The 167,332-nt window shown below is 72.2% G+C and carries 156 protein-coding genes, 1 tRNA gene and 2 pseudogenes; 80 read left to right on the top strand and 79 right to left on the bottom strand.

What is annotated here, in order from left to right; all coding sequences use genetic code 11:
* Window positions 1–1,063 precede the first annotated feature (1,063 nt).
* Window positions 1,064–2,065, top strand: coding sequence for an NAD-dependent epimerase/dehydratase family protein (locus GA0070562_RS28310; RefSeq protein WP_091427684.1), 1,002 nt, complete (start codon window positions 1,064–1,066; stop codon window positions 2,063–2,065).
* A 92-nt stretch (window positions 2,066–2,157) separates the two neighbouring features.
* Here GA0070562_RS28310 and GA0070562_RS28315 read toward each other — a convergent pair whose 3' ends face one another.
* On the bottom strand, window positions 2,158–3,132 hold the full coding sequence (locus tag GA0070562_RS28315) for an Acg family FMN-binding oxidoreductase (RefSeq protein ID WP_091427686.1): 975 nt from the start codon (window positions 3,130–3,132) through the stop codon (window positions 2,158–2,160).
* 187 nt (window positions 3,133–3,319) lie between these two features.
* Here GA0070562_RS28315 and GA0070562_RS28320 point away from each other — a divergent pair, with 187 nt between their 5' ends.
* Window positions 3,320–3,958, top strand: a complete 639-nt coding sequence (locus GA0070562_RS28320) for a response regulator (RefSeq protein ID WP_091427689.1) — start codon at window positions 3,320–3,322, stop codon at window positions 3,956–3,958.
* A 7-nt stretch (window positions 3,959–3,965) separates the two neighbouring features.
* On the opposite strand, the gene GA0070562_RS28325 is transcribed toward GA0070562_RS28320, so the two are convergent.
* Complete coding sequence (locus GA0070562_RS28325; protein ID WP_175438911.1) at window positions 3,966–5,633, bottom strand: sensor histidine kinase; 1,668 nt, start codon at window positions 5,631–5,633, stop codon at window positions 3,966–3,968.
* A 93-nt stretch (window positions 5,634–5,726) separates the two neighbouring features.
* On the bottom strand, window positions 5,727–6,737 hold the full coding sequence (locus GA0070562_RS28330) for an Acg family FMN-binding oxidoreductase (RefSeq protein ID WP_091427694.1): 1,011 nt from the start codon (window positions 6,735–6,737) through the stop codon (window positions 5,727–5,729).
* Window positions 6,738–6,891: 154 nt separating this feature from the next.
* Between GA0070562_RS28330 and GA0070562_RS28335 the strand changes: the two genes are divergently transcribed.
* Window positions 6,892–9,240 carry a heavy metal translocating P-type ATPase gene (locus GA0070562_RS28335; protein ID WP_091427695.1) on the top strand — a complete coding sequence of 783 codons (2,349 nt, stop codon included), beginning with the start codon at window positions 6,892–6,894 and terminating at the stop codon, window positions 9,238–9,240.
* A gap of 1 nt (window position 9,241) precedes the next feature.
* Here the strand turns inward: GA0070562_RS28335 and GA0070562_RS28340 are convergent, their stop codons facing one another.
* From GA0070562_RS28340 to GA0070562_RS28355, 4 genes are all read right to left on the bottom strand, one after another.
* Entirely contained in the window at window positions 9,242–10,108 is an 867-nt protein-coding gene (locus GA0070562_RS28340) for a universal stress protein (protein ID WP_091427696.1), read from the bottom strand.
* Entirely contained in the window at window positions 10,105–12,507 is a 2,403-nt protein-coding gene (locus tag GA0070562_RS28345; protein ID WP_091427698.1) for a phosphoketolase family protein, read from the bottom strand. The genes GA0070562_RS28340 and GA0070562_RS28345 overlap by 4 nt, the downstream gene beginning before the upstream one ends.
* Before the next feature lie 128 nt (window positions 12,508–12,635).
* Entirely contained in the window at window positions 12,636–13,466 is an 831-nt protein-coding gene (locus GA0070562_RS28350; protein ID WP_091427699.1) for a universal stress protein, read from the bottom strand.
* Between the two features lie 83 nt (window positions 13,467–13,549).
* On the bottom strand, window positions 13,550–14,350 hold the full coding sequence (locus GA0070562_RS28355) for a PP2C family protein-serine/threonine phosphatase (RefSeq protein WP_091427701.1): 801 nt from the start codon (window positions 14,348–14,350) through the stop codon (window positions 13,550–13,552).
* A 98-nt stretch (window positions 14,351–14,448) separates the two neighbouring features.
* Between GA0070562_RS28355 and GA0070562_RS28360 the strand changes: the two genes are divergently transcribed.
* The 7 genes and pseudogenes from GA0070562_RS28360 to GA0070562_RS28385 all read left to right on the top strand — a co-directional run bounded on the left by GA0070562_RS28360 (window position 14,449) and on the right by GA0070562_RS28385 (window position 19,755).
* Window positions 14,449–14,685, top strand: coding sequence for an HTH domain-containing protein (locus GA0070562_RS28360; RefSeq protein WP_030275209.1), 237 nt, complete (start codon window positions 14,449–14,451; stop codon window positions 14,683–14,685).
* A pseudogene (locus tag GA0070562_RS31125) lies at window positions 14,685–14,888 on the top strand (Clp protease N-terminal domain-containing protein); the annotation flags it as partial. The gene GA0070562_RS28360 and the pseudogene GA0070562_RS31125, both read left to right, overlap by 1 nt.
* Window positions 14,889–15,041: 153 nt before the next feature.
* Window positions 15,042–15,260, top strand: a pseudogene (locus GA0070562_RS31130) (Clp protease N-terminal domain-containing protein); the annotation flags it as partial.
* 100 nt (window positions 15,261–15,360) lie between these two features.
* Window positions 15,361–16,368, top strand: coding sequence for a diacylglycerol/lipid kinase family protein (locus tag GA0070562_RS28370; protein ID WP_091427704.1), 1,008 nt, complete (start codon window positions 15,361–15,363; stop codon window positions 16,366–16,368).
* On the top strand, window positions 16,361–17,362 hold the full coding sequence (locus tag GA0070562_RS28375) for a YihY/virulence factor BrkB family protein (RefSeq protein WP_091427705.1): 1,002 nt from the start codon (window positions 16,361–16,363) through the stop codon (window positions 17,360–17,362). Before GA0070562_RS28370 ends, GA0070562_RS28375 begins: the two co-directional genes overlap by 8 nt.
* 100 nt (window positions 17,363–17,462) lie before the next feature.
* Complete coding sequence (locus tag GA0070562_RS28380) at window positions 17,463–18,953, top strand: phosphatase PAP2 family protein (protein WP_091427706.1); 1,491 nt, start codon at window positions 17,463–17,465, stop codon at window positions 18,951–18,953.
* 4 nt (window positions 18,954–18,957) lie between these two features.
* Window positions 18,958–19,755 (top strand): endonuclease/exonuclease/phosphatase family protein, encoded by a 798-nt coding sequence (locus GA0070562_RS28385; protein WP_091427708.1) that lies wholly within the window; start codon window positions 18,958–18,960, stop codon window positions 19,753–19,755.
* Here the strand turns inward: GA0070562_RS28385 and GA0070562_RS28390 are convergent.
* The 3 genes from GA0070562_RS28390 to GA0070562_RS28400 all read right to left on the bottom strand — a co-directional run bounded on the left by GA0070562_RS28390 (window position 19,742) and on the right by GA0070562_RS28400 (window position 22,356).
* Window positions 19,742–20,395 (bottom strand): GAP family protein, encoded by a 654-nt coding sequence (locus GA0070562_RS28390; RefSeq protein ID WP_091427709.1) that lies wholly within the window; start codon window positions 20,393–20,395, stop codon window positions 19,742–19,744. The genes GA0070562_RS28385 and GA0070562_RS28390 overlap by 14 nt on opposite strands.
* A gap of 165 nt (window positions 20,396–20,560) precedes the next feature.
* Window positions 20,561–21,397: an alpha/beta fold hydrolase gene (locus GA0070562_RS28395; protein ID WP_091427711.1), complete on the bottom strand. Its 837-nt coding sequence runs from the start codon at window positions 21,395–21,397 to the stop codon at window positions 20,561–20,563.
* On the bottom strand, window positions 21,394–22,356 hold the full coding sequence (locus tag GA0070562_RS28400; protein ID WP_091427712.1) for a TIGR03557 family F420-dependent LLM class oxidoreductase: 963 nt from the start codon (window positions 22,354–22,356) through the stop codon (window positions 21,394–21,396). Before GA0070562_RS28400 ends, GA0070562_RS28395 begins: the two co-directional genes overlap by 4 nt.
* A 293-nt stretch (window positions 22,357–22,649) precedes the next feature.
* Between GA0070562_RS28400 and GA0070562_RS28405 the strand changes: the two genes are divergently transcribed.
* A complete protein-coding gene (locus GA0070562_RS28405) occupies window positions 22,650–24,044 on the top strand; it encodes a cellulase family glycosylhydrolase (protein ID WP_091427714.1) in 1,395 nt (464 codons plus the stop codon).
* An 83-nt stretch (window positions 24,045–24,127) separates the two neighbouring features.
* Here the strand turns inward: GA0070562_RS28405 and GA0070562_RS28410 are convergent, their stop codons facing one another.
* From GA0070562_RS28410 to GA0070562_RS28425, 4 genes are read right to left on the bottom strand one after another with little or no spacing between them, the layout of a single operon-like run.
* Window positions 24,128–26,368, bottom strand: a complete 2,241-nt coding sequence (locus GA0070562_RS28410; protein ID WP_091427715.1) for an alpha-galactosidase — start codon at window positions 26,366–26,368, stop codon at window positions 24,128–24,130.
* A complete protein-coding gene (locus GA0070562_RS28415; RefSeq protein WP_091427717.1) occupies window positions 26,365–27,246 on the bottom strand; it encodes a carbohydrate ABC transporter permease in 882 nt (293 codons plus the stop codon). The genes GA0070562_RS28410 and GA0070562_RS28415 overlap by 4 nt, the downstream gene beginning before the upstream one ends.
* Window positions 27,243–28,199 carry a carbohydrate ABC transporter permease gene (locus tag GA0070562_RS28420; protein ID WP_091427718.1) on the bottom strand — a complete coding sequence of 319 codons (957 nt, stop codon included), beginning with the start codon at window positions 28,197–28,199 and terminating at the stop codon, window positions 27,243–27,245. The genes GA0070562_RS28415 and GA0070562_RS28420 overlap by 4 nt, the downstream gene beginning before the upstream one ends.
* Window positions 28,200–28,221: 22 nt before the next feature.
* The gene (locus GA0070562_RS28425) at window positions 28,222–29,553 is read right to left on the bottom strand and encodes an ABC transporter substrate-binding protein (protein ID WP_091427720.1); all 1,332 of its coding nucleotides are present in this window, start codon (window positions 29,551–29,553) and stop codon (window positions 28,222–28,224) included.
* 279 nt (window positions 29,554–29,832) lie between these two features.
* On the opposite strand from GA0070562_RS28425, the gene GA0070562_RS28430 reads away from it, so the two are divergent.
* The 3 genes from GA0070562_RS28430 to GA0070562_RS28440 all read left to right on the top strand — a co-directional run bounded on the left by GA0070562_RS28430 (window position 29,833) and on the right by GA0070562_RS28440 (window position 33,734).
* Window positions 29,833–31,842, top strand: coding sequence for a beta-galactosidase (locus GA0070562_RS28430; protein WP_091427722.1), 2,010 nt, complete (start codon window positions 29,833–29,835; stop codon window positions 31,840–31,842).
* A 34-nt stretch (window positions 31,843–31,876) separates the two neighbouring features.
* On the top strand, window positions 31,877–32,653 hold the full coding sequence (locus tag GA0070562_RS28435) for a DeoR/GlpR family DNA-binding transcription regulator (protein WP_091427724.1): 777 nt from the start codon (window positions 31,877–31,879) through the stop codon (window positions 32,651–32,653).
* 103 nt (window positions 32,654–32,756) lie between these two features.
* A complete protein-coding gene (locus GA0070562_RS28440; RefSeq protein ID WP_091427726.1) occupies window positions 32,757–33,734 on the top strand; it encodes a sporulation protein in 978 nt (325 codons plus the stop codon).
* 65 nt (window positions 33,735–33,799) lie between these two features.
* Here the strand turns inward: GA0070562_RS28440 and GA0070562_RS28445 are convergent, their stop codons facing one another.
* Window positions 33,800–34,177 (bottom strand): hypothetical protein, encoded by a 378-nt coding sequence (locus GA0070562_RS28445; RefSeq protein ID WP_091427728.1) that lies wholly within the window; start codon window positions 34,175–34,177, stop codon window positions 33,800–33,802.
* A 274-nt stretch (window positions 34,178–34,451) separates the two neighbouring features.
* On the opposite strand from GA0070562_RS28445, the gene GA0070562_RS28450 reads away from it, so the two are divergent.
* Window positions 34,452–34,874, top strand: coding sequence for a hypothetical protein (locus GA0070562_RS28450; protein WP_175438907.1), 423 nt, complete (start codon window positions 34,452–34,454; stop codon window positions 34,872–34,874).
* Between the two features lie 211 nt (window positions 34,875–35,085).
* Here GA0070562_RS28450 and GA0070562_RS28455 read toward each other — a convergent pair whose 3' ends face one another.
* On the bottom strand, window positions 35,086–37,305 hold the full coding sequence (locus tag GA0070562_RS28455) for a HelD family protein (RefSeq protein WP_254663899.1): 2,220 nt from the start codon (window positions 37,303–37,305) through the stop codon (window positions 35,086–35,088).
* A 241-nt stretch (window positions 37,306–37,546) separates the two neighbouring features.
* On the bottom strand, window positions 37,547–38,656 hold the full coding sequence (locus GA0070562_RS28460; protein WP_091427733.1) for a LolA family protein: 1,110 nt from the start codon (window positions 38,654–38,656) through the stop codon (window positions 37,547–37,549).
* A gap of 95 nt (window positions 38,657–38,751) precedes the next feature.
* On the opposite strand from GA0070562_RS28460, the gene GA0070562_RS28465 reads away from it, so the two are divergent.
* Together GA0070562_RS28465 and GA0070562_RS28470 are read left to right on the top strand one after the other, a co-directional pair.
* On the top strand, window positions 38,752–39,408 hold the full coding sequence (locus GA0070562_RS28465) for a response regulator transcription factor (protein ID WP_091427735.1): 657 nt from the start codon (window positions 38,752–38,754) through the stop codon (window positions 39,406–39,408).
* Window positions 39,405–40,808 (top strand): sensor histidine kinase, encoded by a 1,404-nt coding sequence (locus GA0070562_RS28470; protein ID WP_091427738.1) that lies wholly within the window; start codon window positions 39,405–39,407, stop codon window positions 40,806–40,808. The genes GA0070562_RS28465 and GA0070562_RS28470 overlap by 4 nt, the downstream gene beginning before the upstream one ends.
* Before the next feature lie 4 nt (window positions 40,809–40,812).
* Here the strand turns inward: GA0070562_RS28470 and GA0070562_RS28475 are convergent, their stop codons facing one another.
* A complete protein-coding gene (locus tag GA0070562_RS28475) occupies window positions 40,813–42,384 on the bottom strand; it encodes a tetratricopeptide repeat protein (protein ID WP_091427740.1) in 1,572 nt (523 codons plus the stop codon).
* Between the two features lie 48 nt (window positions 42,385–42,432).
* Window positions 42,433–42,903, bottom strand: a complete 471-nt coding sequence (locus GA0070562_RS28480) for a MarR family winged helix-turn-helix transcriptional regulator (protein ID WP_091427743.1) — start codon at window positions 42,901–42,903, stop codon at window positions 42,433–42,435.
* Between the two features lie 50 nt (window positions 42,904–42,953).
* Between GA0070562_RS28480 and GA0070562_RS28485 the strand changes: the two genes are divergently transcribed.
* Together GA0070562_RS28485 and GA0070562_RS28490 are read left to right on the top strand one after the other, a co-directional pair.
* Window positions 42,954–43,475: a VOC family protein gene (locus tag GA0070562_RS28485; protein WP_091427745.1), complete on the top strand. Its 522-nt coding sequence runs from the start codon at window positions 42,954–42,956 to the stop codon at window positions 43,473–43,475.
* Between the two features lie 48 nt (window positions 43,476–43,523).
* Window positions 43,524–44,426, top strand: a complete 903-nt coding sequence (locus GA0070562_RS28490) for a hypothetical protein (protein ID WP_091427747.1) — start codon at window positions 43,524–43,526, stop codon at window positions 44,424–44,426.
* Here the strand turns inward: GA0070562_RS28490 and GA0070562_RS28495 are convergent.
* Window positions 44,392–44,910: a potassium channel family protein gene (locus GA0070562_RS28495; protein WP_091427749.1), complete on the bottom strand. Its 519-nt coding sequence runs from the start codon at window positions 44,908–44,910 to the stop codon at window positions 44,392–44,394. The genes GA0070562_RS28490 and GA0070562_RS28495 overlap by 35 nt on opposite strands.
* 113 nt (window positions 44,911–45,023) lie before the next feature.
* Complete coding sequence (locus GA0070562_RS28500; protein WP_064498970.1) at window positions 45,024–45,197, bottom strand: DUF4236 domain-containing protein; 174 nt, start codon at window positions 45,195–45,197, stop codon at window positions 45,024–45,026.
* A 263-nt stretch (window positions 45,198–45,460) separates the two neighbouring features.
* Here GA0070562_RS28500 and GA0070562_RS31100 point away from each other — a divergent pair, with 263 nt between their 5' ends.
* The 7 genes from GA0070562_RS31100 to GA0070562_RS28530 all read left to right on the top strand — a co-directional run bounded on the left by GA0070562_RS31100 (window position 45,461) and on the right by GA0070562_RS28530 (window position 50,872).
* A complete protein-coding gene (locus GA0070562_RS31100; RefSeq protein ID WP_349881247.1) occupies window positions 45,461–45,538 on the top strand; it encodes a putative leader peptide in 78 nt (25 codons plus the stop codon).
* 135 nt (window positions 45,539–45,673) lie between these two features.
* Window positions 45,674–46,702, top strand: coding sequence for an ABC transporter substrate-binding protein (locus GA0070562_RS28505; protein ID WP_091427752.1), 1,029 nt, complete (start codon window positions 45,674–45,676; stop codon window positions 46,700–46,702).
* Window positions 46,699–47,517, top strand: coding sequence for an ABC transporter ATP-binding protein (locus GA0070562_RS28510; RefSeq protein WP_091427755.1), 819 nt, complete (start codon window positions 46,699–46,701; stop codon window positions 47,515–47,517). Before GA0070562_RS28505 ends, GA0070562_RS28510 begins: the two co-directional genes overlap by 4 nt.
* Entirely contained in the window at window positions 47,510–48,358 is an 849-nt protein-coding gene (locus tag GA0070562_RS28515) for an ABC transporter permease (RefSeq protein ID WP_244255153.1), read from the top strand. The genes GA0070562_RS28510 and GA0070562_RS28515 overlap by 8 nt, the downstream gene beginning before the upstream one ends.
* Window positions 48,359–48,369: 11 nt before the next feature.
* A complete protein-coding gene (locus GA0070562_RS28520) occupies window positions 48,370–49,704 on the top strand; it encodes an LLM class flavin-dependent oxidoreductase (RefSeq protein ID WP_091427757.1) in 1,335 nt (444 codons plus the stop codon).
* Window positions 49,701–50,264 carry a flavin reductase family protein gene (locus GA0070562_RS28525; protein WP_091427760.1) on the top strand — a complete coding sequence of 188 codons (564 nt, stop codon included), beginning with the start codon at window positions 49,701–49,703 and terminating at the stop codon, window positions 50,262–50,264. The genes GA0070562_RS28520 and GA0070562_RS28525 overlap by 4 nt, the downstream gene beginning before the upstream one ends.
* Window positions 50,258–50,872 (top strand): malonic semialdehyde reductase, encoded by a 615-nt coding sequence (locus GA0070562_RS28530; RefSeq protein WP_254663886.1) that lies wholly within the window; start codon window positions 50,258–50,260, stop codon window positions 50,870–50,872. Before GA0070562_RS28525 ends, GA0070562_RS28530 begins: the two co-directional genes overlap by 7 nt.
* A 1-nt stretch (window position 50,873) precedes the next feature.
* On the opposite strand, the gene GA0070562_RS28535 is transcribed toward GA0070562_RS28530, so the two are convergent.
* Both GA0070562_RS28535 and GA0070562_RS28540 read right to left on the bottom strand, forming a co-directional pair.
* A complete protein-coding gene (locus tag GA0070562_RS28535) occupies window positions 50,874–51,329 on the bottom strand; it encodes an RrF2 family transcriptional regulator (RefSeq protein ID WP_013284925.1) in 456 nt (151 codons plus the stop codon).
* Window positions 51,330–51,336: 7 nt separating this feature from the next.
* Window positions 51,337–52,254, bottom strand: coding sequence for a helix-turn-helix transcriptional regulator (locus GA0070562_RS28540; RefSeq protein ID WP_091427763.1), 918 nt, complete (start codon window positions 52,252–52,254; stop codon window positions 51,337–51,339).
* A gap of 188 nt (window positions 52,255–52,442) precedes the next feature.
* On the opposite strand from GA0070562_RS28540, the gene GA0070562_RS28545 reads away from it, so the two are divergent.
* Window positions 52,443–53,219: a glucose 1-dehydrogenase gene (locus tag GA0070562_RS28545; RefSeq protein ID WP_091427952.1), complete on the top strand. Its 777-nt coding sequence runs from the start codon at window positions 52,443–52,445 to the stop codon at window positions 53,217–53,219.
* 74 nt (window positions 53,220–53,293) lie between these two features.
* On the opposite strand, the gene GA0070562_RS28550 is transcribed toward GA0070562_RS28545, so the two are convergent.
* Entirely contained in the window at window positions 53,294–53,725 is a 432-nt protein-coding gene (locus GA0070562_RS28550) for an SsgA family sporulation/cell division regulator (RefSeq protein ID WP_007457244.1), read from the bottom strand.
* A gap of 274 nt (window positions 53,726–53,999) precedes the next feature.
* On the opposite strand from GA0070562_RS28550, the gene GA0070562_RS28555 reads away from it, so the two are divergent.
* Window positions 54,000–54,539, top strand: coding sequence for a TIGR02611 family protein (locus GA0070562_RS28555; protein WP_225853337.1), 540 nt, complete (start codon window positions 54,000–54,002; stop codon window positions 54,537–54,539).
* A gap of 50 nt (window positions 54,540–54,589) precedes the next feature.
* Window positions 54,590–54,661: transfer RNA gene (locus GA0070562_RS28560), tRNA-Val, on the top strand.
* Window positions 54,662–54,988: 327 nt separating this feature from the next.
* Here the strand turns inward: GA0070562_RS28560 and GA0070562_RS28565 are convergent.
* A complete protein-coding gene (locus tag GA0070562_RS28565) occupies window positions 54,989–55,423 on the bottom strand; it encodes a hypothetical protein (protein ID WP_091427768.1) in 435 nt (144 codons plus the stop codon).
* Between the two features lie 889 nt (window positions 55,424–56,312).
* Between GA0070562_RS28565 and GA0070562_RS30115 the strand changes: the two genes are divergently transcribed.
* From GA0070562_RS30115 to GA0070562_RS28585, 4 genes are all read left to right on the top strand, one after another.
* Window positions 56,313–57,410 (top strand): hypothetical protein, encoded by a 1,098-nt coding sequence (locus GA0070562_RS30115; RefSeq protein ID WP_139135510.1) that lies wholly within the window; start codon window positions 56,313–56,315, stop codon window positions 57,408–57,410.
* A gap of 482 nt (window positions 57,411–57,892) precedes the next feature.
* Window positions 57,893–59,104: a helix-turn-helix domain-containing protein gene (locus tag GA0070562_RS28570; protein ID WP_091427771.1), complete on the top strand. Its 1,212-nt coding sequence runs from the start codon at window positions 57,893–57,895 to the stop codon at window positions 59,102–59,104.
* Between the two features lie 305 nt (window positions 59,105–59,409).
* On the top strand, window positions 59,410–59,589 hold the full coding sequence (locus GA0070562_RS28580) for a hypothetical protein (protein WP_091427777.1): 180 nt from the start codon (window positions 59,410–59,412) through the stop codon (window positions 59,587–59,589).
* Window positions 59,586–59,894: a hypothetical protein gene (locus GA0070562_RS28585; RefSeq protein WP_091427779.1), complete on the top strand. Its 309-nt coding sequence runs from the start codon at window positions 59,586–59,588 to the stop codon at window positions 59,892–59,894. The genes GA0070562_RS28580 and GA0070562_RS28585 overlap by 4 nt, the downstream gene beginning before the upstream one ends.
* A gap of 111 nt (window positions 59,895–60,005) precedes the next feature.
* Here the strand turns inward: GA0070562_RS28585 and GA0070562_RS28590 are convergent, their stop codons facing one another.
* Window positions 60,006–60,575 carry a TetR/AcrR family transcriptional regulator gene (locus GA0070562_RS28590; RefSeq protein WP_091427781.1) on the bottom strand — a complete coding sequence of 190 codons (570 nt, stop codon included), beginning with the start codon at window positions 60,573–60,575 and terminating at the stop codon, window positions 60,006–60,008.
* 94 nt (window positions 60,576–60,669) lie between these two features.
* Here GA0070562_RS28590 and GA0070562_RS28595 point away from each other — a divergent pair, with 94 nt between their 5' ends.
* Entirely contained in the window at window positions 60,670–61,599 is a 930-nt protein-coding gene (locus GA0070562_RS28595) for an NmrA family NAD(P)-binding protein (RefSeq protein ID WP_091427783.1), read from the top strand.
* 117 nt (window positions 61,600–61,716) lie between these two features.
* On the opposite strand, the gene GA0070562_RS28600 is transcribed toward GA0070562_RS28595, so the two are convergent.
* The 3 genes from GA0070562_RS28600 to GA0070562_RS31105 form a co-directional block, all read right to left on the bottom strand.
* Window positions 61,717–63,456 (bottom strand): PQQ-dependent sugar dehydrogenase, encoded by a 1,740-nt coding sequence (locus GA0070562_RS28600; RefSeq protein ID WP_091427786.1) that lies wholly within the window; start codon window positions 63,454–63,456, stop codon window positions 61,717–61,719.
* 27 nt (window positions 63,457–63,483) lie between these two features.
* Window positions 63,484–64,338, bottom strand: a complete 855-nt coding sequence (locus tag GA0070562_RS28605; protein WP_254663887.1) for an SMP-30/gluconolactonase/LRE family protein — start codon at window positions 64,336–64,338, stop codon at window positions 63,484–63,486.
* Window positions 64,339–64,786: 448 nt separating this feature from the next.
* Window positions 64,787–64,879, bottom strand: coding sequence for a hypothetical protein (locus GA0070562_RS31105; RefSeq protein ID WP_175438909.1), 93 nt, complete (start codon window positions 64,877–64,879; stop codon window positions 64,787–64,789).
* A gap of 44 nt (window positions 64,880–64,923) precedes the next feature.
* Here GA0070562_RS31105 and GA0070562_RS28610 point away from each other — a divergent pair, with 44 nt between their 5' ends.
* On the top strand, window positions 64,924–65,163 hold the full coding sequence (locus GA0070562_RS28610; RefSeq protein WP_254663888.1) for a cellulose binding domain-containing protein: 240 nt from the start codon (window positions 64,924–64,926) through the stop codon (window positions 65,161–65,163).
* A 74-nt stretch (window positions 65,164–65,237) separates the two neighbouring features.
* Here the strand turns inward: GA0070562_RS28610 and GA0070562_RS28615 are convergent, their stop codons facing one another.
* Window positions 65,238–65,672: a hypothetical protein gene (locus GA0070562_RS28615; protein WP_091427793.1), complete on the bottom strand. Its 435-nt coding sequence runs from the start codon at window positions 65,670–65,672 to the stop codon at window positions 65,238–65,240.
* Between the two features lie 198 nt (window positions 65,673–65,870).
* Entirely contained in the window at window positions 65,871–66,959 is a 1,089-nt protein-coding gene (locus GA0070562_RS28620) for an epoxide hydrolase family protein (protein ID WP_091427796.1), read from the bottom strand.
* Window positions 66,960–67,220: 261 nt separating this feature from the next.
* Between GA0070562_RS28620 and ygiD the strand changes: the two genes are divergently transcribed.
* Window positions 67,221–68,066, top strand: a complete 846-nt coding sequence (ygiD, locus tag GA0070562_RS28625) for a 4,5-DOPA-extradiol-dioxygenase (protein WP_091427799.1) — start codon at window positions 67,221–67,223, stop codon at window positions 68,064–68,066.
* Window positions 68,067–68,122: 56 nt separating this feature from the next.
* Here ygiD and GA0070562_RS28630 read toward each other — a convergent pair whose 3' ends face one another.
* Complete coding sequence (locus tag GA0070562_RS28630) at window positions 68,123–68,698, bottom strand: hypothetical protein (protein ID WP_254663889.1); 576 nt, start codon at window positions 68,696–68,698, stop codon at window positions 68,123–68,125.
* A 145-nt stretch (window positions 68,699–68,843) separates the two neighbouring features.
* Here GA0070562_RS28630 and GA0070562_RS28635 point away from each other — a divergent pair, with 145 nt between their 5' ends.
* The gene (locus GA0070562_RS28635) at window positions 68,844–69,611 is read left to right on the top strand and encodes an arsenate reductase/protein-tyrosine-phosphatase family protein (RefSeq protein ID WP_372443391.1); all 768 of its coding nucleotides are present in this window, start codon (window positions 68,844–68,846) and stop codon (window positions 69,609–69,611) included.
* Window positions 69,612–69,624: 13 nt separating this feature from the next.
* Complete coding sequence (locus GA0070562_RS28640; RefSeq protein ID WP_091427804.1) at window positions 69,625–70,014, top strand: VOC family protein; 390 nt, start codon at window positions 69,625–69,627, stop codon at window positions 70,012–70,014.
* A gap of 7 nt (window positions 70,015–70,021) precedes the next feature.
* Here GA0070562_RS28640 and GA0070562_RS28645 read toward each other — a convergent pair whose 3' ends face one another.
* The 3 genes from GA0070562_RS28645 to GA0070562_RS28655 are packed head-to-tail and all read right to left on the bottom strand — an operon-like array spanning window position 70,022 to window position 76,097.
* Complete coding sequence (locus GA0070562_RS28645) at window positions 70,022–72,826, bottom strand: hypothetical protein (RefSeq protein WP_139135511.1); 2,805 nt, start codon at window positions 72,824–72,826, stop codon at window positions 70,022–70,024.
* Window positions 72,827–72,858: 32 nt separating this feature from the next.
* Window positions 72,859–74,430, bottom strand: a complete 1,572-nt coding sequence (locus GA0070562_RS28650) for a hypothetical protein (RefSeq protein ID WP_091427808.1) — start codon at window positions 74,428–74,430, stop codon at window positions 72,859–72,861.
* A complete protein-coding gene (locus tag GA0070562_RS28655; RefSeq protein ID WP_139135512.1) occupies window positions 74,427–76,097 on the bottom strand; it encodes a hypothetical protein in 1,671 nt (556 codons plus the stop codon). Before GA0070562_RS28655 ends, GA0070562_RS28650 begins: the two co-directional genes overlap by 4 nt.
* Before the next feature lie 373 nt (window positions 76,098–76,470).
* Here GA0070562_RS28655 and GA0070562_RS28660 point away from each other — a divergent pair, with 373 nt between their 5' ends.
* Window positions 76,471–77,427, top strand: a complete 957-nt coding sequence (locus tag GA0070562_RS28660) for a LysR family transcriptional regulator (RefSeq protein ID WP_091427956.1) — start codon at window positions 76,471–76,473, stop codon at window positions 77,425–77,427.
* On the opposite strand, the gene GA0070562_RS28665 is transcribed toward GA0070562_RS28660, so the two are convergent.
* Genes GA0070562_RS28665 through GA0070562_RS28700 form a run of 8 tightly spaced genes read right to left on the bottom strand, consistent with a single transcriptional unit; the run spans window position 77,352 to window position 85,498 of the window.
* Entirely contained in the window at window positions 77,352–78,587 is a 1,236-nt protein-coding gene (locus tag GA0070562_RS28665; protein ID WP_091427812.1) for a vWA domain-containing protein, read from the bottom strand. The genes GA0070562_RS28660 and GA0070562_RS28665 overlap by 76 nt on opposite strands.
* Entirely contained in the window at window positions 78,584–79,366 is a 783-nt protein-coding gene (locus GA0070562_RS28670; RefSeq protein ID WP_091427814.1) for an SRPBCC family protein, read from the bottom strand. The genes GA0070562_RS28665 and GA0070562_RS28670 overlap by 4 nt, the downstream gene beginning before the upstream one ends.
* Window positions 79,363–80,232 (bottom strand): AAA family ATPase, encoded by an 870-nt coding sequence (locus GA0070562_RS28675; protein WP_091427816.1) that lies wholly within the window; start codon window positions 80,230–80,232, stop codon window positions 79,363–79,365. The genes GA0070562_RS28670 and GA0070562_RS28675 overlap by 4 nt, the downstream gene beginning before the upstream one ends.
* Complete coding sequence (locus GA0070562_RS28680) at window positions 80,229–80,801, bottom strand: nucleotidyltransferase family protein (protein WP_254663890.1); 573 nt, start codon at window positions 80,799–80,801, stop codon at window positions 80,229–80,231. The genes GA0070562_RS28675 and GA0070562_RS28680 overlap by 4 nt, the downstream gene beginning before the upstream one ends.
* A gap of 8 nt (window positions 80,802–80,809) precedes the next feature.
* On the bottom strand, window positions 80,810–81,676 hold the full coding sequence (locus GA0070562_RS28685; protein ID WP_091427820.1) for an XdhC family protein: 867 nt from the start codon (window positions 81,674–81,676) through the stop codon (window positions 80,810–80,812).
* Window positions 81,677–81,687: 11 nt separating this feature from the next.
* Window positions 81,688–84,078 carry an aerobic carbon-monoxide dehydrogenase large subunit gene (locus GA0070562_RS28690; protein WP_091427823.1) on the bottom strand — a complete coding sequence of 797 codons (2,391 nt, stop codon included), beginning with the start codon at window positions 84,076–84,078 and terminating at the stop codon, window positions 81,688–81,690.
* The gene (locus GA0070562_RS28695) at window positions 84,075–84,623 is read right to left on the bottom strand and encodes a (2Fe-2S)-binding protein (RefSeq protein WP_091427825.1); all 549 of its coding nucleotides are present in this window, start codon (window positions 84,621–84,623) and stop codon (window positions 84,075–84,077) included. Before GA0070562_RS28695 ends, GA0070562_RS28690 begins: the two co-directional genes overlap by 4 nt.
* Before the next feature lie 2 nt (window positions 84,624–84,625).
* Entirely contained in the window at window positions 84,626–85,498 is an 873-nt protein-coding gene (locus GA0070562_RS28700) for an FAD binding domain-containing protein (RefSeq protein WP_091427828.1), read from the bottom strand.
* Between the two features lie 117 nt (window positions 85,499–85,615).
* Here GA0070562_RS28700 and GA0070562_RS28705 point away from each other — a divergent pair, with 117 nt between their 5' ends.
* Window positions 85,616–86,689, top strand: coding sequence for an XdhC family protein (locus GA0070562_RS28705; protein WP_091427829.1), 1,074 nt, complete (start codon window positions 85,616–85,618; stop codon window positions 86,687–86,689).
* Window positions 86,690–86,709: 20 nt separating this feature from the next.
* On the opposite strand, the gene GA0070562_RS30835 is transcribed toward GA0070562_RS28705, so the two are convergent.
* Together GA0070562_RS30835 and GA0070562_RS28710 are read right to left on the bottom strand one after the other, a co-directional pair.
* Window positions 86,710–86,946 (bottom strand): hypothetical protein, encoded by a 237-nt coding sequence (locus GA0070562_RS30835; protein ID WP_244255612.1) that lies wholly within the window; start codon window positions 86,944–86,946, stop codon window positions 86,710–86,712.
* 4 nt (window positions 86,947–86,950) lie between these two features.
* Window positions 86,951–87,814, bottom strand: coding sequence for an FUSC family protein (locus tag GA0070562_RS28710; RefSeq protein WP_254663892.1), 864 nt, complete (start codon window positions 87,812–87,814; stop codon window positions 86,951–86,953).
* Between the two features lie 140 nt (window positions 87,815–87,954).
* On the opposite strand from GA0070562_RS28710, the gene GA0070562_RS28715 reads away from it, so the two are divergent.
* Complete coding sequence (locus GA0070562_RS28715) at window positions 87,955–88,719, top strand: hypothetical protein (RefSeq protein ID WP_139135513.1); 765 nt, start codon at window positions 87,955–87,957, stop codon at window positions 88,717–88,719.
* 44 nt (window positions 88,720–88,763) lie between these two features.
* Window positions 88,764–89,129 carry a cyclic-phosphate processing receiver domain-containing protein gene (locus tag GA0070562_RS28720; RefSeq protein ID WP_254663893.1) on the top strand — a complete coding sequence of 122 codons (366 nt, stop codon included), beginning with the start codon at window positions 88,764–88,766 and terminating at the stop codon, window positions 89,127–89,129.
* Between the two features lie 43 nt (window positions 89,130–89,172).
* Here the strand turns inward: GA0070562_RS28720 and GA0070562_RS28725 are convergent, their stop codons facing one another.
* Complete coding sequence (locus tag GA0070562_RS28725; protein WP_091427960.1) at window positions 89,173–89,940, bottom strand: aminoglycoside adenylyltransferase domain-containing protein; 768 nt, start codon at window positions 89,938–89,940, stop codon at window positions 89,173–89,175.
* A 189-nt stretch (window positions 89,941–90,129) separates the two neighbouring features.
* Between GA0070562_RS28725 and GA0070562_RS28730 the strand changes: the two genes are divergently transcribed.
* Genes GA0070562_RS28730 through GA0070562_RS28745 form a run of 4 tightly spaced genes read left to right on the top strand, consistent with a single transcriptional unit; the run spans window position 90,130 to window position 93,680 of the window.
* Window positions 90,130–91,038 carry an ABC transporter ATP-binding protein gene (locus GA0070562_RS28730; protein WP_091427832.1) on the top strand — a complete coding sequence of 303 codons (909 nt, stop codon included), beginning with the start codon at window positions 90,130–90,132 and terminating at the stop codon, window positions 91,036–91,038.
* Between the two features lie 9 nt (window positions 91,039–91,047).
* Window positions 91,048–91,788 carry an ABC transporter permease gene (locus GA0070562_RS28735; RefSeq protein WP_091427834.1) on the top strand — a complete coding sequence of 247 codons (741 nt, stop codon included), beginning with the start codon at window positions 91,048–91,050 and terminating at the stop codon, window positions 91,786–91,788.
* Between the two features lie 3 nt (window positions 91,789–91,791).
* Window positions 91,792–93,054 (top strand): sensor histidine kinase, encoded by a 1,263-nt coding sequence (locus tag GA0070562_RS28740; RefSeq protein ID WP_091427835.1) that lies wholly within the window; start codon window positions 91,792–91,794, stop codon window positions 93,052–93,054.
* Window positions 93,051–93,680, top strand: coding sequence for a response regulator (locus tag GA0070562_RS28745; protein WP_091427837.1), 630 nt, complete (start codon window positions 93,051–93,053; stop codon window positions 93,678–93,680). Before GA0070562_RS28740 ends, GA0070562_RS28745 begins: the two co-directional genes overlap by 4 nt.
* A 16-nt stretch (window positions 93,681–93,696) precedes the next feature.
* Here the strand turns inward: GA0070562_RS28745 and GA0070562_RS28750 are convergent, their stop codons facing one another.
* Both GA0070562_RS28750 and GA0070562_RS28755 read right to left on the bottom strand, forming a co-directional pair.
* Entirely contained in the window at window positions 93,697–94,392 is a 696-nt protein-coding gene (locus tag GA0070562_RS28750; protein ID WP_091427839.1) for a TIGR04222 domain-containing membrane protein, read from the bottom strand.
* A gap of 45 nt (window positions 94,393–94,437) precedes the next feature.
* Window positions 94,438–94,647: a hypothetical protein gene (locus GA0070562_RS28755; RefSeq protein WP_091427840.1), complete on the bottom strand. Its 210-nt coding sequence runs from the start codon at window positions 94,645–94,647 to the stop codon at window positions 94,438–94,440.
* Between the two features lie 158 nt (window positions 94,648–94,805).
* Here GA0070562_RS28755 and mraY point away from each other — a divergent pair, with 158 nt between their 5' ends.
* Complete coding sequence (gene mraY / locus GA0070562_RS28760) at window positions 94,806–95,909, top strand: phospho-N-acetylmuramoyl-pentapeptide-transferase (protein WP_091427842.1); 1,104 nt, start codon at window positions 94,806–94,808, stop codon at window positions 95,907–95,909.
* Between the two features lie 25 nt (window positions 95,910–95,934).
* Here mraY and GA0070562_RS28765 read toward each other — a convergent pair whose 3' ends face one another.
* Window positions 95,935–96,423 carry a MarR family transcriptional regulator gene (locus tag GA0070562_RS28765; RefSeq protein WP_254663894.1) on the bottom strand — a complete coding sequence of 163 codons (489 nt, stop codon included), beginning with the start codon at window positions 96,421–96,423 and terminating at the stop codon, window positions 95,935–95,937.
* Between the two features lie 8 nt (window positions 96,424–96,431).
* Complete coding sequence (locus GA0070562_RS28770) at window positions 96,432–97,679, bottom strand: FAD-dependent oxidoreductase (protein ID WP_091427845.1); 1,248 nt, start codon at window positions 97,677–97,679, stop codon at window positions 96,432–96,434.
* Between the two features lie 99 nt (window positions 97,680–97,778).
* Here GA0070562_RS28770 and GA0070562_RS28775 point away from each other — a divergent pair, with 99 nt between their 5' ends.
* The 4 genes from GA0070562_RS28775 (at window position 97,779) to GA0070562_RS28790 (ending at window position 101,512) form a co-directional block, all read left to right on the top strand.
* On the top strand, window positions 97,779–98,162 hold the full coding sequence (locus GA0070562_RS28775) for a PadR family transcriptional regulator (protein WP_091427846.1): 384 nt from the start codon (window positions 97,779–97,781) through the stop codon (window positions 98,160–98,162).
* Window positions 98,159–99,055 carry a hypothetical protein gene (locus tag GA0070562_RS28780; protein ID WP_091427848.1) on the top strand — a complete coding sequence of 299 codons (897 nt, stop codon included), beginning with the start codon at window positions 98,159–98,161 and terminating at the stop codon, window positions 99,053–99,055. The genes GA0070562_RS28775 and GA0070562_RS28780 overlap by 4 nt, the downstream gene beginning before the upstream one ends.
* A 286-nt stretch (window positions 99,056–99,341) precedes the next feature.
* Window positions 99,342–100,196, top strand: coding sequence for an aldo/keto reductase (locus GA0070562_RS28785; protein ID WP_091427962.1), 855 nt, complete (start codon window positions 99,342–99,344; stop codon window positions 100,194–100,196).
* Between the two features lie 101 nt (window positions 100,197–100,297).
* The gene (locus GA0070562_RS28790; RefSeq protein ID WP_254663895.1) at window positions 100,298–101,512 is read left to right on the top strand and encodes an MFS transporter; all 1,215 of its coding nucleotides are present in this window, start codon (window positions 100,298–100,300) and stop codon (window positions 101,510–101,512) included.
* Window positions 101,513–101,595: 83 nt separating this feature from the next.
* On the opposite strand, the gene GA0070562_RS28795 is transcribed toward GA0070562_RS28790, so the two are convergent.
* From GA0070562_RS28795 to GA0070562_RS28830, 8 genes are all read right to left on the bottom strand, one after another.
* Window positions 101,596–101,925: a cupin domain-containing protein gene (locus GA0070562_RS28795; protein WP_091427849.1), complete on the bottom strand. Its 330-nt coding sequence runs from the start codon at window positions 101,923–101,925 to the stop codon at window positions 101,596–101,598.
* 142 nt (window positions 101,926–102,067) lie between these two features.
* Complete coding sequence (locus tag GA0070562_RS28800) at window positions 102,068–102,778, bottom strand: class I SAM-dependent methyltransferase (RefSeq protein WP_208577760.1); 711 nt, start codon at window positions 102,776–102,778, stop codon at window positions 102,068–102,070.
* Between the two features lie 141 nt (window positions 102,779–102,919).
* Window positions 102,920–103,909 carry an HIRAN domain-containing protein gene (locus tag GA0070562_RS28805; protein ID WP_091427853.1) on the bottom strand — a complete coding sequence of 330 codons (990 nt, stop codon included), beginning with the start codon at window positions 103,907–103,909 and terminating at the stop codon, window positions 102,920–102,922.
* A gap of 196 nt (window positions 103,910–104,105) precedes the next feature.
* Window positions 104,106–104,882 carry an ABC transporter ATP-binding protein gene (locus tag GA0070562_RS28810; protein ID WP_091427854.1) on the bottom strand — a complete coding sequence of 259 codons (777 nt, stop codon included), beginning with the start codon at window positions 104,880–104,882 and terminating at the stop codon, window positions 104,106–104,108.
* Window positions 104,879–105,898 carry a FecCD family ABC transporter permease gene (locus tag GA0070562_RS28815; protein WP_175438910.1) on the bottom strand — a complete coding sequence of 340 codons (1,020 nt, stop codon included), beginning with the start codon at window positions 105,896–105,898 and terminating at the stop codon, window positions 104,879–104,881. Before GA0070562_RS28815 ends, GA0070562_RS28810 begins: the two co-directional genes overlap by 4 nt.
* On the bottom strand, window positions 105,895–106,884 hold the full coding sequence (locus tag GA0070562_RS28820; RefSeq protein WP_244255095.1) for a FecCD family ABC transporter permease: 990 nt from the start codon (window positions 106,882–106,884) through the stop codon (window positions 105,895–105,897). The genes GA0070562_RS28815 and GA0070562_RS28820 overlap by 4 nt, the downstream gene beginning before the upstream one ends.
* Entirely contained in the window at window positions 106,874–107,686 is an 813-nt protein-coding gene (locus GA0070562_RS28825; protein ID WP_091427856.1) for a siderophore-interacting protein, read from the bottom strand. Before GA0070562_RS28825 ends, GA0070562_RS28820 begins: the two co-directional genes overlap by 11 nt.
* A complete protein-coding gene (locus tag GA0070562_RS28830; protein ID WP_091427859.1) occupies window positions 107,683–108,684 on the bottom strand; it encodes an ABC transporter substrate-binding protein in 1,002 nt (333 codons plus the stop codon). Before GA0070562_RS28830 ends, GA0070562_RS28825 begins: the two co-directional genes overlap by 4 nt.
* A 129-nt stretch (window positions 108,685–108,813) precedes the next feature.
* Here GA0070562_RS28830 and GA0070562_RS28835 point away from each other — a divergent pair, with 129 nt between their 5' ends.
* Complete coding sequence (locus GA0070562_RS28835; protein ID WP_254663900.1) at window positions 108,814–109,644, top strand: helix-turn-helix domain-containing protein; 831 nt, start codon at window positions 108,814–108,816, stop codon at window positions 109,642–109,644.
* A 33-nt stretch (window positions 109,645–109,677) separates the two neighbouring features.
* Here GA0070562_RS28835 and fmdA read toward each other — a convergent pair whose 3' ends face one another.
* Both fmdA and GA0070562_RS28845 read right to left on the bottom strand, forming a co-directional pair.
* Window positions 109,678–110,931 (bottom strand): formamidase, encoded by a 1,254-nt coding sequence (gene fmdA / locus GA0070562_RS28840; protein WP_091427863.1) that lies wholly within the window; start codon window positions 110,929–110,931, stop codon window positions 109,678–109,680.
* A gap of 21 nt (window positions 110,932–110,952) precedes the next feature.
* Window positions 110,953–111,231 carry an FmdB family zinc ribbon protein gene (locus GA0070562_RS28845; RefSeq protein WP_091427865.1) on the bottom strand — a complete coding sequence of 93 codons (279 nt, stop codon included), beginning with the start codon at window positions 111,229–111,231 and terminating at the stop codon, window positions 110,953–110,955.
* Window positions 111,232–111,444: 213 nt separating this feature from the next.
* Here GA0070562_RS28845 and GA0070562_RS28850 point away from each other — a divergent pair, with 213 nt between their 5' ends.
* Together GA0070562_RS28850 and GA0070562_RS28855 are read left to right on the top strand one after the other, a co-directional pair.
* The gene (locus GA0070562_RS28850) at window positions 111,445–112,623 is read left to right on the top strand and encodes a cellulose binding domain-containing protein (RefSeq protein ID WP_091427867.1); all 1,179 of its coding nucleotides are present in this window, start codon (window positions 111,445–111,447) and stop codon (window positions 112,621–112,623) included.
* Between the two features lie 11 nt (window positions 112,624–112,634).
* Window positions 112,635–113,759, top strand: coding sequence for a glycoside hydrolase family 53 protein (locus GA0070562_RS28855; protein WP_091427869.1), 1,125 nt, complete (start codon window positions 112,635–112,637; stop codon window positions 113,757–113,759).
* Window positions 113,760–113,784: 25 nt separating this feature from the next.
* Here GA0070562_RS28855 and GA0070562_RS28860 read toward each other — a convergent pair whose 3' ends face one another.
* Window positions 113,785–114,189 carry a DoxX family protein gene (locus tag GA0070562_RS28860; RefSeq protein WP_091427871.1) on the bottom strand — a complete coding sequence of 135 codons (405 nt, stop codon included), beginning with the start codon at window positions 114,187–114,189 and terminating at the stop codon, window positions 113,785–113,787.
* 103 nt (window positions 114,190–114,292) lie between these two features.
* Complete coding sequence (locus GA0070562_RS28865; RefSeq protein WP_091427873.1) at window positions 114,293–114,631, bottom strand: hypothetical protein; 339 nt, start codon at window positions 114,629–114,631, stop codon at window positions 114,293–114,295.
* 235 nt (window positions 114,632–114,866) lie between these two features.
* Between GA0070562_RS28865 and GA0070562_RS28870 the strand changes: the two genes are divergently transcribed.
* From GA0070562_RS28870 to GA0070562_RS28885, 4 genes are all read left to right on the top strand, one after another.
* Window positions 114,867–116,048: a zinc metalloprotease gene (locus GA0070562_RS28870; RefSeq protein WP_091427970.1), complete on the top strand. Its 1,182-nt coding sequence runs from the start codon at window positions 114,867–114,869 to the stop codon at window positions 116,046–116,048.
* Window positions 116,049–116,314: 266 nt separating this feature from the next.
* Window positions 116,315–118,093 (top strand): AfsR/SARP family transcriptional regulator, encoded by a 1,779-nt coding sequence (locus GA0070562_RS28875; protein ID WP_254663896.1) that lies wholly within the window; start codon window positions 116,315–116,317, stop codon window positions 118,091–118,093.
* 161 nt (window positions 118,094–118,254) lie between these two features.
* Complete coding sequence (locus tag GA0070562_RS28880; RefSeq protein ID WP_225853145.1) at window positions 118,255–120,564, top strand: fibronectin type III domain-containing protein; 2,310 nt, start codon at window positions 118,255–118,257, stop codon at window positions 120,562–120,564.
* A 16-nt stretch (window positions 120,565–120,580) separates the two neighbouring features.
* Window positions 120,581–121,273: a hypothetical protein gene (locus GA0070562_RS28885; protein ID WP_091427879.1), complete on the top strand. Its 693-nt coding sequence runs from the start codon at window positions 120,581–120,583 to the stop codon at window positions 121,271–121,273.
* Window positions 121,274–121,318: 45 nt separating this feature from the next.
* Here GA0070562_RS28885 and GA0070562_RS28890 read toward each other — a convergent pair whose 3' ends face one another.
* On the bottom strand, window positions 121,319–121,795 hold the full coding sequence (locus tag GA0070562_RS28890) for an SRPBCC family protein (protein WP_244933414.1): 477 nt from the start codon (window positions 121,793–121,795) through the stop codon (window positions 121,319–121,321).
* Window positions 121,796–121,940: 145 nt separating this feature from the next.
* On the opposite strand from GA0070562_RS28890, the gene GA0070562_RS28895 reads away from it, so the two are divergent.
* Window positions 121,941–122,828, top strand: a complete 888-nt coding sequence (locus GA0070562_RS28895) for a DUF6745 domain-containing protein (RefSeq protein WP_091427881.1) — start codon at window positions 121,941–121,943, stop codon at window positions 122,826–122,828.
* Window positions 122,829–123,055: 227 nt separating this feature from the next.
* The gene (locus GA0070562_RS28900) at window positions 123,056–124,336 is read left to right on the top strand and encodes a cellulose-binding domain-containing protein (RefSeq protein WP_091427883.1); all 1,281 of its coding nucleotides are present in this window, start codon (window positions 123,056–123,058) and stop codon (window positions 124,334–124,336) included.
* Between the two features lie 74 nt (window positions 124,337–124,410).
* Here GA0070562_RS28900 and GA0070562_RS28905 read toward each other — a convergent pair whose 3' ends face one another.
* Window positions 124,411–125,262: a helix-turn-helix transcriptional regulator gene (locus tag GA0070562_RS28905; protein WP_091427885.1), complete on the bottom strand. Its 852-nt coding sequence runs from the start codon at window positions 125,260–125,262 to the stop codon at window positions 124,411–124,413.
* A gap of 86 nt (window positions 125,263–125,348) precedes the next feature.
* On the opposite strand from GA0070562_RS28905, the gene GA0070562_RS28910 reads away from it, so the two are divergent.
* Window positions 125,349–126,146, top strand: coding sequence for an SDR family NAD(P)-dependent oxidoreductase (locus GA0070562_RS28910; protein WP_091427887.1), 798 nt, complete (start codon window positions 125,349–125,351; stop codon window positions 126,144–126,146).
* Between the two features lie 5 nt (window positions 126,147–126,151).
* Here GA0070562_RS28910 and GA0070562_RS28915 read toward each other — a convergent pair whose 3' ends face one another.
* From GA0070562_RS28915 to GA0070562_RS28970, 12 genes are all read right to left on the bottom strand, one after another.
* Window positions 126,152–126,850 carry a DUF4386 domain-containing protein gene (locus GA0070562_RS28915; protein WP_091427976.1) on the bottom strand — a complete coding sequence of 233 codons (699 nt, stop codon included), beginning with the start codon at window positions 126,848–126,850 and terminating at the stop codon, window positions 126,152–126,154.
* A 147-nt stretch (window positions 126,851–126,997) separates the two neighbouring features.
* Entirely contained in the window at window positions 126,998–128,086 is a 1,089-nt protein-coding gene (locus GA0070562_RS28920) for a TFIIB-type zinc ribbon-containing protein (protein ID WP_091427889.1), read from the bottom strand.
* On the bottom strand, window positions 128,083–129,210 hold the full coding sequence (locus GA0070562_RS28925) for an SPFH domain-containing protein (protein WP_225853147.1): 1,128 nt from the start codon (window positions 129,208–129,210) through the stop codon (window positions 128,083–128,085). Before GA0070562_RS28925 ends, GA0070562_RS28920 begins: the two co-directional genes overlap by 4 nt.
* 123 nt (window positions 129,211–129,333) lie before the next feature.
* Window positions 129,334–130,335, bottom strand: a complete 1,002-nt coding sequence (locus GA0070562_RS28930) for a glycosyltransferase family 2 protein (RefSeq protein ID WP_420811449.1) — start codon at window positions 130,333–130,335, stop codon at window positions 129,334–129,336.
* Between the two features lie 48 nt (window positions 130,336–130,383).
* Window positions 130,384–132,195, bottom strand: a complete 1,812-nt coding sequence (locus GA0070562_RS28935) for a hypothetical protein (protein ID WP_091427893.1) — start codon at window positions 132,193–132,195, stop codon at window positions 130,384–130,386.
* Window positions 132,196–132,284: 89 nt separating this feature from the next.
* Window positions 132,285–132,875, bottom strand: a complete 591-nt coding sequence (locus GA0070562_RS28940) for a DinB family protein (RefSeq protein WP_091427979.1) — start codon at window positions 132,873–132,875, stop codon at window positions 132,285–132,287.
* A gap of 44 nt (window positions 132,876–132,919) precedes the next feature.
* A complete protein-coding gene (locus tag GA0070562_RS28945) occupies window positions 132,920–133,336 on the bottom strand; it encodes a PPOX class F420-dependent oxidoreductase (RefSeq protein WP_091427895.1) in 417 nt (138 codons plus the stop codon).
* A gap of 104 nt (window positions 133,337–133,440) precedes the next feature.
* Window positions 133,441–134,565 (bottom strand): RICIN domain-containing protein, encoded by a 1,125-nt coding sequence (locus GA0070562_RS28950; protein ID WP_091427897.1) that lies wholly within the window; start codon window positions 134,563–134,565, stop codon window positions 133,441–133,443.
* Window positions 134,566–134,576: 11 nt separating this feature from the next.
* The gene (locus GA0070562_RS28955; protein ID WP_091427981.1) at window positions 134,577–136,301 is read right to left on the bottom strand and encodes a family 43 glycosylhydrolase; all 1,725 of its coding nucleotides are present in this window, start codon (window positions 136,299–136,301) and stop codon (window positions 134,577–134,579) included.
* 125 nt (window positions 136,302–136,426) lie between these two features.
* Window positions 136,427–138,856, bottom strand: a complete 2,430-nt coding sequence (locus GA0070562_RS28960; RefSeq protein ID WP_091427899.1) for a ricin-type beta-trefoil lectin domain protein — start codon at window positions 138,854–138,856, stop codon at window positions 136,427–136,429.
* A 281-nt stretch (window positions 138,857–139,137) separates the two neighbouring features.
* Window positions 139,138–140,460 carry a CE1 family esterase gene (locus GA0070562_RS28965; protein ID WP_091427901.1) on the bottom strand — a complete coding sequence of 441 codons (1,323 nt, stop codon included), beginning with the start codon at window positions 140,458–140,460 and terminating at the stop codon, window positions 139,138–139,140.
* Window positions 140,461–140,818: 358 nt separating this feature from the next.
* On the bottom strand, window positions 140,819–142,006 hold the full coding sequence (locus GA0070562_RS28970; protein WP_091427982.1) for an ROK family transcriptional regulator: 1,188 nt from the start codon (window positions 142,004–142,006) through the stop codon (window positions 140,819–140,821).
* A gap of 372 nt (window positions 142,007–142,378) precedes the next feature.
* Here GA0070562_RS28970 and GA0070562_RS28975 point away from each other — a divergent pair, with 372 nt between their 5' ends.
* The 19 genes from GA0070562_RS28975 to GA0070562_RS29065 all read left to right on the top strand — a co-directional run bounded on the left by GA0070562_RS28975 (window position 142,379) and on the right by GA0070562_RS29065 (window position 164,992).
* On the top strand, window positions 142,379–143,494 hold the full coding sequence (locus GA0070562_RS28975; protein WP_091427902.1) for a substrate-binding domain-containing protein: 1,116 nt from the start codon (window positions 142,379–142,381) through the stop codon (window positions 143,492–143,494).
* 109 nt (window positions 143,495–143,603) lie between these two features.
* Complete coding sequence (locus GA0070562_RS28980; RefSeq protein ID WP_091427904.1) at window positions 143,604–144,596, top strand: phosphotriesterase family protein; 993 nt, start codon at window positions 143,604–143,606, stop codon at window positions 144,594–144,596.
* Entirely contained in the window at window positions 144,596–145,573 is a 978-nt protein-coding gene (locus GA0070562_RS28985; RefSeq protein ID WP_091427906.1) for an ROK family protein, read from the top strand. The genes GA0070562_RS28980 and GA0070562_RS28985 overlap by 1 nt, the downstream gene beginning before the upstream one ends.
* Window positions 145,574–146,554 (top strand): ABC transporter permease, encoded by a 981-nt coding sequence (locus GA0070562_RS28990; protein WP_091427908.1) that lies wholly within the window; start codon window positions 145,574–145,576, stop codon window positions 146,552–146,554. It begins immediately after the preceding gene.
* 19 nt (window positions 146,555–146,573) lie between these two features.
* Window positions 146,574–147,836, top strand: coding sequence for an alanine racemase (locus GA0070562_RS28995; RefSeq protein ID WP_091427910.1), 1,263 nt, complete (start codon window positions 146,574–146,576; stop codon window positions 147,834–147,836).
* A complete protein-coding gene (locus GA0070562_RS29000) occupies window positions 147,836–148,624 on the top strand; it encodes an ATP-binding cassette domain-containing protein (protein WP_091427911.1) in 789 nt (262 codons plus the stop codon). Before GA0070562_RS28995 ends, GA0070562_RS29000 begins: the two co-directional genes overlap by 1 nt.
* 279 nt (window positions 148,625–148,903) lie before the next feature.
* A complete protein-coding gene (locus GA0070562_RS29005) occupies window positions 148,904–150,559 on the top strand; it encodes an ABC transporter substrate-binding protein (protein WP_091427913.1) in 1,656 nt (551 codons plus the stop codon).
* 15 nt (window positions 150,560–150,574) lie between these two features.
* The gene (locus GA0070562_RS29010; protein WP_091427915.1) at window positions 150,575–151,585 is read left to right on the top strand and encodes an ABC transporter permease; all 1,011 of its coding nucleotides are present in this window, start codon (window positions 150,575–150,577) and stop codon (window positions 151,583–151,585) included.
* Window positions 151,585–152,469 (top strand): ABC transporter permease, encoded by an 885-nt coding sequence (locus GA0070562_RS29015; RefSeq protein ID WP_091427917.1) that lies wholly within the window; start codon window positions 151,585–151,587, stop codon window positions 152,467–152,469. Before GA0070562_RS29010 ends, GA0070562_RS29015 begins: the two co-directional genes overlap by 1 nt.
* 2 nt (window positions 152,470–152,471) lie before the next feature.
* The gene (locus GA0070562_RS29020) at window positions 152,472–154,505 is read left to right on the top strand and encodes an ABC transporter ATP-binding protein (RefSeq protein WP_091427918.1); all 2,034 of its coding nucleotides are present in this window, start codon (window positions 152,472–152,474) and stop codon (window positions 154,503–154,505) included.
* Window positions 154,502–156,553 carry a hydantoinase/oxoprolinase family protein gene (locus GA0070562_RS29025; RefSeq protein WP_091427920.1) on the top strand — a complete coding sequence of 684 codons (2,052 nt, stop codon included), beginning with the start codon at window positions 154,502–154,504 and terminating at the stop codon, window positions 156,551–156,553. The genes GA0070562_RS29020 and GA0070562_RS29025 overlap by 4 nt, the downstream gene beginning before the upstream one ends.
* Complete coding sequence (locus GA0070562_RS29030) at window positions 156,550–158,238, top strand: hydantoinase B/oxoprolinase family protein (protein WP_091427922.1); 1,689 nt, start codon at window positions 156,550–156,552, stop codon at window positions 158,236–158,238. The genes GA0070562_RS29025 and GA0070562_RS29030 overlap by 4 nt, the downstream gene beginning before the upstream one ends.
* The gene (locus GA0070562_RS29035) at window positions 158,231–159,901 is read left to right on the top strand and encodes a hydantoinase B/oxoprolinase family protein (protein WP_091427924.1); all 1,671 of its coding nucleotides are present in this window, start codon (window positions 158,231–158,233) and stop codon (window positions 159,899–159,901) included. Before GA0070562_RS29030 ends, GA0070562_RS29035 begins: the two co-directional genes overlap by 8 nt.
* A complete protein-coding gene (locus GA0070562_RS29040; RefSeq protein ID WP_091427926.1) occupies window positions 159,898–161,163 on the top strand; it encodes an amidohydrolase family protein in 1,266 nt (421 codons plus the stop codon). Before GA0070562_RS29035 ends, GA0070562_RS29040 begins: the two co-directional genes overlap by 4 nt.
* The gene (locus tag GA0070562_RS29045) at window positions 161,160–161,573 is read left to right on the top strand and encodes a nuclear transport factor 2 family protein (RefSeq protein WP_091427929.1); all 414 of its coding nucleotides are present in this window, start codon (window positions 161,160–161,162) and stop codon (window positions 161,571–161,573) included. Before GA0070562_RS29040 ends, GA0070562_RS29045 begins: the two co-directional genes overlap by 4 nt.
* Window positions 161,570–162,574 (top strand): zinc-binding dehydrogenase, encoded by a 1,005-nt coding sequence (locus tag GA0070562_RS29050; RefSeq protein WP_091427930.1) that lies wholly within the window; start codon window positions 161,570–161,572, stop codon window positions 162,572–162,574. The genes GA0070562_RS29045 and GA0070562_RS29050 overlap by 4 nt, the downstream gene beginning before the upstream one ends.
* Window positions 162,571–162,900, top strand: coding sequence for a TIGR04076 family protein (locus tag GA0070562_RS29055; protein ID WP_091427932.1), 330 nt, complete (start codon window positions 162,571–162,573; stop codon window positions 162,898–162,900). Before GA0070562_RS29050 ends, GA0070562_RS29055 begins: the two co-directional genes overlap by 4 nt.
* The gene (locus GA0070562_RS29060; RefSeq protein ID WP_091427935.1) at window positions 162,897–163,895 is read left to right on the top strand and encodes an LLM class flavin-dependent oxidoreductase; all 999 of its coding nucleotides are present in this window, start codon (window positions 162,897–162,899) and stop codon (window positions 163,893–163,895) included. Before GA0070562_RS29055 ends, GA0070562_RS29060 begins: the two co-directional genes overlap by 4 nt.
* 5 nt (window positions 163,896–163,900) lie before the next feature.
* A complete protein-coding gene (locus tag GA0070562_RS29065) occupies window positions 163,901–164,992 on the top strand; it encodes an alpha/beta hydrolase (protein ID WP_225853330.1) in 1,092 nt (363 codons plus the stop codon).
* Between the two features lie 74 nt (window positions 164,993–165,066).
* On the opposite strand, the gene GA0070562_RS29070 is transcribed toward GA0070562_RS29065, so the two are convergent.
* From GA0070562_RS29070 to GA0070562_RS29080, 3 genes are all read right to left on the bottom strand, one after another.
* A complete protein-coding gene (locus tag GA0070562_RS29070; RefSeq protein ID WP_225853329.1) occupies window positions 165,067–165,702 on the bottom strand; it encodes a helix-turn-helix domain-containing protein in 636 nt (211 codons plus the stop codon).
* 157 nt (window positions 165,703–165,859) lie between these two features.
* Window positions 165,860–166,858 (bottom strand): alpha/beta hydrolase, encoded by a 999-nt coding sequence (locus GA0070562_RS29075; RefSeq protein WP_091427942.1) that lies wholly within the window; start codon window positions 166,856–166,858, stop codon window positions 165,860–165,862.
* Window positions 166,859–166,883: 25 nt separating this feature from the next.
* The coding region (locus tag GA0070562_RS29080) for an FG-GAP-like repeat-containing protein (protein ID WP_338060926.1) at window positions 166,884–167,332 on the bottom strand (449 nt) is incomplete at its 5' end.

Raw genomic sequence — 167,332 nt, forward strand, 5'->3', positions numbered from 1 at the left:
GGCTGTTCCCGCAGGCAGCGCGCCTCTTGCGCGGCTCGGCTGATGCTCGGTCGCTCACCCGGTTACAACGCCACCCACCCGCCGACGATTCCGCCGTCAGAGTGCCGCCCACCACCCCCGAACCGGACACCACACCCACCCCCGCCAGACCGGACACCACACCGACAAGCTGCCCGCCACTCCCGCCCTCCCGAGCCTCAGCAGCACCTCGGAGCCCTTCTCGCCAGTGCGATCTCCCATCACCTGAGATACATGGTCCGTACCCCGGGAGCAGCCGCAGATCTTGGTACGAAAGCGCCCCCACAGGGGCCGTTTCGCACCAAGATCTACAGACGGCTCAGGTCGCCGAGGCGGGGGAGGCGGGCAGCAGGGCACCCGCCACCGCCAGCATCCACTGATCACATGCAGGGGCGGCCTCACGGGCATCCACCCTGGGTGGGTCGATCATGAAGTTGGCGGCGACAAACCGGACACCAAACGCCGCCAACCTCATGATCGACCAGTCCGAGGCGGGGCGCACGTGGCCGGCTGGGCGACGTCGCCTAGCGCGGGATGAGGCGCGACGAGGTCCCCTGTGATCTTGCAGTTCGAGCCCTCCGCGTGTCCCATTCGCGCGGGTTGCGGGGCACCGAAATGCAAGATCGCGGGCGGCCAGGGCGGCCAGGGCGGCCAGGGCGGCCAGGGCGGCCAGGGCGGCCAGGGCGGCCAGGGTGGTCCGGGCTGCCAGGGCGGTCCGGGGCGTCAGGGCGGCCTTGGGGCGGCTGTTGATCGAGGCTGGCGACAGGGGCGCCGTGAACTCCGGGGTGCACTCGTCGATCTTGGAGTTGTGGCACCTCGCGAAGTGCGCTAACCGGGCATCCCAGGCGCCACAACTCCAAGATCGACGGTGAGGGGCGAGGGCGCGGCGGACTCGTCCCACCGGACCTGCCCCGGCCCCGACGTGGCCCGCCGTCCGGAGGGCGGTGGCGCCCGCAGTGACGGGAGGCCGGGTTCTGCCGTTGGCAGATCCGCTGACCGTGAACAGGGCACGCCGTACCCGACACGGGGCGGCACGCTGGGACCTATGCGACTCCTGATGCTTGGCGGTACGGGCTTTGTCGGTGGTGCGGTCGTGACCGAGGCGGTACGCCGCGACTGGCAGGTGACAGTGTTCAACCGGGGCGTGCACGGGCGGGTGCCGGACGGCGTACACCGGTTGCGGGGTGACCGGACCGCGCCGGACGGGCTGGCCGCGCTCACCGGCGGCGAGTGGGATCTGGTGGTGGACACCTGGGACGGCGCGCCCCGGGCGGTACGGGACGCGGCGTCGGCGCTGGAAGGCGCGGTGGCGCACTACGTCTACGTGTCCAGCGGATCGGTGTACGCGCCACCCGTCGCGCCCGGCAGCGGCGAGGAGGCGCCCACGGTGCCGGCCGACGCGGACGCCGAGGACGGTGACTACCCGGCGAACAAGGCCGGCGGGGAGCTCGCCGCGACGCGGGTGTTCGGTGACCGGGCGCTGCTGGCGCGCGCCGGGCTGATCCTGGGGCCGGGGGAGGACATCGGGCGGTTGCCGTGGTGGCTGAACCGGATCGCCCGGGGCGGGGACGTGCTGGCACCGGGGCCGCGTGACCTGCCGATCCAGTACGTGGACGTCCGTGACCTGGCGACCTGGCTGCTGGACCGGGGTGCCGAGGGCGTCGGCGGTGCGTACAACGTGGTGGGTCGCACCGGGCACGCGACGATGGGTGACCTGCTCGACGCGGCGGTGGCGGTGACCGGGTCGGACGCGACGCTGCGGTGGACCGCGCCGGAGCCGATCCTGGCCGCCGGGGTGGAGCCGTGGAACGACCTGCCGGTGTGGATTCCGCGCGGGCACGAGTACCGCTGGTTGCAGGAGCGGGACGTGGAACGCGCGTACGCGGCGGGGCTGGTCTGCCGGCCGGTGACCGAGACGGTCGCCGACACCTGGCGGTGGCTGCGCGAGGTGGGGCGCGTGCCGGACCGCGCGGGGCGTCCGGCGCGCGCCCCGGTCGGCCTGGCACCGGAGCGGGAGGCCGCCCTGCTGGCCGCGCTCCCGGCCTGACCGGGACTGGCCGCCCGCACGGGCCGCCGGAGCGAGGGCCGCGCGGGCAGGCGGAGGGAGCGCTGTCGGCCTGACCTGCGGAGGGGTACGGGTCAGGCCGACGCGACCGGCAGGTCCAGCACCTCCTCGACGGGGCGGCGGGGGGTGGCGCGACCGGGCTGGCCGTACCCGATCCGCATCACCATCTGCGGGGTGCCGAACCGGCCCAGTGACATCCGCAGCGCCTCCCGCGCGGCGGGCACCTCGATCGGCTGGGACAGCATCGACACGCTCAGTCCGGCGTCGGTGGCGGTGAGCAGCACCCGCTGCAGCGCCTGCCCGGCGAGGATCTGGTCGGCCGAGGTGTTGCCGGCCGAACCGAGCACCGCTACCAGCGGCTCCGGCTCGAAGTCGCGGCCGGGGGCGCGGTTGCGTCCGCCGAAGCCGCGCTGGGGCAGCAGGTCCTGCGGCTCGCTCTGCGGTCCGCCGGCGCCGGCGGGCACGCCGTCCGGGGCCGGCTCGGAGCGGATCCACTCGGCCCGTTCGGCCACGTACGCGGGGTCGCGTTCCAGCACGCGGTGGGCGCTGCGGGCGACCTCGGCGACGGCGTTGACGGCGGTGGTGCCGATCACCAGCTCCAGCCAGCACTGCTCGGCGCGGGCCGCCTCGCCGAGCCGCCAGCGGGCCTCGGCCGGCACCGGGTCGGGCCAGAACGGCGCGCGGTTGCTGAACCGGTGGCTGATCGCCCCGTACAGGCTCTGCTCGACCGGGGTGGGGCGGCGCGGCACGTCCGGCACCAGCCGGGCCACGACGTCCGGGTCGGCGGGGTACGGGCGCAGCCGCACAGTGGCCGGGGTGCCCGCGACGGCGAGTGCCAGCCGCAGGTTGAACAGCGCCGCCCCGGCGGCGATGCGCGTGCCCCAGCCGGTCGGGTCGGTGGCGGGCAGGCCGCGCAGCGGGTCGACGGACACCTCGATGCCGCCGTCGACGAGCCGGAACCGCCACGGCTGGGTGTTGTGCAGCGACGGTGCCCGGACCGCGTCGGCGACCGCGGCCCGCAGTTGCTCGCCGGTGTATTCGGTCGTCATGGTGGTGCTCCCTCTCGTGCGGCGCCGGCTTCCCCGGCCGGGTACACCACTACGGTGCGTCAGCGGGCGGCGCGGTGAGCAGGGCCGGAGGTCCCCACCTGGTCCCGGCCGTCGGTCCCGGCCGGCGCGGGCAGGACGGGACTTTCGACCCGTGCTACGGGGGCGGGAAAGCGGGTAGAAAGGACGGATGATCCGGGTGTTCCTGCTCGACGACCACGAGGTCGTCCGTCGTGGCCTTGCCGACCTGCTCCAGAGCAGCGGCGACATCGAGGTGGTCGGCGAGTCCGGCCTGGCCCAGGAGGCGACGCGCCGCATCCCGGCGCTGCGCCCCGACGTGGCGATCCTCGACGCTCGGCTGCCCGACGGCAACGGCATCGACGTGTGCCGGGACGTCCGCGCCGTGGACTCCTCGATCAAGGGGCTCATCCTCACCTCGTACGAGGACGACGAGGCGTTGTTCGCGGCGATCATGGCGGGCGCCGCCGGGTACGTGCTCAAGCAGATCCGCGGCACCGACCTGGTGGACGCGGTCCGCCGGGTGGCGGCGGGGCAGTCCCTGCTCGACCCGGCGATCACCACCCGCGTGCTGGAGCGCATCCGCAGCGGCGTGGAGCAGCCGCGGGAGCTGAAGTCGCTCACCGAGCAGGAGCGGCGGATCCTGGAGTACGTGGCGGAGGGGCTCACCAACCGGGAGATCGCCGGGAAGATGTTCCTCGCCGAGAAGACGGTGAAGAACTACGTCTCCAGCGTGCTCGCCAAGCTGGGCCTGGAGCGGCGTACCCAGGCGGCGGTGCTGGCCACCCGCCTGCTCGGCAAGAACACCTGACGGCTCCTCAGTCGAGCGGGACGCTCCAGCGCACCTCGGTGCCGCGCGGCTCGGCCCGGCGCAGCGTGAACTCGCCGCCCAGCCGCTCGGCCCGCTCCCGCAGGTTGACCAGGCCGCTGCGGGCCGCCTCGGGGTCGCAGCCGACACCGTCGTCGGTGACGGTGATCTCGACCCGGCCGGCGTCGACGCGTACGCGCACCGACACCCGGTCGGCGTGCGCGTGGCGTACCGCGTTGGACAGCGCCTCGCGCAGCACGGCGGTGAGTTCGGGGCGCAGGTCTTCGGGGACGGCGCTGTCGATCGGGCCGACCAGTTCCAGGTCCGGCCGGTAGCCGAGCGACTCGGCGGCCACCTCGATCGCCTCGCGGATCTCGGTGCGCAGCGCCGCGCTCATCGGGGTACGCAGCTCGAAGATGGTGCGGCGGATGTCGCGGATGGTGGCGTCCAGGTCGTCGACCGCCTGGTTGATCCGCTTGGCCGCCTCGGGGCGGGCGTTCATCGCGCCGCTCTGCAGTTGCAGGCCGGTGGCGAACAGCCGCTGGATCACCACGTCGTGCAGGTCGCGGGCGATGCGCTCGCGGTCTTCCAGGACCACCAGCAGTTCCCGCTCCTCCTGCCCGCGGGCCCGTTCCATGGCCAGCGCGGCCTGCCCGGCGAAGCTGGCGAGCAGGGCGAGGTCGTCGTCGGCTGCGGGCCCGTGGTCGGGCCGGTAACCGATCACCAGGACGCCGTGCAGCGCGTCGGCGGCGGCGAGCGGGGACACCACGGCCGGCCCGGCGACCACCGGCCGGGGCCAGGGCGCCGCGGCGGCGAGGTCGTCGACCTGGTCGTGGCGGCCCTGCGTGACGGACGCGGCGAAGCTGGTCTCGGCGGCCGGCAGCACCGCGCCGACCAGTTCCCGGGTGACCGGGTCGGCGCCGTCGACCACCTCGACGGTGAACTGGGCCTCGTCCTCGTCGTAGAGCAGCACCAGGGCCAGTTCGGCCTCGGCGACCTCACGTGCGCGGCGGGCCACCAGCGTCAGCGCGTCGGTACGGCGTACCTCACCGAGCAGCACCGAGGTGATCTCCGCGGCGGCGGCCAGCCAGCGTTCGCGGCGGTGCGCCAGCGCGTAGAGGCGGGCGTTCTCGATCGCCACGCCGGCCGCAGCGGCCAGCGCGACCACGATCTCCTCGTCGTCCTCGGTGAACTCGGTCGCGCCCTGCTTCTCGGCCAGGTAGAGGTTGCCCCAGACGTGGTCGCGGATGCGCACCGGCACGCCGAGGAAGCTGTGCATGGGCGGGTGGTTCGGCGGGAAGCCGTACGAGTTGGGGTGCTTGGTGATGTCGGGCATGCGGAGCGGCTTCGGCTCGTCGATGAGCAGGCCGAGCACGCCCCGCCCGTGCGGCAGCTCGCCGATCTTCGCGTGCAGCTCGGGGCCGATGCCGTGGACGATGAAGTCGTGCAGCATGCGGTCCGGCCCGATCACGCCGAGCGCGCCGTAGCGGGCGCCGGCCAGCTCGCACGCCGACTGCACGATCCGCTGCAGCGTGCTGCGCAGATCAAGGTCGGACCCGATGCCGACGACCGCGTCCAGCAGGGCCCGTAGCCGCTCGCGGCTGGTCACCACCTCACCGACGCGGTCGAGCATCTCCTGGAGCAGTTCGTCCAGGCGGACGCGGGACAGCGGGGTCAGCCCGAGCGACGGCGCGACGTGCTCGTGCGGGGACTGGGGTGCGGCGGCCACCGGGCGATGGTATCGCCCGGTGGCCGCCGTGATCGAGACCGGTCAGGCGAGACGGTCGCGGACCGCCGAGGTGTCGACCGTCTGGGCGACGTCCAGCCGGGGCGTGTGCGGCGGCCCGGCGTGGTTCGGGTCGGCCAGGCCGAGCCGCATGCTGATGTACGGGAAGCCCAGGCCGGCGAGCATCTGCCGCAGCACCTCGCGGGTGCCCTCGACCTCCACCACACCGGACAGCGGCACCAGCGACACCCCGTGCCGGGTGGCGGTGAGCCAGGCGGCGGAGAGCGCCTCACCGGCCCGCAGCCAGCTCAGCGTCTCGTCGTCGGAGCCCCACAGGATCCCGTACACGGCGGTCTTGTCGTGGCCGGGACCGATCGGCAGCGAGCCGGCGCGGCCGAAGTCGCGGGCCGGAACGGTCGTCTGCGGCGCCTGCTCGGGCAGCACCTCCGGCGGCAGCCCGGTGCCGGTGCCGGCCCGGCTGGTCCAGTACGCCAGTTCCTCGCGCAGTTCCGGGCTGTCCGCCTCGACGGCGGCGGCCTGCTGGGCGGCGCCGGCGAGCTGGATCTTCTGGGTGTCGTCGAGCAGTTGCAGGTTCACCCCCTCCAGCGTGGCGGCCCGGTCGATGTCGTTCAGCGCGGCGGTGGGGATCGGCTCGTCGCTGACCGGTCGCCGGTCGGTGTGCCGCACCTGCATGCACTGCACGACGCGCATGGCGTCGGGGTCGGCGCCGGTGTGCTTGAGGGTGGTGATCCGGGCCAGCAGGTCGGGTTCCTTCGGGTCGGGCAGCCGCTCCACCACCGGGGTCCAGCCCTCGGCGGCCAGCGCCACCCGGGCGTGGTGCAGCGCAGCGCCGCAGCTCACCACCAGCAGGTGCCCTTCCGGGTCCATGGCGCTGAGGTGCCGTTCGCGGACCACCCGCAGCTCCAGCGCGTCGGGCAGGACCGTCCAGTGCCACGGCTGCGTGTTGTGCACCGAGGGGGCGTGGCCGGCCATTCCGGCGGCCTCCGCGAGCGCGGTGGTCAACGGGCGATCGCCGGCCGGCGTCTCGTGGCTCATCGTCACGACCTTTCCTGTTTTCCCCATCGTGCCCCACGCCCGGGACGCCCGGGTGGGGATGCCGCTCCATCCTCGGGCATGCCCGGCCGCCCCGCAGGGCCGGATTACCCGCGTCGTCCCGCCCGCTCCAGGTCCGGGCTGAGACGATCCACACGTGGGAAGCGAACCACGCGAGTGCGTACCCGGGCAGCCGGCCCGCGCCCCGCGGCGGGCCTGGGCCGAGTGGGTGCCGCTGGTGCTGCTCACGGTGGCGGTGCTGGCCGGGGCGGCGCTGTGGTTCGTCGGCGCGCACGACGCCGCCCGGCTGGTCTGGGCGGCGGTCACGGTGGTCGCCCTGGTGCCGGCGGCCTGGACGACGCTGCGCCAGTTGTGGCTGCGGCAGTTCGGGGTGGACGTCATCGCGGTGCTGGCGCTGCTCGGCGCGCTGCTGGTGCGCGAGTACCTGGCCGGGGCGGTGATCGCGGTGATGGTCGCCACCGGGCGGGCGCTGGAGGAGTACGCCCAGCGCCGCGCCACCCGCGACCTGCGGGCGCTGCTGGAACGCGCGCCCCGGCAGGCACGCCGGCGTACCCCGGACGGCGGGATCGAGGTGGTGCCGCTGGACCGCGTCGCGGTGGGGGACCGCCTCGTCGTCGGGCCGGGCGACGTGGTGCCTGTCGACGGCGTGGTCGAGGAGGCGGCCACGCTCGACGAGTCGGTGGTCACCGGCGAGTCGCAGCTGGTCACCCGCGCGGCCGGGGAGGAGGTGGCCAGCGGCGTCGTCAACGCGGGCGCCGGCTTCGGGCTGCGGGCCCGCCGCAACGCGGCGGAGAGCACGTATGCCGGCATCGTCCGCCTGGCCGGCGAGGCCACCGCCCGCAAGGCCCCGATGGTACGGCTGGCCGACCGGTACGCCGCCGCGTTCGTGCCGTTCACGCTGGTGCTGGCCGGGCTGGCGTGGCTGCTGTCCGGCGAGTTCCTCCGGGCGGTGGCGGTGCTGGTGGTGGCGACACCGTGCCCGCTGCTGCTGGCCACCCCGATCGCCGTGGTCTCCGGGCTGTCCCGGGTGGCCCGCCGTGGTGTGCTGGTCCGTGACGGCGGGTCGCTGGAACAGCTCGGCCGCGCCCGTACCCTCCTGCTGGACAAGACCGGCACGCTCACCGCGGGCCGGCCCCGGGCGGCCGAGGTGGTGGTGGCGCCGGGCGGTGACCGGGACGAGGTGCTGCGCCTGGCCGCCTCGGTCGAGCAGCTCTCCCCGCACGTGCTGGCCGCCGCGCTGGTCCGGCAGGCCCGCGAGCGCGGGCTGCCGCTGGCCGAGCCGACGCAGGTCACCGAGGAGCCGGGGCACGGGGTGAGCGGGCGCGTCGACGGGCGGATGGTGCACGTCGGGCAGCTCGCCGGGGAACCGCCGGAGTGGGCGGCCCGGCTCGGTGAGCGCGCCGAACGGGCCGGGCGTTCCGCGGTGTGGGTCAGCGACGACCACGGGCCGCTCGGCGCGATCCTGCTGGAGGACCCGGTCCGCCCGGACGCCCGCCGGACCGTGCGGCGGCTGCGCGAGGCGGGCCTCACCCGGCTGGTCATGGTCACCGGCGACCGGCCGGGCACGGCCCGGCAGGTCGCGCAGGTCGTGGGCGTGGACGACGTGATCGCGCGGTGCTCGCCGCAGGAGAAGGCCGAGCGGGTACGCGAGGAGTCGGCGCACGCGGTGACAGTGATGGTCGGCGACGGCGTGAACGACGCCCCGGCGCTGGCCGAGGCGCACGTCGGGGTGGCGATGGGCGCGACCGGGGCGACCGCCTCGGCGGACGTGGCCGACGCGGTGCTCACCGTGGACCGGCTGGACCGGCTCGCCGACGCGGTCGAGATCGCCCGGTACGCCCGCCGCATCGCGGTGCAGAGCGCCACCGTCGGGATGGGTCTGGCGGTGCTGGCGATGCTGGTGGCCGCCGCGGGCCGGCTGCCCCCGGTGGCCGGCGCGTTCCTCCAGGAGGGCATCGACGTCCTGGTGATCCTCAACGCGCTGCGCGCGCTCGGCGGCGGCCTGCGGCGGCGGGACCTGCCGGCGCACACCGTCGAGCTGATCGACCGGTACGCGGGCGAGCACGGCGGCGTGCGCGACGTGCTGGCGGCGCTGCGGGACACCGCCGACATGGTGGCGACCCGCCCGGACGACCCGGCGTGCCTGCCGGCGCTGCGCGAGGTGCACCGGCGTCTGGTCGACGAGGTGCTGCCGCACGAGGCGGCCGAGGACCGGCAGCTCTACCCGGCGCTGGCCGGGCCGCTCGGCAGCGCCGAGGCGACCTCCACGATGAGCCGGGCGCACGTGGAGATCGTGCGGCTGGTGGAGCGGATCGGCGGGCACCTCACGGCGCAGCCGGACGGCCGGCTGCGCCGTGACGAGGTGCCCGATCTGCTGGCCGCGCTCTACGGCCTGGACGCGGTGCTGCGCCTGCACCTGGCCCAGGAGGAGGAGGACTACTTCTCGCTCAACCCGGAGGAGGGCTCCACCGCGCCCGGCCGCTGAGTCAGCGCTCGCGGACCACAGCCACCGGGCAGTGCGAGTGCTGGATGAGCTGCTGGCTGACCGAGCCGAGCAGCATGCCGCGCAGGCCGCCCCGGCCCCGGCTGCCGACCACCACCAGCTGCGCCGACCGGCTCGCCTCCACCAGCAGCGCCGACGCGCTGCCGGGGACCGCCTCGATCTCCACCGGCACGTCGGGGAAGCTCTCCCGCCACGGCGCCAGCTCCGCCTCGGCGGCGGCCCGCTCGCTCGCGGCGACCTGCTCCGGGTCGAAGTCCGGCGGCACCCACCGGTCGCCCGGCGGCTCCCAGGCCCGCAGCACCCGCAGCGGCACGTCCCGCTGCGCGGCCCGCTCGACGGCGAAGCCGAGCGCCCGCAGTGCGGACTCCGAGCCGTCCGAGCCGACCACCACCGGCCCGGACGTGGCGGCCTGGCCGTCGCGGACCACCACCACCGGGCAGTGGGCGTGCGCGGTGACCGAGACCGCCGTGGAACCGGCGAGCAGCCCGCCGAAGCCGCCGTGGCCCCGGCTGCCGAGCACCAGCATCCCGGCGTCGGCGGACCGCTCCTGGAGCACCAGCGCGGGCGGCCCGTCGAACACCTCGCCGTGCACGGTCAGGCCCGGCCGGTCGGCGGCGGCGTCCGCCGCCGCCTTGCGGACCAGCTCCTCGACCTGCTGCCGGGCGGCCTCGTCCGGCCACACGCCGGGCGCCACGCCGGGCCCGATCCAGCCGGTCACCGTCAACCACTCGAAGACGTACGCCAGGCGTACCGGCCGTCCCGAGCGGCCCGCCTCGTCCAGCGCCCAGTTGAGGGCGACGGCGGCGTCCGAGGAGCCGTCGTAGCCGACCAGGATCTCGTCGTCGCTCATTCGCCACTCCTCACCGCGGGGTCGTTCTCCCTGATCCAGCGCCACTCGGCGACCCGGGGGTCGTCCTCGCCGTAGCGGCGGGTGTAGTCGCGGCAGGCCTGGCGGGCGTCCACCATGTCCTGGCGCAGGTGCGCGGCGCGCGACCGCAGCCCCGGCACCCGGTCGATCACGTCGATGACCAGGTGGAAGCGGTCCAGGTCGTTGAGCATCACCATGTCGAACGGGGTCGTGGTGGTGCCCTCCTCCTTGTAGCCGCGCACGTGCAGGTTCTCGTGGTTGGTACGGCGGTAGGTGAGCCGGTGGATCAGCCACGGGTAGCCGTGGTACGCGAAGATCACCGGCTTGTCGCGGGTGAAGATGGTGTCGAACTCGTTGTCCGGCAGGCCGTGCGGGTGCTCCGACGGCGGCTGCAGGCGCATCAGGTCGACCACGTTGACCACCCGCACCTTCAGGTCGGGCAGGTGCCGGCGCAGCAGGTCGACGGCGGCGAGCGTCTCCAGCGTCGGCACGTCACCGGCGCAGCCGAGCACGACGTCCGGTTCGGTGCCGTCGTCGCTGCTGGCCCAGTCCCAGATGCCCAGGCCGCGGCGGCAGTGCTGGATCGCCTCGTCCATGGTCAGCCAGTTCGGCGCGGGCTGCTTGCCGGCCACCACCACATTGATGTACTGCCGGCTGCGCAGGCAGTGGTCCATGGTGGACAGGAGCGTGTTGCCGTCCGGCGGCAGGTAGACCCGGACCACCTCGGCCTTCTTGTTCACCACGTGGTCGATGAAGCCCGGATCCTGGTGCGAGAAGCCGTTGTGGTCCTGGCGCCACACGTGGCTGGACAGCAGGTAGTTCAGCGACGCCACCGGCTCCCGCCACGGGATGTTCCGGGTCACCTTCAGCCACTTGGCGTGCTGGTTGACCATCGAGTCGACGATGTGGATGAACGCCTCGTAGCTGGTGAAGATGCCGTGCCGGCCGGTCAGCAGGTAACCCTCCAGCCAGCCCTGGCACAGGTGCTCGGAGAGCACCTCCATCACCCGGCCGTCGGGGGAGAGGTGGTCGTCGCCGGGCACCTCGGCGCCCACGAACGCACGGTCGGTCACCTCGAACGCCGCACCGAGCCGGTTCGAGGCGACCTCGTCCGGGCCGAACAGGCGGAACGTCTCCGGGTTGCGCGCGATCACGTCGCGGACCCAGGGACCGAGCACGCCCGTCGCGCCGGCCATCGGCTCACCCGGCGTCGGCACGTCGACCGCGTAGTCGCGGAAGTCCGGCAGCTCCAGGTTGCGCAGCAGCCGGCCGCCGTTCGCGACCGGGTTGGCGCTCATCCGGCGGTCACCCGTCGGCGGCTGCTCCGCCACCTCGGCGACCGGGCCGCCGGTGGCGTCGAACAGCTCCTCCGGCCGGTAGCTGCGCAGCCAGCGCTCCAGCTCGGCCAGGTGCTCCGGGTTGTCCCGGACCTGGGAGATCGGCACCTGGTGGGCGCGGAACGTGCCCTCGACCTGCTTGCCGTCGACCCGGGACGGACCGGTCCAGCCCTTCGGCGTCCGCAGGACGATCATCGGCCAGCGGGGGCGCTCGACGTGCTCGCCGGAGCGGGCCCGGCGCTGGATCGCCGCGATCTCGTCGACCGCCCGGTCGAGTGTCGCGGCCAGCAGCTGGTGCACGGTCGCCGGGTCGTCGCCCTCGACCACGTACGGCTCGTAGCCGAAGCCGCGCATCATGTCCCGCAGGTCCTCGCCGGGGATCCGGTCCAGCACCGTCGGGTTGGCGATCTTGTAGCCGTTGAGGTGCAGGATCGGCAGCACCGCGCCGTCGCGGGCCGGGTTGAGGAACACGTTCGACAGCCAGCTCCCGGCCAGCGGGCCGGTCTCCGCCTCGCCGTCGCCGATCACGCAGGCCACGAGCAGGTCCGGGTTGTCAAACGCGGCGCCGTACGCGTGGCTCAGCGCGTACCCCAGCTCGCCGCCCTCGTGGATCGAACCCGGCACCTCCGGCGCCACGTGGCTCGGGATGCCGCCCGGGAAGGAGAACTGCCGGAACAGCCGCTGCATGCCGGTCTCGTCCCGGGGGATGCTGTGGTACAGCTCGCTGTAGGTGCCCTCCAGCCAGGTGTTCGCCACCAGCGCCGGGCCGCCGTGGCCCGGGCCGGTGACGAAGATGGCGGACAGATCCCGGTTCACGATGACCCGGTTGAGGTGCGTGTAGAGCAGGTTGAGCCCGGGGCTGGTGCCCCAGTGGCCCAGCAGACGCGGCTTGACGTGCTCGGGCTTGAGTGGTTCGCGCAGCAGCGGGTTGTCGAGCAGATAGATCTGGCCGACGGTCAGGTAGTTCGCCGCGCGCCAGTAGGCGTCCAGCCGGCGCAACTCGTCTTCGGTCAGGGGGCTGTGCAGGTTCACCGCGGTGTCCATGCTGCCTTAGCCTCTCGTGGCTCGGGGTCGGCTGCCACTCAGGGACCACATCTTCTTCCCCGGCGCGTCCAGCGTCGCCCCCGTCGGGGGTCGCCGGTCAGGGCCGTAGGTCCCGCCTCGCGCGGGCGTCATGACCCGTCCCCGGCGTCCGCGGCGACTCCCCGTACGACGATCAGCGGGGCCGGCGAGTGGTAGAGCAGGGACTGGCTGACCGCGCCCAGAGTGGACCCTATCGGCCCGTCTCCCCAGGCGGCCACCACCGCGAGCTGCGCCGCGCGGGACCGGTCGAGCAGGACGGACTTCGGGTCACCGTGGACGGTCTCGCAGTCGGCGGCGACGCGGGGGTACCGCAGGGCCGTCCGGGTGACCGCCTCCTCCAGCCGCCCGTCGTCGCGGTCGCCGGCCTCCGGCTCGATCACCCGGACGGCGAGCAGGCGGGCGCCGCGGTGTTGCGCGCAGTCGAAGGCGTAACCGAGGGCGGCCTGCGAACTGGGCGACCCGTCGAAGCCGACGAGCAGCGGGCCGGGCGGGGCGGGCTCGGTGCGCCCGACCAGCACCGGGCAGCCGGCCCGGGCGGCCACGTCCACGGCCGGCGTGTCGGCAGGTACGCGGTCCGGATGGGCGGACATGCCCCCGTCACCGAGCGCGATCAGGAACGCGGTGTCGGCGACCCGTAGCAGCGCCTCGACCGGAGAGCCCTCGACGATCCGGCCGCTGACCGGCACCTGCGGCGCGCACTCGGCGACGACCTGTCCGGCGTGCTCCAGCACGTTCTCCGCGTCCGTGCGGGTGCCGCCGGCCGGGGCGGGACCGGGCGTCGTGGCCCAGTTGAACGCGTGCAGCAGGTGCAGCGGCCGGTCATGGGCGGCGGCCTCGGCGGCGGCCGTGCGGACCACTGTCAGATCGGCCTCGGACCGGCCGACGCCGACCACCACCGCGCCGTGGCTGGGTGCGGCCACCCCGGCTCACCTCCCGACCCCTGCTTTTCACCCACCGTAGTCGTGGGACCGGGTGCGCCGGAGCGGGTCGGCGGAACTGGCGGTCAGCGCGGGGCGGGCAGCGCCGGGTGTACGCGCAGCACGACGGCTGTGGCGTTGTCCTCGCCGCCCTCGTCCAGGCTGGCGGCGAGCAGGGCCTCGGCGGTGCGCGCCGGGTCGCGTCGCGCGGAGAGCAGGTCACGCAGCCGGTGGTAGCCCAGCTGGTCGCTGATGCCGTCGGTGCACAGCAGCCAGGTGTCGCCCCGGCGCAGCGGCACGGCGAGCAGGTCCGGCTCGGGCCGGTCCGGGTGGCCGACGTAGCGCAGCAGCTGGTAGCGCGCCCGCGCCGCCTCCGGCGAGTCGGCCGGCCACCAGCCGTGCAGCAGGCCGAGCCAGGCCATGGTGTGGTCGACGGTGACCAGCTCCAGCAGCCCGTCGCGCAGCCGGTACGCCCGCGAGTCGCCGAGCTGCACCAGCCAGCCCTGATCGCCGTCCGGCTCGATCACCAGCGCGGTGAGCGTGCACCCGGTCAGGCCGGACTGCGCCGCGCCGGCCTGGCGTACCCGCCGTTGCGTCTCGGCCACGGCGGCCCGCAGCGCGGCGGCGCCGACGGCGGGCCAGCCGGCGCGGACCTGCGCGACGAACGTCTCCGCGGCGGTCGTGCCGGCCACCCGGCTGCCCAGGCCGTCGCCCATCCCGTCGCAGACCACCGCGAGCGGAAGCTCGGGGTCGACGTGCAGCACGTCGTAGTTCTCCGGGTAGCGGTGCCCGACCACGCTGCCGCCGGCGATCTCCAGGGTGAGGCGGCCGGCGGTGAGCCGGCGCGCGGACTCGACCGGCCGGTCCAGCGGACGGCGGCGGAACACCAGCGGAACCTAACACCGGGACGGGCCGGACAGCGGCAGGCCGCCTCGTCTGTCAACCAGGGTTGACAGACGAGAGTGTGTCAACCTACATTGACAGCATGAGTCAAGCGACGGAACTCGCGGCGGCCGCCGGCAGCACCGACCCCAAGGTCGGCCTGCGCGCGGTGCTCGCCCTGCGCCGGCTGCTCGAACGGCTCGAGGTGATCCAGGTCGACAACGCCCGGCGGCAGGGCTGGTCGTGGCAGGAGATCGCCGACGCCCTCGAGGTCAGCCGGCAGGCGGTCCACAAGAAGCACGCCGGGCGACCGGCGGTGCGCGAGAGCTGGGAGGCGTGATGTTCGAACGATTCACCGACCGGGCCCGTGCCGTGGTGCACCACGCGCTCGACGAGGCCCGCACCGAGGGAAGGCGGCCGGTCGGCACCGAGCACCTGCTGCTGGGCGTGCTCGCCGACCGCGACAACCTGGCGGTACGGCTGCTGGCTGCCGGCGGCGTCGACGCCGACGCCCTGCGCGCCGCGGTGGCCCGCCACACCGCTCAGGGCGTGGACGGGCTCGGTGCGGCGGACGCCGCGGCGCTGCGCGAGATCGGCATCGACCTCGCCGCGATCGTGGCCCGGATCGAGGAGTCCTTCGGCCCCGACGCGCTGCGCGAGGCGACCCCGCGTCCGCGCCGGTGGTGGCGTCGTGGGTCGCACCACGGCACGTTCTCGCCCCACGCCAAGAAGGTGCTGGAGCTGTCGCTGCGCGAGGCGCTGCGGCTGCGCCACCGGCACATCGGCACCGAACACATCCTGCTCGGCCTGCTGCGCGAGGGAAACGGCCTGGCCGCGGTGGTGCTGACCGAGGCCGGCGCGGACATCGACGACCTGCGCCGCCGCGTCGACGCGGCGCTGCGCGAGGCCGCCTGAGGCCATCTGAGGCCACCCGGGTTTCAAACCTGTTTGCGGTCCTCGCAACGTCCCGCTGCGCCGGGTCGCCGTCACGCCCCGTGTCCTGCACACTGACGCCGTGGACGGCGAAGACGACAAGCGCCCGGTGAACGCGGAGAACCGCACCCCGCGCTCGGCAGTGGTGGTCAACCCGGTGAAGGTGGCCGACCTGGACGAGTTCCGCCGCACCGTGGACGGCGCGCTCGCCGCCGCCGGGTGGCCGGCCCCGGCCTGGTACGAGACGACAGTCGAGGACCCGGGCCGCGGGCAGGCGGAACAGGCCGTCGAGGCGGGCGCGGAGGTCGTCTTCGCCTGCGGCGGCGACGGCACGGTGATGGCCTGCGTGACCGCGCTGGCCGGCACCGACGTGGCACTGGCCGTACTGCCCCAGGGCACCGGCAACCTGCTGGCCGCCAACCTCGGCCTCTCGAACGACCTGGCCGCCGGGCTGGAGGTCGCCGTCGAGCGCGGGATGCGCCGCCTCGACGTCGGCGTGGTCGGCGACAAGTGCTTCGCGGTGATGGCCGGGATGGGCTTCGACGCCCAGATGCTCGACTCCACCTCCGAGACCACGAAGAAGCGGATCGGCTGGCCGGCGTACGTGATGGGCGCCGCCCGGCACCTGCGCGACCGGCCGATGCGGGTCTCGGTGCGCATCGACGGCAAGCCGCCGCTGCGCCGCCGGGCCCGCTCGGTCCTGGTCGCGAACGTCGGGCGGCTCCAGGGCGGGGTACGCCTGCTCACCGACGCCGAGCCGGACGACGGCTGGCTGGACGTGGCGGTGCTGACGCCGCGTACGCTGCGCCACTGGCTCGCCATGGGCTGGGCGGTGCTGCGTCGCCGCGACAGGGTGCCCGGGATGGAGGTGTTCCGGGCCCGCTCGGTCGAGATCACCAGCACCCGGGCGCAGCCCCGCCAGCTCGACGGCGACCTGATCGAGCCGGGCCGGTCGCTGAAGGCCACCATCCGCCCCGAGTCGCTCTGGCTCTGCGTGCCGCGGCCCGAGGAGCACCCCGACCTGGCGGAGGACGCCGACGCGGCCGCCGAGCGTGGTGAGCACCTGGTCGAGGAGGCCCGCCGTGAGTAGCACCAAGCTGGTCCCCGAGACCCGGCTGATGGCCGAGAACGAGCTGTCCGCCGACGACGCCTGGCACACACTGCGCCGGCACGGCGGCTGGTGCCTGCTGCGGGACGCGTTCATCCGGTTCCGCTACGGCGACGGCTTCAGCCACTCCCGGGCGCTGGCGTTGCAGCTCTGCCTGGCGGTGGTGCCGTTCCTGATCGCGCTCACCGGCCTCATCACCGACCTGGGCGTGGACGAGGGCGGCAAGGTCGTCGCCGACACCGTGCTGGCCATCACCCCCGGCCAGAGCGAAGCCATGGTGCAGGACCTGCTGACCGACAGCGAGCGCACCGAGAGCGCCGGTGAGCTGGCGCTGACCCTCGGCCTGCTCACCGGGCTGGTCGCGCTGACCACCACGATGGCGCAGATCGAGCGGGGCGCCAACCGGATCTACGGCGTCGAGCGGGACCGCCCGGCGCTCGCCAAGTACCTGCGCGCCGCGATCCTCGCGTTGGTCGCCGGTGTGCCCGCGCTGGCCGGTTTCCTGATCCTGGTCGGCGGGCGGGCGATGGGCGAGTCGGTCCGGCGGCACTACGAGTGGGGCGACCTCGCCATGGCCGGGTGGGACGTGATCCGCTGGCCGCTGAGCCTCGGCCTGACCGTGCTGGCCGTCGCGGTGCTGTTCCGGCACGCCCCGCGCCGCCGCCAGCCCGGCCTGTCCTGGCTCTTCTTCGGCGCGGCCATCGCCATCGCGATCTGGTGGCTGGCCAGCCTGCTGCTCGCCGCCTACGTGAAGTACAGCGGCGGATTCGGCCAGACCTACGGCGCGCTGACCGGCATGATGGCCCTGTTGCTCTGGGCCAACCTCACCGGGATGGCGCTGTTCGGCGGGCTGGCCTTCGCCGCCCAGCTGGAGGCGATGCGCATCGGGGTGGAGGAGCCCGCCCAGCCGGACCTGTGGGAGCCGGAGGCGCAGCGGGCGGAGCTGTTCGACACCGGTGAGATGACCTCGCTCTGACGCCACGGCCGGTCCGGCGTGGACGCCGCGCCGGTCCGGCGTGTACGGAACACGCCGATCGGGTACAGCGCGCCTCGCAGAGGAACGAGGGAGGTGCGGTGTGACCGCGGTCAAGGAAGCCGGGAGCCGGCCGCTCAGCCATTTCGCGGAGCGGAGCCTCGCGGGCCTGCTCGCCGTGGCCGGTGCGGGAGTCGGGTTCGGCGTGCTGCTCATGCTGGTCCGGTTCCGGTGGAGCCCGCTGGGTGACGCCGACCACGCGGTGGCCGAGTGGTTCAACAACCTCGTGGCCCCGCACGGCCCGCTGGTCACAGTGCTCCAGGCGATCACCGACCTGGGCGGGCGGCCGGTGCTGATCTGGCTGGTCACCATCGCGGTGGTGGGCCTGCTGATCCGCCGCCAGTCCCGGCTCGCGGTCTACCTGATCGTCACCGGTGTCGGCGGGCTGATCCTCGACCCGTCGCTCAAGGCGCTGGTCGGGCGGCTGCGCCCGGTGGTGGACGTGCCGATCGCCAGCGCACCGGGCAACAGCTTCCCCAGTGGTCACGCGCTCGGCTCGTTCGTCGCGTACGGGGCGCTGCTGCTGGTGTTCCTGCCGGCCATGTCGCCGCGCTGGCGCAAGCCCGCCATCGCCGTCGCCGGCGTGCTGATCTTCCTGGTCGGGCTGACCCGGATCGCGCTGGGCGTGCACTTCGTGTCGGACGTGATCGGCGGCTGGCTGCTCGGCGCGGCCTGGCTGGGCGTCACCGCGTACGCCTTCCGGCTGTGGCGGCGCGAGCGCGGCCGGCCGGTGCCGCCGCTGCGTGAGGGCCTGGAGCCGGAGGCGGGAGAGGAGCTGGCGCTCGCGCCGGACGAGGAGAAGGTGCTGGAGCACCCGCGCTCGGCGGTGGCCGAGCTGCTGGTCGGCTGGGTGATCGTCTTCGGTGTGCTCTACGCGTTCGGCATGTTCGTCAGCTACCACGCCAAGGGCACGTTCTTCGACACGCTCGACACCGAGGTGCCGCGCTGGTTCGCCGAGCGGCACACCGACGCGCTCACGGACCTGAGCTGGTGGTGGAGCAAGTTCGGCGACACCCACGCCATCCTGCTGGTCTCGCTGGTGTTCTGCCCGATCGTGCTGGCCGTGTGGCGGCGGTGGCGGCCGGTGCTGTACGTGGTGCTGGCGATGTTCGGCGAGCTGAGCCTGTTCCTGGCCAGCGCCCGGGTGGTGGACCGGCCCCGGCCGCCGGTGGAGAACCTGGACGGGCAGATGCCGACCTCGTCGTTCCCCTCCGGGCACATCGCGGCGACCATCTGCCTCTGGGTGGCGATGGCGGTCATCGTGTTCCCGCGTACCGACAGGTGGTGGCGGTGGCTGTTCGTGGGCATGGCCGTGCTGATGCCGGTGGGCGTGGCCACCTCCCGGATGTACCGGGGCATGCACCACCCGACCGACTTCATGGGCGCGATCCTGCTCGGCGCGCTCTGGCTGTCGCTGCTGTACTGGGTGATCAAGCCGAACGCCGACGTGTACGAGGGCAACCGGCCGGCGATCGAGTCCGAACAGGTCGACGAGCTGGACGACGAGCTGGCCAAGGCCGCGCGGCCGGACTGAGCCGATGCTGCGGGTGATGACCTGGAACATCCGGACCGGCGGGCGGGACGGCGGCGGCGCCGACCGCCGGGACCGGATCGTCTCGGTCGTCACCGCGCAGCGCCCCGACGTGCTGGCGTTGCAGGAGCTGCGCGGCATGGACGCCACGCTGGGCGGTCTGGCCGACCGGCTCGGGATGGAGGCGCACCTGGCCCGGTCCTGCTTCGGCCAGCCGGTGGCGGTGCTGGTCCGCCCGCCGCTGCGGGTGCTGCGCGCCGGGCGGGTCCGACGCCCGTTCCACCACGCCGCCGCCCGGGCCCAGATCGCCACCGGCGCGGGTCCGCTCACCGTGTTCAGCACTCATCTGAACCCGTACTCCGGTGGGCGGCGGCGGATGGAGGCGGACTGGCTGGCCGCCGCGCTGCGGCGTACCGGGGGAGCGCTGGCTCTGCTGGCCGGTGACCTGAACACGCTGGAGCCCACCGCCGACCACACCGCCCGGCTGGCCGGGCTGGCCACCCCGTACCGGCGGCGGCACCTGCGCCGCGACGGCCGTACCGTGGACACCCGGGCGGTGGCCCGGCTGCTCGACGCCGGGCTGGTGGACCTGTGGCCGCGCTCGGGCGGCGACGAACCGGGCGGCCTGACCGTGCCGACCCGCCACGGCGGCGCCGAGTTCGCCGGGATGCGGCTGGACTACCTGCTCGCCACCCCGGCGCTGGCCGATCGGGTACGCGCGGTGCGGGTGGTCCGCGACGGTGACGCCGACTCGGCCTCCGACCACTATCCGGTGCTGGCCGAGGTGGACCTCACGGCCGGTTGAACGACCCTGCCAGGTCGGCGACCACGAAGGCCGCGAAGATCAGGATGACCGTCTCGCTGACCATCCAGGAGTGCCTGTCGGTCCAGGAACGGAAGGCGGGGAGCAGCCGCTCCGCGCGCTCGCCGAAGACCAACAGCGTGAGCAGCGGCAGGGCCAGCAGCAGCACGGTGAGCGCCGTGAACGGCAGCAGGTGCCACCACGGTCGGCCGTGCCCGGCCGTGCTGCCCGCGACCGACGCCATGACCAGCTGGTCGCTCGGCACGGCGACGGCCAGCAGCAGCCCCAGACCGAAGGCGTACGAGGGCCGCGGGTCCTGCAACCGGCGCAGCCACCCGGGCGGCCGGTCGCGCCGCCGCCTGCGGAACGTGACCACCATGAGGACCGCCAGCAGGGCCAGCACGATCCAGTCGATGAGCCGGCGGCTGCCGCCCACCCCGATGCCGTGCACGGCGGTGTGCCGCACCACCCGGAACACGGCGTACCAGAGCGTCAACGGCCCGAGCACGCCCACCGTGACGCCGGCCAGGTAGGCCACGGAGCTGCGGCGCGGGTGGCGGCCGGCGGCGAGGACGACGGCGCTGACGAGCTTCGACCCGGCGACCATCTCCAGCGCCAGCGGCAGCGCGGTCAGCAGGGGCATGCCCCATTCTGGTGTCGCCGCCGCGCGTGCCGGGCCGGGTTCTACAGGAGCAGGTTGAGCAGCACCGTCAGCACCACCGAGGCGACGATCGAGAAGAGGATCATCAGCAGGCAGCCGAGCCCGCCTCCGGCGGGCCGGATCTCGGTGTTCCCGATACGCATGGCGTCAACTCCTCGCTGGGGTGGTGAGCAGGTCGTGGACGGCGTCCGCGACCTGGGTCGGTGCGGTGGTGACCACGTTGTGCGCCGCGCCCGGCACGGCCACCGACCGGGCGTCCGGCACCAGCCGGGCGACCTGCTCCCGCCAGGCGGCCGGCGCGACCGGGTCGCGGGCGCCGGTCAGCACCAGCGTGGGCGCGGTGATCGGGGCCAGATCCTCCTCGACCGCGTTGCGGACGGAGTGGGACAGCGTGGCGAACACCCGCCACGGCCGGGCGTCGGTCACGTCGCGCAGCAGGATCGGCGCCTGCCACGTCGCCTCCCGCAGCGTGTCCCGCAGCCACCGGCCGACCAGACCGCGCCGGGACCGGGCGGCCGGGTCGCTGGTCGGGCCGGCCAGCACCAGGGCGCGGACCAGGCCGGGGTGACGGGCGGCGAGCGCGGCGGCGACCTCCGCGCCGAAGGAGTGGCCGAGCAGGCAGACCGGACCCAGCCGGTACGCGTCGAGCCAGTCGACCAGGAACGCCACGTGCCGGTCCACGTCGTACGCGGCGGCGGGGCGTTCGGTCAGCCCGAAGCCGGGCAGGTCCGGCACGTACACCGGCCGGCGCGGCGCCAGCGCGACGGCCAGCGGGGTGAGGTAGCGGTGCGACACGGCCAGGCCGTGCACCAGCACCATCGGCGGTCCGTCCCCGCCCGGGCCGGCGGAGCGGCGGGTGTGCGCCCGCAGCCCGCCGACCTGCCGGAACTCGCTGGTCAGCCCGCCGGCCGGCCGGGGCGCGGCGAGCGCCAGGCGCAGCTCGGCGGGGCGGAAGCGCCCCGGCGGGGACGGCGCGACGGTCACAGCTCGCGCAGCCGGGGCAGCAGCTCCTCCTGGGCCCAGTCGAGGAACATCGGCTGGGTGCCGCCGCCCACCTGGATCAGCGCGACGTGGGTGAAGCCCGCGTCGACGAACTTCTTGAACGCCTCCACGTGCCGGTCGGTGTCCGGGCCGCAGGAGATGCCCTCGGCCACGTCCTCCTCCCGGACGAACTGGGTGGCCGCCTCGAACGACTCCGGGCCGGGCAGGTCGGCGTTGACCTTCCAGCCCAGGCCGAACCAGCGGAACTGGTCGTGCACGATCTTGCGGCACTCGTCCTCGTCCGGGCCGTAGCAGATGGCCACCTGCCCGTAGCGGGGGCGGCCCGCGCCGCCCGCCTCCTCGTACATGTCGATCAGGTGGGACAGCGGGTCGGTGGCGATCATGGCGTCGGCGTACTCGGCGGCCAGCGTCGCCGACTGCCGCCCGGAGGCGGCCACCGCCATCGGCACCGGCCGCTCGGGGCGGTCCCAGACGTACGCGTCGGGCACGTCGAAGTGGTTGCCGGAGAACGTCAGCGTCTCGCCGTTGAGCAGCGGACGGATGATCTGCAACGCCTCCTCGAACATCTCGTGCCGCTGCTGCACGTGCGGCCATCCGCCCACAACGTGTTCGTTGAGGTTCTCCCCGGCGCCCAGACCCAGCGTGAACCGGCCGTCGGAGAGCACGCCGATGGTGCTGGCCTTCTGCGCCACCACCGCCGGGTGGTACCGCCGGATCGGGCAGGTTACGAACGACATCAGCTCGGCCCGGCTGGTGGCGTGCGCGACGGCGCCGAGCACCGACCAGGCGTACGGGGAGTGGCCCTGGGACTCCAGCCAGGGGTAGTAGTGGTCGGACATGACCAGATGGTCGAAGCCGGCGGCCTCGGCGCGTACGGCGTGGTCGACCAGTTCCTTCGGGCCGGCCTGCTCGCACATGAGGGTGTAACCGACGTTGACCATGGCACGTCTCCTTCCCGGGCGGATCGTCACCGGATACCCCGCCCGGCGCGGGTCAACCCTGCTGTCCGCTTCCGCGCCGTTCCTTAACCGGTTCAGCTCATGCGGCCGGTCAACCGTCACCGCGTCCCGGCCGAAACCGCTTAACCGGTTGCCTCGCGCCTTCCATCGCCCTACGCTGATGCCTGCGTCCGTTCGGGAACCGGGCGGCGGCTACCGGGCTCAGCCGCCACCACCTCGTCACCGTCACCGCACCCCCGCTCGGGCACGGGGGAGACCTTCCCCTGAGGACAGCCATGAAGAAACTGCTCTCCGTCGCGGGCGCCGCCCTGCTGACGGCCCTCGCCGCCGTCTTCGCCCTCGGGCAGCCGGCCCACGCCGCCACCGGGTTCTCCGTCTCCGACGGGCGGCTCTACGACGCCAACGGCGTCGAGTTCGTGATGCGCGGGGTCAACCACGCGCACACCTGGTACCCGCAGCAGACCAGCTCGTTCGCCGACATCAAGGCGCTCGGCGCGAACACCGTCCGGGTGGTGCTGGCCAGCGGCGACCGCTGGACGAAGAACAGCGCCGCCGACGTGGCCAACGTGATCTCGCTGTGCAAGGCCAACCGGCTGATCTGTGTGCTGGAGGTGCACGACACCACCGGGTACGGCGAGGAAGGCGCCGCCGCCACGCTGGCGAAGGCCACCGACTACTGGCTGAGCATCGCCGACGTGCTCAAGGGCCAGGAGAAGTACGTCATCGTCAACATCGGCAACGAGCCGTTCGGCAACCAGGGCTACAGCGCCTGGACCACCGACACCTCGAACGCGATCAAGCGGCTGCGCGCCGCCGGCCTGACCCACACGATCATGGTGGACGCGCCGAACTGGGGCCAGGACTGGTCGTTCACCATGCGCGACAACGCCGGCACCGTGTTCGCCGCCGACCCGCAGCGCAACACCGTCTTCTCCATCCACATGTACGGCGTGTTCGACACCGCCGCCGAGATCAGCGACTACCTGGGCCGGTTCCGTACCGCCGGGCTGCCGATCGTGGTCGGCGAGTTCGGCTTCAACCACTCCGACGGCAACCCGGACGAGGACGCCATCATGGCGTACAGCCAGGCCAACGGCATCGGCTACCTCGGCTGGTCGTGGAGCGGCAACGGCGGCGGCGTGGAGTACCTGGACATGACCACCGCGTTCAACCCGGCGCAGCTCACGAGCTGGGGTCAGCGGATCTTCAACGGCGCCGACGGCATCGCGGCCACCTCCCGCGAGGCGTCGGTGTACGCCGGCAGCACCCCGACCCCGACCACCAGCCCCACCCGCAGCCCGAGCCCGACGCCGACGCCGACTGGCAGCCCCAGCCCGACGCCGCCGCCGACCACCACGCCCCCGCCGTCCGGTGGCTGCACCGCCACCTACACCGTCGGTAACTCGTGGCAGGGCGGCTTCCAGGGCGAGGTCAAGGTGACCGCCGGAGCCGCGGCGATCACGGGCTGGACGGTGCGCTGGACGTACGCGAACGGCCAGTCCGTCACCCAGGCGTGGAACGCGAGCGTCAGCAACAGCGGATCGGCGTACACCGCCCGCAACGTCGACTACAACGGCCGGCTGGGCGCGGGCGCGAGCACCAGCTTCGGCTTCATCGGCACCTGGCAGGGCACCAACTCCACCCCCGCGGTGACCTGCACCCCCGCCTGACCCGCACCCCTAGTGGTTGATCAAGGAGTTTGTGTCCCGATCGGACCTCGACGGCGACGCAAACTCCTTGATCACCGGGGCGGTCAGGTGGTGGTCACCTCCAGCAGGAGCGCCTGCTCGGGGTGCAGGGCGGGTAGTTGCAGGCCGACCGAGCCCAGCACCGAACCGCTCACCGTGATGCCGTCGCCGGGCCAGGCCAGCCAGCCCGGCGGGGACAGCTCCAGCAGTGCGGGCTCCGGCACCCCGGCCGGCGGGCGCACGAGGTAGCGCCGCGCCGCGTCCAGCCCCGGCAGCCGGACCGGACCGGGCACCTGTGCCGCCGAGGTGGTCAGCCGGCTGACCGCGTACACCGCGTGCGAGCGGTCGCGGGCGACGACGCCGTGGGCCTGCACGGCCGGGTCCGGGTGGTCGACCCGGACCACCCGGCCGGCGTGCAGCAGCGGGCGCAGCCGCTTGTGCAGCGCCACCCAGGCGGTGAGTTCCGCCCGCTCGGTGGCGTCGATAGCGGTGATGTCCCACTCGATGCCGTGGTGGCCGAACAGCGCGGTGACCGCGCGGAACCCGAGGTCGTGCACGCGGCGCGTGGTGTGCGAGCGCTCCGGCCCGATGTGCGTGCCGATCAGCTCGGGCGGCAGCAGCAGGCCGGTCCAGCGCTGGATGGACAGCCGTTCCAGCGCGTCGTTGCAGTCGCTGGCCCAGACCCGGTCGGTGCGGCGCAGAATCTCCAGGTCGACCCGCGCGCCGCCGGAGGAGCAGCTCTCGATCTCGACGTGCGGGTGCCGGGCGCGCAGCTCGTCCAGCAGCCGGTAGACGGCGAGCGTCTGCGCGTGCACCCCGGGCCTCCCGGCGTGCCCGGCCTCGGTCAGGTCGCGGTTGTGGTCCCACTTCAGGTACGCGATCCCGTCGTGCTCGCTCAGCACCGCGTCGAGCCGTTCGAGCAGGTACGCGTACGCGTCCGGGTGGGCCAGGTCGAGCACCTGCTGGTGCCGCCACGGCGGCGGCAGCCGGCCCGGCGCGTGGAGCACCCAGTCGGGGTGCGCGCGGAACAGGTCGGAGTCGGGGTTGACCATCTCCGGTTCCACCCACAGCCCGAACTGCATGCCGTGCCCGCGTACGTGGTCGATCAGCGGCTGCAACCCGTCCGGCCAGACCTCGCCGTCGACCCACCAGTCGCCGAGCCCGGCCTGGTCGTGCCGCCGGCCGCGGAACCAGCCGTCGTCGAGCACGAAGCGTTCCACGCCGACCTCGGCGGCCGCGTCGGCGAGCGCCCGCAGCCGGTCCAAATCGTGGTCGAAGTAGACCGCCTCCCACACGTTCAGCGTCACCGGCCGCGGTGTGCCCGGGTGCGACGGGCGGCCCCGCAGGTGCGTGTGCAGGGCGTCGCTGAGCCCGTCCAGCCCGTCGGCCGAGTGCGCCGCGTACAGCAGGGGAGTCGCGTACTCCTCGCCCGGCCCCAGCACGATCTCACCCGGTGCGAGCAGCTCACCGCCGCCGAGCGTGGCCTCGCCGGTCGGGCGGCGTTCGGCGGCCGTGACGTGGTCGCCGCTCCACGCGGTGTGCACCGCCCACACCTCGCCGTGCCGGAAACCGAACCCGGCAGTGCCCGCGACCAGCAGCAACGTGGCGTCGTGGCCGGTGCGGCCGTGCCGCCCCTCGCGTACCCACGCGCCCATCGGCCACGGATGCCGCTGCGGCGCGCGCTCCCGGCACCACCGGCCGGTCAGGTCGAGCAGCTCGGTGGCGACCGCCGGCACCGGCAGCACCGGCGTCAGCTCCCGCACCTCGTACCGGCCGTCGCCGTCGTTGCGCAGCCGGTGCCGCAGCGTGAGCACCCCCGCCGCGTCCAGCGTGATCTCGACGGTCAGGCTCAACCCCGCGCCCGGGTCCGCCGCCCGCATCGTCACCCGCGCGGCGCCGGCCCCGTCGCGGTTCCGCTCCTCATCGGGTACGCGCACCGCCTCCCCGCCTTCGGCCACGCCGCCCGGAGCGGGCTTGCCCGCCGCACCGCCGTGCGGGGACGCCGCGTCGCGCACGTCGAGGTCGACCAGGCGGAACGCGGTGGACCAGTCCCGGCCGTCGCGGTGACCGGCGAGACCGGGCCGCCCGCTCCACCCGGCGCTCGCCTCGGGCAGCAGCGACAGCACCGTCGGCGCGTCGAAGCTGCTCGGCACCACCGGTGGCACGGTGGCGTCGACGAGCGCGGGCAGATCCCCGGCGGGCAGTGGCCCGAGGTCGGCGCCCCAGTGCACGACCCGGGGCAGTCCCGGGCCGCGTGCGTCGAGCACCAGGCTGGTCCGCGCGCGGCGCAGGTGGACGATCGTCATCCCTTGGAGGCTCCCAGCGTCAGACCCCGGACGAACTGCTTCTGGAGCAGGAAGAAGATCACCAGGGTGGGGATCGCGACCAGCACCGAACCGGCCGAGACCAGGTTGTTGTCGGTGAAGAACTCGCCGCGCAGGTTGTTCAGCGAACTGGTGACGGGGAACTTGTCACCGGTCCGCATGAGCACAGTGGCCCAGAAGAACTCGTTGTAGATCCAGGTCACCTCCAGCGTGGCCAGCGCGGCCAGCGCGGGCCGGCACAGCGGCAGCGTCACCTGCCAGTACTGCCGCCACACGCTCGCCCCGTCCACCATCGCGGCCTCGTACAGCTCGTGCGGCAGCGCCTTCATGTAGTTGCTGAGTACGAACACGCAGAAGCCGCACTGGAACGCGACGTTGACCAGGATCAGCCCCCAGTAGCTGTCGTAGAGCAGCTCCGAGTCGCTCATCCAGGCCGGCAGCGGGATCTCGGTGAACATCCGGAACAGCGGGATGAGCAGCGCCTGCTGCGGCAGCAGGTTCGCGGCGGTGAACAGGCCGAGCAGCGCGATGTTGAGCTTCCAGCTGAACCGGGCGATCACGAACGCCACGCAGGAGGCGAGGAACAGCGTCAGCAGCACCGCCGGGACGGTGATGTAGGCCGAGTTGAGGAAGTGCTTGCCGAACTCGGCGGTACGCCAGGCGGTGACGTAGTTGTCGATCGTCCAGCCGCCGAGCGACACGTAGCCGTTGGCGGCCGTGTACTCGTAGGAGCGGAACGAGGTGAGCACCGCCCAGAGGATGGGGAACAGCCAGCCCACTGCGACCGTACCCAGGAAGAGGTGCAGGACGACCCGGGCGGGCCGCACGGGTCGGCGGCGGCCGGCGGAGACGGCGGTCATCGCTTGTCCTCCCGCATCACGGTCCAGAGGTAGATGGTGATGAAGACCAGCGACACGGCCAGCATGATCGTCGCCAGCGCGGAGCCGAACCCGATCCGGCTGGCCTCGCCCACCACGTTCTGGGTGACCAGCGCGGAGATCAGCTCCAGCCCGTTGCGGCCCTTGTTGATGACCCAGACCAGGTCGAACGCGCGCAGCGACTCGATCACCGTCACCACCAGCACGATGATGTTGATCGGGCGCATCACCGGGAAGACGACCCGGAAGAACGTGCTGGTCTCCGACGATCCGTCCACAGCTGCGGCTTCCCGCAGCGACGGGTCGACGCCCTTGAGGCCGGCCAGGTAGAGCAGCATGATGTAGCCGACGTGCCGCCAGCCGGCCGCCACCAGCACGGCCCAGATGTTGACGTTCGGGTCGCCGTACCAGTCGGTCTCGCCGCCGAACACGCCGTTGAGCAGGCCCTGGTCGCGGCTGTAGATGAGCTGCCAGATGAAGCCGATGAGCGCCAGCGACAGCACCACCGGCAGGTAGAGCGCGGTCTGGTAGAACCGGCTGCCGCGCAGTTCCTTGTCGAGCAGCACGGCGAGGAACATGCCGATCGGGGTGGCCACCACGAACAGCGCGGCCAGCCAGAGCAGGTTGTTCTGCACGGCGGGGACGAACGGCGGGTAGATGTTCACCACGTCGTCGTAGTTCTTGGCCCCGACCCACTCGATCTCGCTGATCGGGCCGATGCCGTCCCAGTTCGTGCCGGACAGCAGCACCGTCGCCACCGCGGGCAGCCAGACCAGCCCGGTGACGAGCAACAGGGGTACCAGCACCATCAGCGTGACCACCACGCGGTCGGTGCGGGACAGGAGCCGTAGCCGGCGGCCGCGACCACCGTTCGTGGTGGTCGCGGCCGGCGGCGGCACGGCGCGATCCGCTTGGATCAGGGGCAGGTCGGACATGATGTCCTTCCCCCTTCCGCCGTCAGCTGGTGAAGATCGACTTCTTCTGGTTCTCGACGCTCGTGAGCAGCCCGCTGATGTCCTTCGGATCCTTGATGAACTGCTGCAACGCCGGGATCATCACGGTGGAGGCGAAGTCCGGCCGGGTGTCCCGGTCGAGGAACTGGGCGATCTCGGTGGCGGAGCCGACCAGCTCGGCGGCCTTCTTCTGCAGCGCGGTGTAGGCGCCGGTGTCCGCGCCGCTGTTGGCGACGAGCGTGCTCGGGTCGTTCTTGACGGTGATGTCCGCCGCCTCCTTCGAGCCCAGGTACGTCAGCAGCTTCTGCGCCGCGTCCTTGGACTTCGGCTTGCGGGCCATCATGTAGCCGTCGATCGGGGCGTCCAGCGCCTTCGCGCCGATCGTGGAGTCGACCTCGGGGAACGTGAAGAAGTCCAGGTCCTCCAGGTCCGCGCCGCTGAACTGCTGGCCGACGAACAGGCCGAGCAGGTACATGCCGCTCTTCTTCTGCTGCAACGACTGGGCGGCCTCCTGCCAGGTGCGGCCGAGCGAGTCCGGCTGGTGCAGGGGGAGCAGCCCGGCCCAGGTGTCGAAGACCTTCTTCACCTTGTCGGAGGTCCACGCCTCCTTGCCGGCCATCAGGTCGATGTGGAACTGGTAGCCGTTGATCCGCAGGTTGAGGATGTCGAACGTGCCCATCGCCGGCCAGCCGTCCTTGTCGGCGAACGCGATCGGGTTCAGCCCGTCCTTCTTCATCTGCGCGCCGAGCGTGTTCAGGTCGTCGAGCGTCTTGGGCACCTCGTAGCCGCGCTGCTGCCACACCGACTTGCGGTAGAAGACCGCCCACGGGTAGTACGACGCGGGCACGAAGTACTGCTTGCCGTCGTCGCCGGTGGACGCCTTCTTGAACGCGTCGGAGTAGCCGTCGAGCTTGCCCCACACGTCGCTGAGGTCGCCGGCCAGGCCCTTGGCGGCGAAGAACCGCATCCGGTAGCCGGCGAACCAGGTGAACACGTCGTCCGGCTTGCCCTGCAGGTAGTTGTTGATGTTCTCCTGGAACGTGTTGTGGTCGACCGTGTTGATGTCGACCGTCACGCCGGAGGACGTCTTGAAGCCGTCCATCACCTTCGCGACGACGTCCTTGGGCTTCGGGTCCGACTGGTTCGAGCCGAGCGAGACGTTCTTGGCGTCGCCGCCGGATCCGGAGTCGGAGTCGCCGCAGCCGGCGAGCAGACCGGTGCCGAGCAGCGCCCCCGCGCCGGACGCGCCGGCGAGCAGCGAGCGCCGGTTCAGGCCGGCGACGGACGGGGGTACGAGCCGGGCGAGGTATTCGGCTTGCGAGCGGGGACGGGACATGGTGCCTCCTGCGTGGAAGAGGTGCGCTGCGCTCATGGACCGTGATCGGTGGCGGGGAGCGGTGTTCGTGTCGGCCGTGGCAGATCCACCGAGAATCCACACGTCCGAACAGAAACAGCCGGTGGCGCTTGAAGCTACCCCTTGGCGCGGCGCTGTCAAGAGGGCAAAAAGGCGACGCCTGTGGCGGTGAGGCAGGGCAAAGAGCCGGTAAACGTTGGAACGTCAGTCGATGTTGGAAAGTGTTGACTTGGGTGCTGTTCGGGGGCAACCTCTGCTGTCATGCGGAACTGGCACGGCGAGGGCATCTGGTACGGCGCGGACTACAACCCGGAGCAGTGGCCCGAGCAGACGTGGGCCGAGGACGTCGAACTCATGCGACGGGCCGGGGTCAACCTGGTCTCGGTCGGCATCTTCTCCTGGGCCCTGCTGGAGCCCACCCCCGGGCGGTACGTCTTCGACTGGCTGGACCGGGCGATCGACCTGCTGCACGACGGCGGCATCAGCGTCGACCTGGCCACCGCCACGGCCAGCCCGCCACCATGGCTGGCGCACCGGCACCCGGAGACGCTGCCCCGCCGGGCCGACGGCACGGTGCTCTGGCCCGGCGGCCGGCAGGCGTACTGCCCCAGCTCGCCGGTGTTCCGGGACCACTCGCTCGCCCTGGTCGAGGCCGTCGCCCGCCGGTACGCGCGCCACGCCGCTGTGGTGCTCTGGCACGTCTCCAACGAACTCGGCTGCCACAACGTGCACTGCTACTGCGACGTCAGCGCCGAGGCGTTCCGCCGCTGGCTGCGCGAGCGCTACGGCGACCTGGACTCGCTCAACGCGGCCTGGGGCACCGCGTTCTGGAGCCAGCGCTACCACGACTGGGCGGAGATCAACCCGCCGCGTACCGCCCCGACGTTCGCCAACCCGACCCAGCAGCTGGACTTCCTGCGGTTCTCCTCCGACGAGCAGCGCGCCCAGCTCCGCGCCGAGCGGGAGCTGCTGAACCGGCTCGTCCCGCAGCCGGTCACCACGAACTTCATGATCGGCACCGGCATCAAGTACCTGGACTACCACTCGTGGGCCTCCGACGTGGACGTGGTCGCCAACGACCACTACCTCACCGCCGCCGACCCGCAGCCGCAGGTCAACCTCGCCCTCGCGGCCGACCACACCCGGGGCGTCGCCGGTGGTGCGCCGTGGCTGCTGATGGAGCACTCCACCAGCGCGGTCAACTGGCAGCCCCGCAACGTGGCCAAGACGCCCGGCCAGATGCGCCGCAACAGCCTCGCCCACGTCGCGCGCGGCGCCGACGGGGTGCTGTTCTTCCAGTGGCGGGCCTCCCGGGCCGGCGCGGAGAAGTTCCACTCCGCGCTGGTGCCGCACGCCGGGCCGGACACCAAGGTGTTCCGCGAGGTCTGCCGGCTCGGCGCCGACCTGCGCGCGCTCGCGGAGGTACGCGGCAGCCGCGTCGACGCCGACGTGGCGATCCTGTTCGACTACGAGGCGTGGTGGGGCGCCGAACTCGACTCCCACCCGAGCGTCGACGTCACGTACACCGACCGGCTGTCCGCGCTGCACGCCGCGCTGTGGCGAGCCGGGATCACCGCCGACGTGGTGCACCCGTCGGCCGACCTGTCCCGCTACCGGCTCGTCCTCGCGCCCACGCTCTATCTCGTCCGCGACGCCGACGCCGACGCGCTGCGCCGGTTCGTGGAGGCCGGCGGCACGGCCGTGGTCACCTACTTCAGCGGCATCGTCGACGAGCACGACCACATCCGGCTCGGCGGCTACCCCGGCGCGTTCCGCGACCTGCTCGGCGTACGCGTCGAGGAGTTCTTCCCGCTGCGCGACGGTGAGACGGTAAGCCTCGACGACGGCGCCCGCGCCGACGTGTGGACCGAGTGGCTGCACGCCGAGGGCGCCGAGGTGCTGGCCGCGTATACCGACGGGCCGCTGCCCGGCGTGCCGGCGCTGACCCGCAACGCCGTCGGCGCGGGCGCCGCCTGGTACGTCGGCACCCGGCTCGACGACGACGCCACCGACCGGCTGGTGGCCCGGCTGCTCGCCGAGACCGGCGTGCGCCCGCCGGTGAGCGCGCCGGCCGGGGTGGAGGTGGTCCGCCGCCGCTCGGCGGACCGGAGCTGGCTGTTCGTGGTCAACCACACCACCGAGCCGGCCCGGCTGGCGGTCAGCGGCGTCGAGTTGCTCGGCGGCGCCCGCTGCGACGGCGAGCTGGAGGTGCCGGCGGGTGAGGTGGCGGTGGTCCGCGAGGAACCCGCGCCGGTGCCCGCGACCGCCTGACCGGTACGTTGCCGTTCGCGCCGAGGAGGTTCCCATGCTCGCCCAGCAACGGCAGAGCGCCATCCTGGAGTTGATCCGCCAGCGCGGCGGCGTCCGGGTCAGTCACCTGGTCAGCCGCTTCGGGGTGTCCGACATGACGATCCGCCGCGACCTGGAGGTGCTGGCCGACCGCGGCCTCATCGACAAGGTGCACGGCGGCGCGACGCTGGCCGGTCCCGGCTCCACCGAGGAGCCCGGTTTCGCCGCCAAGTCGGTCCGCCAGCAGGCCGAGAAACGCGCCATCGTGGAGCGCGCCGCCGGCCTGGTCGAGCCGGGGATGGCCGTCGCGCTCTCCGCCGGCACCACCACCGCCGCGCTGGCCGCCCGGCTGGCCGAGGTACGCGAGCTCACGGTGGTCACCAACTCGATCCCGGTGGCCGACGCGCTCTACCAGAACCCCCGCGCCGACCAGACGGTGGTGCTGACCGGTGGCATCCGTACCCCGTCCGACGCGCTGACCGGCCCGGTCGCCGAGGCGGCCATCGCCGCGCTCAACGTCGACCTGCTCTTCCTCGGCGTGCACGGGATGAGTCCGCGTACCGGCTTCACCACGCCCAACCTGCTGGAGGCGGCGGTGAACCGGCGGCTGATCGGCTCCGCCCGGCGGCTCGTGGTGCTCGCCGACCACACCAAGTGGGAGACCATCGGCATCGCCACCATCGCCCCGCTGGAGGAGGCCGACGTGCTGATCACCGACGCGGGCCTGTCCCCGGAGGCCCGCCGGCAGCTCGGCGAGCAGGTCGGCGAGCTGACGGTGGTACGAGCGGACTGAGACCCCGGCGTGCCTCACAGACACTTCTCAGCCCCGCCGTCTAGGGTGCCCTGACGAAGCGCCCGGCGGTCCATGTCGGAGCGCCGTTCAGCGGGAGTGACCGATGGTCTTCAAGAAGATGTTGAGCGCGTTCGGCGTGGGTGGCCCGAGCGTCGACACGGTGCTCACCAACCCGAACACCCGACCCGGACTGGCCCTGGACGGTCACGTCAACCTGGTCGGCGGCGACAGCCCGGCACGGATCGAGCACATCAGCCTCGGCCTGGTCACCCGCGTCGAGATCGAAAGCGGCGACCACGACTACGCGGGCGTCATGGAGTTCCACCGGATGCCGGTCAGCGGCGCCTTCGAACTGGCCCCGAAGCAGCAGCTGTCCATCCCGTTCCAGATGCCGGTGCCGTGGGAGACCCCGATCACCGACGTGTACGGCCAGCGCCTGCGCGGCATGACGATGGGCCTGCGTACCGAGCTTGCGGTGGCCCGCGCGGTCGACAAGTCGGACCTGGACCAGGTGTCGGTGCACCCGCTGCCGGTCCACGAGCGGATCCTGGAGGCGTTCCAGGCGCTCGGCTTCCGGTTCAAGCACGCTGACCTGGAGCGGGGGCACATCTACGGCGTGCCGCAGACGCTGCCCTTCTACCAGGAGATCGAGTTCTTCGCCGCGCCGCAGTACGCGCAGACGGTCACCGAGGTCGAGCTGACGTTCGTGACCAGCCAGCAGGGCGTCGAGGTGATCCTGGAGTGCGACAAGCGCGGCGGCTTCCTCAGCGCCGGGCACGACGTCATCGGGCGGTACTCGGTCCCGCACACCGACGCCGCCCGTACCGACTGGGTGCAGGTCGTCGACGGCTGGCTGCGGGAGACCACCGGCCGTTACGGCAGCCTGCGGGCACAGGGCTTCGGCATGCCGCACGGCGGCCACGGCTACCCGGGCCACCACGGCCACGGGCGGCGCGGCCCGGGCATGGGCGGCGTGGTCGCGGGCGCCGCGCTCGGCGTCGCCGGCGGCCTGGTTGCCGGTGAGATGCTCGAGGGCGCCTTCGACGGCGGCGACGACTTCGGGGACTTCGGCGAGGAGTGAGCACACGCGACGACGCCCCCGGGACGGATCCCGGGGGCGTCGCCGTACGCGTGACTCGGCGCGCGTCAGCGCCGGCCTCGACGCTCCTCGCCGGAGCGGCGCGCGCTGCCCGCCTTCGACAGGCCCCGGCTGACCAGGTACGCGCCGGTCAGCGCGGTCAGGTACCACCAGGCCTGGTTCGGGTTGTTGATGTTCAGGCCGTTGGCGGTGGTGCCCTTCCAGAACGCGGCGATCGCCACGACCGCGACAGCGGCGGCGTACACCCAGAACTCGGTGGTCAGGAACGCCTGCTTCGTCTCCGTACCCGGGGACGGCATGTTCTCCCGGTGACCGTCGTGCATCGACGGCATCTGCCGGGTCGACGTGTCCTGCATGTTCGACCGGTTCTGGACGTCGGACATCGGCCGGTTGGCCGGCCTGGTGGATGCAGCCTGCGTGCTCATCTGGTCCTCCTCAGGATTTGATGAGTCGTACCTGCATACCCTCGCCCCGCTACCGCGGGTCGGCCACGGCACGGTTCGCGCTCTGTGGCGGGGGCACCCTGGGTCTACCCCTCGCCGGAGGCAAGGTAACCGCCGGTCGGCATCCGATGGCCGCCGCGCCCTCGAATCCGGCATCCGGGCACGTACCGGTCCTCGCGGTGCTGGTTCCGGTTTCAGCCACCCACCGTCGGGCACGCAACACCGATACCCCGAGAAGAGCTGCGAGGTGGTTGACGTGCGTGAGGACGACATGCGGCAGGACGCCGCCCGGCGGGCCGAGCAGCGGGTCGCCGGAGGCGTGTACGGCGAGGGCGCGCTGGACGAGGTCACCGTGCCGCAGACCGACGTGGAGCGGATGCGGCAGGAACTCGACCCGGACGACCCGGCGGACGTGCCCGTCGACCCGACTGTGCTGCGCGACGGCGGACCGACCCGGGGTCAGGGCGCGGTGACCACGACCGGCGGTACGGCCGGACCGGCCAGCGTGCGCCGCCTGGCCCGCCAGCCGGAGAAGCACCGGGGCAAGGTGGCGCCCACGACGACCGGTGACGCCGGTACGGGTGGCATGAGCACCCCGGCCGGCGGCTCCACGAGCGACAACTCGGCCACGGGTGCCCAGGTAGGCGACTTCACCAACAACCGCCCCAACCCAGGCTGACCGGGGCAGAACGACGGAGGGGGCGGCACCCATGCCGCCCCCTCCACTGGCCTCTGCTCGCCTCCACTCGCCTCTACTCGCCGATCTTGCACTTGACTCGTCGATCATGAAGTTGACGGCGGTTTTGGAGATCCACATCGCCGCCAACTTCATGATCGACGGGGCGAGGGCGGGCGGGGGGCGGGAGGGTAGGTGGGTGGGTGGGTGGGGGTTATGGGGTGCGGAGGATGCCCAGGCGTTGGGTGGCTCTCGTGAGGGCCACGTAGAGGTCGCTGTTGCCCCTCGGGGACTCGGACACCATCCGGGCCGGATCGACCACCAGCACCGAGTCGAACTCCAGGCCCTTGGCCTGCTCGGTGGTCAGCACGACCACCCGGTTCGCCAGCTCCGGCTGCTCACCCACAGTCGCCTCCGGCAGCGCCGCCACCACCGCGCCGCCCAGCTCGGTCACCCGGCCGGTGGGCACCAGCACGCCGAGCCGTCCGTCGCCGAGCGACGCGGCCTCCCGGGCGGTGGCCTCGACCAGCTCGTGCACGAGCCGGTCCGCCGGTACGGCCCGGTCCCAGGGCGGTACGCCGGTGGCGCGTACCGAGCGGGGTGGCCGCAGCGCCGGGTCGATCTCGGCGAGCACGTCGGCGGCGACCGCCATGATCTCGGCCGGGGTGCGGTAGCTGACCGTCAGCTCCTCCAGCCGCCACCGGTCCGCCACGTACGGCGCCAGCGCCTCGCTCCAGGACGGCGTGCCCGCGAGCGCGCCGGTCTGGGCCACGTCACCGACGATCGTCATGGACCGGCTCGGGCAGCGGCGCATCAGCAATCGCCACGCCATGGGCGAGAGCTCCTGCGCCTCGTCCACGATCACATGCCCGAACGCCCAGGTCCGGTCGGCGGCGGCGCGCTGGGCGGTGGTGAGCCGGTCGTACTCCTCCTGCCGCTCGGAGAGCCGGTCGGCGTCGATCAGGTCGGTGACGCCGAGGATCTCACCGCCGTCGGCCTCGTCCTCCACGTCGATGGAGCGGGAGCCACGCCAGATCTCCAGCACGCCCTCGGCGTACTCGCGCTCCAGCGCCCGGATCCGCTCCCGGCGGGCCACGGCGGCGCGTTCGTCCTCGCCGAGCAGTTCGGCTGCCTCGTCCAGCAGCGGTACGTCGGCGGGCGTCCAGCCGCCGGGCTCGCGGTGCAGCGCGGCCCGCTCGGCGTCGGTGAGCATCGGCGCGGCGGTGGCGATCCGTTCCGGCGAGGCGTACAGGTCGGCGAGCAGGCGTTGCGGGGTCAGCACCGGCCACAGCTCGTCCAGCGCGGCCCGGATCTCCGGCTCCTCGCGCAGCTCGCGGCGGATCTCGGCGCGGTCGGCCTCGGAGAGCAGGTTCTCCCCGCCCAGCGGGTCGGCGCCGATCCGCTCGGCCACCTGGTCGGCGAGCGCGTGCACGATCTCCACGTCGAACAGGGCGCGGGCCAGGTTGTGCGGGCGGCCGGTGCGGCGTACCCGGTCGCGGGCCTGCCGCACGGTCTCCGGGTCGAGCGTCAGCACCTCCCGCTGCGGCAGCTCGATGGTGACCGGCTCGTCCGGCACCCACTGCCGGTCGCGGACCGCCGCGGCGAGCACGTCGGCCAGCACCGCGCGGCCCTTGAGCGCGGCGGTGGTGGCCGGTTCGGCGCGGCGGGCGTGCACGCCGGGGAACAGGTCGGCCTGGGTACGCAGCAGCACGCCGGTCTCGGCCAGCGTGGGCAGCACCTGGGAGATGTAGCGCAGGAAGGTGGCGTTCGGGCCGACCAGCAGCACGCCGCGGGTGGAGAGCTGCTGGCGGTGGGTGTAGAGCAGGTACGCGGCCCGGTGCAGCGCCACCGCCGTCTTGCCGGTGCCGGGGCCGCCCTGCACCACCATCACGCCGGGCAGGTCGGCGCGGATGATGCGGTCCTGCTCGGCCTGGATGGTCTCGACGATGTCGCGCATCCGGCCGGTGCGCCCGGCGTTGAGCGCGGCGAGCAGCGACGCCTCGCCGGTCAGCTCCTCGTGCGCGGTGGGGGAGGCGGCGGCGATGTCCAGCACCTCGTCGTTGAGCCCGGTCACCTTCCGGTCGCGGGTACGCAGGTGGCGACGGCGGCGTACGCCCTGCGGGTTGGCGGCGGTGGCCAGGTAGAACGGGCGGGCGGCCGGGGCGCGCCAGTCCATCAGCAGCGGGTCGTAGTCGCCGCTGGAGTCGAAGATCCCGATCCGGCCGATGTAGCGGACGGCGCCGTCGTCGCCGTCGAGGCGGCCGAAGCACAGGCCGCTCTCGACGGCGGAGAACTGCTCGACCTGGTCGGCGTACATCGCCACCGTCGAGTCGCGCTGCGACCGGGCCTGCTGCGTGCCGCCGGTGTGACGCAACTCCTCGTCGAGCCGCCGGGCGGCCTGTTCCCGCATGCCGTCCAGCCGGTCGTACAGCATCGAGACGTATTCCTGTTCCCGGCCGATCTCGTCGTCCTGGCGCAGGTCAGCCGACACGTCGGAGTGCGTTGACAATCCGGCTCCTCATTGACTAAAATTGCCGCAGGAATGGCATTCAGAAGCCATTCCTTTTTTGTGCCTGAACTGAGAAAGATAGCGCGTCGGCCGCCACCCGACCAAGCCCGGACACGACTCGGGGCCCGGCCGGCGTCAGCCGACCGAGCCCCGGGCACGGCATGTCTCAGCCCTTGGCCGCCTCGTAGAGCCGCTCCGGCGTGACCAGACCGGCGATCACCCGGCCGTCGTCGGTCAGCAGCACGCTGAACAGCTTGCCGCTGAGCAGCCGGCCGCTGCCCCAGTCGCCGCTGACCTTCGGCAGGTCACCGAGCACGCCGGCCAGCATCTGCGCGTCCGGCGCGTCCGCGCCGGGCTTCGCGCCGCCGCCGGTCGCCGCGTCGCCGATCTTGGCGACCACCACCGTGGTCCAGCCGGTGCCGACGGTACGCACATCCGGCTTCTCGGCGTCCTTCCGGTCGAACCGCTTGCCCGCCGGTCCGGGCCGCTCGCCCTCGGTCGCCTCGGTGACCTTCACACCGGGCGGCGGGTTGAACCGGAACTGGTCGGCCTCCGGCGTGCGGAAGTCGACCTGGGTGAACGCCACCTGGAACGCCGGCTCGTCCTGGCCGTCGGCGAGCACCTGCAGACGCAGCGGCACGTGCTCCTCGGCGTCGAGCGCGATCCGCACCTGGTGGACCAGGGACGCCTTGTCGCGCGGGGTGAGCACCAGCTCGTACGCGCTGCGTCCGGCCACCGTCGCCGTGCGGCCGACGGTGACCGCCGTGGTCGGGTCGATCGCCTCCAGCGCCCGGTCCGCGGCGTCGGCCGGAGTGGCCGGCACGGCGGCCCGGTCCGGGGCGTCGGCCGGCAACGTCCGGTGCGTGGCGGTGTTCTCCCGGCTGTTCCAGGTCCAGACGTCCCGCCCGTTGCGCAGGATGTCCTGCTCGCCGAGCGTGTCGACCAGCGCGATCCGCTGCCGGTCCTCGCCGCCGTACCAGACGCGCAGCGTGTGCGTACCGGACACCAGGCCGGCCAGGTCGTTGCCGGCGGCCCGGCCGGCGAGCGCGGCGATCGGCGGCAGGCCGAGGTCGGCGCGCTGCACGACGGTGCCGGAGAGCCCGTCCAGGCGGGACGTGCGCAGGTCTTCCAGGAGCTGGGCGGCGCTGCGCGGCGGCAGCGCCGGGTCGGCGCCGGCGGCGAACGTGCCGACGGCGGCGCCACCGCCGATCACGGCGACCCCCGCGGTCACCGGGACCAGCCAGCGCAGCACGGCGCGGTTCTTCATCACGGACATAGTGTGCACCTCCTGCGCACCATGCTGCGCGATCGTCGCTGTGACCACGCTGAGGAGATCCCCTACGGGTGACCCCATGGTGGCACCCTGGACCGGTGCGGTTGCTGGTGGTGGAGGACGAGACGCGGCTCGCGGCGGCGCTGCGCCGGGGCCTGTCGGCGGAGGGGTTCGTGGTCGACGTGGCGGCCACCGGCCCGGAAGGGCTGGACGCGGCCCGGCACGGCGAGTACGACGCGATGATCCTCGACGTGATGCTGCCGGGCCTCTCCGGCTACGAGGTGGTCCGCCGGCTGCGCGCCGAGCAGCGCTGGCTGCCGGTGCTGATGCTCTCGGCCAAGGACGGCGAGTACGACCAGGCCGACGGCCTGGACTGCGGCGCCGACGACTACCTGACCAAGCCCTTCTCGTACGTGGTGCTGCTGGCCCGGCTGCGGGCGCTGCTGCGCCGCGGCGCGCCCCGGCGGCCGACCGTGCTCACCGTGGGGGACCTGCGCCTGGACCCGGCCCGCCGCCGGGTCACCCGGGCCGACGCCGAGGTGGTGCTGACCAGCCGCGAGTACGCGCTGCTGGACTACCTGATGCGCCGCCCCGGCGAGGTGGTGTCCAAGACCGAGCTGCTGGACCACGTCTGGGACGCGTCGGTCGACACCGCACCGAACGCGGTGGAGGTCTACGTCGGCTACCTGCGCCGCAAGATCGGCCGGGAGCGGCTGGAGACGGTGCGCGGCGCGGGCTACCGGCTGGCCACATGAGCCGGTGGGTACGCGGCCCGCTGCCGCGGCTGGGCCTGCGGGCCCGGCTGCTCGCGCTGGGCGTGCTGGGACTCGTGGTCGGCTTCGCGTTCGGCGGGGCGCTGCTGCTCGGCGCGCTGGGCTGGACGCTGCAGCGCTCGGTCGACGAGGAGGCGCTGCGCACCGCCGACGCGGTGGCGCTGCTGGCCGCCGAGGACGCGCTGCCGGACCCGCTGCCGGTGGCCGGCGGGCAGTTGCGGGTGCAGGTGGTCGACGCGCAGGGCCGGATCCGGGCCGCCTCGATCGACGCGGACCGCCTGGTGCCGATGCTCGGGCCGGACGAGCTGCGTCCCGGGCAGCGGCAGCGGCTGGTGGTGGACGGTCGGCGCGCCGGCATGCCCGGCCCGGTGCGGGTGGTCACGGTGCCGGCCGGCACGGCGCAGGAGCCGCGTACGGTGCTGGTCGCCAAGTCGCTCACCGACGTGCGGCACAGCCTGCACGTGGTCCGCAACCTGCTGCTCGTGGGTTTCCCGCTGCTGGTCGCCGGGCTCGGTGTGGTGGCCTGGCGGGTGGTGGGCGCGACGTTGCGTCCGGTCGAGCAGTTGCGCAGCGGCGCGGCCGAGATCACCGGGCGGGCCGGGGCGGAGCGGCTCCCCGTACCGGCCGGGCAGGACGAGATCCACCGGCTCGCGGTCACGCTCAACGACATGCTGGACCGGCTGGCCGCGTCCCGGGCCCGGCAGCGGGCGTTCGTCGCCGACGCCGCGCACGAGCTGCGCAGCCCGCTGACGAACATGCGTACCGAGCTGGAGGTGGCCCGGCGTCTCGGCGACGACACCGACTGGCCGGCGGTCGCCGACGACCTGCTCGCCGACACCGAGCGGCTGAGCCGACTGGTGGACGACCTGCTGCTGCTGGCCCGCCTCGACGAGCAGGACGCCCGGCCGTCCCCGGTCGGCCCGGTGGAGCTGGGGGATCTGCTGCGTGCTGTGGCCGCCCGCTACCCGTCGCCGCCGGTACGGCTGACGCCGCCGGACGCGCCCCGGTGGGTGGAGGGGGACGCGGGGGAGCTGCGCCGGGTGCTGGTGAACCTGGTGGACAACGCGCTGCGGCACGCGTACACCGGTGTGGATCTGGCCGTGAGCGGGCCGGACGGTGCGTACCACCTGATCACGGTGACCGACGACGGGCCGGGCATCCCGGCGGCGGACCGGGAGCGGGTGTTCGCCCGGTTCACCCGGCTCGACGACGCGCGGGCCCGCGACGCGGGCGGCGCGGGCCTGGGCCTGGCCATCGTGCGCGAGCTGGTGCGCCGGGCCGGCGGCACGGTGGAGCTGGCCGACGCGACGCCCGGCGCCGCCGCGCCGGGGCTGCGTGCGACGGTACGGCTGCCCGCGCTGGCCGAGCCGGACGCGGACTGAACGGTCAGCGGCGTTTCGTGCAGACCGGCCCGGTGCGCGCCACAGTGTCGGTGGACCAGACGAGCGCGACCGTGAAGCAGTAGTCGGTGGTGCGGTCGAGCCCGTAGGCGATGTAGTCGGCCGAGCCGGCGGGCAGCGTGGCGAAGGTGCCCTGCGGCTGCCCGGACCGGCCCCCGGCGACCACCACGGGCCCTTCCGCGCCGGCCGGGTACGTCCAGCTCAACACGATGCTGTCGCGCCGGTCCGTGAGCGTGAACCTCCCGGGTGGCGTGCCCGGGGCGGCGGCCGCCGCTGTGGTCGGCGCGGGAGCGGCCGAGGTGGGCGGCGGCGCGCTGGTGGCCGGCGGCGGGGTGTCGCGGCCGTCGTCCACCCGGGACACCCCGGCGATCACCGCGATGGTGCCGAGCAGCAGCGCCACCACGACGCCGAGCACCACGAGCGGCAGCCAGGGCAGCGTGCGCCGCTCCGCGGCCGGCGGCCGGGGCACGTGCACCGGTAGGTAGCGCGACGGCGCCTCGGGCGCGGGCGGCGGCACCCGGCGTACGCCGTCGGGTGCGTCGTCGGCGAGCCCGACCACAGTGGGCGGCAGCGGGTCGGCGCCGGGGCGCCACGGCTGCTCGGCGGGTTCGTCGGGCGGCCACGGGTAGTCGTCGAACGCGTCGCCGTCGGCCTCCGGCGCGGTACGCGGCGTCGGCACGTGCGCGGTCTCGGCGGCCCGGCCGGGCGGGTGGTAGAGCGGCGTCTCGACCGGCTCGTCGAGCGCGGGCGGCGAGTACGGCGGCAGGTCGTGCGGCCCTTCGGTGGCCGGGGGAACCCGGGCGGCGGGCACCACCGGCGCGGTCCGGGCGGGCGGCGGCTCGGGCGCCGGAGCGGCGGGCGCGGGGCAGACGTGGTCCGGGTCGGCGGCGGCGCGGGCCAGCCCGGCCACCTGGGCGGCGAGCGGGTCGTCGGGGTCCAGGTGCAGGCGGCACAGTTCCTCGGCGAGCGTCAGGTGCTCGTGCGAGTCGGCGTACCGGCCGCAGTCGCGTTCCATCGCGCCGAGCTTCGCCAGCATCTTGATGCCGCTGGGATGGCCGTCGCCGTAGACCTCCTGGTGCAGCTCCCAGGCGTCCTGCAGCCGGTCGCGGGCCACCTCGCACTGGCCGCGGGCGTACTCCACGGTGGCCAGGTCGGCGTGCGCGGCGAGCACCTGCTGAGACTCCGGGCCGTCGCGGGCGGTCAGCTCGATGATGACGTCGGAGTAGAGCCGGGCGGCCCGGGCGTCGCTGCCGACCCGGTGCAGCACCGCGGCCAGCGTCGCGGCGGCGGTGACGGTGCGCTCGTCGGAGCGGCCGTGCAGCCGGGTGGCCGCCGCGTACGCGAACGCGGCCCAGCCGCGGGCGGAGTGCGGTTCGCCGAGCGCGATCAGCACCCGGGCCTGGAGACCGGCCGCCTCGGCCAGCTCGGGGGAGGCGTTGCCGGGGCGGGGATCGGCGTCGCTGAGCGCGTCGGCGAGCAGCCGTTCCGCGCCGGTGAGGTCGCCTTCGGACACCAGTTGGTGCGCCTGGACGGTCAGGTCAGCGAAGCCGGAGGACACGCCCCATCGTGCTCGTCCGGCGACGGTATGTACAAGACCCGGAGTGGATCAGTTTGGTCCCGAATCCGTCAGGTGGTCGGCGAGCGTCTCGCTGATGCGGCGGAGCTGGTCGACCTGAGCCGGGCTGAGCGCGTCGAACAGGTGCCGGCGTACCCCCTCGACGTGGCCGGGCGCGGCGGCGGCCAGGGTGGCGAAGCCCTCGTCGGTGAGCACGGCGACCTGCCCGCGCCGGTCGGTGGGGCAGTCCTCGCGACGGATCCACCCGGACGTCTCCAGCCGGGCGGCGGCGTGCGAGAGCCGGCTGCGGGACGAGCCGGTCAGCTCGGCCAGTTCGCTCATCCGCAGCCGCCGGTCGGGGGCCTCGGAGAGGCGGACCAGGATCTCGTAGTACGCGTGCGGCATGCCCGCGTCGTGTTGCAGCTCGCGGTCGAGCGTCTCCATCAGCGCCCGGGAGGCGGTCAGGAAGGCGCGCCAGGTCCGCTGCTCGTCGGGGTCCAGCCACCGGGTCATGACGCCCATCATAGCGCCGATAGTTGAACGCTCAACAAAACCGGGGTACGGTCGGTGGCATGGGCATCCACCGACTCAACCACGCCGTCCTCTACGTCAGTGACCTGGAGCGCAGCGTCGCCTTCTACGGCGACGTGCTGGGCTTCCGACGGGTCCCGATGACGCCCGAGGGCTTCCGCGGCGCCGCCTTCCTCCAGGCGCCCGACTCCACGAACGACCACGACCTCGGCCTGTTCGAGATCGGTGCGGCGGCCGGGGCGTCCCAGGCCGGCCGGTCCACCGTCGGGCTCTACCACCTGGCCTGGGAGCTGGACACGCTCGACGAGCTGGCCGCCACGGCCGAGCGGCTCTCCGCGGCCGGGGCGCTGGTCGGCGCGTCCGACCACGGCACCACCAAGAGCCTCTACGGCCGCGACCCGGACGGGCTGGAGTTCGAGATCGTCTGGATCGTCCCGGCCGACCTGCTCGACGACTCCGCGCTCGCCGCGCGTACCCGCATCGGGCGGCTCGACCTCGACCGCGAGCGGCAGCGCTACGGCGGGCAGACCCGCGGCGGCGTGGGCATCTCCGTACCGGTCTGAGCGGGGTTCACGGCCGGGCCCGCCGCGCCGTGCGGTAGAAACGGCACCATGTCCACCGACGCCGTCCTGCGCGAGTTGCTCGTCCGCCAGCTCGACCACTGGCTCCCCGCCGTGCTGCACCGGGCGCGGCGGGCCACGCTCGCGCTCGCGTACGCCGGGGGTGACGCCGCCGGCGCGGAGGAGGCGTTGCGGGTGGTGGCCGAGTTCGCCGACCGGCTGCGCGGGCGGCGGCTGACCGTGCTGGTGGTGGCCGACGACGGCACCGACCTGCCGGTCCGCCTCGGCGCCGCCGAGGCCGCGCTGCCCGCCGACGTCGCCGTGCACCTCGTGCCCGGTGGCCCGGACCGGCTGCCGGTGGCGCTCAAGGCCGCCGGCGCGGCCGGTGCGCCGCTGCTCACCGTCGCCGACGGCGCCGATCCGGACCCGGCCCTGCTGGCCGCCGCCGCGTCCGGGCGCCCGGCCGAGCTGCTGCTGGTGACCGCGCCCGGCCGGTCGCTGCGCCCGGCGCTCACCGGTGCCGGGTTCCCGCTCGTCACCGAGGTCGAGCTGGTGCCCGACGGGGACGGCCCGGCGCGGCTGCTCGGCTACGCCACCGGCTCCGACCGAGGGCTGGAGGCGGTCAAGGAGGCGCTCTGGGCGGTCGACGAGTACGCCGGCGTGCGCTACCGCGACCCGGCCGACCCGCAGGGGCGGCTGCTCGACATCTCGCTCGACCCCGAGCCCGGCCCGCTGCGCCGGGAACTGCTGGCCGAGCTGGCCCGCTCCGGCCCGCGTACGGTCACCGAGCTGCGCCGCTTCGCCACCACCTCGACCGTCTACCGGGCCGCCGACGCCAACCGGGCGCTGGCCTCGCTGCTCGCCTCGGGCGCGGTGACCCGCGACCCGGAGCACGGCCGGCTCGGCGGGGACGTGCTGATCAGCGCCGTCTCGAGCGCTGGGTCATCTGCTTGACCACTATCGACGCTCCGGTGGCGACCACCCCGATGCTGAAGACCATCTGCGCGCACACCGCCACCCGGGCGATCTGGCCCTGGGCGTGCACGTCGCCGTAGCCGACAGTGGTGAGCGTCGCCAGTGCGAAGTAGAGCGCGTCGACCCGGGTCCGCAGGCCGACGAACTCGCCGGGCCGGGTGTTCGCCATCACGTAGTCGCCGAGCGCGAAGACCAGCAGACCGGCGATCAGCGCTACCGCGAGCCGGGTCAGCGCCCGGTCCTCGTCCCGGCCGGTCGGCTGGTCCCGGACGAGCTGCCGGCGGACCTGGCCGGTGACCAGGAACGCGATCACGGCAACCAGGGCCGCCGTGCCGATCGAGCGCAGGGCCAGCCGCAGGCCGTTCGGGTCGGCCTCGACCGGCACCAGGAAGTAGCCGACCAGCATGAGCGCGCAGGCCGCCACGGCCCGCCGTCGCAACCGCCGCAGTAACACGTCCGCCATGCGGCGATTCTCCGGTCGCCGGGACGCCGTGACGGGCGGAACCGCAAACCCGGCCGCAGACGACGAGCGGGGTGCCGGCGGTCAGCCGGCACCCCGCTCGTCGCCCGGGAAGGTCAGGCCTTGTCCTGCTTCCAGGACAGCGGCCCCGGAAGGTCCACGCGGTGGGCGCGGGTGTTCGAGTTCCAGGACCAGCGGCCGATCTTGATGCTCCACGACGAGAAGCCGTTCTGGGTGAAGTGGAGGATCAGCGGCCCGTACTTCTTACGCTTGCGGAACTGGACGCCCATCGGGGGTGCCTCCTTCTCTCCCTGCCTCTGCAGTCGTCTGCATGCCTTCGCGGCAACGAACATGCCCGGATCGACGATTCGCGAAACCCTGCCCGGTCCGCTCTGGACGGTGGGACTGCCGCCCGGCAAAATCTCTATCCAACGGGTAGGTGTTAAGGAGTCGTAAATGCTGGTGGAGGCGGGCCGTAACAAAGCCAGCGACGAAAGTCTCACTGGGTGGAAGGGCATTGACCGGCGTGGAGAACGGTCGGCAGCATGAGGACATGTCGCAGCGGGACGAGCTTCTCCTCACCGCTCGCGTGCACGTCGACCTGGTCCGGCACGCGAGCGCGCTCTGTTGAGCCGAGCGCTCGTCGTTCCCTCTCCGCTCGTCCGTTCCCGCAGCCGGCGCATCGTGGCCCGGCGCGGTGCGGCGTGCTCCCCGGCCCCGCGCGGGCCCCCTCCACCGCATCGTGGACAGATCAGGAGACTCCGCCATGCCCTCGACCCGATCGCCGCGGCGTGCCCTCACCGCCGCCGTCGCCCTGCTCGCCCTCACCACCGCCACCGCGTGCGGCGCCGACGCCGCCGACGGCGCGCAGACCAAGGAACTGCGCTACCAGGGTTCGGTCGGTCAGGTGACCCTCCCCGAACTCGCCGCCGACCTCGGCTATCTCGGCGACGTCAGGCTGAACTGGATCGGCAACGTCACCGGCGGCCCGGCCGACATCCAGGCCACCGCCACCGGCCAGAGCGACTTCGGCGGCGCGTTCAACGGCGCGATCGTCAAGCTCCAGGCCGCGAACGCCCCGATCACCGCCGTGGTGAGCTACTACGGCTCCGACGCGCAGACCTTCCAGGGCTACTACGTGCTCGACGGCAGCCCGATCCGCGGCCCGCGCGACCTGATCGGCAAGCGGGTCGGCATGAACACGCTCGGCGCGCACGCCGAGGCCGTCCTGCGTACCTGGCTGGCCCGGGGCGGCCTCACCGCCGCCGAGATCGGCAAGGTCGAGCTGGTCGCGCTGCCGCCGGTGAACACCGAGCAGTCGCTGCGCGCCCGGCAGATCGACGTCGCCGTGCTCGGCGGCGTGATCCGCGACAGGGCGGTCGCCAACGGCGGCATCCGCACCGTCTTCACCGACTACGAACTCCTCGGGGCGTTCAGCGCCGGCAGCTACGTCTTCCGCGACGACTTCCTCACCCGTAACCCGGACACGGTCCGGACGTTCGTCACCGCAGTGGGCAAGGCGATCGAGTGGGCGCGCACCCAACCGCGCGAGACGGTGGTGGCCCGGCTCAAGGCGATCATCAGCAAGCGCGGGCGCAACGAGGACACCACGCTCGTCGACTACTGGAAGTCCAGCGGCGTCGCCGAACCCGGCGGCGTCATCACCGACCGGGAGTTCGCCACCTGGATCGACTGGCTGGCCGACACCGGCGAGCTGAAGGGCGAGCGGCCGAAGCCGTCCGACCTCTACACCAACCGGTTCAACGCGGCCGCGACCCCCGGCGGTGGCGCATGAGCACCGACAAGATCCTTTTCGACCGGGTGCGCAAGGTCTTCCCGGGGCGGCGTGGCACGGGCGGCGCGGTCACCGCGCTCGACGGGCTCACCCTCGGGGTACGCCCCGGCGAGTTCCTCGTCGTCGTCGGCCCCAGCGGCTGCGGCAAGTCCACCCTGCTCGACCTGCTCGGCGGGCTGGCCACCCCGACCGGCGGGCAGGTGCTCGTCGACGGCCGCCCGGTCACCGGGCCGGGCCTGGACCGGGGCATCGTCTTCCAGCAGTACGCGCTGCTGCCCTGGCGCACCGCCGCCGGCAACGTCGCGTTCGGACTGGAGGCCAAGGACCTGCCCCGCGCCGAGCGCGCCGACCTGGTCGCGTACCACCTGGACCTGGTCGGGCTGACCGGCTTCGCCGACCGCTACCCGCACGAGCTGTCCGGCGGCATGAAGCAGCGCGTCGCCATCGCCCGCAGCCTCGCGTACGACCCGGACGTGCTGCTCATGGACGAGCCGTTCGCCGCGCTGGACGCGCAGACCCGCGACTCGCTGCAGGACGAGCTGGTGCGGATCTGGCAGGCCACCGGCAAGACGATCGTGTTCATCACGCACGGCATCGACGAGGCGGTGCACCTCGGCCAGCGGGTCGCCGTGATGACGTCGCGGCCCGGCCGGATCAAGCAGGTCATCGACATCGAGCTGGGCGACCGGGAGGCGGAGGAGGACGTCCGCTCCACCGACGCGTTCCGCCACCACCGGCACCGGATCTGGACGCTGCTGCGCGACGAGGTACGCGCCGCGCAGTCCGCCGTACGCGAGGAGGCCCGCGTTGGTTGACGTCGCCGCACCGCCGGCCCGGCCGGTGGCGCCGCCCGCCCCGGCGACCGTGCCCGCCCGACCCCGCCGCCTGCTCGGCCTCGGCGGCCGGGTGCTGCACCGCAGCGCCGCGCTGCTGGCGCTCGCCGCGATCTGGGAGACGGTGCCCCGCGCCGGGCTGGTCGACCGGGTCTTCCTACCGCCGCTGTCCGAGGTGCTCGCCGCCTGGTGGGAGCTGCTGCGCAGCGGGCAGCTCGCCGACCACGTCGGCGCCAGTCTCACCCGCTCGCTGACCGGGCTGGCGCTGGCGGTGGTCACCGCCATCCCGCTCGGCCTGCTGATCGGCTGGTACCGGCCGCTCGCCGATCTGCTCAGCCCGCTGCTGGAGGTGTTCCGCAACACCGCAGCGCTCGCGCTGCTGCCGGTCTTCGTGCTCATCCTCGGGCTCGGTGAGACGTCGAAGATCGCCCTGGTGCTCTACGCCTGCTCCTGGCCGATCCTGCTCAACACCGTCGCGGGCGTGAAGGGCGTCGACCCGCTGCTGATCCGCTCGGCACGCTCGATGGGGCTGAACCACCTGCGGCTGTTCCAGAAGGTGATCCTGCCGGCGGCCGTGCCGACCGTGTTCACCGGCGTCCGGCTCGCCGGGGCGTACTCGATCCTGGTGCTCGTCGCCGCCGAGATGGTCGGCGCGAAGGCCGGGCTCGGCTACCTCGTCAACTACGCGCAGTACAACTTCGCGATCCCCGACATGTACGCCGGGATCATCACCATCTCCGCCATCGGGCTGGTGGTCAACCAGCTCCTCGTCGCCGGGGAACGTCGCTTCTCCACCTGGCGCGTCGACGTCACCACCGTCTGAGAGGAACCGCCATGTCCCGGACCCTGCACCTCAACGCCTTCCTGATGGGTGTCGGCCACCACGAGGCGGCCTGGCGGCACCCGCGTGCCGACCCGAGCCGCCTCGCCGACGTACGCCACTTCCAGGAACTGGCCCGCATCGCCGAACGGGGCACGCTCGACTCGGTGTTCCTCGCCGACGGGCTCGCCGTCGGACCGGCCGTGCGGCACAACATCCAGGCCGTCTTCGAGCCGATCACGCTGCTCGCCGCGATCGCCACCGCGACCGAGCACATCGGCCTGATCGCCACCGCCTCCACCACGTACACCGAGCCGTTCAACCTGGCCCGCGCGTTCGCCTCGCTGGACCACCTCAGCGGCGGCCGGGCCGGCTGGAACATCGTCACCTCCGCCCAGGCCCGCGAGGCCCGCAACTTCAACCTCGACGACCACCCGGCCCACGCCGACCGCTACCGGCGGGCCGCCGAGTACGTCGACGTGGCGATCAAGCTCTGGGACAGCTGGGAGGACGACGCGCTGGTCCTGGACACCGCCGCCGGTGTGTTCGCCGACACCGGCCGGGTGCACGAGATCGACCACACCGGCGAGCGGTTCCGGGTCCGCGGGCCGCTGAACACGCCCCGCCCGCCGCAGGGCCGGCCGCTGCTGGTGCAGGCCGGCTCGTCCGCCGACGGCATCGCGTTCGCCGCCCGGTACGCCGAGGCCGTGTTCACCGCCCAGCAGACGCTCGCCGACGGGCAGGCGTTCTACGCCGCGCTGAAGCGGGCCACCGCCGACGCCGGCCGCGACCCGGAACTGGTCAAGGTGCTGCCCGGTATCGCGCCGGTCATCGGGGGTACGGAGAAGGAGGCTCGTGCCCTCGCTGACGAACTGGAGGCCCTGATCGTGCCCGAGCACGCGCTCGCCCAGCTCTCCGGCATGACCGGGCTCGACCTGACCGGGCTGCCGCTGGACGGCCCGCTGCCCGACCTCCCCGACGCCGCGACCGTGCAGTCGCACCAGAGCCGCCACCAACTCGTCGTCGAGCTGGCCCGGCGGGAACGGCTCACCCTGCGGCAGCTCATCGGCCGCCTCGGCGGCGGGCGCGGGCACCGCGTCGTGGTCGGCACCCCGGAACAGATCGCCGACCAGATCGAGCTCTGGTTCACCCGGGGCGCCGCCGACGGCTTCAACGTCATGCCACCCCTGCTACCCGACGGACTGGAGGCCTTCGTGGACCACGTCGTACCACTGCTGCGCCGGCGCGGGCTGTTCCGGTCCGCCTACACCGGGCGCACGCTGCGCGAGCACTACGGCCTGCCCCGGCCCGCCAGCGTCTACGCGACCCGTGAGCTGGTGGCGTCGTGACCACCGTGGACCGGCCCGGCGCCGGGACCGTCGAACTGCGCCCGGTCGACGTCGACTCGTTCCGCGGCCTGCTGCGCCGCCAGGCGTCCACCGTCACCGTGGTCACCACCCCCGGCCTGCGCGGCAACCGGCTGCGGCCGGACCTGCCGCCGGCCGGCTTCACCGCCACCTCGTTCACCTCGGTGTCGCTGGACCCGCCGCTGGTCTCGGTCTGCCTCGGCCGCGCCTCGTCGAGCTGGCCCACGGTCGAGCAGGCCGAGCACGTCGCCGTGCACCTGCTCGCCTCCGGCCAGCAGGAGATCGCGCAGATCTTCGCCACCAGCGGCATCGACCGGTTCACCGCCCACCCGGGCTGGAGCACCGGGCCGTTCGGCGTGCCGCTGATCGGCGACGCGCTCGCCGTGCTGCTGTGCCGGGTGGTCCGCCGGATCGAGGCCGGCGACCACACCATCCTGCTCGGCGAACCGCTCGCGCTCGGCGCCGGCGAGGACGGCGACCCGTTGCTGCACCACCGTGGCGGCTACACCACCACGCTCGGCGACTGGTCCGAGGCGTGGTGACCACCGCCGCCGACAGGCTGATCGCGCTCGACCGGGCCGCCCAGGACCTGCTGTTCCGGGCGGCCCGCACGGCCAACGCGTTCACCGACGAGCCGGTCGGCGACGAGCAGGTCCGCGCCATCCACGACCTGGTCCGGTACGGCCCGACCGCGATGAACGCCCAGCCGCTGCGGGTGCTGCTGCTGCGCTCGGCGCCGGCCCGGGCACGGCTGCTGCCGTACGTCAGCGCCGGCAACCGGGACAAGACGGCGACCGCGCCGCTGACCGCGGTGCTCGCCGCCGACGTGGACTGGCACGACCGGCTGCCCGAGCTGTTCCCGCACCGCCCCGGCGCGCGGGACTGGTTCACCGGCGACCCGGCTGGCCGGGAGGCGCAGGCCCGCTTCAACGCCGCGCTCCAGATCGGCTACCTGCTGGTCGGCGTACGCGCCGCCGGGCTGGCCGCCGGGCCGATGGCCGGGTTCGACGCGGCCGGCGTGGAACGGGAGTTCTTCCCCGACGGGCGGCACCGGGTGCTGCTGTTGATGAACATCGGCCGCCCGGCGCCGGACGCCTGGCGGGAACGGCTGCCCCGCCTTCCCTACGAGGAGGTGGTCAGCACGCTGTGAGTCAGCGCGGCTCCCACGCGTCCGGCTGAGCGGTCAGCTTGCGCACGTGGGCCGGCAGCCGGCCGCTGACCAGCTCGTCCAGGCTCACCTCGTCGACCACCCGGCGCACCGAGGCGCGTACCGCGACCCAGAGGCGGGGCAGGTTCTCCGCCGCCCCCTCGTACCGCGTCTCCTCGGGGCGCAGCCCGCGTACCCCCGCGAGCGGGCCGTCGACGGCGCGCAACACGTGCCCGATGGTGATTTCCCGCGGCGGCCGGGCCAGCGTGTAGCCGCCCTCGGCGCCGCGCTGGGCCCGGACGACCCCGGCCCGGCGCAGGTCCGCCAGGACCGCCTCGAGAAACTTGCGCGGCATGTCCTGCTCCGCCGCGATGGCCTGGGTGGACAGCAGGGTGGGGTACGCGGTGGCCAGGCTCAGGGCTGCCCGGACCGCGTAGTCGCCGCGCGCGGAGATCTGCACAGTGCCATCATGCCTGGCCGCCGGGTGCGGGGGAGTCGGCGGGCGGCCGGGGTCGCACCAGACGGACGGGCAGCGGGCGTTCCCGCTCGGCCCGGAACGTCCCCGGGCTCACCCCGACCTCCCGGGTGAAGAAGCGGCCGAAGTTCGTCGGCTCGGGAAAACCCAGCTCCCGGCCGATCGCGGCGATCGACTCGTCGGTGGCGGCGAGCAGCCGGCACGCCTGCAACGCGACCCGCTCGTCGATCACCTGCTTGGCGCTGCGGCCGGTCACCGCCAGGCAGGCCCGGGTCAGGGTACGCACCGAACAGCCGAGGCCGGCGGCGTAGTCCTCCACCCGGCGGGTGTGCCGGTAGCCGCGTTCCACCTCCCGGCACAGTCGCCGGAACGTCTCCGTCTCGGCCCGGGGCGTCGCGCCGTTGCGCGGATGCGGCAGCAGGCTCAGCCGCAGCAGCAGCACGGCGAGCTGGTGGCGCAGCAGCGCCGCGGCGGCCGGCACCAGCGCGTGCCGGTCGGCGTCCACGGCGAGCTGGCTCACCTCGCTGATCACCGCGTCCTCGTCCTCGCCGGCGAGCTGGCGGTGGGCGGGCACCGCGTCCGGGTCGACGTCGAGGCCGCGCAGCGCGTCCGGCCGCCAGCTCACCACTGTCGCGTCGAGCTGGGCGCCGACGAACCGCAGCGCCTGGCCGGGGTGGGCGCGCAGCAGCGTGCCCGGACGGCAGGGGACCGGCCGGAAGTCCAGCTCGGCGGTGCCGTGCCCGTGGGTGACCAGGATCAGCAGATCGCGGTCGAGCAGGACCGGACGGGGCCAGCCGGGCTCGGCGGCGAGGTCGCCGAGCACACCGGTGACGATCTCGTCGGTGCCGGGACGGAGCTCCGGCAGGCCGGTGCGGGTGGCCGGGGAGGGCTGACCGGTAGTGACCATCATCCCGACGGTAACCGGCCCGCCCGCACGTTGCATCTCGACGGTTTCACCCGCTCGGGCCGCTCTTGTCGGCAACCGAGCCGGACGGTTAGGTTACCGATCGGTAAGACCCCGGGCCGGCGTGCGTTGCGCACCCGGCCACGCGGCCCCGGCCGACCGGCCCGCGGCCGGGCGACGGCGATGGGATGGGCATGACGGATCTGTTCTCGGTCGACGGCAAGACGGTCCTGGTCACCGGCGGCTCACGGGGGATCGGGCTGATGATCGCGCGGGGCTTCGTACGGGCCGGCGCCAAGGTGATCATCTCCTCGCGCAAGGCGGACGTGTGCGAGTCGGTCGCCAAGGAACTGTCCGCCGAGGGCCACTGCGAGGCGATCCCGGCCGACCTGGGCAGCGACGCGGGCGCGCTGGCGCTCGCCGAGGCCGTGCGCGAACGCCACGACCGGCTGCACGTGCTGGTCAACAACGCGGGCGCCACCTGGGGCGCGCCACTGGAGGAGTACCCGGAGGGCGCCTTCGACAAGCTCTGGGCGGTGAACGTCAAGGCCGTCTTCCGGCTCACCACCGCGCTGCTGCCGCAACTGCGCGCCGCGGCCGGCGCCGACGACCCGGCCCGCGTGATCAACATCGGGTCCATCGACGGCATCCGGGTGCCGTGGATGGAGGTGTACGCGTACTCGGCCACGAAGGCGGCCGTGCACATGCTCACCCGTGGCCTCGCACACCAGCTCGCCGGCGAGCAGATCACCGTCAACGCGATCGCGCCCGGACCGTTCGAGAGCAAGATGATGGCGTTCGCGCTGGACGACCCGGAGTCGCGTGCCGCCATCGAGCAGCAGGTGCCGCTGGGCCGGATCGGCCGGCCCGAGGACATGGCGGGTACGGCGATCTACCTGGCCTCCCGGGCAGGTGCGTACCTGACCGGAGCGGTCATCCCGGTCGACGGCGGGATCACCACGCGCGGTTGAGGCGTACCCCCGGTTGGAGACGGCCCGGGGCCGCGCGGACTCGGCAGATCCGCGCGGCCCCGGGTGTCGCCGTGTCAGCGACCGGCCAGCAGCCGGTTCACCGCGGTGTCGACGTCCAGGTGCTCGGCCTCGCGGCCGCGCGGGACGACGACGTAGGTCCGGCGCAGGAAGCGCACCAGCACGCTGCGCGGAACCTCGAACAGGGCGTTGCCGTCCGGGGACGACAGCGCCAGCGCGACGAAGTCGCCGCGCGGGGTGGCCCACGGCCAGACCCGCACATCACCGATGCCGGCCGGCTCGTCGAGCCCGGTGACCAGCAGTTCGCGAGCGAACGACCAGCTCACCGCCTCGCCGCCGGCGGACTCGGCATGGAACAGGACATGGACCGCATACGGGTCAGCAGGGTCGTAACGCAGACTGGCACGCACCGGCAAGGCGGTGGCGTCAGGCGCGACGAGCCTTAGCGACGTCTCGACCTCTACGGTCGTCGGTCGGATGACACTCATGGACGTTCTCCCCCCGGCACCGCTGCGGAACGCGCGTGTCCCGCTTTTCCCATACTCAGGTGCTGCTCCTGGCTACGCTCCGCCATACGCTGACTTCACCCAGTGGTGGTAAGGGGTTCCGAAAGCCCACGGGAACCACTCGGTCCCGCGTAGAATTTCCGGTTCCGCCCACTCCGTCGTCCCGCCCGGCAACGGGTGGCTCAGTCGTCGACTTACTCCGGTAACGTCCAGTCCTCAGCAGGGGTGACGGTCCCGCGCGACACTGGGGGTGGAAATGGTCACGAGGGGCTCATCGGTGACGTCGCGGACCACTGGCGAATCGCCGAAAGGTGCGGCCCCAGCAGCCGAAAGTCGGGGGTACGAGGTGCCGGTGGAAGGGCGGTCGCAAGGTGCTCTCGTGGAGCAGCGCCGACGGCGACGGGGCTGGCGCGGACGCCTGCACACCACGCTCGACCTGATCCGCGCCAACCCCACCGGCCGCGTCGCCCTGAAGATCTTCATCGGCATCCTCGGCGCCATCGTCGTCACCGTCGGTATCGCGCTGATCCCGCTGCCCGGCCCCGGCTGGCTGCTGGTCATCGCCGGCCTCGGCGTCTGGGCGGTCGAGTTTCACTGGGCGCGACGGCTGCTCGCGTTCACCCGCCGCCACGTCAACTCCTGGACGCGCTGGGTGACCAGGCAGTCGCTGCCGGTGCGGTTCGTGCTCGGGGCGGTCGGGCTCGCGTTCGTGTCGGTGGTGGTGTGGCTGTCGCTCAAGTACAGCTTCGGCATCGACGTGGTGGCGGAGGCGCTGCACTACCTCGCGACGCACTGAGGCCCGGTTTTTGGTCCGGGCGGGTGATCGGGTAGAGTCATGCGCGCTGAGGGCGATTAGCTCAGCGGGAGAGCGCTTCGTTCACACCGAAGAGGTCACTGGTTCGATCCCAGTATCGCCCACGCAGGTCAAAGGCCACTTCCCGGCTTCGGGAGGTGGCCTTTCTGCTGTCGTACGGCAGCAGCGTCAGCGACTGGTCATCGAACCCTTCGCCAGGCGTGAGCTGCCTCTGCAGTCGTACAGCGGGTAGGTTCGGCCGCTCCACCGACGTCAGTTCCCCTCCGCCGGAGAACCGACGCAGGCCCTCGATGCGCTGTGGACAGCGGCCACGAAGCTGCGGCTGGCAATGGACGGCCGGCCTATCGACCTCCGCTTTGTCGTTCGCTTCAGTAGCGAGTGTGATTCGACAGCTGATGTGCGACGCAGCTCCGCCGGGTCGTCGCCAGCTCCTAGCTGGGCTCGTTCCGTAGCTTCTCGTGGAGCTGACCGACGGTGTTGACCACTGCGACAAAGCCAAACACCTCGATTCGATCGACGTCAAAACTTCCCGTGACGATCGGCGGTTGCGCGTAGGCGTAGATCTGACTGGCGTCCAGTTGGAGCCCGCGCCGCTGGTATGCGCCCATGGCGAGGGGGGCCAGGAGATACCGGTCCTGGCCACCCTCGGTGTCCAGCTCGGCAGTGAGGTCAGCACGGGAGTTCCACCCCCGTACGAGCTGCCCTTCGAAGGTGTCGAGGAACCACCACGCGCCGTCGGCAGACTCAAGGAACACATCGCCGAACAGCGAGGTAAAACTCGCAGCCTTCCCGTCGAGATCCAGCCAGGACCATGACTCCAGCGCCGCAGCGTATTCCCGCTCACTGAACTGCTTGGTGAGTTCCACCGCGCCATTGGATCATGTCACTGCTCAGCTTGCTCCTAGCGGTGGCAACAGCCGACGCATCTGGCCGGCTCGGCGCAGCAACCGCTTCTGGCCGCGATCAGCACCGAGGTGTCGCAGAACAGTTGGCGGACGCGTTTCGCACATCAGCGACAGAGGACACGCTTCAGTAGCGAGCTGTTGCCGAATTCGCCCTGTACTAGATCAAGCGCGCTTCGCGCGGCGCGGGCCGGGCGCGGTAACCGGCTCCTGACGGAGCCGCCGCCCCGCCCGCCTTCGGCGGCGGGGCGCAAAGTCAGCCGGCCCGAACCCCACGCCCGCCCCGCGCGTCACACCTGGGTCAGTGAGGTGACCCGGTGACGAGTCCCGAAGGACGACCAAGGCCAGGCGGACACCTTCCACCCGGTTCCGACGATCCCGAAGCAGCACGAGATCCGGCAGGCCAACCGCGGCGGACGAAGTTGCCGAACGGTTCCGTACGGTCGCCCAGTCCCAGGATGGGAAGGGGTGGAGGTGGGTGGAGGGTGAGGGAGAGGGCGGGGTTAGAGCTGTGCCTCCGGCGGGGGCCAGACGACTCCGAGATGGAGTTGCCGAAGGGTTCCGGTAGGGGAGTGGTTGAGGTGGGATGCCATCCCGTCAGCCACCGACCCAGGCGAGCCGAGCAGACCAGGGCCAGGGTGACAAGGTCGTTCGTCCGGTAGGGCGCTCCACCTTGTCACCCTGGCCCTGGCCCGCTCCACGGTGTGTGGGTCGGCGGCAGACGGGATGGTGGGTGATTCGCCGTGCGATGGCCAAGTTGAGGTCGAGTATCAAGTTTCAGTCCGACCGTTGCTGCCCCTTTGCGTCTCTCGTAATGTCGCACCGGACTCGCGAACGACCGTAGGGGACTTGCATGAGCGCGAACTCACTTCCTCCGCCGGCTAGGGTTGCAAAACTTCGCCCAGTCGCGAAGGTGATGGTTGGGGAGGTCCGCAGGAAACGTGAAACCTGGCCCCTTATTGCCAACAGGGCGGGCTTTGACCTCAAAGAGGACGATAAGGAAGCCTTCCATCATGCAATGCGGCTCGGTGCGCGTCTGTACCGGCTCAGATGGCAACCCTGGTTATTGGATCCCCGCTCTCGGACGCGAGAGATATGGTTTATTGCCGCGCTGTCTTTCCTTTTTGCTGGGCTTGGAGTGGTAACGGCTTTCATCACTAAGGACACGATGCGAAATGTAGGTTTCTTGGGCTCTCCTGCTCACGGCGCAATCGCGGTGATTCTTCTCGGCCAAGCTGCCCTGTTTTTCCGCTGGTACCTTAAGAGGCAGAGAGGGCCATTCAGCTATATCTACATAACCCGCCACCTTAGGCGAAACGTCCCACATCTCTTGGTTATGGACGAGCTCTGGGACGTCTTTAACGATGCTGAGTGGGAGCATGGCTTGGCCGCCCCTGATGCGCGACGCCTTATGGGTCGTAAGCTGGTAGCGGCTGCTCAGAACTTGGAGCTATTCGTTCCTCGATGCTTCGCCGTGGGGGAGGTCAATGCGGACGCCCTTCTAAAGTCTCGCTGTCGTGAGGCGGCTGTCGAGATAAGGGGCTACGCCTCTTGGGTCGCCTTGCCGGGTGAGCGAACGAGAGAAGACCTGCTGGACCGACTGTCGCGCCTGCTGATTATCGTGCTACGTGCACAATTCGACCTCTTGCCTGCAGCAGCTCGGGCCGAAGGTCTACGACGCGGCCAAAGAGTGGTAATGCGATTTGTGGCGACAATCAAACAGATATTTATTGCTGTAGCTCCCTTTGTGTTCATCGTATGGATACTTCCGCTCTTTGCTGTCGTGCCGAAATCCGTGGAATCCTGGCTTAGGGTTACGGCGGCAGTATGGATGCTTATAAGCATCATAATCCCTCTAGATCCATTCTTCTCATCTAAGTTAGCGGCTCTTCGTGATCTAAATGCGTCACTCCGGTCAGGGGCTCCGGCAGAGTCCAAGAAGAACCCCTAGGCGGGCATCATGTCGGAACGTCGACGGATCCCGTCGACGGATCCCGTCGACGGACCCAGTCCGCGGCCGGCGGCAGGCGACGGGGCAAGCAAGTCAGCGGCAGTCACTGATGCTGGCCGACAGGAGCCTTGATGTTGGCAAGATCGGGGCCATGTCAGCAGGAAGTCAGCAAGACGAAGCGCAACACCTAACCACGGGTGACCCACGATGGTGCTCGGCCAGCAGTCGACGGCACTGGTCGGCGCTGGCTGAGTTTCAGCCAGCAGAGAGATCGGCGTTCACACCGTAGTGCTCACCGCGGTTCGACCTTGGAACCCTTCGTCTTGGCCCGACCCCCTGATCGGCTGGTCTGAGCCAGCACGATGGAGCCGGACAGCATGGCTGCGTGTTCGGGGTTATGCGGCCCCACGTAGGTCGGTAGCGTTGGTGGCACGACGGCCCAGTTGGCCGGTGGCGCATCCCGCGCTACGAGGAGGTTCGGGATGGAATCCTTGCCGGAGTTGACCTTCGGGCAGCGGCTGAAGGTCTACCGGGAGCGGTCCGGGAAGACTCGCGCGGTGCTGGGTGGACTGGTGGGGCGCAGCGCCGAGTGGGTCAAGGCGGTGGAGACCGATCGGATCTTGCCGCCGCGCATCCACATGCTGGACCGCATCGCGCGTGCGCTGAAGGTCGACGTGTCTGCTCTGGCTGGCGAGCTGAGCGACCGGTCCGCTGTGGTGAACGGGCCTGAGCATCCGGCGCTGGCGTCGGTGCGGGACGCCGTGAACCGCGTCGTGCTCGCCGATGACGCGGAGCCGGAATCGTTAGCCGGTTTGCGTGAGCGGCTTGCGATGGCGTGGCGGGCGCGTCATCAGGCGTCCGATCACCGGACGGTGCTGGGTGGGCTGCTGCCGAGACTTCTGCACGACGTGCAGCGGGCCGCGCTGGTGTACGAGGGCGTTGAGCGTCGGCAGGCGCAGTCGCTGTTGGCGGAGACGTTCGGGCTGACGCAGATGTTCCTTGCGTACCAGCCGGCTGCCGAGTTGTTGTGGCGGGTCGCGGACCGGGCGATGGTGGCGGCTCAGGATTCCGGTGAACCGGAGGCGGTGGCCCTCGCGGCATGGTTCCTGTGCCAGGTGCATCGTGACGCCGGAGACTGGGACACCGCCATGGTGGTGACCCAGGATGTCCTGTCGGCTCTGGAGCCGAGGGCGGCCGACGGGGGCACGAATCTGCTGGCGTTGTGGGGTGCGCTCAACTTCGAGGCCGCCTACACCGCCGCTCGTGCCGGCGAGGAAGGCCGGGCCTGGCGGTACTGGGATCGGGCCGACCGGGTGGCGCAGCGTCTGCCGGAGGATTTCTATCAGCCGCAGACGTCGTTCTCCCGGGTCATCATGAACGCCCACGCGGTGACGGTGGCGGTGGAGTTGCAGAAGGCCGGTGAGGCGGTACGGCAGGCGCGCCGCCACGACTCGGCGGCCATTCCGTCGAGGCCGCGCCGGGCACGCCATCTCATCGAGGTGGCGCGGGCGCACTACGGCAAGGACGACAAGGAAGCGGCCGTGGCGACGCTGCGGCAGGCGTACGAGTCGGCCCCCGAGACGATCCGCTTCAACGGGTACGCCCGACAGATCACGTTGGACCTGCTCGACGGCCCACGCTCCACCCGTGACGACGCCCGTGACCTCGCGGTCAAGGTCGGGCTCCTCTCCTGATCCAGGGGTAGGAACCTTACCCATTCCGCTCCGCGACCGACCGTAGCCTCCTGCTCACGGGATGCGGCGGGCGGTGCGGGTATCGCCTGGTCGCCGCGTCCCCCTCAGATCCGAGGGAGGGTCCTGCGGCGCGTCTCGTATGACGAATACCTTTCTGCCACCGCGCTGACTCTTGCTCGCAGACACCGGCCGGTGTGGTCGTGGCGGCTCTGGCGGCGCATCTGCCGCTGTGGGTCCGCACTGCCCTGCCGCGTCCGGCATCGGATTCCGATCAATCGGGGCCACTGGCCGTCGGAGGGTGAGCAGTGACCAGTGAGCAGGAACAGGCGATCGTCGCGGTTCATGTGCGAGGACTCGACGGCATGTGTGCCGGGTGCCGAGCGTGGTGGGCGCGGCTGACTCCGTACCCCTGCTGGCAGGTGGAATGGGCGACGAGCCGGCAGGCGCTGGCGGACACCGCGCGGTTCCTGGAGAGCGCGCGGTGACCACCCACGGCCCGGTCATGCCGGTCTGGAGCTGCGGTGGCTGCGACCTGCCCTGGCCCTGCCCCACGCGGAGGCGGGAGCTGCGCGCGGAGTTCATGGATGCGCCGGTGTCGCTGGCTCTCTACCTTGGTGCCTACCTCGTCCAGGCCACCGAGGACATGCCCTGGACTCCGGCCGGCGTGCTGCACCGCCGCTTCCTCGGCTGGACCAGGGAAACCGGCCACCTCATGCCGGTAGTACAGCAGCGAGGTACAGCGACCGTGCCAGCCGAATCCGGTCGAGACGAGTCCCACCAGGAGTGGTAGGTGTAGGCGAGGAGTCGGGCAGGCTCGTGAGCCGTAGCTCGGACCGCTACCTGGTCCGACGAAGCCCGCCTGAGCTACGGCTTGCGATCAGGCCCTGGCCCGGGGGTGTGGTCAGGCCCTGGTTTCGGAAGTGGGTGCCTGCGGTGTCACCGTGAATCCCGTCATGGCCAGCGAGAGCAGGCGGGTCGCGGTGGTGCCGGGGTCGGGGTCGTTCTCGGTTGCCAGGGCGATCCCGGTGACCAGCGTCGACAGGTCGGCGAAGGTGATGTCGGGCGCCAGCACTCCGGCCTCGGCGGCCCGGCGTACCAGTGGCTCACCCGCCTCGGCCAGTTGGTCGGACGCGCAGTAGACGCTTTCGGTGCGGCCGCGGTTCAGCGCCTCGGCCAGGCCCCGGATCGTCGCGGCGGCCCGCGTGATCTCGATCAGGAACTCGACGAGCGCGGCCCGGGGATCCGGTTCGCCCACTAGTTCGCCGGCGCGGGCGCAGAGGGCGTCGATGCGCTCCCGGAAGACGGCTTCGAGCAGGGCGTGCCGGGTCGGGAAATGGCGGCGGACCGTGCCGGAGCCCACCCCGGCGGTCCGGGCGATCTGTTCCAGCGACGCGTCGGCCCCGTGCTCGGCCACCGCCTCTGCTGCCACCGCGAGCAGAAGTTCGTAGTTGCGGCGGGCGTCTGCTCGCATGTCTCACCTCGGCGTTGCTAAGCGGCGGGGTCCGCCGTATCTTAGCAAGCGTAAACGGCGGACCCCGCCGCTTCCTGGGTCGAGGAGTGTGTCCATGTCAGATCGAGCACCAGTCCTGGTCACCGGCGCCACCGGCCGGCAGGGCGGGGCAACCGCCCGCGCCCTGCTCGCCGCCGGCGTACCGGTGCGCGCCCTGGTCCGTAACCCTGCCGCCGCCAAGGCCGCCGCGGTCGCCGCCCTCGGCGCCGAGCTGGTCACCGGCGATCTCCGCGACCCCGCATCGCTGGTCCCGGCGGCCCGGGGCGCCCGCGCCGTCTTCTCCGTGCAGATGCCGGAGCTGCGCGGCGACACCTGGGACTTCGAGAGCGAACTCGCCCAGGGCGTCAACCTGATCGAGGCCGCATTGGCCGCGGAGGTCCCGCAGTTCGTGCACACCTCGGTGTCCGGCGCCGGGCAGCACGAGCACGCCCCCGGCTGGACCGACGGACGCTGGGCCGCGATGGAGCGCGTCTTCCTGCCCAAGGCCGGCATGCAGGAACGCGTCCGGACCGCCGGCTTCGACCGGTGGACGCTGATCAAGCCGGGCTTCTTCATGGAGAACTTCCTGCCCGAGCTGGCCTACCTGCTGCCGCGGGGCATCGCGGGCGGGCTCGCGACGGTCCTCCGGCCGCAGACCCACCTGTCGCTGATCGCCGTCGACGACATCGGCCGAGCGGCCGCAGCGGCCATCGCCGACCCCGACCGCTTCCACCGCGTCGAACTCGAACTGGCCGGCGACCACCTGCCGATGACGGAAATCGCGAAAATCATCGGTGAGTCGCTCGGCATCGACGGCACCGCTCCCGACATGACCGAGGCGGAAGCGCTCGCCGCCGGCATGCCGCCGTGGGCCACCACCTCCCACGAGTTCCTGAACGTCGCCGGGCAGCCGGCCCGGCCGGAGTTCGCGCACGCCCTCGGCATCCCCCTGACTCCGTTCGCCGAGTGGGCCGACCGCCACCTGCGCCCCCTCCGCCAGGGCTGACGCCAAGGCGCTACCGCTGCGCCGGTCCGCTGCAGTGCCAGCCCGGATCGCTCGGAGGGTGCCCGCGCGACGCGAGCACCCTCCGAGGGCTGACGGTGCCGGGTTCCCGGCTCGCTCTCAGCTCGTGGGGCCGGACGCCGCCCCACCGAGGGTCACCTTGAGGATCTTCTCGTTGCTGTTGTTCGGGGTGCTGTCCTTGTCCCCGCCGGTGCTCGTGGTCAGCCACAGGTTGCCGTCGAGGGTCGGTTCGACGGTGCGCAGCCGGAAGTACGTCCCGACGAAGTACTGCTGGACGTTGGTGAGCGTGTTGCCGCTGATCTCCGCACGGTACATCCGGTTGCCACGCAGGCAGGCGATGTAGAGCACGTCCCGGACGATCGCGATGCCGCTGCACGAGGCCTCGGCCACCGGGTACGTACGGATCGGGGCCCTGAAGTTCGGGTTGGCGCAGTCGCCGGAGGTGCCCTCGCAGGCGGGCCAGCCGTAGTTGCCGCCCTTGACGATGATGTTGGTCTCGTCCATGACGTTGTTGCCGAACTCCTGCTCGAAGAGCCGGCCCTGAGAGTCGAAGGCGAGTCCCTGCGGGTTGCGGTGGCCGTAGCTCCACACGTAGTTGCCGAAGGGGTTGTCCGCCGGGACGGTGCCGTCGGGGTTGAGCCGCAGCACCTTGCCGCCCAGGTTGCCGGTGTCCTGGGCCACGTCCGGGTTCTGTCCGTCGCCGGCGGCGGCGTAGAGCTTGCCGTCGGGACCGAAACGAAGCCGGCCGCCGTTGTGGTACTTGTTGCGCGGGATTCCCGTGACAAGCACCTGCTCGGTATTGGTTTGCAGCGTGCCGTCGTAGCGGATGCGCACGATCCGGTTGTCGGTCGTGGTGGTGTGGTAGATGTACAGCCAGCGGTCGGTGGTGAAGTTGGCCGAGACGGCCAGCCCGAGCACGCCGCCCTCGCCGTTGGTGCCGGCCACGTTCGGCACGGTGCCGATGCTGCGCTTGTCGGTGCCGTCCGGGTTCATGGCGACGATGTCGAACAGGTCGCGCCGGCCGTAGAGGACCGTGCCGTCGGGCAGTTGCACCAGGCCCCAGGGCAGGTCCTTCTCGGTGGTGATCGCCGTCGCGCCGCAGACCGGGCTCGTGCAGCCCGAGCCGGTGTGCGCGGTGACCGCGGTGCTCGCGCCCGAGACATTGCCCTGGGCGTCCCGGGCGGTCACGGTGTACCGGTAGTCGGTGTCGGGCGTCAGCCCGGTGTCGGTGAACGTGGTCGCCGGCGGGTTGCCGACGGTGCCGGTGGTGGAGCCGACCGCCGTACCGTTGCGCAGGATGGTGTAGCCGGTGACCGCGACGTTGTCGGTGGAGGCCGACCATGTGAGGGTCACGGCCGTGCCGTCGACCGTCGCGGCCAGGTTGGTCGGCGTGCTGGGCGGAGTCGTGTCCTGCTGGCAGAACGGCGGGGTGACCGAGAGCGTGGAGCTGGCTTGCGAGACGTTGCCGGCGGCGTCGCGGGCGTTGACGTACCAGCCCCAGGTGACACCCTGCACGACGCTGAGCGTGGCGGTCAGCGTCCGTCCCGAGACCGAGGTGACGAGCTGGCCGTCGTGGTAGATGTCGTAGAAGGCGACGCCGACGTTGTCCCGGGAGGCGTACCAGGCGAGCGTGACGGACTGGCAGGTCAGCCGAGTGCGGCGCAGGCCGGTCGGCCGGGTGGGCGGGCTGGTGTCGGCGGCGAGCCGGGCCGCCTGCCGGCTCCCGGTCGTCGGTGCGGCCGCCGCGGCGTTGGCGGGTACGCCGGTCACGATGGTGCCGGCGCAGATCAGCAAGGCGAGCGGGACGCGGTGTCGGAACTGTTGAGGATTGATCCGCACGGGTGCTTTCCTTCCCGGGTTTCTTGGTCAGTACGGGTAGCCGGGGACGTTGAGCCGCACGCTGTACAGGCCCGAGTCGTTCGTCCGGCCGGAGGTGATGTAGAGGGTCTGCCGGTCGGGTCCGCCGAACGCCACGTTGGTGGTGCCGGTGCCGCCGGAGCGGATCGTGCCGAGCTGCGCGCCGGCGGGCGAGTAGACGTGGATCAGCCCGTCCGAGCCGGAGGCCCAGTACACGTTGCCGGCGCAGTCGATGGTGACCCCGTCGGGACCGCCGATGTAGTTCACGAAGACGCTGCGGGCGCCGGTGCTGCCGTCGGGCTGGACGGCGTACTTGTAGATCTTGTTCTCGGAGTAGGCGCCCACGTAGAGCGTGCTGCCGTCCGGGGAGAGCGCGATGCCGTTGGGTTGCCGCAGCCGGTCGTCCACCAGTGACACCTGGCCGCCGGAGACGCGGAAGACACTGGTACGTCCGCTCATCTGGTCGGGTCGGTTGCCGCGCTGGAAGTTGGGGTCGGTGAAGTAGACGACGCCGTCGGACCGGACCGTGACGTCGTTGGGTGAGTTGAACGCCCGGCCCTGGTAGTCGGCGGCGACGGTGCCGCGGGCCTGGTCGCTCAGCCGGTATGCGGAGACGTTCCGCAGGTCGTGGGTGGCGGCGATGATCTGCTGGGCGTCGGGGCTGAGCGCCAGGCCGTTGCTGCCGGCGTCGGCGACGAAGGTGTCGAAGGTCGCCGGCGGGGTGAACCGGCGGATCGTGGAGGGCTGCACGTTGTTCGGCCCGGCGCCCGCGGCCATGTCGGACATCAGCAGGTAGCCGCCGTCGGCGATCCAGACCGGTCCTTCGAGGAACGAGAACCCGCTCCGGATCTTCGTCGCGGACACGGAGCCGGCAGGCAGGGGCGGGCCGTACCCGGCGCCCTCCGGACAGACCCCGGGTGGAGCGCCGGGTGGGCCGCTGAACGGGTAGGTGTGAACGTTCACATCAGAGGCGTCCCGAGGTGCCGGGGATGCGGGTGCGGCACCGGCAGGGCCTGGTGCGGTGGTGAGTGCGAGGCACAGGCCGGTGAGTGCGGCGATGGTTGGACGCCAGGTCATCGGGTACTCCAATCGGAGTCGGTGAATGCGGGGTCCGTGGTTGGCCGGGCCGGCCCCGGCCGCCGCCGACACCTACTATTGATCAGTATCGATGTATATGTGACGCAGCTTAGGCCAGGAAGCGGCGCCCCGCATCAGTTGTCCACGATCACCTTCGGCGCATGCCCTGACGGCGCTCGATGACCTGGCCGGGTCGGTGGGGTCCGGCCCCCACCGGCCCTGGTACGCGAGCCGCTCAGCCCGCCGTGCCGGTCGCTGAGCTTCCAGACCTGGTCACCCGGTACGTCACGGTGGTGCCGCTCCAGAAGTGGAAGGACGCCGCCGGCACCGTGAAGGTGGGCGGCGGGCAACGTGCCCGCGGCCTCGCCCGGCGTGACCGTGCGGACCGTGCCGGCCGCCCCGACCGGCGGTTGCTCGGCCGGCTACGCGGCGAGCACCTGGCCGGGCGGCTTCACCGCGACCGTGACGGTCAAGAACACCGGCACCACCGCGATCGACGGCTCGAAGCTGGCGTTCGACTTCCCGGCCTCCGGCCAGAAGGTCGGTCAGGGCTGGTCGGTCAGGGCTGGTCGGCCACCTGGAAGCAGACCGGCACGGCGGTTCGCCGGGTGATGTGCAACAGATCCAGCAAGCGGGGGCGACAGGATGTTCGTCGTGGCAGCACTTGTCGGTCGGGCCCCGAGCCCTCAGCTGGGCTCATTCTGTAGCTGCCCGTGGAGCTGACCGGCGGTGTTGACCACTGCGACGAAGCCAAACACCTCGATTCGGTCGACGTCGAAACTTCCCGTGACGATCGGCGGTGGCGCGTAGGCGTAGATCTGACTGGCGTCCAGGCGGAGCCCGCGCCGCTGGTATGCGCCCATGGCGAGGGGGGCCAGAAGACAGCGCTCTTGGCCGCCCTCGGTGTCCAGCTCGGCAGCCAGGTCGGCACGGGAGTTCCACCCCCGTACGAGCTGCCCTTCGAAGGTGTCGAGGAACCACCACGCGCCGTCGGCGGACTCAAGGAACACATCGCCGAACAGCGAGGTGAACCGCGCAGCCTTCCCGTCGAGATCCAGCCAGGCCCATGACTCCAGCGCCGCAGCGTATTCCCGCTCACTGAACTGCTTGGTGAGTTCCACCGCGCCATTGGATCATGTACCTGCTCAGGTTGCTCCCAGCGGTGGCAACAGCCGGCGCATCTGGCCGGGTGGCGCAGCAACCGCTTCTAGATCAAGGCGTTGCGCCCGGCGCGGGCCGGGACGCTGGGTGCATACCCGATCAAGCGACGATCAATAGTCGTCACGTCAACAACACCGAGATCGCCGAACGCCCCTGGATCACCGCAGCGCGCTGAAGAAGGCGCGCAGGTCGGCGGCGAGCAGGTCGGGCTCTTCCTGGGCGAGGAAGTGGCCGCCGACGGTGGGCTCGCGCCAGTGGGTGAGGTTGGCGTAGGTGCGTTCGGCGAACGACCGGGGCAGGCCGGCGTCCTCCACGCTGACCGTGATGCCGGCGGGCACGGCGACCATCGGCAGATGCGGGGCCAGGTGGTCGTCACGGTAGGGCCGGAAGGACGTGCCGATGCAGTTGGTGACCCAGTACAGCATCACGGTGGTCAGCAGCTCGTCAAAGTCGAACCGGCGGGAGATGTCGCCGCCGCAGTCGCTCCAGCGCTGGTACTTCTCGACGATCCATGCGGCCAGTCCGGACGGCGAGTCGCTCAGCGCGGCCGCGAGGGTGTCGGGCCGGGTTTCCTGGAGGATCCCGTAGCCCCAGTCGTCTTGGGCCTTCGCGTCGAGCATGGCGATGAACGCCTCCTCGGCCGGGCTGAGGTCGTCCCTGCGGTCCGCCGGCGGGAACTTGATGTGCTGCGAGAAGACCCCGATGACCCGATCTGCGTGGCGGGCGCCGAGCCACGTCGTCACGCCGGACCCGATATCGCCGCCGTAGGCGCCGAAGCGGTCGTAGCCCAGACGGGTCATCAGCTCAGCCCAGACGTCCGCGACGGCCGCCTCGGTCGTCGGGCCCTCGGCGAGTGGTCCCGAGAAGGCGAAGCCGGGCAGGCTCGGTATGACGAGGTCGAAGTCTGCGAGCCGGGACACCAGGGGCAGCATCTCCGTGTACGTGCCGGGCCAGCCATGGGTCAGGATCAGCGCCGTGGCGTCGGGCGATGCCGAGCGGACATGAACGAAGTGGACCGGCGTGCCCCGGACCGTGGTGACGAACTGGGGGTACCGATTGAGGGCACGCTCGACCGCACGCCAGTCGAATTCATCCAGCCAGTACCGCACCAGATCTGCCAGGTACCCAGGGTCGGTGCCGGCGGCCCACGGCTCTCCTGGGGCGGCCGGCGCGAGCCTTGTCCGCGAAAGCCGAGCCCGCAGGTCGTCCAGGACGGCTTCGGGTACATCGATGCGGAAGGGCGTCATCCGATCATGATCCCATCGCCAGGAGTCACTCGGCAGCCGCCCGAACGGGCAGGCTGCCGGCGCGGTGTGGCCGCACTCGATCGGCAGCCCCGATCCGGGAAACTCGATCTCCGATCCCCGGAGGAGCGTGATTCCGGCCGGAACCGCTGCGAGGTGGCACTATCGTGACCTTCAGGTCCGGTATGCCGCGCCGTGCGAACCGGTCCTTCAGGGAGGGAAGTCCACGTGCCTTCAGACGTACATCCGGGCTCGGAGGTCTTGATGCCCGCGGCGTTCCTGGGCCACGGCAACCCCATGAACGCCCTTGAGGTCAACCGGTACACCTCCGCGTGGAGAGCCTTCGGCGCCGCGGTGCCGCGTCCCCGCGCGATCCTGGTGGTCAGCGCCCACTGGTACATCAACGCCACGGCCGTCACCGCGATGCCCCGGCCGAGGACCATTCACGACTTCTACGGGTTTCCCCAGGAACTGTTCGAGGTGCAGTACCCGGCGCCGGGGCTGCCCGAACTGGCTGAGGAGGTCAGTGACGTCGTCCATCCGACCTGGGTCGGGGCGGACGTCGACAGCTGGGGCATCGACCACGGCACCTGGTCGGTGCTGTTGCACGCCTTTCCGGACGCGACGATTCCCGTCGTCCAGCTCAGCATCAACGCCGACAAGCCGTTGGACTACCACCTTCAACTCGGCGCCCGGCTCGCTCCACTGCGCCGGCGCGGTGTGCTGATCGTGGCGAGCGGCAATGTCGTGCACAACCTGCGCGGCATGGACTGGGCGCTGGCCGACGACGGCTTCGACTGGGCGCAACGCTTCGACAAGGACGCCAAGGCCCGGATGCTGACCGACCCGGGCGAGTACGCGACCCTCGACGCTCACGGGGACTTCCGCCGTGCGGTACCGACACCGGATCACTTCATCCCCGCGTTGTACCTCGCCGGTCTGGCCGCCGCCATGGACACCCCCGACACCGAGGTCCTCGTCGACGGCTACGCCTACGGCTCGTTGTCCATGACGGCCTACACCCTGGGCATGTCCTGTCCACCGGCTGCCGGCCGGGGCGGATCCCCGCAGCCACCGCCCGGGCTGCCGCCGGACGGCTCCAACATCTGAGCAAGTGTCAGCCGCAGGTCCCGAGGGCCGAGCAGTCGGGTGCCGGCCCTCGCCTCTCACACGTAGTCGCGCCAGAAGGCTACGGTCACCTGCGGTTCCCGGAACTCCTGGTCGATGTAGTGGGCGAGGTCGTGGCCGTACACGATGGTGTCGGTGAGCCGGTGGACGGACAGCACGGGATGACCGGCGGAGCCGCGGCCGGCCGGCAGGTAGCGGTGGGCGTACACGGGAATCATCCGGGGAACCTGTGCGAGGAGTCGTTCCGCCTTGGCCGTACGCCGAACGAGGTCGTGCGGGCGTCTGCCCCATCCCGGTGGCCATTCGCCGTCCTGGATGTCGTCGAGCGCGGTTGCGAGTGGCCAGCCGACCTGCTCTTGCAGGGTGGGGTTGTCCAACCGGCGCCAGTTCGGCCAGCCCCAACTTGCCTTGTCCGGGTGGTCGTCCTGGCCATGCGAGACCGGTAGCCCGACGGCGAGAAAGGCGCGGTGGTCGTCGGCGAACTCGAAGCCGAACCGTCGCTCGATGGTGACGAACTCGGCGTCGGTCAGCCCTGGCTGGATGTCCACCACGTCCAGCTCGACCAACCGGCGAGCCGCCTCGATGCCCAGTGCGACACCGGCACTATTCGTCACCGGAGAAGGTTAGCGACCTGGGCGCGTGCGCGCTGTTGCCCCCGCACGGGGCCCGCTGCTGCGCCTGCTTCTGTCGACGTCTCGTCGTGCCTGGTCGACTCGCGGAACGTACTCCATCAATTCAATTTGATGTATTATGCGGATCGTGGCGTCGAGTCGACTCGTCCCGGCATTCCTGCGATTGGCGGCCCATCCGCTGAGATGGCGACTGCTGTCCGAACTCGTCGTCAGCGACTACCGGGTCCGGGAGCTGGTGGCGCGGACGGGCGAGCCGCAGAGCCTCGTCTCCTACCACCTGCGGCTGCTGCGCGACGGTGGACTGGTCACCGCCACGCGCAGCCGCTTCGACGGCCGCGACACCTACTACCACCTGGACCTGGACCGCTGCGCGGTCGCGTTGGCCGACGCCGGCGCCGCGCTGCACCCGGAGCTGCGTCGCGAACCGGCGCCCTCGCCGCCCTCGGCCGGCCTGCGGCGATCGCCCCGCGTCCGCGTGCTGTTCGTGTGTACGGGCAACAGCGCTCGCTCGCCGGTCGCCGAGGCGCTGCTGCGGCATCGCGCCGGTGGCCGAGCCGAGGCGATCAGCGCCGGCAGCCGTCCCAAGGACCGCCTTCACCCCGACGCCGTCCGGGTCCTGCACGACGAGTTCGGCATCGACGTCGCCGGGCAGCGCCCTCGACACCTCGACACCGTCGCCGGCCGCCGCTTCGACCTCGTGATCAGCCTGTGTGACAAGGCCCGCGAGGCCCTTCCGGACTTCTCGGAGCGTCCCCGGCGCGCGCACTGGAGCATTCCCGACCCCGCAGCCGGCGACACCGACCGGGCCGGCTACCTCGCCTTCCAGCACGTCGCAGCCGACATCGACACCCGCGTCCGGCGCCTGCTGCCGGTCCTCGACGCCATCCGTCCATGAAAGAGGTCCCGCCGTGACAGCCTCCGACCAGTACGCCAGCGTCCGTTACCTCGTCGACGACGTCCAGGCCGCCGTCGACTTCTACACCGCCCATCTCGGCTTCACGCTGAACACCAGCGCCGCGCCCGCCTTCGCCGACGTGGTCCGCGGTCCGCTGCGACTGCTGCTGTCCGGGCCGGCCAGCTCCGGCGCCCGAGCCACCCCCGCCGACGCCGCCACCGCCGGCCGCAACCGGATTCACCTGACCGTCGACGACCTCGACGCCGAGATCGACCGACTGCGCACCGTCGGCCTGCCGTTCCGCAGCGCCCCGGTGAGCGGCCCCGGTGGGCGCCAGATCCTGCTCGCCGACCCCGCCGGCAACCTCATCGAGCTGTTCCAACCCACCCGCCGGCCGTCGTGAGGCGGCCTCACGCGTACGCGACGGGCTCCGGCCCACCAGCCGGCGGGTTGAGGTCGGGGCCGGTCTGCAACTGAACGAGCGAGGTGGGTGTGACGACCTCCCACGGATCACCGACGGCCACCTCCTCACCCGGCCGGTCGAGGGCGTCGGCGATCAGCTCCTCGATCGGCGGGTACGGATTGCCGCCGTCCCGCCACGGGCGTGGCGACAGGGTGGGCACCTGGGAGGAGGCGAGATACCCGCCGACGGCGTACTCGTAGCCGGGGCGTACCGGCACGATGACCCGGGCCGCGCCGGCCTGCAGGAACGCCTGGTGCAACGCGTCGCTGCTGGTGCGGCTGCGTACGGTGACCCAGCGGTCCCGGCCGGCCCACTGGTAGGGGTAGCAAAGGTAGGTCAGGTTCTCCCACTCGAAGACCTCCTCGAAGAACTGGATGTGGTCGGCTTCGGCGGTGATCTGCATCCGGTCGATGCGGGGAGCCTCGTCGTCGGGAGTGTCCAGGGCCCCGTACAGGTCGAACTCCTGCCCGGTGAGCACGGTCTGGCAGGCCCGCTTGAGTTCCAGCATCTCCAGCTGCCGGAGGCTGGCCGCCGACCCGCTCGCCTGGTAGGCGGTGCGTGCCTGCCGGCGTGCCTGGTCGTTGTCGTAGGCGGAGCGCTGGGCCAGGTATCCGGCTCGGATCGTCTCCCAGGCCCGCAGCCGCCACGCCTCGAACGCGCCGTCGGTCCGGGTGCACCGGACCCGCACCACGACGGTGAGCCCGCCCCGCTGGTCGGTGCTGATGCCGATCGGGACCGGACCGGGGACCGGCGAGTCGAAGTCGATCTTCGCATTGCCGACGCTCTCGTTGAGGGTCACCCGGTGCTCCCCGACCGCGACCTGCGCGGCCTGCGGCGGGTTGCCGACGTCGGTGGGGTATTCGCCCTCGGACAGGCCCCAGGTGGTCCAGACGTACGCCCTGCTCGCCTCGTATCCGGCCGGTACCGCGACCTCGCCGGTGTAGGAGGCGTACCCCCATTCGGGCTGGGACTTGTCGGTGGAGTTCTTGGGATAGTCGAACGGCCGGGCGGCCGGGTCGACGAAGGTGGCGGTGGCGAAGACCTCCGGGTCCGGGGGCGGCTCGACGCCGAAGATGTCCCAGCGGGCGGCCTTGGCGGCCCAGTTGTCGTCGTCCAGGTCGTCGACGTCGAGGAACCAGGCAGGCGGCTTGGGGACGGCGCCCGCGCTGGTGTCCTCGGACGTCCGGGTGTTCAGCCAGACCAGCGTGGCGGCGGGCTCGGGGACGATGAACTCCAGCATGAGCCGCTCGCCGTAGTTGTAGACCTGCGCCTGGTCGACCTTGTCCAGCCAGCGGTAGACACCACTGATGTTCGCGGCGCCGGCGGCGTTGTCGAAGGAGTGGGTGTTGGTCTCGGTGACTCGCACGGTGCTCGTGGTGGTGCGGCGTTGACCGGTCTCGGTACGCAGGAGCTGCGTGGCGCTCTCGGTGAGTGTCTTGGCGTACGACACGGCGGAACTGCTGCTCGTCTCGGTCGAGGTGGACTGGTCGGCGTTGACCTCGATACCGGCCCGGACCGGCCCGAGCCCGCCGGACACGCTGACGCCCAGTGAGGTGGAGTTCTGCTGCGACGCCGCCGTCGCCAGCGCCCGGTCCAGGCTGTTCTGCTCGGTGGACGCGAGTTCCTCGGTGGACGCGTCGATCGTCTTGCTGATCGTGGTCACGGTCTCGCTGGTGCGGGTGTCGGCCACGTGGGACCGGCCGCGCGTCTCGCTGGCCAGCACGTTCTCGATGTACGAGATCTCGCCGGGCTGGTAGCGCAGCAGCGCGGTACGGATGATCATGAGATCGCCCCGGCCGGCGATGCGGGTGTACGCGTCCAGCACCGGCACCTTCGGTTGCCCCGGATAGGGCAGCGGCTCGGCCGGGCCGGGATGCGACGGGATCGGTTCGGCGTCGCCCGGGTCCAGTTTCGCGGTCGCCCGGCGCCGGGCGTCGTCCTGCTCGGCGGAGAACACCCGGGCGAGGCGGCTCAGCGTGGTGGTGTCCGGAACACCCAGGTCGGACGCGGCCTGCGTGGTGGCCGCGATGGCCGGACCGAGATCGGGAAAGCCGCTGTTCCGCAGGTCCCGTACGGTGGCGTCGGTCAGGCCGACGGCGCCGGCCCGGGCGCGTAGCCGCCGCAGGGTCTGACCGAGGTCGGCGAACCGGTCGGCCCGATCGGCGTCCGGGTCGGCCCGCGGGGGCGCCGGCGGGTCCGGCAGCAGCACGTCGCGCCCGCCGAGCAGGGCCCGGACCAGACACGTCGCGTCGGCGTCGGAGCGGGCGAGGCGCAGCAGCGTCATCCCGCGCAGCACGCGGACCAGCACGACGGCTGCCGGTGACCGGGGGATCCGCAGGAACCGGCCCAGCACCAGCACGTCCACCACCCAGCCGGTCAGCTCCGCCGCGGCCGTGGTGAGCTGCCCGGCGTCCAGGTCGTGCTCGGTGGCCCACGCGGCGATGCCGTCGCGCAGCTCACCGACGGTCAGCCGGGCATCGACGGCGACCCGGAGCAACAGCCACAGCGTCTGCCTGCCGAGCTCGTCGAGGCGGTCGTCCCTCGCCGCCAGCCGTTTGGCCAGCAGTCGCCGCGCCCGGTCGTCGTCCCCCTCGGTGACGACCTCCCGGACCGGATCCGACCAGGCGTCCCGGAAGTCGACGACCGCGTCGATCGCTTTCGGGCCGGTGGTGCAGGTGTCCGGGGCGGCGTCGCCCTCCCGGCGCAACTGGACGAACCGCAGGCCCACGTGGGTGGTGACAGGGGTTGTCATGGTTCCCCTCCGGTCTCCCGACTCGCTTGTGGTCAGATCTTCGGCAGGTGCAGGGCCGCGGGCATGCCGTACGCGGCGAGGTGTGTGTTGAGCCGGTCCACGAGCTGGTTCCACTCGGCCTGCATTGCGGCGCGCTGGCCGGCCGTCGTCCGCAGGGCCTTCTGCCACTCGTCCTCGTGCAGTGCGCCGACCAGTTCCGCGAGGGTGAACTGGTCGAACGCCACGATCGGTTCGTCGGCGCGTGGCGTGTCGGTGAGCGGGAACGCGCGCAGCGTCCCGCCGCCCGTCAGTGGGGAGTCGGCCGCACGGGCGGCGTCGTCGTACGCCGCCACGTCGCGGAGGGTGGGTACGGCCCGGTTGCCGTACCTGTCGACGCGCGTGACGCCGTCGAACATCCGACCGGCGTGCAGGTCGACCCGGGCGTGCTCCCAGGGCGAGAGGAGCTGGAGGTTGGCCGGTTCGGCGGCGCCGGTGAGCATCGACAACCGGCTGGCCCACACGGTCTCGTCCAGGTGGTTGCTCAGCCGATGCGCCCAGTCGTTCATGCGCTTGGTGAACCGCTGGACCAGGCCGTGCTCCCATTCGCGGGAGCGGGTCCGTACGTTCCAGGCGCCCGGCAGGCGGAGGGCCATCTCGAACAGCTCGTCCCGGGACCTCCGGTAGTACGGATCCCGGGCGTACCGTGTCTCGAGGTCCGTGGGGTCTCCGGTCCTGCCGGCGGTGTCGCTGCCGTGGTGGCTCCACAGCCGGTGCAGCGTGGCGTCGTCGGCCTCGATGAAGGCCTCGTCCCCCAGCCGGGCCGCCAGCTCCCACCGCGCCTGCTCGGCGGTCCGGTCGTTGACCTTCTCCCGCACGAGCTTGAAGTGGTACACCGGCGAGGCGCCGGTCGTGATCATGTGGGCGATCTGCGGTTCGGACAGCAGCAGGTCGGGGTCGTAGTCCCAGGCGTGCAGCACGTCCTCGCTCTTCAGCCCCAACGTCCGGAACAGGGTGACACCGCGGGCGTCCAGCGGGATGTCGCGCCCCCACGCCCGGGAGGCCATCACCATCCCGATGGTGCGGTTGCCGCGGGCGGTGACGAGCTTTCCGTAGGGCGGATAGTGCAGGTCCGGCCCGGTCGGCGCGTTCATCGGCAGGACGTTGAGCTCCTCGGGCAACGCGACGTGGTGCCCGATCTGGTAGCGGTACCTGCTGTAGGCGATGCCGCCGTCGTACGGTGTCGGGCTGAACCGGAAGTCGTGGAACGCCTGGACGAGCGCCTGCCGGTACAGGTCGGGGTTGGTGGTGCGCAGCATGGTCGCGGCGGCGGGGCCGAGCAGCGAGTCGACGATGCCGTGGAACAGCGAGTCGGCGGCGCCGCCGGCGAGGAACTCGCCGGTCGTCAGCCGTGGGTTGTCCCGCCGGGCCGCCTGGTAGAGATTCTGCAGGTACGCGGATTCCAGCGCGACACCGGAACGGTCGACGAGTTGCGCCGGATCGCGCAGGAACGCGGTCGGGACCGGCGTCACCGCCTTGGTCGCCGCCGTCTTCGCGGCCTGCGCGGTCAGCTTCTGCTGGGCCATCAGCAACCCCTGCTGCTGCACCAGCCCCACCGGCCGGGTCACGGCGACACCCGCGGCAGTTCGTCGATCAGGGTGGCGGCCAGGTCGGCGTCCACCGGGGCGGCTGCCGCTGCCGCCCGTGCCAGCCGGGGGAGTGGCACGTCACCACGGGTCAGCACCCGCCGGCCGGCGGCCAGCAGCGAGCCACCGACCCGTTCCGCCACGGGCGGCACCAGTACGCCACCCAGCGTCAACGCGGCCGTCAGGCCGCTCATCGGCTCCCCGTCGAGATCCCTGCCGGTCAACACGTACGCGGCGACCGAACCGAGATCACGTAGGTCGTACATGGCTTGGACGGTGGGAACGGGGACGAACTGGCCCACCGTCGCCACCACGTGGACGATCTCCTCCAGAGTGGCCGGCCGGTCCGGCAGATCCCGCACCGGCACCACTTCGTCGGTGATCTCCAGGGGTACGTCGTCGAAGTGTGTGGCCACCCGCTCCCGGTAGCGGACAATGCCCTTGATGGTGCTCACCCCGGCGGCGCCGACCGAGTCGTCGAGGAACACCCGCACCCCGGCGGTACGGATCACGGTCAGCTGCCACACCGGTCCGTCGGGTGTCGTGGTGGCCGGGCCGGCGACCGGCTCGCCGTCGGAGTCCAGCAGATCCAGCCGGTAGGCGAAGCGGTCCTCGGCGCCGGCCGGGTCGACCCGGATGTGGATCGGCAGCGGCACGCTGTCGGGCACCCCGCCCAGCCAGTCGATGTAGGTGTCGTACACGTCCCTTGCCAGCGTGAACGCGACGTCGTCGAGGACCGAGGCGGCGGCGACGAACCAGTCGGGCTGCCAGGACCAGGGCTGACCGCGAGGCGGGCGGCCCTGCTCGGGGCGGATCAGCACCAGGTCGAGTCCGTCGGCCCGGACCTGCTGGACGGCCGTCGGCAGCAGCTCGCCGCCGATCCCCTCGACCGCCGCGTCCAGCGCGACGGTCCCGGCCACCAGGTCGGGCTCGGTGAGCGGGGCCGCCCGCAGCGGACCGCCGAGCGGTGGCAGCGTGTCGGGGTGCCGGTGGCGCTGGATCTCGAAGGCCAGGCTCTGGTCGCAGCGGGTGGGTCCGTCCCCGGGCAGGTACGCGGCTCGCAGCGCCCGCAGCCCGTCCGCGCCGAGCAGTGGCCGCGCCGAGAACGACACGCCCGGCGCCATGGCCAGCAGCAGCCGCATCGCGCTCCAGTGCACCAGCGGGGTGGCCTTCGGGTCCGCCTCCTCGATCTCGAAGGCGCGCGCGGGCGTGAACGCGTACCCCATCGGCAGCGGCGCGTACGCGATCGACTCTCCGCCGACCACGACGCTCCGCTCGGCACCGGCGATCCGGTGCTCGACCCTCAGGTCGAAGACCAGTGGCTGGGCGGCGTCGACGTCGGTCACCACGACGGCGGACGCCTCCGGCCGCCGGTCCGCGTGCGCCGCGGTGGCGGCCTCGTAGCACCAGCCGGGCAGATAGCTGACGGTCAGCGAATCAGCACCGTCGAAGCGGACGTGCAGGACGTTGCTCATCGCGTCGAGGCACACGAACACCGGATCTGCCGGTACACCGCCGTAGAGCTCCAGCCAGCGGCCCTCGCCCTCGACCGCGGTGTCGAGGGTCAGCCAGACGTCCTCCAGCACGGCTCGCAGCGGCCTGGCCGCCTCGTCGGCAGCCTCCAGAAGGGTCGGTAAACCCGGGGCCATGGTTGGCAGCGTATACACGGCGTGTCACGCCGCAGTCACCTGTCGGTCACTCGCGCACCGGATAGCGGACACCGAGGAATCCGGCCCACAGTCGCACCTGCGCCGGCGTGGCGCCTGCCGTCGGCAGCCGTGCCGGGTGATGCCCCGAGGCGCCTGCTCCAGGAAGCGGAATCCCCACGGCGAGGCCTTGTCTCCACTTCGCGGTGCTCTGCCGGACCCTGCGCTCGACACGGCGGACGCTCACCCGGCGTACCGGTCAGTTCGCTCTACGGTGCACCGTGCCTGGCGGCGGGGCGGCCGGCGGGGAATGATCGGGGTACGCCGCGGGCTGTCCGGCAGCAGCCCAGCGCGGCAGAAGGGCGGTTCGACGCCGATGACTCCGACGCAGCTACGGGCCTACGTCGCTGTCGTCCGGCTGGGCTCGGTCAAGCAGGCCGCCGCGCATCTGGAGGTCTCCGAGCCGGCGGTCTCGCTGCTGATCGGCCAGCTCCGGCGGGAGTTCGGGGACCAGTTGTTCACCCGGACGGCGGCGGGGCTGGCCTTCACCCCCGGCGGGCTGCGGCTCGCCAGCCGCGCGGCGGAGATGCTGGGCCTGCAGGACCGTACGGTCCTGGAGGTCAGTTCGGCGGCGCACGGCCGCCGGTTGTTGCGGGTCGCCGCGTCCAGCGAGTTCGCCGAGTTCGCCGCGCCGAGGCTGATCGAGCTGTTCGCCAGACGCGCCGCCGACCTGGACATCGAGCTGAGCGTCTCCGACCCCGGTTCCTTCGAGTCGCTGTTGCTGACCCGGGCCGCTGACATCGCGATGGGACCGCTGCCGCCGGTGGCCGATCCGGCGATCTCCTGCCGGCCCATGATGAACTACCGGCTCGTGACGGTCGCCGGCCCGGATCATCCGCTGGCCGGTGTGCCGGCGTCGCCGGGGCAGTTGCGCGACCAGACCTGGCTGCTCGGGCCTTCGGCCACCAACACGCTGGGCGCTGTCCCGGCGATGCTGCGCCGGCTCGGCGTGCCCGAGGAGCGGCAGCAGATCTTCCAGAGCCACGCGGCCGCGCTGGGTGAGGCCCAGCGCGGCCGGGGGATCGCGCCCGCGCTGTCGTTCACCGTCGCGCCGGACGTCCGCGGCGGCCAGCTCGTGGCGTTGTCCGGGCCGCACGCCACAGCCGAGGCGACGTGGCATTCGCTGGTGCTCGTCACCCCCGGCACCCCGTCCGTGGCGGCCGAGCTGTGCCGCTTCGCGTCGACGTCCCGGGCGATTCAGGCGATGATGCGCGGCGTGGGCGTCGCGGCGAACCGTTTCCGGCCCTCGGTGCACGTGACGCTCTGGAGCTGACCGGCGGCCTCCAGCAGGTCCCGGAACGTCGCGGCCGGCAGCAGCCGGTCACAGTAGGGCAGTGCCGCGGCCATTCCCGCCACCAGGGGAGCGAAGCCGGGGGCGCCGGCCCGCGGGTTGAGCCAGACGATCCGGTGTGCGCGGCGGCCCAGCCGCGCCATCACTGCGGCGAGTTCGTCGGGCGGGTCGCTGTCCCAGCCGTCCGAGCCGATCAGCACCACCGCACCGCGAACCGCGTCGCCGTGCGGTGAGGCGAGCAGCGCCCGCAGGTTCGTCGCGATGCGCGTACCCCCGAACCGGTCGGTCACGGCGGCGCTGGCGTCCGCGATCGCCGCGGACGCCGACGTGTGCCGCAGCGCGACGGTGAGCCGGGTGAGCGTCGTGGCGAAGGCGAACACCTCCGCGTCGGCGACCACCGCGAAGGCCCGCAGCAGGTGCAGGTACGCGTGGGCCTGGGCCCGCATCGACTCGCTGACGTCGCACAGCAGCACGACCCGGCGCGGTCGGCGTACCGGCCGCTCGCGGACGACCTCGACGGGCTCCCACGCGGTGCGACGGGCGCGGGCGATCGTCGGACGCAGCGCGACCCGCCGCCCGGCCGGGCCGGCGGCGTGCCGTCTGGTGCGCCGGGACGGCCAGCGGGCGACCGCCTCGCGCAGGGCGTCGCCGAGCAGGTCGAGCTGAGCGTCGTCGAGGTCCTCGAACGGCCGGTCGGCGAGCCCGGCGAGGGCGCTGGGCCGTCGCTCGGGCAGCCGCACCCCGGCATCGGAGGGCTCCTCCTCGGCGACCGGCGCCGGCAGCGTCGCCCACGGCAGCCCGCCGCCGTCGCCCGTGTCGTCGGTGTCGGCGGCCACCGGCAGGTGCACGTCGTCGCGGGTGCCCGGCGGTGCCGCGGACCGGGTGAGTGGTAGTGGTGGCGCGTCGGCGAAGACAGCGGCGAACACGCGGTCGAAGGCGGCGAGGTCGGCGTGCCGCCGCACGAAGCTGATCCGCGCGGCCCAGTAGAGCGCGGTCGTCTCCCCGGGTGTCCACACGCCGAGTGCCCGGACGAAGTCACCGGCCTCGGTGAGCCCGGCGTTCACGCCGGCCCGCCGCAACCGGCCGGCGAAGGCCGTCGCGAACACCGCGCGGTCGACGCCGCGCAGCAGACCGGCGCTCACCGGCGTGCGACCCGCCAGGCGATCACCGCGCCGACGACGACGATCCCGACGAGGACCGGCACGAGGCGCTTGACGACGGCACCACCGGCGATGTGGAGCAGGTCCAGCGTCTCCGGCTCGGTGCGGGTGTCGGCCACGGAGTCCCCGGGCGGGGCGGTGGCGGGCGAGGCCCTGTCGGGCAGGGCGGTGGCGGGCAGGGCGGTGGCGGGCGGGGCCACCTCGGCCGCGAGAGTGCGGGCCGCGGAGGCGTCGGAGGCGGTCGCGGCGGCGACGACCGTCGCGGGCTCGGATGCGTCAGGCGCGGTGGCCGGGGCCGGTGTGCCACCGCCGGTCTCCTCGGCCGCCAGCCTCGCCTCGAGGTTGGCGACGAACTGGGCGAGCAGCTTGCCGGACACCTCCTTGATCATGCCGCTGCCGAACTGGGCCAACCGCCCCGAGATCTTGAGGTCGGTGTCCACGCTGACGACGGTGCGCCGGCCGTCCGGCCGCAGTTCGGCGGTGACCAGAGCGGACGCGTTGGCCGCCGACCGCCGGTCGCGGCCCTTCGCGTCGATCACCCCCCGATAGCGACTGTCGTCCTTCTCGACGAAACGTGCGGTGCCGGCGAACTCGGAGACGACCGGACCGACCTTGACCTTCACCGTGCCCTGGTGGACGTCGCCGTCGACGCCGGTCAGCCGGGCGCCCGGCAGGCACGGTGCGATGCCCTCCAGGTCGGTGAGAACTGCCCACGCACGCGCGATCGGGATGTCGACGGTGAACTCGTTGGTGATTTTCATGCCGGCCTCTCGTGGTGTGCGCCGAGCGCGGCGGCGACGGCGGCGCGGTCGTCGGGGGTCTTGGCGATGGTGCCGATGGTCTGCACGACGTCGTCGGCGGCGAGGTCGGCGGCGCCGAGCACGGACAGCGCGGCGACCCAGTCGATGGCCTCGGCCATGCCGGGTGCCTTGTCCAGGCCGAGCGCGCGTACGTCGCCGACGAAGGTGGTCGCCGTGCGGATCAGCCCATCGGTGGCACCCGGCACGGCCCGCCGGACGATCTCGGTGGCGCGGCCCGGCTCCGGGAAGTCGATCCAGTGGTACAGGCAGCGGCGGCGCAGTGCGTCGTGCAGGTCGCGGCTGCGGTTGGAGGTGAGCACCACGACCGGCGGCGTGGCCGCGGTGAACGTGCCCAGCTCGGGGATGGTGATCCCGGACTCGCCGAGGAACTCGAACAGCAGCGCCTCGAACTCGTCGTCGGCCCGGTCGATCTCGTCGATCAGCAGCACCGGCGGGACCGGTCCCGGGTGGCGTACCGCCCGCAGGATCGGCCGTTCCTGCAGGAACTCCGCGGCGAACAGGTCGGCGTCGGTGAGCGAGGCGTGGCGGGCCTCGGCCAGCCGGATGGCGAGCAACTGCCGCTGGTAGTTCCATTCGTACAGCGCCTCGCCGGGGGTCAGACCCTCGTAGCACTGCAGCCGGATCAGCGGGGTGTCCAGCGCCCGTGCCAGCGCCTTCGCCGCCGCGGTCTTGCCGACGCCGGGCTCGCCCTCGAGCAGCAGTGGCTTGCCCAGTTCCAGCGCGAGGAAGACGGCCATCGCCATGCCGTCGTCGGCCAGGTAGTCGACGGCGTCGAGCCGGCGCCGGACGTCCAGGGGATCCTTCACCGCGCTTCGCCCGAGAGCAGCCGCCGGTAGTCCGCGCGGGTGTCCACGTCGATCGGCACCGGCCCGTCCACGGGGACCTCCGTGACCGGATACCGGCCGGAGTGCAGCAGCTTCCACACCGCCTTGTCGCCGTGCAGGACACGCAGCTCCGGCAGGACGTCACTGGCGAACCAGAACGGGTGGCCCAGGCCGTCGGCGTACCGGCACACCGCGAGCGGGGTGGCCGCCGCCGCGACGCGGCGTACGTCGGCGGCCCGTACGCCGGGCTGGTCGCCGAGCAGGAGCACGAGCCCGTCGGCGCGCGGGTCCACCGCCTGCGTCGCGGCGCGGACCGACGACCCGCAGCCAGTGCTGAACTCGGCGTTCTCGACGATTTGGACCCCGGTCAGGTCCACCCGCTCGCGGATCAGGTGGGCGGCGCCGCCGAGGGTCACCAGCAACTGGTCGAAGGCGCACGAGCGGGCCAGGTCGAGGGTGGCGTCGAGCAGCGTCCGCCCGCGGTACGGCAGTAGCTGTTTGGCCTCGCCGAGGCGCACCGAGGCCCCGGCGGCCAGGACCAGGCCGGTCACGAACACGGCTACGCCGCCACGTGCCGGTCGAGGCAGCCGGGGCAGCAGAACCAGTGGTCGGTGCCGTCGATCCGCACGTGTGGTGTGTCCGGCCCGACCAGGACGGTCATCCCGCACACCGGGTCGACTGCTTGCTGGGGGAGCGCGGCGGGTTGTGCGGGGGAGGAGGCGAGGCCGTCCACCCGGAGCGCCCGCACGACCTCCGCCATGATCGACAGCGCGATCTCCTGCGGTGAGCGCGCCCCGATCTCCAGTCCGGCCGGGGTCCGGACCCGGGCGCGCTCCGCGTCGGACAGCTCCATCTCGTCGAGCACCGCCGCGCCGCGGGTACGGCTGGCGACCAGCGCGATGTGCCCCACTCCGGCATCCAGGGCGGCGCGGATGGCGTCCTGTTCGCCCTTGCCGAGGCCGGCCACCACGACCACCGTCGCGCCCGAGTGGTCACCGGACGTGGCCACCTCGAAGTCGAGGAAGGCGGCCAGCGTGGCCACCGCCGCGCTGATCGGCGTGTCGCCGACCAGACCCAGCACGGGTACGGGCAGCACCGGGCGCAGGAAGATCTCCAGCGCCCCGCCCGAGTGGCACGGGTTGACCACGACCCGTGCGCCCGGGGTGTCGGGGAAGGCGGGCGCGCCGTCCGGCAGGACCCGCAGCAGCAGCGCGTTGCCGTCCCGGAGGGCGTCCAGGGCGGCCGCCCGCACCGAGTTCTCGGCGCACATCCCGCCGACGAAACCCTCGATGGTGCCGTCCGGCAGGATCACGGCGTCGTCGCCGGGCCGGGCCGACGTCGGGTCCTGCGCCCGGACCACCGTGGCGTGCACGAACGGCGCGCGCGAGACGGTCAGATCACGCGTACGGCGGGCGATCGTCGTCATGGCCACCTCCCCTAGATCGGCGGGCGGGCGTTGCCGCGCATCGCGTCCCAGACGCGCGACGGCGTCAACGGCATGTCGGCATGCCGTACGCCGAAGGGTTCGAGTGCGTCGACGATCGCGTTGACGATGGCGGGCGGGGAGCCGACGGTGGCCGACTCGCCCACGCCCTTCGCGCCGATCGGGTGGTGCGGGGACGGGGTGACGGTGAAGCCGGTCTCCCAGTCGGGCACCTCGAGCGCGGTGGGCAGCAGGTAGTCCATGAGCGACGCGCCGAGGCAGTTGCCGTCCTCGTCGAACGCGATCATCTCCATGAGGGCCATGCCGACACCGTCGGCCAGCCCGCCGTGCACCTGACCCTCGATGATCATCGGGTTGATCCGGGTGCCGCAGTCGTCGACGGCGATGAACCGCCGCACCTTGACCTGCGCGGTGCCGGGGTCGATGTCCACCACGCAGATGTACGCCCCGTGCGGATACGTCAGGTTCGACGGGTTGTAGCAGATCTGCGCCTCCAACCCGCCCTCGACGCCCTCGGGCAGGTCCCCGGCGCCGTGCGCCCGCATCGCGACGTCCTGGATGGTCACGCTCTTGCCCGGGTCCCCCTTGACCCGGAAGGAACCCTTGTCCCACTCCAGGTCGGCGACCGAGACCTCCAGCATGCCGGAGGCGATGATCCGGGCCTTGTCGCGGACCTTGCGGGCGACCAGGGCCGCCGCGGCGCCGGAGACGGGGGTGGATCGGCTGCCGTACGTGCCGAGACCGAACGGCGTGTTGTCGGTGTCGCCGTGCACCACGTCGATGTCGTCCGGTGGGATGCCGATCTCCTCGGCGACGATCTGCGCGAACGTCGTCTCGTGTCCCTGGCCCTGGGACTGCACGCTGAGCCGGACCACGGCCTTGCCCGTCGGGTGCACGCGCAACTCGCAGCCGTCGGCCATGCCCAGGCCGAGGATGTCCATGTTCTTGCGCGGGCCGGCGCCGACGGCCTCAGTGAAGAACGCGATGCCGATGCCCATCAACTCGCCCCGGGCCCGCTTCTCCTGCTGCTCGCGCCGCAGGTCGGCGTAGCCGGCCATCTCCATCGCGAGCCGCATGGTCGGCTCGTAGTCGCCGGAGTCGTACACCCAGCCGGTCTTCGTCGTGTACGGGAACTGCTCCGGGCGGATGAAGTTCTTCAGCCGCAGCTCGGCCGGGTCCATGCCCAGCTCGTCGGCGAGGCAGTCGACGATCCGCTCGACGAGGTAGACGGCCTCGGTGATGCGGAACGAACAGGCGTACGCCACCCCGCCCGGTGCCTTGTTGGTGAAGACCGCAGTCATCTTGCAGTACGCGGCCTCGATGTCGTAGCTGCCGGTGAAGACCCCGAAGAAGCCGGCCGGGTACTTCACCGGCGCGGCGGTGCCGTTGAAGGCGCCGTGGTCGGCGAGGACGTTGGTGCGGATGGCCAGGATCCGGCCGTCGCGGGTCGCCGCGATCTCACCACGCATGATGTAGTCGCGGGCGAAGCCGGTGCTGATCAGGTTCTCGGAGCGGTCCTCCATCCACTTCACCGGCTTCCCGGTGACGATCGAGGCGACGATCGCGCAGACGTACCCCGGATAGATCGGCACCTTGTTGCCGAAGCCGCCGCCGATGTCCGGCGAGATCACCTGGATCTTGTGCTCGGGGATGCCCGCCACCAGGGCGTAGAGGGTGCGGTGCGCGTGCGGCGCCTGCGTGGTGGACCAGAGGCGCAGCTTGCCGTCGACGGCGTCGAAGTCGGCGACCGCGCCGCACGTCTCCATCGGCGCTGGGTGCACCCGCGGATAGACCAGGTCCTGGCTGACCACGACGTCCGCCCGGGCGAACACCGCCGCGGTGGCCGCCTCGTCGCCGGTCTCCCAGTCGAAGCAGTGGTTGTCGGTCTTGCCCTCGAGATCGTCGCGGATCACCGGGGCGCCCGGCTCCAGCGCCCGGCGGGCGTCGACGACCGGATCGAGGACGTCGTACTCGACGTCGATCAGCTCCAGCGCGTCCCGCGCCGCGTAGCCGTCCTCGGCGACGACGAACGCCACCTCCTGCCCCTGGAAGCGCACCTTGTCGGTGGCGAGCACGGCCTGCACGTCGTTGGAGAGCGTCGGCATCCAGGCCAGACCCTGCTCGGCCAGCATCGCCCCGGTCACGACCGCCTTGACGCCGGGCGAGGCCTCGGCCGCGCTCGTGTCGATGCTCAGGATCCGCGCGTGCGCCACCGGCGAACGGAGGATGGCCAGGTGCAGCATGCCGGGCAGCCGGATGTCGTCGACGAACCGGCCCCGGCCGCGGACGAACCGCGGATCCTCCTTCCGCAGCATGCGGCCGTATCCCACCGGCTTCTGGTCGTTGTCGTGGAAGGTGTCCACGCGCTCGTGCACAGTCGTCATACGACGCTCCCGGCGGGCTGGCCGGCGTTGTCGATCTCGCCGGCTTCGCGTGATTCGGTGGTCTCGGTGACCGCGGCGGCGGCGTTCGCCTCGTGTACGGCGGCCCAGCGCACCGAGCGCACGATGGTGGCGTAACCCGTACAGCGGCAGATCTGACCGGAGATCGCCTCCCGGATCTCCGCCTCGGTCGGGTCCGGGTTGCGGTCGAGAAGTGCGCGGGCCGTCATCATCATGCCGGGGGTGCAGAAGCCGCACTGCAGGCCGTGGCACTGGATGAAGCCCTGCTGGACCGGATCGAGCTCCGCGCCCTTCGCCAAGCCCTCGACGGTACGCACCTGGTGCCCGCCGGCCATCGCGGCCAGCACGGTGCACGACTTCACCGGTTCGCCGTCGAGCCAGACGACGCAGGTGCCGCAGTTGCTGGTGTCGCAGCCCGAGTGCGTGCCGGTCAGGCCCAGCACGTCGCGCAGGAAGTGCACCAGCAGCAGGCGACCCTCGATCTCCCGGGTGACCTCGACGTCGTTGACGGTCATGGTGACCTGCATGCTCAGCTCCTCGCCCGTTCCACGGCCCGGCGCAGGGTCCGTCTGGTCAGCTCGTCGGCCAGGTGCCGCTTGTAGTCCGCGCTGCCCCGCTGGTCGGTTGCCGGATCACAGCTACGGGCGGCGATCGCACCGGCCTGCTCGAAGAGGCTCTCGCTGGGCTCCTGCCCGCGCAGCGCCGCCGAGATCTCCGGGATGCCCGTGGTGTTCGGGCCCACCGCGGCCAGCCCGACCCGGGCGTCGGAGATCACGCCGCCGTCGAGCCAGACCGCCGCGCCGGCCGAGACCACTGCCCAGTCGCCGGCACGGCGCTCGACCTTCTCGTAGGCGCTGCCGCAGCCGGGTCGCACCGGCAGCCGTATCTCGACCAGGATCTCCCCGTCACCGACGGCCGTCTCGTACGGCCCGACGTGGAACTCCTCCATGGACACCAGCCGTTCGGCGCCGCCCGGCCCACGGATCACGCAGCTCGCGTCCAGGGCGGTGCAGACCGCGGACAGGTCCTCCGACGGGTCCGCCTGGCACAGGGAGCCGCCGAGTGTGCCCCGGTTGCGCACCACCGGATCGGCGATCACCCGTTCGGCGTCGGCGAAGATCGGGAAGGCCGCCGTCAGGGTGGCGGACTCGAGCAGTTCCCGATGCCGGGTCAGCGCACCGATGCGCATCTCGCCGGGGCCCGCCTCGATGTAGCCGAGCTCGTCGTGCAGATCGTTGATGTCGATGAGATAGTCGAAACTGGCCAGCCGCAGCTTCATCATCGGCAGCAGGCTGTGCCCGCCGGCGATCAGCCGTGACGTGCTGCCCAGCCGCTCCATCAGGCTGATGGCGTGGTCCACACTGGTCGCTCGTTCGTACTCGAACGGGGCCGGCACCTGCATATCGCACCTCCGGAAGTCGTCAATGTGGTGCCGGTGCCCGCGGAAGTCAACGCCGACCTAAGCAAGTCCTTAGGTCGGCGTTGACGGTGCCGCTGCTGCTCACGGATCGTGCGGCCCATGCGAGACATCGTCGACGGGTTGACCGCGTGGCGTGCCGCAGGCGTCCGGTTCGCCGTCGCGACAGTCGTGCGGACCTGGAGGTCGGCGCCCAGACCGGCGGGTGCGGCCATGGCGGTCTGCGCCGACGGCGAGGTCGTCGGCAGCATCTCGGGAGGATGCGTCGAGGGCGCGGTTTACGAACTCTGCCGGGAGGCCATACGGACCGGCCAGGCGCGCACCGAGACCTACGGGGTCGGCGACGACGACGCCTTCGAGGTGGGCCTGACCTGCGGTGGCACCATCGAGGTCCTGGTGCAGCCGGACGTCGTGCTGACCGAGCCCGACGCGGTGCTCGCCGCCATCCGCGCGGGCGAGCCGGTGGCGACGGCGTCGGCCGGGAAGGCCCAGATGGTGGTCTGGCCCGACCGGGTGGCCGGCACCCTCGGTGACGCCGACCTGGACCGCGCGGTGGCGCGGCAGGCCGAGGGCATGCTCGCCCTCGGCACCACGGGAACCATCCAACTCGGTGCGCGCGGGCAGCAGCGGCACGACGAGGTGTCCGTCTTCGTCCAGTCGTACCTGCCGCCGCCACGGATGATCGTGTTCGGCGCGATCGACTTCGCCGTCGCGGTGGCCCGGATCGGCCGCTTCCTCGGCTACCACGTCACGGTGTGCGACGCCCGTCCGGTGTTCGCCACCCGCAAACGCTTCCCCGACGCCGACGACCTCGTCGTCCAGTGGCCGCACACGTACCTGGCGTCGACGGCAGTCGACGAGCGCACGGTGCTCTGCGTCCTCACCCACGACCCGAAGTTCGACGTCCCGCTGCTCCAGGTCGCCCTGCGCACCCCGGCCCGCTACATCGGCGCGATGGGCAGCCGCCGCACCCACGCCGACCGGCTGCGGCGCCTGCGCGAGGCGGGCGTGGACGAGGCCGCCCTCGCCCGGCTCTCCTCGCCGATCGGGCTCGACCTGGGGGCACGCACGCCGGAGGAGACCGCCGTCGCGATCGCCGCCGAGTTCGTCGCCCTGGCCGCGGGAGGCTCCGGCCGGCGGCTGACGGACCTCGACACCCCGATCCACCACCGCTGAGCGGACCAGCGGCGCACGTGTCACCCCCGGCTCAGGCCGAGCGCCTCGTCCACCCGGTCCAGCACCGCCACGTCGTCGTGGCCGACACCGCGCAGCAGGTCGATGGCGGTCGCCCGGATCTGCCCGACGATCATGGTGACCGGCAGTGGCGGGTCGGCCCGCAGCAGGCCCGCGGCGATCCGTACCGCCTCCAGGGCCGCCGTGTCGGCCTGCTGTGCGTGCCGGTCGGCGTCGGCGCCGGTGAGGTCGTGGGCCATGGCCTCACCGGCCGACCGTACGGCGGAGGTCAGCGCGCCGATCGCGGCGGCCAGCTCCGGCGGGGGTGGCGGTGTGCCGGCGGGTCAGGGTTACGCCCGCCCGGGTCAGCACGCGGATGTTGCGAGCGGCGTAGTCGAGCTGCCGTAACGTGGCCTCCACCTCGGCGAGCTTGTCCAGGTGCCGGCGGCGCAGTCCCAGGCGCAGCGTCTCGCCGGTGGCGAGCACGGCGGCCTGCATCTCGGCGACGCAGTCGTCCACCTGCCGTGCCCGGTCCAGCGCGGCGCGGGCGGCGTCCTCGTCGCAGCTTCGCAGCGCCGCGTTGACCTGGTCGAGCAGATCGGCCAGGTCGGTGTAGCTGCGCCGGGCCTGCGCCACCAGTGGCGCCAGCGGGTCGCGGGCGGCCATCAGTTGGCTGGCGGCCAGTGCCACCACGCCGCCGATGAGCGCGTCGACGAAGCGGAACGGCATCAGCGTCCCGTTCGGCGCGGAGACCACCACCAGGTACATGGCCGAGACGCTTGCCTGCACGACCAGGGCACGGCGGGCCCCGATCACCACGAGCGTCGTGGTGGTCAGCAGCAGCACCAGCAGAACCGTCTCGGTGCCCGGGCCCAGCGCGTACACCAGCAGCTCCGCGACGAGTACGGCGGCTGCCACGGCGAGCAGGATCTCGACGGTCTGCCGCAACCGTCGACCGCGGGACTCGCCGAGCACGACGAGCGCGGCGGTCGGTGCGAAGAACGGGTCCGGGTGGCGGATCACCACCGCCGCCACGAACCAGGCGACCACCGCGGCAGCGGTCAGCTCGACCACTGTCATCCCGTCGCCCCGCAACCGCGCGACGGCGTCGCGTACCCAGGTCCGCACCGGTGGTGCCCCTTTCGCCGGGCGGACCTGGACCGGCCGCCGATCGATCTTCTGCGAGGAGGGCCACTACCCCGGCTGTGACCTGCTCAATCGTTCGGGTGGCGGGTGGCGGGTGGCGGGTGGCGGGTGGCGGGTGGCGGGTGGCCGACGACGGCCATAGACAGTTGTCCGACGACGACTACCTCACCCACCCCCGATGGCATGAAGTCACCCACGCCGCGGCCGGCACCCACCACCTCATGACCGGCGAAACGCCTCCGTGGTTGACGGTCGCCGCTGCAACGATGATCCTGACCGCCGACACGCTGCACGGCGAGCGCGAACCTGGGGAGCCGGATGTGGATACGCCTAACGAACGCGCGTTTCAGGCACTGCTCGCCGAGTACTCGGGCCTGCTGCAGCTCATCGACCGCAAGGCGACAGTGATCGCAACGCTGGTGACCTTCCACATCACGGCAGTAGCCACGATCGTCGGATTGTTGGTCGCACGCAAGGGCGACGTACGTCTCCTGGTTCTCGTACCGCTGATCTCGTCGACGCTCGGCCTGCTTGTCGCATCGCAGGACCGCGACGCGCGGATGGCCGAATCCTACGTGGAGACGACGCTCCGGCCGCTTGTCGAGGAGGCCAGCGGGGAAAGCCGCCTGTGGCGGTGGAGTGAGCACCTCGTCCATGGCCGGGATGCCGTGGTGGTAGCGATAACCAGGGCGGTCCCCCTGGGAGTGCTCTTTCCCGGGCTGGCCATCCTGTCGTTGGTGGCGACGGTGCCTCACATGCGTTCCTGGCTCGACTGGATGGGCTGGTCCGTCGGCCTGCTCCTGACAATTCTCTTGATCGTGGGTTGGCTGGAGCACGGCGCGCTGTTGGCCCGGCGCCTGCTCTCGCTTCTGCGGCGGACCGGATGACCCTGGGCACGCCGGTCGGTGGCGGGTCTGCCGAGGATGGTGGCGTGGATGACGAGACGCTGCCCGGAATCGTGCTGGTCGACGACCTGCGCTCGTTTCTCGACGGCCGGGTGGCGCACGTGGCGCGCACCAGCGGGGCCGGCGTCGAGGCGCTGGCGCGATACCGCGATCAGCGACTGGACGAGCTGTGGCTCGATCACGACCTCGGCGAGGACGACACGATCTGGCCGGTCGTCGAGGTGCTGGAGCGGGCGGCGTTCGATGGGCGTCCGTTCGACGTCGGTGTGGTGTACGTCCACTCGGCGAACCCGGCCGGCTCCGAGAGGATCATGCAGACGTTGCGGCGCTGGGGGTACCACGTCCGCTCGGCGGCCGGCTCACCGTATGTCGGCTACCGGGCCGCCCGCTGACCAGCCGCAGCCGGTGCGGCAAGCCATCGCGCGATGGCGGGAGCTAGCCCCGCGTGTCGCGTTCCCGGGTCAGGATGGCGGCGCTGACCTCGTGCACGAACGCCCTGACCTCGTCGAACCGGCCGGGATCGCTGTCCTGGCCGGAGTCGTACCACCAGTCGCGCGCCCAGACGACGAGGCCGGCCCATCGCGGGCAGGCGGTGGCGGTCTGGTCGGCGGCCTGCCGCTTGGACAGTTGCCGGCCGTTGCGCAGGCGCTGGTAGGCGCGGCAGAGGGTGAGCACCGCGTACGACTGGGCTCCGGGTGTGGTCATCTGGGTCACCCAGGCCGGCCAGTCACGGACGTGGTCCAGCAGGGCCGAGCGGACGAGGCCGGGTTCGACGGCGGGCAGCAGCTCGTCGGCCGGGGGCCCCAGCAGCGTACGGCCGTAGTCGCGCACGGCGGCCCAGGTCACGACGCGGTGGGTGGTGGCGGGCAGCAGGTGCAGCAACTCGCCGGGGCTGATCCGGGCGATCAGGTGGTCCCGGCCGCCGACGGCGCGCACCGCGTCCAGTGACACGTATTCCACCTCGATCCGGCCCGCCCACTGCGGATGCCGCCGGTCGAGATCCGCGTGCAGTCCGGCGAGTCCGTCGATGAGCTTCTCGTCCGGGTCGCCGGCGAGGACCGCGAGCAGGTCCAGGTCGCTGCGATTCGCGGCGAAGTCGCCTGCCACCAGCGACCCGTGCAGGTAGAGACCCAGAAGCCGGCCGGCCAGCGCACGGTGCCACGCGTCGCGGAGATCGGAGAGAACCGGGTCGGCTGGGAGCATCAGATGATCCTGCACCGCCGGTCGGCGGGCGGCCACCGGGTAAACCGGCCCGGCCACGCCGCCCGTACGCCGAGGGGCGGCGGACCCCGCCATCAACCACCTGGTTGACCGCCGCACCCACCGGGCTGCGCGGCGGCTCCCGCCGCGCGGTCGATTCGGCGTACGGGTGCCGGACGGCACGCTTCTGCCATGGCAATCATCGAGGTGGACGGCCTCGTCAAGCGCTACGGCGAGCACACCGCTGTGGACGGCGTCAGCTTCGCCGTCGAGCAGGGCGAGATATTCGGCATCCTGGGTCCGAACGGGGCCGGCAAGACCACGACTGTCGAGTGCGTCGAAGGGTTGCGCGTCCCGGACGGCGGCACCGCCCGGGTCTGCGGCATCGACCCGCAACGCGACACCGGGGAGCTGCGGCACCTGCTCGGCGCGCAGCTCCAGGCGAGCGAGCTGCCCGACAAGCTCACAGTCGGCGAGGCGATGGAGCTGTACAGCTCCTTCTACCGCCGGCCGGCCGACTGGCGGGCGCTGATCGACACGCTGGGCCTCACCGGCAAGCTCGGTACGCAGTTCCGGCGGCTCTCCGGCGGGCAGAAGCAGCGGCTGTCGATCGCGCTCGCGCTGGTCGGCGACCCGAAGGTCGCGGTGCTCGACGAGCTGACCACCGGCCTCGACCCGCAGGCGCGGCGCGACACGTGGGATCTGATCGAGGGCGTCCGCGATCGGGGGGTGACGGTGCTGCTGGTCACGCACTTCATGGAGGAGGCGGAGCGGCTCTGCGACCGGCTGGCGGTGATCGACGCCGGTCGCCTGGTCGCGCTCGACTCCCCGGCCGGGCTCGTGGCGCGTGTCGACGACCGGCAGCGGATCCGGTTCCGGCCCTCCGCGCCGCTTGATCACGCCCTGCTGACCGCGCTGCCGGAGGTCGCGTCCGTCGAGCGGGCCGGCAGCCAGCTCGTCGTGACCGGTACGGGGAACCTGCTGCTCGCCGTGACCACCGTGCTCGCCCGCCACCAGGTCGTCGCGGCCGATCTGCGGGTCGAGCAGACCTCGCTGGACGACGCGTTCGTCGCGCTCACCGGCCGCCCGATCGACGCCTGAGGAGACATCATGTCCGCGCTGTACCGGCTCACCGCCACCGAGACCAGACTGTTCTTCCGCGAGCCGATCATCGTCTTCTTCGCGCTCGGGTTCCCGCCGCTCCTGCTCGTCATCTTCGGTGCTATCCCCGCGTTCCGGGAGCCCGACGCCGACCTCGGCGGGCTGCGGACCATCGACCTGTACGTGCCGATCATCGTCGCGCTGAGCATCGCCATGTTCGCGCTGAACAGCCTGTGCCAACTGCTCGCCACCTACCGGGAGAAGGGCGTGCTGCGCCGGATGCGGACCACGCCGGTCAAGCCGGCGGCGATGCTCGGCGCGCAGTTGCTGATGTCCACGGCGATGTCCGTGGTGACGATGCTCGTCGCGCTCGCCATCGGCCGGCTGGCGTTCGGCGTGCGGCTGCCCCGGCAGGTGCCGGCGTACCTGACGAGTTACGTGCTGGCAGCCGTGACGATGTTCGCGATCGGTCTGCTCGTCGCCGCGCTCGCGCCCAGCGGCAAGAGTGCCGGGGCGGTCGGGACCGTACTCTTCTTCCCCGTCGTGTTCTTCGCCGGTCTCTGGATCCCGCGCGACAGCATGCCCGGCGTGCTGCGGACGATCAGCGACTTCACCCCGCTCGGCGCGGGCGTGCAATCATTGCAGGACGCCACCGCCGGTCAGTGGCCGCAGGTGCTGCACGTGGCCGTGATGCTGGGGTGGACGATCGTGGCCGGCGGGCTGGCCGCGCGGTACTTCCGCTGGGAGTAGGTCGTGAGCATCGAGGCCGAGCTACGTGCGGAGTTCGACCGCTGGGAACGCAACGAGAAGGTGTTCTTCGCCGTCCTGCCGTACGTCCTCCTGTCGATCTGCACGCTCATCACGCTGGTGCTGCCGTTCTGGGACGTGTCGCTGAATCTGCCGCTGGTGCTCGGGCTCACGCTCGTGATCGCCCTCTGGGTGGGCTGGTTCCACGCCCACCCGCGGTGGCAGGAGAGTGGCCCGTTGACGGGCCTCTACTACGTGGGGCTCATCGTGCTGGGGGCGAGCGTGGTGACGCTCGCCCCCTGGTACGGCATCTTCACCTTCATCGGCTACGTCCACGCGTTCCTGTTCCTGAAGGGCCGGTGGCGGTACTCCGGGGTCGCCGCCACGGCGGTGATCCAGGCCGCGTCGTCCACCGGCGGCCTGTCCGGCGCGACGGTGAACGAGTGGCTGGTGCTGTCGCTGGTCATCATCGTGCTGGCCGGGGCGTTCTTCCGCTTCGCCGAGCTGGACGACCGGCGCAACCACAGGCAGAAGCGGGCGCTCGCCGAGCTGCACGAGGCGAACGTCAGGCTGGAGGCGGCACTCGCGGAGAACGCCGGCCTGCACGCCCAGCTGCTCGTGCAGGCACGCGAGGCGGGCGTGCAGGACGAGCGGCAGCGGATGGCCCGGGAGATCCACGACACGCTCGCCCAAGGGCTCGCTGGCATCCTCACCCAGCTCCAGGCCGCCGAGCAGACGGCCGGCCGGGCCGAGGTGTGGCGCCGGCACGTGGACAACGCGAAGAACCTGGCCCGCGACAGCCTCACCGAGGCCCGCCGTACGGTCCACGCGGTGCAGCCCGAGGTGCTCGCCGAGGCCCGGCTGCCGGAGGCGATCAGCGACGTGACCCGGCGCTGGTCGCAGGTGCACCGCATCGACGCGGTGCTGACCACCACCGGCGAGCCGCGCCCGATGCACGCCGATGTCGAGGTGACGCTGTTGCGTGCCGCGCAGGAGGCGCTCGCCAACGTGGCCAAGCACGCCCGGGCCAGCCGGGTCGGGCTGACGCTGTCGTACATGGAGGATCTGGTGACGCTCGACGTACGCGACGACGGGGTGGGTTTCGAGCCGGGCACGAGGCGCGCCGACGGCGCCGGGGGTTTCGGGCTCACCGGCATGCGGCAGCGGGTGCAGCGCCTCGCCGGACGACTGGAGATCGAGTCGGAACCCGGCGGCGGTACGGCGATCTCGGCGACAGTGCCGGCCATCCCCGCCGGAGCGGGCCGGTGATCTCACTGTTGATCGTCGACGACCATCCGGTGGTACGCAACGGTCTGCGGGGCATGTTCAGCGCCGACCCGCGTTTCGAGGTGCTGGGCGAGGCCGGTGACGGTGCGGAGGCCATCATCGCGGGGGAGGCGCTGCGGCCGGACGTGATCCTCATGGACCTGCGGATGCCGAAGGCCGACGGTGTCACCGCCATCAGGGAGCTGGCGCGGCGAGGGGTGCCCGCCCGCGTGCTGGTGCTGACCACGTACGACACGGACAGTGACGTGCTCCCAGCCATCGAAGCCGGCGCCACCGGCTACCTGCTGAAGGACGCGCCGAGCGAGGAGCTGTTCCGCGCGGTGGAGGCGGCCGCGCAGGGGCAGGCGGCGTTGTCCCCGGCCGTCGCGACGCGACTCATGCGGCAGATGCGGCAACCGGCCTCGGAGCCGCTGTCGCAGCGGGAACTGGAGGTCCTGGAACTGGTCGCCCGGGGCTCGACGAACCGCGAGGCGGCCCGGCAGTTGTTCATCAGCGAGGCGACTGTCAAGACGCACCTGCTGCACGCGTACGCGAAACTCGGCGTCAACGACCGCGCGGCGGCCGTGGCGGCAGCGTTCTCCCGCGGCTACCTGACGCCGGAGCGGTGAGGACGACGGCGGCCGGTCAGTTCCAGAAGCTGCTGGTGTTCGCGCCCCACGGCGACGAATCGAGGCGGCTGTCGACCTGGTGTGAGTTCCGGCCGCCGTCGAGCAGGCCGGCGTCCCGGGTGAACCGCGGCATCAGCGCCTGCGCCGCGGGGGTGCCGAAGAGCGCCACCGCGAGGCCTACTTCAGCCGGTTCCAGATCGGGTCGTTCGAGGAGGTCGCCGTGTCGCTCGCGGGCGGCAGCCAGGGCCCGCGTTCCGGCGACTGTACGGAGGGGGAGCGACCACACGGCGATTCCCACGAGAACCACGACGGCCACCAGTCCCTCGGTCACACCGACCACTCCCGCTGCCACCAGCTTCACGAGCAACGCCGGAGGCAGCACCACCAGCAGAATCGGCAGCAGCGTCCGTCGGCCGGGCGTCCGCGCGAGACCTCGCCGGGCCAGGCTCCGCCGCCCGTCGCGGAGCGCTCGCTGTACGCGCTTCTGCCGGCCGAGTTCCCCGGGGCCGACGGATCCGTAGAGGGCGGCGTACAGTGCCCGCTCCAGCGGTTCGCACTCCGGTGGAAGCGACCCTGTCCGGCGGACCCGGCCGGCCCCTGCCGCCAGGACCCCGCGCGCGTTCAACATGGCCAGAGCAGCGACTATCGCTGCCCGGTCACCGCCCTGCAGCAAGCCGATCTCGGTGGCCGCAAGCACGTCCGCGTCACCCATGAGCTCAGGATCAGGGGTACGCGCAACCGCGTCCGCCGGTCGCGCCTATGTGCTCGGCGGGTTGCGGTGCCGATCTGCGAGGCCCGACGCGGCCTGACGCTGCGCATCGTGCCTGTGCTGGTCGGCGCCGGCCTGGCGGACCGCACCCGGGTCCTCGTCCGACGGGCGCCTCGTCCGGTCCCGCCGGGCGACGAAGACGACGAGCGCGAGCACCACCACCGCGGCCACCGCGAGCGACACCACCATCGTTCTCATGCCGTCGACGCTACGGCGTACGCGCCAGCCTCGGCGTGGTGACGGTCAGGGGGCTGCTCCGTCCGCCGCCGGATGGCAAGCTCACGTGTCGTGATCGACGACTTCGCGAAGAGCGGTGGGGACGCGGTACGAAATCCGGACCTCGTGGAGGTCCGCCGGTGAGGGCGGTCATCGTCGCGGCCGCTGTCGCGTTCGTCATCTCACTGTTCGGCACGCCGGTGGCGGTTCGCGTCTTCACCGCGCTGAAGGCCGGTCAGCCGATCCGGTCCATCGGGCTCGCCAGCAACGAGAACAAGGTGGGCACGCCCACGATGGGCGGCGTCGTCTTCATCGTGGCGACGGTCCTCGCGTACGTCGCCGGGCACCTCGCCCTGACCACCCTGCCCGAACGGCAGATCGCGCAGGAGGGGCCCACCATGACGGCCCTGGTGCTGCTCGGGTTGTTCGTCTTCTGCGGTGCGGTCGGCTTCTTCGACGACATCCTCAAGGTGCGCCGGCGCAACTCCGACGGGCTGTCGGCCAAGGGCAAGCTGCTCGGCCAGGCGCTGGTCGGCGGCGGGTTCGGCGTGGCCGCGCTGTACGTGCCCAGCACCAACGGCCAGACCGTAGCCAGCGAGCACATCTCGCTCATCCGCGACATCAGCTGGCTGGACGTCGGCAAGGTCGGCGCGGTCATGGTCTTCATCTTCGTGATCACGGCGATGTCGAACGGTGTGAACCTCACCGACGGCCTCGACGGCCTGGCCACCGGCGCGTCGATCCTGGTGCTCGGCGCGTACTCGCTGATCGGTTTCTGGCAGTACCGGCACTGGTGCGCCGACGACGGGTACGCGCGCGTGAACGAGTACTGCTACCAGGTCCGCGATCCCCTGGAGATCGCCATGATCGCGGCAGCCGCGGCCGGCGCCTGCGTGGGCTTCCTGTGGTGGAACACGTCTCCGGCGCGGATCTTCATGGGTGACGTGGGCGCGCTCGGGCTGGGCGGCCTGATCGGCGGGCTCGCGGTGGTGACCCGTACGACGCTGCTCTCGATCCTGATCGGCGGGCTCTTCGTCATCATCACCACGACCTGGGTGATCCAGATCGTCTCGTACCGGACCACCGGACGACGCGTCTTCCGGATGGTGCCGTTGCACCACCACTTCGAGCTGGCCGGGTGGAGCGAGTCCACAATCGTGGTCCGGTTCTGGATCGTGGCCGGCGTCTGCGTCGCGGCCGGCCTGGGCCTGTTCTACGCGGACTTCCTCGCGGCCGTGGGATGACGGCGGAGCGACAGGAGACGCCGGCTCAGGCGGGCCGCTGCCCGGTGCCGTCGCCGCGGAGGTGGTCCAGCTCGGCGAGGTACATCGCCTGCAGGCGGTCGTGGTGCCGGACCAGCAGCCTGACCTCCTCGGCGCTGTAGCCCTCGACGAGCCGTTCCGCCCGTTCGGCGAAACGCTCGTACGGTCGCTCCAGGTCGGCGATCCGCTCCGGCCGCATGGTGACGACGACCCGCCGCCGGTCCGCCGGGTCGCGTTCAGCCGTCACGTAACCCGCCTGCTGCAGCCGGCGGAGCATGCTGGTGACCGCACCGGTGGTGAGGTTGGTCCGCTCGGCGATCTGCCCCGCCGTGGCGGATCCGGCGTCCGCCAGGAAGTCCAGGCATTCCAGGTCGCTCACGGCGAGGCCGAGCCGTTCCGCGATGGCGTACCGCAGCACCGTGGACAGCCGCGACGTCTCCCGCCCGGCGCGCATGAGGTCGGCGATCGCGGAGGCACGGGCCGGATCGTGGGACATGCGGGCAATCATGCCTCCGGCACGGTGACCCGGTGCAGCCGAGGTAGCACGCGGGTCAGCACCCAGTGCGGTGCCGCGGCGCCTCCGGTGAGGCGGCGCATCAGCCTGGCGGCGTCGTCGACGGCGTGGAAGGCGTACGGCACCATCTCGTCCTGGTAGCCGGCGATCGCCTCCTCCACCGGTGTGCCGCTCGCCCGGGCCTCGACCAGCCGGTGGCCGAGCAGGGCGGCGTCGCGCAGCGCGGTGTTGCCGCCGTGCGCGCCGAACGGCGGCATGACGTGTACGGCGTCGCCCATCATCGTCGCCCGGGGCACCGCCCACCGGTGCGGCCGCCGGCCGGTGGCGAACAGGTTGAGCACGGTGGCGTCCAGTTCGGCCGTGTCGACCAGCCGCCGGACGAGCGGGTGGAAGTCGATGCTCATCCGGGCTGCCATGTGCCACAGCGCCCGCAGGTCACCGCGGACGGCGGTGGGCAGTTCGTCCCTCCGGAGCAGCAGCGCCCACATGACGTAGTCGTCGCCGGTGGGGGCGTAGCTGCCGGGTGCCAGGCGCGTGAACGCCTGCCGTGGGCTCTCGCCGAACCGCATGGAGGTGAAGAAGAAGGCACTGCCCGGCCGGTCGGCGATGGACAGGACTCCGCTGGTGCGCAGCGCGTCCGGGATGACGCTCGCGCCGTCGCGCCACAGCGGCGACCGGCCGTAGATGCCCGCCATCGGGGTGTCCGCCGGGTCGGCGTCCGGCATGAGCTGCGCGCGTAGCGCCGAACCCACGCCGTCGGCGCCCACCACGACTGTGGCCGCGGCGGCGCTGCCGTCGGAGAACCGCAGCCGCAGCCCGGCCGGGCCGCCGCTGTCCACGGCGACGGCGGCCTTGCCGTAGTGGATGCGGCCGTCCAGCCCGGACTGGAGGATCGACCGCAGCGTCAGCCGGTCCACCTGGCGGGTCTCGTGCGGATCGTCCTTGAACGTGATCGTGAAGGCGTCCCGCAGCCGCCGGTCGGTGAAGCGCAGGTGCCCGCCGGGCTCGTCGCCGGTGGCCAGCGCCAGGCGGTACAGCGGGCGCGGCAGGCTCTCGCGCAGCGCCGCCAGCCCGTACCGGTCGAGGATGATCCGGTAGCCCTGCCGCCGGACGAAGGGGCCGGGGTCCCGCTCGTAGACGTGCACGTCGATGCCGGCGCGCGTCAGGTACTGAGCCAGGCAGAGGCCGGAGAGTCCGGCGCCGGCGATCGCCACGGAGAAGTCGGTCGATGTACTCATCCAATTACCTTAACCATTAAGATAATTTGGGCAAGGGCGCGCGGAGCACTGTGCAGGGTCACTCTGGTTAGATACTCAAGTTGGTTGTATATTCAGCTCATGGGATCTGCTCCGCGTCCCGCGCTACGGGAACCGTCGTACTTCGTCCTCGCCGCCCTGCTCGGTGGGCCGCTCCACGGTTACGCCGTGATCAAGCGGGTGACCGAGCTGTCCGACGGGCGGGTGACCCTCGCCGCCGGATCGCTGTACTCGGTGATCGACCGGCTGCTCGGCGAGGGACTCGTCACCGCCGACGGGGAGGAGATCGTCAACGGGCGTGCCCGTCGCTACTACCGGCTCACCGACGAGGGCTGTCGCGTACTCACCGAGGAGGCCGACCGGCTCGCCCAGGCCGCGCGGGTGGTCATGGACCGCCTGCCACGCCGGCTCACGTCGCAGGCAAGTGCCCGTCAACCTTCTACCGCGAGGATCAGACCAGCATGAGTTCCGATGTTCTGGAGAAGCGCTACCGGATGCTGCTGCGGGCCTACCCGGCCGGCTACCGCCGCGAACGCGCCGACGAGCTGATCGACACGTTGATCGGCGACGAACCGACCAACCGTCGCTGGCCCAGCCTCCGAGAGGCGGCCTCGCTCATCCGGGGCGCCCTACGGGTACACGGTGGCGGCGCCGCGCCCCGGCCCGTCGCCGTGCTGTTCTGGCAGGGCATCCACCTCGGCGCCCTGGCGGCGCTGGCGCTGGGTGTGCTCATCGGCCTGAACGACATCGTCGAGGCGTTCCAGTACGGCGGACTCTCGGACCCCCTGACCGTCCTGCGCAATCAGGGCGTCCACGAGATCGTGCTGAGCGCGGCGCTGGTGGCGCTCGTCGCGGGCCGTACCCGCACCGCCGCCGTCCTGGCGGTGGCAGCGGCGGTGGTGCCGACCGTGATCTCCCCGTACCTGTTCCTCAACGGCCTGCCGCAGTGGTGGGCGCCGGTCGTCGCCGCGCCCTTGATCGTGCTGGGCCTGCGGCGTCCGGCGGACGTGCCGCCGGCACCCCGGGCGAACGCCGTTCTGGTCACCGCAGGCATCCTCGCCCTGCATCTGATCCCCGCGGGCGGCCTCCGCATGGTCGACGCGGCCCCGCGGATCGTCGCCGCCGTCATGGTGCTCGCCGGGGTGGCCGCCTTCCTGTGGGTGGCGACGGCCGACCAGCGACTGCTGATCGCAGTCGTCCCCACCCTCCTGCTGGGCACGCTGCACCAACTGGACAACGCCGGGTTGACGGAAGAACTGCTGCGCCGGCCCGACGCCCTGCCGTCCCTGGTCGTGGCGGTCCTCATGGCGGTCGTCGCGGTCGTCTCGACCCGGCTGCGGCAGCGCACCCGCGCCTGACCAGTAGGCGCGATCGCCGTACCTCCGATGAAGGTGGAACGAGCGAGTAGCCGGCAGTCCTGGGCGGTCACCGTGCGGCTCCTGGCGGGTGCACGGTGACCGCCCAGGGCCGTCAGCCGCAACTGGTCGCCTGCGGTCCGCACTACGGCAAGGTCGAGGCCGTTGCCCATGGGAAACCACCGTCGTTCACTGTAAACAAGTTAACAGTGATCCCCGCGGATCGGTATCGGGCGGATGACCGGCTGTGCAGGTCATCGGGGATGGCTAGTTTCGCCCAGTGCCCAACATGATTACTGCGGCGTCCGCAGGTACCTGGACGCTCGGCGACCTGACTGTCAACCGGATCGGATTCGGCGCGATGCGCCTGACCGGCAACAATGGTGCGGCGAGCGACCGCGAACGCGTCATCGGCGTGCTGCGCCGGGCGGTCGAACTCGGGGTCAACCACATCGACACGGCGGCGTTCTACTTCTCGCCGCTGCGTTCGGCCAACGAGATCATCAACGCGGCGCTCTCGCCGTACGCCGACGAACTGGTCATCACCACGAAGGTCGGGCCGGGCCGCGACCCCTCCGGAGAGTGGCTGCCGCTGGCCCGGCCCGACCAACTGCGCGGACAGGTCGAGGAGAACCTGCGCCAGCTCGGCCGTGACCACCTGGACGTCGTCAACCTGCGCCAGAACGGGCTGGAGTCGGTCGCGGAGCACTTCGGCGCGCTGGCCGACCTGCGCGATGCCGGCCTCATCCGCCATCTCGGCCTGTCGAACATCCGCCCGCAGCACCTCGCGCAGGCACAGGCGATCGCCCCGGTGGTCTGCGTGCAGAACCCGTACGGCGTCGACACCCGGCGCATGCACGACCAGCTCGTGCGCACCTGCGGGGAGCAGGGTGTCGCCTTCGTGCCGTTCTTCGCGATCGCCGGCGACGGACGGGAGGCCGGTGGCGTGGCCACCAACGAGGCGGTGGCGGCCATCGCCCGCGCCCACGGGGCGACGCCCGCGCAGGTGCGGATCGCGTGGACCCTCAGCCGCGGGCCGCACATGCTGGCCATCCCCGGCACGGGCAACCCCGACCATCTGGTCGAGAACCTGGCCGCCGGAGCGCTGCGCCTGTCCCCCGAGGAACTGGCCGGCCTCGGCTAGCGGCGCCCTGCCACGAGTCCACGACGCTCGACGGAAGGCCTCACCCCTTGCGGGCAGCGATCAGGTCCCTCTCCGCTCCTCCACCGCGCAGCTCGTGGCTCGTGGCCAGAGGACTCGTCCCCGAACGCGGCCCTCGCCGCGTCCTGGCCGTCGCGACCTTCGTCAACATGGTCGGGATCGGCGTCTTCATGACCAGCGCCGTGCTCTTCTTCACCCGCTCGGTCGGGCTTCCCCTCGCGCAGGTGGCCCTGGGCATGGGCGCCGCGGCACTCGTCGGGATGCTCGCCGGGATCCCGACGGGGCATCTCGCCGATCGACGGGGCCCGCGCGAGATCTACCTGCTGACCCTGGTCGTTCGAGCCGCCACCACGGCCGCCCTCGTCTTCGTCCACACGTTCTGGCCGTTCGTCGTCCTGGTCTGCCTCAACCAGCTCGCCCAATCAGCAGGCGGGGCGTCACGCGGCCCGCTGGTGCGCGGCTTCGGCGGCACGAACCTGGCCGGGTTCCGCGCCTACCTCCGTTCGGTCGCCAACCTCGCCGGAGCCTGCGGGGCCCTCGTCGCCGGCGCCGCTGTGCAACTGGACACCCGCGCCGCCTACCTGACCCTGATCGTCGGCAACGCCGTCAGCTTCGTGGCGTGCGCCGCCGTCATCACCCGGCTGCCCTCACTGCCGCCCGTCGCGGTACCCCACATGACCGGACGCTGGGTCGCACTGAGGGACAAGCCGTACCTGGCGTTCACCGTGCTCGACGCCGTGATGGGCATTCAGGGCCAGGTACTGGTCTTCGCGCTGCCGGTGTGGATCATCTCGCGTACCGACGCGCCGCGCTGGTTCGTCGGGGCGGCCGTACTCGTCAACACCGCCCTCGTGGCGGCGCTCCAGGTCAGGGCGAGCCGGGGGATCGACACCGGCCCGGCCGCCGGCCGGGCCATGCGTCGCTCCGGGTCGGCGTTCCTGGTCGGGATGGCCCTGATCGCCGCCACGTCGACGATGCCCGGATGGCTCGCCGTGACGGTGATGACGCTGGGAGTCGCCGCACACACGGTGGGCGAGCTGTGGCACACGGCCGGCTCGCTCGAGGTGCAGTTCCGGCTCGCACCCTCGCACGCGCAAGGCCAGTACACGGGAGTCGCCGGGCTCGGCACAGGGCTGGCCAACGTCGCCGCCCCTTCCGTCCTGGGCCTGCTCTGCATCGTGTGGGGCGCCCCCGGCTGGCTGCTGATGGGTGCCGTCTTCGTCGCGGTCGGCCTGGTCGCCCCGGCTGTCGTCCGATGGGGCGAACGGACTCGTCCGGACCTGGCGGAAGCCGTCTAGCTCGGCGGCCTCGTCGCATCGTCACGGTCCGTCCCGCGCCACCGACCGCCGCCGGTCCGCAGCGGGCCGGGGGTACGGGGCGGTCAGCGCTTGGCGACGGTGAGCAGCACAGCGGAGTCTTCGAGCGCCTCCAGCGTGTGCCGACGGTCGGGCACGATCAGCAGATCGCCGGGCGCGCCGTCCCAGGAGGTCTCGCCGGCGCCGAGCCGGACCCGGCCGTGCAGGACGTGGACCGTGGCCTCACCCGGGTTCTCGTGCTCGCCGAGCATCTGGCCGGCGGTCAGCGCGATCACCGTCTGTCGGAGTCTGTGCTCGTGACCGCCGTAGACGGTGGAGCTGCTGCGGCCGTTGGAGGAGGCGTGCGCGAGCTTCAGCTGCTCGCGGGCCAGTGCGGTCAGGGATGACTTCTGCATGGGGTGTCCCGTCCTCTCGTCGTACCGGTTCTCCCGAGCCGCCCGGCCCGCTCGGATCGACTTTGGCATACCGGAGCGGCCCACCGGTCTACACGGTCGGGCCGGACCGTGCCACGGCGAGTAGGCCATGAACCGGACAGCGCTACGCGACGACGGCTGATGCCAGCAATGCGGCGGTGGGAAGTGCGAGGAGTCCGTCGTCGCCTCGATAAGCTGCTGTCAGCTTGTCGTACGTCTCCCGAATGCGAACGATCATCTCCGGCGGCTGGCTCTCCATCAGCATCCCCAGGGCTCCGATGCCGTTGGCCGGACCGCTCCACCAGTCCTCGGGATCGGTGCGATGCACCCAGGTGATGGTGTCGCATTGCACGCCGCCGAGTCCCACATCGGCCAGCAGGGTCGTCAGGCCCTCCGCGGTCCGCGGGAAGTCCCTAGCCGGGTCGACCTTGTGCATCACGACCGGACGTCTACCGCCCGCGGCATCGAAGATCTGTCCCCAGAGCTGCTGAAGTGGTGGCAGCGGGTAGGGCCAGATCGTCACGGCGATGCGGCTACCCGGCCGCACTACCCGTCGAAGCTCTCGGAGCGCGGCGGCCGGGTGTCCGACGTGGTTCATCACGAAGTTCGCCACCGCCGCGTCGAAGCACCGATCCGGGAACGGCAGGTCGGGCAGGGCTCCCTGGTGCACCGCCCCGGCCTCAGCAAGCCGTCGGCGCGCAAGGTCCACCATGCTGGGCTCGGCATCAACCGCTGTGACAAGTGCATCGCGGCCGCACGCCAGCGCCGCGACAGTTCCCGGTCCGGTTCCGACATCGAGCACCCTGCTGCCGGCTTCGACGCCGGCGGCGTCCAAGAGAGCGCCTGCGGTGAAGGCGCAGAGCGGGGCGAAGCTCCGTTCGTACGCCGCTGATCGTCCTGCCCACCGGGACCGCTCGTGGTCATCGAAAGTCGTCGCCGTCGCCAACGTCCCCCCTGAAGATTGCAGCGTCTGGAGCTAGCCGTGCCGGACCCAGAATTGCCATCCCTCGGGTGCTGGGGGCCAAGACGGGTCCGGACGCCAGCCCTGCGGTGGCACCCAACCGGGCGGGGGCGAAGGCCACGTTGGTGGCGTGACGAACCGCCACTGCGGAGCAGGTGTGGCCGGTTGTGCGGGTGTCGTCACGGTTTCGGCTGCCGCCTTCACTCCGTTGGCCGTCGGAGGCGATTCCAGCCAGGCGTTCGAGAGTTCGCTTGCCTTGCACATGTTGACAGCGACGTCGGCCTTGACCCTGTTCCCTTTCAGCACTGCTCGGGCGGCGACTATCAGCCCCATGCCTCGAAGGTGCGTAAGCACCGGCAGCGTCTCGGTCGACATGACGGGGCTGAGGGTCCCCGCCACCTCGCCGTTGATCCTGACCTCGACGAGGGTTCGGGTGGAGCGGGCTCGCTGGACTTCGACCTCGTGGAGGGTGACGTAGACCCATGACTCACCCGCCGGGCTCACCAGCGAGGCGAGGTGAGCCATGTGCTTCTCCTCGCCGGTGACCTGGACGAACCGGCCGGTGGGGAGAACCGTGTGCAGCTCCAGCGGAGGCATGTTCGTCGGCACGATCATGTGGGGCTCGGCGAGATCGATTCTGACCGAGCAGACGAACCTGCTGCGGCGAGGGTTGTCCCAGTCCGGCCGCTCCATGCCCCACACGTCGGCTTGGACCTGAGGTGTCCAACCCTGATCGATCAGCTGCGTGAGGACCGGTGCGTACCGGGCTGCATCCCCCTTCGGGAGGTAGCCGACGCAGTTGCCGGAGCAGACGACCTTGACGGCGTTGGGGTCGTACTTGTTGGTCGGCTCGGGTATGAGGTGGGCCCGGGTGGTGATCTCGGTGCCGTCCGGGTCGAAGGATCGCCCGAAGAGCGCCCGGATCTCCTTGCTGTAGTTGGATTCTCCTGCCACCTCTTGACCGCGCCACCCACGCTGGCCCCACAAGTCAAACGGTCTGATCACCGTGGCACGCTATCGCGGATGCTCTCCGCAACCGTCATCCGTTTGGCTCAGCTCTTTGTCGGCTGGCTGACGCGCTGCCGGGCCTGTAGCGGCTGTCTGATCGGAGCTGTCTGGCGACGGTCCCGAGGACGAGGGCGGAACCTGCAAGTGAGGTGCCCTGAATCGAGAGCAGGCGGGCACAACTGTTCCCGTACCACTACACGGTCGGCACCACCATCGGGGTGCCGGTGACCGGGTTCGGCATCACCACGCTGGGCAGACCGAAGACCTCCCGCATGAGGTCGGCGTCCACCACGTCGGCCGGCGGCCCCTGCGCGACGACCCGGCCGGCCTTCATCGCCACGATGTGATCGGCGAACCGGCACGCCTGGTTGATGTCGTGCAGCACCGCGACGACCGTGCGTCCCTCGTCGCGCAGCCGCGCGAACAGTGCCAGCAGCTCGTACTGGTGCGTGATGTCCAGGAACGTGGTGGGCTCGTCCAGCAGCAGGTACGGCGTCTCCTGCGCCAGCACCATGGCGATCCAGACGCGTTGCCGCTGGCCGCCGGAGAGTTCCTCGACGGGCCGCTCGGCCAGGTCGGTGACGCCGGCAACCGCCATGGCCGACCGGACGGCCTCCTCGTCGGCGGCGGTGCCGGTGCCGAGCAGGGACTGGTGCGGGTAGCGGCCCCGGGCGACGAGCCGCCGGACGACGATGTTCTCCGGCGCGACGAGGCCCTGCGGCAGGAAACCGACCTGGCGGGCGAACGGCTTCGGCCGATGCTCGGCGACGTCCCGGCCGTCCAGGCGTACCGCGCCCGACGCCGGCGTGAGCAGCCGGACCATGGCCTTCAGCAGCGTCGACTTCCCGCATGCGTTGGGTCCGACGATCGCCGTGAACGCGCCGTCCGGCACGGCCAGGCTGACTCCCGTCGACACCACCCGCTCGCCGTAGCCGAGCGTGACGTCCTCCGCGATCAGACGACTGGTCACCGCCGTTTCACCTCCATGCCGAGCAGCCAGATCAGATAGCAACCGCCGATCGCCGTGGTGACCACCCCGACCGGCAGGGCGACCGGCGCGAGCAGCATCTGCGCGACGAGGTCGGCGGCCAGCAGCAGCACCGCGCCGGTCAGCGCCGCCGGCACCAGTGGGACACCCGCGGCCCGCGCGAGCCGCCGGCCGATCTGGGGCGCGGCGAGCGCGATGAACACGACCGGCCCGGCCACCGCTGTCACCGTCGCGGTGCAGCCCACCCCGGCCAGGACCAGCAGCAGGCGGAGCCGGCCCAGGCGTACGCCTGTGGTGCGCGCGATCTCGTCGCCCAGCGCCGCCTGGTGCATGGCGTGCGAGACCACGACGAGCAGCAGGACGAACAGACCGATGACGACGAACGGGAGCCGCACCTCGGCCCAGTCGACGCCGTTGAGCGAGCCGGCGTTCCACCCGGTCGCGGCGAGCGCCACGTCGATCTCGGCCCGCAGCACGATCCAGGAGTTCAGCGCGGTCAGCATCGCGTTGACGGCGATGCCGATGACCACCAGCCGGACGCCGCTGAGCCCGGAGTCCAGCGACAGCAGGTAGATGAGGGCGGCGGCGAGCAGCCCGCCCGCCACCGACCCGGCCGCGAGCTGCCCGGCGGTGCCGTTCAGCAGTGTGATCGCCACCAGCGCCCCGGTGTACGCGCCCGCGTCGAGCCCGATCACGTCGGGGCTGCCCAGCGCGTTGCGGGTCAGGTTCTGGAAGACCGCCCCGGCCAGTCCGAGCGAGGCCCCGAAGATCAGGGCCGCGACCACCCGGGGGAGCCGCCACTCCCGGATCACGAATCCCGCGTCGCCGCCCCGGAACAGGGCGTCGAACACCTCGGCCGGTGTCGCCCACTGCGGCCCGTGGCTCAGGGCCAGCAGGGCGAGCGCCGCCGCTGCCGTGACGAGCCCGGCCGAGACGACAGCCGTGCGCCGTTCGATCTGGACCAGGAACCGTCCCGTCCGCAGCGTCACAGTGCTCACAGCGCCGCCGCCCCGTAGCGGCGGACGGCCCAGATCAGCACCGGAGCGCCCAGGAACGCCGTGACGATCGACACCGGGACCTCGCCGGTGGGCAGCAGGACCCGCGAGCCGACATCCGCGAGGAGCAGCAGGATCGGGCCGAGCAGCACCGAGTACGCCATGATCCACGGAATCGAGTCGACTGCGAGCCGTCGCGCCAGGTGCGGCACCATCAGCCCGACGAACGCGATCGGGCCGGCCACCGCGGTGGCGACACCGGTGAGCACCGTGACGAGCACCAGGACGGTGATCCGGGTCCGGGTCACGTGAGCGCCGATCGCGTGGGCCACGTCCTCGCCGAGGGCGAGCGCGTTCAACGGCCGGGTCGCGGCCATCGCGGCGACCAGGGCGACCACAGTCACCAGCACGGGCAGCACCAGCGGCGTCCGCTCGGCGCCGGCCAGCGCCCCGACCGACCAGAACCGGTACCTGTCGAAGACGTCGGGGAAGCCCAGTCGCAGGCCGAGTGAGACGCCCATCAGCACCCAGCTCAGCGCGACACCGGCCAGGACCAGCCGCAGCGGCGAGGTCCGTCCGACCGCGTAGACGGCGACAGCGGCGAGCGCGGATCCGGCCACCGCGAGCACGAGCTGGCCCGCTTGCGACCCGGCGACGCCAACCAGCACGCCCAGGTTGATCGCGAAGCCGGCCCCGGCGGTCACGCCGAGGATGCCGGGCTCCGCCAGCGGGTTGCGGGTCAGCGTCTGGATCAACACCCCGGCCGCGCCGAGGGCGGCGCCGACGCAGACGCCGAGGATCGTCCGGGGCAGCCGGATGTCGCGTACGACGAGGTGGTCGGTCGTGGCCGCGAAGTCGGTGAGCGCCCGCCACACCTCGACCGGCGCGACCGGCCGCGCGCCCACGGCCATGCTCGCGCCCGCCGCGACGACCAGCAGCGCGACGGACACGAGCAGGAACGCCACCCGCCGGGACAGGTCAGTCTTCAAGCCCGGCGACTCCGCGCTTCCAGTACCCGGTGATCAGCGAGTCGAGGCGGCCGGCGCTCCAGGCACGCAGCGGCTTGATGTCGCCGGCCTCGCCGGCGGCGAAGAGGAACGTCCGCCCGGCCGGCAGCCGCAGCGACGTCACCTGCCGCGCGAGCGTGGACCCGGTGGCCCCGCGTACCAGCCACGCCACCGCCACCCCGTCGCGCGCGGCCAGCGGATAGTCCCGCTCGGCCGGGTCGTCGACCTCGGCGACCACGTGCGCCGACACGTCGGCCGGCGACTCCTCCAGCCAGCGTGCCACGGCCGGCAGGGCGGTGGCGTCGACGGCGAAGACGTAGTGGTCGTAGCTGTGCGGGAACGCCTTCGCCCCGGGCGGGCCGGCGATCGTCACCTCGTCGCCCACCGCCGCCGCCTCCGCCCACGCCGACGCGACGCCGCCTTCGTGCAGCACGAAGTCCAGGTCGATCTCGCCGGCGGCGGGATCGTGGCGGCGCACCGTGTACTTGCGGGTGGTCGGCAGCGGGCGCGGCCAGTCGAGCATGCCCCGCCCGTCCGGGACGGGGTCGCGGCGGGTGCCGTCCGGGTCGGGGAAGACGAGCTTGACGTGGTCGTCCGCCTGGTAGGTGTGGAAGCCGGCGAGGGCCGGGCCGCCGAGGGTCAGCCGCAGCATGCGCGGGGTCAGCCGCCGCCGGGCGACGACCCGGACCCGGCGTACCCCGATCGGGTAGCCGATCCGGACCGTCCCACTGCCTGCGCGGTGGTGGGCGGCGACCCGGCCCCCCGGGTCGTGGCGATCGATCATCGGTTCAGCAGCGGCGCGAATGCCTTGTCGATCGAGTCGAGCGTCCTGAGGGCCGACTCGTACGTGGCCGCCTCCGTGTACTGCAGCCCGAACACCCGGCCCGCCTGGACCGCCGGCAGGTTCTTCCACAGCGCGGAGTCGAGCACCTGCTGCACCGCCTCGGCGGGCGTGCCGTCGGGCTGGAGCGTGTACGTGATCGCGTCGGCCTCGCCGAGGCTCTTCGGCAGCTCCTCAATCGCCGGGTACTCGGTGACGTCGAGCCCGCCGCCGCCCTTCTCCTTGACCTCGCCGTAGTAGGTCACGCCCGCGTCCTGGGCGATGTTGGTGCCCCACGACCCGGCGAACTCGCGGTGGAAGGTGCCCTTGGCGATCTCGCCGTAGCTGCCCACGTGCCCGAACCTCAGGCCCGCGAGGGCGGTGCCGTACTTGTCCTTCAGCTCCGCGGCCTTCTTGTCGTACGCCTGCTTGGCCGCCTCGAAGTTCGCCCCGCGACCGGCGGCGTCGGACTGCCGGCGGGACAGCTCGCGCCACGCGGCGGGCGTGGTGGGGCCGATCGCGACGACCGGCGCGATGCTCTCCAGCCGCTTCATGTCGAGGCTGCCGAGGGCCGGCTTCGGCACCCCGATCACGATGAGGTCCGGCTTCGCCGCGGCGACGGCCTCGTAGTTGGTCTCGGCGGCGGCCTCGCCGGCGACCTTCGGCAGCCGCTCGTAGGTGGCCCGGTCCTCCTCGGTCATCAGCGCCAGGCCGCGCTTCCAACTGGAGATCCCCACCAGGGCGGCGTCCGCCTCGATCAGGACCGGCACCGCGTAGCCGGTGGCGACGACGCGCTTGGGGTCGGCCGGGATCGTGATCTCACCGTTGTCGGCGGCGAAGACGCGGGTCGCGGCGTCGCCGGACTCGGCGGCGGAGTCGCCGCCGTCGGAGCCGCAACCGGTGACCACGGCGAGCGTCACCGCGGCGGCGGCGATCACGCGCCAGTGCTGTCGTACGGACATGTGCCAGTTCCTTCGGGGTCTCAACACAGAGGTGCAGCCCCGCTGGGCTGCAGAGCTTAGGCTAGCCTTACTCGCGCGGGCGGAATGTCGCCCAGAGGTCAACCGATGTCGGGGAGAGGTCATAGCGTGATGGTCACCGGCCCGATCACGGCGGATCCGGTCAGCTGCGAGGAGTTCGGCTACGGTCTCGGCCGCCCGGACGGCATCCTCGTACTGCGCTACCGGTCGGTGACCCGGCTGGCGTTCGCCGAGAACCGCGAGGACTTCCTGCACCAGTTCTACTGGTCACCCGACGGTCTGCTCTCCGCCCGCCACGGTCCGCACACGACCTTCCTCGGACCGGACGAGGTCTTCTGGGTGCACCGGGGCGTCACCCACGAGGTGCACGCGGCGGACCGGCAGACGGTGTACCGCATCTGCCTGCGCGAGGTGCCCGCCGCCCTCGACGGGCTGCGGGCCGGCGTCGCCGCCATCGACGCCGAGGCCGCTGGGCTCGTCCTGGCACTGACCACCCCGGGGTACGACGAACGCGACGCCCCCGCCGCCCGCAGCCGCGTCATGGCCGGGCTCGCTCCCCGATCCGGCCCCGACGACCGGCAGCCCGGCGGTACGGGCGTCGCGGTGGCGGTCGCCACGGCACTGGCCCGCGACCCGGGTGACACCACAGGGCTCGCCGAGTGGGCGGACCGCCTGCACGTCAGCGTCAAGACGCTGCAACGCGACTTCGACCGCGAGTTCGGCATGTCGTACTCGCAGTGGCGCACGAAGCTGCGCCTGCGCGCGTCGCTGGCGCTGCTGGAGACCCGGCCGGTCGGTGAGGTCGCCCGCCGGATCGGGTACGCCAGCCCGTCCGCGTTCATCTCCGCCTTCGCCCGGGAGTACGGCTACACGCCCGGTCGCGCCGCCGCGATGCGGCGTACCGCCGACATCCCCGCGCCCCGCGCGGCGCGAACCTCCTGATCAGCCCGCCGGAACGGTGGCGCTGTCACGTGCTCACCTCATGGTGGCCTTCGGGGCGCCGTTGCCCGGGTCGATCCGGGCCGGACCGGCGGCCGAGGGGCGGATGTCGAAGTCGAAGATCTCGGTGGGCAGGTAGACGGTCGCGCACGAGTTGGGGATGTCCACCACGCCGGAGAGCCGGCCCTCGATCGGTGCGGCGCCGAGCAGCAGGTACGCCTGCTCCGGCTGGTAGCCGAACCGGGTCAGGTAGTCGATGGCGTGCAGGCAGGCGCGCTGGTACGCGAGCTGCGAGTCGAGGTACCGCTGTTCGCCGTCGAGGGTGACGGAGATGCCGGAGAAGGCCAGCCACTGGCTGAACTGCGGCGGGGTGTCACCCGGAATGAAGATCGCGTTCTCGGCGACGCCGTACGTCTGCATGCCGTTCTTGATCAGGTCTACGTGCAGGTCGACGAAGCCGCCCATCTCGATGGCGCCGCAGAAGGTGATCTCCCCGTCGCCCTGGGAGAAGTGCAGGTCGCCGACGGACAGGTTGGCTCCCGGCAGGTACACCGGGTAGAAGACCCGGCTGCCGACGGTGAAGTTCTTGATGTCCTGGTTCCCGCCGTTCTCCCGCGGCGGAGCGGTACGCGCCGCCTCCGCGGCCACCCGGTCGAAGTCGGCGCCGGCGAGGCCGCCGAGGATCGCGTCCTGCGGCTCGGGGGGCAGGGCCAGGGGCGGCACCCGGTCGGGCGCGGTGGCGATCAGCGCACCCTCCCGCCGGTTCCAGGTGGCCAGCAGCGACGCGGACGGGGCGGTGCCCATCAGCCCCGGGTGGGAGATCCCGGTGAACGAGACCCCGGGGATGTGCCGGGAGGTGGCCTTGCGGCCGGTGAAGTCCCAGACCGCCTTGTAGGCGTCGGGGAACTGCTCGGTCAGGAAGCCGCCGCCGTTGCCGGTCGGGAAGATGCCTGTGTAGCCCCAGCCCTGGCCGGCCAGCGGACCGGACTCCTGCGGGATCGGGCCCATGTCGAGGATGTCGACCATGAGCAGGTCGCCCGGCTCTGCGCCCTCGACTGCGAACGGGCCGCTGAGGGCGTGGACCCGGGTCAGCGGAGCGTCCCGGATGTCTTCGGCGGAGTCGTCGTTGTGAATCGCGCCGTCGAACCACTCGCGGCAGTGCACGCGGAAGGACTGTCCGGGCCGTACCGTCGCCACGGGCGGGATGTCGGGATGCCAGCGGTTGTGCCCGACCTTCTCCTGGTCGGTGAACCTCTTGGCGGAGTCGAGGGGGAACAGCAGTTCAGGCACGGCGTTGAGCCCTTCTCGTGGTCACCATCGCGGCAGGCGGGCATGGGCCGGGTTCGTCGAGCGGCGTACCGGGCGACGACCGGGTACCCGCCCGACCACCTCCGGTTGTTCCGCGCTGCGCTCGGTCCGGTCCATGGCCTCGCGCAGCGCCGCCGGCATGCGGCCCAGCCGGGGCGCGGCGAACACCCGCGTCGCCGGGTTCCCGCACCGGGGACAGTTCGTCGACGGGCCCGCGGCACCGACCGGCAGCGTGACGTCGAAGTTGCCGTCCTGCTGGCAGCGGTACTCGAAGGTGGCCATCGCCGTTCCCGTCTGGGCCTCTCGTGCGTGCGGGTGGCCGTTCCGCGGCGACTCACCCCGTCTTCCCGATTGTGGGCGATCAGCGGCAGAAGCGGCGCAAAACGACGAATGAGGCGGAACTTCCGCCCTCGCGGCGAGCCGGCTGGGCCGCCGCGCCGACCGAGTCGTGAGATACGTTGGCGATCATCGATGGGTTGACCGCATCGTCGACGTATGGCATCCGTCTGTTCGTCCTCGCTGTTCCGCCGCCTGCGGCCGGGTCTGCCGGCCGCAGGCGTGCTGGCCACGGCGGTGCTCGCAACCGCGCTGACCGCCGCGCCGTCGGCCGGCGCCGGCACCGCGTATCCCCAGGTCGCGCCGGCGCCCGGCGGCGCCGCGGCCTTCGCGGCGGAGCCGACCGGGACCGCGCCGCCGCCGCCCACGTCGACGCCGAGCACGCCCAGCACCACGCCGTTCCCGCCGAGCGCGCCCACGAACCTGACCGCCACCCAGGTACGGAGCACGTCGGTCACCCTCACCTGGACGGCCGCCACGCGCGGCTGCTGCCTCGTCGTCGGGTACGACATCACGTACTACCAGGCGTTCGACGACGTGGTGTACGGCGTCAGCCTCGGCGACGTCACCACCGCCACGATCACCACCTACATCCAGCCCGGCCGGCAGTACTCGTTCCGGGTGTCCGCCCGCGACGGCGACGGCCGCCGTTCGCCCGCCACCGACGCGCTGACGGTGGTCACGCCGGTGACGGACACCGGCCCGGACACCACCCCGCCGAGCGCACCGCAGAACCTGACAGTCGGCGAGGTGACCGCCTCGACCGCCACGCTGTCCTGGTCGCCGTCGAGCGACAACACCGGCGTGCTCGGGTACAACGTCTACCGGTTCGACGGCTGGTACACCTCGACGCTCGTCGCCACCGTGCCGGGCACGACGTACACGGCACCGCTGCCCGCGCCGACGCCGCTGCGCACCCTGTACTACGTGCGGGCCCGGGACGCGGCCGGCAACGTGTCGATCGCGTCCAACACCGTCACCGTGCCCACGACGACCACACCGCCGCCCCCGCCGCCCTCGACCTGCCGGGTGACCTACCGGAACCAGTCCGAGTGGCCCGGAGGTTTCGTCGCCGCGGTGACGGTCCAGAACACCGGGACGGCGCCGGTCGACGGCTGGATCGTCACCTTCAGCTTCCCCGGTGACCAGCAGGTCACCACCGCGTGGAACGCCACCGTCGGCCAGACCGGTGCCGCCGTGACCGCCCGCAACGCCGACTGGAACCGCGTCATCGCGCCGAACGGATCCGCGACCTTCGGCTTCCAGGGGCGCTGGAGCGCGAGCGACGCGCCGCCGACCGGCTTCTCGCTCAACGGCGCCCCCTGCACTGTCGGCTGAGAGGAAGTCTCGTGACCACACCCCACCGCCGCCGGACCCTGGCCGGGACCGTCACGGCCGTCGTCCTCGCCGCCACCACCACATTCGGGGGTACGCCGGCGCCCGTCGCCGCCGCGAACACTCTCGGCATGCGGGGCGCCGACGTGTCGTCGTTGCAGCGCAGCCTGGACCTGGGCGCGAAGTACCACGACGCCAACGGGGTCGCCCGCGATCCGCTGGACATCCTCAAGTCCGTCGGCCTCAACTACGTCCGGCTGCGCGTCTGGAACAACCCGGCCAGCGGCTACAACAACAAGAGCAGGGTGCTGGCCCAGGCGCGCACGGCCAAGGCGAAGGGCCTCAAGGTGCTGATCGACTTCCACTACTCCGACACCTGGGCCGACCCCGGCAAGCAGTACAAGCCGGCCGCCTGGTCCGGGCACAGCCTCAGCCAGCTGCGCAACGACGTGTACGCCTTCACGTACGACGTCTGCGCCGCCCTGCGGGGGCAGGGCACCCTGCCGGACAGCGTGCAGATCGGCAACGAGATCAACGTCGGGATGCTGTGGAACGAGGGGAAGGTCGTCAACAACGACTTCGGCCCGCTGGCCGGCCTGCTGAAACAGGGCTACAACGCGGTGAAGGCCTGCGGCGGCGGTATCCCGGTGATGATCCATACCGCGAACGCCGACAGCAACGCCAACGCCCGGTGGTTCTACGACGGCATCCGCGCCCAGGGCGTGCAGTGGGACATGACGGCCCTGTCCTACTACTGCATGTGGCACGGCAGCCTGGCGAACCTCTACAACAACATCGTCGACCTGCGCGGCCGCTACGGGAAGCCGGTGGTGATCGTGGAGACCGCGTACCCCTTCACCCGGGACGACGCGGACGGCCAGCCGAACGTCATCGGCGACGCGACCTGCGACGGCATCAGCGCGACGTGGGCCGGGCAGGCCCAGCAGTTCGACTGGGTCCAGAACACCGCCCGCAACGCCGGCGCGATCGGGGTCTTCTACTGGGAACCCACCTGGTACGCCGTCCCCGGCAACGGCTGGGATCCGGCGGACATCAACGGCACCGGGAACGGGTGGGACAACATGGCCGTCTTCGACTGGTTCGGGCGGGTGAACCCGGGGGTGCGCTGGACGCCCTGACGGGTCGGCCGGCGCACCCCCCCGCTCAGCGCTCGAGGAGCCGGCGAATCGAGTGCCGGCGGCCCCACGCGATGAACACGAACAGTGCGAACAGCAGCACCGGTGTGAGCACCAGCGCGCCGCCGTCCAGGATGAACGCCTGGGTGACGGCGGCGCCGACCATGAGCAGCGCGAGCCCGACGGCGGCCAGACCGGCGAGCCGCGGCACCAGCAGCCCGATGCCACCGGCCAGTTCCAGCAGGCCGACGAAATACCGGAACCAGGGCGCGGCGCCCATGTCCTCGAAGGTCTGGACGGCGTTCGTCTCGCCGAACAGCTTGGGACCGGCCGAGGCGACGATGAGGAAGACGCCGAGGAAGCCCTGGAGCACCCACAACGTGCGGTGCAGCCCACGGGCGACGGGCGGGGGAGTGGTGTCGGCGACGGTCATGGTTCTCGTCCCTTCTGGCGGTCGGCCGGTTTCCCGCATCCGATCGGATGCACCAGGTCAGACCGGTGGGGGCGCGCGAACTCATCGCTGATCGCGCGCACGGCTACCAGGCCTTGCCGCGGATCGGGGGCACGTCGAGATCGCGCCCGCCGCCCCGGTGCTCGGCGAGCAGCCGACGGCGGATCGAACGCCAGGCGACGCGTTCCTGGCGGCGGCCGAGCCGGCGGTACGCCTGGAAGGTGCAGAGCCGGCAGCCGCAGAGGTTCGGGGCCTGCGCCGACACCTCGCGGTAGCAGCGGGTGCGGATCCACTGGGGCGAGGCGAGGAACTCGTCCAGGTCGCAGGCGCCCCAGTGGTGTCGGTGGATGTCGGTGAACCAGCGGCGCAGGTACGGATCCCGCTGCTGCACCCGCTCGGGTCGGTGAACGTCGGTACGGGCCATGTGACGACCGCCCTCCGGCCGCCCGCGCACGGTGCGCGGGACTAACGCCTCTCTGGCACGCCGATCACCTCCCGTCGCCGGTGGACGCCCTCATTGTGCTGATCATGGAAGGGGTCCCGCATCCGGTTTCCGAGGTCCGGCACGTGGGCCGATCAGCCGAGGGGATTTGCCGACGCGGCGCAGGTGCGACACGCCGGAGGGCGCGATGCTCGTCACCCGGCCGTACCATCTCCCGGTGAAGCTCCGCCGTCGGCTGGTCGCCGTGTGTCTGCTCCTGGCGTTGGAGGCGGCGGCGTTCGCGCTGCTCGTCACCGAGTCCGTGACGGGTGCGATCGTCGCCGCCGGCCTCACCTGCGTGTCGTTGTGGCTGCACCTCGTCCTGCACGAGTGCGGGCACCTCGTCGTGGCGAAGCTGCTGGGTCTGCCGGTCGTCGCGGTCCGTATCGCGCCCTTCAACGGTTGGCGCAACGAGGTGTCGGTCCGGCCCTCGCCGTCGACGGCGGCGCTACCGCTGCGGATGGTGCTGTTCTATCTCGGTGGCCCGCTGGCCAACCTGTCCGCCGCGACGGCACTCGTCGTCGCGTCCGGGTACACCGGTACGGCCTTGACGCGGTTGACGTTGCTCGGCGCAGCGTTCGTGGGGGCGCTGCTCGCCCTGACCAACCTCGTTCCGGGGCGTGCGACCCGCAGCGACGGCCAGAACCTGCTCCGCTGGCTCCGGGCTCCGGCAGCCGCCCGTGAAGGGCTGGGGGCGGGCTACTACCAGGAGGAGGTGGTGAGGGCGCTGCGGGCGGTTGCCCGCGTGGCGGGTGACGTCCACCGGGTCGGGATTCAGGCTCGCGCCGGCAGCGATCCGCTCCTGGCCCTCGCTGCGTACCAGCAGAGACTGAGCACGGCACACACGCAGTCGGCGGAACTGGTCGAGGAGGCCGAGCGGCTCGCGGCGCTGGCCCGCGCGAGCAGCACCGATCCCGCGACGGCCGCGGCCATCGGGCAGATGCTGAGCGTCCAGTTCGGGTTGTGGTACCTGTACGCCGCGGTGGTGACCGGTTCGCCGGTGGCACGCCGGGAGGTGCGAGAGATCTCGGAACTCGCCGGGATCGCCGCCCGGACACAGCCGCACGCGTTCTCCGCCCGGATCGCGATGAGCCTGGCGCATCTGCTCAACCAGCGGCCCGAGGATGCGCGATCGCTGCTTCTCGACGTCCGCCCCGGTACCGAGCCGGCCGACCTCTGCGCCGTCGCGCTCCTTCTGCGGGCGGCCGCCGAGTCGTACCTCGGCAACCACGCCGACGCGGACCACCTTCTCCGCGCGGCCGGCGGCGACTATCCGCAGCTGGCGCAGCTCGTGGCCGCGATCCGGGCAGCCGACCCGGCACCGCCCCTGTTCGCGCCGCTGCGGGTGGCGGGCACCTGACGGCTCGCCACCCGACGGCCAGCCAGCGTGCAGGAGCGCTTTCTGCGAGGTTTCCGTTACGTCGACACACCGCCATTCACATTGATTCTCGTCACGATAGTCGTTATCGCAATACCTTGTCCTGATCTGCGGGGTCGCTTACTCTGGGCGGCCTCGGAGTTCGACGGGGGAGCGACGGGATGCAATTGGACATTCGGCTTCTGGGTCCTGTCGAGCTGAGGGCGGGCGGCCGCCGCGTCGCGCCGGGCCCGGGAAAGCGCCGGGCTGTGCTCGCCGGGCTTGCGCTGGCGGCGAACCGGTCGGTGCCCTTGGATCGGCTGGCCGCCATGGTCTGGGCCGATGTTCCGCCGCCGTCGGCGACGGCCAACCTGCGCTCGCACGCGGCAGCCCTGCGCCGGCTGTTGGGCGACCGACTGGTGACGCGTCCGAACGCGTACGAGCTGCGGACGCAGCCCGACGAGCTGGATGTCACGGAGTTCCACCGTCTGGCGGAGAACGGCCGCATGGCGCTGGTCAGGGGGCATGCGCTCGACGCCGTTCCGGCACTCGACGCCGCGCTCGCGTTGTGGCGGGGCTCAGCGGGCGAGGGCCTGCCGGCCGGCACCACGCTCGACAACCGCTGGGCGACCCTGGAGGAGCAGCGGCTTCAGGTGTTCGAGGTGCTCACCGACGCCCGCCTCGCGGTCGGCCGGCATGCCGAGCTGCTACCCGGGCTGCGTGAGCATCTGGCCGCGCACCCGTTGCGGGAACGGTCGTGGGGGCAGCTGATGCTCGCGCTGTACCGCTGCGGTGAGGTGCCGGCCGCACTGGCCGCCTACCGGGACGTGCGCGCCCGGCTGGACCAGCACCTCGGCATCGAGCCGGGAGAGGAACTGGCCGCGCTGCACCGGGCGATCCTGGAGCGGGCGCCGGACGTCTCGTACACCCGGCCGCCGCCGGTGATCGCGGTGTCGCCGCCGTCGACCTCCGATCCGGCTCCCGCCGCTGAGACCGGCCGGATGGTGCCGCGAGAGCTGCCACCGGATCTGGTCACCTTCGTCGGCCGCACCAGGGAAGCGGGAGAGGTCAGTGCGGCAGCGACGGGCCGCGCACCCGCGGTCGTGGTCGTCACAGGCCCGCCGGGAAGCGGCAAGACCGGGCTTGCCGTACGCGCCGCCCGCGCGGTGGCCGGCGACTTTCCCGACGGGCAGATCTTCGTCGACGTCGCGTACCGGGCCTCGGTCACCCCGGCGGAGTTGCTGGCCCGGGTGCTGCGCGCGCTCGGCGTCGCGCCGGCCGACATGCCCGACAGTGCCGACGAGCGCGCCGGGCGCCTGCGCTCGCTCACCGCCGGACGCCGGCTTCTGCTGGTCCTCGACGGGGTCACCAGCGCGTCCCAGGTGCGGCCCCTCCTGCCCGCCAGTCCCGGTCCTGCCCTGATCGCCGTTGCCCGGCGCTCTCTGGGCAACCTCGACGGTGTACGGCGGGTCGCCCTGTCGCCGTTGGCCGAGCCCGGCGCTCGGGAACTGCTGGCCGCGCTCGCCGGTGCGGAACGGCTGGCCGCGGATCCGGGCGCGACAGCCGAGCTGATCGGCCTCTGTGCCGGGTCGGTGCTGGCGCTGCGGGTCGCCGGATCGAGGCTGGCGACGTGGCCGGGGATGTCGGTGGCCGCGCTGGTCGGCGAACTCACCGCGGGAGGGAGCAAGCTGGATCTGCTGAGTTACGACGACCTGTCCGTACGAGCGAGCCTTGCCGCCGCCGTCGCGGTCGTCGCCTCGGAGGACGAGGTGGCCGGCCGGCTGTTCGAGCTTCTCGCGGCGTGCCCGGAGGCTCCGGCGGCGATGGACCGTGCCGCGGCGGAACTGGGAGAGTCCACCGAACGGATCCGGCGGGCCATGGAAGGCCTGGTCGATGCGCACCTCGTCGCCCGGGACAGTTCGGCCCGCTACCGGCTGCCGGCGCTGGTCCGGGACTACGCCGCCGAATTGTCGACGGCGCCGCCCGAACCACCGTCGCGCCTCGTCCGGGGGAACCCGTTCCTCACGTTGTTGGCCCGGTCCGGCTGATCGATTCTGCCGAGCGCTCGGATCGTTCGGCGAGCGTAGGCGACAAAGTATCTCGAATATAGATCGCCGTGACAGGCTCCGCTCGTCATCGACCAATCTCAGTGAGACGGGGCGGCATGTCAGGCTACAGACGCCATCGCTATTTCAGTCGGTCCTTACGCGTGACGGCATCCGCCGTCGCGATCCTCCTCCCGCTCAGCATGCTCAGCCAGCCGGCATCCGCCCAGGTCGTCACCGAGGCGCAACTTCCGGCATGCGCCGACCCGTCCGTGCCGGACGACGTCAACCACGCGTCCATCCGTCTCGAAGGACCGGCAGCCGGGTCGGAGGTCGCGGTCGACGCGAACGGCAGGATCGCCGTCAACGGCTACGTGCACAAGCAGGCCACGATGGTGGACGTCTCGGTCGACAAGACCACCTCGACCAGCTTCACCTACGGCCCGCCGCCGGCGGGCGTCACGGACTGGTCGGCCTCCTGGACCACCAGCATGCGCCCACCGCGACTGGGTCCGGTGAAGGTCTGCAGCCGTGCCCAGCGCGAACCCGGCCGCTACGCACGGATCCTCCGCGACATCACGGTGCTGGACCTGATCCCGCCGAGCAACGTTCCGAACCTGGCGGTCGGCACGATCACGGCCACCGGCGCGAAGGTCACCTGGGGTGCGGCGACCGACAACTACGGCCTCGCCGGCTACGAGATCACCGTCGACGGGGGCAGCCCGCACCGGACCACCGTCGGCACCCGCTCGTACTCGATCACCGGACTCCAGCCGTCGAGCAACCACACGGTCTCCGTGGTCGCCGTCGACCTGGCCGGCAACAGGTCGAAGACACCCGCCACGACGTCGTTCACGACGGACGCCCTGCCGCCCCCGCCCGACGTGGACGCCGGCCTGACCCTGGACCCGGACGAGGGCGGCGCCATGGCCAGCTGGCACCCGAACCCGGCCACCGAGGCGAGCTACCGCGCCTACCTCGACGGCGAGATCTACGACCACTTCGAGCGCGACCAGCTCTGCGAGGACGGCAACGGCAAGGTCGCCAGCCCGTGTACGGCGGACAGCATCATCAAGCTTCCGATCGAGCCGCTCGAGGAGTACACGCCGTACGCCTTCCGGGTGGAGGCGTTGAGCGCCGACGGCACGGTGGTGCGGGAGCTCGCGGGTGACTTCACCACGATGATCCACGTGGACGAGCTGTCACCGGCGGTCACGCAGACCACCGCCAGTGAAGCGTCGCAATGCGCGGGCGCCGGTGGTGACATCTACATCGCGGCCAGCTCGCGTGCCAGTGTGCCGGTGCCCTCCGGCGCCACGCAGATCTTCCTCGGCTGTTACCGCGCGGCCGACACCAGCTGCCTCGACGCCGTCCTGCCACCGTCCGGCGAGAAGCTCGTCGACTGCGCGGACGACCTCACCCGCACTCTGTTCGCCATCGCTCCCTCCGGCCGCGGGCCGGTCATCTCGTCGATCGACGACACGCAGGCCAGGCCCCTGCTGCTGCAAGGGGCTGTGGTGCCGATCGCCTGGTGCCTGAGCAGCGGCGCCTGCGCGACGCTCATCGCTCCCGTCGCGGAGACGACCGCGGCGGCCGCGGTCGCCCCGGCTGCCGCCGCCAGCATCTCGTGGTGGGTCGTCGGCCTCGGCGGCCTCGGACTCGGGGTCGCGCTGGGCGCGCTGCTCGCCATCCTCTTTCCCGGCACCATCGGCGTCAACGGGCTCATCGAGTACCCGATCTCGCACGACGTCGACTTCGAGCAGTTCGACAACTGGGGCCTGGACGAGGGCGAGTGGTACAACAGCCTGAAGGTATACGCCGAGGTCATCAAGACGACGAAGCTGGTGGCGAACCAGCGCAACCTGCCCTTCGCCTGGGACTCCACGGAGGACGGGCGCCTCAAGCGGATCATCGACCAGGCATGTACGGCGCAGCGCGGCACCCAGGGCAAGGCCGGATGCGACGACGACATCATCGTCTACGTACCCGGGGCCAAGAACTACAAGGGCGCCGACATGACCGAGACCGGCAAGCACATCGTGGCCGCCATGGGCGACGGCGGATATCCGCAGCCGCCGACCCGGGCGGTGTGGTTCTACCCGGCCCGTAGCGTCGGTGGGCAGGCGGCGCGCGCCAAGGGCCACAGCCGCGGCTGGTTCGGCACCGCGGCGTTCAAGCCGAACGCGTGCGACGTACGGGTTCCCGGGCAGACCTGCGACGAGTTCCCGTTCTGGTCGACCGACCAGGCGGTCGACCTGACCGGCCAGGTCGCCAGCCTGAAGCTGGTGTCGACCGCCGAGTCGCTTCCGCAGGCCAACGACATCAACGCGCTCTACGGCAAGTGCAAGGTGACCGACAAGACCAAGTTCGTCGTGCTGCCGGTGAAACCGTGGGTCGAGGCAGGCGGCCCGAGCTTCGCCTTCAAGCTCAGCGGCGGCGGGGCTAGCCTGTGCATGACGCCCGTGGCACCGTGAGCCGAGGAGCCTCCTGATGCTCGACGACATGCGCGTACTGCGCGGAGCGGTGCGGGAGTACCGCGTCGCGGCAACTGCTGCCGGCCTCGACTGGCCCGACGCGGGCGAGTCGCCGGCCGGGCCGCCGCCAGACCGGGTGCGCCGGATCTTCGACGTGGACCACGTCGCTGATCAGCTGGCCTGGTTGCAGTCGCAGCGCTGGCCCGACGCGCGGTTGCTCCCGAACGGCGGATGGCGGATGCCGTGGCCGGACGGTGGGGACGCGCTCGATTACCTCGGACTGTCGATCGGGACGCCGTTCCCCTGGCGGCAGCAGCTACCGCTGTTCCACTTCGACTTCCTGCTCTACACGTTCGTCCTCGCAGGCGAGCACGAGGGCGAGATCTGGCGCTACCCGGTCGGTGAGGACGCCTGGGAGTCGGTGCGTGCCGCCTCCAGCCTGGCCGTGCTCTTCGACCAGTGGACCAGGGGAATCGCCGCCGGTGTGGTCCGCTACGACGAGGCGAACAAGTGGCTCCTCGTCGAGGACGTGGAGGGGGTTCCCGGTCTCGACCCGCTGGCCTTCCCGGTGACTCCGGTGGACGAGACGCTGCTGCACGCGCGGCAGCGTGAATGCGGGGCGAGCCCTGTGGCCGACGACGAGGGTTTCGAGCACCAGGAACGGCTGCTCGACGCCATCGACGGGGCAAAGGCCACGCTCGGCAGGTAGGCCGGCTGCGGCGGGTGGGCCTCGGCTCACCCGCCGCAGCCGTGGTCAGTCCTCGAAGCCCGCCGGGTGGGCGTCTCCGACCGCGTTCAGCAGCACACCCTGCTCCAGCAGCGCCTTGCAGGCGCAGAGGACCATGGTGAACCCGCCCATCGAGTCGATCGCCTTGCTCACGGCCTGGTCGGCGGTGCCGGCGAAGCCGGTCTCGGTGACCCGGACCAGCGTGGTGTCGCCCTCGCCCGGCAGGAACCGCCACTCGACCTGGGTGGGGGACTCCGGATCCCACTCGGCCAGGATGCGGCGGTTCTCCTCCACGTCCTTGACGGTCACGACGGTGGAGACGCCGTACATCTCCCAGTCCCAGGTGACGACGGCGCCGGGTTCCAGCCGGCCGCTGCTCCTGGTGAACCAGAACTTCGTGGTCACCGCCGGGTCGGCGAACGCCTGGAAGACCTCGGCGGCGGGCCGGCGGATGAGCATCTGCGCGGTGATGACAGGGGGTCGGGTCAGACGGTCACTGTCCACGAGGGGCACTATATGGCCCGGAAGCACCACGCCGGGCCCACGAGCGGATCACCGCGGGGGACCGGAATTCGCTTGAGCGGCGCCGCGACGTGAGTCAGAGTCGTTCCATGATCTCCAACCGGAAGGGCGGCGACGCCCCGGCGCGATGAGCGCCCCCACGCGGCGCGACGGCGCCGCGAAGACCCCGCAGACCGTTCGCAGCGGTGACCCGCACGACCTGTGGCAGCAGGCCGTCCGGATCCGCCAGGAATGGCTCGACCACGCGCTGTCCACGCAACCGGCCGACCGACCGGCCGCCGAGCGCTGCCTGACCGCCCTCTACGCGAGGGCGTCGCGGCCGCGGCCCCGGTTCGAGTGGGTCGACTCGCCGGCCAAGGCGATGCCGCTGGTCAGCGGCTGGCCCACACTCGACCACCTCCACGAACGCATCCGGGCGGCACGGCCGGCCCGGACACCCCTGCTGGCGAGCGACATCGCCATGATCGTCTCCCAGCTCCGTGGCGCGCTCAGCGCGGGCGTCGTGCACACCGATCCCGAGCTGTCACCCGCGCGTACGGGCAAGGCCAAGCAGCCGTGGCCCGAGCTGGCGCCGCTGCGGGCGCTGGACAGCGGCGTACCGCTCGCCGTCGTACTGCACCAGGGGGTACGCGCGGCGCTGCACCGGAGCCTCGCGCACGGGTTCTACCTGCCGGTGCGTGGGGCGCTCGCGAGCGACGGCCCGGTGCCCGTGTGCTGGTACGGGCAGCAGGACGCGTCCTGGATCGCCTACTACGACGTGCTGCGCCGGCTCGGCCTCGCCCGGTACGGGCCGGACGAGACAGAGCACCTCGACACCTGGGCCGACCTGGCCCGCTCCTGCGGCTGGTGGTGGCCGGGGGAGGAGGTCTGCGTCGTCGTGGACCGGCCGCAGACGATCCGGACCGAGCCGGTCCCCGGTACGCCGCACGACCGGATCCGGCTGCGACCCGGCGGTGTCCGCTATCGCGACGGCTGGCAACCACCGCACAGCGGCGCGGGCGCCGATCCGGGATGACGGGCGGGCGCAGACCTTGATTGGATAGGCGACGGTAAATAGATTGGGCTCGGGCGCCGCCGAGGTCCGCAGACCGGACCCCGGCGGCTGACCGGGCCGCCTTCGAGCCGGGCACATCGGTCGTACGCATCGACCATGTGGCGCACCGCCGCGCCGCACCCTCGCGCGCTGCGGCGTCCGTCCCGGACGCGCGTCGCTGCGCCCTGTCCCACGCCGAAGGACTTCCCATGACGATTCTCCGTGCCCGCCCCGCCCCGCTCGTGGCGGCCGTCGCCGCGCTGGCCGCCGTCACAGCGGCCGGTACGGCGCTGCTCACCGGCCCGGCCGCAGCCGCACAGGGCTGCCGGGTCGACTACACACCCAACCAGTGGCCCGGCGGGTTCACCGCGAACATCAAGGTGTCACCGGGTGACACCGCCGTCTCCGGCTGGACCGTCACCTGGACGTACGCCGGGGACGAGCGCGTCACGAACGGCTGGAACGCCACAGTGAGCCAGTCCGGGTCGACGGTGACCGCCCGCAACATGTCGTACAACGGCAGCATCCCGGCCGGCGGCTCGACCGAGTTCGGCGTGCAGGGCACGTTCGGCACCGCCGGCGGCGCGCCGACCGGGTTCAGCCTGAACGGCGTACCGTGCAACGGCGCCGGCCCGACCACGCCGCCGCCCACCACGACGGTGCCGACGACCGCCCCACCGACCACCGCCCCACCGACCACGGCGCCGCCCACGACCGCACCGCCCACGACGGCCCCGCCGACCACGCCTCCGCCCACGACGCCACCTCCCACGACGCCGCCGCCGACCACCCCGCCGCCGAGCGGGTGCGCGGGGGCGGTGCTCTGCGACGGCTTCGAGAGCCAGACCGGTTCGACGCCGTCGGGTGACTGGAGCGTGGTGAGCCCTGACTGTTCCGGCGCGGGCACGGCCACCATCGACACGACCACCACGCACAGCGGCAGCCGCGCGGTCCGGATCAACGGCGCCGCCGGCTACTGCAACCACGTGTTCGTCCGGACCACGAAGAACCTCGGCAACCTGGGTAGCGTCCGGTACGCCCGGATCTGGGTCCGGCACACCACCGCCCAGCCGACCGACCACACCACGATGATCACCATGTCGGACGCCGCCGACGGCAACCGGGATCTGCGGCTGGGCGGCCAGAACGGCGCGCTCCAGTGGAACCGCGCCTCCGACGACGCCACGTTGCCCGAGCAGAGCCCGGCCGGTGTGGCGCAGAGCGTGCCGCTGCCCACCAACCGCTGGGCCTGCCTGGAGTTCATGGTGGACGGCTCCGCCGGTCAGCTGCGCACCTGGCTGGACGGCGTCGCCGTGACCGGGCTGACCGCCGACGGCGTACCGACGCACGACATCGACGGCCAGTGGTACAACCGCACCTGGCGACCGCAGCTCACCGACCTGAAGCTGGGCTGGGAGAGCTACGGCGGCGGCGCCGACACCCTCTGGTACGACGACGTGGCGATGGGCTCCACCCGCATCGGCTGCTGACGCACTCTCACCCCTGGCGGTGGAACGTCACGGGTGCCGAACGGACACCGTGACGTTCCACCGGGGCGGGCGGCTCAGTGCTCGACGGTCATGCGCTGGGTACCGATCACGGAGAGCAGCCGTAGCGCCTCCTCCGACCGTGAGCCGGGCGTGGCGGTGTAGATGACCACCTGCTGGTCGCGGTCGGTGATGTCGAGGACGTCGCAGTTGACCGTGACCGGCCCGACCAGCGGGTGCCGGAACGTCTTGCGCAGCGTCCGTGCGCCGCCCACCTCGTGGGAGGCCCACAGGCGGGCGAACTCCTCGCTCCCGGCGAGCAGCTCCGCGATCAGCGCGGCCATCTCCGGGTCGTCCGGGTAGCGGGCCGCCGCGGCACGCAGCCGCCCGACCGAGTGGCGGGCGAACTCGCCCACGTCCGACACGTCGTACAGCCCCGCGCCGTGCAGATGCGGGCCGAGGAACGCCCGGCGGACCAGGTTGCGGTCCCGCCGGGGCACTGCGGAGAAGTCCTCCATGAGCGCCGCCGCGAGATCGTTCCAGGCGATCACCTCGAACGCCGCCGAGGTCACGAACGCCGCCGACTGCGGCAGCCGGTGCAGCAGGTCCAGCACGCTCTGCCGTACCTCCCGGGGCGGCCCGGGCGGCGGTCCCGGCGGCTCCCCGGCCAGGTGGTGGAGGTGGTCACGCTCGGCGTCGGACAGCCGCAGCGCGCGGGCCAGCCCGGCCAGCACCTCCCGCGACGGACGCGGACCCCGCCCCTGCTCCAGCCGGGTGTAGTACTCGGTCGAGATGAACGCCAGCCGCGCCGCCTCCTCGCGGCGCAGCCCCGGCGTGCGGCGGCGCTGCCCGGCGGGCAGGCCAACGTCAGCCGGGGCGATCCGCTCCCGCCTGCTGCGCAGGAACACTGCCAGCTCCCGTCGGTCCACGACCCCAGTGTGCCCCCGTGCGGCGGCGCGTAACCAGGTACCGCCGGTGCCTGGATGGGCTCCACGACCGGCCGCAGGCTTGCCGCATGGACACCACACGAACCGACACGACCGTCCACCCGACCGCCGGCCTGCTGGCCGGCAAGGTCGCCTTCATCACCGGCGCCGGGCGCGGCATCGGCGCCGCGGCTGCCCGGCTGTTCGCCGCCGAGGGCGCCCGCGTGCTGCTCGCCGCCCGTACCGAGGAGCAGTTGAAGACGGTGACCGAGCAGGTCCGGGCGTCCGGCGGCACCGCCGAGTACGTCGTCTGCGACCTGGCCGACGCGGCGAGCGTGCGCGCCGCCGTCGACCGCACCGTCGAGGCGTACGGGCGCCTCGACGTCGCCTTCAACAACGGCGCGACGATCGTGCCGCCGGGACCGATGGACCGGGTGCGCGAAGAAGACTTCGACCACGTCTACACCGTCAACCTCAAGGGGCCGTGGCTCGCCATGGTCGCCGAGGTCGCCGCGATCCGGGCCACCGCCGGCACCGGCGCGATCGTGAACAACTCCAGCGTCGGCAGCCTGATGGGCAACCCCGCACTGCCCGCGTACGGGGCGATGAAGCGCGCTGTCAACAGCCTCACCGAGTCCGCGGCGGTCACCTACGGGCCGGAGGGCATCCGCGTCAACGCGATCGCCCCGGGCAGCACGCTCACCGAGATGATGCGGTCCTGGGACGCCGAGTCGCCCGGGATCATCGACCGTCTCGCGGCGGCCACGCCGCTGCGCCGGGCCGCCGAGCCCGACGAGATCGCCCAGGCCGCCGCGTGGCTGCTCAGCGACCGTGCCTCCTTCGTGACCGGTACGGTGCTGCGGGTCGACGGCGGCGCGCGGGCCTGACCCGGTCAGACGGTGGCGTCCTGGGCGGGCCGGGGCTCGGCCGTGCCGGCCGTCACGGGGGAGAGCCGGAAGCCCTTGACGACCAGGTAGACACCGAGCGAGAACTCCCACACCGCGATGGGGAGCGCGGCGACCGCCGCCACCGGGGACAGCCGGTCCCAGGCGCCGAACAGGGTGCCGAGGTCGGACGCGACGAGCAGCGGCGCCCCGACGAGTCCGAGCACCGGCAGCACGCGCGGCACGAGGCGGGACTGGTACAGCAGCGTGCCCAGCAGCAGCGCGTTCACGGCCGGCAGGAAGCCCTGGCTGAGCAGGAAGACCGAGTCGTAGAACGCGACGAGCATCCGGCCGTCGGCGAGCGCGTCCGGCCCGGCGCCGGACTCCCGCAGCGCGACGAGCGTCAGGATGCTCGCGACGCCGACGAGGATGCCGGCGGCTTCGAGCACCCGGGCGCCGACGAAACCCAGTGCCCGGGACTGCCCCTGGTGCTTGAGCACCGGGTACAGCGCGACGGCGGTGCCGATGCAGGCGAGGGCGACGATCATCTCCAGGACGCCGCCGAGGACGACCGGGGCCTGCGACGTGGTGCCGAGGACGTAGTCCGGCTCGCGGATCGGGGCGTACAGGGTCAGGGTGGGGATCGAGACGAAGGTCAGCAGATAGGCGCCGCCCGCGACCAGCGAGATCTTCCGCAGTGGGTCCATCGGGGCCTCCTCCGTCGCCGCCCGGCCGATGGTGGTCGTGCCCTCACTCTGCTGTGGACCGGCGCGGCGGCGCATCGGCCGCTCGGGCAGTCACCTCGCGCGATGCGTCACGGGCCACCGGTATGCCGTACCGGTGGCCCGTGCGCGTCAGCGGATCATCGCGTACGCCACCACGAGCGCGACGAGCGCCAGCGCGGCCAGCACCGCCGCCGCGATCTTCGCCGTGCTGTACGGACGCTCGCCGATGACCTCGCCGGTCCGCGCGTTCACCAGCACCTGGTACGACCGGCCCGCGTGCAGGTACGCGGCGATCCACACCGGCAGCAGGACCAGCTTGTACGACACGTCGGAGTACGCGGTGTCCACGGCGGACACCCGTTGCTCGTCACCGCCGATGTCCGACCGGCAGTCCCGCTCGATGACCGGCGCCATCCGCGCCTTCGCCTCGGTCAGTCCCGCCTCGGGCTCGGTGTCGTACCGCAGGGCCTGGTATCCGGCCAGGTAGTCGCCGTGGAACGCGGTCACCTCGGCCAGCGGCCACGGCGCCAGCTTGTCCAGCTGCTCGGTGGGCAGGTGGGTGGTGGCCGGCACCAGCACGTCGTCGAAGTCCCGGCGTACGGTGCCGGCGGCCGGATGCCACCGGGTGTGCCGCACCTGCCGGGTGCGCGTCTCCTGCTTGCCGTCGACGGTCACCGTGTACGTCTCGGTGACGTAGTAGTGCTCGCCCCGCTGGCCCCGGTAGTCCGACTCGGTCCGCGCGTCGAACGTCCAGTGCGGCAGGTACGTGCCCTTCAGCGTCTCCGCCTCGCTGATCTTCTTCAGGCTCCCGGGCGCGAACCAGCGGCTGCGGCACCACTGGCCCAGGGCCGTCCGCACGCCGTTACGGTCCACCGCGAACGGCAGCACCGCCTCCGGCGCGATCAGCTCGCCCGCCCCGGCGTCGGCCACCAGCGGGGTGGCGCAGAACTGGCAGCGCTGCGCCAGCGCGTCGCTCTCCGTCCGGGCACCGCAGCCCGGGCAGACGAACGTGTGCGCCCCGACGCTCGCCACCGGCTTGCGGGGCAGCGACGCCAGTTCCGCGTACGCGTGCTCGCGCACCTCCCGGCCCGCGCCGACGATCTCCTGCCGGTGCCCGCAGTACGGGCAGCTCAACGCGGTCGTGCCCGGCGCGAACTCCACGCGGGCGCCGCAACCCCCGCACTGGTACGAGGGCGGGGAGACAGCAGTGTCGCTCATTGCGGCGGCAGCGGCGGCGGGACGCTGGCGAGCACCGACGCCAGCTCGGGCACCTGCCCGGCGGGCTGCCACTGCGCCATGCCGGCACGCCAGACGAGCGTGTCCGCGGCGAGCGCGCCCGCACCCGCCTGCTCGGCCAGCCCACCGAGGTCGTACGGGCCCTGCCGCTGGCCGCCGACGCCGACGTACCACTGGGCCTGGCCCGGCAGCGGCGGCGGCTCGGCGGCGGCCGGCTGCGTGGGGGCCGGCTGGGCCGGCACCGGCTGCGTGGCCGCGCCACCGCCCATGGACCGGGCCATCTGCTGGCCCATCGCCATGCCCAGGCCCAGACCGATGCCCGCGCCCGCCTCGCCACCCGGGTTGTTCGCCGCGGCCTCCATCGCGTTCGCGGCCTGGAAACGGGTGTACCGGTCCAGGTCGCCGACCGCGCCCATGCTGGTCCGCTTGTCCAGCGCCTGCTCGACCTCCGGCGGCACCGACACGTTCTCGATGACGAACTTGGGGATCGCGATACCGACCTCGGCCAGTTCCTCGGTCAGCACTGCGGCCAGCCGCCGGCCGATCGCGTCCTGGTGCGCCGCGAGGTCCAGCAGCGGCACGCCGGCCGTGGCGAGCGCGCCGCCCAGCCGTCCCACCATGAGCTGCCGCAGGTATTCCTGCACCTCCTCGGTGCGGAACTGCGGGTCGGTGCCGACCAACTCCCGCAGCAGCCGCGACGCGTCCACCACGCGCGCCGCGAAGGCGCCGAACGCCCGCACCCGGACCACGCCGAACTCGGCGTCGCGCAGGATGACCGGGTTCTGGGTGCCCCACTTCATGTCGGTGAACTGCCGGGTGTTGACGAAGTACACCTCGGCCTTGAACGGCGAGTTGAAGCCGTACTTCCAGCCCTTCAGGGTGGACAGGATCGGCAGGTTGCGGGTCTCCAGCGTGTACGTCCCGGGCGGGAAGACGTCGGCGATCTTCCCCTCGTTGACGAACACCGCCGTCTGGGACTCCCGGACGACCAGTTTGGCGCCCATCTTGATCTCGTTCTGATACCGGGGGAATCGCCAGACCATCGTGTCGCGGCTGTCGTCCAGCCACTCGATGATGTCGATGAGCTCGCCCCGGAGCTTGTCCATCAGCCCCATCGCAACCCTTTCCTCGGCGCCGGTCTCCGGCGTCGCGGGCGACCATAGCAACCGCCCGCCACCTGCGAAAAGAGAACGATTCTGCGCCTATCGGCGCCCACCGATCGGGGTTGCTCAGCCGGTTTCGCCGGCCATCGATTCGCCTGTGGCCGTACGCTGCTCCGGAATCCTGGGCACCCGGCCGGGGGTATCGACGACGCGCTCGGTCTCCTGCACCAGATAGTGCGGACGGCGCTTGGTCTCGTAGTAGATCCGGCCGATGTACTCGCCGATCACCCCGAGGATCATCATCTGGATGCCGCCGAGCCCGATCACGCTGACGATGATCGTGGTGTAGCCGGGCACGTCGATGCCCTTCTCCACGGCGTCCGCGACCACCCAGGCCATGTAGCCCACCGCGATGAGCGTGAGGAACAGGCCCCCGTAGATGGCCAGGCGCAGCGGCCGGTTGTTGAACGACAGCAGGCCGTCGAACGCGTAGTTGAACAGCTTGCCGAACGTCCAGCGGCTCCGCCCGGCCTGCCGGGTCTCGTTGCGGTGCGCCACCACGGCGGTGCGGAAACCGATCCACGAGAACAGGCCCTTGGAGAAACGGTTGTACTCCGGCATCGCCAGGATCGCGTTCACCGCGAGCCTGGACAGCAGCCGGAAGTCGCCCGCGCCGTCGAGCAGGCGGACGTCTATCCACCAGTTGACCAGCCGGTAGAACGAGCGCGAGGCGACCATCCGGATGAACCGGTCACCACGCCGGTCCCGGCGGGCGATCACCTGGTCGAAGCCCTGGCGGTAGAGCATCACCATCTCGGGCAGCAGACGCGGCGGGTGTTGCAGGTCGGCGTCCATGATGACGACCGCGTCGCCGGTGGCCCGTCGCAGGCCGGCGAGCATGGCCGCCTCCTTGCCGAAGTTGCGGCTCAGCGACGTGTAGCAGACGGCCGGATCGGCCGCGGCGAGCCGGCGCAGCGCCGCCAGCGTGCCGTCCTCGCTGCCGTCGTCGACGTAGACCACCTCGACGTCCACGTCGGACAGTTCGGCGAGCGCGGCGCTGAGCATCTCGTGCAGCCGCTCCACCGACGCTTCCTCGTTGAAGCAGGGCACCACCACCGACAACCGCACGGTGCTCACCCCGCCCGGCCCGGGCACACGCACCCGGCGCCCACGCTGTCAGAGGCGGTAGACAAGCGTGCCATCGACATCCTCCCGGGTGATGCCCAGCCCGTCGACCGGCCGGGTCTCGATGCCCTCCCACGGCGTCCCCGCAGCGCGGCTCGGCACCGCGACGACCGACCGCACGCCGATCCCGCGCAGGTAGGCCACGCTGCCCGCGTCGGGGAACGTGGCCACGGCGACCCTGGTCTGGGCCTGGCTGACCGGCTCGAAACCGCCGAGCCCGTTGGTGATCCGGGGGAACCCGTCGGTCGACCACAGCATGTAGTTGAGGTCGCCCACCCCGCCGGCGGGCAGCACCAGCATCGGCTCCGGCACGGTCCGCATCGCGGCCGGTGGCGTCGGCACGGCCGGGTGCGGCGTGCGGTTGACGCCTTCCAGCGTGACCAGGGCGAGCGGCACCAGCAGGACCAGCGCCGCCACGGCCCGCGACGCGCGCGCGGCCGCGGGCCGGCGCCACGACTCGGCCAGCGCGGTCACCAGCCCGGCGGCCAGGACGGCCAGCAGCAGGCTGGTCCAGTGCATCATCCGGCCCGGGGTGCGCAACGCGTCCCAGCCCGGCAGGAGCGTGGACAACGTGAGGTAGCCGGGGTCGCCGTCCCCGCCGAGCGTGGCGCCCAGGCCCAGCAGCACGGTGCCGGCCACGCCGAGCCCCAGCGCGACGCGGTGCCGCACCGGGAACGCCGAGACGAACAACCCCGCCGCGGCCAGCCCGATCAGTGTCATGCCCGGTAGCAGCGCCATCTCCGGCGGCCAGGTCAGCTGCTCGCGGGCGGCGGCGTGCCGTTCCCCCCAGAGCCACGAGTCGCCGGGCGCGGTGACGAACCCGATCAGCGGCGGCGAGAACATCTTGGTCCAGTCCAGCGACCGGACGGCCTGCGGGTTGAGGTCGACCACGCGCAGGTAGACCAGCCCGAGCAGCACCGTCACCGTGCCGAACACGGCGCCGCCGGCGAGGTCCGCGACGAGCAGCCGCCGGCCGAACGGGGGGCGCTCCCGCTTGCGCCACCGGGACCAGCCGTAGCAGCCGGCCGCCACCAGCGCGGCGGCCAGCAGGAAGTAGACGAGCGGCAGCCCGATGCCGAAGCCGAGCGTGACCTGCCAGGCCGCGACGAGCCACCCGGCCACCGCCCAGCCGGGCTTGCGGCGTTCCGGCCGGTAGCCGTGGCGCAGCGACCAGCCGTGACCGCGCGCCAGCATCGCCAGCGCCAGCGCGATCCCGCCGCTGGACAGGATGTTCAGGTGGCCGGAGTGCGCCAGCCGCCAGGGCGCGTACGCCCACGCGATCCCGGCGACCGCCCCGCCCCAGCGGTTCGCGCCGAGCTGGCGGGCCAGCGCGTACGCCCCGAGGAACGCCAGCGCGTGCAGCAGCACGTAGAGCACGTTGTAGCGGATCACGGCGGCCTCGAAGCCGGAGCCGATCATCCCGAACGGGGCGTACCCGAGCAGGGTGTCGCTGTAGGCGTACGTGTAGCGCTCCGGATAGAACGTGTTCGAGTTCCAGAGGTTGGCCGCGTCGTTGAGCAGCGCGTGCCCGGACCAGGCGACCTGCCACGCCTGCAACGTCGGGTCACCGAGGTCGCCGGGGATCGTGGTCGCCGGGTGCCGCATCGTCGGCCAGGTCAGCACCACCGCCAGCAGCAGGCTGCCCAGGATCGCCAGCGTCCACTCCGGGTTCGGCCGCCGCCGGCGTCTCTCGTCGGAAGGGCGCTCGTCGGAGGGGCGGTCGTCCGAGGGCCGGTCGGCGGGAGGCTGCTCGGGACCGGTGTCCTCAGCGGTCGGCGGGGCGACGGCGGGCCGGATCTTCATGGGATAGATGCTTCACGATGCTGCTGGTCCTGTCGATCCGCTGTCCGAAATATGGTTGAAACTTCCGGCCGGAATACCGGAAGGACCGGCTACGCGAACCGGTCCGCGAGCGTCGTCAGCCTGCTGACGTACGCCGGCCAGTCGTAGCCGCCGGGGATGTTCCTGTTGTCCCGCCCCAGCCCGATCACCGCGTCGTGCTGCTCGCGCATGATGTCGGCGTGACCGGCGTGCCGGGCCAGGTCGACGCAGACGTGCACGATGACCTGGTGCAGCGTGACGTCCTGCCGGCCGGGCCCCCACCACGGCACCCGCCCCGGCGCGTCCAGCGGCAGCGCCTCGATCGTCTCGTCCGCGAACGCCCCCACGCGGCGGTACAGGTCGATCAGCCCGTCCTTGGTCTCGTCCTCCCGGGCGTACCAGTCCGCCTGCGGGTCCGCGTCGACCGCGTCGTCCGGAACCAGCTCCCCGGGCGTGGGGAACTCCCGGCCGAACGTGGTCCCGAAGTAGCCGGCCTCGACGTTCAGGCAGTGCTTGAGCAGGCCCAGGAAGTTGTTGCCGGTCGCGGTGCGGGGAAGCCGGGCGTCGCGTTCGCTCAGCCCGTCGAGCTTCCAGATCAGGTCCTCCCGGATCCCGCGCAGGTAGGCGTGCAACGCGGTCTTCGGGTCCTTCGGTGCGGTCATGCCCGACACTCTGCCGTACGGGTCGGACATCGTGGGGGCGGCGGTCAGCCGGTCTGGCTGCTGTCCTTGTGCGCGCCCCACCCGTGCCAGCGCTCGATCTCGATCCACGCGCTGACCCGGTTGCGGTCCCGCCGGGGGTACGGCCGCCCGGTGTAGTGCTGCGAGATCCGGTCGATGTCCGCCAGGCCCTCGTCGTCTCGCAGCTCGGCGACCCGGCCGATGAGGCTGACGTGGGTGTACCAGTTCTGCTCGTCCAGCACGGTCAGGGAGACCCGGGGATCGCTGCGCAGGTGCGCCAGCCGGCGGCGGCCCTCGTCCATGTTCACCAGGACGCGGCCGTCCTCCCACAGGTACCAGGTGGCCGCGGACACCGGCTGGCCGTCGCGAAGCGTGGCGATGACGGCGGGATTCGGTTTGCCCAGCATGGCGACGGCGGGCTCGGGCAGCGGCGGCTTCGACATGGTTCGCACTCTACGTACCCGCGGGGTCCGCCGCTGGTCATGCGGCGGGCGCCGCCCGGACGGGCTCCCCGGCGGCGTCCGCCGGGGAGCCCGTCTCGTACCGGTCAGGCGCGGGCGCTCCACTGCTGGTTGGTGCCGCCGTGGCAGTCCCAGAGGTTGATCCTGGTCCCGTTGGCGGTGCCGTAGCCCGCCGCGTCCAGGCAGCGCCCGGACTGGACGCCGCTGATCGTGCCGTTGGCGTTGAGGTTCCACTGCTGGTTGGGTTGGCCGTTGCAGTCCCAGATGATCACGTTGGTGCCGTTCGCGGTGCCCCGCCCGCTGGCGTCCAGGCACTTGTTGCCGAGCACCTGCAACTGCTTGGCCGAGGTGTAGGTCCAGCGCTGCATCGTGCCGCCCCAGCAGTCGTACAACTGCACCGCGGTGCCGTTCGTGGCGCTGCCGTTCGGCACGTCCAGGCACCGGCCCGAGCCGGCGCCGACGAGCTGTACGTTCTGGTACGTGCCCCCGCTGCTGCCGGGGGTGCCGATGCTGCCGGACACCGACTGCAACGCGCGGTACCAGACCGCGGCCATCTTGTCGTAGCCGGTGGCGGTCGGGTGGATGCCGTCGATCAGGTCGGCGGTGGTCAGCGCCGAGTACTGGTCGACCAGGTGGACCCGCTTGCCGGCGTTGACCTTCGACTGCACGATGCCGGGCAGCGCGGCGTTGAATGTGCGCACCGCCGCCGCCTGGCCGGAGTTGGCGAGCGGGATGATCTGCGCGACGAACACGTCCGCGTTCGGCGCGGTGTTGGTGATGCGGTCGATGAGCGTGGAGAGCCGGTTCGGCGCGGTCGAGACGTTGTAGTTCTGCAGGATGTCGTTGGTGCCGATGTGCAGCAGCACGGTGCGCGGCTGGTAGGCGTTCAGCCAGCCGGTGATGTTGGCGTCGATCTGGTCGATGCGCCAGCCGGGGTGGCCCTCGTGGTCGTGGTCGCCGAGGTTGCCCGGCCCGTTGAACTGGGAGCCGACCAGGTCGACCCGGTAGCCGCCGCCGGCCAGCCGCTGCCACAGGCCGATCCGGTAGCCGCCCGGCACCTGGGTGCCCTCGGTGATGGAGTCACCGAGCGGCATCACCCGGGTGCCGCCGTTGGACTCGGCGCCCGCCGGGCCGGCGGGCGTGAGCACACCGGCGGCCAGCAGCGCCAGCGCGGCGCCCGCGGTGAGCCATCTCCTCGTTCTGGTACGCATTACTGCTCCTCTCACGGGCTGGTGCAGGTCAGGGAGGGGATGGTCGGCGAGCCGTTGGCGATGAAGCCGAACGTGGTGGAGCCGGACGCGGGCACGGAGCCGTTGTACGCGGCGTTGCTGACGGTCGCGGTGGAGCCGCTGGTGCTCAGCGTGCCGCTCCAGACCTGGTTGATGCTCTGGCCACCGGCCAGGTTCCATCGCACCGACCAGCCGTTGAGCGCCGCGGCGCCGGCCGTGACGGTCACCTCGGCCTGGAAGCCGCCCGACCAGGAGTTCGTGGTGCGGTAGGTGGCGGCGCAGGCGTCACCGCTCGGCGGCGGGGTGGTGGGCGGCGGGGTGGTCGGCGGGGGATCGCTCGGCGGCGGGGTGGTGGGCGGTGGGGTGCTCCCGGTCGGGCTGAACCGCCAGTGGTCGATGTTGAACAGCGAGCCGCTGCCGCCGGTGAACCGCAGGTAGAGGTCGTGGGTGCCGGTGGCGCCGCTGACCGCGCAGGTCGTGTCGGCCCAGGTCTGCCAGCCGCCGGTGCCGGACACCCGGCAGGTGCCGACCACCGGGCCGCTGGTCCCGTCCAGCCGCAGCTCGATGGTGCCGCCGCTGCCCGCGGAGGCCACCCGGGCGGTGTACGAGGCCGCGCCGGTCCCGAAGGCGACGCCCTTGATCTTGAGGTAGTCGCCGTTGTCGATGAAGCCGACGTTCATTCCGCCGCCGCTGGCCGGCTCGGTCTCCACGCCGGACGCCCAGGCGCTCGTCTCGGCCTCCTGCCGGACGTACGGGTTGAGCGTGCCGATCTGCGGCGCGCCGGTGGTGGTCATGTTGATCGTCGGGATCGAGCCGTCGGCGCCGTAGGAGAACTTCTCCACCGCCACCGACCTGGTGAAACCGCCGCCGCCGGGCAGCGCGCCGTTGTGGTAGAAGAAGTACGAGCCGCCCTTGTAGTCGGTGATCCCGGGGTGGTTGGTGAAGCTGCTGCCCTGGGTGGGCATGACGGTGCCGCGGTACGTCCACGGTCCCAGCGGCCCGGGCGCGGTCGAGTAGGCGATGAACTCCGAGCAGCACTTGGCCGCGAACACCAGGTAGTAGAGCCCGTTGCGCTTGTACACCCACGGACCCTCCTCGTAGAGGGTCGGCCGGTTCGCGTCACCGGTCCGCGCCCCGAAGCCCGCCGCGGTCAGCGGGATCTGGGTCGGGCTGCCCGAGTACGAGATCATGTCCGCGTTCAGCTTCACGTACCACAGGCGGGGATTGCCCCAGTACAGGTACGCCTGGCCGTCGTCGTCGATGAACACGGTCGGATCGATCTCGCCGTTGCTCACCAGCGGGCGCCCGATGGCGTCCCGGAACGGCCCGGTCGGACTGTCCGCCACCGCCACCCCGATGCCCATCTGGCCGGTCGCCCGCACGACCATCGGCACGTACCAGTAGAACTTGCCGTTGCGTTGGACCGCCTGGCCGGCCCACGCGTCCTGCTTGGCCCAGCTGAACGTGGCGAGGCTGAGCGGCGAGCCGTGGTCGGTCCAGTTGACCATGTCGTCGGACGAGTAGACCCGCCACTCCTTCATGGTGAACCAGGTCGAGTTGTCCTCGTCGTGGCCGGTGTAGAGGTAGACCCGGCCGTTGTGGACCAGCGGCGCCGGGTCGGCCGTGTAGATGGTCTGCACGATCGGGTTGTCCGCCCGGGCGGCGGTCGGGTTCAGCCCTCCGGAGATGGCCGGGGCCAGCCCCAGCAGGGCGAGCATGGTCACCGCCAGAGCGAGCCATCGTCTGGTCCGGCGGTCGGTTCTCCATAGCGTTGACGTCACAGGTCATCTCCCGGGGTAGGCCGCGCTGCGGCGGACGGGTGTGGTCGGCGAGGGTCGGGCCGTCACGCCCGGCTCCACTTCTGGCTGTTCGCGCCGGTGCAGGCGGACAGGACGACGGAGGTGCCGTTGCCGGTCCCGCCGCCGTTCGGGCTCAGGCACAGTCCGGACTGGACGCCGGTGATCGTGCCGTCGGTGTTGACGTTCCACTGCTGGTTGGTGCCGCCGTTGCAGTCCCAGATGATGACCCGGGTGCCGGACGAGGTGCCCTGCCCCTCGGCGTCGAGGCACTTGCTCCCGTACACCTGGAGTTGCCGGCCCGACGTCGCCGTCCACTGCTGGTTGGTCCCGCCGTTGCACTCCCACAACGTCACCTGGGTGCCGTTGGTCTGGGACTGGTTCGGCACGTCGAGGCACCGGCTCGAGTTGGGGTTGAGCCACGCGCCGCTCGTACCGCCGGGGTTGCCGCCCGGACCGGCGACCACCGACAGGTTGTCGAACTGCGCGGTCTCGCCCTGGCTGGTGCCGAAGCCGACCTGGCCGGTGCCGAACGTGGAGTCGGTGGCCGTGCCGACCGTCGTGCCGTCGATGGTGGCGGTGATGGTGGTGCCGGAGAAGCCGAGCGCGAGGCTGTGCCAGCGGTTGGTGCCCAGCGCCGCGACGTTCCCGCTGCGCAGCGTGGTGAGCTGCCCGGCGGTGTTGTTGCGCAGGATGGACCACGCGCCGGAGTCGGTGACCCGCAGGAAGTAGGCGTTGTAGCGGCCGATGGGGTCCAGGTTGGTGCTGCCGACGCGGCCCTGGATCTGGGCGTAGCCGGACTGTTCGAGCAGGACGTCGGCGGAGACCGTGTAGTTGCCCCAGCTCAGGTTCCCGCCGTAGGTGGCCGGGTCGGCGAGGGTCTTCCAGGTGATGGGCGCCTGCGCGGACATCTGGCGCAGGCACATGCCGGACCGGCCGCCGCCGCAGCCGACGATCTCGAACGCGCCCTGCATGTCCTGGAGGTACTTCGGGAACCGTCCGCTGGCGTAGCTGTCGAAGTCGTCGCGGTACGGCAGGCCCAGCGAGCCCTGGGCGGGGCTGGTGGCGGTGCCCTTGCCCTGCCCGGTCGTGGTGGTGACGGTGTAGAGGTGACCGGGCTGGGCGGTGAACGAGAACGACCCGCCCGACGGGGTGATGTCCGCGGTGCGGACGAAGAAGTCGTTCGGGTTGGTCGAGTTCAGGTTCGTGGCCCAGATGTGCGCCTGGCCGGTGGACAGCCCGCCGGTGATGTTCATGGTGACCTGCTGGGCCGCTGTGGCGTCCATGGTCTCGACGACCGTGCTGTAGTCGCCGGTGGTGGGCGAGCGCAGCGACACGTAGCTGCCGTTGTTGCGGTTGCCGCCCAGGTAGCCCGAGGCCGAGTCCAGGTAGCGCCAGCCGGGCGCGGTGAACTGGGTGGTGTGCGCCAGCGCCCAGGTGTTCTTGCCGACCGAGTACCAGCCGGACCAGGGCTGGTTGGCCAGGATCAGCCCGACCGTGGACCAGGGCAGGTTCGGCGTGATGGCGGCGATCAGGTCCCAGTTGAGGTAGGCGACCATCCGGCCGTCGATGTAGCCGCGGTTGATGCCGCGGGCCAGGGGCTTGGCGCCGTCGTTGTAGTCCTGGGAGCCGCCCTCGCTGTTCCACAGCGTCTTGCCGGTGGAGGTGGCCGTCGACGAGACGGTGCAGGTGGTCTGCGCGCTGAGGTAGCCGCACGGGTAGTGGCCGCTGAGCACGTCGATGCTGTTGCGCAGCGTGGCGTTGCTGGCGACGGCGTTGGCCGGGCCCCAGCTTCCGGGGTAGTCGTCCCCATAGATGATCTTCACGCCGCTGTAGCCGTTGGCGTTCAGCGCCTGACGTAGGCTGATGGTCCAGTTCGCGTCGGTCCGCTTCTCGTTCTGGGCGGCGGTGATGTAGTCCATGGTCAGGTTGTGCTGCCGCGCGCAGCCCAGCCAGTCCACGAAGTAATTGATCATGTCCTGGGACATGAAGTTGCCGTTGCCGATCCACCCGGGAGCGCCCCACGGCAGGGCCGCCAGCTTGATGGCGGGATTGCGGGCCTTGGCCTGCTCCATGATCCACCATTGGTAGCCGCGGTTGCAGTTGAGATCGCCACGGACGTGCTCGTGGCTCGGCTCGGACCCGCTGGTGGAGTTGGTGTCGCCGCCCATCTCGACCTTGAGGATCTGCAGCGCGGCGCCGTATCCGGGCTTGAACAGGTAGTCCAGGATCTGCCCGCGTTGCGGCTCCGGGTAGTCGATCAGCAGGCGGCTGTTGCCGCCGCCGCCGCTCACCGCGCCCACCCCGTCGAACGTCTGGCCGCCGGAGGCGCCGTTGACGGTGATCGAGGTGGCGGCCTGTGCGGGGCTCGCGGTGAGCGTCAGGCCGCCGCCGGTGGCGGCCAGGGCGAGAGCCAGGGCGGAGATGACGAGACGCGATGGTCCGGATCGGACGGACCGGGGACGGGGGATCACCATGACGGCTCCTCGGGTACGCGCGACCGTCCGGCCGGCGGGGCCGGGTATCGCGAGTTGTGGATGGCCGTCGGTGTAAACGCTAACAAGAGTTGCGCTGCGGTCCCGAGGTGCCGGTGGTGGTGGCCTGCGAGATCGCGAATGTTAGCGCAAACATCGACCAGGGTTAATTAGAGCACATCCCGGCGTCCGGCGGGACCTCGCGTTGTCCCGGCCGGTGCCGGGCCGAGGGCGGCACAGTGCCACCCCCGGCCCGGCACCCCTGTCCGGGGTCGGCGATCCGGTCAGGGACTGGTGCAGCTGACACCGCTGGGCGCGGTGGCCCCGTTGCCGGTGGCGGTGAACCCGAACGTCGTCGAGCCGTTTGCGCCCAACGTGCCGTTGTAGTCGGCGTTGCGGACCGACACCGAGCCGGTGGTGCCCGTGTTGACGCCGTTCCAGAGGCTGCTGATCGCCTGGCCGGAGGCCAGGGTCAGGCGTGCGGTCCAGCCGTTGAGCGTGCTCGCGCCGTTGTTGGCCACCGTGACCTCGGCCTGGAAGCCACCGGGCCAGGTGTTCACGGTCCGGTAGGTCGCTGTGCACGCGCCCGGCTCACCGGTCGGCGGCGGGGTCGTGGGCGGCGGGGTGGTGGGCGGCGGGGTGGTCGGCGGCGGGGTCGTGGGCGGCGCAGTGGTCGGCGGCGCGGTGGTCGGCGGCGGCGTGGTGGACGCGAACTGGCTGAAGAACCGCCAGATCTCCCCCGACGTCCAGGTCCGCGAGTCGTTCGGGCTGGACGACCCGTCGACCGGGCTGGGGGTGTGGTCACCGTCGAACGCGGCCCACTGCACCGGGTAGCCCTCGCGGCAGCCGGAGTACGTGGTGGTGATGTGGGTGAGGCTGCCCCGGCTCGGCTCGCGCGGGCTCTGCGCGGTGCAGCCGTTGTTGCGGACGAATGTGTCGCGCAGCGACCGGCCCATGGAGATGTTCAGCACGCTGTCGTAGATGCCGTGGATGCCGAAGTAGGCGACCGGCTGGGTGCCGCCGTTGCAGCCGCTGAGGTTGGCGCCGGAGATGACGGTGACCGCGCGGACGATCGTGGGCCGGGCGCAGGCCACCGCGTAGCTCATCGCTCCGCCGTAGCTCCAGCCGAGCGCGAACCGCTGGGACGTGTCCACGCAGAGGTCGTTCTCGATCTGTCGGGAGATGTCGTCGAACAGCGTCAGGTCCCGGCCGTTGGTGTTGGCCCAGCCGTTGTCGATGCCCTGCGGCGCGACGAAGATCGTGCTGTTGTTCGACAGCGGCAGCAGGCCGTAGTAGCCGGCCGAGGCGACGTTGTTCGCCGAGCCGTTCAGCCAGTGGAACCCGAAGATCAGCCGGTACGGACGGTTGCGGTCGTACCCGTCCGGGATGCGCAGGATGTAGCTGCGGTTCTGTCCGCCGCTGGAGATGGTGCGCGTCCCGCTGGACAGCGTGGGCGCCTTGCTGCAGCCGGCGGTCGCCGCGAGCGTGCCGTTCGTCGACGCCTGCGCCGTCTCGCCGAGACCGGCGCTGAGCGCGCCGCCGGCCGCCGCCGCGAGGAGCACGGCCGCGGCGGCGATGGATGAGAGAAGGGATGTTCGTTTCGCCATTGCTGGACTCCTTGCCCTGGGTGGTGGTGCAGGCCGGACCGTCCGTCGATGCCGACGTCGCCTGCGAAGAGGGCGCGGAGCCGCGCGTGCGGCCGGGGCCGAAGTCGTCCGTTGGCCGCCTGCGTCGGCGTGCATCGGCGGAGCGGCCCGGACTGGTCACCGACCGGCGGGGCGGCGAGGAAGGTGCCCTCGGGTCGCCTTGCCGATTGCGGGGGTGACGGGGAGCGTGCCCTTCGCTCCCGTGCCGGAACATAGCAGGTTATCGATAACATGTTCAACCGGCCGGGTCCGGAGGGATGCCGGGTGGGCCGCCGGGTGAGCGCTCACAGGAGCGCGTGGCGCCGGCGTCGCCGCCTGCTCAGGCGCGGTCGGCCAGAGCCGGCAGATCGCAGCCGGCGAGGGCGTCCGGCTGGGGTACGCGGGCGAGGTCCGCCTCGGCGAGCCCGAGCCGCCGGTACGCGGTGTGCAGCGCCGCGACCACGGCGCCCAGCGCGCCGGAGAGGTCACCGAGTTCCGCGCCGTGCACTGTCGCCTCGGCGGCGGGCACGATCTCGTGCAGCCGTCCGCGCAGCCGGACCAGGTCGGGTGTGAGCGCGTGGGAGATGCCGCCGCCGAGGACGATCACCTCCGGCTCGTACGCGACCACCGCCGCGGTGAGGATGACCAGCAGCGCCTGCTCGACGTACTGCCGGACCGGCGCCAGGCGCGGGTCGGCCGAGCGGAACACGTCGGCCGCGTTGTCGAACGACAGGCCGAGCTCGCGGGCGCGGGCGAGGATGCCGGACCCGCTGATGATCCGTTCGAGCGGCGCGCCGAGCGGACCGGCGGGCAGGTGGCCGAACTCGCCGACCAGGCCGCTGCGGCCCCGGAACAGTCGGCGGTCGATCGCCACGCCGGCGCCGAGCCCTGCCCCGATGGTGAGCATCACCGCGGTCTGCGCGTCCCGGGCGGCGCCGAAGCGCAACTCCCCGAGCAGCGCGTAGTTGGAGTCGTTGTCCACCTCGACCGCGGTGCCCAGGTGCTTCTCCAGCAGCCGCAGGAACTGCGGATCCTCCACCTGTGGCAGGTTCGGGGCGTTGGAGACCGCGCGGTCGCCCTGCCGGACGGCGCCGGGCAGGCCCACCGCGACGCAGTCGAGCCGCTCCCGGTCGGCGCCGACGGTCGCGACGATCAGGTCGGCCAGCCACTGGGCCAGCCGGGGGGCGTCGTAGTCGGCGGGCGTGGGCACGGTCCGGCCGGTCAGCGGCTCGGCGGCGAGGTCGGCGACCACCAGCCGGACGTTGGAGCCACCGACGTCGACCCCGCAGACGACGCCGCGTCCGGCGGCGATCGCCACCTGGGTGGCCCGCCGGCCCCGGGCGGTGGTCGGCGCGCCGTCGGTCTCGGTCAGCAACCCTTCGTCGAGCAGTTGTTCCACGATGCGCGACACGGTGGCGGGGGAGAGGTCGGTCTCGTGGCCGATGGCCGTGCGGCTCACCGGACCGTGGGTCAGCACGTGGGCCAGCACTGTGGACCGGTTCGCCGCCCGGGGTGCTCGAGATTCCACGCCCACCTCCGCCGATTTTATTTCCGCCCGAATGTTAAAGCCGCGCCGCCTCCCCGGCAACCCCCGGCGCGTGTCGCCCGGCATCGGTGCGCGGTGGACATCGAGGCCCGTCTTCCCGCCGCCTCACGCGGGCGTGAAAGCCCAGGTCAAGCGCTATGGCGGTGGCTCGGAACGAGTGGGAGGAATCTCTGACCAGCACTCTTGACGGAGTGTGATGACCGCGATAATACTTTCACCCTGAACGGAAATAGAGGTCGCCGGCCCCCAGGGACGGCGGCGGGTGCCCCCGCACGCGCCGTGCCGGTCGCATCGGACCCCCGTGTCAGTCCGGAATCACCGGTTCCAGACCCCGTTGCTGTGAAGGGAAGAGCAATGATTCTCAGCCGTAGACGTGGTGCCGCCCTCGGCGCGCTCTGCGCCCTGGCGCTCATGGTCGGCGCCTGCTCGAACGAGACCTCCGGGAGCGGCGGCGCGTCGAGCGGCCCGCGTACCGAACCCAGCCTGTCGTTCGTCGGCCCCGGCGGCGAGACGCCGACCGCCGCCGACCAGCTCTCGCTCACCCCCGAGGAGCGGCAGAAGGTCAAGGACGGCGAGTACTCCGCCGCCTTCGTCTGGCACGAGGGCTCCGCGCTGACCAAGGCCGTGGAGTCCGGCGTCCGCAAGGAGTTCGACCAGCTCGGCATCAAGGTGCTGGCCAGCACCAGCGCCGAGTTCGACGCGGCCCGGCAGGCCAACAACGTGCAGACCGTCCTGGCGCTCAAGCCCGACCTGATCGTCACCATCGCGGTCGACCCGACCGCGGCGGCCGCGGCCTTCAAGCCCGCCGTGGACGCCGGCGTCAAGCTCGTCGTGATGACCACCCCGCCGAAGGGCTACAAGTCCGGCGAGCAGATCGTCGGCATCGTCACCGCCGACCTGACCGCGTTCGGCAAGGCAAACGCGGAGATGCTCGGCAAGGCGCTCGGCGGCAAGGGCAAGGTCGGCTACGTCTACCACGACGCCGACTTCTGGTTCACCAACCAGCGGGACAAGGCGTTCAAGGACTGGCTGGGCTACCTCTACCCGGACATCGAGATCGTCGAGGAGGCCGGGTTCTCCGACCCGGCGCGTACCGAGGACATCGCCACCGCGATGCTGACCCGCCACGCCGACCTCAAGGGCGTCTACGTCGCCTGGGCCACCGCCGCCGAGGGCGTGCTCGCCGCGACCCGCCAGCAGGGCCGCACCGACGTCAAGATCGTCACGAACGACCTGGAGGCGAACCTCGCCGCCGACATGGTCAAGGGCGGCAACGTCGCCGGCGTCGTCGCCAACGGCTCGACCCGCCTCGGCGAGAACCTGGGCGTCGTCGCCGCGTACGGCCTGCTCGGCAAGAAGGCCCCGGAACTGGTCGTCGGATCGCCGATGGCCGCCACCAAGGACAACATCGCCGACGCCTGGCGCGACGACTACGGCCAGGAGCCCCCGGCCGAGGTGCTCGGCAACTGACGCCGGGCCGTGAGGTCCGGGGCCTCCCCGAACGGGCCCCGGACCTCGCCGGACGCGGCCCGGCCCACCGCCGGGCCCGCGACCACCGCGAGACGAGAGGAAGAAGCACATGGGGTACGTCCAGACAGTCCTCGGGCCGGTGCCTCCCGAGTCGCTCGGCCGGGTGCTGAGCCACGAGCACCTCGGCGCGCTGGTGCCCGGGCCGTGGCTGTCCGGCGGCACCGGGGACGACCGCGCCGACCTCGCCGCCGACGCGGTGAGCGGCCTGCCGGAGCTGGGCTTCGGCACGATCGTGGACCTGTCCCCGTACGAGGTGGTCGGTCACGACGTGACGCTGCTGCGTGACGTGGCCCGGCGTACCGGCCTGCACGTGGTCGCCGGATCGGCGATCTACCTGGAGCCGTACTCCCCGGGCTGGGCGCTGACCGCGAGCGTCGACGAGATGCGTGAGCGCTTCGTCGCCGACGCCACGATCGGCGTCGGGGACACCGGGATCAAGGTGGGCATCTTCGGCGAGCAGGCCACCGGCCTCGACGAGATCACCCCGCACGAGGAGAAGTGCCTGCGCGCCGCCGCCCGCGCCCACGTCGCCACCGGCCTGGCGGTGAACACCCACACCACCCACGGCACGATGGCGCTGGAGCAGGTCGAGATCCTGCGCGAGGAGAAGGCCGACCTCTCCCGCGTCGTCATCGGCCACCTGGACATCAACCCCGACCCGGACTACCTGCGGGCCGTGCTGGCCACCGGCGTGAACATCGCCTTCGACACGCTCGGCAAGCAGTTCTGGGACTTCGTGCTCGCCCCGCTGCCGGACAACCCGCCGGAGGGCGAGTTCGCCAAGCGCGCGTACCACCGGCCCGACCGGGCCCGGCTGGACATGCTTGCCGGACTGGTCCGGGACGGCTACGCCGACCGGATCCTGCTCTCGATGGACCTGACCGGCGCCGAGGCGTACCTGAACCCGGGCACGCACGGCCGCCTCGGGTACTCGTACCTGGGCGCGGAGATCGTGCCGGGTCTCGCCCGGCTCGGTGTGCCGCCGGAGGCGATCGACCAGATGCTGGTGGCCAACCCGGCCCGGCTCCTGACGGTCGGCTGATGGCCGCGCATCCGCGTCCGTCCGGCTACGTCGCCGGCGTCGACCTCGGCGGCACCAAGCTGCGGGCCGCGCTGGCCGACCTCGACGGTCTCATCGTGGACGAGCAGGTGCAGCCGACCGATCCCCGGGGCGGTACGGCGGTCGCCGCGCAGATCGACGCGCTGCTGCGCGAGCTGGCCGTCCGGGCCGGCGTCGCCTGGACCGACGTGCGGGCCAGCGCGATCGGCCTGCCCGGCGTACCCGACCCGGCGACCGGCGCCATCGAGCTGTCGCCGAACGTCTCCGACCTGGAGGCCCTCGACGTGCGGGCCGAGCTGACCCGCCGGCTGGGCCACCCGGTCGTGCTGGACAACGACGTCAACATGGCCGCCGCCGGCGAGCAGTGGCTGGGCAGCGGGCGTACCCACAGGCACTTCGTGTTCGTGGCGGTCGGCACCGGTGTCGGCATGGGCATCGTGCTCAACGGCGAGCTGGTCCGCGGCGCGCGCGGCGCGGCCGGGGAGATCTCCTACCTGCCCCTGGGCACCGACCCGTTCGACAAGGACAACCAGGTGAAGGGCGCGCTGGAGGAGGCGGTCGCCGGCGCGGCCCTCGCCGCCCGCTACCGGGCGGTGTCCGGCGAGCAGGCGAGCGTGCCCGACGTCTTCGACCGGGCCGCGGCCGGTGACCCGGACGCCCTCGCGGCCATCGACGAGGAGGCCCGGCTGATCGCCCTGGCCGTCGTCGCGGTCGCCGCCGTCCTGGACCCGGAGGCGGTCGTCCTGGGCGGCGGCATCGGCTCCCGCGCCGAACTCGTCGAACCGGTCCGGCGCTGGGTCGCCGCGCTCAGCGCGGACGCCCCGTTGATCAAGACCAGCCGGCTCGGCGACCGGGCCGGCCTGCTCGGCGCCGTCGCGGTCGCCCGCCGGGAGGCCGGCGTACGCGACGACTCACCGGCCCACCGGAACACCTCTTTCCAGACAGCGGAGGGACGATAGATGACCCACACGGATGCGGCGGTGAAGACCAGCGCCGTCCCGGCCTGGCGCCGGATCAACTGGCGCGACTACGTGGTCTACATCGGCTTCGCGGTCGTGTTCCTGTTCTTCGCCGTCACCCAGGGCAGCAACGGCTTCCTGACCACGAGCAACCTCACCAACATCGTCATCCAGACCGCGCCGATCACGATCATGGCGGTCGGGCTGGTCTTCGTACTGGCCGCCGGTGAGATCGACCTGTCCATCGGGTCGGTCGTCGCGCTCTCCGCGCTCGTCGGCGCGGTGACGTTGCGCGAGACCGACAGCATGCTGCTCGGCGTGGCCGCGGGCCTCGCCGCCGGCGCGGCGGTCGGCCTGGTCAACGGCGTCTTCGTGACCCTCGTGCGGCTGCCCAGCTTCCTGGTCACACTCGCCACCATGGGCGCGGTGGCCGGTCTGGCCCGCGAGGTCACCGGCCTGCAGTCGGTGCCGGTCAGCAACGACGCGTTCCTGTCCTTCTTCGGCCAGGGCGAGATCCTCGGCATCCCCGGCCTGGTGCTCTGGTCGGTGGCGGCGGCAGTGGTCGGCTACCTCGTGCTGCGGCAGACCCGGTACGGCGCGCACACGCTCGCCATCGGCGACAACGTCGCGGCGGCCCGGGTCAGCGGCATCAAGGTGATCCGCGTCAAGATCATGGTGCTGATGGGCAGCGCGATGTGCGCCGCGCTCGCCGGCCTGCTGTACGCCGGCCGCCTCCAGGGCGCCCGGTACACCCTCGGCGAGGCCGACCTGATGTCCGTGATCGCCGCCGTGATCGTGGGCGGGACCAGCCTCTTCGGCGGCAAGGGCTCGATCGTCGGCGCGGTGCTGGGCAGCCTGCTGATGGGCATGCTCAACAACGGCCTGATCCTGGCCGGCCTGTCCGTGTCGCAGCAGATGATGGCGCGCGGCGCGATCATCCTGGTGGCCGTCTCCCTCTCGCTGCGCGAGCGGCGAAGCTGACCCGGAAGGAAGCACACGCATGTTTCTGGACCTGCTCCGACGCCGCAACCCGGGCCTGCTCGCCGCCGCCGCGAACCTGCACGGCAGCGGTGACCTGCCGGCCAACTGCTACGCGCTGGACCTCGACACGGTCGCCGCGAACGCCGCCGCCATCCGGGGCGAGGCCGACCGGTACGGGCTGTCGGTCTACGCCATGACCAAGCAGGTCGGGCGCAACCCCGACTTCTGCCGGACGGTCCGCGACGCGGGCATCACCGAGGCGGTCGGCGTCGACCTGCAGTGCGCGCTCGCCGACCGGCACGGCGGGCTCGGCATCGGTCACCTCGGTCACCTGGTGCAGATCCCCCGGCACGAGGCGGCGGTCGCCGCCGCGCTCGCGCCCGCGTACTGGACGGTCTTCAACGACGCCAAGGCCGCCGAGGCGGCCGCCGCGAGTGCGGCGGCCGGGCGGGAGCAGGCGCTGCTCGCGCGGATCGCGGCCCTCGGCGACCGGTTCTACCGGGGGCACGAGGGCGGCTGGCCGGCCGAGGAGGTCGTCGCTGTCGCCCACCGGCTCGACGCCCTCGACGGCGCCCGGTTCGCCGGGGTCACCAGCTTCCCGACCCAGCTGTTCGACACGGCCACCGGGCGGGTCGTGCCGACGCCCAACCTCGGCACCCTGCAACGCGCCGCCGCGGCCTTGCGCGCCGCCGGGTGGTCGCACGTCGAGATCAACGCCCCGGGTACGACCTCGGCGGCGATCCTGGCGACGCTGGCCGAGGCGGGCGTGACGCAGGTCGAACCCGGCCACGGGCTCACCGGCACCACACCCTGGCACGCGGTCACCGACCTGGTCGAGGAGCCCGCGGTGCTCTACGTCAGCGAGGTGTCCCACCTGTGGGACGGGCGGGCGTACGTCTTCGGCGGCGGCCTCTACGTCGACCCGGTGCTGGGCCTGGGCGGCACCCGGGCGCTGATCGTCCCCCGGGGCGGTGGTCTCGACGACGCGTACCTGGTCGACGTGGAGATGCCCGCGCCGGAGGCGATCGACTACTACGCGATGGCCGACGTGACGGCGGCGCCGGGCGTCGCGCCCGGCGACACGGTCCTGTTCGGCTTCCGGCCGCAGGCGTTCGTCACGCGGGCGCTGACGGCGGGCGTGACCGGCGTCCGGTCGGGCGCCCCGGCCGTGGCCGGCGTGTACGCCGCCGACGGTTCGGCGCCGATCGGCCTGGACGACATCGACGCGGTCGACGGCCCCGGCGCCGGCAACCACACCGCTCGCAGCGCAGGGAGGGCATGATGAGCACGGTCACCGACAAGACCGACGCGACCAGGGCGGGCGCCCCGCCGCTGCGGTTGCGCGGCATCCGTAAGCAGTTCGGCGGCGTCGTCGCGATCGAGCGCTTCGACCTGGAACTGGCCGCCGGCCAGATCACCGCGCTGGTCGGCGACAACGGCGCCGGCAAGTCCACGCTCGTGAAGATCATCTCGGGGGTGTACCAGCCGACCGAGGGCGAGTTGGAGATGCACGGGCGGCCGGTGACGTTCCGGGACGCCTCCGACGCCCGCCGGCAGGGCGTCGAGGTGGTCTACCAGGATCTGGCCCTGGCCGACTCGCAACCGGTCTACATGAACATGTTCCTGGGCCGGGAACTCACCCGCGGTCCGCTGCGGCTGCTCGACCGGCGCCGGATGGCCCGGGAGACGCAGGAGCTGGTGGACGCGCTGGACGTGCGGATCCCCAGCGCGAAGGCGACCATCCGCGACCTGTCCGGCGGCCAGCGGCAGGCGGTGGCGATCTGCCGCGCCACCCACTGGGCCAGCGGCCTGGTGCTGATGGACGAGCCGACCGCGGCGCTGGGCGTGGCCGAGACCGCCAAGGTGGAGCAGCTGATCCTGAAGCTGCGGGAGCGGGGCGCGGCCGTGCTCGTCGTCAGCCACAACCTGGACCAGGTGTTCCGCATCGCCGATCGGGTGGCGGTGCTGCGCCGGGGACGCCAGGTCGGCGTTCGCGGCATCACCGAGACCAGCCGTAACGAGATCGTCTCGATGATCACCGGCGCGTCCGAGGAGAGCGGCCGGCCCTGAACCCGCGCGAACCACCGCGCGAGACGACGACCCCGGGTGTCCCTCCCGGGGTCGTCGGCGTTCCGGCCCTGTTCGCGGCCGCCGTACGTAACGATTCTGTGAACCCCTGTGAACGCTGACAGTCGAGTCATCCCGCACTTCGGGAGCGCTTTCATTTCGTTGTGCGGCCGTGTTCACTGAACACCGTTCACCCTATTGTTCACTGGTGCTAAATCCGGTAGAACTCCTGGTAGGTCCGCTGCTCGGGCCATCTGCCTCGTGCTTCTAGGAGGACTTCTCATGGCTCGTTCACCCCGTCCGGGCGCCTCCTCGCCCGCGCTCTCCCGTCGTGGCGTCCTGCAGTTGGGTGGCGGCGTCGCGCTCCTGTTCGCCACCGGCGCCTGCGCCGCGGACAGCGGTGACAAGTCCACGGACGGCAAGTCCGGCGGCGACGCCGCCAAGACGCTGCGCATCGCGGTCTCCAGCTACCTGTCGAGCTGGGACCAGGACTTCGTCGGCTTCGACCTGACCGCGCTGATGCTCTACAAGAACGTCTTCCCGTACCTGGTCGACTACGGGGTCACCAACGCCGGTGGCAGCCAGATCCTCGACACCCAGAACATCACCCCGACGTTCGCCGAGTCGTTCGAGCCGGACGCCGAGCAGAAGGTGTGGACGCTCAAGCTGCGCCGCGGCGTGAAGTTCGCCAGCGGCAACGAGATGAAGGCCGCCGACGTCAAGTGGTCGAAGGACCGCGCGTTCGCCGCCCAGGCCAACGTCGCAGGCGTCTACCGCACCATCGGCCTCACCAGCGCCGACCAGGTCAAGGTCGTCGACGACTACACGGTGGAGTTCCACCAGGCGTTCCCGAGCGCCCTGACCCGCCAGATCCAGGCGATCTCGCTGTACGTCTTCGACTCCGTCGAGGCCAAGAAGCGCGCCAGCGCCAGCGACCCCTGGGCCAAGGAGTGGTTCGCGAAGAACCCGCCGACCGGCGGCTACTTCAACGTCGCCAAGGCCACCCAGGGCCAGGAGATCGAACTCAGCGCGAACACCGGCTACCCGGGCCCGGACCCGGCCAAGACGCCGACCATCCGGATCTCGGTCGTGCCGGCCGCCTCCAACCAGCGGCTCCAGCTCCAGGCCGGCGACATCGACATCGCCCTGGGCATCAGCCAGCGCGACATCCAGGACCTGAAGAAGGCCCCGGGCATCAAGGTCATCTCGGCGGCCAGCAACCGCCAGGTCGCCATCCAGATGTCGGTCACCGCGGCGCCGTTCAACGACGTGAACGTGCGCAAGGCGCTCGCCTACGCGGTGCCCTACGAGCAGATCATCAACAACGTGTACGGCGGCGACGCCCGCGCGGCCAAGAGCCCCGTCCCGCTGGACATGCCCGGCTACGACGAGAGCGGCTACCCGTTCACCTACGACCTGGACAAGGCGAAGGCCGCCATGGCCGCCGCCGGCCGGGCGTCGCTCGACTCCGAGCTGGTCTTCGAGGCCGACAACGAGGAGCAGCAGAAGATCGCCGTCCAGGTGCAGAGCGAGGCGGCCAAGGCCGGCATCCGGCTCAAGCTGACCCCGCTGGACCCGGCCACCCTCGGCGAGCGGCGGACCAAGAAGAACATCCCGCTCCAGATCACCTCCGGGCAGCTCTGGGTGGACGACGTCGAGTACATGCTGGCGACGAGCTTCGTCAAGGGCGCCAACCTCAACTACTCGAACTACAGCAACCCGGAGATCGAGCAGATCTACGAGAAGTCGCACACCACAGTCGACACGGGCGCCCGCAACGCGCTGTGGAAGCGGGTCCAGGAGATCCTCGCCGCCGACGTGCCGTGGGTGGTCATCTGCCAGCCCAACTTCAACCTGCCCGTCCGGGAATCCGTCGCCGGCTGGGTGCAGCCGATGGACGGCCTCGCCCGCCTGCGCTACCTGAGCGCTTCGGCCTAGGGACGTCACCCACCCATGCGTATCTTCCGGTTCGTCGCCAGGCGACTGCTCCAGCTGATCCCCGTTCTGCTCGGAGTGGTCGTCCTGGCCTTCCTTCTGGTCCGAGTGCTGCCGGGCGACCCCGTCCGCAGCATCCTCGGGCAGAACGCCACCGAGGAGGACGCCGCCGCGGCCCGGGCCCGCTTCGGGCTCGACCAGTCACTGTGGCAGCAGTTCCTCGACTACCTCGGCGGGCTGCTGACCGGTGACTTCGGGACCTCGATCCAGAGCGGCAGCTCCGTGGGCTCGGAGATGGCGCTCCGGGTGGGTCCGACCCTGGAGCTCGTGGTCATCTCGGTGACCATCGCGCTCGTGGTGGCGACGTTGCTGGGCATCTGGTCGGCCAAGCGGGCCAACCGGGCCGGGGACCACAGCGTCCGGATCTTCGCGCTGGTCGGCAACTCCGTACCCGAGTTCTGGCTCGGCCTGGTGCTGGTGCTCGTCGGCTACAGCATCCTCGGCTGGTTCCCGGCACCCAACGGCCGGGTCGACCCGGACACCGGCCTGACCCCGCTCACCGGCGCCGATCTCGTCGACGCCGTCCTCACCGCCAACGGGCCGGCGATCGCCTCGGCCGCGGCGTACCTGGTGCTGCCGGTGCTGACCCTCGTGGTCGGCGTGGTCGCCCCGCTGCTGCGCAGCGTCCGGGCCTCCGCGCTGGAGGTGCTGCACTCCGAGTCGTACGCCGCGGCCAAGGCGCACGGGCTGCGCGACCGGACGCTGCACTACGGCTACCTGCTGCGGGCGACGCTGGTCCGGCTGCCGTCGCTGGCCGCGTTGGTCTTCGGTACGGCGATCGGCTCCACCGTGCTCGTCGAGTACGTGTACTCGTGGCAGGGCTTCGGCCAGTGGGCCCTGCGCGGCCTGCTCTACCGGGACTACCCGGTGGTGCAGGCGTCGGTGCTGGTCATCGCGTTGTGCTACGTGCTGGTGTTCCTCATCGCCGACGTGGTCCACGCGATCCTCGACCCGAGAGTGAGGCTCTGATGGCCGAGCTGCGAACCGTCCCCGACGGTCCCGCCGCCGCGCCGGTGGTCGTGCCCGGCGGCGACCGGGACAGCCGTTTCGCCCGCCGCATGATCATCGCCGGGGCGAGCATCCTGTCGGTGGTCGCGCTGGTGGCGGTGTTCGCGCCGCTGCTGAGCCAGTGGGGCGAGACCGAGATCGACGCGGCGAACACCCTGGTCGCCCCGGGCGGCAGCCACCTGCTCGGCACCGACGGCAACGGCATGGACATCTGGAGCCGGGTGCTCTACGCCGCCCGGCTCGACCTGGGCATCGCCCTGGCCGCTGTCGCGCTCGCCGTCGTCGTCGGCACGCTGCTCGGCCTGGTCGCCGGCTACTTCGGCGGCTGGCTCGACGACGTGCTGATGCGGGTGGTCGACATCTTCCAGTCGTTCCCCACGTTCATCCTGGCGCTGGCCGTGGCCGCCCTGCTCGGCAACGGCACGATCAACCTGATCATCACGATCGCGGCGGTGAACGCGCCGGCGTACGCCCGGCTGGTCCGCGCCGAGGTGCGGTCGCTGCGGGAACTGCCGTTCGTGGACGCCGCGATCACCTCCGGGGCGTCGCCGGTCGGCGTGCTCTGGCGGCACCTGCTCCCGAACAGCCTCACCCCGGTCCGGGTCATCGCGCCGCTGAACTGCGGCTGGGCCATGCTCACCCTGGCCGGGCTCTCCTTCCTCGGCCTGGGCGTGAGCATCCCCGAGGCGGAGTGGGGCGCCATGATCAGCCTCGGCGCCGCGGACGTGGTCGGCGGCCGGTGGTGGACCTCGGTCCCGCCCGGCCTGGCCCTGTTCGTCTGCGTCCTGGGGTTCAGCCTGCTCGGCGAAGGCCTGCAGGACCGCGCCAACGCGAAGCGGCGGTGACCATGCTGTCGATCGAGAACCTCTCCGTGACGATCCGCCGGCCCGGCCGGCAGGTGGCAGCGCTCAGCGGCGTGAGCTTCGCCGTACGGCCCGGCGAGGTCGTCGGCCTGGTCGGCGAGAGCGGCGGCGGCAAGAGCATGGTGGCCCGCGCCGTCGTCGGGCTGTTGCCCGGCGGCTCGCACGCCACCGGACGGGTGCTGTTCGGCGACTCGGACGTGCTGCGCATGGACGACGTCGCGCTCGCCGCCCACCGCGGGCGGGGGGTGGCGATCTGCTTCCAGAACCCGCGCGGCGCGCTCAGCCCCACCCGCACCATCGGCAAGCAGCTCGTCGACCGGCTCGCCACCCACCAGGAGATGTCCGGCGAGCGGGCCCGGGAGGCGGCACGCGAGCTGTTCGAGGCGGTCGGCATCCGCAGCCCGCAGCGCCGGCTCGACGCGTACGCCCACGAGCTGTCCGGCGGCATGGCCCAGCGCGTGATGATCTCGCTGGCCACCGGCTGCGCGCCGGAACTGCTGATCGCCGACGAGCCGACCACCGGCCTGGACGTGACGCTGACCCGGGAGATCCTGCGCCAGTTCCGGCACGCCGCCGACACCGACGGCCGGGGCGTACTGCTGATCTCGCACGACCTGGCGTCCATCGCGGAGGTCTGCGACCGGGTGGTCGTGCTCTACGCCGGCACGGTGGTGGAGAGCGGACCGGCCGCGCAGGTGCTGCGGGAGCCCGCGCACCCGTACACCCGGGCGTTGCTGCGCTCGGTGCCGGACGTCGGCGGCCGGCCGGTCGTCGCCACCCCCGGCGCCATGCCGCTGCTGACCGAGGCGCCGCACAACTGCCCGTTCGTCGCCCGGTGCGCGCACGCCGACGGCACCTGCTCGTCCCGGCGTCCGGCCACCGTGCCGGTGCCCGGTGGTGGCGAGTGGTCGCTCGCCTGCTTCCACCCGCAGACCCGGCCGCTGGACGCCGGCCTGCCGCAGCCGTCGCACACGCCGGCGGCGACCGGCGCGGTCACGGCCGGCGCGGACGCGAAGCCCGCAGTGCTGGAGATCGAGGACGCGCACGTCGTCTACCGCAGCCGGTTCGGTTCCGGCGGGCACCACGCGCTGCGCGGCGTCACGCTGCGGCTCGGGCCGGGCGAGACGCTGGGCGTGGTGGGCGAGAGCGGCTGCGGCAAGAGCACCCTCGCCAAGCTCGTGATGGGCCTCGTCGCGCCCACGTCCGGCACCGTCACGGTCGCCGGGCAGGCGCTGGTCAAGCAGCCGGGCCGCGCCCGGCCGCGCGGACGGGCGCTGCGCTGGGCCCGGACCCGGGCCCAGCTCGTGTTCCAGGACCCGATCGGCTCGCTCAGCCCGCGCCGTCCCGTCGGCGACTCCATCGCCGAGCCGCTGCGCGCCGCGGGCCTGTCCCCGGCACAGCGGGCCGAGCGCGTCACCGCCGTGCTGGACCGGATGGAGCTGGACCGGTCGATCCTCCAGCGCTACCCGCACGAGCTGTCCGGCGGCCAGGCGCAACGCATCGGCATCGCCCGCGCGCTGGTCGGCGAGCCGGACCTGATCGTGTTCGACGAGCCGACCTCGGCGCTGGACGTCACCGTCCAGGCGCAGATCCTCGACGTGATCGCCGACGTGGCGGCCGACGCGGACCGCGCCTCGGTGTTCATCTCCCACGACCTGGCGACAGTGCGCGGGTTCGCCGACCGGGTCGTGGTGCTCTACCTCGGCCGGGTCGTCGAGGAGGGGCCGGTGGACGTCGTCTTCGACACGCCCCGGCACCCGTACACCCGGGCGCTGCTGGGCAGCGCACCCCGCCTCGGCGGGACGACCGGGTCCGACGGCGAGGCCGTCGAGCTGGTCAAGGACCTGGAGGAAGCCGACGCCGCGACCGGGTGCCCACTGGCCGCCCGGTGCCCGTTCGTCACCGACCGGTGCCGAGCGGAACAGCAGGAGCTTCAGTCGTACGGCGAGAGCCGGGCCGCCTGCTGGCGCGTTCCCGAGCTTCCCGCCCTCATCGGAAGGCAGGCTGTCACGCCATGACCCGTCGCCCCATCCGGCTCGCCGTCGACATCGGCGGGACCTTCGTGGACGCCATGGAACTCGACACGCGCACCAACCGGGTCCGCTTCCGCAAGGCGGCGACGACCCCGGCCCGGCCCGCGGACGGTGTCCTCAACGCGATCACCGCGCTCGGCACCGACCTGTCCGAGGTGGAGCTGTTCATCCACGGCACCACGCTCGGCCTCAACGCGGTGCTGGAACGTCGTGGTGGCCGTACCGGCATCATCACCAACGAGGGCTTCCGGGACATCTTCCTGATCGGCCGCGGCAACGTGCCGTCCGACCACATGTACGACTTCCAGTACCAGCGGCCGGAGAGCCTGGTGCAGCGCCGCTTCACCGCCGGTGTGCGGGGCCGCCTCGACTACCGGGGACGCGTGGTGGAGCCGCTGGACCCGGACAGCGTCCGGGAGGCCGCCCGCACGCTCGTGGTGGACCAGCAGGTCACCTCGATCGCCATCTGCTTCCTGCACTCGTTCCTCGACCCGAGTCACGAGCGGGAGGCCGCGCGCCTGATCCACGAGGAGTTCCCCGAGGTCAGCCTGTCGCTGTCGACCGACATCGTGCGCGAGTACCGGGAGTACGAGCGCACCAGCACCACGGTGCTGGAGGCGTACATCCGGCCGATCTTCGAGCGGTACGTGGACGAGCTGGAGGCGGGTCTGGCCGAGCGCGGCTTCGCCGGGCGCTTCCTGATCATGCGCTCCGGTGGCGGCTCGATGACCAGCGCGGTCGCCAAGACCGCACCCACGCACACCGTGCTGTCCGGTCCGGCCGGTGGCATCGTCGGCGCCGCCTACGTCGCCTCCGAGCTGGGCCGGGACAACGTGCTCACGTTCGACATCGGCGGCACCTCGCTGGACGCCTGCGTCATCGAGCGCGGCAACCCGGTGGCCGCGTACGAGGCCCAGCTGGAGCACTTCCCGCTGCTCATCCCGACATACGACATCCGTACCATCGGCGCCGGCGGCGGCTCGATCGCCTGGCTGGACCACGGCCTGCTCAAGGTCGGCCCGCAGAGCGCCGGCGCCGACCCCGGGCCGGTCTGCTACGGCCGGGGCGGCACGAAGCCGACAGTCACCGACGCCGCGGTGGTGCTCGGCTACATGGACCCGGACCGCTTCCTCGCCGGCACCATGGGGCTGCGCGACGCCGAGGCGCGCGCCGCCATCGCCGAACAGCTCGCCGAGCCGCTCGGCCTGACCGTGGAGAACGCGGCGGCGGGCGTGTTCGACGTGCTGCTGGCCCGTACCGTCGGCGCGGTCCGGCAGATCACCGTCGAGCGGGGCCACGACCCCCGGCAGTTCGCGCTGCTGGCGTTCGGCGGCGCCGGGCCGCTGCTGGCGCCGCTGCTGGCCCGGGAGATGGGCATCGGCGAGGTGATCGTGCCGTTCGCGCCGTCCGGTTTCTCCGCATGGGGCATGCTCTCGGCCGACATCGTCAACGACTTCAGCCGTACCGTGATGGCCACGCTCGACGACGCGGACCTGGCCGAGCTGGAGCAGCTGTTCAAGGCGGTCGAGGCCGAGGCGGTCGCGTCGCTGGTGGCGCAGGGCGTGCCGGCCGGCGAGGCGGTGCTGGAGCGGCAGTTCGAGCTGCGCTACCTGGGCCAGGAACACAGCCTGATGGTCACCGTCGGGCGCGAGCTGGACCGCGACGCCGTCCGCGCCGCGTTCGACGAGACGCACCGCGCCCGGTACGGCCACACCATGGGCAACCCGCTGCAGATCCTCAACCTGCGGGTGCGCGGCATCGGCCGCACCGACCGGCCCGAGCTGGAGACGCTGCCGCGCGGCGACGGCGACCCGTCGCAGGCCCTGCTGACCCACCGGGACGCGTACGACTTCGGGCAGCACGCGGTGGTGCCGTTCGCCGTCTACGACCGAGCCCGCCTGGAGCCGGGCGACACCTTCGACGGACCGGCGCTGATCGACGAGGGCACCTCCACCACAGTGGTGCCCAGCGGCCAGCGGGTCACCGTCGACGACCACGGATACCTGCTCGTCACCCTGGAGGAAGCCGCATGACCACGCTGGACGGAGCCCAGGTCGAGGTCGTCCGCAGCTATCTGCTGTCGGCCGCGGAGGAGATGCGGGCCACCCTCATCCGTACCTCGTTCAACCCGGTCATCTACGAGGTGCACGACTTCGGCCTGTCGATGTACGACGCCGACCTGCGGCTGGTCGCCGAGGCCACCGGGCTGACGTTCTTCCTCGGCGCGAACGACTTCTCGCTGCGCAAGGGCGTGGAGTACGTGGGCCGGGAGAACCTGCACCGCGGCGACGTGGTGCTGCTCAACTACCCGTACTGGAACGCGGCGCACGCGTACGACGCGACGCTGTTCGCCCCGGTGTTCCGGCCGGACGAGGACGACCCCGAGGCGGACGGCGACCTGGTCGGCTTCCTCTGCGTCCGCGCGCACTGGATGGACCTGGGCGCCAAGGACCCGGGCTACGTGCTCGACTCGACCGACATGCACCAGGAGGGGCTCATCTTCCCGGGCACCAAGGTCGTGTCCCGGGGCAAGCCGGTGCGCGAGATCCACGAGCTGATCCGCTTCAACTCGCGGATGCCGGACGCGGTGCTCGGCGACCTGCACGCGCAGATCGCCGCGCTGCGCACCGGCGAGCGCCGGATGCTGGAGATCATCGAGAAGTTCGGCCGGGACACCGTCGACCAGGCGGTCGACCGCATCATCGCCGACGGTGAGGCCCGCGCCCGCGCCGCGCTGGCGACGCTGCCGCAGGGCACCTGGACCGCCGAGGACTGGGTGGACGACGACGGCATCACCGACGACCCGGTGAAGATGCGCGTCACGGTGACCATCGACGACGGACGCTTCATCGTCGACTTCGCCGGCTCGGCCCCGGCCACCCGTGGTCCGATCAACATGCCGTTCGGGGCGACGGAGGCGATCTGCAAGGTCGTGCTGAAGTCGCTGACGTCGCGGGACGAGCCGTCGAACGCCGGCACCGTGGCGCCGCTGGAGGTGCGGGCCGAGCCGGGCAGCCTGTTCCACGCCGTCTACCCGCAGCCCACGTTCACGCTCTGGACCGGAATCGTCGCGGTGGAGCTGATCCTCAAGGCGCTGGCGCAGGGCATGCCGGACCGGCTGCCCGCGTCCTCCGGCGGCGACGTGCCCGGCTTCATGATGGTCGGCCTGCACCCGGACACCGGGAAGATGTTCGCGGTCAGCAACAACGACCTGGTGGGCTGGGGCGGCACCGCGCAGCACGACGGCATGGACGCCGCCACGCACGTCTCCGGCAGCACCGGCCGCGGCACCCCGATCGAGGTCATGGAGGCCAAGACCGGGATGTTCTTCGAGCGCTGGGAGATCCGCGCGGACTCCGGCGGTGCGGGCCGGTTCCGGGGTGGCTGCGGCCTGCGGCGGGACATCCGGTTCCTGACCCCCGGCGAGTTCCTCACCGTGATCAAGAAGACCAAGAGCGCGCCGTGGGCGCTCGACGGTGGCGAGCAGCCGGAGCCGAACCAGGTGGTGGTGTTCCCGGGCACCGACCGCGAGCACCGGGTGAGCACGAAGCGCACCGTGGTGGCGGCTGGTGACCGGGTCACGCTGCTGACCGCCGGCGGCGGCGGGCACGGCGACCCGCGCGGCCGCGACCCCGAGGCGGTCCGGCGGGACGTGGCCGAGGGCTACGTCTCCCGGGAGGCGGCCCGGGACGTCTACGGAGTGGACGTCGATGGGTGAGCCGACGGTCGACGGGGCAACCGTCGAGGTCGTCCGCAGCCACCTCGTCTCGGCTGCCGAGGAGATGCGGGCCGCGCTGGTGCGCACCGCGTTCAATCCGGTGATCTACGAGGTGTACGACTTCGGCATCTCCGTCTACGACCGGCGGCTGCGGCTAGTCGCGGAGTCCACGGGGTTGTCCCGCTTCCTCGGCGCCAACGACTACTCGCTGCGCAAGGGCGTCGAGTACGTCGGCCGGGAGAACCTGCGCCGCGGCGACGTGGTGCTGCTCAACTACCCGTACTGGAACGCGGCGCACACGTACGACGCGACGATGTTCGCGCCGGTCGTGCTGCCGGACAGCGAGGAGCTGATCGGGTTCCTGTGCATCCGGGCGCACTGGATGGACCTGGGCGCCAAGGATCCCGGTTACGTGCTCGACTCCACGGACATGCACCAGGAGGGGATCATCTTCCCCGGCACGAAGGTGTACGACCGGGGCGAGCCGGTGCGCGAGATCCACGAGCTGATCCGGTTCAACTCGCGGATGCCGGAGCTGGTCATCGGCGACCTCAACGCGCAGATCGCCGCGCTGCGTACCGGTGAGCGGCGGGTGACCGAGCTGTACCGCCACTACGGCCCCGCAGTGGTCGACGCGGTCGTCGACCGGGTGATCGACGCCGCCGCGCAGCGCGCCGGAGAGGCGGTGGCCGCGCTGCCGCAGGGCAGCTGGACCGCCGAGGACTGGCTCGACGACGACGGTGTCAGCGACGACCCGATCCGGATGCGGGTCACAGTCACCGTCGCCGACGGCGAGTTCACTGTGGACTTCGCGGGGTCGTCCCCGGCGGTGCCCGGGCCGGTGAACCTGCCGCTGGGCGCCACCATCGCCACCTGCCGGGTCGCGTTCAAGGGCGTCACCACGCCCGGCGAGCAGACCAACGCCGGGCACTTCGCGCCGCTTCGGGTACGCGCCGAGCCCGGCACGCTGTTCCACGCGCAGTACCCGGCCGCCACGTTCACCCAGTGGACCGGCACCGTCGCGCTGGAGCTGATCCTCAAGGCGCTGGCGCAGGGCATGCCGGACCGGCTGGCCGCCTCCTCCGGCGGCGACGTGCCCGGGTTCATGATGGTCGGCCGGCACCCGGACACCGGCGACATGTTCGCGGTCAGCAACAACGACCCGGTCGGCTGGGGCGGCACGCCACGGCACGACGGGATCGGACCGGCGAACCACCTGTGCCAGACCCAGGCGCGCAACACGCCGGTCGAGGTGCTGGAGTCGAAGACCGGGATGTTCTTCGAGCGCCTGGAGATCCGTACCGACTCCGGTGGCGCGGGCCGGTTCCGGGGCGGCTGCGGCCTGCGGCGGGACATCCGGTTCGTGACGCCGGGCGAGTTCCTGACGGTGATCAAGAAGACGAAGAGCGCGCCGTGGGCGCTGGCCGGCGGCGCACAGCCGGAGCCGAACCAGGTGGTCGTCTTCCCGGGCACGGACCGGGAACACCGGGTGAGCACACGGCGTACCGCGGTGGCGGTGGGGGACCGGGTGACGTTGCTGACCGCCGGTGGCGGCGGGCACGGTGACCCGGGGAGTCGGGATCCGGAGGCGGTGCGACGGGACGTGGCCGAGGGCTACGTCTCCGCGCGGGCCGCCCGAGACGTTTATGGAGTGATCGCGTGAGTGCCGCCTATTCGCCCGAGCAGCCGAGCCTGCTGCTCGGCAACTGCACAGTGCTGGACGCCCGCGTGGTGGACGGCATGGCGCCCGTGACCGGCGCCGGGGTGTGGGTCCGGGGTGACCGGATCGCCGCCGTCGGGCCGTACGCCGAGGTGGCCGAGCAGGCGCGCGCCGCCGGCCGGCTGACCGAGGTGGACCTCGAGGGCGCGTACCTGACGCCCGGTCTGGTCAACATGCACACCCACTTCTCGCTGTCGCTGCCCGGCTCCGCCGGCGAGGGCGTCAAGGGGATGGGCTCGTACGACCTCGCCCACTACATGGCCGACGGGGCGCGGCGCACGCTGCACTCCGGCGTGACCACCGTGCGCTGCGTGGCGGAGAAGGACCACGCCGACTTCGCACTGCGGCGGGCGATCAACGCCGGGCGCGTGCCGGGTCCGCGCATCTACACCGCCGGCCGGGCGCTGGTCTGCACCGGCGGGCACGGCCACGAGAGCAACGACACGCTGGAATGCGACGGCCCGGTGGGCTTCCGCCGGGGCGTCCGCAGCCAGATCAAGGCCGGCGCGGACCTGATCAAGGTGATGATCTCGGGCGGCATCGCCGGTGAGCACGAGAGCATCCACACGCCCCAGCTGTTCGCCGACGAGATGACCGCGGTGATCGAGACCGCGCACGCGTGGGGCCGCAAGGTGACCGCGCACGCCGGACCGGCCGACGTGATCGGCGCGGCGGTGGAGCTGGGACTGGACTGCGTGGAGCACGGCTACCAGCTCACCCCGCAGGTCGCGGCGCGGATGGCCGAGCGCGGCACCGCGCTCGTGCCGACGCTGCTGGTGACCCGGTGCAAGGAGTTCTTCGACGAGCTGGGCGTGCCGGAGTGGATGCAGTGCCGTTCGCTCGGCGCCGGCCCCCGGCACCTGGAGAGCTTCGACATGGCGATCGCCGCCGGCGTGGAGGTGCTGCTCGGCAGCGACATGCCCCCGTTCTGGGAGTTCGAGGGCACCACCGCCTCGATCCGGGAACTGGAGTACATGTCCGAGCGGATCGGCGCCGCGCGGGCCGTCCACGCCGGCACCCTCGGGCCGATCCGGTGGCTCGGCGCGGAGTCCGACCTCGGCACCGTCGAGGCCGGCAAGCTGGCCGACCTGATCGCGACCGACGCCGACCCGCTGGCCGACACCTCGGCCTTCCGGGACGTGCGGTGGGTGATGAAGGGCGGGCAGATCGCCCGCGACGACCGGAACCAGGAGGAGACGCGATGACGTTCGCGCAGGCAGGCGCGGCGGCGATCGCCGCCGGCATCGATGACATGTACGACGCGTTCCTCGCCGGGGACCAGCAGCGGTTCGACACGCACCTGCACCCCGAGGTGACCACCTGGGAGACGCACCTGCCCGGGCCGCTGCGGACCCGCGCCGAGTTGGACGAGTACCGCGCCCGGCGGGACGCCGCGGGGCAGCGGCCCTCGCTGGCGGTGCTCGCCGCGCGGGACAAGCGCATCGACGTCTGGGACGACTTCGGCGTGGCCCGGTACGAGCTGGTCTCGCAGCTCGGCCCGGACGACGAGCCGGAGATCACCCGGGTCACCGACGTGGTGCGCCGGATCGACGGCCGCTGGGTGATCGTGCACCACCACGCCGAGCTGGTCCGGGAACCGGTGGGCGCGGCGTGATCCGGCGGCTGGTCGCCGGGCGGACCGGCGAGCCGGCGGACGTGCTGTCGGTCGCCGACCTGCCCGACGACCCGCCGCCCGGCCCCGGCGAGGTGCGGCTCGCCGTGCGTACGGTGGGGCTGAACTTCCTGGACGTCATGCTCTGCCGGGGCGAGTACCCGGTGCGGCCGGACCCGCCGATGACACCCGGCGTGGAGGCGGCCGGACGGGTCGTCGCCGCCGGCGCCGGGGTCGAGCACCTGCTGGGCCGGGAGGTGCTCGCCTGCCCGGCGCTGCCGCGCGGCGCGCTCGGCACGACCGTCACCGTGGACGCCGCGGTGGTCGTACCGCGGCCGTCCACCGTCGACCCGGTGACCGCCGCGGCGCTGCCGGTCACCTACCAGACCGCGTGGTTCGCGCTGGAACGGGCCGGTGTCACCGCCGGGCAGACGGTGCTGGTGCACGCGGGCGCCGGCGGGGTCGGCATCGCCACGATCCAGCTCGCCGTCGCCCGCGGCGCGCGGGTCCTGGCCACCGCGGGCGGTCCGGCCAAGACCGCGATCTGCCGCGACCACGGCGCCGCGGTCGCGATCGACTACACCGCGGCGGACTTCGTGCCCGCCGTGCTCGCGGCCACCGGCGGCCGGGGCGTGGACGTCGTGGTGGACCCGGTGGGCGGCGACGTGTTCGCCCGCTCCTGGGACTGCCTGGCGTTCGAGGGCCGCCTGGTCGCCGTGGGCGCGGCGGGTGGCACGCCGCCGCCAGTCGACCCGCTGCGGCTGATGGCGGCGAACGCGACGCTCGTCGGCCTCTCCTGGGGTTCGCAGTACCCGTGGCGCCGGGCGAGCGCCGTCGAGGCCGCCTACCAGGAACTGTTCGACATGTGCGTCTCCGGCGCGGTCCGGCCGCCGGTCAGCCGCGTGGTGTCGCTGGACGAGGCGCCCGCGGCGCTCACCGAGCTGGCCGAACGCCGGACCACCGGCAAGATCATCGTACGGATCGAGGAGGGGGAGGGGCCGTGAGCGACAACGACGACGGCGACATGGAGATCTACGACCTGAAGGTGACAGTCGACCGGATCGAGGGCCGGTCGGTGTGCGGCATGGCCGTGGGCGACCACTTCGAACTCACCAACAGCGCCCACCTGCGGCTGCCCGAGGGAAAGCACTTCTGCGTGTACGCGCTCGCCTCGGTGCTGCCCTTCCTCGCCGCCAAGCAGCGTGACCTGGCGCCGGGGGACTGGCTGGCCCAGGACTCCCACTTCATCTGCCCCGACCCGGAGGAGCGGCTCGTCATGAAGGTGGAACGGACCTGCCGGCGCACGATGAACTCGGCGGACCTGACATGACGGTCGAGATCGGACTCGGCCTGCAGAGCGACAAGCCGGCCGGCGCCTACGCCCGGCTGGCCCGCGCCGCCGAGGCGCACGGCTTCGACGTGCTCACCGTCTTCGGCGACCTGATGTACCAGCCGCCGATCTTCCCGCTGCTGGAGATGGCGCAGGCGACCGAGCGGGTACGCCTCGGCGCGGCCTGTCTGAACCCGTACTCGATGGCCCCGTACGAGATCGCCGGTCAGCTCGCCGCTCTGGACCTGGCCTCGCACGGGCGGGCCTACCTGGGTCTGGCCCGGGGGACATGGTTGGGCGCCGTCGGCCTGCCGCAGCCGCGGCCGCTGACCACGATCGAGGAGGCCGTCCAGGTCGTCTACCGCCTGCTGCGCGGCGACCGCAGCGGCTTCACCGGAAAGGTCTTCTCGCTCGCCCCCGGCACCGCGCTGCGCTACGACGTGCAGCGGCCCGACCCGCCGCTGCTGCTCGGTGCGTGGGGCCCGCAGGGCGCGGCCCTGGCCGGCCGGATCGCCGACGAGATCAAGGTGGGCGGCAGCGCCAACCCGGACATGGTCCCGGTGATCCGCGAGCGGCTGCGGACCGGCGCGGAGAAGGCCGGGCGCGACGTCGCGGACGTCGGCATCGTGCTCGGCGCGGTCACAGTCGTCGACACCGACGGCGAGGCGGCCCGCGCCAAGGCCCGCACCGAGGTGGCCATGTACCTGGCGGTGGTGGCCGAGCTGGACCCGACCGTCGTGATGCCCGGCGACCTGGTCAAGCGCGTCGGCGAGCTGGTCGACGCGGGCGAGGACGAGGCGGCGGGCCGGCTGATCCCGGACGACGTGCTCGACCGGTTCGCCTTCTCCGGCACCCCGGAGCAGGTCGCCGCGCAGGCCCAGGCGCTCATCGACGCCGGTGTCCGCCGGGTCGAGTTCGGCACGCCGCACGGCCTCACCGACGAGCGCGGCGTGGACCTGCTCGGCTCCGCCGTCCTGCCGCTGCTGCGCAGGTGAGTCCGATGCGGCTCACCGTCCTGGTCGGCCCCGGCCTGGTGGCCGACGCGGCCCTGCTGGCGTCACTGACCGCCGCCACCTGCGCCGAACTCGACGTCGCCGGTCGGGTCGTCACCGCCGGCTCGGCCGAGGAGATGCGCTCGCTGCTCGCCGCGACAGAGCAGCCGGTGGTGGCGCTGCCCGGCCCCACACCCGCGGCCCGTGACCTGATCGGCGCGCAGCCGTCCGGCGTGGTCTGGTACGACCTCACCGTCGAGCCGCCGGTGCCCGGTGCGGTCCACCTGGCCGGGCGGGGACTGTGGGGCCTGGCCTGGGCGATCCGGCACGCCGTGCACCGCCTCCGCGCGCCGGCCGGCCGGATCGCCTACGGACCGGACCCGGACCAGTGGGGCGACCTGCGGCTGCCGTCCGCCCCGCACACCGGGCCCGCGCCGGTCGCGGTGCTGCTGCACGGCGGGTTCTGGCGGTCGATCTGGGGCGCGGACCTGATGGACGCGCTCGCCGCCGACCTGACCCGGCGCGGCTACGCGTCCTGGAACCTGGAGTACCGGCGTCCGGACCGGCACGGCTGGGACGCGACCACGCAGGATGTGGAGGCGGGCCTCGTCGCGCTGCGGGAGCTGGCCCGCGACCGGCCGCTGGACCTGGACCGCATCGTCGTGCTGGGACACTCGGCCGGCGGGCAGCTCGCGCTGCGCGCCGCGGCGGACCTGGCCGGGCGTACGAGCGGACCGCGTGTCGCGCTCGCGGTGTCGCTGGCCGGGGTGCTCGACCTCACCGAGGGCGAGCGGCGTTACCTCGGCGACGGCGCGGTCGCCGCGGCCCTGGGCGGATCACCGGCGACGGCTCCGCGCCGGTACGCCGAGAGCGACCCGATGCGGCGGCTGCCGACCCGGGTGCCCACGCTGCTCGTGCAGGGCACGGAGGACAGCCTCGACCTCGTCGACGCCAACCGGCGCTACGCCGTGGCGGCGGCCGGCGCGGGAGACGACGTCCGCTACCTGGAACAGCCGGGGGACCACTTCGCCGTCATCGACCCGGCCTCGGCCGTCTGGCAGGACACGATGGCCGCCGTGGACGCCCGCCTCGGTCGCTGACGCCGGGACGCCGAATCGCCCTCCGGGTTCACGTAGGTGAACACGGAGGGCGATTCGTGGTGCCGGTGTGCGGGTCAGAACAGGCGGGGCGTGACGACCGAGACCACAGTCGTCACCGCGTCGGTGTCGTTGTAGAGCTGGTGCGGCACCGACGAGCGCAGGTGCACGCTGTCGCCCGGGAACAGCCGGTGCTCGACGCCCTCGACCTCGTAGAGCAGCTCGCCGGAGATGACGTAGGCGAACTCCTCACCCCGGTGGCCGTACGCGTTCTCCCGGCGCCCGCCCGGCGCGATGTGCACGAGCATCGGTTCGAGCACCAGGTCCGGCCCCCGGTCGGAGAGCATGCGGTAGGTCTGCTGCCCGGACACGTACTGCGTGGCGGCCGTCTCCGCCCTGGTCAGCGTGAAGTGCCGGGGGAGCGAGGAGACGGTGCTGTCCGGCGATGCGGTGCCGGGGTCGAAGAAGTCGGCCACCGACCGGTCGAGCGCCTTGGCGACGCTGCCGAGCGCGGTCAGGCCGATGGAGGAGATGCCGCGCTCGACCTGGGACAGGAAGCCGATGGACAGCCCGGAGCGGGAGGCGAGGCCGCGCAGCGTCAGCCCGCGCTCCTTGCGGTAGCGCCGGATCCGGCCGCCGACGACGCCCGCGGGCGTGTTCTCGTCCGCGGCACCACCGGAGCCGGCCTGCTCCGACGGCGGCTGACTGTTCATGGGCCGCACGGGGACCTCCTGTTGCGGTGGCGGGAATCCGCCCGGGATGTTCGATGCTATCGAACACGACCGCGAATGCGCGAGGGGGAGGCGCTGTCAATTCCGGTCCCGCGCGCGCGTCCGCGTCACGTCGTCCCTGGTGGACCGGCCCGACGGGTCAGCCGGCGCGACGCAGCCGGCCGAGCATGCCGGCGAGGTCCTGGACGAACAGCTCGTGGCGGAAGTAGTGGCCGCCCGGAACCTCGCGCCACTCGTGCGGGATGCCGGCCCGGCCCAGCAGGCTGCGGAACTCGCGCTGCCCGGCCAGCACCTGGCCCTCGTTGGCCTGGTCGAACCAGTTGATCGGGTCGGGTGACGTCCCGGCGGCCAGGAAGATCCGCTTGTTGCGGTAGCTTTCGATGCGTTCGACCGGGTTGTCCGCGCTGACCCGGGCCTCGTCCCACAGGGGCGCGCCGTAGACGGTGCCGCCGCCGAGGTCGATCGCGGCCGACGTGACGTTCGCCCAGTGCACCACGAGACCGAAGTCCCGTCGCAGGCTCGCCGGCCCGGAGTGGGAACTGACCGAGCAGAAGTGGCCGTAGTACTTCGCGGCGTACTTCAGCGCGCCGAAGCCACCCATCGAGAAGCCGGCGACGGCACGGCCGTTGTACTCGGCGAAGGTGCGGAAGTTGGCGTCGATCCAGGGCAGCAGCTGGGCGATGTGGAAGGTCTCCCAGTTGCGCGGCCCGGTGTTGCTGGTGACCGGGTTGCAGTACCAGCCGGTGGAGGCGTCCGGCATGACAACGATGACCTCGCGGCCGGCGGTCAGGTTGATGATGTTGTCCTGGAGGTGGAACGTGCGGAAGTCCTGTCGGCCGCCGTGCAGCAGGTACAGCACCGGGTAGCGCTTGCCGCTGGTGTGGTAGCCGTCGGGCAGCAGCACGTTCACCGCCGGGTCCCACTCGATCGCGTCGGTGGCGAAGCGGAAGTACTGCAACCGGCCGCCGTTCTCGTTGCGGTCGACGATGCGCAGGCCGTACCCGTCGCGGGCGGCGGCGCTCGCCGCGGACGGCGCGGTGAAGGTCCCGGCCAGGGCGCCGGTCGCCGCGACCGCGGCGGCGCCGGTGAGCAGCCGACGGCGGCTCATGGTGGGGGGAGCGGTCCGATCGTGCGACATGGGTCCTCCTGGGAGTCGATGGGGGTCAGAGTGTGGTTTCGCCGGTGAGGCCGAAGTAGTCGTGCCATTTGGTGGAGGGGGCGAATGTGGTGCCGGTGGAGAGGGCGACGTAGATGTCGTTGGTGGTGTTTTTGGTGAAGACGATGAGGTCGTGTTTGCCGTCGCCGTTGGCGTCGGCGAGGTAGGGGAATTCGCCGGGTAGGCAGAAGAAGTCGTGCCATTTGATGGTGGTGCCGGTGAAGGTGGTGCCGGTGGAGGTGGCGGCGTAGACGTCGGCGTCGGTGTTGCAGGTGAAGGTGATGATGTCGTCGCGGCCGTCGCCGTTGATGTCTGCGACGCGGGGTTGTTCGGTGCCGACGGCGAACAGGTCGTGCCATTTCTGGGGTGGGCCGAACGAGGTGCCGGTGGACAGGGCGACGATGACGTCGGCTGCGGTGGCGGGGCCTTGGGTGAAGGTGATGATGTCGTCCATAC

The organism is Micromonospora tulbaghiae (assembly GCF_900091605.1).
In the GTDB taxonomy this organism is placed as follows: domain Bacteria; phylum Actinomycetota; class Actinomycetes; order Mycobacteriales; family Micromonosporaceae; genus Micromonospora; species Micromonospora tulbaghiae.

What these genes read in the sequence shown, in the direction of transcription:
- GA0070562_RS28310 (WP_091427684.1), top strand. Translation starts at nt 1,064, where the DNA reads ATGCGACTCCTGATGCTTGGCGGTACGGGCTTTGTCGGTGGTGCGGTC.
- GA0070562_RS28315 (WP_091427686.1), bottom strand. Translation starts at nt 3,132, where the DNA reads ATGACGACCGAATACACCGGCGAGCAACTGCGGGCCGCGGTCGCCGAC.
- GA0070562_RS28320 (WP_091427689.1), top strand. Translation starts at nt 3,320, where the DNA reads ATGATCCGGGTGTTCCTGCTCGACGACCACGAGGTCGTCCGTCGTGGC.
- GA0070562_RS28330 (WP_091427694.1), bottom strand. Translation starts at nt 6,737, where the DNA reads ATGAGCCACGAGACGCCGGCCGGCGATCGCCCGTTGACCACCGCGCTC.
- GA0070562_RS28340 (WP_091427696.1), bottom strand. Translation starts at nt 10,108, where the DNA reads ATGAGCGACGACGAGATCCTGGTCGGCTACGACGGCTCCTCGGACGCC.
- GA0070562_RS28345 (WP_091427698.1), bottom strand. Translation starts at nt 12,507, where the DNA reads ATGGACACCGCGGTGAACCTGCACAGCCCCCTGACCGAAGACGAGTTG.
- GA0070562_RS28360 (WP_030275209.1), top strand. Translation starts at nt 14,449, where the DNA reads ATGAGTCAAGCGACGGAACTCGCGGCGGCCGCCGGCAGCACCGACCCC.
- GA0070562_RS28385 (WP_091427708.1), top strand. Translation starts at nt 18,958, where the DNA reads ATGCTGCGGGTGATGACCTGGAACATCCGGACCGGCGGGCGGGACGGC.
- GA0070562_RS28390 (WP_091427709.1), bottom strand. Translation starts at nt 20,395, where the DNA reads ATGCCCCTGCTGACCGCGCTGCCGCTGGCGCTGGAGATGGTCGCCGGG.
- GA0070562_RS28400 (WP_091427712.1), bottom strand. Translation starts at nt 22,356, where the DNA reads ATGGTCAACGTCGGTTACACCCTCATGTGCGAGCAGGCCGGCCCGAAG.
- GA0070562_RS28405 (WP_091427714.1), top strand. Translation starts at nt 22,650, where the DNA reads ATGAAGAAACTGCTCTCCGTCGCGGGCGCCGCCCTGCTGACGGCCCTC.
- GA0070562_RS28410 (WP_091427715.1), bottom strand. Translation starts at nt 26,368, where the DNA reads ATGACGATCGTCCACCTGCGCCGCGCGCGGACCAGCCTGGTGCTCGAC.
- GA0070562_RS28415 (WP_091427717.1), bottom strand. Translation starts at nt 27,246, where the DNA reads ATGACCGCCGTCTCCGCCGGCCGCCGCCGACCCGTGCGGCCCGCCCGG.
- GA0070562_RS28420 (WP_091427718.1), bottom strand. Translation starts at nt 28,199, where the DNA reads ATGTCCGACCTGCCCCTGATCCAAGCGGATCGCGCCGTGCCGCCGCCG.
- GA0070562_RS28425 (WP_091427720.1), bottom strand. Translation starts at nt 29,553, where the DNA reads ATGTCCCGTCCCCGCTCGCAAGCCGAATACCTCGCCCGGCTCGTACCC.
- GA0070562_RS28430 (WP_091427722.1), top strand. Translation starts at nt 29,833, where the DNA reads ATGCGGAACTGGCACGGCGAGGGCATCTGGTACGGCGCGGACTACAAC.
- GA0070562_RS28435 (WP_091427724.1), top strand. Translation starts at nt 31,877, where the DNA reads ATGCTCGCCCAGCAACGGCAGAGCGCCATCCTGGAGTTGATCCGCCAG.
- GA0070562_RS28440 (WP_091427726.1), top strand. Translation starts at nt 32,757, where the DNA reads ATGGTCTTCAAGAAGATGTTGAGCGCGTTCGGCGTGGGTGGCCCGAGC.
- GA0070562_RS28445 (WP_091427728.1), bottom strand. Translation starts at nt 34,177, where the DNA reads ATGAGCACGCAGGCTGCATCCACCAGGCCGGCCAACCGGCCGATGTCC.
- GA0070562_RS28455 (WP_254663899.1), bottom strand. Translation starts at nt 37,305, where the DNA reads ATGCTGTACGACCGGCTGGACGGCATGCGGGAACAGGCCGCCCGGCGG.
- GA0070562_RS28460 (WP_091427733.1), bottom strand. Translation starts at nt 38,656, where the DNA reads ATGTCCGTGATGAAGAACCGCGCCGTGCTGCGCTGGCTGGTCCCGGTG.
- GA0070562_RS28470 (WP_091427738.1), top strand. Translation starts at nt 39,405, where the DNA reads ATGAGCCGGTGGGTACGCGGCCCGCTGCCGCGGCTGGGCCTGCGGGCC.
- GA0070562_RS28480 (WP_091427743.1), bottom strand. Translation starts at nt 42,903, where the DNA reads ATGGGCGTCATGACCCGGTGGCTGGACCCCGACGAGCAGCGGACCTGG.
- GA0070562_RS28485 (WP_091427745.1), top strand. Translation starts at nt 42,954, where the DNA reads ATGGGCATCCACCGACTCAACCACGCCGTCCTCTACGTCAGTGACCTG.
- GA0070562_RS28490 (WP_091427747.1), top strand. Translation starts at nt 43,524, where the DNA reads ATGTCCACCGACGCCGTCCTGCGCGAGTTGCTCGTCCGCCAGCTCGAC.
- GA0070562_RS28495 (WP_091427749.1), bottom strand. Translation starts at nt 44,910, where the DNA reads ATGGCGGACGTGTTACTGCGGCGGTTGCGACGGCGGGCCGTGGCGGCC.
- GA0070562_RS28500 (WP_064498970.1), bottom strand. Translation starts at nt 45,197, where the DNA reads ATGGGCGTCCAGTTCCGCAAGCGTAAGAAGTACGGGCCGCTGATCCTC.
- GA0070562_RS31100 (WP_349881247.1), top strand. Translation starts at nt 45,461, where the DNA reads ATGTCGCAGCGGGACGAGCTTCTCCTCACCGCTCGCGTGCACGTCGAC.
- GA0070562_RS28505 (WP_091427752.1), top strand. Translation starts at nt 45,674, where the DNA reads ATGCCCTCGACCCGATCGCCGCGGCGTGCCCTCACCGCCGCCGTCGCC.
- GA0070562_RS28510 (WP_091427755.1), top strand. Translation starts at nt 46,699, where the DNA reads ATGAGCACCGACAAGATCCTTTTCGACCGGGTGCGCAAGGTCTTCCCG.
- GA0070562_RS28520 (WP_091427757.1), top strand. Translation starts at nt 48,370, where the DNA reads ATGTCCCGGACCCTGCACCTCAACGCCTTCCTGATGGGTGTCGGCCAC.
- GA0070562_RS28540 (WP_091427763.1), bottom strand. Translation starts at nt 52,254, where the DNA reads ATGATGGTCACTACCGGTCAGCCCTCCCCGGCCACCCGCACCGGCCTG.
- GA0070562_RS28545 (WP_091427952.1), top strand. Translation starts at nt 52,443, where the DNA reads ATGACGGATCTGTTCTCGGTCGACGGCAAGACGGTCCTGGTCACCGGC.
- GA0070562_RS28550 (WP_007457244.1), bottom strand. Translation starts at nt 53,725, where the DNA reads ATGAGTGTCATCCGACCGACGACCGTAGAGGTCGAGACGTCGCTAAGG.
- GA0070562_RS28555 (WP_225853337.1), top strand. Translation starts at nt 54,000, where the DNA reads ATGGTCACGAGGGGCTCATCGGTGACGTCGCGGACCACTGGCGAATCG.
- GA0070562_RS30115 (WP_139135510.1), top strand. Translation starts at nt 56,313, where the DNA reads ATGAGCGCGAACTCACTTCCTCCGCCGGCTAGGGTTGCAAAACTTCGC.
- GA0070562_RS28570 (WP_091427771.1), top strand. Translation starts at nt 57,893, where the DNA reads ATGGAATCCTTGCCGGAGTTGACCTTCGGGCAGCGGCTGAAGGTCTAC.
- GA0070562_RS28590 (WP_091427781.1), bottom strand. Translation starts at nt 60,575, where the DNA reads ATGCGAGCAGACGCCCGCCGCAACTACGAACTTCTGCTCGCGGTGGCA.
- GA0070562_RS28595 (WP_091427783.1), top strand. Translation starts at nt 60,670, where the DNA reads ATGTCAGATCGAGCACCAGTCCTGGTCACCGGCGCCACCGGCCGGCAG.
- GA0070562_RS28620 (WP_091427796.1), bottom strand. Translation starts at nt 66,959, where the DNA reads ATGACGCCCTTCCGCATCGATGTACCCGAAGCCGTCCTGGACGACCTG.
- ygiD (WP_091427799.1), top strand. Translation starts at nt 67,221, where the DNA reads ATGCCCGCGGCGTTCCTGGGCCACGGCAACCCCATGAACGCCCTTGAG.
- GA0070562_RS28645 (WP_139135511.1), bottom strand. Translation starts at nt 72,826, where the DNA reads ATGACAACCCCTGTCACCACCCACGTGGGCCTGCGGTTCGTCCAGTTG.
- GA0070562_RS28655 (WP_139135512.1), bottom strand. Translation starts at nt 76,097, where the DNA reads ATGGCCCCGGGTTTACCGACCCTTCTGGAGGCTGCCGACGAGGCGGCC.
- GA0070562_RS28660 (WP_091427956.1), top strand. Translation starts at nt 76,471, where the DNA reads ATGACTCCGACGCAGCTACGGGCCTACGTCGCTGTCGTCCGGCTGGGC.
- GA0070562_RS28670 (WP_091427814.1), bottom strand. Translation starts at nt 79,366, where the DNA reads ATGAAAATCACCAACGAGTTCACCGTCGACATCCCGATCGCGCGTGCG.
- GA0070562_RS28685 (WP_091427820.1), bottom strand. Translation starts at nt 81,676, where the DNA reads ATGACGACGATCGCCCGCCGTACGCGTGATCTGACCGTCTCGCGCGCG.
- GA0070562_RS28690 (WP_091427823.1), bottom strand. Translation starts at nt 84,078, where the DNA reads ATGACGACTGTGCACGAGCGCGTGGACACCTTCCACGACAACGACCAG.
- GA0070562_RS28695 (WP_091427825.1), bottom strand. Translation starts at nt 84,623, where the DNA reads ATGCAGGTCACCATGACCGTCAACGACGTCGAGGTCACCCGGGAGATC.
- GA0070562_RS28700 (WP_091427828.1), bottom strand. Translation starts at nt 85,498, where the DNA reads ATGCAGGTGCCGGCCCCGTTCGAGTACGAACGAGCGACCAGTGTGGAC.
- GA0070562_RS28705 (WP_091427829.1), top strand. Translation starts at nt 85,616, where the DNA reads ATGCGAGACATCGTCGACGGGTTGACCGCGTGGCGTGCCGCAGGCGTC.
- GA0070562_RS30835 (WP_244255612.1), bottom strand. Translation starts at nt 86,946, where the DNA reads ATGGCCCACGACCTCACCGGCGCCGACGCCGACCGGCACGCACAGCAG.
- GA0070562_RS28725 (WP_091427960.1), bottom strand. Translation starts at nt 89,940, where the DNA reads ATGCTCCCAGCCGACCCGGTTCTCTCCGATCTCCGCGACGCGTGGCAC.
- GA0070562_RS28730 (WP_091427832.1), top strand. Translation starts at nt 90,130, where the DNA reads ATGGCAATCATCGAGGTGGACGGCCTCGTCAAGCGCTACGGCGAGCAC.
- GA0070562_RS28735 (WP_091427834.1), top strand. Translation starts at nt 91,048, where the DNA reads ATGTCCGCGCTGTACCGGCTCACCGCCACCGAGACCAGACTGTTCTTC.
- GA0070562_RS28750 (WP_091427839.1), bottom strand. Translation starts at nt 94,392, where the DNA reads ATGGGTGACGCGGACGTGCTTGCGGCCACCGAGATCGGCTTGCTGCAG.
- GA0070562_RS28755 (WP_091427840.1), bottom strand. Translation starts at nt 94,647, where the DNA reads ATGAGAACGATGGTGGTGTCGCTCGCGGTGGCCGCGGTGGTGGTGCTC.
- GA0070562_RS28765 (WP_254663894.1), bottom strand. Translation starts at nt 96,423, where the DNA reads ATGTCCCACGATCCGGCCCGTGCCTCCGCGATCGCCGACCTCATGCGC.
- GA0070562_RS28770 (WP_091427845.1), bottom strand. Translation starts at nt 97,679, where the DNA reads ATGAGTACATCGACCGACTTCTCCGTGGCGATCGCCGGCGCCGGACTC.
- GA0070562_RS28775 (WP_091427846.1), top strand. Translation starts at nt 97,779, where the DNA reads ATGGGATCTGCTCCGCGTCCCGCGCTACGGGAACCGTCGTACTTCGTC.
- GA0070562_RS28780 (WP_091427848.1), top strand. Translation starts at nt 98,159, where the DNA reads ATGAGTTCCGATGTTCTGGAGAAGCGCTACCGGATGCTGCTGCGGGCC.
- GA0070562_RS28785 (WP_091427962.1), top strand. Translation starts at nt 99,342, where the DNA reads ATGATTACTGCGGCGTCCGCAGGTACCTGGACGCTCGGCGACCTGACT.
- GA0070562_RS28795 (WP_091427849.1), bottom strand. Translation starts at nt 101,925, where the DNA reads ATGCAGAAGTCATCCCTGACCGCACTGGCCCGCGAGCAGCTGAAGCTC.
- GA0070562_RS28825 (WP_091427856.1), bottom strand. Translation starts at nt 107,686, where the DNA reads ATGATCGATCGCCACGACCCGGGGGGCCGGGTCGCCGCCCACCACCGC.
- GA0070562_RS28830 (WP_091427859.1), bottom strand. Translation starts at nt 108,684, where the DNA reads ATGTCCGTACGACAGCACTGGCGCGTGATCGCCGCCGCCGCGGTGACG.
- GA0070562_RS28835 (WP_254663900.1), top strand. Translation starts at nt 108,814, where the DNA reads ATGGTCACCGGCCCGATCACGGCGGATCCGGTCAGCTGCGAGGAGTTC.
- GA0070562_RS28845 (WP_091427865.1), bottom strand. Translation starts at nt 111,231, where the DNA reads ATGGCCACCTTCGAGTACCGCTGCCAGCAGGACGGCAACTTCGACGTC.
- GA0070562_RS28850 (WP_091427867.1), top strand. Translation starts at nt 111,445, where the DNA reads ATGGCATCCGTCTGTTCGTCCTCGCTGTTCCGCCGCCTGCGGCCGGGT.
- GA0070562_RS28860 (WP_091427871.1), bottom strand. Translation starts at nt 114,189, where the DNA reads ATGACCGTCGCCGACACCACTCCCCCGCCCGTCGCCCGTGGGCTGCAC.
- GA0070562_RS28865 (WP_091427873.1), bottom strand. Translation starts at nt 114,631, where the DNA reads ATGGCCCGTACCGACGTTCACCGACCCGAGCGGGTGCAGCAGCGGGAT.
- GA0070562_RS28885 (WP_091427879.1), top strand. Translation starts at nt 120,581, where the DNA reads ATGCTCGACGACATGCGCGTACTGCGCGGAGCGGTGCGGGAGTACCGC.
- GA0070562_RS28895 (WP_091427881.1), top strand. Translation starts at nt 121,941, where the DNA reads ATGAGCGCCCCCACGCGGCGCGACGGCGCCGCGAAGACCCCGCAGACC.
- GA0070562_RS28900 (WP_091427883.1), top strand. Translation starts at nt 123,056, where the DNA reads ATGACGATTCTCCGTGCCCGCCCCGCCCCGCTCGTGGCGGCCGTCGCC.
- GA0070562_RS28910 (WP_091427887.1), top strand. Translation starts at nt 125,349, where the DNA reads ATGGACACCACACGAACCGACACGACCGTCCACCCGACCGCCGGCCTG.
- GA0070562_RS28915 (WP_091427976.1), bottom strand. Translation starts at nt 126,850, where the DNA reads ATGGACCCACTGCGGAAGATCTCGCTGGTCGCGGGCGGCGCCTATCTG.
- GA0070562_RS28920 (WP_091427889.1), bottom strand. Translation starts at nt 128,086, where the DNA reads ATGAGCGACACTGCTGTCTCCCCGCCCTCGTACCAGTGCGGGGGTTGC.
- GA0070562_RS28925 (WP_225853147.1), bottom strand. Translation starts at nt 129,210, where the DNA reads ATGGACAAGCTCCGGGGCGAGCTCATCGACATCATCGAGTGGCTGGAC.
- GA0070562_RS28935 (WP_091427893.1), bottom strand. Translation starts at nt 132,195, where the DNA reads ATGAAGATCCGGCCCGCCGTCGCCCCGCCGACCGCTGAGGACACCGGT.
- GA0070562_RS28940 (WP_091427979.1), bottom strand. Translation starts at nt 132,875, where the DNA reads ATGACCGCACCGAAGGACCCGAAGACCGCGTTGCACGCCTACCTGCGC.
- GA0070562_RS28945 (WP_091427895.1), bottom strand. Translation starts at nt 133,336, where the DNA reads ATGTCGAAGCCGCCGCTGCCCGAGCCCGCCGTCGCCATGCTGGGCAAA.
- GA0070562_RS28950 (WP_091427897.1), bottom strand. Translation starts at nt 134,565, where the DNA reads ATGCGTACCAGAACGAGGAGATGGCTCACCGCGGGCGCCGCGCTGGCG.
- GA0070562_RS28955 (WP_091427981.1), bottom strand. Translation starts at nt 136,301, where the DNA reads ATGCTCGCCCTGCTGGGGCTGGCCCCGGCCATCTCCGGAGGGCTGAAC.
- GA0070562_RS28960 (WP_091427899.1), bottom strand. Translation starts at nt 138,856, where the DNA reads ATGGTGATCCCCCGTCCCCGGTCCGTCCGATCCGGACCATCGCGTCTC.
- GA0070562_RS28965 (WP_091427901.1), bottom strand. Translation starts at nt 140,460, where the DNA reads ATGGCGAAACGAACATCCCTTCTCTCATCCATCGCCGCCGCGGCCGTG.
- GA0070562_RS28975 (WP_091427902.1), top strand. Translation starts at nt 142,379, where the DNA reads ATGATTCTCAGCCGTAGACGTGGTGCCGCCCTCGGCGCGCTCTGCGCC.
- GA0070562_RS28980 (WP_091427904.1), top strand. Translation starts at nt 143,604, where the DNA reads ATGGGGTACGTCCAGACAGTCCTCGGGCCGGTGCCTCCCGAGTCGCTC.
- GA0070562_RS28985 (WP_091427906.1), top strand. Translation starts at nt 144,596, where the DNA reads ATGGCCGCGCATCCGCGTCCGTCCGGCTACGTCGCCGGCGTCGACCTC.
- GA0070562_RS28990 (WP_091427908.1), top strand. Translation starts at nt 145,574, where the DNA reads ATGACCCACACGGATGCGGCGGTGAAGACCAGCGCCGTCCCGGCCTGG.
- GA0070562_RS28995 (WP_091427910.1), top strand. Translation starts at nt 146,574, where the DNA reads ATGTTTCTGGACCTGCTCCGACGCCGCAACCCGGGCCTGCTCGCCGCC.
- GA0070562_RS29000 (WP_091427911.1), top strand. Translation starts at nt 147,836, where the DNA reads ATGAGCACGGTCACCGACAAGACCGACGCGACCAGGGCGGGCGCCCCG.
- GA0070562_RS29005 (WP_091427913.1), top strand. Translation starts at nt 148,904, where the DNA reads ATGGCTCGTTCACCCCGTCCGGGCGCCTCCTCGCCCGCGCTCTCCCGT.
- GA0070562_RS29010 (WP_091427915.1), top strand. Translation starts at nt 150,575, where the DNA reads ATGCGTATCTTCCGGTTCGTCGCCAGGCGACTGCTCCAGCTGATCCCC.
- GA0070562_RS29015 (WP_091427917.1), top strand. Translation starts at nt 151,585, where the DNA reads ATGGCCGAGCTGCGAACCGTCCCCGACGGTCCCGCCGCCGCGCCGGTG.
- GA0070562_RS29020 (WP_091427918.1), top strand. Translation starts at nt 152,472, where the DNA reads ATGCTGTCGATCGAGAACCTCTCCGTGACGATCCGCCGGCCCGGCCGG.
- GA0070562_RS29025 (WP_091427920.1), top strand. Translation starts at nt 154,502, where the DNA reads ATGACCCGTCGCCCCATCCGGCTCGCCGTCGACATCGGCGGGACCTTC.
- GA0070562_RS29030 (WP_091427922.1), top strand. Translation starts at nt 156,550, where the DNA reads ATGACCACGCTGGACGGAGCCCAGGTCGAGGTCGTCCGCAGCTATCTG.
- GA0070562_RS29035 (WP_091427924.1), top strand. Translation starts at nt 158,231, where the DNA reads ATGGGTGAGCCGACGGTCGACGGGGCAACCGTCGAGGTCGTCCGCAGC.
- GA0070562_RS29045 (WP_091427929.1), top strand. Translation starts at nt 161,160, where the DNA reads ATGACGTTCGCGCAGGCAGGCGCGGCGGCGATCGCCGCCGGCATCGAT.
- GA0070562_RS29060 (WP_091427935.1), top strand. Translation starts at nt 162,897, where the DNA reads ATGACGGTCGAGATCGGACTCGGCCTGCAGAGCGACAAGCCGGCCGGC.
- GA0070562_RS29065 (WP_225853330.1), top strand. Translation starts at nt 163,901, where the DNA reads ATGCGGCTCACCGTCCTGGTCGGCCCCGGCCTGGTGGCCGACGCGGCC.
- GA0070562_RS29070 (WP_225853329.1), bottom strand. Translation starts at nt 165,702, where the DNA reads ATGAACAGTCAGCCGCCGTCGGAGCAGGCCGGCTCCGGTGGTGCCGCG.
- GA0070562_RS29075 (WP_091427942.1), bottom strand. Translation starts at nt 166,858, where the DNA reads ATGTCGCACGATCGGACCGCTCCCCCCACCATGAGCCGCCGTCGGCTG.